This is a genomic window from Serinibacter arcticus, from assembly GCF_004786095.1.
GTDB lineage: Bacteria > Actinomycetota > Actinomycetes > Actinomycetales > Beutenbergiaceae > Litorihabitans > Litorihabitans arcticus.
The window spans coordinates 114,222-344,907 of the sequence record NZ_RHPJ01000002.1 but is presented as its reverse complement, the minus strand read 5'-3'; the positions used below and the strand labels follow the sequence as shown (position 1 = coordinate 344,907).

Here is a 230,686-nt window from a genome sequence, read left to right as displayed (position 1 = left end):
CGTCGCGCGCATCAACGGCACGCCCGACCTCACCCGAGCCACGGCCGTCCTGCGCGAGGCCGACCAGCGATCAGGAGCATCCGCATGAGCAGCTCGTCCCCGCAGGACCCGTCCCCGGTCACGGCCCCCGCCACCTCGACCACCGGATCGCCCGCGACACCGGCCGGGATCGACCCGCGCGGCCCCCGCTTCGGCGCGGCCCTCACCGCGGTGCTGCTGCTGGCGATCATCGTCCTGGGCGACGGCGCCGCGGGTCTGGTGCTCGGCGGCGTCGTCGTGGCGGGATTCGCGCTGGGGGCGTTCGGCGGGATCCAGCGGACCTGGCAGGGAGCGGTCTACCGCGCCCTCGTCGCCCCGCGGCTGGGACCGCCGGCCGAGCGGGAGGATCCCCGCCCGCCGACGTTCGCGCAGCTCGTCGGCTTCGTCATCACCGCGACGGGTCTCGTCCTGGCTCTCGTCGGCGTGCCGTACGCGCTGGTGATCGCCGCAGCCTTGGCCTTCGTCGCCGCGTTCCTCAACGCCGTGTTCGACTTCTGCCTCGGGTGCGAGATCTACGGCATCTGGGCCCGCCTGCGGGCGGGCCGTGGGGCGTCCCCGGCCTGAGCCCCGGCCGGCGTCGCCAGTCGGGCCAGCGAGTACGACGCGAGCCCGGTCCCGAGGATCGCGACCGCCCACCACGGGAACCCCGGCGAGACCGGTGGCGCCGCGGTCACCGCCGCCGCCCGCTCCACGACCTCGGGGTCGTCGACCCGCTCGCCGCGCACCAGCAGCCGGTGGGTGTTCACACCGATCGGGGTGCAGGTGATGAGCGTGACCAGGTCCTCGCCCTCGACGACCTGGAGGCTGTCGGACTCGTTCGGGAGCACCTCCAGGATCTGGTCCACGCGGTAGACGAGGGCCTCGCCGAGCACGTGGATCGTGATCTCCGAGCCGACGACCAGACGGTGCAGCTCATCGAAGAGGGTGGCGTTGACGTAGCCGGAGTGCGCCGTCAGCACGGCGTGGGTGCTCTCGCCGCCCACGGGGAGCGAGGATCCGAAGATGTGGCCGACCCCCTGGGTCAGGGCGGCCGGGTCGGTCCCGTGCAGCACCGGGAGATCGACCCCGATGTCGGGGATCGTCAGCCGCGCCATCGGCTCGACGCCCGGCACGGCGAGCTTGGCGTAGTAGTCGGCCACGTAGTCACCGACGGCTGTCTGCTCCACGACGCCGTCCGGTCGGAACGGGTCGCGCAGCGGGCCCCGCGGCAGCCAGTCGTTGTAGGCGTGCGCCTCCGCGAGGAGCTGCTCCGCCTCGCGCGACGGCAACGCCTCGACGGTCTCGGCGTAGCTGGCGACCTGACCGGTCTGGACCCTGGCGGAGAACCAGCTCGCCGCCGTCGGGTAGACGAGCACGCCCACCCCCGCCACGGCGATCACGACCACCAGCCACTGCTGCCACGTCATCCGCACGGGGCTCGCCCGCCACGCCGCGGCGAGGGTCGCCCGGCGCGTCCGAGCACGCGGCCGCACGGGCGGAGGCGGGGCGGTGGTCACGGGACGCTCTCCCTCGACGGGTCAGGTCAGGTCAGGTCAGACAGATCGGACGGGACGGCGATCGCCGCCGGCGGGACGCGCGAGCGCCCCGCCGGCGGCGATCCACCTCAGGCGCGCGAGCGGCGCTGGCGCACCAGCAGCAGCGTCGCGCCACCGATCAGCAGCACACCGGCGACCGTGAACCACACGGTCCCCATGCCACCGGTGAACGGCAGCTCGAACCCGGCGTTGCTGGGCACGTTGACGATCTCCGAGACCGTGTCGGTCGGTACCGCCGTGGTCTCGTCCTCGTCCTCGATGGTGAAGCCGACCGGCTGGGCGAGCAGCTCGTGGTCCGCCAGCGCCACGACCTCGCGGAGCCAGTAGTAGCGGAACTCGGGCGAGCCTGCGACGACCTCGATGCCGTTCGCGAAGTCGCTGTAGCGCAGCGGACCCACGGTCACGCTGCCGTCGGCCGCCGTGGGGAACGTGGTCTCGGTCCCCACGGTCACCTGCACGGCCCCACCCTCGCCGGGCACGCCGTTCCAGCTGGCGGCCGTCGTGTAGTAGACCTCGAAGGTCGCGCCGGCCAGGGCGGTGATCGACGCGTCGCTCGAGCTCTTCTCGATCGTGACGCTGCCCCACTTGGACTCGACCGCCGGCGTGACGGTCGGGAGGCCGTTGATGATGGCCGCCTGGCTCGGGTACACGGATGCGACGTTGGAGATCTCACCGACGCCGTTGACCGTCACGATCAGGGTGACGACGACCTGCGCCGTCGCGTCGGCCGTCTTCGCCGCCGCGAGGGTGGTCAGACCCGCCGCGGTGAGGTCGACCTGGATGGTCTGCCCGGTGACCGTGACCGTGTAGCCCGTCGTGAGAGCGAGCGTCGAGGCGGTCGAACCCGTCACGGCGACCGTGAGGTCGGACTGGGTCGCGTCGGGCACGTACGTCAGCGCCGCGCCGAGCGTGTCCACCACGCGGTAGGCGTCGAGGCCCTGCGCCGGGATGTCGCCGGTGATCGTGTAGAGCACCTGGTCGCCGACCGTCGTGAGGTCCTGGTCGATCACGTCGGTCACGACCTTGGAGGCCGTGAAGCCCGGGTTCTTGGGGTAGACGTGGACGTCGTACACCCACTCGTCGTCGAGCGTGAGCGGCACGGTCACCATGAACGACGGCACCGGGGTGAATCCGGCCGGTGTCGACGACTCGACCACGAGGTAGAGCGCGATGTCGAGGTCGTCGAACAGCGCCTCACCGTCGGCGTCGGTGATGACGTCGTCGATCTCCGCCAGCGTGTAGCCGCCGACGGTGGCGGGCACGGCGCCGGGCAGCACGGTCGCGGGGTTGAACGACTCCTGCAGCTCGGCGGCGTCCTCCCAACCGTCGTTGGTGGCGAGGTCGAGACCCGTGACCTCGTAGACGGTGAACTCGGCGCCGGCGAGCGGGTCGGCGTCGATCGGGTCGGTGATCTCCGAACCGTCGCTCGGGAGGCCGGTGAGCGGGGTCGCTGGGGCCTCGAACTTGTGCACGGTGAGGGATCCCGTGGCGTCGGGGTCGATGACGGGTGCGGCGGCAGCGGTGCCCACCCCGACGGCGAGCATCACCGCCCCGACGATGCCGGCGGCGGTGAGGCGCCCGGTGCGCATCCTGGTCGAGCTGGTCATGAGCGAACTCCTTGGTCAGGGTGGAGCGAGGAAGAGAGGGAGTGCTGGCGGTGCTGGTTGGTGCGGTCGTCCGGCGTCGGACGACCGGGGCGGCCCGGCGTCGATCACCCGGGCGGCGCGGCGGCCCTCCTCTCGGGGCGGAGGGTCGCTGATCCGGCACGACGCCGGAGGTCGAGGAGGCCCAGGAGCGCGAGAGCGGCTCCGACCAGGCCCAGGCCGATGGCGCGGAACGGCGAGACGCCCGTCCCTCCCGCCTCGGGAATGGCGAACCGCGGCACGTCGCGCACCGTGACGAGCGGGAACGCGGGGGACGCAGGGTTCGTCACGGTCACGGTGGGCGACTCGGCGGCGGCGACGACCACGGTGCGCCCGGCCGTCACCTCGATCAGCACCGGCTGCGCGAGGAGCGAGTAGCCGTCCGGCGCCGCCGTCTCCACCAGGTAGTGCGTCCCGATCGGGATGCGCGGCACGGTGAACCGTCCGGTCTGCCCCGGCACGGCGGTCGGGACGACGGCGGCCTCGACCGGTCCGAGGATCGGACCGCCCGGGCCGGGGAGAACGGCGTGGATCGCGAAGCTCGACCCGGCCATCGGGACGGTCGTCCCGGCGCCGTCGAGGCCCGTCTTCTGCAGCTCGATCAACCCGGACACCTGGTGGACGGTCTGGCACGCGGGGGCGACGACGCCGATCGGGGCCTGCGGCCCGGTCACGACGGGGCAGGTCGCCGGCGGGATGCCACCCGTCGCCCCTGCGACGTTCCGCAGCTGCCCGAACCACGCGTTCGGCCCCACGGCGACGGCGTACGTGAGGGTCGCCGTCGCGGTGGCCGGCAGGTCGAACGCGGGCGAGGTCAGCGTCCACTGCTGCGTCACCGCGCTGAACGTCGGCGCCAGGCCGGGCAGCGTCGTGGCCACGCCGCTCACGGTCAGCACGGCCGATCCGGGCACGAACGCGGCGTCGTCGAGCACCTCGGTGAGGTTGTCGACGATCTGGACGCCGGTCACGGGGCCGGTGCTGCGGGGGTGGCTGACGACGGCCACGCTCGCGGTCACCGTCCCACCGGGGTCCACCTGGGTGGTCGGGCCGGGCGTGGCGGTCTTCGTCAGCGCGTAGCTCGCCAGCGGCGTCGTGGTGCAGGTGGTGGACCCGGCCGCGCACGCGGCGGGCGGCGTGGCGCCCGGGCGGACGACCGCGTTGCGGAGCACCGCGTCGGAGCTCCCGGCCACGATCGCCGCCCACTCCTTGACCTGCACCGCGTACGTCACGGTCACGGTCTGGCCCGCGGGAATCGTGCCCGCGAGGGTGATGCGCTGCGTTCCGGGCACGAACACGGCGGTCACGGAGCCGCTCGGTGCGACGGTCGGCTGGAGGGGGGCGCCACCGGGGCCGGTCGGCCACACGGCGTCGTCCAGCACGCCGGTCAGGACGTCCTCGTGGTCCAGGTAGCCGCGCGAGGCACCCGCGTTCGTGAGGGTCAGGGTGTAGGCGACGACGGCGCCCGCGGGCTGGGCCGGGCGACCCTGCGTCGCGACGGTCTTGACGACGGGGAGAAGCGGGGCGAGCGCCGTCGTGACGGTGCACGTGGTGCACGCGCCGACCGAGGTGGTGACGGTGTTGACGATCGACGTCGGGGGCGTGGCGACGCCCGCCGTGCTGCCCACCGTGACCGTGAAGGTCCGGCTGACCGACGCCCCGGCGGCGACGGGGATCGACTGGGTGCACGTGGCGCCCGCGGCGGCCCCGGCAGCGCAGCTCCACCCCTGCGGTGCGGTGCCGGTGTAGGTGGTTCCGGCCGGCACCGTCTCCGTCACGACCGTCGCGCCGGCGCCGCCACCGGTGTTCGTCACCGAGACCGTGTAGGTCAGCACGTCACCGGGGACGACGTTCTGGCCCCCGACGGCGGCGGTCCCGTTGACCAGCGTCAGCGACTTCGTCGTCGCGAGCACGGGCGGCCGGGTGTTGGTGACGGTGCAGACGATCGCGGCGCCGGGGCGGACGTTGACCCCGGGGACGCTCAGGGCCCCGGCGGCCGTGATCGACCCGAAGGTGGCGGGGTTGCCGGTGCTCGCGGCGTTCGCGTCGGTGCAGACGCCCGACGCCTCGGTCGCGGTCCACCCGGTCGGCACCGTCTCGGCTGCGGTGATCGCGGTGCCGAGCCGGGTCGCGATGTGGGTGGCCGGGGAGAGCGCCGGGGAGCCCGCCGTCGCGGTGGTGATCGTGTCCGTGGCGACGGGCGTACCGACGTTGTCGGCGACGTTCGTCAGCCCCGTGAAGGCGAACGTGCCCGTGCCGTTCGTGGCGTTCTTGGCGAGGCGGAACGTGGCCGTCCCGGCGCACGCCGCGAGGTCGGACAGCCCGACGCCGGGAGCGCCGATCGCCGTCGTCCCCCCGGTCGCCGGCCACGTCCCGGTGGGTCCGGGAGCCGTCAGGTTCACCCGGAAGAGCGCGCCCGTCGCGGCTGCGCCGTTACCGAGGAGCACGGCGTCCAGGAAGGCGAGGCCGCCGAGCTCGCTCGCGTTCGGGACGGCCTGCGACGTGGGGACCAGCGCGGCCGTGGCCGCGGTCGCGGTACTCATCGTGGCGCCCGCCGGGGCACTGGGAGTGAGCCGGTAGAGGGAGGTGGCACCGCCCGCCGTCGGGGTCGCGGCCAGGTAGAAGGTGCCGTCCGGGGCGATGGCGACGTCGCCGCTCGTCAGCCCCGCCGCGACGCCCGTCACCGCGACGGACGACGGCGTCGCGGTGATCACCGCACCGGTCGGAGCGATCTCGTACCGCAGGAGCGGACCGCTCGCCGCGCCGCCGAGGTAGAGGAACCCGCCGCCGTCCATCGCGGCTCGCGCGATCGCGTTGGTGCCGGCAGTCCCCGGCACCGTGACGCCCGTCCCGGCCCAGGTGGTGGCTCCGGGGGCGAGGGTGCGCAGGGCGAGCGTGGCGTTGTCGACCGCGAAGAGTCGCCCCGACCGAGGATCGATCGCGAGGGCGGAGAGGTTGGCGGCATCGGTGCTCGTCGCGGTCACGGCGGACGTGGTGTAGCGCGTGGCCAGCCCCGTGGTGGTGTCGAGCGTGACGACCTGGTTGCCGGGCGGTGTCGACGTCGTCGCACCCGGGGCCACCCCCCACAGGGTGTGGCACTGCAACGGCCGCCCCGAGCCCGGGGCCGAGGCGACGGCGACCGTGACGGTCGCGGTGCAGCGGCCGGCCGTCGGGCACGTGACGTCGCCGCCGCCGGAGACCGACACGGTGTTGCTCCCGGTGACGGCCGCCGTGGTGGGCGTGACGTTCAGCGTCAGCGTGGTCGACGCCCCGGCGGCCAGGGTGGGCGCGTACGAGCAGGTCAGAGTGGCCGTCCCGGTGCAGGACCAGCCCGTGCCGGCCGCGCCGGTGAACGTGACCCCCGTGGGCAGGCGGTCGGACACGACGATCGGCGTCCCCGCCGTCGTGGCCGACTGGCCGGTGTTGGTCACGGTGACGGCGTAGCTCGCGGCCTGTCCGGGGGTGAAGGTCGGTGATGACGCGGACTTGGCGACCTGCAGGAGCGGGCCGGTGTCGTTGACGAAGGTGCACACGACCGTGAGCGGGCTCACAGCAGTGAACGTGTACGACCCGGAGGTACCTGTCCCGGTGGTGAGGATCGCACCGGTCCCGCCGTTGGTGCAGCGCCAGCTCGGCCGGTAGGACGCGAGGTTGGCCGTGGGGGTGCCCCCTCCCGTCTCGGAGAAGAAGTAGGTCCGACCGATCTGCCCGATCCGGGGTCCGGCGACGGCGGACTGCACGCCGGTCGCCGTCCCCGTGGTGGTGGCCGTCAGAGCACCCGTGCCCGCGGCGTCGAGGCCCAGGGAGAGCGCGAACTGATCGGTGGGGAGCACCCGTGCGGTCACGTTCTTCTCGAGCCGGATGCTGGCGGTGGGGGCGCAGCTGCCGAGGTCGATCCCGGCGAACGTCGACTGGGTCGTCCGGTTCGGGGTGGTCAGGGTGCCGGCGAGCGCACCGGTGACCGGGTCGACCCGCTGCAGCGTGGAGCTGACACCGGCGTCACCCGTGTTGTTGACGTACATGAAGCCGTCGGGGCCGAACCCGATGCCGTTGCCGGCGAGGAAGGACCCGCTCGAGACGACCGTGCCGGTCAGCGGGGCCGTCCCGGCGCTCGTCGGCAGGTTGGCGGCCCGGACGACGGTCACGACGTTGTCGCTGAGGATGTGCAGATCGCCGGCCGACGTGAAGGCGTAGTCACCGTTCCCGGTGCCCGATCCCGGGGACGTCCCCACCTGGAAGCTCTGACCCGAGGTGGGGTTGAACATGTAGATCGCGGCGCCCGCCGCGACGCCGCCGTAGTAGAAGTTGCCCGTCACCGGGCTGACGGCGCCGGCGACGCGCGATGCGGGAGCCGTGACCGGGACGTGGGTGTAGGTTCCGGAACCCACGTCGTACCGCGTGGCGACCGTGGCCCCGTCGCGCGTGGCGAGGTAGGTCAATGTCGCACCCCCGGTGCCGATCCCCAGCGCGTTGGCCAGGGTCGTGCCGGCCAGGGGAGGGAGGACCGGGGCGGAGGTCACGGTCGCCTGGTTGCCGACCGCGCTCGTCGCGACACCGCGCACCTCCCCCGTCGGCGCGAGCTGGTAGACCGTCGTGGAGCAGGCGAACGCAGCACCGGAGCCGGTCACCGAGAGGTTGACCGGGGCCGAGGCGGTGCTCTCGGCGGAGTCCCGCACCTGATAGGTCAGCGGCGGCAGGAGCCCGACGAAGCCCGGGTCGGGGGTGAACGTCAGCACTCCGTTCGTCCCCATCGCCGCAGCGCCCGCGCCAGGCAGGGTGGCCGAGGCGCCGTTCCCGGCCACGTCCCACCCCGCCGACGCCACCAGCACGGGCGCTCCGAGGGTGAGACCCGGCGCCGCGGTGACCCGAGGTGTCAGAGGTATCGACACCGGAACCCCGGGTGCCGTGGTCTGGGTGACCGACGTGGCCGTGGGTACGGGCTGGTCCTGCAGGGCGGCGTAGAGGTGGAACGTGTCGGAGGGGGCGACTCCCAGACCCAGCACCGGCGCATTCACGTTCAGGGACAGGGAGAACGTGACGCTGGTGAACGTCCCCGAGAGCCGGACGCGCCCACAACCCGAGCGGTCTACCAGGATCGAGGTCCCGCCGTTGCACTGCGGACCGGAGCGGAGCGACGTCGACTCAAGCCGTCTGCCGGCATCGGTCAGCTGAAGCGTCGCCGCTCCTGTCGCCACACCGGACGAGGTGGCTGCGTTGTTGCTCACGAGGTTCGAGAACGTGACCGTCGTCGCGGCTGTGCCCTGGGTGGCTCCGACGATGCTCAGGCGCGCGGACGACTGGACGCCGAGGAGGTTGGACTCCCCCAGACCCGCGACGAAGAGGTCCGGATCGGTGACAGGACGTCCGAAGTTGAGCGTGACGGTGCCGGCGTTCTGACACACGGTGACGCCCAGGGTCAGGGTGCACCCGGTCGGGGCGGCGACGAAGGTGCGCGCCACCGGCGCCGCAGGGAGATCACCACCGAACTGGGCCGCTGTCGCCGATCCTGTCCAGGGCCACACAGCCGTGCCCGTGGCTGCCGATGCGGGAGCGCTGGACCAGGTGGCGAGGTTCGGGGCGGCGACGGAGGTGCCGCTCGCGGTCGTCGTCGTCACAGCGGGGAACGGCTGGGTGCCCGTCGACGTCACGTCCGTGAAGCGCAGGGCCAGCGCCGGCCCCGCCGTGGCCACCAGCACGAGCGACATCACCGCGACCAGCAGCGACCGCCACCGGCGTCGCCGACGCTCGGTGCGCAGGCGTGAGCGCGGTGCGGTCGTGGTCATGCGGTGGCGCTGCCCCTCGTCGTCCCCACCTCTGTGGTGGGCCGACACGCCCCGCCAGACGACCGGCATAACCAGCCTCTATTGTTGTAGAGCGTGATGTCGGCATGACGATACAAGCGTCCGAACACAAAGACACGTGAGTCTGCAAGGCTTAACCAAACCGTTACCGAAGGTTCGGTGCCCGGAACGACGACGCCCTCCCGTTGACGCGGTGAGCGTCAGTGGGAGGGCGTGATCCGTCCTACGGCCGGGCGTCAGAGGCGCGCGGCCTCGTTCAGCCGCGTGAGCATGTCGCCGAGCTGCTGGACCTCGTCGGCGTCGAGCGCCCCCAGCCCCCCGAACAGCGTCTGCGTCATCGACTCGCGCGTGCGCTCGACGAGCTCGCACGCGGGCGCCGTCGCCACCAGCAGCCGGCCGCGGCCGTCGGTCGGATCGGGCTCGATCGTGATGAACCCGAGCTCCGTCAGGACCTTGGCCTGCCGGCTGACGACGCTCTTGTCCGTGTCGAGCCAGTCCGCGAGCGCCCCCGCGTTGATCGACCCGCGCCGCACCAGGTAGTTCAGCATCCGGTAGCCGACCGGCTGCAGGTCGGGGTGGATCGACTCGGCCGCGCGGCGCCACAGCAGCTTCGCCCGCTGGAAGAGCACGGAGACCTGCTCCTCCACGAGGGCGACGGCGGCGCCGTCGTGCCGCTCGAGCGTGTCGCCCGACAGGGGCGTGCGGGCCGGCGTCGCGTCGGTCATGGGGTCATTCTCCCGAACCGCGGCGCGGGCCGTCAGCCCCGCGCGTCGATCCGACGGCCGGCATGGCCGCGACGGCGGTGGCCGACTCGATCGTCAGGTCCTCCGCCTCCTCGAGCACGTCGGCGGCGGTCACCCTGTCGAGCCCGGCGCGCGGCGCGTCCTGCGCCCCGACGACGACGGCGACCTGGGCGTCGTCGTCCTCGTCGAGGACGGCCTCGGCCGCACGCTTCTCGACGCCGGTCTGCGTCCCCAGCGGGACGTTCGGCAGGAGGATCACCGCGACGACGGTGACGATCGCGAGCGGCAGGGCCGCGAGGAAGACGCGCCCGATGCCGATGCCGTAGGCCGACTCGACGACGACGCGCAGCACGTCGGGCAGCTCGGCCACCTTCGGGATCTCACCGCCGCCGAGGACCTCGGCCGCCGTCGCCTGGTCGGCGGGTGCGAGCGCGCCGACCGACGTCGTGATCTGCGACGCGACGACCGATCCGAGGATCGAGCCCATCGCGGAGACGCCGATCGTGCCGCCCAGGCTGCGGAAGAAGGTCACGGCGGAAGTGGCGACGCCGAGGTGCCGCGTCTCGACCGCGTTCTGCGTCACGATCACCAGGTTCTGCATCACCATCCCGACACCGGCGCCGAGCGTGGCCATCGAGACGCCGACGATCCAGAACGGCGTGTCGTAGTGCAGCGTCGACAGCAGCGCCAGACCGACGACCATGAGGATCGAGCCGGTCACCACGTAGCGCTTCCAGATGCCGGTGCGGCTGACCACGGTGCCGACGATCGTGGACGTCAGGAGCAGACCGCCCATCATCGGGATCGTCATGACACCCGACTCCATCGGCGTCGCGCCGCGAGCGAGCTGCATGTACTGCGCCAGGTAGACCGACGTGCCGAACATCGCCACACCGGTCGCGATCGAGGCGATCACCGCGAGCGTGAAGGTGCGGTTGCGGAACATCGTCAGCGGCAGCAGCGGGTCGGCGGCGCGCAGCTCCCACCACACGGCGAGCACGAGGATCGCGAGCGCCCCACCCACCATGAGGAACGAGGACGCCGAGGCCCACGCGAACTGCGAGCCGCCGAGCGAGACCCAGACCAGCAGCAGCGAGATGCCGGAGCTGATCAGGACGATGCCGAGGTAGTCGATGCGCGTGGTGGAGTGCGTCATGCGCGGCAGGTGGAGCGAGCGCTGCAGCATGATCAGCGCGGCGACGGCGAACGGGATCGCCACGTAGAAGTTCGAGCGCCAGCCGAGGGCGTCGGTGAGGAAGCCACCGAGCAGCGGGCCACCCACGGTGCCCAGCGCCATCGCCGCGCCGAACAGCCCGGCGTAGCGGCCGCGCTCGCGCGGCGAGACGACGTCGGCCATCACGATCTGCGAGAGCGCCGCCAGACCGCCGGCGCCGAGACCCTGGACCACACGCATCGTGATGAGCATGTCGGTCGTGGTGGAGAAGCCGGCGATCGCCGTCGCGACCACGAACAGCGACAGCGCGAGCTGGAGCAGCAGCTTGCGGTTGAACAGGTCGGCGAGCTTGCCCCATATCGGCGTGCTGACCGTCGTGGCCAGCAGCGTGGCCGTGACGACCCAGGTGAACGCCGACTGGTCGCCGCCGAGGTCGGCGATGATCACGGGCAGCGACGTGCTGACCACGGTCGCCGCCAGCATCGAGACGAACATCGACATCATCAGCGCGAGCATCACGGGCAGGACGCCTGCGCGGTGCTTGGAGGGGGTGGGGGCGCTGACCGCGTCCGCCGAGGGGGTGACCGACATGGAGATCCTTACCGAGCGAAATAGTTGACCGACGTCAACTGTACGCCCGATCCGTTGACGTCGGTCAACTACTTTCGCGTGACGTCCCCCACCCCGGAGGGACCGTCAGTAGGCGGTGGGCGACGCCGGAGCCTCCGAGGCGCGGCCGTCCAGCACGCGCAGCACGTCGTCGAGCAGGCTGGAGGCGCCGAACCGGAACGTGTCGGCGGAGATCCAGTCCTCCCCCAGCAGCCGGTCGGCGATCTCGACGTAGACCCGCGCGTCGGCGACCGAACGGATCCCGCCCGAGGCCTTGAACCCCACGCGGGCGCTGCCCGCCGGCAGCGCGGCGATCACGCCGAGGATGGCCTCGGCGGCCTCGGGGGTCGCGGAGACGGGCGACTTGCCCGTCGACGTCTTGACGAACTGGGCGCCGTGGTCGATCGCCAGGCGCGCGGCCGCCTCGATCACGGGGGTCGCCTGCAGCTCGCCCGACTCGACGATCACCTTGACGACGGCGTCACCGGCGGCCTCGCGCACGCCGTCGAGCACCGACTCGGCGGCGGCCACGTCGGCCGCGAGGAACGCGCGGTAGGGCAGCACGACGTCGATCTCGTCGGCTCCGTCGGCGATGGCGCGGGTCGTCGTCGCGACGACGAGGGCCACCGCCTCCTCGCCGGAGGGGAAGTTGACGACCGTCGCCACCTTCACCCCGGTGCCCGCGAGCGCCTCGGCGGACGCGGCGACGTAGCGCGGCCACACGCACACGGCGGCGGTGCCGTGCTCGGCGGCCCGGTGGGCGAGGGCGAGGGCGTTCTCGAGCGAGGTGTCGTCCCCGAGGTCGGTCAGGTCGAGGGTGGCGAGCGCGAGGGCGGCCACGTCGGCGTCGGTGCGTGTCATGCCGTCCACGGTACCGACCGCCGCCCGCGGACGCGCCGACGATCGTCGGTCACCGGTCGATCAGCGGCCTCGCTCGAGCTCCTTGCGCTGCTTGGGGTCCAGCTTGATCACCTTGGTGAACGCCTCGAGGAACGCGCTGCGGACCTGGGCGTTGTCCAGCAGACCGTTGACGCCGTCGAGCTGACCGCGGGCCGCGCGCTGACAGACCGTCAGCCACGCCTCGCCCATCGCGTAGGTGAACGTCGAGGCGACGGACGCCCCGATCACGCCACCGGCGATGGTGCCCGCCCCCGGTACGAGCTTCAGCAGGCCGGTGACGGCGGCGCGGCCGCCCTGGGTGGCGGCCGTCGTCGCGAGGGTCGACATCAGTCCTGCGCGGTCCAGCGGGATCCCGAAGAGGTGTCCGACCCTGGCCATCATCCCGAGCTGGATCGGCACGAGCAGCGTCGCGTCGGCGAACGGGATCGGGACGGCGGCCGCGGCGGCCGCGCTCGCTACCGCCGCGCGGATCGTGATCCGGGCCTGGCGAATCTTGGCAGCGGCATCGATCGCCTGCGCGGCGACGAGTGCAGCCTGAGCACCTGCCGGAGCGACGCGAAAGGTGGCATCGAGGAGGTCGTGCAGGCCGTGGGTGCCCTGACCCGTGAACGGGTCCGCCTGCGCCACGGTGTGGAACACGCGTCCGTCGACGATCGGGAGGTCCCTGTCGGAGATCTGGCGGGCGAGCTCCAGCGCATCCGGGTGCACCACGCCGTCCCGCACGGGCACCTGGGTCATCACGACGATCACGGGCAGCCCCAGCGCGTGCAGCCGCGTGATGAAGTCGGCCTCGGAGTCCTCGAACCGGCGGTCCATGCCGCGCACGCAGTACCAGGCGACGTGCAGCTGCTCCTCGAGCGGCTTGCCCCGGGTGGTCTTGACGACGTCGTTGAGCTCGGAGACGAGCTCCTTGGAGTTCTTGCCGACCTCGAGCCCCTGCGTGTCGAGAATACCGAGGTGCCCGCCGATCCGGTCCAGGTAGAGTCGCGAACCCTTCGTGACCGGTCGGCCGATACCGGTGGCGGCGACCTCCTCGCCGAAGATCGCGTTGATCAGCGTCGACTTGCCGACGCCGGTCTTGCCGAAGATCGCCAGGTTGAACCGGCCGAGGGCCAGCCCCTGCTTGTCGTACTCGTCACGGAACTTCTTGCGGAACAGCTCGTCGCTGACTCCCACGGGGCCTCCTCGTCGCGCCGGACGTACCGGTCCTTCGATCCTAGGGTCGGGGGTCCCGACCCCGGCGATCGGCCCCGGGCTACCGTGGCGGGATGAGCCGTTCCGTCACCGTCCTGCCCACGGCGCCCCTCGTGGCCGCCTCCCTCGTCGCGGGCTACGCCGTCGCACGTGGCACGGGGGTGCGCGCACTCGGCGGCCTGGTGCTCCTCGCCGGTGGCGTCGTCGCAGGCCAGCAGTGGTGGCGTCACGGAGCCGGTACGACGGCGGCGCTCGCCACCACCTACGTCGCCGCGTTCGGCCTGTCGCACCCGCTCGCGCGGAGGATCGGGGCGTGGCCCTCGGTCCTGACCGTCGCGGCCGTGGCCGGAGCCGCCTCCTGGGTGGCCGCCGACCGCCACGACGGCTGAGGGTCGAGCGCCGATCCACCCCGCACCGTCAGATCACGGCCACCAGCTCCACCGCCGGGAGCGGACGCCCGCCGGCGGCGCGTCGTCGCCACGGGTGCGCGCCCCGCGGCCACGACGCCGGAGCGCCGGTCACGAGGTCGCGCGCCACGCCCTTCCGGGTCTGGAACGAGCCGGATCGCACCCCGCCCTCGTCCGTCAGGATCGCCGACCCCACCGTGCCGATGGCGACCGAGACCGTGCCCGACCGGTGCACGACGTGCGCCGCGCGCGGCCGCACGACGGTCAGGACGCGGGTGCCGCCGTCGAGCACGACGACGAACCCGTCCCCCTCGGCGTGCACCTCGTCGGCGTGCCACAACTCTGCGAGCGGCCGTCCTCCCGCCCACCGCCCGCGCAGCACGACCGTGCTCCACGGGCGTTCGGCGGCGCAGAGCACACCGCGCACGACGACGGCGAGGTCGGCCTCGCCGACCTCGCCGTCCGCCGGGAACGCGGGCGCGTCGCGCGGCACGTCAGTTGAGCGGGCGGATGCCCTCGGGCGGGACGGCGCCGGCGTAGACCGACTCCGCCAGGTCCACCAGGGCACCGAGCGCGACGCGCTGCGTCAGCGGACCGTAGGACAGGCGGGCGACGCCGAGCTCCTGCAGGCGCGCGGGCGGCGGGACGGCGGGGAAGCCGATGAGCGAGACGCGGTTCTGGCCGATGCCCGCGACCAGCTCGGCGATAACGTCCTCGTCCAGGTTGCCCGGGACGAAGATCGTCGTGGCGCCGGCCTCGAGGTAGGCGCGACCGCGCTCGACGGCGTCGGCCAGGGACTCCGACGCCGGGCGGTCGCCGCCCCGCACGAAGGCGTCGGTGCGGGCGTTGAGGACGAAGTCGACGCCCTCCGCGGCGCCGGCGGCGACGATCTGCTCGACGCGCGCGACCGACTCGGCGAGCGGGCGCAGGCGGTCCTCGACGTTGGCGCCGACCACGCCGGCCCCGATCACGCGGCGGACGGTCTCGCCCGGCTGCTCGTAGCCGTCGTCGAGGTCGGCGGACACCGGCAGCTCGGTGGCGGCCGTGATGCGGCCCAGGAGGTCGAGCGTCAGGTCGAAGGGGATCGTGCCGTCGTCGTAGCCGAAGGTCGCGGCGATCGAGTGGCCCGCCGTCGCGATCGCCTTCGTGCCGGGCAGGCCGGCGACGGCGCGCGTGCTGACGACGTCCCAGACGTTGACGACCTGCAGCAGCTCGGGGGCGCGGTGCAGGTCCCGCAGAACGGTCGCCCTGTCGGAGGTGCTCGTGCTCGTGGTGGTGGTCATGCCCCCACGGTAGGCACGTCGTCCGCGGGACGACCAGTGAGAGGTTTCCCGGTCCACCCTGCGGGCGCTACTATCCGTCGACGGCGGGGGCGCTGTTCCTTAGGGTCCCCTGACCGAACGGGAACATTCGTGCTCCTGGGGGCGTTATGTCAATGAGCCTCCCTCCCGCACCGGGAGGACGGCGGTACAGACGGGGAAGGGCACGCGATGGTTCGGCGACGCGGTCGCATCGAGTTCGAGAACGACAGGGGCGAGATCGTCCACTACGCACGCCACGAGAACGGCGGTGGTCTGGTCTCACCGAAGGCGGACGTGCCGCACGACGTCGTGGTCGTGCCGGGCGCCTACGTCGAGGCAGGGGCCCGCATCGGCGGTGGCACCCGCCTCAAGGCCGGTGGCTGGATCGACGAGAACGCCCACCTGGGTCGTGACGTGCAGGTCTCCGAGAACGTGCACGTCGGTCCCGACGCCCGCATCGGCGACCTGGTGAAGCTCGGTCGCGGTGTCCGCATCGGCGCCGGCGCCGTGGTCGGCGCGAACGCGCGCCTCGAGGACGACGTCCACGTCGCCCCCGGCGCCACCGTGCGCCCGGGCGTGCTGGTGCGCTCCTCGGTCGTCACCGCGGCCTGAGCACACCCGCCGCCCGCGCCGGCGCCGCGTAGGCGACGGCGAGGCTGGCGGTCGTCTCGTGCGCGTTGAGCCCGCTCGGGTTCGGCACGACCCACAGCTGCGCACCCGCGAGGTCCTCGGCCTGCCTGCCGACGGCGGCGCGCGGCCGGCCGAAGCCCTGCCGGTAGGCCGTCACCCCCAGGACGGCGACGACGGCCGGCCGCCACCGCGCGACGTCGCGCGCCAGCCGCTCCGCACCCTCCCGCAGCTCCTCGGCCGAGAGCTCGTCCGCGCGCGCCGTCGCGCGCCGCACCAGGTTGCTCACGCCGATGCCCGCGTCCTCGATCAGGGCCCTGTCGGCGTCGTCGTACCCCTGCGACGCGTCCACCACGTGCGGCAGGATCCCGGCCGCCGCGAGCGCCGGGTAGAACCGGTTGCCCGGTCGGGCGAAGTGCGCGCCGACGGCCGCGGTCCACGGGCTCGGGTTGATCCCGACGAACAGCAGCCGCAGGTGCGGGGGCAGGAGATCCTCGACCTCGGCGTCGTGGAACGCCTCGAGCTCGGCGCGGGTGGGTCGCATGCCCCCAGTCTCACCCGGCTCGCCGGTGTCGGTGGGTGGTGCCACCCTGGGGACATGGCAGCCTCCCGCTCGCTCCCCCTCCCCCACGCCGAGGTCAGCGCCTCCGTCGACGACCGGCACTGGCGCATCGTGCTCGGCACGCTTCGAGCGACGTTCACGTCGAAGGACTACGCCGCGCTCGCGGCGTTCACGGCCGACGTCGCCGCCCTCGCGATCGAGCTCGACCACCATCCCGACCTCGTGCTGCGGTGGGGTGCCGTGACGGTCACGACCGTGAGCCACGACGTCGGCGGCCTGACCGAGCGCGACCTCACGCTGGCCGCCCGCGTCAGCGGTCTCGCCGACGCCGCGGGGCTCGGCTCCGCCGCCCCCGGCGGACAGGTGCTCGAGATCGCGATCGACGCGCTCGACATCCCCGCGGTGCTCCCGTTCTGGGAGGCCGTGCTCGGCTACCGCCGCAGCGGGGACGACGAGCTGACGGACCCCGACGGCCTCGGCCCCGCCTTCTGGTTCCAGCAGATGGACGCCGCCCGTCCGCAGCGCAACCGCATCCACGTGGACGTCTCGGTCCCGCACGACGCCGCGCCGGCGCGTCTCGAGGCGGCCCTCGCGGCGGGCGGGCGCCTGCTGTCAGAGGACGAGGCCCCCGCGTTCTGGGTCCTGGCGGACGCCGAGGGCAACGAGGCGTGCGTGACCACGTGGCAGGGCCGCTCCACGAGCTGATCGGCCGGTTCCGCGGCACCCGCGACCAGCCGTGCCAGGGTGGGGTCCCATGAGCACCTCGCTGATCTCCCCGGTCGCCGCCCAGGAACGGACGCTGCTGCGCGAGCTGTCGGCGGGCGCCGCCGTCTCGGGCGGCATCGGTGCGGGGGTGTGGGCGTGGGGCGCGCTGCAGCACCGACCCGCCGCGACCGCGTTCGGGCGCCAGACGCTGGCGTGGGCCGCGATCGACGGGCTGATCGCCCTGGCGGGCCGGCGGGGCGTCGCGTCACCGCCCGACGACGAGGACGCCGCGATCGCCCGCGCCCGGCGGATGCGGAACGTGACCGCGGTGAACGCGGTGCTCGACGTGGGCTACGTCGTCGGTGGTCTCGCCCTGACGCGGTGGTCGCGGGCCCCGCGCTCGACGCGGGTGGCCGACGGGACCGCCGTCGCGATCCAGGGTGCGTTCCTGCTCTGGCTCGACACACGTCACGCGCTGCACTTCCGGCGCCTCGCGCGCACCGCCGACTGACGCCCGGGCCCGGGGGTGTCAGCACTGGCGGCACTCGAGATCCCGCCGATCGGGTGGGTGGTGCTCGGCCTGTCCGCGCTCGTCGTCGGCATCGCCAAGGCGTCGATCGGCGGCGTCGCGGCCCTGTCGGTGGCCGGGTTCGCGCTGTTCATCCCGACCCGCGAGTCCACGGCCGCCGTCCTGATCCTGCTGCTGGTCGGCGACCTCGTGGCCGTCGCGCTCTACCGCCGCAGCGCGGACCTCGCGATGCTCCGGCGGCTGCTGCCGTCCGTGCTCCCCGGCATCGTGCTCGGCGCGCTGCTGATCAACGTCGTCGACGACCGCACCCTGACCATCGTCATCGCGCTGTGCATCCTCGCCGCGCTCGGTGTGCAGCTGTGGCTGCGCCGTCGACCGGCGCCGGCGGCCGGGTCGACCACGTCGGCCACGTCGTCGGGGTTGCCCGCCGCCGGGTCGCCGCACCTCGCGGCCACGCTCGGCGCGGGCGCGGCGGCCGGCTTCGCCACGATGATCGCGAACGCGGCCGGCCCCGTGATGGCGGCCTACCTGCTCGCGGCCCGCGTCGACAAGGCGCGGTTCGTGGGCACGAACGCGTGGTTCTTCCTGCTGGTCAACGCCGCGAAGGTGCCGTTCTCCGCCGGGCTCGGGCTGTTTCCGCCCTCCACGCTGCAGCTCACGCTGGTGCTGGTGCCCGTCGTGCTGGTCGGCGCGTGGTTCGGCCGCAGGCTGCTGCGCGCCATCGACCAGCGGCGGTTCGAGCTGCTGACCGCGTCCGCGTCCCTGCTGGCCGCGACGGCGCTGCTGGTGCGCGCCGCCGTCTGAGCGGCACGGCAGGGTCGCGGGACGCGGGCCCCGTCAGTCGTCGCTGACGTTCACCGTCACCTCGATGTTGCCGCGCGTGGCGTTGGAGTACGGGCAGACCTGGTGCGCGGCGTCGGCGAGCTCCTGCGCGACGTCGTGCTCGACGCCGGGCAGCACGACCTCGAGCGTCACGGCCAGGCCGAAGCCGCCCTCGCCGTTCGAGCCGATCGAGACCGAGGCGCCCACCGAGGAGTCGGCCACCGAGATCTTGCGCTGACGCGCGACGCCCTGCAGTGCCGAGAGGAAGCAGGCCGCGTAGCCGCTCGCGAACAGCTGCTCGGGGTTGGACCCCTCGCCGTTGCCACCCAGCGCCACCGGCGGTGCCATGTCCAGGTCGATGCGGCCGTCGGTGCTGCGGACGTGGCCGGCGCGGCCCGCCCCGGTCGCGAGAGCCTCGGCGGTGTACAGCGCGTCCATGGTGCGTCCTTCCGTTGCGTGCGGCCCGGTCGAGCGACCGGACGCCCGAGGTACAGCCACGACCGGGCGGGCGTTGTTCCCGGACGGCCCGGCGAGCTCGTCGAGACGGATGTCGGCGTCCTCTGAGAGGCTGGAGGCCGAAGCACCGCCCACATCGCCGAGGACGAGGAGCACCCCGTGCCCGACATCACCACGCTGACCGACGACGTCGTCGAGGAGATCCTGGAGGTGGCGCCCGGAGGCTACGCCCGACTCGGCCTCATCCCCGAGTCGGACCCGCGCGAGGTGCTGCGCGCCGTCGAGGAGGTCCTGCGGCTGCACCGACGCGGCGAGGACGAGCTCGACGGGCAGGACCTCGTCACGCTCGGCGTCGTGGTCGGCGACGTCTACGTGCGCACGCTCGACTGGGAGTGGGCCGAGCTGACCTACGGGCCCGGGGCGACGGCGTATGCCGTGCTCGACCCGACGGCCGCCGTCGGCAACCAGCCCATGAACTGGGTCTACGACATCGCACGCAACCCCGACCGCGAGATCGCGCTGGCCTCGGGCTACGACGTCGCGGCGGAGCAGCGCTGGCCCCCGGCGCAGCCGGGCGACGCGATCATGCTGCACTGACGGCGTCGCGACCGCGCCACTCCCGGCTGAGCGGCCGCCACATCGCCGCCGCGAGCAGGAGCACGACGCCGACGGCGAGCGCGAGCCCGCCCAGGGTGTCGGTCAGCCAGTGCGCGCTCACGTAGGTGCGCGAGACCAGCATGGTCAGGGTGTAGAGCGCGGCCAGCACCCAGCACCACACGCGGCCGATCAGCAGTGCCAGCACCAGGGCCATCACGGCGGCGTTGGCGACGTGGCCCGAGGGGTAGGAGCCGACGTCGCTCGTCACGAGCATGTCCTGCGGGCGGTCGCGGTCCGCGACGAACTTGAGCAGCTGCACGAGACCGGCGCCCAGGACGGTCGAACCGGCGAAGAACAGCGCACCCCACGGCCGGTGGGCGAGCAGCAGCGCGACGATCACGAGCACCGGGACGGCGATGATGCCGCGCCAGCCACCGCCGAACCAGTCCAGGGCGCGAGCCGCCGGCATGAACCAGGGCATGCCGTCGCGGGCGGAGGCCATGAGGGCGTCCCAGCTCTGGTCCAGCGGGTTGTCCCCGCCGAACCCGAGCATCACGACCAGTCCGACGACGACGCTCGCGAGCACGCCGCCCGCTCCCGCGGCCGCGGTCCGGCGGCGGCCGGGGCGCTGGGGGTCGGCGCCGGTGCCGGGAACGACGCCGGAACCGACGTCGGTGGGGGTCCCGCTGTCGTGATCGCGCGGCGTGCGGGGGCTGACGGCGTCCGAGGTCATCCGGTCACCGTAGCCCCGAGGGCCGCGACGCCGGGGAATGATCCGCCCGGTCGCAGGCGTTGGCCCTGGCATGAAGGCCATCACCTACTCCGAGTTCGGCTCCGCCGACATCCTCGCTCTCACCGACCAGCCGGAGCCGCACATCGGCCCCGACTCCATGCTCGTCAAGGTCGTCGCCTCGGGCATCAACCCGGTCGACTACAAGATCCGCGAGGGCTACCTCGCGGGGCTCATCGACGGCGACTTCCCGATCACCCCGGGCTGGGACGTGGCGGGCGTCGTCGTGAAGCCGGGTCTGGACACCCCCGAGTTCGCGGAGGGCGACGAGATCCTGGCCTACGCCCGCAAGGACACCCTGGTGGGCGGGGCGCTGGCCGAGTACGTCGCCGTCCCCGTCCGGACCGCGGCCCGCAAGCCCGCCGGGCTCAGCTTCGAGCAGGCGGCCGCGCTTCCCCTGGCCGGCCTGACCGCGCTGCAGTCCGTGCGCCGCACCGGTGTCCGGGAGGGGCAGACCGTGCTCGTGCACGCCGCGGCCGGCGGCGTCGGCTCGATCGCCGTCCAGCTCGCCGTGCACGCGGGCGCCCGGGTCGTGGGCACCGCCTCCCCGCGCAACCACGACCACCTGCGCTCGCTCGGCGCGACGCCGATCAGCTACGGCGACGACCTCGTGGCCCAGGCGAAGGACGCCGCACCCGACGGTTACGACGTCATCCTCGACTTCGTCGGCGGGCAGGCCATCGACACCGCGCCCGAGCTGCTGGCCCGCGGCGGCACCATCGCCTCGATCACCGACGACCGCGCACGGACAGAGCTGGGCGGGCACTACATCTGGGTCCGACCCGACGCCGAGCAGCTCGGCGAGCTCGCCCGCCTGGTGGTCGACGGCGTCGTCCGCCTCGAGATCGCCGAGACCTTCCCGCTGGAGCGCGCGGCCGACGCGCACCGCGCCGTCGAGACCGGACACGTGCGCGGCAAGGTCGTCGTGACGGTCGGCTCGCCGGAGTAGGTCGCCTCAGGCCCTCGGGTCGGGCAGATCGACGACGGCCCGCCAGGTCTCGGTGAGCCGGAGCCGTGTCGCGGCCCCGTCCGCCCGCTCGAGCCGGTAGCCGCGCACCTCGGCGTCGGACGCGCCGCCGCGGAAGGCCGTGACGGTCCGCACGACGCCGGAGCGCGGCTCCCCGAGCGAGGTCGGGGGGTGCTCGTACGGGCCGACCACGCGCGAGGTGACGCGGCCGGGACCGCGGCGGGCGTCGGCGTCGGCGTCGATGCGGAGGAACCAGGAGTCCTCGCCCCGTCCACTCCCCTCGTCCCCGCTCGTGGGGAAGGTTCGCGGGCTCTCGGCACGCGGATCCTCCCCACGAGCGCGTCGGCCCGGCGCCCCGGCCGCCAGGAGCTGGTGCGCGCGCCGTCGCGGGTCCTCGAACTCGCGCGCACCGGCCGCGCGGACCGCCCGCGCGCCACCACCGCCCCCGGTCCCGGTGCGCACCCGCTCCCAGAGGTCGGCCAGCCCGGCGCGCTCGCACACCGCCGCGAGCTCGGCCAGCCAGGTGACCGAGGTGCGCAACGCCTGCGCCCTGGCGGCGTCGAACGCCTCGTCCGGCTCGAGCGCGCCGTCCGGGCGCCACGTCCGGCCGCGTGCGCCGACCCGTGCCTGCCAGCGGGTGTCGAGGTTGATGCCGGCCCCGGCGCCGGTGAGTCGGCGCGGCGTCGACACGTGGCCGCGCAACGGGATCGCGACCCCCTGGCGCCCGCGCCACCGCAGCCCGAGGTCCCCGTGACGCACCGCGCCGGGACCGTCGACCCCGCCCGTCACCACGTCCGTCGTGTCACCGCCGGCGTCACGCCACTCCCACCACGTCCGCCCGCGCCGCGCAGGGTCGTCGATCCAGGTCGAGTGGGACGCGAAGTCCTGCACCGCGTGGAGGCCGAGACCGACCGCCTGCCGCGCGAGCGCGGTGCGCCGCTCCGCCGTCGGCCCCTGGCCCGGGACGCCGAGGTCGCCGTGAGCCGCCCACAGCAGCGCGCAGACCGTGCCGCCGAGGTAGCGCCGCCACGCGCGCTGCACCGCCTCCGGTCCGTCGAGGTCGTCGAAGTGCAGCGTCTCCAGGTCCGCGCGCACCGCACGGGCGGCGCGCACGCGTGCGGGCCCCCCGGAGGCGAGCCACAGCGGGTTGAGCAGGTAGTGGTCGACGTAGGTGGCGTGGAACGCCAGCACCGTCGCGGCGCCGTCGTCGAAGCCCTGCGCGGCCGCCGCCTCGCGCGTGAGGTCCTCGTGGTGCCAGACGCGACGGTCCGGCCACGGTGCCAGGAAGGCCTCGGACCCGAAGCCCGGGACGAGCGCACGGCCGGCGGCCAGTGCCCGGAGGATCCGCATGCCGCCATTGTCAGCCACGACGGCGACGACGGCGACGACGGCAGGAGGGACCCGACCCTCACGGACGCGGGCCGCGCCGCTCTCCCGAGCGACGCCGCCTGGTCGCGCGGGCCCTCAGCGGACGACGCTCGCGCTCGGCAGCATCGAGCGGTAGGCGCGCGCGACGACGTCACCGACGACGTCCCAGGTCCTGGTGACGGCGTGCTGCCGTCCCTGGGCCCCGAGACGGTCGCGGAGCTCCCGATCACGGACCACCCGCCCGATCGCGGCGGCCCAGTCACGTGGTTCGCGACCGGGGACGAGCAGCCCCGTGACGCCGTCGCGCACCGCCTCGACGAGACCGCCGGTCGCGCTCGCGACGACGGGAACACCGCTTGCCGCCGCCTCGAGGGCGACGAGGCCGTAGGTCTCCGAGTGCGACGGCACGAGCACGAGCGTCGACTCGCGCATCAGCGCCGCGAGCGCGGTGCGCGACTGCGGTCCGAGCAGCTCGACGTCGTCCGCGACCCCGAGCTCGGCCGCGAGCGCGAGGAGCGAGGGGCCGAAGGAGTCGTCCGCCGTCGCACCGCCGGCGATGCGCAGCACCGGCCGCGCCCCCGGCTCGAGGAGCGCCAGCGCGCGGACCGCGAGGTCCACGCCCTTGAGCGGTTCGAGCCGCGCGGCGACGAGGACGCTCGGCCGCCCGACCAGGGGCCGCGCGGCCGGGTGGAACAGCGTCGAGTCGACGCCCGGGTAGACGACGCTGAGTCGCTCGGGCGGGGCCCCCAGCCGCTCGAGCGCCGTGAGGGCCTCCGCGCGCGAGACGGCGATGACGCCGTCGCTCTGCTGCGCGAGGAAGGCCTCGCCCTGGAGGCGGCCCGGGGACTCGGGCCGCTCACCCTCGGACAGGTCGGTGCGGTCGGGCGCCGCGATGCTGTGGAAGGACTGCAGGTGCGGCACGCCCCACGCGCGTGCCACGGGGAGCGCGGCGATGCCGGAGAACCAGTGGTGGGAGTGGAGGAGGTCCATCGGGCCGAGCAGCGCGAGCTCGCGACCGAACTCGGCCATGAAGGCCTCGTTCTCGCCCTTGAGCACGGTCCGCGTCGGTCCGACCGCCAGGCGTCGGACGACGACGCCGTCGATCTCCTCGTGGCGCGGCGTCGCGGGGTCGCTCCACCGCGTCACGACCTCGACGCGGTGCCCGGCACGGGCGAGCGCGTCACAGGTGTGACGGACGACGACGTTCATCCCACCCACGTCACCGCGGCCCGGGGAGGCGTAGGGATCGGTGTGCAGGCACACGACTCCGACGGACAGGGGCGGTGGCACGTCCTCATTCTGCCCCGTTGTCGCACCCCCGGCGTATCGTCCGGCTCGAGGTCTCGGCACGAGATCGCGGTTCCGAGCAGAAGGAGTGACCGATGGCACTGCGCTGGTACTCGGTGGTGGTGGAGACCACCCGTCCCCGTGAGCTCGCCGCCTGGTGGGGCGAGGCTCTCGGGTGGGAGCAGGTCTACGCCGCGGACGACGAGGTCGTCATCATCCCGCCGTGGGCGACGGAGCTCTCGCAGCAGCTGCCGTTCCACCGCCAGCCGCCCGGCCTGGTGTTCGTGCTGGTCGAGCACGAGAAGGCGACCAAGAATCGGCTGCACCTCGACCTGGCGCCGCACACGAGCGACGACCGGGACGCGGAGATCGAGCGGTTGCTCCGGCTCGGGGCCACGCGCGCCGACGTCGGTCAGACCGACGACGTCTCCTGGACCGTGCTGGCCGATCCCGACGGGAACGAGTTCTGCGTCCTGTCCTCGCGGGACCGGTAGCCGCCTCAGTCCGGCAGGACGGTGATGCCGAGGCCCGCGGCCAGCGTGGGGGCGAGCGCCGCCAGCTGCACCTCGTCGATGACCGCGCCGCGCAGGTGCTGCGTGCCGGTGATCTGCTCGATCACCGCGCCGCGCAGGTCGACGGCCTGCAGGGTCGCGCGTGAGACGTCGAGGCGACCGATCCGGCTCCCGGCCAGCGCGACGCGCTGGAGCCGTGCCTGACCGAGGTCGAGCTCGTCGATCACGCAGTCGCGCAGCACGACGTCTGTCAGCACCGCGCCCCGGAGGTTGAGGTAGCTCAGTCGCACCCCGGCGAGCACGACGGCGCTCCAGTCGCACTCGTACGCCTCGACGGACCCGAACCTGCCGCCGTCGACCTCGACGTCACGCCAGGAGCCGCGCTGCGCCGTCGCCACGGGCACGTCGAGGCCCGCGAACCGGACCTCGCGCAGCCGCGCCCCGCGCAGGTCGAGCGTGCCGACGCGCAGCGGCCCCACGGCGGACTCCGCGAGGGTGATGGAGGCGAGGTCGAGATGCTCGCGGACGTGCTCGCCGTCGACGAGCCGGACGCCCTCGAGATCGTCCTGCGAGGCGAGCGAGGGATCGTCGACGGCGACGTCGCGCAGCTCCGGCAGCTCCAGCTGATCGATGCGGGGACGGATCGGACCCGCCGCTCCGGCCCGGCGCGCGGCCCGCGTCACTCCGTGCTCCCCGCCGCCGCGCGGTCGAGCCGCGCGCGGAGCCCGTCCCGCACCACGGGCCACTCCGGTGCCGTGATCGAGTACACGACGGTGTCGCGCACGTAGCCGTCGGGCATCACCGCGTGATGGCGCAGGACCCCGTCGCGCTGCGCACCGAGGCGTTCGATGGCCGCCTGCGAACGCACGTTGCGCAGGTCGGTCCGCAGCTCCACCGCGATGCACCCGAGCGCCTCGAACGCGTGACCGAGCAGCAGCAGCTTGCTCTCGGTGTTCGTACCGGAGCGCTGCGCCGACACGGCGTTCCAGGTGTAGCCGATCTCGAGCCGACGGTGGGTGGCGTCGACGTTGCAGCACGTCGTCATCCCGATCACGGCCTCGCCGTCAGGGCCTCCCCCCGGACCGCCGAGGCGCACCGTGGTGAAGGGCAGCATCTCGCCCCGCTCGGCCAGGGCGAGGCGCCGCGCGATCTCCGCCGCCATCTGCTCGGGACCGGGCACCCGGGTGTACGGCAGGCGCCAGACGTCGCCGTCGGTGGCGGCGTGCACGAGGGCGTCGTGGTCGGAGGTCGCGAGCGGGCGCAGCTCGACGAGGTCACCACGCAGGGTGACGGGAGTCAGGAAGGGCACCGTTCGAGCCTAGCCACCGCCACCGACGGCGAGCGGCGCCGGCGGCCGCTGTCCCCAGCGACGCCGCGCGTGCGGCCGGCCAGGGCCTGCCGTCGACGCCACGCCGCTGTCGCACGCCGGGGGTAGCGTCGCGACCATGACCTCCCCGACCGCGATCGACGGCACCGACGCCGCTCCCGACCTCGCCGCCCGCTGCTTCGGCGACGGCGATCCGCTCTACGAGAGCTACCACGACACCGAGTGGGGCGTGGCGTTCGAGGACAGCGCGGACGAGCGGGAGCTGTACGAGCGGCTGGCTCTCGAGGCGTTCCAGTCCGGGCTCTCGTGGATCACGATCCTGCGCAAGCGCGACGCGTTCCGCGACGCGTTCGCGGGATTCGACCCGGCCGTCGTGGCCACGTTCGACGACGCCGACGTCGTACGGCTCATGGCCGACGCCGGCATCGTGCGCAACCGGGCCAAGATCGACGCCACGATCGCGGACGCGCGCGCCCTCGTCGCGATGCACGAGCGGGGCGAGCGGCTGCGGGACGTCCTCGAGACCTACCGGCCCGCCGAACCGACCGTGCCGGCGACACCGGCCGACGTGCCGGGCAGCACTCCGGCGTCGTCCGCGCTGGCCAAGGACCTCAAGAGGCTCGGCTTCCGGTTCATCGGCCCGACCACCGCCTACGCCGCGATGCAGGCGGTCGGCATCGTGGACGACCACCTGGCCACCTGCCCCGTGCGCCGGGACGAGGGGGCGCCCGGCGGGTAGCGTCGAGGGCATGAGCGACGCCGAGCGGTTCCCCGTCCCCGCCGACCACCCCGACCGCGAGGTGCTGGAGTGGGAGGCCTTCGGACATGCGATCCGGGACCTGGCCCGCACGATCGTGGCCTCGGCGTGGCAGCCCGACGTCGTCGTGGCCATCGCGCGCGGCGGCCTGGTCCCCGCCGGCGCCCTGGCGTACGCGCTCGAGACCAAGGCCATGGGCACGCTGAACGTGGAGTTCTACCGCGGTGTCGGTGAGACGCTCCCCGACCCGGTCGTCCTGCCGCCGGCGCTCGACCCGGCCGAGCTCACCGGCAAGCGCGTGCTCGTGGTCGACGACGTCGCCGACTCCGGACGCACGCTCCTGCTCGTGCTCGACCTGGTGCGCCAGCACGGTGCCGACGTGCGCAGCGCCGTCGTCTACGCCAAGCCGACCTCGATCGTGGAACCGACCTACCGCTGGCGCGAGACCGACCGCTGGATCCTCTTCCCCTGGTCCTCTCTGCCGCCCGTGACCGGGATCGCGAGCACCGACGCGTGAGCACCGGGCACATGAGCACCGAGCAGAACAGCGGCGACGTGCACCTCGACCTGACCCTGCCGCCGGGCGAACCGCTCGCCGGCCCCTGGCGGCCGCTCTCGATCACCGACCTCGCCGCCCAGCTCCTCGCGCCCGCCCTCGAGGCCCAGGCGACGCGGTGCGTGCTCGCCGTCGACGGTCGCGGCGGTGCCGGCACGTCCACGCTCGCCGCGCGCATCGCCGCCGCCGTCCCCGCTGCGGTCCTGATCGCCACCGACGACCTCGCCTGGAACGAACCGATGTTCGGCTGGTCCGATCTCGCGCTCGAGCACGTCCTCGCGCCGTACCGGGCCGGCGAGGACGTCTCCTTCCGCCCGCCCGCGTGGGAGCGTCACGGCCGCGACGGCGTGATCGAGGTCGCCCGCACCACGCCGCTCCTGGTGCTCGAGGGCACCGGTGCGGCGCAGCGTGCGCTGGTCGAGCACCTCGATGCCGTGGTCTGGGTGCAGTCGGACGGGCCGACCGCCGAACGTCTCGGTCTGGCGCGCGACGTCGCGGCGGGGACGAACGGCGACGAGGCCGCCGCGACGGCGTTCTGGCACGAGTGGATGGCGCACGAGAACCCGTTCCTCGACGCCGACCGGCCCTGGGAACGGGCCGACCTCGTGGTCGCTGGGACTCGGGACCTCTCTCCCGAGGAGGAGGCCGAGCCCGACGAGCGCGTGCTGGTCGCTCAGCCCCCGGCGCGCGAGCGCACGTAGTCGACGATCGCCGGGGCGCACGCCTGGATCGTGGCGAGCGTCTCGACGAAGTCCGCACGGTCGCCGAACCAGGGATCGGGCGTGTCCTGCGCGATCGCCTCGTGCAGGCGTTCGGTGAGCCGCTCGTCCTCGAACGCGCGGAACATCACGACCTTCTCGGCCGGGAACCCGAGCCGGCGCAGCGCACCGGCGTGCTCACCGGTCATCGCCAGGGCGAGGTCGGTGGTGGCGACGTCGTCGCGCGTGACCTGGACGGCGCCGCGGTCGGGCACGTCGAAGCCGGCCTCGACCATGACGTCGCGGGCCCGCGTGTCGATCGGGTTGCCCACCTCGTAGGCGGTGACGGCGGTCGAGCGGACCTCGACGTCGGTGAGCCCGGCGTCGTCGAACGCGCGCCGCAGCACCACCTCCGCCATCGGGGACCGGCAGATGTTGCCGGTGCAGACGGTCATGACGGTGAAGGTCACGCCGACGCCCCGGTCTCGCCGACGGCGCCGGTGGTGGTCAGGGCCGCGGGCTCGCCGCGCAGCGGGGACCACGACGTGCGGCCGAACCGCTCCCAGCGCTCGACCACCTCGGGCGCGGTCCCCGGGGCCCCGGGGCGCAGCACCTCGCGGCCGCCGATGAACACCTGGCGGACGTGCGAGGCGAGGTCGAGCGGGTCGCCCGACCACAGCACCACGTCGCCGTCACGACCCTCGGCCAGGGCACCCACCCGCCCGTCCAGCCCGAGGATCGCGGCCGGGTTGGTGGTCAGCGCCGCGAGCGCCGTGGCCGGGTCGAGCCCCTCGCGCACGGCCAGCTGGGCCTGCAGCACGAGCTGCTCGATCGGCACGACCGGGTGGTCGGTGGTGATGGCGACCGTGACACCGGCCTCGGCGACCAGGGCCAGGTTGCGGATGGCACGGTCGCGGAGCTCGACCTTGGAGCGCGAGGTGAGCATCGGACCGAAGATCACCGGGATGTTCTTCTCCGCCAGGACGTCGGCGATCTTGTGGGCCTCCGTGCCGTGGTTGACCACGAGGCGGTAGCCGAACTCCTCGGCGAGGCGGATCGCCGTCGCGATGTCGTCGTGCCGGTGGCAGTGCTGGTCCCACGCGAGCTCGCCCGCGAGCACGGCGGCGAGCGTCTCGTGCGTGAGGTTGCGGTCGAAGGGCTTGCCCTCCTGCTCCGCGGCGTCGCGTCGGGCGACGTAGTTCTGCGCGGCGACGAACGCCTCGCGAAGCACGGCGGCGACGCCGAGGCGCGTGGCGGGGGTCTGCTTGCGGTCGCCGTAGACGCGCTTGGGGTTCTCGCCCAGCGCGGACTTCACCGACACGGCCTCGGCGAGGATCTGCTCGTCGACCGTCCGGCCGCCCCACGCCTTCAGCGCGACGGTGCGGCCGCCGATCGGGTTGCCCGACCCCGGCTTGATCACCACGGTCGTCACCCCGCCGCGCAGCGCGTCGCGGAAGCCGAGCTCCTCGACGTCGATGCCGTCCAGGGCGCGGAACCGGGCCCCGTTGGGGTCGGTCATCTCGTTGGTGTCGTTGCCCGACCAGCCCTCGCCGTCCTCGTGCACGCCGAGGTGGCCGTGGGACTCCACGAAGCCGGGCAGCACCCAGGAGCCGGTGGCGTCGACGACGCGCGCGCCGTCGGGCACCACCGTGTCGGCGCCGCCGACGGCGGTGATCACGCCGTCGGTCACGACCACGGTGCCGCCGGGGATCGGGTCGGCCGCGACGGGCACGACGTGGCCGCCGACGAAGGCGACGGTGGAGACGGGAGCGGCGGCGGTGGTCGCGGGGGTGGAGGAGGACGTCATCCCACCACCCTGCCACGCGGCCCGAAAAAGTCGTGGCGCGCCGCGGGGGCCGGGCGTAGCCTCGAGGCACACGGAGAGGAGGTGGTCCCAGACATGATCTTTCTGAGGACGTGTGAGGTGGTCGCCCGCTAGTCGGGCCCACGGACGGGCTCGTCGGTGAATACCGGCGATCACCGGAACCCGCAGGAGTCGCACCGTCGTCCAGTGCGGCAGTCGAGAGATCGACGGCCTGCGGGTTCTTCCGTGCCCGGCCCGTCCCGCAGCCGAACGGTCCACCTCAGCGGCGGAACCAGCCCCGACGCCTCGGCTCGGCCTCCGGCGGGCCGGGGACGACGTCGAGCACGTCGCCCATCCCGATGACGCTCGCGCCCGGCGTGAGCACGTGGTGCACGCCCCCGAGGGCGAGGCCGTCGCCCGCCCGCAGCTCGGCGCCGGCGTCCAGCGCCGCCGCGACCCCCTCGCGCAGGTCGCGGAACGCCTCGCCCGGCGAGAGCGCGGTGCTGCGCAGCTGGATCTCCGAACCCGTCAGACGCGCGAGCCCGATCGTGTGGGCGATCGACGTCGTCGCGTCCAGCCGCGCCGCCATCGTGTTGAACCAGGTCAGGGCCGGTGTGCTCGCCGCCTCACCCGCGTAGAGCACATCGGTCGTGAGCTGGTCGGTCGCGGGGACGAACACGGCCAGCCCGTCCTCGGCGTCGGCCACGTACGCGGTCAGCACGGTCAGGGTCGGTTGCGCGCCGCGCAGGTCGTCGCCCTCGTAGGTGAAGGAGACGTGGGCGGCGTGGCCGGCGACGGCGTCGGCCAGGAGCTGCTTCGTCGGCGACTGGGCGAGCGCGTAGGTGAGGTGGTCGCTGCGCAGCGGCGCCGGTGTCAGGGCGACGGTGATCGCGTGCCCGTTGACCGTGGTGGTCACGCGATCACCGGGGACGTCCTGGACCGTGCGCGGATCGGGTGAGAACAGCGCCAGCACAGCACCGATCCGCTCGGGCACCCGCCGCAGCAGGACGACGGTGTGCGGTGCGGAGCTGGTGGACATCGGTTCTCCCGGGACTCGTCGTGGTGGGTCGGACGACACTAGCCAGCCTCGGGGGAGACTGGGGGGATGGATCTGCGCATCTTCATCGAGCCCCAGCAGGGCGCCTCCTACTCAGACCAGCTCCGCGTGGCCCAGGCCGCCGAGCGCCTCGGGTACGACGCGTTCTTCCGCTCCGACCACTTCCTCGCGATGGGCGGCGACGGCCTCCCCGGCCCGACCGACTCCTGGATCACGCTGGGCGGCATCGCCCGCGAGACCTCCACGATCCGCCTCGGCACGCTCGTCACGTCGGCGACGTTCCGCCAGCCCGGTCTCCTCGCGATCCAGGTCGCGCAGGTCGACGCGATGTCCGGCGGACGGGTCGAGCTCGGCCTCGGCGCCGGGTGGTTCGAGCGCGAGCACGCCGCGTACGGGTTCCCGTTCCCGGCGCAGCGCTTCGGTCTGCTGACCGAGCAGCTCGAGATCCTCACCGGGCTGTGGGGCACGCCCGCGGGTGAGACCTACTCCTACGACGGCGAGCACTACACGCTGGTGGACGCGCCCGCGCTGCCGAAGCCGGTTCAGACGCCGCTGCCCGTCATCGTCGGCGGCAACGGTCCGCGCCGCACGCCGGCGCTCGCGGCGCGGTTCGCCGCCGAGTACAACACCAGCTTCCCGGAGATCGCCGACATCCCGACGCGGTTCGACGTCGTGCGCGGCGCGTGCGAGGACGTCGGCCGCGACCCCGCGTCGCTGACGCTGTCCGCGGCGCTGGTGCTCGCCGTCGGGAAGGACGAGGCCGAGTTCACGCGGCGTGCCGCGGCGATCGGGCGGGAGCCGGCCGAGCTGCGCGAGCACGGCGTCGCCGGCACGGTGCCCGAGGCGCTGGACCGCCTGGCGCAGCTGCGGGAGTGGGGCGCGGACCGGGTCTACCTGCAGGTGCTCGACCTGGCCGATCTCGACCACCTCGAGCTCGTCGCCGCGGAGATCGCGCCCCACGTGCGCTGAGAGGGAACGGCTACCGCGTCTCCGGACCCGTGTCGCTCCCCAGGCTCTCCGGCACCTCCGCCCCGACGGCGTCGATGACCAGCGGGCTGGCCGGGCGGGTCCGGCGCGGCCGGTAGACGACGCGCGCGAGGAAGACGAAGCGGGCCAGGAAGGCCGCCACCAGCGTCCCTCCCTGCGCGAGCACGCTCGGCACCGCCGCGTGCTCCACCAGGAGCCAGGGCAGGGGCAGGCGGAGCGCGGCCTCGCCGACGTTGAAGAGGAACGAGGCCGCGAACCGGCTTCCGAGCGATCGGCCCTCGGCCCGCAGGTCGGGGAAGACGAGCACCTCCTGGAGCACGAAGTTGCCCAGGATCGTCGCGACCGCGGCGACGGCCGCGCCCGCGAGGTAGGGCACCCCGATCGCGATCAGACCCGCCATGATCGCGAGATTCGCGACGGCGCCGAGGACTCCGACAAGCGCGAACATCGGCATCCGGCCGAATCGGAGCCGCGCGAGCTGACGCACGAACCGCACACCCTGGCTCAGCGTGGCCTTGGAGGTTCCGGCGAACCTCTCCGCGAAGACGAACGGCTCCTCGACCACCGTCAGGCGGTGCCGCGCGAGGATCTCCAGCAGGATCTTGAAGCCCTCGGGCTGCAGCGCGTCGAGGTCGACGCGCTGCCGGTCGAGAGCGAAGAAGCCCGTCATGGGGTCCGTGCAGTCCCGCAGCCGGCGCGGGAACATCGCACGTGTCAGCGTGATCGCCGCGCTCGAGACCACGCGACGGCGGGCGTCGGCGAGACCGTCGCTGCTGCCGCCGGCGATGCGGCGGGACGCGACCACCACGTCCACGCCGGTCCCCCGCCCCGTCTCCAGCAGCACGGGCACCATCTCGGGCGGGTGCTGGAGGTCCCCGTCCATCACCACGCACCAGCGATGGGACGCCTCGCGCAGTCCCTCGACGACCGCGCCGCCGAGACCTCCGACGGGTTCGTCGCGGTGGATCAGGCGCACCGGCACGGTGCTCGTGAGAGCCACCGCACGGACGACGTCAGGGGTGTCGTCCGTGGAGTCGTCGACCACGAGGATCTCGCAGCCGTCGGGGACCGTGGCCGACAACCGACGCACGAGCTCGACGATGTTGGGAGCCTCGTTGTAGGTGGGGACGATGATGGTGGCACTCGAGCCGGTCACGGCTGCTCCTCGGTCCTGTCGGTCGTGTCGGTCGTGTCTGTCGTGTCTCCCGTGTCGACCTCGCGGACCGACCACTCCCCGAACGCGACGACCTCCGTCGAGCCGTCCATGGCCCGCGCCATCTCGGTCAGGCCGAGGTTGACGATGTTCGGTTCCGTGGTCGGCCCCACGAGGATCCACTCGATCTCGCGCCATCCCTGCGCGTGCTCGACGTCGAACTGGCTGTCCAGGTCGACCTTCTCCAGCGCGACGACGGTCCAGGGGCCGCCCCGCCCCTGGTCCTGCACGGCGCTCCAGGCAGAGAACGGGACGACGACGACGTCGTCGTCCGGGACGTTGGCCCCGATCCAGGCGACGGCGTCGCGCCAGTCGGCGTTGGCGTCCGCCGTGGCGAGGGGGAGGCTCCGCTCCCGCCACTCCGGGGCGGCGGCAGCCCCGACCGCTGTCACGGCGAGCACCGCGATCGTCGTGGTCACGACGCGCCGGGGTCTCCCGGAGACGCCGTCCAGACCCACGGCGAGCGCCCTCCACACCCGGTGGGCCCCGGCACCGGCAGCGACGGCGAGGAACGAGAGCGCGCCGACGACGTTCATCCCGGGCAGGTACCCCAGGCCCAGCAGCATGGGGGCCGCGAAGCCGGCCAGCGCCACCGGGACCCAGCGAGTCCGGGCGTCCAGGAGGCAGAGCAGCGCCCCGATCAGGCCCACCACCACGAGCACCTGACTCTGGTCGACCCACCCGAGCACGAGGGCGTGACGGCCGGAGCTCACGTCCCAGAACGACCCCGAGGTGGTGCGGGACCCGAGCTGGAACTCCAGGCCCTGCTGCAGCGAGACCCGGTCGGGTCCCGCCAGGAGCTCGGATCGCAGCAGCGCCATCAGCGGGAACAGTGCGAGCACGAGGGCGCCCGCGGTGAGCGCGCCGGTGAGCGAGAACCCGCGGTTGCGCCACCGCCGCCCCGCCAGCAGTGCGACCAGCAGCGCCGGTCCGACCACCGCGATCGTCAGCTTCGTCAGCAGCGCGACCCCGAAGGCCGCGCCGGCGCCGACGTGCGCCCACAGAGCGCGACGGGGAGACAGCGCGAGCCAGAAGGCCAGCAGCACCCAGGGGGTGGCGACGTTGTCGAGGAAGACCTGGCGGCCGAGGGTCAGGGCGAGCGGCGAGGCGACGAGCAGTGCCGTGGCCGCGACGGAGATCACGGCAGCGACGCCGAGGCGGCGCAGCACGAGGTGCACGAGCGTCGCCGTCACCGCGAACAGGGTGCCGGCCACGACCCGTGTCACCGCGAGCTCCGAGCCGTCACCGATGCCCAGGGCGCGCGGGAGGGCTGCGAGTGCCGCGATCTGGAACCAGCCGAACGGGGGGTGGTCGTACCAGTAGGTGTACGGGCCGAGCGTCCCCTGCGCCGCCGCGGCGGCCTGCGCCGCGTAGGTGCCCTCGTCGTCCTGGAACGCGACGGCGTCGGTGACGTTCCACAGCCCCACGGTGAGGGAGCCCGCGAGCACGGCGGCCGTCAGGAGCCTGTCGGGGGTGAGGACCACGGCGACCCGGGAGCGCAGGCCGGCATCGACGGGGCCGAGGCCGGCGCGGTCGTCGCCGCCGCCCTCGGCCGGGCCGCCCTCGGCCGGGCCGACGTCGCCGTGCAGACCGGTCGTCGGCGTCGCCACGGCGGTCATGCCGCCACCTGCGTCCGCACGGGAGCGAGGTGCCGGCCGGCGTGCTCCGTCTTCTCCCAGCGCAGGTCGCCGCGCCGGAATCGTCCGTAGGCACGCAGGGTGGCGAACGCCAGCAGCAGCTGGAACGGGATGGTGGTCAGGATCAGGACGACGTAGTCGCGCACCCCCATCGCGAGACCGTGGTCCCGCCCCAGCTCCCGGAGCATGCAGGCCTCGAGCGCCACGGTGGCGAGGGTGACCACGAGCGGGAGGAAGGTGAGCATGGCGACCGGGAGCGGGAAGGATCCTCCGATCGCGAGCGCGAGGGAGAGGGGGACGGCGATGCCCGTGACGGCGACGAGGTGCTGCTGCACGAGAGTCCAGCGCGCCGCGAGCCTGGCCCGGCGCGTGGGGAGACGGCGCCAGACACCCTTGCGGAACACCTGGAAGAACCCGAGCGCCCACCGGGTGCGCTGCTTGACGAAGGAGGCCACGTCCCCGGGGGTCTCCTCCCGCGTGGCGAGCTCGGGGCTGTAGGCCACGCGGATCCGACGACCGAGCGAGGACAGGCGGACCCCGAGCTCGCAGTCCTCCGCAAGGCACTCCTCGTCCCAGCCGCCCAGCTCGACGAGGAGTGTGCGACGCACGAACACGGTCGTCCCCCCGAGGGGGATGAAACCCATCCGCTCCTGCAGGTGCAGGCGCGAGGAGAACCAGATGAAGTACTCCAGACAGTTGCGCAGCGAGAACCAGGTGTCGCGGTGGTTGACGAGCTGGACCGCGCCCTGGACGGCGTCGGCCCCCGTGGTGCGGAAGACGTCGTCGACCGCGCGCACGAGCTCGGGAGCCGCCAGCGACTCGGCGTCGAAGACGCCCACGACGTCGCCGCGGCACATCTGCAGCGCCGTGTTCAGCTGCCGGGGCTTGCTCTTCACGGCGGCGCCGTCGACGCTGACCCGCACCCGGTCGGGACGCTCGCGCGCCAGCAGCTCGGCGGTGGCGCGGGTGTCGGGGTCGTCGTGCCCGACGGAGATGATCACCTCCACGTCCCGGTGCGACTGGGCCAGGAGGGCTGCCAGGGTCGCGCGCATCACCCCCTCGCTCTCGTGACGGCACGGGACGAGGATCGAGAAGCTCAGCTCCTCCGCCCCTCCTGTCGCCGGGAACCCGGTCGTCGCTCTCGCCTCCGGGTCCCACCAGGCGTAGGTCGCCAGGACGAGGGTGCTCAGCGAGAGCACGAGGAGGAGCAGCGCGATCGCCACCAGCAGAACGGACATGACGGTCATGGGCCTGGCCCTTCGAGAGATGCGGGGTTGGGGAGGAGACCCGCCCGCGTCCGGTGGACGGGGACGAGCACGTGGTGCCGGGTGTCAGGAGGCGGCGCAGGCCATCCCGTCGCCCTCGACGTCGAGACCGAACGGGTCGACGAGGTCGGGCGGGGAGATCTGGCGGACGGCGATGCCGTCCGGAAAGTGCAGGAGGAGCTCGGTGCACGTCCACGGATGGGGCATCGAGTCCAGGGGGACGCCCGCCGCGAGCATGTCCGCCGTGTGGGCGGACATGCTCGGGGGGACGAGCGGGAGGCACTGGCCGGCATCGCCGTAGGCGGGGTGGCACCCTCCCAGCGCGGTGTCGGAGGTGACGAGATCGGCGGGATCGATCGCCGCCCGGGGCTCGCCCAGCGCCTCGGACCCCACCCGCACCGGGGCGGACGGCGATCCGGCGGCCTGGCCGAGAGCGGTGCCGGTCGGGGCGTCCAGGACGTGGCCGTCAGCGGGGGTGACGGGGTCGGCCACCGGGACGCTGCCGGGAGGGGCGACGGCGACGTCCGCCGCACCCGCTCCGGCGTCACCCGCCGCGTCCGTGCCGTCCGCCACGTCCGCCACGTCCGCGACGTCCGGGACCCCCGCCCCGCCCGGGCTGGACGCGCTCGCCGTCGCCTCGCCCGGGCTGGACGCGCTCGCCGTCGCCTCGCCCGACGGTCCGCCACTCGTGGGTTGGACGTGCACCCCGTGCGCCGACGTCGGCGCAGCGGCAGCGTCGCGGGGCCCCGCACCCCGCCCCGCGAGAACGAGGGCGAGCGCCACCAGGAGAACCAGCAGGGGAACGACGGCGATCAGTCGGGTCCGGCGTGCCGGGCGCCGCGCGACCTCCGGCGCGCTCACGCGACCCACACCCATCGCGCGACCGAGGGAATCCCCGCCGTGTCGAGCACGGTGAGCATGTAGGGGCCGGGCGGGAGCAGGTCGGGGTTGTCGGGCACCTGCGCGGTCAGCACGTCCTCGCCCGCGACGGGCAGGTCCACCAGGCGGGCGTTCGTGTCCGTCTGGTGGGTGGAGGACATCGGGGACATCAGCGACGCCGAGGCGACGTCGCCGTCGACCTCGAGCGCGAAGCCCTGGCCGTAGGTCACCGACGCGGGTGCCGCGACGATCGTCGGCCGCTCGCCCCCGAAGAGGTAGGGCGGGGAGTAGAGCGAGACCCGCATCTCGTAGGAGTTGTTGCCGGGGTTGGCGCCGAACACGGCCACCCGCCCGTCGGCGAGCACGACGGCCGTGGAGTGGTAGCTGCGGCCCACGGGGTCGGGGACGACCGGGGTCCACACGTCCGTCCCGGGATCGAAGAGGGCCGCGGTGCGCACCTCCCCCGCGCGGTTGTGGGTCGCGCCGTTGGCGGCGAGCACCGTCCGGTCGGGCAGGTTGACGAGGTTGACGTAGGTCTTGCCTGGCCCGGGCAGGTCGCCGACCGGGGTGTAGGCGGGCGCCGGATCGCTCAGGTCGATGACGTCGGACAGGCTGATGCCCGCGGCGTTCGCCTCCGTGTGGCCGCCACCGACGATGAGCACGCGCTGGTCCTGCGCGGGTGGGAGGAGCACCGACGCCGCCTGGTCGCGCAGGTCCTTGGCGCGCAGACCGGGCACGTCCCAGATCTGCGCGGTGCGCCAGTCGTACAGCGAGGCACCGGTGCCCGGCAACCCGTTGCCGAAGGTGTGGGCGCCGGCGTAGAACAGCATGCCGTCGTCCATGAGGTACATGTGCGGGTAGGTGCCCCAGTAGCTCCACGTCTGCGGGACCTCCGCGGTGGGCAGCCACCGCATGGCGGCCGTGTCGAACATCTCCGTGACGACGGTCCCCTCGGCCTTCTCGTCGATGCCGCCGGCTGCCCACACGTCGCCGTTGCCGAGCTTCGTCAGCGTCGGGTACCAGTGCGCACCCGCCATGTCGGACGTCGGGTGGAAGGTGTCGTCCGCCGGGTCGAAGTAGTAGCTGGCGTCCGTCCCGTCGAACGTCGTCGGCCCGTCGTCCTCGCCGGGGTAGCTCTGGGTGCCTCCGGAGATGAGCACCTTCCCGTCGGGGAGGGTGAGGTGGCCGGAGCAGAACATGTCGTACGGGACATCGATCTCGAGATAGGTGTCCTCGGTCGGGTCCCACACGGCGGCCGTGAAGCTGCCGGCGTCGAACCGGCTCCGATCGTTGCCGGAGCCGGCGACGAGGAGGACGCGGCCGTCGGAGAGCAGCGTGGTGTGCATCGCTCGCACCGGCATCTCCCTCGCCTGGACGTCCCAGCGGCCCAGCTGCGCCGCCTCGCCCCCGGGGACGGGCTCCTCCTCGGCCCGGGCCAGCTCGGGACCGGTCGTCAGGAGCTCACCGTCGGCCGCGATCGCGACACCGAAGGAGACCCGGTCGACCCCCGCCGGGATCTCGGGGAGCGTGACGGTGCGCCCCTCCCAGCCCGTGGTCGCGGGGAGCGGCGCCAGGTCGGTCCAGTAGGACCAGCCGGCGGCGTCGTGCTTGAAGGCGGTCATCGTGGTGGCGGCGCTCGTGGAGCGGTAGCGGATCGTCGCCTCGTAGAGGACGCCCGCCTCGACGGCCGGGGCGCAGCCGACCGTCTCGGACACGATGGCCTTGACGTCACCGGACACGTGGCCGGTCATGCTCAGCGCCAACGACCGGGCGCCCGCCGGGGCGTCGTCGGGAACGTCCGTGGAGTAGGTGCGCTCGACCGCGTTCTGGCCCCAGCCCGCGACCATCAGGCACTCGCGACCGCCGGCCAGCAGCCAGGGGTTGTCGATCGCGACGCCGATCGGGGGAACCGGGTTCTGGGGGTCGCCCGGGTCGCCCGGCACGACGGCGGTCGTGCGTGCCGCGGAGTAGTCGTCGGTGGTCAGGCTGCCGGTGGCCCCGAGGGAGAGGCCGAACGCCAGGCGCAGGGTCCCCTCGGGCACCGGCGGCGTCGTGGCACCGGCGCGGCGCCAGGCCGCGCTCGCGGGCTGGACGCCGAGGTCGCCCCAGTAGGACCATCCCTGCGCGGACTGCCGGAAGACGGTGAGCGAGGCCGGGGCGGTGGAGGTGTACCAGGCCGCGAGGTCGTACCTCTCACCGGCCACCACCGCGGGGGCGCACGCCTCCACCTCGGAGGTCAGCAGCTTGCGATCACCGCTGACGTGGTCGGCGATGGCGACGGTGACGGCACGCCCGCCGCCGCGCCCCGGCGCCAGCGACCACGCGCCCTCGCTTCCCCAGCCGGCTGCCGTGAAACAGGTGGGCCAGCCCTCGCCCGTCTCGAGGGCGCCGTTGACCACGAGCTCCTCGGCGGCCACCGCCGACCCGGGGTCGAGGACGGACGGGACGAGTGCCAGGGCTGCGGTCGCGACGACCAGTGCGGTGGTGCGCGTTCTTCTCACGGGAGCTCCTTGCGGGGCTTGCGGTGATGAGGGGGGGGGCTTGGTGGGCCGGGTGGGCCGGGCGGCGATCTCATCCGGGCGACGGCCCAGGTACCGGCGTATCTCGGCGATCACGTCTGCCGTGTCGCCGTGTCCGCCGGATCTCGTCCGGCGCAGCGCCACAATATCCAGCCTCAAATGCCCGCAACCGGCTATCCACAGTCTTTTTCAAGCCTTAATAAATTCCCGGTGTTCCAAACCGATAGATGTCGAGAACGTGAGGCGACGCGCGCACCACGCACACCCCCGTGAGGAGTGTTCGCGACGTTGTGCGGGAGCCCGCGGTTCCGTCGTGCACCCGATCCCGTGGCGTACGGTCGAGGCGACGACGCGAGGGAGCGGCATGAGGTTCGGACTGCACACGGGGTACTGGTCGGCGGGGCCGCCGCCGGGGATGGCCGACGCCGTCGCCCGCGCGGACGAGGCGGGCTTCGACTCCGTCTGGACCGCGGAGGCCTACGGCTCCGACGCGCTCACCCCGCTCGCGTGGTGGGGCGCGCGCACGAGCCGCATCAGGCTCGCGACCGGTATCGCGCAGATGTCCGCGCGCACCCCGACCGCCACGGCGATGGCCGCACTCACGCTCGACCACCTCAGCGGGGGTCGGTTCGTGCTGGGCCTGGGCGCCTCGGGGCCCCAGGTGGTCGAGGGCTGGTACGGCCAGCCGTACGCGAAGCCGCTCGCGCGGACGCGGGAGTACGTCGCGATCGTCCGCGACGTGCTGCGCCGCGAGGCGCCGGTCACGGCTCCCGGTCCGGCCTATCCGCTCCCGCTGCCCGACGGCGTTCCCGGGGCGACCGGCCAGGGCAAGGCGTTGCGCTCCACCGTCCACCCGCTGCGCGCCGACCTGCCGATCCACCTCGCGGCGCAGGGTCCGCGCAACACCGCGCTCGCCGCCGAGATCGCCGACGGCTGGCTGCCCGCCTTCCTCTCCCCCGCGCTCGACGGCGAGGCGCGCGCCCTCCTGGCGCAGGGGTTCGCGGCGCGGCCGGAGCACCGGCGTCCTGCCGGTGAGCACGACGAGACGTTCGAGGTCTGCGCGACGGTGCCGACCGCCGTCGCCGGCAGCATCGCGCAGGCCGTGGACCTGCTGCGACCCCACCTCGCCCTGTACGCGGGCGGGATGGGGTCGCAGGAGTCCAACTTCCACCGCGAGGCGATGGCGCGTCTCGGCTACGGCGACGCGCTGGCGGAGGTGGCCGCGCACTACGCGGCCGGCGACCGCGACCGCGCGGCCGCCGCCGTGCCGGAGGAGCTGGTGCGGGAGGTGTGCCTGGTGGGGACGCCGTCGGACATCGCGGAGCAGGTCGCCCGGTGGGAGACCACGTGCGTGACGACCCTGGTGCTCCAGACGGACCCGCGGGCGCTCCCGGCCCTGACCCCGCTGCTGACGCCGCCGACCCCGCCCGCCTGACACCCGCCTGACGGCCCGCCCGCTGCCAGCCACAGCCGCCGAGTTCGGGCTTTCGCACCCAGTTCGGCCCTTCCGCCACCTCCCCGCGCCCCGCACTCCCACCGAGTTCGGGGTTTGACGCCGAGTTCGGGGCCCCTGCCGCCTCCCCACCACCGAGTTCGGGGTTTGACGGGGAGTTCGGGGCTGGTGAGCCCGAACTCGGCAACAAACCCCGAACTCGGCGGAATGGGGGGCGGGTAGCGGGCCGCGGCGCCGGAGGGCGAGCGCCGACGCCGCGAGCGGTCAGCCGCGTGCGACGCGCAGCGTCACGATCTCGAACGGGCGCAGCGTGAGGGCCACCGCGCCGTCGTCGGTCGACGCCGGCGCAGCGCCCCCCGCGCCGCCACCCTCGAACGGTCGCTCGATCAGGTCCGTCACCGTGACGTCCCCGTGCGGGAAGTCGAGCGCGATCGTCGTCGCCGCGCGCGCCCCGAGCGACTCGTACAGCCGCACGACGACGTCGCCGCTCCCGTCCTCCGCGAGCTTCACCGCCTCCACGACCACCTGCGGATCGGCCACCCGCACCAGCGGCGCGATCTCACCGCCCGCCCCCGCGCCGGTCACCCGGCGCTCGGGCAGGTTGATCGCGTACCCCTGGCGCACCGCCTCGGCCACGTCGGCGCCGAACGTCACCGCCGCGCGGAACGTGTGCTCGCCCTGGTCGGCGACCGGGTCGGGGAACAGCGGGGCGCGCAGCAGCGTGATCCGCACGGTCGAGCCGACCGTGCCGCCGTCGACGTCGCCGTCCCCGTCGTGGGACCGCGTCCGCGTGATGTCGTGCCCGTAGCTGGAGTCGTTGGCGACGGCGACGCCGAAGCCCGGCTCGCCCACGTGCACCCACCGGTGCGCGACGGTCTCGAACCGCGCCGCGTCCCACGAGGTGTTGACGTGCGTGGGCCGCGTGACGTGACCGAACTGCATCTCCGACGTCGCGCTCGTGCTGTGGACGTCGAGCGGGAAGGCGAGCTTGAGCAGCTTCTGCGTCTCGTGCCAGTCGACGTGCGTGGTCAGGTGCAGCGTCGGGTCGTCGCCGTCGGCGAGCCGCAGCTCCTGCACGACGCGGCTGCCCGAGAACGAGCGCGTCACGCGCAGCCCGGCGTCGCCGTCGGGCTCCACCGCGTCAGCCTCCACCAGGTCGGTGACGTTGCGGCGGTAGTGCGCGTCGATGTCCCACGCCTCCCAAGTGTTGGGGATGTCGCGGTGCAGCTGCAGCAGGTTGCCGACGGTGCCCGCCGGCAGCACCTCCCGGCCGGTTGCGAGGTGACGCACCGAGGTGACCAGGCCGCGACCGTCGACGGCGACGCGCACGCCGCCGTTCTCCAGCACCCACCCCTCGCCGTCGGGGGTCCGGGTCGCGGGCGTCGCGGCCGTCGACGCGCCGCCGCCCAGCGCCGCAACACCGCCGCGCGCGAACGGCGACGCGTTCAGCACGACCTGGTGCCCCTCCTCAGCCTCGCCGACGAGCTCGCGCAGCGACGCCGCGATCAGCCCCTCGAGCATCTCGGCGACCTCGGCGTAGTTGCGCTCGGCCTCGCGGTGCACCCACGCGATCGAGGAGCCGGGGAGGATGTCGTGGAACTGCTGCAGCAGCACGGTCCGCCACGCCCGCTGCAGCGCGGCGGCCGGGTAGGCGGCCCCGGTGCGGACGGCCGCCGTCGTCGCCCACAGCTCGGCCTCGCGCAGCAGGTGCTCGCTGCGACGGTTGCCGCGCTTGGTGCGCGACTGCGAGGTGTACGTGCCGCGGTGGTACTCCAGGTAGAGCTCGCCCACCCAGGTCGGCGCCTGGTCGGCGTACTCGGCGCGCGCGGCGTCGAAGAACCCCTGCGGTGTCGAGAGCGCGACGCGCGAGGAGCCCTCCAGGTCCTCGGCCCGGTGCGCTGCCTGCACCATCTCGCGCGTGGGCCCGCCGCCGCCGTCGCCGTAGCCGAACGGCACGAGGGACGTGTTCGCCGCACGCTTCTCGGCGAACTGGTCGGACGCCCGCGCCAGCTCGGGGCCGCTCAGGTCGGAGTTGTAGGTGTCCACGGGCGGGAAGTGCGTGAAGACGCGCGAACCGTCGATGCCCTCCCACCAGAACGTGTGGTGCGGGATGCGGTTGGTGTCGTTCCACGAGAGCTTCTGCGTGAGGAAGTCCGGCGATCCGGCGAGCTTGGCGACCTGCGGGAACGACCCCGTGTAGCCGAAGGAGTCCGGCAGCCAGACGTTCGTGGGCTCGAAGCCGAGCTCGTCGATGAAGAACCGCTTGCCCTGCACGAACTGACGCACGAGCGCCTCGGACCCGACCATGTTCGTGTCGGACTCGACCCACATGCCGCCCACCGGCAGCACCCGACCCTCCGCCACGCGAGCCTTCACGCGCTCGAACAGCTCGGGGTAGAACTCCTGCAGCCACGCAAACTGCTGCGCCGAGGAGAACGCGAACGTCACGTCGGGGTCGGCGTCCATGAGCGCCAGGACGTTGGCGACCGTCCGGCTGACCTTGCGCACCGTCTCGCGCACGGGCCACAGCCAGGCGGAGTCGATGTGCGCGTGCCCGACGGCGTGCACGCGGTGCGCGCTCCGGGTCGCCGGGGCGGCGAGCACGTCCGCGAGCGCCGCGCGGCCGGCGGCGGCGGTGCCCGAGACGTCGTCGGGATCGACGACGTCGCACATCACCTCGAGCGCCCGGATCACCTCGGCGCGGCGCGGTGAGGTCGTGGGCAGGGTCGTGATCAGGCCGCGGAGCGTGGCGGCGTCGGCCACGAGCTCGTGGACGTCGACGTCGAGCAGCGCGACGTCGACGTGCTTGAGCACGTAGATCTCGGTGTCGCCCGAGGTGGCCTTGTCCCCCAGCCGCGTGGGCTTGGTCCACTGGTTGCCGGGCACGTCGGGGTTCGCGGCGCCCTCGATGTAGAGGTCGACGGGCGCGAACCGAGCACCGCTGTCGTCGGCGTCGGCGTCGCCGTCGGAGGACACGCGCGGCAGCGGGACGAAGCTGTTGCGCGGCGAGATGCCCTTGAGCAGGACGCCGTCGGGCGACCACGCGGCGCCCTCCGCCTGGAATCCGGGCTGCTGCGCGATGAAGCCGAGATCGACGTCGAGCTCGACGCGCGTCCCCGGCAGCGGCCACGCCGCGGGGACCTCGCCGGTCACGTGGAACCAGACGGTGCTCCACGGCGTGCCCCACGGCGTGCCCACGGGGTGCGGGGCGTACTGCGCGGCGCGCGCCTGCGCGAACGGGACGGGCTCGTCCGGGACGCGCCAGCTGGTGACCTCCAGCGGGTGGCGGTCACGGTAGGTGGCAGGGGCGATCCACTCGGTCACGAACCGGTCGATCCGGGCGAGCGTGAGGTCGGAGTTGTCGTGCATGGGTCGTCCTTCCGAACGAGGAGTGGTGCGGGGGTGAGTCGCAGGAGGTGGTGTCGCGCCGGGCGCCGGGCCGCCGGGCGCCGGTCCGCCCAGGCACACCGACCGCACCCGCCGAGAATGCGTGTGACTGCTCCATCGCCGGGATGCGGCAGCCAGGGGCATTCTCGGCAGGGGGTGGTGGGGCGGGCGTCAGCCCTTGACGGCTCCCGCCATCGCGAACGAGCTGCCCGAGAGCCGCTGCACCAGCAGGTACAGCGCGAGCACGGGCACCGAGTACAGGATCGAGAACGCGGCGAGCCGGCCGTAGGAGATGGTCCCGTAGGTGCCGAAGAAGCCGAAGATGGCGACGGCGGCGGGCTGGCTCGTCTCGCTGAACAGCAGCACGAAGGGCACGAAGAAGTTTCCCCAGGCCTGCGTGAACACGAAGATGAACACGACGGCGATACCCGGCCGCATGAGCGGCACGACGATCCGCCAGAGCGCCGTCATCGCGCTCGCGCCGTCGACCCAGGCCGCCTCCTCCAGCGCGACCGGGATGGAGTCCATGAAGTTCTTCGTCATCCAGATCGCCATCGGTAGGGCCGTGGCGGCGAGGAACAGGACGGTGCCTCCGAGGTTGTCCAGCAGCCCGAAGGCGACGAACAGCGCGTAGACCGGGACCATCATCGCGGTGATCGGCAGGCAGGTCCCGAACAGCACCGTGTACATGAACGGCTTGCGCCAGCGCATCTGGTAGCGCGAGAGCGGGTAGGCCGCCAGCACCGAGCACAGCACGGTGATGATCGCCGTCCCCATCGAGATGATCAGGCTGTTCCACAGGGGGCGGAACGTGGTCTCCCAGTTCATGATCTCGGTGAAGTTGTTCAGCGTCACCGACGTCGGAAGCTTGACCGAGACGGTCGCGGCCGAGTCGAACGCGGCGAGCACGATCCACCCCAGCGGGATGACGAACGCGACGCCGATGACCACGAGGATCAGCGATGCGGCGACCTTGCTGTTGCGCTGCCGCGGCGAGGCGAGCGCACCGTTCCTGCGCTGACGGGCCTCACGCGTCGCCGTCGGGCGGCCGTCGGTCGCGGCGAGGACGTCGGGGGCCTCGGGCGTCATCGCGGTCATCAGTCCACCTCCGGCTTCAGGGCCTTGATGTAGACGATCGCGAACAGGCCGCCCAGGACGAGCGTGACCGTGGCGATCGCGGTGCCGTAGCCGACCTGGGAGAACTTGAACGCCTCCTGGTAGGCGAGCACGGGCAGGGTGGAGCTCTCCACGCCGGGGCCGCCGCCCGTCATCACCCAGATGAGGGTGAAGACGCCGAGCGTCTGCAGCGTGGTGAGCATGAGGTTGGTGGAGATGGAGCGGCGGATCATCGGCACGGTGATGCGCGAGAACCGCTGCCAGCCGGACGCGCCGTCGATCTGCGCGGCCTCGGTGATCTCGGGCGGCACGTCGTTGAGCGCCGCGGAGTAGACCATCATCGAGAAGGCCGTGCCGCGCCAGACGTTGGCGAGAATCACCGCGAGCATCGGCAGCACGATGAGCCAGGCGCTGCCCTCGACGCCGAACCAGCCGAGCATGATGTTCAGCGTGCCGTCGGAGGCGAAGAACGCGTAGAGCGCGAACGCGGCGACGATCTCGGGCAGGACCCAGGAGACGACGACGATCGTGCTGACCACGGCCCGCATGGGACCGTGAGCCGCCTTCATCAGCAGCGCCAGGGCCATCCCGAGGAGGTTCTGGCCGATGAGCGCCGAGGCGATGACGAACACCAGCGTCAGGACGAGGGACTTCCAGAACTGCGGGTTGTCGATCAGCTGCGCGTAGTTGTCGAACCCCACGAAGTCGGGCTGCGCCGCCTTCGGTCCCGTGAGCGAGGCGTTGGTCAGCGATCCGTACAGCGAGTAGACGATGGGCCCCGCGAGGAACAGCAGGAGCAGGACGACGGCGGGAATCAGCGGCGAGGTCCTCAGCAGGGACTGCACCACCCGCCGTGACCCGGGCGATCGGCCCGGGTCACGGTGGTCCCGCCCGGGGAGGGCGAGGGTGGCCATGGCGTCAGCTCGCCTCGGAGACGTTCTCGTCGCCGACCACGCGGGTGATCGCCTGGTCGTAGGTCTCGGCGGCCTGCTCCGGGGTGGCCTGTCCGGTGATGACGGACTCGGCGGCGACCTGGATGTTGTTGGAGATCTGCGCGTAGTCGGGCGTCGCCGGTCGGAAGTTCGTGACCGGGACGAGCGAGGAGAAGAACTCGAACGACGGGTTGAAGCTGACGTAGTCCGGGTTGGCGGCGACGTCGTCGCGCGCCGCGATCTGGCTGTTCTCGGTGGCGAACTTGAAGCTGTTCTCCTCGTTGAGCGTGTTCGCGATGAAGTTGAAGGCCATCTCCGGGTCGTCGGCGTTGGCGCCGATGCTCAGCAGCCAGCCGCCGGACATCGAGGTGGCGCCGGGCTCCTGACCGTTCTGGGTCGGCATGGCGGTCATGCCCATGGTCTCCTCCCACTCCGGCCACGCGTTGTCGCCGGACATCCAGCCACCCGGCATCCACGAGCCGTCGACGGCGATCGCGAGGCGGCCCTCCGGCAGCAGCTCGGTCGAGACGCGGTTGGGGAGGTTCGTGTCGAGGGCGTCCTCGAGGCCGGGCATCAGCTCCTCGTCCTGGAGGGTCTGCAGGAACGTCAGCGTGTCCTCGAAGCCCTGCGAGCCCACGATCCACTTGCCGGCGTCGGCGTCGTAGAGGGTGTCGTCGGTGCCGTAGAGCAGCATCTCGAAGCCCTGCATCGACGTGCCCTCGCCCTGCGCCTTGGACGCGTAGACGTTCATCGGGATGACGTCGGGGACCTCGGCCTTGACCGTGCGGGCGGCCTCGAGCAAGTCGTCCCACGTCTCCGGCTGCCAGTCCTCCGGCAGTCCGGCCTGCGCGAAGATCTCCTTGTTGTAGTAGACGCCGCGCGTGTCGGTACCCATCGAGACGCCGTAGGTGCTGCCGTCGTCGCCCAGACCGGCGGCACGGATGCCCTCGGGGAACTGCGCCCAGTCCTCCCACTCGGCCAGGTAGTCGTCCATCGGGGCCAGGAAGCCGGCCGCGGCGTCGGGCCGCACCTGGAAGGTGTCCTCGTAGATGACGTCGGGCGCCGTGTCGGGCGAACCGTTCATCAGGGCGAGCTTCGTGAAGTAGTCCGTCTCCTGAGCGGCGATCGGCTCGAGCTGGACGGTCCAACCGGGGTTGGCCTCCTCGAACTCGGCCTTGGACTTCACGAGGAGCTCGTCGAGCTGGAAGAACGCGTCGGTCTTCTGGTAGGCGACCTTGATGGTCTGGTCGCCGGATCCGCCGTCGCCCCCGCCCGAGTCCTCCGAGCCGCCGGAGCAGGCCGTGAGGACGAGGGCGAGCGCCGCCGCCGAGGTGACGAGTCGAGCTGTGGTGCGCATGGTGCTCCTTTGCCGCATACGGGACGCTCCTCCTCACCGAGGAGCGATCGGGTTTACTCTAACGTCTGGATTTAATAGCGCAAGTGGCCGTACGAACCGTGACGCGATCGTGACCAGGGCCGGCACAGGACGGCGTCGGGCGGCGTCAGGATCCGGTGGGATGCGCCACGAGCAGCGACGCGTGCGGGGTGAAGGCCGCGTCCAGCACCCGGCTGGCGGCCCCCACCGCCCCGACCCAGAGTCCGACGGCGCTCCCGTCGACGCCCACGCCGTGCAGCTCGCGCATGGTCGCGTGGCCGGCGAACTCGAGCCGTGCGGCGCTCGTGAGGTACGGCGCGAGCCGCTCCCAGTTCGCGCCGCCGACCACCACGCTGTCCGCGTCGATGAGGTCGGTGACGATGACGATCCCGCGCGCCAGGCGCCGTCCGGCGCGCTCCAGGATGGCGACGGCGCCGCCCACCCCGTCCTCGGCGGCGGCGGCGAGGCGCGCCATCGCGGCGTCGAGCTCGGTGGGCGTGGTCCGCGGGGTGTCGGCCGGCACGACCCCGCCGTCGACCGCCTCCCCCACGAGGCGGTCCAGCGCGACGCTCACGCCGAGGCAGCCGCGGTGGCCGCAGAAGCACTCCGGGCCGTCGGCGTCGACGATGAGGTGGCCGATCTCGCCCGCGTTGCGGGAGCTGCCGGACAGCACCTCGCCCTCCCTGGCGAACGCGAAACCGATGCCGAACCCGAGGTAGACGAACAGGGTGGTGCCGCCGCGGTCGGTGCTGCGCTGCCACAGCTCGGCGACCATCGCGGCCGCGACGTCCTTCTCCAGGAGCGTCGGCAGCCCGGTGGCGTCGGCCATCCGGTCACGGAGCGGGACGTCGCCCCAGCTGGGCATGAGCGGCGGGTGGATCACGCGGCCCGCCTCAGGGTCGATGGGCCCTGGGGCGGCGACGCCGAGGCCGACCACCTCGCCGTCGGGCACGAGGGTGCGCATCCGGGCCACCTCGGCGGCGATGGCCTCGACGACGGCGTCGGACCCGTCCGGCGTCGGCACGACCGATCGGTCCACCACCGTCCCGGCCAGATCCAGCAGCACGGTGGTGACCGAGACGGGGTCGATGTGGGCGCCGAGCGCGTAGCCGGCCCCTGGTCGCAGGTGCAGCAGCGTGCGGGGCTTCCCGCGGCCGGCGATCTGGCGGGCGCCCTCCTCGACGAGGCCGAGCTCCAGGAGCCGGCCCACGACGTTGGAGATCGTCTGCACCGACAGGCCGGTGACGGCGGCCAGCTCGACGCGGCTGACGCTCTCGCGGGCGCGCCGGATGTGGTCGAGCACGACCAGCTGGTTGTAGTCGCCCATGCGCGGGAGGTTCGTCCCCCGCCGGCCCGGATACCTCATCGCACCTGCTCCTGGCAGCCCGCACCGTACGGGTCCGCCAGGTCAGGGTAGTGCCAGCGTGAGGTCAAGTCGTCGTCATGCCCGACCGATCCAGACGTTGTTGAGCTCGCCGAGCGGCACCTGGGCCACCTCCGCGAAGCCGACCGCGCGCAGCAGCCGGGCGCGGTCGCCGTCGAGCGCGACGGCCAGCACGTCGCCGTCGCCGCGAACCACGGGGGCGACGACGGCGCGCGCGAGCGCGACGACAGCCGCCTGGTCGGCCTGGGGGGCGACCGTGACGGCGAACAGGACCAGCCGCGGCCGGAGCAGCAGCACGTGGTCCATGACGCCGGCCATCGAGGCCATCAGCTGCGGCCGGACGTGATCGCCCGGGCCGATCGCCTGGCTCGGGTCGGGCATCCGCAGCTCGCGCTCGAGGATGCGGTGCAGGTCGGAGGACGCGCCGTCGACCGCTCCTGGCATCCAGACCGACAGGGCCTGGAGCTCGCCCGCGGCGTCGTGCGCGACCCAGAGGTCGCCCTGGTCGAGGACGACGTGCGACAGCGCCATCCGCGCCGCGGACCGTGCCGCCTCGGGGTCGACGGGGCCGTCGAGCTGCCCGTCGCCGTCGATGTCGACGTCGTGGCTGCTGGAGCGCAGCAGGCGCACGACGGCATTGACGTCCACCAGGCCCCCGCGCCGGACCGTCACCCCCGCTGGCGTGATCGTGCTGCTGACCGGGGACGACATCGTGCTCATCCCCCGACCGTAGCGGCGACACCTTGGCGATCGCTGGGGATTCGCTGGGCGCGGAAACGGGAACCGAACGCTCCTGGACCCCTCCGCCCCCGTCGAGAATGCAGATGACTGCTCCACCGCGTGGATTCAGCAGCCACCCGCATTCTCGGCGGGGGTGGGGTCGGGCTCCCGTCAGCCGACCTCGGGGTGCACGTACCGGTGCAGGAAGGCCGCCATCGCGTCGCGGTTGACCGGGTTCAGCGGCTGGAAGACGGACGTGCCGTCGTTGCCCTGCCAGCCCGTCGCGATCCCCCGCTGCGCCAGCCACGAGATCTCGGAGTAGAACTGGTCGCTCGTGGCGACGTCGGTGAACGGCGACGTGGCCGGCGCGTCCACCTCAGGCGACCCGGCGAGGCGGTGCAGGAACGCCGCCATCGCGTCGCGCGCGATCGGCTCGAACGGTCGGAACTGCGCCGTGCCGTCGGCCTGCACCCACCCGGTGGAGATCTTCTCCTGCGCCAGCCAGACGATCTCCTCGTAGAACTGGTTGCTGGGATCGACGTCGGTGAAGGGTGAGACCTCGGGCAGATCGACGTCAGGGGAACCCTGCTGGCGATAGAGGAACGCCGCCATCGCATCGCGCGCGATCGGCTGCACCGGCCGGAACTCGCGTGTGCCGTCGGCATTCACCCAACCGGTCGAGATGCCCGCCTGCGCGAGCCAGGAGATCTCCGTGAAGAACTGGTCGCCCTCGGCCACGTCCACGAACGAGATCGGCTCGGGGCCGGCCTCCGCGTAGACCTGGACCTCCACCAGTCCCGCGGCCCAGGGGGCCGCGTTGCCGTTGTGGTCGTTGATCACGGAGGAGATGTCGACGCGGACGTGGCGGTAGCTGCCGGTCAGGTCGTCCGTGGTGAACGCGACGAGCCGGTTGCTCTCGCGCTGCGCGATGCGGTCCCACGTGACGCCGTCGAGCGATCCGTGCACGGAGTACGTGCTGCGCGTCTCCGACCCGTTCCACGAGCGCCACGAGAGGTCGACGCGGGCCAGGTCCCTCGCCTCGCCGAGGTCGACCTGCCAGGTCGCCGGGGCGCCGTCGGGCTGCCAGTAGTTCGTGCTGTCTCCCGACAGGTTCGTGTTGGTGACGATCCCGTCGTTCGCGGCACTCGCCGGCGTCACCTCCGAGGAGGCCGTGGCCGGCCGTCCCTGCGAGACCAGGTCCACGCGCGGCGTCGCGATCGCGGCCGTGGTCGGGTCGAAGGACCAGCCCGGCTGGTAGGTCAGGCTGACGTCGGTGCCGTCGATCTCGAGCGGCAGCCACACGTACGTGGAGGTGCCGAGCTTCTTGGAGTTCCAGCGGTCGCCCATGTACAGGTAGGAGCGCTCGCCGCCGTCGCCCTCGACCGTGATGATGTTGGTCGGCTGGCTGTAGAAGGAGGAGTTGTTGCCCACCAGCGACAGGTCGCTCCAGCCGTCGGGGTCGGACAGGTCCGACGTCGAGGCGACGCGCGTCTGGTTGGGGTACCAGCCGCTCTGGCCCGAGGTCATGACGAAGTAGCGGCCGTCGATCTTGACGACGGCGGGGGCCTCGCGGTGACCGCCCGCGAACAGGCGGTAGGAGCTCTCGAGCACGACGTCGGTGTAGTCGTCGGTGAGGCGGTAGACCCGCATGTTCTCGTGGTCCTCGGTGCTGAACAGGTACGCGGCGTCGGAGTCCGGGTCCTTGAACACGGTGAAGTCGCGCGAGCCGTAGCCCCACAGGCCGTCGGTGCCCTCGTACGTCGGGTCCTCGTGCTCGGTCGTGACCTCACCCGCGCCCGGGCGGAAGATGCCCTGGACCTCGTAGTCGCCGTCGATCGTGTCGCTGGTCGCGACGATCACCTTCGAGGCCGCGTAGGAGTCCGCGGTCTCCCAGTGGCCCCACATGACGAACTGCTGCGTCGCGGCGTTGAAGAGCAGCTTGGGCCGCTCGATCTTGCACTCCTCGCCCGTGTAGGTGCCCGTGTCGCAGACGCCCGCGGTCTCGGTCGTGACGATGTCGTTCACGTGCTCCCAGTTCAGGAGGTCCTGGGAGCGGTAGAGCGAGACGGCGTTGAGCACGGCACGGTCGTGCGCCTTGTTCTCACCGATCCAGTAGAACCAGCCCTCGTGCTGCAGGAAACCGCCGCCGTGGGCCTGGATCGAGTCGCCGTTCGTGTCGTACCAGGTGCGGCCGATGGGCGGGGCGGTGTAGCCGTCGGCGGGGACGACGTCGATGCGGTAGTCCGCCGTCACGACGGCGCTGCTCAGGCCGTTGCGGACCGTCACCGCAGCGACGGAGGTGTCGGCGGTGACGGCGATCGGCTCGATGTAGCGCGTGCCGTTCGTGCGGCTGGGGGTGCTGCCGTCGGTGGTGAACCAGATCGCGGCGCCGGGCGTCGCGGTGGCGAGCTCGACGCTCTGCGCGCTCTCGTAGACGCCCGTGGGCAGGCTGATCGTGGGCGCGGCGACGGCGATCGGCGTCGTGTCGACGGCGACCTCCCCGCGGGCGACGGCGATCCAGGAGACGACGGGCGCCTCGGTGCCCGCCGTCCGGCGGAAGTTCAGCGTGACGTCACCGTCCTGCGTCGTGGTGACGGCGCCGCTGAGCATCGCGGTGCGCGAGCTGCCGTTGACCGTGACCTGGGCACCGACCGTGGTGCCGTCGGCGAGCCCGGCGCCGGAGACGTCGGCGCGGAGCGTGCGGGGGCCGCTCCACCACTCGTTCACGCCCGCGGTCACCGTGTAGGTGCCGGGTTCGAGATCGGTGAGCGTGTACGTCAGGGGCAGCGCGGAGCCGTTGAGCCCGTAGAGGCCGGTGGCCGACTTGTCGGTGGCGACGTAGGGCGCGGGACGGCGGGGACCGCCGAGGCCGGTCGCCGAGTAGCCCCAGGTGCCGGCGGCCGCCGCCTGGTCGGAGGCCTCGTTCAGCAGTCCGTCCTCGAGGGCGGCGACGGCGTCGAAGGACGTCGAGGCGAGGCCGGCGGTTCCGGCGTCGATGAAGTAGGCGAGGTCCCCGGGGACGACCTCGACGTACGCGGTCGTCGCGAGCGTGCCCTCGACGAGGCCCGTGACGGGCACCGTGGCGTAGTGCCGGTCGAAGACGAGGTCGGTGGTGTCCCAGGTGACGGCGGCCGCGCGGGTGGCGCCGGACGCCGTCGTGACCTGCACCTCGGCCGGGAGGGCCGGGGTCGCGCCCGCGACCGTGGCGGCTCCGACCGGGGCGACGACGGCGACGGCCGGGTCCGCGGGGGCGGCCGGGGCGGCCGGGAGCTCGGCCGAGATCGGGACGGGCGCGGTGTCGGCCGCGGCTCCGGCGGCCGTCAGACCGACGAGCGCGACCGGCAGGGCGACGATCGCGGCGACCGCCCGGCGGAACGGCCCCGCGGGACGGTGCGGCGGGCGCGGCTGGACCGGGTGGTGCGGGGGGTGGGCACCTGATGACATCCGTGTCATGAACTCTTCCTCGAGTACGGGGTGGAGCGGACAGTCGATGGTGACGTCACCACGTCCGCGAACTAGACCCTAACCCGAAGAATGCACATCCGCCTGTTGACGTCATCATCTGAGTGCCTCACCGGCTGACCGACCCCGGTCGAGAATGCAGAGGACTGCTCCATCGCGCCCGTCCAGCAGTCACGCGCATGCTCGACGGGTGTGAAGGCGCCCTCAGGCGTTCTTGCCCGCCGCGACGATGAGCGCGCGGAGCGTCGAGCTGAGCATCGCGCCGTGCCGCTCGTCGACGCGCTCCCCGGCCATCAGCAGGCCGATGATGTGCAGTCCGACCACCGCCTCCTCGCGCACGCGCTCGTCGGGCAGGTCCACCAGGGCGCGGACCGCCGCGCTCGCCGCGTTCATCACCAGTCTGGGCCGGGCGGGACCTCGGACGGGCTCGTCCAGCAGCGCGGCCCACGGGTCGGGCTCCGGCGGCGGGCCGTCGACATCCGGTGCATCCCCGCCCAGCACGGACGCACCACCACCCGCACCGGCGTTGGCCGTCGACCCCGCCAGCAGGACCGGGACCGTGTCCGGTACGAACGATCGCACGTCGAGGTCGACCCCGAGGCGATCCAGGACCGGTGCGGCGATCCGCTCGAGCGCGGCGACGAGCGGATCCCCCGCCGTCGGCCGCCCCAGATCCTCCAGGAACCGGCCGCGGTCGAACAGCCGGATCCGCGCCGTCGACCCGTGTCCGGACCGGACGCGCTCGAGGATCTCCGCGCCGTAGACGTAGGAGCCGTTGATCACGAGGACGCCCGTCGCCGCCAGGACGGGCGCGAACGTCGCGAAGTCGGCGGCGGACGTCACGTACCGCACGCGGTCGCGGGTCCGGACGGCGCCCACGAGCGTCATCGGGCCCTCGGTGGTCTCCCAGGGGTAGTGACGCACGACGAGGTCGAGCATCTCGGGGTCCACCGCGGCCATCGCCAGCAGACCCGTGGAGTGCACGCGCAGGAACCGCCCGAACGCCGCGGGGTCGCGCTCGGCCAGGCGTTCGACACCCTCACGGATCCGACGACCGACCTGCTCCCTGACGTCGGCCAGGAGCACGCCGTCCTGCAGCGCCTCGCGCGACGCGGTCAGCGGCAGGTCGCCCGCCTCCACCACGAGCCGCGCGAAGTAGGCCCAGTCGGGGGCGAGCTGCACGTTGTCGTCGGCGACGAGCATGCCGCGCGAGTACACGCGGTCGCCGCGACGGTGACCCACCCGACCCGGGCTGTCGGCGATCAGCGCGAGACCCACGACGCCGGCCACCGGCACCTCGACCCGCATCGCAGCGAGCGGCGCGAAGCCGAGCTCGCGCGCGGACCAGTCCACGGCGTCGGCCTCGGTCCCCGACCACGGCGGCGTCGAGGACGTGACGACCTCGAGGGTTTCCTCCGGCCCCGGGGCGAAGTCGACGGGCACGTCCAGGAGGCCGGCGAACCGACGCGCGAGCAGCCCCACACGGTGCGGCTCGACCCACTCCTGATCGTCGACGCGCGCCGTCACGGTGACGCGTGTCCCGGCGCCGGGCAGCGGCGTCTCGGCCTCGGTGACGGTGAAGGTCCCGTTCGCGCTGCCGATCCACAGGAGGGTCGGCGCGTGGGGCGTGCGAGCGCTGCGCGAGCGCACCTCGATCCGGTCCGCGACGAGGAAGCACGAGAGCAGGCCGATGCCGAACTGGCCGAGGAAACGGCGACGCGCGCGGGTGAGGTCCGCGGTCTTGCTCGATGCGCCGATCGTGGCGAGCACGTCGCGCATCTCCTCCTCGGTCAGGCCGATGCCGCCGTCGGAGACGGACACGGTGCCGGTCGCGGCGTCGGCGGTCACGAGGATCCGCGGCGGCTCGCGGCCGTCGAGATCGTGACCGTCGAGGTCCTGGCGCGCGACGACGGCGTCGCGCGCGTTCTGGATCAGCTCGCGCAGGTAGACGCGCGGGCTGGAGTAGAGGTGGTGGGACAGGATGTCGACGACGCCGCGCAGGTCGACGCGGAAGGCCTCGCCGCTCACGGTCGGGCCGCGCCGGGGACGAACGCCGCATCGCCGCGGTACCAGCGCTCCCCGACCCACGCGGTGGCGCGCGTACCGCCGTCGCGAGCGTCGAGGCCGCGGGCGATCGTCAGCGCCCGCTCGCGCAGCTCGGGGCCTCGCGGATCCTGCGGCGCCGTCGCCAGGAGCGCCGCGCCTGACGCGGCGAGGAGCCCGAGGTCGGAGGCCGTTCCGCCGTCGACGTCCGCCAGGAGGGCGTCGACGACGGGGCGAGGGTCCCGGCCGGTCCGGGCCACGACCTCGAGCACGACCCAGCCGGGCACGACGCCGAGGCTCGTGACGTCGTCGTCCACCGAGGCGAGCACCTGCGCGAACCGGTCGGTCGTGGCCTCGTCCTCGGGGTGCAGCCAGGCCATCCAGGTGGTCGCGGCGCGGATCTGCTCCGCGTCGCCCTCCAGCAGGACCTGCGCCGCCACCGACGTCGCGAACCCCGGGGAGTACCGCGCGACGAGTCGCACCATCTCGAGCCCGATCGCCTCACGGTCCAGCTGGTCCGCCTCGTCCAGGAGGCAGTCACCCAGCTCCCCCAGCTCGGTCCGCAGCCTCTCGACGTCGCCGCGGTGCGCTGCGATCTCGGCCTGCACCAGGGAGAGCGGTGCGAGCGGGGCGCGGGTGACGGCGCGGACCTCGGTCTCGTCGCCGATGAGGCGGTCGATCTGGTCCCACGACACGTCGGGACTGGCGACCGCCTGCTCGACCACGGTCGCGAAGAAGCGCTCACCCATCGCACGGATCTCGTCCACGACCCACGCGGCACCGCGGAGGAGCTCCTCCTGCGAGCGCCGGTAGCTCGCCACCAGCGTCGCGATGTCGCCGGCCTGGCCGGCGCGCAGGCCGTGCAGCAGCGGCACGAGGAAGAGCGACGTCGCGCACCGCAGCTCGCCTGCCCGGGTGCGGAGACGGTCGGCGAGCGCCTCGGCCTCGGACGCCGACTCCGCCGAGAGCAGCTCCATCGTCTCGCCGAGCAGCGCCTGGTAGCGGTACTTCAGCGAGATCGGCGGATCGTCCGAGCGCACCAGGCCCGTGCGCTCGAACCAGCCGGCGGCCAGGATGAGCTCGGCGCGCGCCTCGGGATCGCCCCAGACCTCGGGATCGTCCACGACGGCGGGGCGCCGCGCCTCGGGCAGCCCGGCCCACCACAGCTCCTCGAGCTCGCGCTCGTGCACCCGGGTGGTGCCGCGGCGGTCGTGCTGCTGCGCCCCCTCCTGGGCCAGGGCGCGCAGAAGCGCACCCTCCTCGCCAGCGGGATCGAGGAGGATCCGGTGGCGCGCGACGGCAGCGATCGCCTCCCAGTCCGTCCCGTCGAGGGCGCTCTCGGCCAGCACGTGGTCGACGACGACGCCCGCCGGCTCGGGGCGCTCCTCCAGGACCGGGATCACGTAGCTGGCGACGGCCTCCCGCGCCAGGACGTCCGCCCCCACCGCCGCGACGAGCGCGTCGCCGATCACCGTCGCCTCCACCCGCCGCCCCTGGCGCACCCGCAGGAAACCGAGGAGTGCCACGAGCTTCAGGTCGCTGAGCCGGTCGGGTGTCCCGGCGTCGAACGCGAACGGGTCGATGCCGAGCGCGCGCAGGCGCTGCTCCAGGGTGTCCGCCGCCCGGTCGACGTCGAAGCGCGCGATGAGGGGGATCTCCATCTGGATGACGCCGCCGTCGTCGGCCCGCCACCCCTCACCGCTCTCGGCGCGCCAGCGGTCGATCCAGGAGAGGGTCGCCTCGGCGTCGCCCGCGGCCGCGGCCACCGCCGCGCGAGCGACGTAGGCGCCCGTGACGTCCACGCCTCGCCGTCGCATCTCCTGCTCGACGAGGTCGATCAGCCGGGTGATCCGCTCCAGCGGGACGCGCGGGTCGTCCACCAGGGTCATGGCCGTCGTCCCGACGGAGTTCAGGTGCAGCGCGACGTTCGACGGTGCGATCAGGTCGCCGTACCGGCTGATCGTGCGCATGAGCGCGACGAAGACCTCGAGCGCCTCGGCGGCGAGCCCGCCCTTGACGAGGATCGTGCACTGGCTGATGCGCGCGCTGGCGACGAGGTGCGGGAACCCGACCCGCTCGCAGTCCTCGATCAGCTCGTCCCACGCCTCGACGGTGCCGAGGTCGTCAGGGAGGTCGTGCAAGCTGTCGGCCCGCTCGAAGAGCCGGGCGACCTGGGCGCGCCGTTCGTCGTCGAGCGTGTCCACATCGGCGTACGAGATCACCGGGAGCCTCCTCGCGCGGGTGCGCCCGCGTGTCGTGCCGTGTCGTGCCTTGTCGTGCCTGTCGGGCGGCGGTGCCCGCCGGCTGGCTCATGCTAGGCGGGTCGCCTGCCGCTCCGGGGGACGGACGTCGACGGCGCCGTCCGTCCCGCGCCGGCGGCCGCGGCCGAGGGATCGGCCGGGTCGCGCGCGTCGTCCAGACGCCGTTCAGCCATTGTCAAGGCTCACGCTCTACGCTCATGAGGTCGGCCCATGTGATCGGGCCGTTTCCGGCATCACGAAGGAGAACTCATGGGTATCGGGGACAAGATCAGCAACAAGGCCGAGGAGCTGGGCGGCAAGGCCAAGGAGGCCGTCGGCAACCTCACGAACAACGAGCGTCTCGAGGCCGAGGGCCAGGCCGACCAGGCCAAGGCGCACGGCAAGGCGGCGGGCGAGAACGTCAAGGACGCCGCCAAGGACGCCTTCGGCAAGTAGGCGCCTTCTCAGCACGACGGCGAGGGGCCGGGCGATGAACGCCCGGCCCTTCGTCATGCCCGAGGGCAGTCCTGATCGGCCGGGGTCGGCGCCGGTCAGGCCGGGTCGCGTGCGACCCGCACCCCGCCAGCTACCCTCGACGCCATGCGATCCATCGCCGACCACCTGCGCGCCGCCGCCGAGGATCGAGCCGACGGGAAGACCCTGATCAAGGCGGCCGACGTGCTGGAGAGCTACGCGCGCGCCCCGGGGACCAGGGCGGAGGCGTCCCGCGTGGGTCGCATCGTCACGACCGGCGTCGTCGACGTCATCGGGCAGGGCCTTCACGACGTCTACCTCGAGGCCCCGCACGACGACTCGGACTCCTCGCTGTTCGGTTCCCCCGTCGAGAATCGGTACGCCCTCTGCGTCCTCCTGGTCGCCGCGTCGAGCGACGACGCGGACCTCGCCACCCGCGCGGCGGCGTCGTCCGCCGCTCTCGTCCCCCTCGTCGCCGACCTCCCGTCCGACGAGGCCGAGTCCCTGCTGCACGTGGCCACCCTGCTGGCGGGCTCCACCCCCGCCGAGGAGCTCGCCGAGGCGGCACGCGAACGGTTGCGCCGGGAGCCCGCGACGCCGGGGCGCGCCTGGGCGGAGTCCCTCGGGCTGGACCTCCCGCTGGCCCGGTGGGAGATCGCGATCGAGGTCCCCGGGGAGCTGCGGGTCCTGCTGTCGGTGAGGGACCTCCCGGGGCGGAGCACCTCGTTCTCGGTCTCGATGACCAGGACGACGAGGTGGACGACGATGCTCGGCACCGAGATCGCCCGGCCCGGAACCACGACCGCCTACGAGCACCACAGCGATCCGTCGATCGCCGGTGAGGTCGAGGTGGCCGCCAGCATCGAGGACGTCCCGCGGCTGCTCGCATCGCTCCAGCTGGCCAGCCCGGGGATCGCGCTGGACCTGGCGGCGGCGAAGGTTCGCGCCTACCCGGCCCGGCTGATCACGGCGGCGGACAAGAAGCGCGTCGTCGCCTGGGTCGCCGGCGCGGCGTGAGCCGCAGGGCGCGGGCCGCGGGTCGCAGGCGCACCGACACCGCTCGACCTCGCGCGATGCGACGACCGTGCGCGAGCGTCCCGCGCCCTCGCTGTGCCCGAACGGCCGGTTGAGGCGTTCGCTGTGCGGGAGCGGTCGCCTCGAGCCCGCCGCAGCGATCAACGGTGCACAGCGAACCCCACCACCCGGGCGCGCTCCGTCGGCGTGGTGTCGGCGACCGGCGACCGGCGACCGGCAGATCCCCTCACTCGGGGACGACGACGACGGCGCCGCCCACCCGAGGTGAGCTGTGAGACGACAGGCAAAGTGTCCTTGACCTTTGTTGCGGTTCCGCGCCCCCAAAGATCGTCTCCGGGACCGGTGGCGCCAGTTCTTGGACAACCTGCTTGGCAACGTCTGCGCCGGACGCTGCTCGAGTGCGGCGGACCATCGTCAGCAGATCACCCGTCCCGATGCACGCGCTTCTGGGTGGCCAACTGGCAATTTTTGCCCTCACGCTGCCGCCCTCTGGACACGAGCAGCTGCCATGTCTCCGGCGGGCACCTTTCGGGGGGTGGCGTCCAGCGAGGGGTGACGCAAGGACGACGGGGGCGTCACCTTGCGGTGACACCCCCGTCGTCGCTGGTGCTGTGCTCGATCAGCTCAGCTGGTCCTCGTAGCCCTGGTACCTGAACAGGAACGCGGCCATGGCGTCGCGGTTGACGGGTCCGAGCGGCTGGTACTGCGCCGTCCCGTCGTTCCCCTGGAAGCCGGTGGAGATCCCTGCCTCACCCATCCACGCGATCTCTGTGTAGAACTGGGTGCTCGGCGTGACATCCGTGAACGGCGACGTCTCGGGGAGCGTGATAGCAGGCTCGTCCGCGTACCGGTAGAGGAAGGCGGCCATCGCATCGCGCGCGATCGGCGCGAGCGGTCGGAACTCCGCCCCCCTCGCCGTGGACCATCCTGTGGTGATCTCCTGCTCGGCCAGCCAGGTGATCTCACGGTAGAACTGGTCCCCGGGCGCCACGTCGACGAACGGCGAGGTCTCAGGCTCCTCGAAGGCCGGCGAGCCCGCGAGACGATAGATGAACGCCGCCATCGCGTCACGCGCGATGGGCGTGACCGGCCTGAACTCTTGGCCGGCCGGGGTGGTCCATCCGGTGCTGATGCCGCGGGCAGCCAGCCAGTTGATCTCCAGCGCGAACTGGTTGTCATCGGCGACGTCGACGAACCGGTCGCGCACGACGACGGTAAACGTCGCCTCGCGCGTGGTGTTCTCGGCAGTCAGCGCGAGGGTCACCACCTGCTCGCCGAGCACGTCGGGGTTGTAGCCCGAGACGGTGAGCTCGTCCCACGGCACGGTGTCGATGCTGCCGTCGGTGTAGGTCGCCTCGACGACCAGGCCGGAGAGGTCGAGCGGCGTGCCGAGCACGTAGCCCGTGGTCGTCGGGGGCGTCGCGACCTCAAGAGTCTGAAGGTCGACGTTCGCTGTGACGTCGTTGCTGACGTCCACGACGAGTGGCGCGAGCTCCAACCAGTCGATGTTCGGCGCGCTGCCGGTCGCGTTGGAGAGCGTCAGCCCGCCGTCGACCGTGGTGAGGTCGACACCGACGGTGTGCGACCAGAAGCCCTTCCAGGAGTAGTTGTGACGGAAGGCCCCGCGGGTCCCTTCGTCACCGCCGACCTCGGTGATGTCCAGGAAGCGCGTGATGACGTCGGTGTTGTAGTCGTGACCGGTGTTCTTCTCGGCGTTGGCGTAGCGCACCACGAGGTTGTACTGACCGGCGCCGAAGCCCTCGGGTCGGGCCAGCACGGCGGTGTTGGCCGGGCCGTCACCGATCCAGCCCAGCTGAGTGCCGGAGACGTTGGTGGGGGCAGGAACCTGCTCGGCGCGGACGGCGCCGGTGGTGGTGACGTTCGAGGTGTCCTCAGCCTCGGTGAAGAAGACGGCCTCGTCGGCCTCCTCCGCGCGGGTGACCGTCGCTGATGCCAGCTTGATCGTGTCGGGCGTCGAGACCGCCAGCTCGTTGATGCCCTTGGCGAGGTGGACGGTGGCCGTGGAGGTCCACGTGCCGTCGCCCTCGGCCGCGAGGCCCTCGATCGCACGGCCGTTGACGAGCAGGTCGATGGCTGCGGCCTCCTCCGACCGGTAGGTCAGCGTCACGTCGTAGTAGCCCGTGTCGCGGCCCGCGGCGTAGAAGGTCGCGCTGTCGCCGGCATCCAGGCCGACGTAGCCCGCGGTGCGGCTTCCGGCGAAGGAGACCTCGCCGCCGTCGATCCGTGCGAGGTGAGCGGGGTAGGTGGTCGAATCGGGCTCGTCAGCCAGCTCGAGGTCGAACTTGTCCAGCGAGATGTCGGATCCGGGAAGCAGGCTCGTGCCGTTCTGGCTCGTGCGGAGCGAGAGCGAGCGCGTGCCGGCCTCGAGGTCGACGAGTGCCTCTGCCCGGCTGCGGTAGCCCCAGGAGAAACCTGCCTCGTAGTCGACGTACTCGGCGAAGACGCCGTCCACGAAGAGCGCGTGGCGGCCAGGGCCGATGTTGGGGCCGTTGACGCCTCCGACCGATCCGAAGCGGTAGGTGCCGGTCGTCGGGACGTCCAGTGTCCACGTGAGCGAGGAGGTCACACGGTTGGTTCCTCCGACGTCGCGCTGGCCGGAGGCCGCGAACTCCCAGTCGTTGCTCATGGGCTTGTCGTAGGCGGTGACGTCACGAAGGACGGTGTCCTCGGCCTCGATCGAGGCGCGCCACGTGGCATCCACGGTCGGCTGCTCCGCCAGGGCAGGGGTGATCACGAGCTGGTAGGCCGAGAGCCGGTCACCTCCGGGCACCTCCACCTGGAGCTCGCCGTCGACGACGGCGACACGCTCGGCGACGGTGACCGGCGGGGCGAGGGCCTCACCCTCCTGACCGCTCCATTCCGCCTCTCTGACCTGGACGTCGACCGTCGTTCCGAACACGGCGGGGTCGATGTTCTCGACGTCGACGCGGATGTCCTTGTTCGTGCCACCGAACAGGACCGTGGCCTGGCGCTCGTCCTCATCGAGCGCGGCGATGCCCTGCAGGGAGTCGACCTTGTTCAGCTCGGGCGGCGTCAGGGCGACTGTCTCACCGGTCAGGTCGCCGTACCACTTCAGGAGCCACCAGGCGCCGTTGGCGCTGTTGTTCTTGGCCATGTTGTCGTTGAGGTTGCCCGCGTAGGTCCAGTAGGCCGTCTGGGCGTCGACCTTGGTGTCCTCGAACATCGCCAGCCACTGGACGATCTGGCCGGGCACGGACATGTCGCGACGCATCGCGTACTCGGTGATGTTGATCGGTAGCGGATCGATGCCGATCTCGATCTCCATCTGGCGATAGGTGTTGTAGTTGTTGCGGTAGGTGCTGAGGTTGTTGATGCCGAGCTCGTGCCAGGTGAACATGTCCGGCACGACGTCGTTGGCCTTGGCGTAGGTCAGGAAGTCGCGCGTGCGGGCGGGCTGCCACCGGGAGTCACCGGGACCGGCGATCTTGGCCTCGGGGTAGACGTCCTTGATGACGGCGTACGCGGCGGACCAGTCCGCCAGGAACGTGTCCTTCATCGCGCCCCAGTTGCCGTACCAGTTGCCGCCGTCGGGCTCGTTGAACGGGACGAACATGTACTTCTCGGGGTGGTCGGACTCCTCCACGATCGCGGTGGTGACCGTGCGGACCATCTCGAGGTAGGTGTTGAAGTCGGCCGGACGGCGTCCGCCGTTGTAGGGCCAGTCGGGGTAGTAGTCCTGGATGTTGGTGAGGATGTACTCCCCGCCGTTGCGGAAGAAGGAGTCCTCGACCTCGAGCGGGTCACCGTTGGGGTGCTGCTCGCCGTAGGGCGCCTTCTGGGTGACGTTGCGGGGCAGCGCGCCGGCGATGATCGCGTCGGTCGGCACGCCCTCATCGCTCAGGCCGTAGAGCATGCCCGAGGCGCCCCCCTTGACCTCACCTGTCGAGACCGCGAGGTCGACGGTCACGACGTCGGGATCTGCCGCCTGGGCGGGGATGGCCGCCACCGTGACGGCAGTGGCCGCGGCGGCCACCGCCGCGATCAGATTTCGACCCAGGCGCGCGCCTGCGCGCATCCGGGTCATGTCTCGTTCCTGCATCGAACACTCCTTCGTGTGTCAGGCGGTGGCGGGCCGGCTGGCCCGCCACCGGTGGATCGATCGGGTGGTGTCAGTCGGCCAGCAGAGCGTTGATCTGCTCGTTGACCTGGGTCAGCGAGGACGGGTCGGCGTTGCCGAGCGCGATGTTCTCCAGCGCAGTCTTGGCCAGCGCGTTCACCTCACCGGCCTGCAGCGTGATAGGCGGCAGGAAGGTCCGGTTGTCATCCTCGAGATAGCTGAAGAAGGCCGACACGTCGACCCCGGCGGCCTCGAAGGCCGCCAGCGCCTTGTCGGAGGAGGAGGGGATGGAGGGGAAGACGATGGCCTGCTCGGCGACCAGGTCCTGGCAGTCGGTGCTGCCGAGGAACTTCACCCACTCCCAGGCGGCGTCCTGCTTGTCCGAGCCGGCATTGATGGAGTCGGCCACGCCGTTGTAGATCGAGCCGCGGGCTCCGCTCTCGCCCACGGGTCCGGGGGCGATGCCGACGTCGATGCCGTCCAGCGCCTGGAAGGAGTTCGTGGCCCAGGAGCCGTTGGTGCCCATGGCGACCTGGCCGGAGCCGATCTGGGTGAGGGTCTCCTCGGAGAAGACGCCGGAGGCCGGCGCGTAGCCCTTGTCCGCGAGCCCGTAGAACCAGCCGATGGTCTCCTGGAACTCAGGGTCGTCGAGGTTGTACTGCGTGCCCCACGGGTTGCTCTCGAGGTAGTCCCAGTCCAGGGTGCCGGTGAAGTTGGCCCACTGCATCTGGCCGGTCTCCTCGTAGTGCGGGTTGAGGCCGAGCCCGTAGACCGCGATCGAGGACGGGTCGAAGCCGGGCTCGTTGCCCCGCACGCCGTTGGTGTCCACCGTCAGTCGGGCCACGATGTCCTCGAAGGTGCCGCCGTCGCTCGGGTTCCAGTCGGCGGCCCACAGCTCCTCGGCCGTGATGCCGGCCTCCTCGAGCATGGCGGTGTTGTAGAAGAAGGCGGTGGTGTCGAAGTCCTTCGGCATGCCGTAGGTCCCGCCCTCGGGGCCCACCCACGGGTCCAGGAGGCCCTCGGCGTAGACGGAGGTGTCGACGCTGTCCCGCTCGATGAGCTCGTCGAGGTCGATGACCTGGCCCTGCTGGGCGAACTCGCCGTACTTGGACAGGTGGTCGACGAACACGTCGGGACCGGATCCGCCCACGAAGCCGGCGGTGACCTTGGTCCAGTAGTCCTCCCAGCCGAACTGCTCGATCTTGACGGTGATCTCGGGGTTGGCCTCGGTGAAGGCTGTCGCGCAGGCCTGGTAGGCCGGGACCTGGTTGGAGTCCCAGAGCCAGTAGGAGATCTCGCCGGTGGCCGAGTCGCCACCGGTGCCCGATCCGCCGCTGCCGCAGGCGGCCAGCACCAGCACCACCGAGCCCGCGAGGGCGGTCTTGAGTGACTTTCGCATTCGTGTTCCCTTTCGTTGCATCCGCTTCGATGCGCGGAGTTGAGCTGGCCGACGTCGGTTGTCGGTCAGGGCAGTTCGGGTGGTGCGCTACTTGATGCCGCTGAAACCGATCGAGTTGACGATCCGCTTGGCGAAGAATGCGTAGAGCACCAGGACGGGGAGGGCGGCCAGCAAGGTGGCGGCCATCAGGCCGGGCCAGTCGGGAGCCGACTGCGGTGACTGAGCGCGGAAGATTCCGAGCGCGAGCGTCAGTACGCGAGAGCCGTCGGTCTGGCTGACCAGCAGCGGCCAGAGATAGTCGTTCCAGGAGGTGATGTAGGTGAGGATGCCGAGCGTGGCGACCGCGGAGGAGACCATCGGCACGATGATGCTGAAGAAGGTGCGGATGCGGCTGGCGCCGTCGAGCATCGCCGCCTCTTCGATCTCGGTGCTGATCCCCATGAAGAACTGCCGCATGAAGAAGATCGCGAACGGCGTCATGAGCATGGTCGGCAGGGCGATCCCCGGGAGGGTGTCGAGCAGTCCCAGGTCACGCACCAGGAGGAAGTTGGGCAGCAGGGTGAAGATGGTCGGCACCATGAGTCCGCCGAGGAAGGCGGCGAAGATGACGTCGCGTCCGGGCCAGCGCATCCGCGCGAAGGCATACGCCGCCAGGGCCGAGAAGAGGACCTGTCCGACCGTCACCATCGTGGCCACAGCGATGGAGTTGACCAGGTAGCGGCCGAAATTCATCGCGGCGCCCGAGCCGCCTGCGGCGAGTGACTCCTGCGGTGTCGCCAGGCCGAGTGCGCGCTCGAAGCCACCCCAGCTGAAGCCCACGGGCAGCGGGTCGGCGGCGCCGCCGGGCAGGGCCGAGTTGGAGGACAGCGCGGTGCGCAGCATCCAGTAGAACGGCACCAGCGTGATCACGATCATGACGATCATGACGGTCCAGCCCACGGCCTTGCCCCAGGTGAACCGGCGCGGCCGCGGACCCGATCCGGAAGGTGCGGTGGTGGCGGGCTCGGGGTGCTCGAGGTTGTCCTGGAGGTCGGGGTCGACGGTGATGGCATTCATGAGTTTTCCCCTCACGCCATGTCGTTGGTGTTGGCCCGGGTCAGCCGGAACTGGAGGATGGAGACCGCCGCGAGCACGACCAGGAGTGCGACCGACATCGCCGAGGCGTAGCCGAAGTCGTAGCTGCGCGAGAAGGCGACCTCGTAGATGTAGTACTGGATGACGTTGGAGGCGTTGGCCGGACCGCCCTGGGTGGCGACCGAAACGGTGTCGAAGACCTGGAACGAGCCGATCACCGTGACGATGAGGACCAGGCCGAGGTAGGGCCGTAGCAGCGGGAGCGTCAACCGGCGGAACATCGTCAGCTCCGAGGCGCCGTCCATCCGACCGGCTTCGTAGAGGTTGTCAGGGATCGTCTGCAGTCCGGCGAAGATCAGCAGCGCCGTGTAGCCGAGGTGTCGCCAGACGTTGACGAACGCGATCGTCGGGATCACCAGGTCCTGGCTCCCGAAGAACATCAGCCGGTCCAGACCGAGGGTGTCGATCACGGCGTTGACGAAGCCCAGCTGGTAGTCCAGCAACATCAGGAACAGCATCGCTGCCACGACGTTCGAGACGAGGTACGGCGTCAGGAGGAGGCCGCGAATCACGAGCGACTGCGTCAATCGGTGCATCAGCACGGCCACGACGAGCGCCAGGACGGTCTGCAGTCCGATGTTGAGCAGGACGTAGTACAGGGTCACCCGGAAGGAGTCCAGGAACACCCCGTCGGCGAACATCCGCTGGTAGTTCTCCAGCCCGACCAGCTCACCGGCGTTGAACGCGGTGGTGTCGGTGAAGCTGAGGTAGATCCCCCGCAGGGTGGGCCACAGCAGGAACACTGCGTAGCCGATCGACGCGGGCGCGATGAAGAGCAGCGCGGTGGGCAGGTTGCGCCACTCCATGCGCGAGTAGCGCGATCGGCGAGCCGGTCGCACCGCGTCGCGGCGTTCCGCCGTGCCGGCGCTCACGACTGCCGCTCGACGTGCACGAGGCACGCGTGGTCGACGTCGAGCGCCGGGAGGTGAATGCCGACCTCGGACAGGACAGCACCCGGCAGGCGGACCCCCTCCCACCACCAACGGGGGTAGATGCGGTCCTCCAACTCCGACCGCGGACCGCGCGGATGGACGCCGGTCACCTGGTAGCTGGCGGCAGGGTCGAGACCGGGGAGCCTGACCCGGTCCAGCGGCCATGTCACGGTGCGCGAGAGTTGAGCCACCGAGTACAGCCCCTCCGACCGCTCCGGTGCCACGGCCCCGATCAGCATCACGGCGCCGTCCTCCAGGTCGCGCCGCACGACCGACCCGGTGTGGATGAGGTGTCGGTGCCGCTTGTACGTCGTGACCCATTCGGCGAGGTCCGCGCGCTCCTGCTCGGAGGCGGAGGCAAGGTCCCACTCGATACCGAAGTGGCCGAACAGCGCGGTCGCGGCACGGAAGTCGAGGTCGAGCTGCCGCCCCGTGGTGTGGGCGCGACCTGCCCCGACGTGGGACCCGACCAGCTCGGGGGGCAGGAGCTGTGCCGTCCACCGCTGGATGGTCTGGCGCTCGTGCGCGTCGATGCAGTCAGAGGCCCAGACGCGGTCGGTCCGCTCGATGATCTCCAGGTCGACCCGCGCGCCCCCGGAGGAGCACGACTCGATCTCGAGGCCAGGGCAGAGCGCCCGGATCTCGTCGATCAAGGCGTAAGCGGCGTGCGTCTGGGCGTGGACCCCGGCAGCGCCGGTGACGGTCGAGCCTGCGTCGACGAGGTCGCGGTTGTGGTCCCACTTGATGAAGTCGACACCGATCTCGTGGACGACGCTGACGATCTGCTGCCGCACGTGGGCCGAAGCCTCGGCAATCGCCAGGTTCAGCACCTGCTGAGACCGTGCCGCAACGGGAAGACGCCCCGGCACCTGGAGCAGCCAGTCGGGGTGGGATCTGGCCAGATCGGAGTCGGGGTTGACCATCTCGGGCTCGAACCACAGCCCGAACTCCATCCCCAGACCCTTCACATGAGAAACGAGCCTCTCGATACGACCGTCGCCCCAGACCTCCGGGGAGAACCACCAGTCCCCGAGCCCGGCGGTGTCGTCCCGGCGAGCCCCGAACCACCCGTCATCGAGCACGAAACGCTCGACGCCGACGCTCGATGCCAGGTCAGCGAGTCCGAGCAGCGTGTCGAGGTCGTGGTCGAAGTACACGGCCTCCCAGACGTTCATCACGACAGGGCGAGGACTCGAGGGGTGGTGCGGGCGGGACCGGAGGTGGCGGTGGACGACGGCGGCCGCGGTGTCCAGACCATGCCCGTGCAGCGCATAGACCCACGGCCCGCGATACGTCTCGCCGTCGGCCAGCACCACCTCGCCGGGGAGCAGGAGCTCTCCCCCCGACAGGAGCCGCTCGCCGGAGAACGCCCGCTCGGCGGCGACGACGTGGTTCCCGCTGAACGCGACGTGGACACCCCACGTCTCACCGCTCTCGAAGTCGAAGCCGGCCTCTCCAGCGGTCAGGACGGTGGCGGCGTCCGCGCCGGTGCGGCCGTGACGTCCCTCGCGGACGTGCGCCCCCACCGTGAACGGGCGCCGCTGCGGTACCCGCTCCTTCGCCCAACGACCGGCGAGGTCGAGAACCTCCGTGGCACGCGAGGGCACGGGAAGCGAGACGAGCAATGCGTTGAGCACGTAGTCGCTCGGATGCTCATTGGTCAGCGACGACCGAAGCCTGACGAGGCCGGAGCTGAGCATCTCGATCTCGACGGTGACCTCAAGGCCCGCCTCGGTGTCGATCCCGGCGACGAGTACGCGTCCCCCTTGTCCATCAGCGGCGTCAACCTGCACGTCTACCGGACGCAGCCGCGGTGACCAGCCCCGACCCGCACGGTGGCCCTGAATCGCTGGAGTCCCCGTCCAACCGCTCCCACTCTCGGGCAGTACGCCCACCAGGACGCCCGCATCGACGCCGTTCGTCGCCAGCGGCGCCACGGAGGTCTGGGCCATCGCCTCGAGATCATCGAGACCGACACGACCGAGGCCGCTTCCCCAGTGCAGGACGCGCGGCATGGCGTCCTTCGGGATCAGGAGCACGAGCTCCTCACCGGCGGCCGACAGACGAACGATCTGTGGCTCAACCCCCTCGGGTCCCACAAGGTCCGCACGGACCAGCGCTGGTGAGCTCACCACAGTTCTCGACTCCCTCGTCAACGACCGCGACGCCGCGGCCCTGCAAACGTTGGTCAGACCATAACCAGTGAGGACTGGTTTCTGCAAACGTTGGTCAGATTTGGTCGACGGAGGGGCTCAGCAACCCGTCGTGGGCGCAGCTGGGCGATTCAGAGGGGCGAAGCGGTGCTCTCGCGTACGACGAGCGACGGCTGCCCTACCCAGTCGACCGGCTTCACACCTGAGTCGAGCCACGACGTGAGCAGGGCGATCGAGCGACGACCGAGCTCGGTGAAGTCCTGCGCGACGGTGGTCAGCGGAGGCAGCCACATCTCGGCGAAGGGCTGGTCGTCGAACCCGACCACGCTCACGTCCTCCGGAACGCGCCGGCCGCCCTCGCGCAGTGCCCTGGTCACCCCGATCGCGATCTCGTCATTGCCGCACAGGACCGCCGTGACGTCGTCGAGCAGCGTCAATGCGCGCCCCGCCTCGTAGCCGGAGGACGGGTCGTACCCCGCCGCGATCATGGCGGGCACGTCCACTCCTGCCGCGCGCAACGCCTTCCTCCAGCCCCAGCTACGCCCGGAGCGGGGGCGAGTCGATGGGATCGCCACGTGATGAACCGTCCGGTGCCCCAGGCCCAGGAGGTACTCCGTGGCCAGTCGGCCACCGCTCTCGTCGTCGAGGAAGACGTGGGGTCGCGGGCCGGGCGGCCGAAGCGCACCGGCCACGGCCACGACAGGGAGGGACACTGGCAGGGCTTCAAGCGTGGCGACACCTACAGCGTCGAACTCGATCACTATCGCGCCGGCGAGCGGCTGCGAAAGAACAAGTCCAACCGCGGCGGCGATGTCGGCGGGCGCGTCCGACTCGACCACCGCGATCGTCACCGTGAACCCCGCAGCTCGCGCCGCCTCCTCCACGCCCTGAAGGGTGGCGGCGTAGCCGTAGCGAAGGGTGTTCCGAGCCAGGACGGCAATCGTTGAACGTCGTCCACTCACGAGCGTCTGCGCGGCTGCGTTCGGTCGATAACCCAGCTCCGCGACGGCGGACTCCACCTTGGCCCGAAGGTCGGGGCTGACGGGTGTACGGCCGGTCAGGGTCCGCGACACTGTCGAGACGCTGACACCGGCGATCCTCGCGACGTCGGCGAGGACAGGTGGCTGATGCGATGACTGCTCCACGTTTGCAGCCTAGGCCCGCACGACTCCCCACCGCGGCGGGTCCGGATGTCGCAGCCGCACTCCGCAGTCTCGCCTCCAGGGCTCGAATCAGCCGCCGCACGTTCTTCAGCTACTTCTCGACCGAGGCCGACGCCTTAGGGGACGACAAGAGACTGCACGCTCTACTGGTCCCGCGTGAGGAGCTGGAGGCACGCTGGGAAGGCACATTGGTCGTTCACCATGGTCCGGAGCGCCTTGCTCGACGGAAGTCGGGCCGCCATCGCTCTCGTCTCACGAGCCTTCGCGACACGGGGGAGCCAGTCGCGCACACCGACCGGCTCCCCACGAGACAAGCGCCGCCCAGGTTCTAGCCAACTCGTCGTTCACCATCCCGAGACGTTCTTCTCAATGCCGCACGATGACGCGTCTGCCAGATCGGTTGACCGATCTCAGGCGCCGCCGTCGTGCATCCTGCCGGGTCAGAAGTCCCAGTCGTCGTCCTGGGTCGTGACGGCCTTGCCGATCACGTAGGACGAGCCGGAGCCCGAGAAGAAGTCGTGGTTCTCGTCGCCACCCGGCGCCAGCGCGGCCAGGATGGCCGGGTTCACGTCGGTCTGGTCCTTCGTGAAGAGCGCGTCGTACCCGAGGTTCATCAGCGCCTTGTTGGCGTTGTAGCGCAGGAAGCTCTTGACGTCCTCGGTCAGGCCGACGCCGTCGTAGAGGTCCTCGGTGTACTGCTCCTCGTTCTCGTACAGCTCCATCAGCAGCTCGTACGTGTAGGCCTGCAGCTCGTCGCGGCGCTCCTGCGACTCCTTGGCCAGGCCCTTCTGGAACTTGTAGCCGATGTAGTACCCGTGCACGGCCTCGTCACGGATGATCAGGCGGATCACGTCGGCCGTGTTCGTCAGCTTGGCGCGGCTGGACCAGTACATCGGCAGGTAGAAGCCCGAGTAGAACAGGAACGACTCCAGCAGCGTGGAGGCGATCTTGCGCTTCAGGGGGTCGTCACCCTGGTAGTAGTTCATGACGATCTCGGCCTTGCGCTGGAGGTTGGAGTTCTCCTCCGACCAGCGGAACGCCTCGTCGATCTCCTTGGTGGAGCACAGCGTCGAGAAGATCGAGGAGTAGCTCTTGGCGTGCACCGACTCCATGAACGCGATGTTCGTGTAGACGGCCTCCTCGTGCGGCGTGATCGCGTCCGGGATGAGGCTGACGGCGCCGACCGTGCCCTGGATCGTGTCGAGCAGCGTCAGGCCGGTGAAGACGCGCATCGTCAGGAGCTTCTCCTCCTGCGTCAGCGTGCCCCACGACGGGATGTCGTTGGAGACCGGCACCTTCTCGGGGAGCCAGAAGTTCCCCACGAGGCGGTCCCAGACCTCCGCGTCCTTGTCGTCCTCGACCCGGTTCCAGTTGATGGCGTGGACCCGGCTGACCAGCTTGAGCTTGTCGATCATGTCTGTCGTTCCTCTTCGGCGGTGCGTGTCAGCAGGAGGTGGGTCAGAGCGTGCAGGAGACGCAGCCCTCGACCTCGGTGCCCTCGAGCGCGGCCTGGCGCAGACGGATGTAGTACAGCGTCTTGATGCCCTTGCGCCACGCGTAGATCTGCGCCTTGTTGACGTCGCGCGTGGTGGCGGTGTCCTTGAAGAACAGCGTCAGCGACAGCCCCTGGTCCACGTGCTGCGTGGCGGCGGCGTAGGTGTCGATGATCTTCTCGTAGCCGATCTCGTACGCGTCCTGGTAGAACTCCAGGTTGTCGTCCGAGAGGTAGGGCGCCGGGTAGTAGACGCGCCCGATCTTGCCCTCCTTGCGGATCTCGATCGGAGCGACGATCGGGTGGATCGAGCTCGTCGAGTGGTTGATGTAGGAGATCGAGCCGGTCGGCGGCACGGCCTGCAGGTAGGCGTTGTAGATGCCGTGGGCCTGCACGCTGGCCTTGAGCCCGCGCCAGTCCTCCTGCGTCGGGATGGCGATCCCGGCGTCGGCGAACAGCTGACGCACGCGGTCGGTGGCCGGCTCCCAGACCCTGTCCGTGTACTTGTCGAAGTACTCGCCCGAGGCGTACTGCGAGTCCTCGAAGCCGCGGAACGTGGTCCCGCGCTCGATCGAGAGCTTGTTCGAGGCACTGATGGCGTGGAACGCGACGGTGTAGAAGTAGATGTTCGTGAAGTCCACACCCTCCTCGCTGCCGTAGTGGATGCGCTCGCGGGCGAGGAAGCCGTGCAGGTTCATCTGGCCGAGGCCGATGGAGTGCGACGCGTCGTTGCCCTCCTGGACCGAGGGGACCGAGGTGATCTGCGTCTGGTCCGAGACGGCGGTCAGCGACCGGATCGACGTCTCGATCGTCTTGGCGAAGTCGGTGGAGTCCATCGCCCTGGCGATGTTCAGCGAGCCGAGGTTGCACGAGATGTCGCGACCGATGACGTCGTAGCTGAGGTCGTCGTTGAACGTCGAGGCCGTGGAGACCTGGAGGATCTCGGAGCACAGGTTGCTCATCGTGACGCGGCCGGCGATCGGGTTGGCGGCGTTCACCGTGTCCTCGAACACGATGTAGGGGTAGCCCGACTCGAACTGGATCTCGGCGAGCAGCTGGAAGAAGTCGCGGGCCTTGATCTTCGTCTTGCGGATCCGGCCGTCGTCGACCATCTCGTGGTACTTCTCCGTCACGGAGATCTCCGAGAACGGCACGCCGTAGACGCGCTCGACGTCGTAGGGCGAGAACAGGTACATGTCCTCGTTCTTCTTCGCGAGGTCGAACGTGATGTCGGGGATGACCACGCCCAGCGACAGCGTCTTGATGCGGATCTTCTCGTCCGCGTTCTCGCGCTTGGTGTCGAGGAACCGCAGGATGTCGGGGTGGTGCGCCGAGAGGTAGACGGCGCCGGCACCCTGACGCGCACCGAGCTGGTTGGCGTAGGAGAAGGAGTCCTCGAGGAGCTTCATCACGGGGATGACGCCCGAGGACTGGTTCTCGATCTTCTTGATCGGCGCGCCGTGCTCGCGGATGTTGCTCAGCAGGAGGGCGACGCCGCCGCCGCGCTTGGAGAGCTGCAGCGCGGAGTTGATGCCGCGCGCGATGGACTCCATGTTGTCCTCGATGCGCAGCAGGAAGCACGAGACGAGCTCGCCGCGCTGCTGCTTGCCGGCGTTGAGGAACGTCGGGGTCGCGGGCTGGAACCGGCCGGTGATGACCTCCTCGACCATCTCGCGGGCGAGCGTCTCGTCGCCGTCGGCCAGCGTGAGCGCGACCATGACGACGCGGTCCTCGAAGCGCTCCAGGTAACGCTTCCCGTCGAACGTCTTCAGCGTGTACGACGTGTAGTACTTGAACGCCCCGAGGAACGTGGAGAAGCGGAACTTGTAGGCGAACGCCTCGTCCCACAGCTGGTGCAGGAAGTCGGTCGAGTACTTCGCGAGCACCTCGCCCTCGTAGTAGCCCTCCTCGACCAGGTAGGACAGCTTCTCGTCCAGGTTGTGGAAGAACACCGTGTTCTGGTTCACGTGCTGGAGGAAGTACTGCCGCGCGGCCGCGCGGTCGGCGTCGAGCTGGAGCCGACCGTCCGGGCCGTACAGGTTCAGCATCGCGTTGAGGGCGTGGTAGTCCATGCCCTCGAAGCGGTGCGAGGTGGTCAGGCCGGGATCTGCGAGCGTCGTAGCCAAAACTGTGCCAATCCTTCACGGACGCGGATGACGTCCTGATCGGTGCCGAGGAGTTCGAAGCGGTAGAGGTAGGGAACGTCGCACTTCTTCGCGACGATCTCACCCGCGAGGCAGAACGCCTCGCCGAAGTTCGTGTTGCCCGCGGCGATGACGCCGCGGATCAGCGAGCGGTTGCGGGTGTCGTTGAGGAACCGGATCACCTGCTTGGGCACGGCACCACCCTGGGTGGTCCCGCCCCCGTACGTCGGGAGGATCAGCACGTACTCGTCGGTGACGACGAGCGGTTCGTCCTTCGACCGCAGCGGGATCCGCTGGGCGGGCAGGCCCAGCTTCTCCACGAAGCGGTGCGTGTTCTCCGAGACGGAGGAGAAGTAGACGATGCCCATCGGCCGCTCCCCTCCGTCTCGTTCCCTGCTGGTCGTGCGTGGTGCTGGGTCGTGCGTGGCGCTGGTGGCGCGAGGTCAGGCGGTCGCGGCGACGCCGGACTCGACGTTCGCGGCGGCGAGCGCCTTGATGCGGTCCGGACGGAAGCCCGCCCAGTGGTCGCCGTTCGCCAGGACGACCGGGGCCTGCTGGTAGCCGAGCGCCTTGACGGACTCGAGCGCCTCGGCGTCGACGCTCAGGTCGACGATCTCGTAGCTCAGACCGTGCTTGTCGAGCGCACGGTAGGTGGCCGTGCACTGCACGCAGTTCGGCTTGCTGAAGACGGTGATGCTCACGTGTTTCCCCTCATCGACACCCGGACGGCTCCACGCGTGTAACTACACGGTTGTGGTTCGAGCTCGGGTGAACTGCTACCCGGGATCCAGACACTACACCTAGTGGTCGGCGACGCACCTCACCACCACATGTCGTGTTGAGCGGCGTGTCGGCCCACAGCGGGGGACGACGGTTTCCCCACCCTGTGGACAGCCCTGACGGCATGCGCAGCACGGTGCGGATCGCCCTCGCGGGGCCCTGTGGGCAACCTGTGGAGCAGCGCCGACGAGCCGTACCGCACGGGGTGCGACACGCCGACGAACACGTTTCCTGCGACATGCCACCAGCGTCCCATCGACCACCGACATCGAGCCGACCGCTGTCGCGCCGATTGGTCCGCCGATCGGCCCGCCGACCACGGCCGGGCCATCAGCAAGACGCTCGCCGTGCTCCGATGGCCGCTGCACAGTAGTCCGGGCGACTACGAGTGCACAGAGAGCTGCCCCGGCGACCATTCGTGCACAGCGAACACGGCCCTGCGGTGTGGACAGGTGGCCGGGCAGCCCGGCGACCAGGTGGCCCGGCCGCACGGAGTTCGGTGTGCACCGCGGGTCACCTCATCGTCGTTCCGGCGACCACCGGTGCACAGCGAAGGCGATCTTGCGACCACCCGCGCACAGCGAACGTGGCCGGCGCCCCTGGCGCCCCTGGCCCCGCCGCCCGACTCGAGCTACCAGGACCGGTGCGGCGGCGGCGCCATCCGATGACCCCGGCGCGGCGCCTCGATTCCGGTCGCGAGCACGAGCCGGACGACCCGCTCCCGGTGCCCCTCCCAGGGCAGCAGCAGCTCCGCCATCCGCTCGTCCGCCTCGGCGGGCGGCAGCAGCTCGCGCGCCAGCGCCCACACCACGGCGCGCGAGACGTGCGCGTCCCCGTAGGCGGGCGAGTCGGCGTCGCCGTGCGCCGTCTGCGTGATGAGCGCGCTCGTCCAGATCCCGATGCCGGGCAGGGACATCAGCGTGCCGCTGATCTCGGGTCCGCCGCGGCCGAGGCGCAGCGTCCGCTCGAGCCGTCCGGCGACCTCGGCGGCGTGCACGACCGTGCGCCAGCGCCGCTGCGTGATGCCCGCCTCGTGGAAGGCCCACGACGGCACCGCGCGCCACTCCCTGGCCGACGGCGGCACGACCAGCCGCGGCACGCTCGCCGTCTCCGACGGCGTCAGTCCGGTCGGCGCCGGCGCCGGCGCACCGAACCGCAGCACGAGCAGGCGCCATGCCCGCAGCGCCTCCATCCCGGTGACCTCCTGCTCGAGCACCGCCGGCACGAGAGAGTCGAAGACACGGTTCGACCGGGTCAGCCGCAGCCCCGCGTACCGGGCCGCGAGCTCGACGACGTACGGGTGCGGGCCCGGGTCGAACCCGGCGTCGTCGTCACCCTGCCCGATGAGGTCGGGGACCGAGGCGATCGCCCACTCCGCGCCGGGACCCCACGCGTGCGCCGTCACGCCGCCGCTCACGCGCGCGAGCGCGAGGGTCGCCGCGCCGCGGGGCGTCCCGAGCGCGAACCAGCCGCCGTCGGGCAGCAGCCGCGCCGCCGGATCGCTCGCGGCGTGACGCAGCGGTCCGAGCGTGCGCCGCAGGTCGAGCGGTCGGGACACGGTGACGGTCGTGGTGAGGGCGCGTGCGCCGTCGCGCCCCTCACCCGCGGTCATGACGCCACGGTAGGCCGTCGCACCGACACCGACACCGAACCGGCCGCGGTCGCCGCTGTGAGCGGCGGGTCAGCCCGCGCCGGCCCCGGCACGGCCTCACCACGCCGATCACACGTCCGAGGACCGGAGATCGGACGGGGTCAGCCGCTCACAGCGGCGGTGTCGCCGGCGGACGGGTCCCGTCAGGCGGCGGGCAGCGGCGCGGCGACCCGAGCCGCGGCGACCGCCCCGACCGGACCCGGCGCGGGGCGCGCCGACAGCGAGCCGTGACCGGCGACGTCGACCGCCACCGACAGGATCCGCGAGATCGAGACGTCGACCCCGGCCTCGCGCACCACCTCCACCGTGGAGACCGACGCGTTCGGGAGCGGCACGAGCCCCGTCGGGTCGATGGTCGCCAGGTAGGCGCCCAGCGTCAGGCCGTGGCCGACGACGAGCACGTGCTCGTCCGGGTGGGCGTCCACGATCTGCGCGAACGTCGCTCGCACGCGGCCCATGAACGACTCTCCCGACTCGCCACCGGGCAGCCCGGGGTGCTCGCCGGACAGGACGCGCGGGATGAACGCGGCCCACGGCTCGACCTCGTCGAGCTCGCGCTCGGGGCGCCGCTCGTAGCGGCCGAAGGAGAACTCGCGCAGTCCCTCCACGCTGCGCAGGGGCAGCTCGTGGTGGTGGCGCACGATCTCGACCGCGGTCATCACGGCGCGGCCCTGCGGCGAGGAGTAGGCGGCGTCGAAGGTCTGGGTGGACAGGTGCTGCGCCGTCACGAGGACACCGGCGCGCCCCGTCCGGGTCAGCGGCGAGTCGCAGGAGCCCTGCATCACGCGGCGGGCGTTGAGGTGGGTCTGGCCGTGGCGGACCAGGGTGAGGGTGGTCGTCGTCGGTGCGACCTGCGTGGTGGTCATGGCGACGACGCTAGGACTCCCCGGCGCGAGGCGGGCGACGCGCGTGTAGCGGTCCGGTGAACTCTGCGTTGCGCTTCGGCCCTCGGACGCAGCCTCGGACGCGCCCTCAGACGCCGTCGCGGTAGATCCACTCCCCCGCCACCAGGGTCCCGGCCACCCGCGCCACGGGGTGCGCCGCCAGGGGGTCGACGTCGGTGATCGTGAGGTCCGCGACGTCGCCCACGCTCGGCGTCGTCCCGTGGCCGTCGGTCGAGGCCGCGAGCGCCGCGGCGGCGTCGATCCGCTGCTCCGCGTGCCACGCGGGCCGCTCGTCCCCCGTGCGACGGACGGCGGCGGCGATCGCCAGCCACGGGTCGAGCGGCGCGACGGGGGCGTCCGATCCCAGCGCGAGTCGCGCGCCGGACGCGAGCAGGGACGCCAGCACGTAGGCACGGTCGGTCCGCCCCGGCCACAGCTCCTCGGCCACCTCTCGGTCGTCCAGGAGATGGGCGGGCTGCACGCTCGCCACCACGCCCAGCGCGGCGAACCTCGGGACGTCGGCCGCCGTCAGCAGCTGGGCGTGCTCGACGCTCCCGCGCGCCCCCGTGGCCTCGAACGCGTCGAGGGCGAGGCCGCAGGCGTCGTCGCCGATCGCGTGGATCGCGCTCGTGATGCCCGCCGCGTGGGCGCGGCGCATGAGGTCGCGCAGCTCGTCGGGGGCGTAGGTCAGCACACCGCGGTCGGCCGTGCCCGGGTAGGGGTCGTGGCAGTACGCGGTCCGCGTGTTGAGCGAGCCGTCGGTGATGACCTTGAGCGGCCCGGCCGTGAGCAGGGCCTGCCCGACGGCGTCTCGCGGAGAGTCCGGCAGCGCGTCCCCCGTGCGGCGACCCGCGGCGATGGTCTCGTCCAGGAACTGCGGCCAGACGCCCGCGCGCACCCGCAGCACCAGCGCGCCGTCATCGGCGGGGGCCGCCCGCCGGGCCCAGGACAGCGGGTGCTCGGCCTCGTAGTCGGAGACGCCGACGACGCCGCGGCGCGCGGCCCCGCGAGCCGCCTCGCGCACCCAGGTGTCGCGCAGCGCGTCGTCGGCGTCGTCGAGAACGCCCGCGATCGGCAGGAAGAGGTCCTCCCGAACGAGGCCGGACTCGTCGGCCTCCAGGCCGAACCGCGCCAGAGCCGCGCTGGAGAACCAGCCGCAGTGCAGGTCGCCGCTGACCAGGACGACGGCGCGTCCCGCCGCGGCGCGGTCCAGCAGCGCGACCTCGGGCAGGTCGGGCCAGGTGGCGTCGCGGAACCCGAACCCGACGAGCGTCGCGCTCGAGGGCTGCGCGCCGCCGTCGTCCTCGAGCGCCACCCTGGCGGCGACAAGGTCGGCCGCCTCCCGGGCCGACGAGGCCGCGCTGACGTCGAGCCGTCGCTCGGCGAGGGCCTGCTGCACGAGGTGGACGTGGGCGTCCCAGAGGCCCGGCACGAGCCAGCGACCGTCGAGCGCGACGACCTCCTCGCCGCGGTCGGGGCGGAGCGCGCCGGCGGGGGCGATCGCCGTCGTCCGCCCGCCGGACAGCCGCACGTCGAACGGCTCCGTCGAGCCGACGAGCCGTGCCTCGCGCAGGATCAGGGTGGCGGGCGCGGGCACGGGTCGGGTGGTGCGGGCGGTCACGGCAGGTCGCGGTGGACGGCGCGCATGGCGACGGCGAGCGCGGGGTCGGCGTGCACGTCGCCGTCGGTCTCCAGGCCCGCGACGATGCGGGCGACGACCTCGGCGGGCTTGTCCTGCGACATCTTGTTCTTGGCGTGCCACGAGGTGACGTGCAGGCGGACCCCGGTGACGCCGCGGGCGATGCGGCGCGCGTAGACGAGGTCGTCGGTGCCGCCGGGACCCGCCGTCGTGAGCTCGAACGGTTCCGCCCGGGCCTGCTCGAACGCCGCGACGGTCGCGACGAGCACGTCCCAGGTGTCGTCCGGGCCGAGGATCTCCACGCGCGCGGTCAGGTGGGCGACCTCGACGTTCCAGGTGGGCACGGCCGGGCCCCACGCGTACCAGCTCGGCGTGATGTAGCCCGAGGCGCCCTCGACGACGACCAGGACCTCGACGCCGTCGACCAGGCCGAGCGTGGCGTCGTCGGGGATGCCGAGGTGGGTGGAGAGGGTCAGCACGTCGCCGTCGGCCGTCCGCTCCTCGAGGAGGACCGGCATGTGCGTGGCGGCCGGGACGCCGCCGGGAGCGGCCACGATCGTGGCCCACGGACGGCGCCCGAGGAGGTCGCGGACCCAGGCGACGTCGTCGACCAGGTAGTCGGGCGTGTCGAGCATGGGGACAGTCTCGCACCGCCGTGCGGCGCTCGTGCGACGTGCCCGCGGGGGTCGTTGTCCACCGGTCCGGCGCGGTGTCGCCGCCCCCGCGCGTGACCTCGTCCACAGGGACGACCGCGGGCGGCACCGGTGTCGCACCACGCGCCTAGGGTGGTTCCCGTGCACGCCCCCATCGAGCTCGTCGGCCTCGTCGGCCGGCACGCGTTCGACGCCGGGATCTCCTACGCGCGCCAGCACCGCGCCGTGGTGCGGCGGCACGATGCGGAGGCCCGCGTCGTCGTCGGCTCCGTCGACGGCAGCGGCCGTCAGGTCTACACCGCGACCACCTACTACGGCTTCACCCGCAACGGGACCGTCGACTTCTTCGACGGCCGCTGCTCCTGCCCCGTGCAGACCGACTGCAAGCACACGGTCGCGCTGCTGGTCACGGCGCTGGAGCAGGAGCGGACCGCGGCGGCGCGCACCGTCGTCGTCAGCCAGTGGCGCTCGCAGCTCGAGGGGATCTTCCCCGACACCTCGGCGCAGCAGTGGTCGCCGCTCGCGCTGAGCCTGCAGTTCACGCCGCCGCCGACCATCACCGCGGACCGGCGCGGCGGGCTCGGCGGCTACCGCGCCGTCCACGAGGGTGCCCTCGAGGCGCGCGCGATGCGCCTGGGCAAGCGCGGTCAGTGGATCGCGACCGGCGCCGAGTGGCACGCGGTCACCCGCGCGGGCATCAGCGACGCCGATCCGGCGCAGCTCGACGCGCTCGCCGCGCTCGTGCGGCTGCACCAGGCCTCGGACGTCTACGCCTACGGCGTGCCCACGTGGCTCGGCCTGCAGACCGTGCCGAGCCGCGCGCTGTGGCCGGTGCTGCGCGACGTCGTCGAGTCCGGCGTCCGGCTCCTGGAGGTCGACGGCGAGGACGCGGTGCTCTCCGACGTCGCGGCGCAGACGGCGGTGACGGTCTCGTCGGTGGACGAGGACGAGGGCGACGACGGCGGCGGACGTGCCGACGACGGCGGCCCCGACCTCGAGGTCACCGCCACGATGGACCACCCCTCCACCCTCACCGAGACGCTGCTGCTGGGCCGTCCCGCGCACGGCTTCGTCGGCCGCGACCCGCACGGCACCCTCACGCTCGTCCCGCTGCAGGCGCCGGCGACGCGCGCGTGGGTCGACCTGCGCCGGGCCGGCACGATCCAGGTCCCGGCGAGCGAGCGCCCGCTGTTCGAGCGCACGATCCTGCCGCGCATCCAGCGCGAGACCTGGCACGCGGCCGGTGACTTCGCGCCGGAGACGCCGCCGGGGCCGACGCTCGTCGTCCGCGTCCGGCTGCTGTGGACGGCGCTCGGGTCCAGCCCGCGCGCCTCGATCGAGTGCGAGTGGCGCTACGGCGAGGCGGACAACCCGTTCGCGCTCACCTTCACGCTGCCGGCCGATCCGCGGCGCCCCGATCGCGACGGGATCGCGGAGAACGTGCTGCTGCACCGGGCCGCGGCTGCCATGGCGGCGCTGCCGACGCTGCTCTCGCGCGAGGGCCTGCCGCTGGAGGAGATGGTCGTCACGGGGCACGCCGTCGTCGCGCTCGTGGAGGAGGTCGTGCCGGCCCTGCTGCAGGTCGAGGGCATCGAGGTGGACCTGCCCGAGGAGGACCTGCCGACGTTCCGCGACCTCGGGGACCCCGAGATCGCCGTCGACGTCGTCGGCACGAACCGCGACTGGTTCGACCTCGAGGTGCGGCTGCGCGTGACCGACCGCGACGTCCCGGTCGGTCACGTCATCACGGCGCTGGCGCGGCGCGAGCAGACGCTGTTCCTGGAGGACGGCGGCTACATCTCCCTCGACCGGCCCGAGCTCGACCAGCTCCGCGCGCTGCTCGAGGAGGGGCGCGCGCTGCAGGACCAGCGCCGCACCGGGCTCCGCGTCAGCCGGCTCAACCTGTCGTGGTGGGAGGAGCTGCAGGCGCTCGGCGTCATCGACCACCAGGCGCAGGAGTGGCTCGACCGCGTGCGCGCCGCGACGTCGCTCGACGGCGAGGCCCCGCCCCTGCCCGCCGGGCTGCGCGCCGATCTGCGGCCCTACCAGCGCGCCGGCTACGAGTGGCTCGCGCGGCTGCGACGCGCCGGTCTCGGCGGGGTGCTGGCCGACGACATGGGGCTCGGCAAGACGCTGCAGACGCTCGCGATGATCCTCGACGCCAAGGACTCGGGGGCGCTGACGGCGCCGGTGCCGGGTGCCGGTTCAGGCACCGGTTCGGGTGAGGGCGCGACGGCGCGGCACCGGCCGTTCGTCGTCGTGGCCCCGACGTCGGTCGTGCCCAACTGGGCCGTGGAGGCGGAGCGGTTCGCGCCGGACCTGCGCGTCGCCGTCGTGACCGCGACGGGGAAGAAGCGGCGCGAGAGCATCGCCGAGCTGGCGGCGCAGGCCGACGTCATCGTGACGAGCTACGCGCTGTTCCGGCTCGAGCACGACGAGTACGAGGCGCTCGTGCCGGCCGGCCTGGTGCTCGACGAGGCGCAGAACATCAAGAACCGGACCTCGCGGGGGTTCGCGCTCGCCAAGACGCTGCCGGCGGACGTGAAGTTCGTCGTCACCGGTACCCCGATGGAGAACAACCTCGCGGAGCTCTGGGCGATGTTCGCCATCGCGGCGCCCGGTCTCCTCGGGACGCCGCAGCAGTTCACCGAGCTGTACTCGGCGCCGATCGAGCGCGGGAACGGGGCCGAGCTCGGTCTGTTCGAGCGGCTGCGCACGCGCATCGCGCCGTTCCTGCTGCGCCGCACGAAGGAGGAGGTGACGCCGGACCTGCCGCCCAAGCAGGAGCAGATCCTGTCCGTCACGCTCGATCCGGCGCACCGGAAGGTCTACGCGCGCCACCTCGGCCGCGAGCGTCAGCGCGTGCTCGGGCTGGTCTCGGACATGGACCGCAACCGCGTGGAGGTGCTGAGCGCGCTGACGCGGCTGCGGCAGCTCGCGATCGACGCGTCGCTGGTCGACGAGGAGTACGCGGGGGTGCCGTCGAGCAAGCTGGACGTGCTGATGCCGCTGCTGACCGAGGCGGCCGCCGAGGGGCACCGCGCGCTGGTCTTCAGCCAGTTCACGCGCTACCTCGCGAAGATCGCGGCGCGGCTGGACGCCGAGGGCATTCCCTACGCCTACCTCGACGGGTCGACGACGAAGCGCGCCGCCGTCATCCGCGGCTTCGCCGAGGGCACCCAGCCGGTGTTCCTCATCAGCCTCAAGGCCGGTGGGGTCGGGCTCAACCTCGCGATGGCGGACTACTGCATCCTGGCCGACCCCTGGTGGAACCCGGCCGCCGAGGCGCAGGCGGTCGACCGGGCGCACCGGATCGGCCAGACGCGGCCCGTGATGGTCTACCGGATGGTCGCCGCGGACACGATCGAGGAGAAGGTGATGGCGCTGCAGGACAGCAAGCGGGCGCTCGTCGCGGGCGTCCTCGGGGGTGGCGGCGCCGCGGGCGCTGCCGTTGCCGGTGCGGGCGGCGCCTCCCAGTCCCGCCTCGACGCGGACGACATCCGAGCCCTGCTCGACTGACCCCCGCGCCTCGCCCGCGCCCACGATCGCACCCCCGACCTCGCCGAGAATGCACCTGACTGCTCTATCGCGCGGATACAGCAGTCAGGTGCATTCTCGGCAAGTCGTGGGCGGGGCGGGCGGGCGGGCGGGTCAGAGGGTGGCGGCCGCCGCGACCAGGGCGTCCAGCACGGCTCGGAGCGGCGGCGAGTCCGCCTGGCTGCGCCGGTGCAGCGCGACGACGTCGCGCGTGGAGGCGGGCTCCGCCGTCGGGACGGCGACGAGGTCCGGCCCGAGCTCACCGCGACCCAGCCGCGGCACGAGCGCCACGCCGAGGCCCGCCCGCACCAGCTCCACGTGCCCCGCGAACTCCATCGACTCGTGCACCACGCGCGGCGCTCCGCCGATCCCGTCGAACACGCGCCGCAGCCACTGCCGGCAGATGGTCGCCTCGGGCGTCGCGATCCAGTCCTCACCGGCGAGGTCCGCGGGCCGCAGCACCGCGCGCCCGGCGAGCGGGTGATCGGTCCGCAGCACGACGTCGGCGACGTCCGTGAGCAGCGGCGTCGCCACCAGGTGACCCGGCATCGCGAGCGCCACCCCGCCCCACCGGTGCACCACCCCGAGGTCGCGCTGACCGGAGGCCACCAGGGCGACGCTCTCCCACGGCTCGGCCTCGAGCAGCGGCGCGCGCACCCCTGGGTGGCTGGTGCGCAGCGCCCCGAGCACCGGTGCGACGAGGCCGCGCACCGCCGTCGAGAACCCCGCCAGCCGCACCTCGCCGACGACGGCGCCGCCCGCCTGCCGCAGCTCCGTCTCGATCAGCTCGAGGTCCGCGAGCAGCCCGGTCGAGGCGTCCACCAGGCGGCGCCCCGCATCCGTCAGCACGACGCCGCGTCCCACCCGCTCCAGCAGCGCCACCCCGGCGCCACGCTCGAGCCGCTTGATCTGCTGCGAGATCGCGCTCGGGGTGAACCCGAGCGACGTGCCGGCCGCCGCGACGCTCCCGTGGCTCGCGACCGCGCGCAGCGCCACCACCGCATCCAGATCGATCATGCACCGATGCTACCGAATCAGACGTCGACATCATCGCTGGTGCTACGCAGTCACGGCGTGGTCCAGTGAGCACGTGACCCGCCGTGACATGCTCCTCGCCGCCCTCGTCGCGACCCTCTGGGGCGTGAACTTCGTCGTCATCGACTGGGGGATGGACGGCGTCCCGCCCCTGCTGTTCGTCGCGATCCGCTTCACGGTCGTCGCGCTCGCCGTGCTCGTGGTGCCGCGGCCCGCGACGTCGTGGCGCACCGTCGTCGGCGTCGGCCTGTTCATGTCCCTCGGCCAGTTCGGCCTGCTCTACACCTCCATGGCCGCCGGCCTCCACCCCGGTCTGGCCGCGCTGCTGCTGCAGGCGCAGGTCGTCTTCACCGTGCTGATCGCGGCCGGCGTTCTCCGGGAGCGCCCGACGGCGGCCCAGGCCCTCGGCGTCGTCGTCGGGTCCGCGGGACTCGCCGTCGTGGCGGTCGGCCGCGGTGGCGATGCCCCGCTGCTCGCCGTCGTGCTCTGCCTGCTCGCCGCGCTCTCGTGGGCGGTCGGCAACGTCGTCTCGCGGCGCGCGACCGGCGTCGGCGGACTGTCCCTCACCGTGTGGTCCGCGCTCGTGGTGCCGATCCCGGCGCTCGGGCTGTCGCTGCTGGTCGAGGGGCCGGACGCCGTCGTCGCCGGACTGGCCGCCTTCGGCTGGCGGCCCGCGCTGTCCACGCTCTACACGGCGGGGCTGTGCACGCTCGTCGGGTACGCGATCTGGAACGCGCTGCTCGGCCGCAACCGCCCCGCGTCGGTGGTGCCGTGGGTGCTGCTCGCGCCGGTCGTGGCGATGGTCTCCGCGGCGGTGCTGCTCGGCCAGCGGCCGACCGCCGCCGAGACGGTCGGCGGTGCGATCCTCGTCGGCGGGGTGCTGATCGCGATGGCCAGGCCGCGGCGCTCCGCCGTCGCCCCGCTCGCGCTGCCGACCATGCCGGTGACTGCTCTATCGCGCGAGTAGAGCAGTCACGCGCCTTCTCGGCAGGGGTGGGTGGGTCAGGGGTGCGAGAGGCAGGCGGGCCTAGGGGGTGGCGCTGGGCTGCTCGCCCTCGGCCTCGCAGTCGCCCGCGAGGGACGTGAGGCCGTCCACGATCGACGTCTCGATGCCGTCGACGGTCGCCTGGTCGACGACCCCGCCGTCGCGCACCTGCTCGGCCTGCGCGATGAGGTCCCCGACCCTGGTCGAGACCGTCCCCAGCGCCGAGGCGATGTCGCCCGACGTGACGTCCACGGCGCCGTCGACCCGCTCCTGCAGGGCCGTCAGCGTGGTGATCGCGCCGCTCGGGTCGAGCTCGATCTGGTCGGCGACCACCTGGACCTGGGCGCCGACGTCGGTCGCGATCGGGGTGACGACGGCGCACGCCGCCTGGCCGGTCGCGTCGGAGACCGCGTCGCCGATGGCCGAGCAGCCGGTCAGGCCGAGCGCGATCAGCGCCCCGGCTCCGACGACCCGGATCGTCCCGCGTCCGCGGCTCAACGCGCGCCCTTGCGCGCGGGCCGCACGGTCCGCGTCACCGTGAACGTGTCGTTGTCGCCCATGATCTCGGTCGGCCCGACCATGCGGCGCAGCGCGCCGGCGTGCGCGAGCCGCGAGTTGAAGACGGTCCACAGCTCGCCGCCGTCGCGCAGCACCTTGGCCGCGCCGCGGATCATCCGCAGCGCGGCGTCGGGCGCCAGCGTGGCGCCGACGTGGAACGGCGGGTTGCAGACGATGAGGTCGGCCGAGGCGGGCGGCCGCTCGCTCAGCCCGTCCTGCCGCACGACCTCGACCCGCTCGGCCAGGTGGTTCGCCTCGGCGGTCTCGACGGCGGAGCGCACCGCGGCGTCGGACGCGTCGATGGCCGTGACGGTCAGCTCCGGCCGCGCGGAGGCGAGCTCGACGGCCAGGACGCCCGTGCCGCAGCCGAGGTCGATCGCGTCGCGCGCGCTCGGGCTCATGCGGTCCAGGAAGGTGAGGAGGTAGCGCGAGCCGATGTCGACCTGCGGGCCGGCGAACGCGGCGCCGTGCGCCACGATCCACAGCCCGCGCTCGTCGTCGACGCTGCGCTTCGGGAACGTGCTCTCACCCGACGGCGACGGCGTCGGTCCCGACGCGACCAGCGCGCGCGACTTCTGCCGGCCGAGGGTGGCGGCGACGTTCGCGAACGAGCGGCCGAGCACGTCGTTCATGCCGCGCGACATGTGCTTGACGCGACCGCCCGCGATCACGCGGACGTCGGGGTGCGCGTGCGCGGCGATCAGCTGCGCGATCTCCTCGAGCGCGTCCAGGCCGCGGGGCAGCTGGACGAGGACGACGCGGGCGCCGTCGACCAGCTCCGGGACCAGCGAGAGGTGACGGTAGGTGCCGGCCAGTCCGGCGTCGGCGGCGTTGTTCTCGAGCGCGCGCTCGCCGGTCAGCATGTCCTGGTGCACGCGGACGTCGCGCGCGCCGTGCAGCGCGACGGCGCCGAGGGTCAGCGCGCCGTGGTGGTCGTTGATCACGACGACGGTGCCGGGCTCGCTCGCGGCGATCAGGTCGGCCGCCTCGTCGAGGATCAGCCGGTCGCTGGCGTCGACGGCCACGAGGTTCGGGGCCTCGATGTCCGGAAAGCGGCGCAGTCGGGAGAGGTCGAAGGTGTCTGCGCTCATCGACCCATCATCCCTGGTGTTCCTGGGTACCGGGTCGGAACGAGGGCCGGAGGAGTGCGACGTCGGCTCCAGCGGCTCTCAGCTGCCGGGCCACTCCCCCGTCCACTTCTGGAACGTGCGGGCCCCGGCGCGGTCGATCGACGCCTTCACCACGGAGTAGATGACGCCCTGGATCGCGGCCGCCACGAGGATCTGACGCAGCAGGTACTCCGACTGCAGCGGCCCGGGAACGTCCGCCTTGTCGCCCTTGACCGCGCGCTTGTAGACCTGCTTGAAGATCGCGGAGGCGGCGAGGCCACCGATCATCGAGGAGGCGATGCCGAACGGGCGGTAGAGGATCTTGGCCGACGTGCTCGCCGGTGTCTCGGGAATGGCCGTCTTCGTCATACCCGCCACGCTAGCCCCGGGGTGTGGGCGGCGTCACGCTTCGCGATGGTCGGGATCGCGCCCGGCCCGCACCGCGCGGACGGCCCCGGTCACCACGACCGCGACCATCAGTGCCAAGCCGGACCAGACGAGGGCGACGGCGTCCTCCCCCAGCACGAGCAGCGCGACACCGGCCCCGACCGGCACCAGCGTCAGGTTCACCCCCACCATCTGCCGCTCGCCCTCGCGGTAGACGCGCTGGGCGTTCTCCGGCGTCACCTCGATCGGGTAGGTGAAGACGGCGGACCGGCGCGACAGCCACGTCAGCGTCGCGATCATCAGCCAGAAGATCCCGAGCAGCACCAGGATGCTCCACCGCGGCCCGACGGCGTCCGGCTCGCCGTTCAGCCCGAGGTGCGTCGGGATCGTGGCCGGGAGGTCGGGGTAGCGGCGCAGCACGACGATCGTCACGCCGAGCCACCCCAGCAGCGCGAGCACGCGCAGGATCCGCGTCACGACACCGGTCTCGTACGTGCGGCGAGGGCGGCTCGGGGCGGTGAGGGTCACGCTCCCAGCGTAGGTCGGGCGAGGATGGGGGCATGAGCAGCGACAGCAGCAGCACGAGCAGCACGCCGGTGACCGTGTACGGCGCGGACTGGTGCGGCGACTGCCGCCGCACCAAGGCCCAGCTCGACCAGCTCGCCGTGCCGTACACCTACGTCGACCTCGTCGCGCAGCCCGAGGCCGCCACCGAGGCGCACCGCATCTCGGGCCGCACGAACATCCCGGTCGTCGTCTACCCGGACGGCTCGCACCAGGTCGAGCCGAGCAACCTCGAGGTGGCCGCGAAGCTCCACCTCTTCGGGCTCGCCTAGCCGCTCAGCACCAGCGGCTCGAGCACCGGCTCAGTGCCAGAGGCTCAGTACCAGAGGCTGAGCTGCGGCGCCGCGACCGGCGCGAACGTCGCGTCGAGCCACGCCGCCGTCGCGGCGTCGGTCGCGAGGCGGCCGGCCGCCCGCAGCGTCGTGGCGCGGACGCCGCCCAGCAGCAGGGCCGACAGCTCGGCGACGCCGAGCGTGACGACCGCGCCCTCGCCGTCGCCCGCGCCGTCCCTCGTCACGACGCCGGCCCCGCCCTCCGCCACGGTCAGCGTCCAGCGCCCGGCGGCGAACCCCAGCGGATCGACGACGTCGAACGTCACCGCCCCCGGCGCCCGGTAGGTGCGGGACTCGAGGCACCGCGCGACGTCGAGGATCCGCAGCCAGTGGTGGTCGCGCTCGGTCACCTCGGCGGCACGCGGGTCGGCGAGCAGCCACCGCAGCGGCTCGTCGGCGGAGCGCTCGGTCGCCCGCACGGTGTCGACGAGGTCGTGCTCGAGCGCGAACCGCCACAGCGCGGCATAGGCGTCGGGGCCGTCGGCCGCGAGCGCGCGCACGGTCAGCGTCGCGGCGCCGTCGTCCCGGTTCTCCAGCTGGTAGGCGAGCACGCCCCGCACCTGCCCCGACTCGTCGGTGTATCGGACCGCGCGGACCTTGCCGCCGTCGGTCTGGCCGGGCGTGAGCCCCGCCGTCGAGCGCCAGTAGCTCGGCGTGGCGGCGACCTCGCCCGGGCGGCCGCGGCGCACGACGTCGTGCAGCGCCGCCAGGTCCTGCTGCGCGAGCTCGCGCTCGATCGGGTCCAGCCGCCCGCCGGGCCGCGGCCCGATCCAGCCCGCACGGTGCGTCTTGACGGTCCAGCTCGTCGCGGTCGCGACCGGTGCGAAGCCGTAGCGGCCGTAGATCGTCGCCTCGGAGACCGTGAGACCGGCGATCGGCAGCCCGGCGTCGGCCGCGGCGCGCAGCTCGCCCTCGAGCATGGCCCGCGCGATGCCCCGACGGCGGTGCGTCGCGGACACGGTCACCGCGCTCACGGCCCACATCGGCAGCAGGCGGTCGACGTCGACCGTGAGCTCGTCCACCCACGCGTTGACGGTGGCGACGGGCAGGTGCGGCTCGGGCGAGCCGCCGTCGAACACGCCGACGGGACGGCGGTCCCCGATCGTCTCGCGCCACGCCTCGACCGCCTCGGGCTTGGAGCGCTCGCCCAGGAAGCCGCGGTTGACGGCCTGCACGTAGCTGACGAAGTCGTCGCCGTCCGTGTCGACGGCGCGGTAGGTGAGGCCGGCGTCCGCCAGCGTGCGGGTCGAGGCGGGATCGAGCGGGACGGTCCGGGCGTCGAGCGACGTCGTGGCGTGCTGGGAGTGGCGGGGCTGCTCTGGCATGCGGTCACGCTAACGCGCGAGCCGCGCCGGGGGCTCGCGAATATCAGCGTTCCCACCGCATCGGCCTGACCGAGCGTCCCAAGGGTGACTCCGGGGTGACTCCGGGCGAGGCGCGATCCGCCCCCACCTCACCCCAGGGTGAAAAGCGAGGGTGAAAACGTGCGCGGGGAGTTCCGTTCGACGCACCGTCGTCATCGGATCTTCCGCGCGATCACTAGCACCTGAGCCTGAACGAACAGACCGCGAACCTCAGCCAGAGGGCACCGGTCCCGCCTAGCGTGGCGTTCACACCACCACCGGAGGGACCCCTGTGAGACGCGCGCTCCTGATCCTCACCGTCACGACCCTCATGGGTCTGGCGGGAGTCGTCAGCGCGCAGGCGCAGCAGACGGATCCGTCCCAGGTGCTCCTCGGCTCGGGCGCGTCGGCCAGGTCCGTCGCGACGCGCGGCTACGACGTCAGCGCGTCCGGCATCACCCTTCCGGCCGACTCGACGTTCACCTCCTTCTCCTACGTGACGTACTGGGTCACGGCCCTCGACGGCACCATGCCCCGCGCCTTCGGGGTGAACCTCCTGCCCGACGACGGCTCGGTCGGTGCGCAGCACATCGGCGCCTCCACGCTGCTGTTCGACGACGCCCGGGCGGCCTACCCCGAGGGGTACTGCGTCACCTGGGTCGAGATCAGCATGTTCGACGAGAAGTTCGGCGAGAGCGCCGAGGATCCCGAGTGCACGGTCTACCCGGGCGTCGGCGTCGTCAGCGGCGTCTCCGAAGGCGTCGACGGGATCGACGGCGCCGTCGCCATCGAGGACGGCGAGGCGAGGACCGGCCTCTCCGTCAGCGGTCCCGCGCCCATCGCCGGTCTGATCTCGGTCCTCGTCATCGCCGCCGCGGCGGTGCTGATGGTCCGGTACGGCAGCCTCCAGGACTGAAGCCAGACCCGAGCACCAGGCCCGCCCCTCAGAGCAGCCCGTTCTCCCGCGCCCGCGCGAGCGCCTCGGCCCGCCCGCCGACCTCGAGCTTGCGGTAGATGCTGCGGATCTGGGACTTCACGGTGTTCACCGACACCTGCAGCGCCGACGCCACGGCCGCGGTGCCCGAGGTCCGCGCGAGCTCGCGCAGCACCACGAGCTCGCGGTCGGACAGCTTCGCGCTGCGGATGGGCTCCGGCGGCAGGATCGTGGCGATGCCGTCGGCGACCGGGGCCACCGTGGCCGCCGGAAGCAGCGCCATCAGCGCCTCGCGATCGGGCGCCGTCAGGGCGAGCCAGGCGCGCTGGGTACCCTCCACGCTGACGTCCAGGGCGGCGGTCAGCCGGTTCCTGGCGGCGATCTCGTCGCCGTCGCGCAGCGCGATGACGGCGCGCAGCACCTCGCTCCCCATGAGGTTCGCGTGCGTGTCCGTGGCGGCGTCGTCGGGTCCTCCGACCAGCAGGCGCGCCTCCTCCAGGTTCCCGGCGGCGAGCAGCACGGCGGCATGCACCAGCTGCACGAAGCGGTCGCTCCCGCCCGGCGATTCCCGCAGGTGCCGCACCACGCTCCCGCGCTCGCCGAGCGCGTAGTTGGCGTACATCACGACGGCGTCGAGCCGCGCGCGCCAGACCGGTGAGGTCAGGCGGTAGGAGGCTCCGTGACGGGACGCCTCGACGACGTCGCGCGCCTCCCCCGGCTCGCCGCGGACCAGGCACGCCATCGCGGCCGCGAGCGTTCGCAGCACCGCGAACTCGTCCACGAGCATCGGCACGGTCCGCAGCTGCTCGAGCGCGTCGGCGAGCAGGACCGGGTCGTTGCGCTCGGCCGCGATGATGGCGCGGGTCGTCAGCAGCGCGCGACCGCCGTACGTGCCCAGCACGTGGCCTGCGTGCTCGGTGCCCGGGTGCGAGCGCAGGAGCTGCTCCGCCCGGACGACGTCGCCGGACCACGCGGTCACGAGCGCCAGGAGGCAGCCCGAGAGCAGGGCGGAGTCCGACCCTGGCTCGTCCTCCGCGTGAGCCTCGCGCAGCAGGACCGCGGCGCGGTCGTTCTCGCCCGCGAGGAACAGGGCCGTGGCGATGTTGCGCAGCAGGAACCCGTGGCCCTCGATCGCGGTGCGGCCACCGTTCGCGCCCGGTGCCGTGAGGGAGCGCACGAGGTCGAGGGCCGCCGTCGCCGCCCCGACCGACTCCACCGTCCGCCCCTGGAACCGCAGTGCCATGCTGCGGATCGTGCCGAGGTAGGCGCGCTCGTGCAGCTGCCGCGGCGCGAGCACCTGCAGGCCGCGTGCGGCGATGTCGAAGTAGTGGTCGGCCCGGTGCTGCAGGGCGAGGTCCTGGTGGAGCATCAGTCCGAGCGTGAGCGCGAGGGTCGGGTAGCGCTCCACGTCCCAGGACTCCACCGTCTGCATCGCGCGGCGCAGGAGCGTGAGGTCGACGTCGCGGAGCCCGAACCACGCGGCGCGGCACACGCGGTCCAGCAGCGCCGGCGAGCCCGACTCCATCGCCGCGATGCCGGCGACGGCGTAGCCGCGCTCCGCGAGCGAGGCGTCCACCACCTGGCGCACCAGGGTGCGCTCGCGCTGCGGCTCCAGGGCCCGGAAGTCGGCCCGCAGCGTCCGCCGGAACACACCGACCAGGTCGAACACACCCGGGTCGTCCAAGAGCATCGCGGTGCTCCGCCTGGTCCACGAACCGAGCCCCTGGTAGGCGGCCTCGGTCAGGACCGTCACGGCCTCGTCGCCGCCGAGGACCCGGGCGATGTGGTTGGTCAGCCGGTGCGGGATCGCGAGGGGCCCGAGAGCGTGCTGGACGTCCCTGCTCACGGCGGTGTCCAGGATCTCCCGCACGCACCGCAGCGCCTGGCGATCGAGCGTGCCGGCCGCCGCCAGTCCGGGGTCCACGTTGGAGTCCGCCAGGGCCACGAGCAGCATGCCGAGGGTGAGGGCGTGACCGCCGGTGACCGTGTGGAGCCGCTCGGCCGTGACCGTGTCGCCGTTGCCGAGCACGTCGGCGATGTCCTCGATCATCAGGTCGAGCTCGGGTCCGAGCTGTGTCACCGTCGTTCTCGCCCTGACGATCCGTGACTCCAGCGGCGTCACGCGGCGCGCCGTCGCGACCACCGTCAGGCAGGAGTGCCGGGCGACGACGTCGAGCACCTCGGGGATCACCCGCGGGTCGGTGCTGCGATCGACGTCGTCGAGCACCAGCACGAGGTCCGCCGGTCCCGCCTCGATCGCCGTCGCCACCCGCTCGCGCAGGTCCTCGAGCCGCGTGCCCGTCACGACGTCGATCCACGCCACCGTGCGGCCGGCGGCGCGCAGCTCCTGCGCCGCCATCGCTGCCAGGACGGTCTTGCCGACACCGAGGGGTCCGCGCACGAGACAGAGGCCGGTCGCCGCCACGATCTCCGCCACCAGGGCGCGCCGAGGCGCGCGGCCGGCGGGCAGACGTGGCCCGACCGGCTCGCGACCGGGGCTACCGGCCGGGGGCGGCGTCAGTGTCATGGAGGGAGGGGGGTCGAGGGCCGCGCGGCGAAACCTGTTCGACGGCGGCCCGGTCGGCGTGGTTCTGCCAAACTACCCGCGTACTGTTCCTGAACGGTCGGAAATCTCATCACAAATGGATCACCGGCGTTACCGTCGCACGTGGCCACCTGCGCAACCCCCCGTCCCGGCGTCGCGACGGCCCTGCTGGCGGCCGCTCTCGGCGGGCTCCTGGCGGGCTGCTCGACGGCGGCGGACGGCGGCACCGACGTCGTCCTGCCACCCACCGAGGGCGCCTTCGACTACCAGCTCGGCGAGGCGTACGGGGAGCCGGTCGACCTCGACGTCGTCGCCCGCGACGTCACCGCCCAGCCGCTCGCGGACGCCTACAACGTCTGCTACCTCAACGGTTTCCAGACCCAGCCCGGCGCCCTGCCGGACTGGGAGGACGGCGACGGCGGCGCCCTGCTGCGGGACGCGAGCGGTGCCGTCGTGATGGATCCGGAGTGGCCGGACGAGGCCGTGCTCGACCCCTCGACGCCCCAGCAGCGCATCGCGATCCTCGCCGTGATGGGACCGCAGATCCGGGACTGCGCCGACGCGGGCTTCGACGCCGTCGAGCTCGACAACCTCGACACGTTCCTGAGGTTCGAGGGCGTCGACCGCGACGGCGCGCTCGCCCTTGCGACCTCCTACGTGGAGGTCGCGCACGACGCGGGCCTCGCCGTCGGGCAGAAGAACGCGGCCGACGTCGGGGCCGATGCGCGCGAGGTCGCGGGATTCGACTTCGCCGTCGTGGAGGAGTGCGCCGTGTTCGACGAGTGCGGCACCTACCGCGCGGTGTACGGCGAGCACGTGCTGCAGATCGAGTACTCCGACACCCTTCGCGACCGAGGCCTGACGGTCGAGGAGGTGTGCGCGCTGCCCGACCGCGCGCCGCTGACCGTGGTGCGCGACCGGCTGCTCGTCGGCCCCGACGACGCCGCCCACGAGCGGGAGCAGTGCCCGGCGGGCTGACGGAGGGCGGAACGGTTCGGTTTACGCCCCGTCCCCGCCGTGGTTGCCTGGAGTGGTGACCTCCGCGATCGGCGACTACGCCCTCCTGGCCGACCTCCGCACCGGACCGCTCGTGTCCGCCGACGGCAGCATCGACTGGCTCTGCCTGCCCCGCTTCGACTCCGACGCCGTGTTCACGGCGATCCTCGGCACCCCCGACGACGGCCGCTGGCGCCTCGCTCCCGTGGACGGCACGCTCGAGGAGCGCGCCTACGAGGACGACACGTTCGTGCTCCGCAGCGTCTGGCGCACGCCGACGGGGCGCGCCGTCATCACCGAGTTCATGCCGCTGGGCGGTGAGCGCGCCGACCTCGTGCGGATCGCGCGCTGCACCGAGGGCGAGGTCGTCATCGAGAACGACCTGCGGCTGCGTCCCGAGTACGGCGCCTCGAGTCCGTGGGTCCGGCGCATCGAGAAGGACGGCGACGGCTACCTGCTGGCCATCGCCGGCCCCGACTCCTACGTGCTGCGCGGCCCCGCGCTGACGCCCGACGACCACCGCCACGGCGGCCGCGTCACGCTGACCGCGGGCGAGAGCGCGTCGTGGGACCTGGCCTGGGCACGCTCCTACCAGGACGTGCCCGCCCCGCTCGACATCGACGACGCGCTGGAGACCACCCGGGAGTACTGGACGGACTGGACCTCCCAGATCGAGGTCACCGGGCCGTGGGCGGCGGCCGTGAAGCGGTCGCTGCTCGTGCTGCGCGCGCTGACGAACCGCGACACCGGCGGCATCGTCGCCGCCCCGACCGCCTCGCTCCCCGAGGACCCGGGTGGCGAGCGGAACTGGGACTACCGCTACTGCTGGCTGCGGGACTCCGCCCTCACGCTCGAGGCGCTGCTCGCGCACGGCCGGACCGAGGTCGCGCGGCACTGGCGCGACTGGCTGCTGCGCGCCGTCGCCGGGGACCCGCGCGACCTGCAGATCATGTACGGCATCGCGGGCGAGCGGCAGCTGCCCGAGCGCGAGCTCGACCACCTCTCCGGTCACCTGGACTCGCGCCCCGTGCGGATCGGGAACGGCGCCGTCGACCAGTTCCAGGCCGACGTCGTGGGCGAGGTCATGATCGCGCTCGCGCAGCTGCGCGACGCGGGCGTGCCCGAGGACGACTTCTCCTGGCCGCTGCAGCGCGGCATGGTGGACTACGCCGTCGACCGCCTGGAGGAGAAGGACCAGGGGCTGTGGGAGATGCGCGGCGAACCGCACTACTTCACGCACTCGCGCGTGATGATCTGGGCTGCGCTGGACCGCGGGGTGCGGGCGTGCGCCGAGCACGGGCTGGACGCGCCGGTCGAGCGGTGGGCGCGCGTGCGCGACGAGCTGCGCGAGGAGATCCTCGAGCGCGGCGTGAGCGCCGAGACCGGTGGCTTCACCCAGACCTACGACAACACCGAGGTCGACGCGTCGCTGCTGCAGATCCCCCAGACGGGTTTCCTGCCCTACGACGACCCCCGGATGCTGGCCACGGTCGCGCAGATGGAGCGCGAGCTCATGCAGGGCGACCTGCTGCTGCGCTACCGGACCGACGGGACCGACGGACTCGAGGGCCACGAGCACCCGTTCCTCATCTGCTGCTTCTGGCTCGTGGAGCAGTACGCGCACAGCGGCCGGATGACCGACGCGCGGGCGCTGATGGACCGGCTCGTGGGACTGAGCACCGACCTCGGCCTGCTCGCCGAGGAGTACGACACCGACGACGACCGCCAGATGGGCAACTTCCCGCAGGCTTTCTCCCACCTCGGTCTCATCCGCGCGGCCGACGCGATCGAGGCCGCCCAGGCCGCGCTCGACGCCGGGGCCGACGCCGCCGACGCCGGACCTCTCGCCGACAGGACCCCCACCGCATGAGCAGCGTGACTCCCCCCACCGCGGCCGACGAGCCGGGCTCGAACCGCGCCGCGACGCTCGTCGTCCTGGGCGCCTCCGGCGACCTGACCCGGCGGCTGCTCCTGCCCGGCATCGGATCGCTCCTGGCGCAGGAGCCCGACCGCGAGGTGCGGGTGATCGGCGCTGACCGCGACGAGCGTCCCGACGGGGACTTCGACGCCGAGGTCCGCGCGGCGCTCACCGAGGGCGGCGCGGGGGACGAGGCGGTCGAGCGGGTGGCCGCGGCGTCGTCGTACCTGAGGACGGACGCGACGGACAGCGCCTCGCTGCAGCGGCTGCTGGAGGCGGCGGCCGCGCCCGCCCCCGGGACGGACGCGGCGGAGCACGACGGCGAGCGGCGCGTCGTCCTCTACTTCGCGCTCCCGCCCGCGGTCACCGCGAAGGTCTGCAGCGCGCTCCTCGACGTCGACCTGCCGGCCGAGCTGCACCTGGCGATGGAGAAGCCGTTCGGCGAGGACGAGGCCGGGGCGCGGGCGCTGAACGCGCTCGTCGCGCGGCTCGTGCCCGAGGACCAGGTGCACCGCGTGGACCACTTCCTCGGGATGTCCACGGTGCTCGACATCATCGCGCTGCGGTTCGCCAACCGGATGTTCCAGGCGGTGTGGACGGGCGAGCACGTCGAGAGCATCGAGATCGCCTACGACGAGGCTCTCGCGCTCGAGGGGCGCGCCGGCTACTACGACCACGCGGGCGCGCTGCGCGACATGATCCAGTCGCACCTGCTGCAGGTGATGGCGCTCGTGACGATGGAGCCACCGGCGTCGATCACCGATCGGGACCTGCGGGACGCGAAGGCGGCGGCGTTGCGCGCGACGCGGCTGTGGGGCGGTGACGCGACGACGGCGAGCCGGCGCGCGCGGTACACGGCGGGAACGATCGAGACGGCCGACGCCTCGGGCGAGCGTTCCGAGCGGTCGGTGCCGTCCTACGTGGACGAGGACGGCGTCGACCCGGCCCGCGGGACCGAGACGCTCGCGCAGGTGACGCTCGAGGTGGCGAACTCGCGGTGGGCCGGAGTGCCGATCACGCTGCGCTCGGGCAAGGCGCTCGGCGTGACGCAGAAGCACGTCGTGCTGACGTTCGCGGACGTCCGTCACCTGCCCTCGGGGCTGACCGGTCCCGACCCGAAGGACCGCCTGGTGATCGGGCTGAACCCGGACACGATGGAGCTGCGGGTGACGACGAACGCGTCCCACGACCCGCTCGGCCTGGCGCAGAGCGTGATGCGGGCCGACATGCGCCAGGCGTCGCTCCGGCCGTACGGCGAGGTGCTCGGCGGGATCCTGGACGGGAACGGGATGCTGACCGTCCGCGGCGACGCCGCCGAGGAGTGCTGGCGGATCTGCGACGAGGTGCTGGCCGCGTGGGCGGCCGACGAGGTGCCGATGGAGGAGTACCCGGCGGGGTCGGACGTGCCGGAGGCGTGGGGCGCGGCGCTGCGGTGAGCCGTTCGGGCGGCGGTCCGGTGGGGTCGCGCGGGCGGCGGGCCTGGTGGCTGTCACGTTCCGTCCGGTTCGCCTCACCGGATCCGGACCGGACGTGACAGTCACCGCCCGACCCCCGACGACTGCTGCGCTGCGCACGGTTGAGCGCCGTCATCCGTGCGCAGCGCAGCACTCGATGGCCCTCGCGTGCACAGCGCAGCACTCGATGACCCCAACCGCTGCGCCCGGCCGGCGAGACCGCCGACTGTCACGTCCCGTCCGGTTCACCCCGTGACAGTCACGGTCCGTCCGGTTTGTGCCGCCGGATCCGGACCGAACGTGACAGACATCGCGGTGCTGCCGCCGACCGGGGCTGCGGCGTCGACTCGGTAGGTTCGAGCCATGGCTCCTCCCCCGCCGAGCGCGCCGAACGACGGCGCCGACCCCGGCGCCCGGTACGCCGGTCTCGACCTCGCGTGGTCGGCGCGGAACGCGAGCGGGATCGCCGTCGTCGACGCCGCGGGGCGGTTGCTCGAGTCGTCCACCGTCGGGTCGGACGACGACGTCGCTGCGTGGCTCGCACCGCACCTGGACCACCTCGCCGTCGTCGCGATCGACGCCCCGCTGATCGTCCGCAACCCCGCCGGATCGCGCCCCGTCGAGCGCGAGCTCACCCGGGCGTTCCGCCACGCCGACGCCGGGACCTACCCCTCCAACCGCGCCAACCCGCTGTTCGACCCGCCCCGCGCCGCGACGCTCGCGGACCGTTTCGCCTGGCGCGCGACGGCGGAGCGCCCCGACCCGAGCGGCCTCACCCGGGGCGCGGCCGTCGCCGTCGAGACCTACCCGCACCCCGCGATGGTCGCGCTGTTCGGCCTCGACCGCGTCATCCCGTACAAGCCCCGACCGTCCCGCAGCCTGGACGATCGTCGCACCGCGCTCGCCACCCTCATGACCCACCTCGCGGCGATCCCGGCGCTGGGGCTCGCCGCCGCCCCACCCTGGCCGCGCCTGGTCGAGGCGCACGCGCGGGCGGCCCGCGCCGTCGACCTCAAGCGGCTCGAGGACGAGCTCGACGGCATCTTCTGCGCCCACCTCGCCTGGCTCTGGGGCACGGGGTCGACGGCGCTGGTCGCCTGGGGTGACGACATCGACGGCTTCATCGTCGCGCCACCCGCACCCGCGTAGACGGCCCGCTCAGACCGGCGCGTCCCGCACGTCGTCCGACCCCGACCCCGCCGCACCCTCCTCGATCAGCGCCAGCGCCAGATCGATCCCGGCCATCAGCGTCTCGAGCACGGGGAGGTCGTCGCGCAACCCCTCGGTCGCGAGCACGAGCCAGCCGTTCCCGATCGTCAGCTCGACGGCGTCACGCCGGACCTGCCTCGTGCACCACGCCCGCAGCTCGGCCCAGTGCGGCTCGGAGCCGTCGTCGGCCGGCGCACCCTCGAGCCGCAGCCCGGCCCAGAGCTGGTGGAACGTGCTCGTGGACTCGCCGCGCCGCACGTCGGTGGTCCGCGTCCCGGTCATGAGCAGCAGCCCCCCGACCCTGGCGCTCATCACGTCGGCGTGCAGCGACTGCAGCCGGACGTCGCCCGGCCGCCACCGCACCGCGGCCGGCAGCACGTCCTGGTGCGCGAACAGCCGCAGCTGGAGGCCGTTCGCCTCGGCGAACAGGGCGGCGCGCGCGTGCCGGCGCCACCGCCGTCGTCGCGCCGCGGCCGCACCCCAGTAGCCGAGACCACCCGCCACGACGGTGACCACCGCGGTGGCGCCGAGGCCGAACAGGGCCGTCTCGCTGTCACCCTGCACCACCGCGACCACGACCGCGATCAGGAAGGGGACGGCGACGACCCCGCCGACGAACATCGCCATCGACGACGGGCGCGGCGAGCGCGACTCGACGGCGCGCCGCCAGCCCCGCCCGTACCGTCCGGCCGCGGCGTGGCGCTGAACCTCGGCGATCTGCCGACCTGTCGGCCGCTTCGACAGCGCCTCGAACACGAGCGTGCGGGCGAGCGGTGCGTCGAGGTGGTGGGCGCCGACGCCGTCGGGCGCGTCCTCGAGGTCGTCCTGCGTCGGCGGTTCGGTCTCCTGAGCGTTCACGGCTCCCTCTCGGTCGTGCGGCGTCGGTCGTGCGGCGTCGGTCATGCGGCGTCGGTCGCATCGAGCGCCTCGTCGATCCCGGCGATCAGCACCGCCAGGGCGGCGGGGTCGCCGTCGCGCGTCTCGACGCCGAGGGCGAGCCAGTCGTCGTCAACCATCACCGCGACGGCGTGGCGCGGCTCCTGCTGCCGTCGCCAGTCGAGGAGCCGGAAGGAGTCGGCTGCGGTGCGCGCGGCAGCGGCGTCGGCGAACCGGGTCGCGACCCAGACCAGCGTGAGCGACGAACGCCGGTGCCCCGCCTGCGTCCGCACGAGGCGGCGCCCCGTCGTCAGCTCGCGGCCGCGCACCCGGGCCTCGACGACGTCGAGGTGCACCGGTCGCTCGCCGCGCCCGTCGGCGGGGCGCCGGACGAGCGCGGGCAGCGCGTCGCCGTCGGCCATCAGCCGGTAGGGCAGCGCGTTCGCCTCGGCGAACCGGGCGACGACGGCGTGCGGCCGCCACCGCCGTCGTCGCGCCGCCGCGGCGATCGCCCAGGCGATGGAGCCGAGCAGGAGGCCGGTCAGGACGGCGAGGGTGAGCCCGATGCCCGCGCCGGAGAGGTCGCCCTCGACCAGCGAGGCCCCGATCGCGAACACGTAGATCAGGGCGCCGAGGCCGCCGGCCCAGGCCGCGACGCCGAGCGGCGCGGTCGCGCGGCGGTCGACCACCTGGCGCCAGCGCTCGCCGTGCCGACCGCTCGCGGCCGCGCGGCGCAGCAGGCGGATGCGGTGCCAGCCGGGGCGCCGGCGGAGGGGATCCAGGTCGAGGGTGGCAGCGAGCGGGGTGTCGAGGTGCGGGAGGCGAGCCAGTCGGGCGGCCGCGGGGTGGAGCGAGGGGTCGGGCGAGAGGTCGGGGGCGACGGCGTCGTGCACGACCGCACCCCCCTCTGCCCGCGCGTCCCGGCGACGGCGCTCCTCACCCCACGCTAACCGGCGACGGTCCTCGAGAGGGCGTCGAGAGCGGCCTCGGACGGGCAGGGTGCCGGCCCCGGTCACCCGGACACCCGGACACCACCGGACCCCGCCCCCTGGTCGGGAGCGGGGTCCGGTTCCGGCACGGACGCCGGTTAGGCCTGCGGGGGCCGCGGTTCGGTGGGAGGCGCCCGGTCGGGCCGGACGGACCAACCGCCGATTCCGCCGAGGACGACCAGCGCGCCCAGGGTCACGGGGACCCAGCCCTGCACCGTGCTCGCCGGGTCGGTGAGCGCGGGCACCAGGAGGATCAGCGCGGCGCCGGCGAGCGCCGTGACGGCCAGCATCAGGATGAAGAGTCCCGTGGATCGTGTACGCATCACGCCTCCGATCAGAAGCAGCTGGCGATGGCACCGATCGAGGCGCCACCGACGACGGCGAACCCGCCCACGCACGCGGCGCAGACAGGGCCCGTCACGGGCGTCATGGGAACCGCGCACGCGCCGACGCAGACCTTGGCGATGATGGCGCCGACCACGCCGCTCACTCCGAGGACCGTCGCGAGGCACGCGCCCGTGTTCTTGGCGGCCACGACGTCGGACCCCGGGGATCCGGCGACGTCGGCGGTCAGCTGCTCGTCGCCGACGAACGCGATGCCGGTGTCCTCGTCGTTGACGAGCGTGCCGTCCACGTACGTCGTGAGCTGGAAGGTGCCGCCGGCGTTCGAGCCGACGAGCGTCTCGGCGTACTGGACGATGCCGCCGTCGGCATCGGTGACGACGGTCAGGTTGCTCAGGAGGGCGCTGTGGTCCCCGGCGACCGGGAAGGTCACGGACGTGAACGTCTCCCCGCCGGCCTCGAGGAGGTACGCCTTCGCGCCCTCGCGATCGACGGCGTCGGCCGCTGCGTGGACCGTCAGGCCACCGCCGTCGAGCAGCGCGGTCGCTCCGGCGACCGCCTCACCGCTCGCCGTGGCGTCGAGCTGCGTCATGTCGACGCTGCCGGAGCCGTCGTCGGTCGTCGCGGCCGGCGAGGCCGGTGCGGCCGCGCACTCGGTCGCTCCGTCGGCCGGTCGCACCGTCTGCGCACTCGCGGGGGCCGCCGTCATGGCGAAGGCCAGCGTCGCTGCGGCCAGTGTTCCGGTCAGGGTCGTACCCAGCTTCTTCGTCAGCATGATGTCTCCCTCGGGTCGTGCTCGTGGGTGATCTCTTCTGTCGTCGATCCGATCGCTGCGGGCGCTGACGCGGTCGAGCGTCGAGATGCTCTCCGCCGGACCTCGTCCGGAGTGCCGTACGCGAACGGTGCTGCGTCTCTCCACCACCTCGGGGACGTCGGTGTCTGGTCGGGTGCTGCTGTCGTGCACAACTTTCCTAACACGATGCTCACGGGTGTTTCAACCCTCTCGGGACACTCGCCGCCTCGGCCGGGAGGAACCGGCGAGGACGTGATGCGTACCTCCGTACACGTGCCCTCGGACGCCCTCGTCCACGCCTACGCTCGTACGGTGCGCTCGCTGTCCCTCGCCCGCCGTCTCGCGGCCCACGCCGTCGGCAAACCCCCCACCGTCCCCACCGGCCGGCGGGCGGAACCCGCCTCCCGCGACGCCCAGGCGGTGCGCGAGACCATGGAGCTGGCCGCGCGGCTGGGCGAGGCGATGCTCTCGCTGGGAGCCTCGGCGTCGGACGTCTTCGGGACGATCCGCGACGTGTGCCGCTCGTTCGACGTGCGGTGCGAGGTCGACCTGACGTTCACCTCCATCCTCATCGCGGACGACTCCACCGGCACGAGCGTGCTGCGCGTGGTGCACGACCAGGCCACGGACTACGGACGGCTGTCGCGCGTGGTCGACCTGGCGCGCGAGATCATCGCGATGCCGTCGCTGCGCGGGGTGTCGATCGAGGAGTGGTCGCGGACGGCGCGGGTCCGGCTCGAGCACGGGCACGCCGCGCTGGACGAGATCGTCAAGGCCCCCCACTCCTACCGTCGCGCGCTCGTGACGGTCGCGCTCGCGGCGATGGCGGCGTCGATCGCCGTGCTGCTCGGCGGCGGGCTCCTGGTCGCCGCGGTCGCCGCCGTGACGACGGCCCTCATCGACACGACGCTGCGGCTCCTCGCGCGCTGGCAGCTGCCGCCGTTCTTCCTCCAGATCATCGGGGCGGCTATCGCGACCGGCGTCGCGGTGCTGCTGCTCACGGTGATCCCGGGGCTGCCGGTCGAGTTCACGACGCTGCCGCCGTCGCTCGTGGTGGCCTCGAGCATCGTGGTGCTGCTGGCCGGCATGTCCCTGGTCGGAGCCGCCGACGACGCCATCAACGGCTTCCCCATCACCGCCGGCGGGCTGCTGTTCCAGGTGGTCCTGCTGACCCTCGGCATCGTGATCGGCATCGGTGGCGTGCTCGACCTCGCGCGCCGCGCCGGGGTCTCCCTCACGCTGGTCGATCTCCCGGCGAACCCGTACCCGGTGTGGGTGCTGGTGCTCGCGTCGCTCCTGACCTCTGGGGCGTGGGCGACGGCGTCGTACGCCCGGCCGCGCGCGGCGCTGATCGCGGCGACGGCCGGCGGGGTGACGTACCTGATGTTCTGGGGCTTCTCGACGCTGGGCCTCGGGGTCCCGATGGCGAGCGCGGGGGCCGCCCTGGTCCTGGGCTTCATCGCCGACTCCCTCGCCCGGCGGCTCGGGGTGCCGGCGCTCGTGACGACCGTCTGCGGCATCGTGCCGCTGCTCCCGGGTCTGACGATCTACCGCGGCATGCTCGACCTGGTGTCCGACGACGGCGACGGCTCCGGCGTCGGGATGCTGCTGCAGGCCTCGATGATCGGGCTCGGGCTCGCGGCCGGGGTCACGCTCGGTGAGGTGCTGGCGCAGCGCCTGCGGGGGCTGCAGCCGCGCAACCCGCGCCGTCGGCACCGGAACGTGGTGCCGCAGGGCGGACCGGCGGAGCCTGCGGACTCCGGCCACCCGGTGGCCGAGGGTGCTGAGTCTGGCGAGACTGCCGAGACGACGGCGGCCCCAGTGGACGCCGCCCGGCTGGCCGGGGCGACGGCGGACCACGCCGACGTCGCGCCCGGTGAGCCGGCCGCCAAGCCCTGAGGCCGCGGCGGTCACCGATCTCCGGCGACCCACCCCGGGGGGCGACCCCCGTCGTCGAGAACGGCCGGCGCTGCCCCAACCGCCCCGTCGAGCCGCACCCGCCGTTCTCGGCCCGGCCTCGCACCGCCGAGAACGCTCCTCGCGGCTCGAGCTGGTCCTTCGAGCCGCACCCACCGTTCTCGGCAGGAATCGTCAGCGGCGGATGTCGACGACGATCCGCGCCGGGTCCGTCAGGGTGGTGACGCGGAAGTCGCGCGTGCGGTCGAGCCCGATGTACGTCGCCGAGTGGCCCTCCCACGGGCCTTCCGCGAACAGCCCGCTGATCGTGGCGTCGCCGATGTCGCCCGGTCCGGTCAGGACGCTGTCCTCGGGGTCGCCGACGTCGTACGGGTTGAGCACGATGGCCGTACCGACGTAGAGGAAGGTCTCTCCCTCGACGTCGAGCGGCAGCCCGCTGCCGTCCCCGGTCGCCTCGTCGACGTAGCGGACGTCGTGCGACGGCGGCTCGGACCCGCGGAACTGCAGCACCACCCGGTCGTAGCCCTCGTGCGCGGCCGCGCGGACCTCGGTGAGGTAGGTGTCCGGACCGTGCACGGGCCATCCGTCGGAGGTCTGGTCGGTCGTGCCGAAGTCGGAGAAGTCCTCGGGTGCGGGTGCTTCGTCGGTCGGCTCGGTGGGCTCGGTGGGCGCCACCGACTCCGACTCGGTCGGGGCGGACTCGGAGGTGTCGCTCGGCGAAGGCGACGGCGAGGCGGGTGCCGACGTCGACGGCTCCGCGCTCGTCGCGCTGGGGTCCGTGGAGGTGTCCGACGGCGCAGCCTCCTCCCCCGGGCTGCACGCCGCGAGGGCGCCGGCCACGGTCAGGGCGAGCAGGGCTGCAGGGACTCGTCGTCGCGTCGAAGGCATGATCCATCCGATCACGGAGACGTGCGAGTTGCCAGGAGCTACACCCGGTCAGCCGTGTGGGCGGCCCTGCGTGCAGATCTGCCGGCCCGAGGGTTCGTCGGATCTCCCGCCCGCCGAACGCGGCGTCCACCTGGCGCCCACCCCCGCCCCGGGCAACACTGGAACCAGCCACTCCCGCACCCCACCCCCCACCCCCAGGAGTTCCCTGTGTTCGCCATGTCGGACGGCCGCCCCGCGCCCGCGAACGAGACCGCCGTCGTCGCCGGTGAGACCTACCGCTTCACGGTCCTGACCTCCCGCCTGCTGCGGCTGGAGTACTCCGCCGCCGGGGAGTTCGTCGACGAGCGGACGCAGGTCGTCGTCGACCGCGCGTTCGACGGCGTCGTCCCCACCTTCGAGGTGCGCCGCGGCGAGGGCAGCCCCGACGCCGTCGAGATCCTCACCGAGCACCTCCACCTGGAGTACACGGGCGGCCCGTTCCACGCCTCGACGCTGTCGGTCACCCTGCGCAGCGGCGCGACCGACCCGCACTACTCGGTCTGGCGGTTCGGCCAGGAGTATCCCGACCAGCCGCCGTTCCGCGCCAACCTGCGGGGCACCGCGCGCACGCTGGACGAGGTCGACGGCGCCACCGAGCTCGAGCCCGGCCTCCTGGCGACCTACGGGTTCGCCACCCTCGACGACTCGGACTCGGTCCTGCTCTCCGACGACGGCTGGATCGCGCCGCGTCCCCACGCGGTCCGCGCCGCAGCCGGCCGGCCCGACCCCACGCCGTCGAGCGACCTCTACCTCTTCGCGCACGGCCGCGACTTCCGCGGTGCCCTGACCGACTTCCACCTCCTCACCGGGCCGGCACCGCTGGTGCCGCGCTACGTGCTCGGCAACTGGTGGAGCCGGTTCTGGCGCTACTCCGAGGAGAGCTACCTCGAGCTGATGGACACGTTCGAGGCCGAGCGGGTCCCGCTGTCGGTCGCCGTCATCGACATGGACTGGCACGTGACCGACGTCGACCCCGCGATCGGCACGGGCTGGACCGGCTACACCTGGAACGCCGACCTCTTCCCCGACCCCGCGCGATTCCTCGGCGCGCTGCACGAGCGTGGCCTCGCCGTCACCCTCAACGTCCACCCGGCCGACGGCGTCCGCCGCCACGAGAACGCCTACGCGGAGGTCGCGCGCGCCGTCGGGATCGACCCCGAGAGCGGCCTGGGCGTGGCGTTCGACGTGACCTCGCGCGCCTTCGTCGACGCCTACCTGCGCCTGCTCCACCACCCGCTGGAGGAGCAGGGCGTGGACTTCTGGTGGCTGGACTGGCAGTCCGGCGGCAGCACGCGCATCCCGGGTCTCGACCCGCTGTGGATGCTCAACCACATCCACTACCTCGACTCCGCGCGCGGCGGTCGTCGGCCGCTGACGTTCTCGCGCTACGCCGGCCTCGGCAGCCACCGCTACCCGGTCGGCTTCTCGGGCGACACGATCATCACGTGGGCCTCGCTCGACTTCCAGCCCGCGTTCACCGCGACGGCGGCCAACGTCGGCTACGGCTGGTGGAGCCACGACGTCGGCGGTCACCGCGCGGGGACGCACGACGTCGAGCGCTCCGTCCGGTGGGTGCAGCTCGGCGTGTTCTCGCCCGTCAACCGGCTGCACTCCTCCAACAGCCCGTTCACGTCCAAGGAGCCGTGGTCGTTCGGCCCGCGCGCCGAGGCCGCGATGACGCGCTTCCTGCGGCTGCGGCACCTGCTCGTTCCCACGCTCTACACGGCGGCGTGGGCGGCGCACACCGACGGTGTCGCCGTCGTCCGCCCGATGTACCACGACTACCCGCGGTGGGACGAGTCGCTGGCCGTGCCGAACCAGGCGATGGTCGCCGAGCACCTGCTGCTGGCGCCGATCACGACGCCGGAGGACGACGTCGCGCACGTCGCCTCGACCACGGCGTGGCTGCCGGCCGGGTCGTGGATCGACGTGTTCACCGGCGCGCGGTACGACGGCGGCGAGCGCGGTCGGACCGTGCGGCTGCACCGCGCGCTCGAGGGCTACCCCGTGCTGGCCCGGGCAGGGGCGGTGCTCCCGCTCGCGGCCGATCCGCTCGCCGACGTGCGCTCCAACCCCGAGACGCTCGTGCTGCGCGCCTTCCCCGGGACGGCGGAGTCCACGCTCGTGGAGGACGACGGCGCAGCGGAGCCCACGCCGGAGGTGACGGTGCTGCGGCAGCGGCTCGCGGCGGCGGGCGACGGCGGCCCGGACGGCGGCACCACGATCGAGCTCGAGATCGTCCCGACGACGGGGCGCGAGCCCGGCCGGACGCGCCAGGTCTGGGTCGACCTCGTCGGCGTCGCCTCGGTGGAGTCGGTCGAGGTGTCCGGCGGCGACGGGGCCGCGCAGCCGCACGTCGTCGGACCGGTCGCGGACGACGCCGCCGAGCTCCTGGCCCCCGCCCTCCGGATCTCGCTCGGCCGGATCGACCCGGCGCTCGGCCTCACGCTGACGGTCCGGGGCGCGAGCGCGATCCCGCGCGACGTCGTGCAGGACGCGTTTTGCCTGCTCGACGGCGCGGAGCTCGCCTACGAGACGAAGGAGCAGGCGTGGTCGGCCGTGCAGCAGCAGCACGGGCTCGACCTCGCGCAGACGCTCGCGACGGTCGACCTGCCCGAGGTGCTGCGCTCGGCGATCGTGGAGGCGGCGTCGGCGCGCCCGGTGTTCTGACCGCGGGCGTCCGAGCTACGGGCGCCCGAGGCGGCGCACCATCACCGCGCCACCCGCCAGGATCGCGACGGCGATCGCCCCGACGCCCCAGGCGACGGCCGGCTCGACCCCGGGTCGATCCGGGGTCGCTGCCTCGCCCTCCCCGTCGACGTAGCTGACCGCTTCTCCCTCGTCGGAGATCGCGGTCACCTCCCCGACCTCGACGATGCGCACCGGGATCCCGTCCGTCTCCGGGCCCGGGGCCTGCTCCTGCGAGAACGCACTCGCCTCCGCATCGGCGACGCCGATGTCGACCCCGGAGAGGTCGGGCGCCGGAGCCGCCCACTGCGCCTGCCCCGAGCTGACGAGCTCGGAGGCCAACGACGTGAGGTCCTCGAGCGAGTACTCCGCGCGGACGATGGTGACCCGGTCTGCCACGCCGTTCGCCTCCGCCGCGGCCAGCACCTCCTCCTCGGACTGCCCGGGGCCCAGCGACACCCGGAGGTGGCCGGACGGCTCGTCCCACACCAGTGACAGATCCAGGTCGGCGACGGCGGAAGCGAAGAGCAGCAGATCGTCCGGAACCGCGGAGGAGCCGCTCGTGTCACCGGCGGTCATCTCCGTCTGACGGTCGGCGCCCGCAGCATCGACAGGAACGGCCGAGGCGGCCGAAGTGGTCCCGAGAAGCAGCGCGACCGTGGCGGCGGACGTGGCGAGGGCGGGGCGGATCGTCATCGGATCTCCGTCGTGTCGAGGGCGGTGCTCCGACCCCACCACACCGGCGCGCTATCGGCACGCCGGAAGGCCCCTACCCAAGGTCAGACCGCTCCCCCGCGAGGTAGACCCGCTCGAGGCGACACCGACCCACGACGGGTCGGTGTCGCCTCGAGCGGGTCTCCTTCGCGGACGTGGCGTCAGCCGGCGCGCAGGCGGGAGGCGAGCGAGCGCCTGGAGGGCCGCGCCCGGGCGACCGCCGCCGCCACCACGGCCAGGGTCGGGACGGCCAGCCATCCGAGCGCGACGGCACCACCGCCGCCGCCCGGCGCGACGAGCGTCACCGCGAGCGTCCCCGCCGCCACCCCGACCGCAGCCGCGACGGCCACGGGCACGGCGGCGGCCAGCACCGCCACGCGCGTGGTGCGCGACGCCGTCATCCCGAGCGCGCGGGCCCGGGCGTCGTCGGCGTCGCGGCGGGTGCGGCCGGCGACGCCGACGAGCACCACCGACACCAGGGCGATCCCCACCAGCGCGGCCACCACCCCGGTGCGCGTGAGCAGCGCCGCGTCCGCGAACGGCGCGGCGACGGGGTCGGGGGCGCCGTCGGCCACCGCCTCGGAGAACGCGACGGCCACCGGCGAGGCACCGGCCAGCACCGCCATCGCCACGCTCACCACGATCGTCGCCGTCGCCACCGGCCCCGGCCCCCCGCGCACGGCCGCGAGCAGCGCCACGGCCCCGTGACCGCGCCGGGCGACGGCGATCGCCGCGCGCCGCAGCAGCGGCGCCACGCGCAGCGCCACCACCACGCACGCGCCGGCGATCAGCGGCGCGGCGCCGAGGACCACCAGGTCGGCGATCACGGAACCGGACGACGCCGCGTCCCCCCGCGCGCGCAGCGTCACGCCCCCGAGCACCGCGAGCGCCACGACGACGACCTCGACGGCGGCCCGCACGGCCTGCCGCACCCGCCGCGACCGCGCGTGGCCGGGACCGGTCGGCGGGGTCTCCCCGGCGGCCACGGTGACCAGGACGACGACCGGGGGCAGCAGCACGGCCGCGACGAGGATCGGCGCCCACGCCGAAGCGAGCGCCGCGCCCCCCGCGCCCTCACCACCCCGGGCGAACGCGACCGTCACCACCACCGCGACCACCACCCCCACGAGAGCCACGACCGCGGCCTCCGCCGTCGCCAGACCCGCGAGCGTGAGGCGCGAGGCCCCGCGCGACCGGGCGAGCGCGAGGGTCGCGCCCCGTCGCTGCGCGAGCACGCTCGCCGCGAGCGCCAGGAGCGCACCCGCCGCGGCGAGCAGCCCCAGCAGCACCGTGGCTGCTCGTGCGGTCGCGGCGGCGCCGAGGTCCACCGAGCGCTGGACCACGACGTCGGCCCGCGTCGTGACGGTGGACGTGACGCCGGGGATGTCGACGCCGTCGGGAGCGGCCGTCAGCGCCCGGACGTCGCCCGCGAGCTGCCCCGCGGACGCGCGCGTGAGCTCCTCGGGGTCGGGCCGGGAGACGTAGCGCGCGTCGATCGACTGCGATGCCAGCGCGTAGCGCGCGAAGGGCAGGGATTCGTCGTTCAGCAGCGCGGCGACGGCGAGGCGCCGGTCGCCGCCGTCGACCACGAGCGGCTCCAGCAGGGTCGGGACCAGGCTCCACGGCCACGTCTCGGCATCCGCGCCCGCGTCCACCGGCGCGAACACACCGGTGATTCGCGCGAGCACGGGCAGCACGTCCGGCCCGCCGAGCTCGAGCTCGTCGCCGACCGCCGCACCCATCGCGTCCAGCGACGCCTGCGTCAGCCCCACCTCGACGGGCGGGGCGTCCCCGTCCGCGCCGACGACCTCGAGCGCCGTCGCCGTCGCCCGGGGCGAGCGCCCCTGCGTCCAGGTGACGCGGGGAGCGGCATCCCCGCCGAGGTAGGCCAGGCGCAGCTCGGCGTTCCGGTCGTCGATCCGCCCCGCCGCGATCGGCCTGCTCTGGAGGATCGCGACCGGCGGCCCGTACGCGTCGGGCAGCGCCACGGCCACCTTGTCCGCCACGTACCGCACGGTGTCGGCCGTCGTCTCCACGAGCGGTTTCGGCACGGCGTCATCACCGGTCAGCGGCACGGCGACGCTGACGACGGCGTCGGGGTCGGCCACGGCCGCCTGCACCGAGGCGGTCGCGGCGTCGCTCTGGACGCGCGGGACGACCACGGAGAGCACGCAGACGAGGGCGACGACGATTGCGCTCAGCGCGAGCAGCGGCCAGTCCGCGCGGCTGGTGCGCGCGAGGAGCGCGAGGACGGAGCCCCTCATGCCGCGTCTCCCGAGCGGAGCAGGCTGGCAGTCGAGGGTCGCGACCGCCCGGAGGCGCCCGAGGACGGCGATCCCGCCCGGGACCCCAGCGCCGCCCCCACGACCCCCGCGCCCAGGGCCACCAGCGCGAGCGCCCCGAGCGTCGCGAGGACCGGGACGACGATCCGCACGTCCGGGACCTGCCTTGCTCCGCCGTCGCCCGCCACGATCCACGGGGCGACGGCGAGCGCGGCGACCGTGCCGGCCACCGCCCCGGCGACCACCGCGGCCAGGGTGGTGCCGACGATCCGCGCGAGCGCCATGCGCCGCACGTCAGCTCGCGTGGCCCCCAGGGCGCGAAGCCGCGCGTCGACGATCGCCTGCGCGCGGGCGGTGGCGGTTGCGTCGGCGCCGACGGCGGCCCACGCCAGCACGACGGCGCCCGCCGCGAGCAGGGCGAGCGCAGCCAGCACGGGCGCGCTGAGGGGGGACGTCGCGGCGTCGGCGGCCGACGCGCCCTGCTCCTGCTGCGGAGCCGACGGCACGAGACCGGCGGCGGCGAGCCGCTCGACGGCGTCGGAGCGCGGCTGCCCGACCCACCAGTCGTCCACGACCGGCCCGCTCTCCCCCGCCACGAGCATCGCGTCGGCGATCGCGGAACGGTCGGCCAGCAGGGTCGGTTCCCCGGGCTGCCCCGGCACGTACGGGACGACGCCCGCGACGCGTGCGGGCACCGCGGCAGCCCCGATCCGCAGGTCGAGCAGGTCGCCGTCGGCGAGGCCGAGGTCGCTCGCGAGGGCGGCCGAGGCCAGCACGGGCACGTCGGCCGGGGGCGGGAACGCGGTGAGGAGCACGCGGGCGCGCGGGTCCAGCAGGACGGACGCGTCCGCCGTCGCGACGATCGCGGCGCCCTCGACAGTGGCGCCGACGCCCTGCGTCTCGCCGCGGTGCGTCGCGACCCAGGGGGAGGTCGCCGGGGCACCGCCCATCTCGACGGCGACGGTCGCCGTCGCTCCCTCGCCGAGGAACGGGACGTCGAGGGACTCCGCCGTGAGGTCGACGGCGAGGAGCATCGCGGGCACGGTCGCGCCGTTCGGCAGCGGACCGTCGAGCGCGACGGCGGGGCTGTGCGGGGCGCCGTCGAGGGGGACGGGGTCGGTGGTCGCGAGGGTGCGTTCGCCCGACGGCGCCTGGACCACCAGCGTCAGCGTGACCTCGGCCGTGTAGCCGTCGACGCCGGCCGCCTCGCCCGTGACGGTGACGCCGAGCGGCGTGGTGACCTCGGGGGTCGTCTGCCACGCATCGCCGGCCAGCGGCTCCATCACCTGCGACCACGTCCGCCCGTCGTCGAGCCTGCCGAGCACCACCTCGTCGGCGCGGACGGCGTCGATCGCGACGAGCTGCGAGGACCCGGGGCGTGATCCCAGCTGCACGGGCCGGTCGATGACGGCGGCGGGCGAGGATCCGACCGCGTCCGCGATCTCCACGGCGGTGTCGGCTCCGGCGTCGTCGGCGATCACGAGGTCGGCGCCCGCCGCGGCCTGCGCCTGGTCCACGCGCGACTGCGACCACGTCGCGGCCACCGGGACGACGAACGCGAGCGTGGCCGCCGCCCCGACCACCGCCGCGGCGGCCCCGCCGACGGTGCCGCGCGCGATCCGCCACACCGTCACCGGCAGCACGGCACCGCGCAGGCGGTGCACGACGCCGTCGGCCGCCCGCGCGAGGAGCGGCACCACCCGCAGCGCCACCACCACGAGGGCGGCGAGGACCGCACCGGGCGCGAGGACGAGCAGGGGGTCGATGCCGACGCCGGGGGCGTGCGCGCGCAGCTGGACCACGCCGACCGCGGCGAGCACCACGAGCAGGACCTCGCCCGCGACGCGCAGCGCCGGGCGCGAGGGGGCCGCACGCGACCCGGCCACCGCGCGCGACGCCTCGAGCACGACGGCCGCCGCGGGCACCAGCGTCCCGGTCGCGACGGCCACGAGCACGACCGCGTCGACGCCGACGGCGCCCGCGCCGGTCGCCGCCGGCCACCAGGGCGCGCGGGCCAGCGCCCCGTAGGCGAGGGGACCGAGAGCGGTGGCCAGCGCCGCCGCGAGGACGGCGGCCGCGAGCGCCTCGCCGACCGTGCCGCGGCTGACCTGCCAGCGCGTGGCGCCCCGGGCGCGCGCGAGCTCCCCCTCGCTGTGGCGACGCGTCGCGAGGGCCCGGCCCACCTGGGCGAGCGCCGTCGCCGCGACGCCGACCACCACGAGCAGGAGCGCGAGCACCAGAGACCGCGTCACGCCCTGCTCCGCGAGGCCCGCGCGCACCTCCGCGCCGACGCCGGACTGCACCGTCACGGAGCGCACGTCCTCGCCCAGCGCCTCGGCCAGGACCTCGTCGGCGCGGTTCCGCAGCGAGGCCACCCGGTCGGCGGTGCCCTCCGCCCGCGCGGGGTCGCGCGCGAGGTCGGGCACGACGCGCACGCTCCCGCGGACGACGGGTGCGCCGGCGTCGAGCAGCGTCCCCGGCGCGACGAGCAGCGGGCCGAAGGCGTCGACGCGGCCCAGCACCGTGCCCGTGCCGTCGCCGCCGAGCAGGTCCCGCGACCACTGCGCGTCGAGGTCGCGCACAACGATCCCGACGACGACTGCGCGGCGCGCCCCCTCGCCGCCGTCGGCCTCGCGACCGGTGTGCGGGGCGAGCACGAGCTCGTCGCCGACGGTCACGGCGAGCGCGTCCGCCGTCGGGCGCAGGAGCGCGACCTCGAGGGGATCAGCGCCGGCGCCGGACCCCGGCGAGGGCCAGCGCCCGTCGTCGAGGTCGGCGTGGTCGGCGGCCGTGTCGGCGTCGAGGAGGTACGTGGCGCGCGGATCGCGACCGGGCAAGTAGGACAGGGGCGAGACCGCCCAGGTGGAGGCCGGCCCGGCGAGGTCGCCCGCGGCGTCGATCACGAGAGCACCGAGGGTGTCGAGGGCGGCCGGGCCGGACGCCGCGGCGTCGTCCCGCATCAGGACGGAGGCGGAGACGGCGGCCGCGTCACCGGTCGTCTGCCAGCGCGCGGCGAGACCGCCCGCCACACCCGCCGTCGCGAGGAGCGCGCACAGCGCCGCGAGCGTGCCCGAGACGACGAGGGCGAGCGTGACGGTGGCGAGCAGCGGCCACTGCGCGCGGGCGCGGGTGAGCGCGACGGGGCGTGGCGCTCGGCCGGCGGGACCCGGCTCACGCACCGGTGAGGCGGCCGTCCTCCAGGTGCAGCACCCGGTCGGCGAGCGCGATCATCACGGGGTCGTGGGTCGAGAGCAGGGCGGTCGTGCCCTCGGCCTCGACCACGCCGCGGATCAACGCCATCACCGCCAGACCGGTGTCGGTGTCGAGCTGGCCGGTCGGCTCGTCCGCGACCAGCAGCGTGGGCGAGGCGGCGAGCGCGCGGGCGACGGCGACGCGCTGCATCTGACCGCCGGAGAGCTCGTCGGGCCGGTGGGCGGCGTGACCGTCGAGCCCCACGAGGTTCAGGAGGGTCGCCACGCGCTGCTCGCGGCGCGCCGACGGCCAGCGCTGCAGCCGCAGCGGGAGGCCGACGTTCTCGGTCGCCGACAGCTCGGCAACGAGGCCGAACCCCTGCAGGATCATCGAGACGCCGTCGCCCCGGAGGCCGTCGCGGCCGTCCTCGTCGAGCGCGGTCACGTCCGTCCCTGCCACGCTCACGCGACCGGCGTCGGCCTGCTCGAGGCCGGCGACGACGTTGAGCAGCGACGTCTTGCCCGAGCCCGAGCGGCCCACGATCGCGACCAGCTCGCCGCGCTGCGCCGTGAAGGACACCCCGCGCAGGGCATGCACGGCGGTCGGGCCGGAGCCGTAGGAGCGGTGCAGGTCCTCGACGACCACCACCGGATCGGGCCGTGCGTGCCGGCTCATCGCCCGCCGTCCGGCCACATCGAGACGTGGTCCGCCTCGAGGGCGAGCCGCACGCGGCGCGTGAGGTCGAGCGCGTCGCGGTACTCGCGCGGCACCTGCACGCGCCCGGCGCGGTCCATCACCGCGTACTCCTGCGCGACGACGCTCGACCCGCCGTCGCCGTCGTCGGAGAACGTGCGCAGCACCTCGGAGCTGGTGCGGCCGTCGCGGATCGCGACCGTGCGCTCGACGGAGTCACTGACGGTCGCGTCGTGCGTGACGACGACGACGGTCACGCCGTCCTCCCGGCTCACGGTCCGCAGCGCGCCGAGGATCTCGTGCGCCGTGGTGGTGTCCAGCTCGCCGGTCGGCTCGTCGGCCAGCAGCACGCGCGGTCCGTTGGCCAGGGCGACGGCGAGCGCCACCCGCTGCTGCTGGCCGCCGGACATCTCGTGCGGCAGGCGCCGGGCGCAGTCGCCCACACCGAGCCGGTCGAGCAGCTCGACGGCGTGCGCGCGGCGCGCCTTGCGCCCGCGTCCCGCGAGGGCCGCTGGCATGGCCGCGTTCTCCTCGGCCGTCAGATGGGCCACGAGGTTGCGCGAGGTCTGCTGGCGGACGACGCCGACGACGTCGCGGCGGTAGCGCACGCGGCCCGACGCCGACAGGCCGCCGAGGTCCCAGCCGTCGACGCGGACGCGGCCGGCCGACGGCGCGTCGGAGCCGGCGAGGATGGACAGCAGCGTCGACTTCCCGGCGCCAGAGGGGCCGACGACGGCGATCATCTCGCCGCGCTCGACGCTCAGGTCGAGGCCCTGCAGCGCCTGCACCTCGATGGATCCGTGCCGGTGGATGCGGACCACCGACTCGCAGACGACCACGGGTGCGGATGGGGATGGGGCCGACCCGTCACGCACCGCCGACGGCGCCATCCGGTGCTCCTCCTGCTGGGGCACGACGCCGTACCCGGGGTGCGCCCCGGGCGATGCGGGCGCGGTCCCGACTCTAGCCCCGGAAGCGCTCCCACGGCTGTCACGTGTCCGCGGCCGGACCCCTCGACCGTCACGTCCACCTCGGATGCCCGAGGGCCGACCGAGGCAGACGTGCCGGTCGAACGACGGCGGCCCGCCGGCCCACTCGGAAGGAGTCTCCGAGATCGGGCCGACGGGCCGCCGGTGGGTGAGGCGTCAGCGATGGGTGGCCTTGCGGCGACGCATCAGGACGACGGCGACCGCGGCCAGGACCGCGACCAGCGCCACACCGCCGATGATCAGCCCGGTCGAGCCGCCGCCGGAGGTGTCCCCCGGCGTGGCCGCCGCGCTGGCGTCCTCGACCTCGGTGTCGCCGTCGGCCGTGACCGCGTCGGTCGACGTCTCGTCGGACGCCGCGTCACCCTCCGCCGCCGACTCCGACTCCGCCGGCTCCGACGCCGTGGGCGCCGGCAGCGCGACGACGTCGAGCTCCACCGAGGCCTCCGCCTCGGACGGCGACGTGAGCGTGCCGGTGACCGTCCAGTGGCCCTCGCCGAGCACGCCGGCCTCGGAGTGGTACCAGCCGACGCCCGAGGTGGAGGACTGCAGCGTGAGCGGACCGACCTCCTCGCCGGTCTCCGAGACCGCCACGACCGTGATGGCCGCGCTCTCCTCGACCGGGTGGCCGTCCTGGGTGTAGGTCAGGTAGGCGTCGATCCCCCCGCCGCCGTCGGTGCCGAGCCCGATCGAGATCGGGCCTCCGTGCGCCTGCGCGGGGACGGATCCGAGCGCCACCGTCGCCAGGAGCCCCAGCAGCAGGGCGCTCAGCGATGCCCGCAGGCGGGCCGCGGTGGTGGGTCGTGGTCGGGACATGTCTGGCCTCTCGAGAAGTTCGGGGAGTGCGGGCGGGCGGTGGTACCCGCCCGCCCGGTGGAGCGACGGGCCTCGGCGCGGGACCCGGAGTGCAGGTCCCGCGCCGAGGGTGGTGCCTACCGCCGGACGGCGGAGGCGGGTGCGACTACCCCGGGCTAGCCGAGGTTCTCGAGCCGGTACATGAACGCGGCCATCGCGTCACGGTTGACCGAGCTCAGCGGACGGTAGACGCTCGTGCCGTCGTTGCCGTCCTCCCAGCCGGTCGCGACGCCCGTCTCCTGGAGCCAGGAGATCTCCGTGAAGAACTGGTTCGTCGTGGAGACGTCGGCGAAGGCGGACACGGCCGGGGCCGTGTATCCCTCGACCTCGGCGTAGCGGTAGAGGAACGCCGCCATCGCGTCACGGGCGATCGGTGCCAGCGGGCGGAACGAGAACGTCCCGTCCCCGTTGGCCCAGCCCGTGGAGATCCCCTCGGCGTGGAGCCAGGCGATCTCCTTGTAGAACTGGTTGTCCGTCGCGACGTCCGTGAACGGCGAGACCGTCGGAGCCGTGAACTCCGGCTCCTCCGCGAGACGGTAGAGGAACGCCGCCATCGCATCGCGCGCCACCGGTGTCACGGGGCGGAACTCGAACGTGCCGTCAGGCAGCTCCCAGCCCCGCGTGACCCCGCGCTGCGCCAGCCACGTGATCTCGGTGAAGAACAGGTTGTCCTCCGCCACGTCCACGAAGTAGCGCGTGACCGGGGCGGCGGTGACGGTGACCTGCGCCGTCGCCGTGCCCGAGGTGTAGCCGTCGGCCGCGGCGGTGACCGTCACCGCGTAGGTGCCGGCCTCCGTCGTGACGAGCTCAGCACCCGTGGCGCCGGTGACGGGCTGGCCGTCCCTGGTCCACGTGTAGGACAGCTCGGCGTCGGCCGGATCGGCCGTGACGGTCGCCGTCACGGTGGCACCCGCGACGACGGTGGCCGGCAGGCTCACCGTGACGCCCACCGTGCGGACGAACGTGACGGTGTACACGGTGGTGAGACCGGTGGAACCGGTCACGGTCACCGTGGCGACGCCGTCGGTGGCGTCCGTGGCCTGCACGATCGCAACCTCGGCCCCGGGCGTGGCGGTCGCAGCCGTCACGGTCGGGAGCGCGGCGCCGGTGACGGCGACCTCGTAGTCCAGCTGGCCGGGAACGAGCGTGATCGCCGTCCCGCCCGCCGCGAGCTCGGAGAGCACCGGCGCGTCGGCCGGCGGCTCCTCGTCACCGACCACGATGAAGTGGTCGAACCGGACGGGAACGACCGGGGTCGCGGCCGCACCGAGGACGTAGACGCCGACACGGGCCGAGTCCACGGCCGTGTTGGACACGCCCTCGGACAGGTCCGTCCACGTCTCGCCGTCGACGGACCAGGAACCCGTGAAGGTGTCGCCGGCCCGCGTCAGGCGGAGGTGGAACACGTCGCCGGGGATGCCGTCGGCACCCGGCTGCGGGTTGAGGACGACGCCGCCGACCTCGCTGCGCAGCTCGATGCCCAGGTCACGCGCCGCACCGGCCGCGTTGCGGGCGACGACGTCGAGCTTGACGTAGTTGTCGTCGTCGCCGTACAGGATCAGGCCGCCCTGCTGGTACTGCTGGTCCAGCTCGGTGACGTCCACGATCGTCTCGACGGTCCACGTCTCCGACGGCTGCGCCTGGACGACGATGTTGGGAACCTCGCCGTTGTCCGCGCCGTAGATGTCGGTCGGGGTGGTGTCGATCTCGAGCCAGCCGTCGGTGACGCGGTAGCCGTCGGTGTCCTCGCGGACGACGCTCCAGCGGCACGCGTCGAGCGCGTCACCGTCGAAGAGGTCGTTCGGACCCGGGGCCGTGGCCGTGTCGTCGGGGCTGATCTGGAACCAGCCGAAGGCCGCCTCGATGACGGGGCTGACCGAACCGGAGTTCGCGAACGCCGCCAGCCCGACCTTCGGGTCGGTGATGTCGCCGAGCGGCAGGGTCTGCGGCATCTCGATCCACGTCGCACCGTCGGCCGAGTAGGCGCCGGACAGCACGCCGTCGGTCAGGGTGAGCCGCAGCTGGACGGTGTCCGGGAACGCCGTGCCGAGACCGCTGGTGTTGACCTCCGTGGCCGTGCCACCGTTCTCGACGGCCAGCTGCACGATGCGTGCACCCGCGTCCGGCGAGCTGCTGCGGCCCTGGATCATCAGCTTGGCGTAGTTGTCGTCGTCGCCGTAGATGATCAGCCCGGCCTGCTGGTACTGCTCGCGGGCCGCGATGCTCACCTCCGTCGTGATGACCGCGTCGCCGTCCGGCAGCTCCTGCAGCACGATGTTGCTGACGTTGCCGCCCGCGCCGTAGATGTCGGTCTTGCTGGCCGGGATGACCAGCGCGCTGTCCTCGACCCGGATGTTCTGGTCGCGGCGCACCACGGTGGTCCAGCGGTCGTCGTCGAGCTCGTCACCGAGGAAGTCGTCCGAACGCCCCGTGAGGCAGACCGGCGGCGGACCGCTGTCGGCCGTGACGGTGATGGTCACGTACTCCACGGCGAACGCGCCGCCCGGGTCGCTGACCCGGACCTGCAGACGGTAGGTGCCCGTCTCCTCGTAGGTGTAGCTGAACTCCGGCCCACCGGGCGCGAAGCCGTCGCCGAGACCGGCGTCCCACTCGTAGGTGAGCTCGCCGTTCTCGCCGTCGGGGTCCGAGGCGGTGGCCGTGGCGTTCACGGTCGCCGGAGCCGGCAGCGTGTCGTTGTCCACGGTCAGCTCGACGTCGGGACGGATGTTGTCCGTGACGCCGCGCCCGTTGAACTCGGCCCAGTTGACGTTCAGGCCGCCGTCCAGAGCCACGAAGTAGAGCGTCCCCGAGCCCTCGGGGATCTCGACCGGTGCGGCGGGCGTGGTGACGAAGGTCTGCCACCCACCCGTGCTCGGCACGTCGATGCTCGCCAGCTCCGGCCCCTCGGGGTCGTTCCAGCGGAGCGAGACGGTCCCACCGCCGCTCTGCGACGCGACGCGCATGGCGATCGTGTCGATCGACGCGAGGCTGATCGGGTCGAACGCCCACCAGTCACCGGCCTCGATGTAGCCGATGTTGGAACCGCCACCGGCGGTGTCGGTCGTGGCCTCGATGACGACGCCGGGGTCCCCGGTCGCGGTCGAGTCGGCCAGACGCCCGGTCGAGGTGAAGAACTCCGCCTGCAGCGTCTTGGGCTGCAGGACCTGCAGGTCGCTGGCGCGCAGCGGCACGCCGACCGAACCGCCGTCGTCGATGTAGCTCGCCTCGACGACCCAGAAGATGTTCTCGCTGATGCCGTGGCCCTCGTCGCGAGCGGTCTGGATGATGCCCTCGCAGCCCGAGAGCTCCTCGAACGGGTGGGCGTGGCTGTCGTGGCCGAGCGACGTGAACAGGGTGACGTTCTCGCAGCTCACCTCGCCGTCCGGGTCGTCCACGACGATCTCGTAGGCGACCTGGTCACCGAAGTCGAAGAAGCCACCGTTCTCGGGGAACGTGATGGTGACCGTGGGTGCCTCGTTGCCGACGACGATCGTGACGTTGGCGATACCGGTGCGGCCCTCGGCGTCCGTGGCGGTGAGCTGGGCGACGTAGCTGCCCTCCTCCTCGTACACGTGCACCGGGTTGGCCTCGGTGCTCGGCTCCGAACCGTCGCCGAACGTCCACTGCAGCGTGATCGCGTCACCGTTCGGGTGGCGCGTGCCCTCCGAGGAGAAGGAGACCTCCAGCGGCGCGAGGCCGCTGGTGACGTCCGCGGTGGCACGGGCGATCGGCGAGACCTCGCCGAGCACGTAGTTCACCTTGAAGATGCCCGAGCTGGCGTTGTTGCCGCCGAAGCCGGAGCCCCAGTCGATGACGTACAGCGCGCCGTCGGGCCCGAACTCGAAGTCCATCGGGCGGTTGAAGCCGACCGAGGGGTCGAAGATGCCCGGCAGGACGCGGTTGACGTCGACGATGTCCGTCCGGTCCTCGCGGTTGAGCTGGACGGAGTACATCGTGCCCTTGTTCCACTCACCGAGCATGGCCTTGCCGTCCCAGTAGGCCGGCCACTTCACGTCGGAGACGAGCTCGGGGTCGTAGGAGTAGGTGTCGCCCGCCATGGGCGCACCGCCACCGCCGATCTCGGGCGTCGTGGGCGAACCACCGGAGTTGTAGTAGATCTCCGCGCCGATGGCGGGGGGAAGCTGCTGCAGGCCGGTGTTGTTCGGGGAGTTGTTGACGACGCCGCCGGCGCAGTCGAACGCCGCGCCGGACTGACCGGTCGCGAAGTTGTAGTCGATGTAGGCGTTGTTCGCACCCGTGCAGTACGGCCAGCCGTAGAAGCCCGGCTCGGACACGATGTTCCACTCGACGGTCCCGACCGGGCCGCGCGTGGGCGAGGACGTGCTGGAGTCCGGCCCGTAGTCGGCGACCAGCAGGTTGCCGCTCTCGTGGTCGATCCCGATGCGGAACGGGTTCCGCAGACCCATGGCGTAGATCTCCGGCCTGGTCTGGGCGGTGCCCTCGGCGAACAGGTTGCCCTCGGGGACGGTGTAGGAGCCGTCGTCCTGCGGGGTGATCCGGATGACCTTGCCGCGCAGGTCGTTGGTGTTGGCCGCGGTGCCCTGCGCGTCGTAGTTCTTGCGACCGGCGCGCTCGTCGTGGGGCGAGAAGCCGCCCGACTCGAACGGGTTGGTGTTGTCACCCGTGGCCAGGATCAGGTTGCCGTCGTCGTCGAACACCATGTCGCCGCCGGCGTGGCAGCACGTGTCGCGCTGCGTGTTGACCTCGAGCAGCGTGACGCCGCTCGCGGCATCGACGGTCTGGCTCTCGGCGTCGTAGGTGAAGCGCGAGATCTGGTTGTGGGGTGCGGAGCCGCCGAGGTCGGCGGGTGACCAGTAGAGGTACATCCAGCCGTTGTCGGAGAAGTCCGGGTCCAGCGTGATGCCGAGAAGTCCGTCCTCGTTGCTCTGCGTCACGTTCAGCGTGAGGGCCGTGGAGGTCACCGTGGTGGCGGCGTCGATGCGCTGCACCCGGCCGTCGCGCTCGATGTAGAAGACGGTGCCGTCGTCGGCCACCCTCAGCGCCATCGGGTTGGACGTGTTGTCGTCGAGGTCGACGCGCTCGAAGCTCGAGCTCTGCGTCGCGGTGCAGTCGCTCTCGACCGCGCCCGCGGCGGTCTGGATGCCGCCGAGCAGGTGGCGCACGAAGTCGGGGTCCGAGAAGGACTCGTCCGTGTGGCCGCCGCCGGTGTACCAGGAGCGTCCGCCGTCGAAGGCCTGGCACCACGCGATGGGGTGGTCGATCCCCATGGCCGAGGCGCCCGCCTGGTAGGTCGTCTCGTCGAGCGAGGCGAGCACGTGGACGGTGTCACGCGGGTTGGAGCGGAAGTTGTACCACTCGTCGAAACGCTCCCACTCGTCGGGCAGGTGCGCGGTGGAGTCGTGGTCGTGGTCCTCGACCTTGACGGTCGCGGTCTGGTTCTGGGGGTGGCCGGCGAAGTAGGCGCCGACGAGCTCGCCGTACCAGGGCCAGTCGTACTCGGTGTCGGACGCGGCGTGGATGCCCGCGTAGCCGCCGCCGTTGCCGATGTAGGTCTCGAACGCGGCCTGCTGGTCGGCGTTCAGGACGTCGCCCGTGGTCGACAGGAAGATGACCGCGTCGTAGTTGGCGAGGTTCTCCTCCGTGAAGGCTGCGCCGTCCTCGGTCGTGTCGACGGCGAAGTTGTTCTCTTCCCCGAGCTGCTCGATGGCGGCGATGCCGGCGGGGATGGAGCTGTGGCGGAACCCGGCGGTCTTGGAGAAGACGAGGACGTCGAACGGTTCGGCGGCGGCCTCCTCCACGGGTTCGGGCGGGGGCGCGGGCGCGGCGGTGGCGGAAGCCATCGCCGCGAAGGACAGAGGTAGTGCAACGGTGGCAGCGGCCACGGCCGCGATCGTTCGGCGTAGGCCGAGCGACCTGCTGCCAAGCAGATTTCTCACCAAGAGCTCCTTCGGTCTGGTTAGGCGGGTGCGCTGTCGGCGCTCCCTCGCCGCTTCCGGTCGACCATGACCGGGAGGGCGGCGTTCGTGCTGGTGCGGGCGAACACCTCCGGGGATGGCGGGCGGACGATGACTGACCGAGCCAGGTGAACGGGCGGCACCTGCGGAGAACCCGCGGCGACGCGCGGTCAACACTGACCACCCGTTGACCGTAAGCACACTTTTGCTCGACGTCAATCAGAAGTTCCGCTACTTTCATCCTCAGAAGACCGAAGACCGGGCGATCCAGCCCGGACGGCCGCGCCGCGTCGTCGCGAGACGGCGGACGGCGCGACGAGGGAGTTCACTGTGCTCATGGACGGACTGAGGAAGTTCCCGACGCGCCCCACGGGTGCCGGGGAGACGTTCCAGCTGTTTCGCGACGGCACCCCGCGCACGCGCGCCTGGCTGATGGCGGAGACGGGCCACTCGCGCTCGACCGTCGCCGCGCGGATCGACGCGCTGGTGCGGATCGGCGTGCTCGCACCGACCGGTGAGGCGAGCAGCACGGGCGGTAGACCGCCGGCCACGTTCGCGTTCGAGCCGAGCGCCCGGGTGGTGCTCGGCGTCGACCTCGGCGCCACACGCGCCCGGGTCGGGCTGACGGACCTCGCCGGGAAGCTGCTCGCGGAGCTCGACGAGCTCGTGGCGATCACCGACGGGCCGCGGGCCGTGCTGGAGTGGGTGGCCGACACCGCCGAGAAGCTGCTCGCGCAGGTGGGCCGCACGATCCGCGACCTCGCGGGCGTGGGCATCGGCGTGCCGGGTCCGGTGGACCACACCACCGGCCGCCCGGTGAACCCGCCGATCATGCCCGGGTGGAACGACGTCGACGTGCCGCAGATGCTGTCGGCGCGCCTGGGGGTGCCGGTCGCCGTCGACAACGACGCGAACATCATCGCCCTCGGCGAGCAGCGCACCATCTACCCCGGCGAGCGCGAGCTGCTCTTCGTCAAGGTGGCCACCGGCATCGGCGCGGGCATCCTCATGGACGGCGAGCTCCGGCGCGGCGCGCAGGGCGCGGCGGGCGACATCGGTCACCTCTCGCTGGCGGGCCACCAGGACGTGCTGTGCCGCTGCGGCAACTACGGCTGCCTCGAGGCCGTCGCCTCGCTCAGCTCGATCGCGGCGCACCTGAGCGCGGAGACGGGTGAACCGGTGACGACGGACGACGTCGTCGCGCGCGTGCGGGTGGGCGACGTGCGCGCGAACTCGCACGTGCGGCAGGCGGGGCGCGACATCGGCATGGCGCTGGCCAGCGCGGTGAACCTGCTCAACCCCTCGCGGATCGTGGTCGGCGGACACCTGGCGCTCGCCGGTGACCAGCTGATCGCCGGCATCCGCGAGATCGTCTACCAGCGGTGCATGCCGCTGGCCACGGCGCGGCTGCAGATCACGACGGCGCGCGCCGGCAACAACGCGGGCATCGTCGGCGCCGCGACTCTCGTGATCGACCATTTCCTGGCACCGGAGGCCGTCGAAGGCCTCATCCTGAGCAAGGAGGCATGACGTGCGACGAAGCGCGCTGGTGGTTCGTGGTGGGTGGGAGGGGCACGACCCCGTCCCGACGACGGACCTGTTCATCCCGCGGCTGCGGGAGGCCGGGTTCGAGGTGACGATCGAGGACGGGCTGGAGGTCTACGCCGACGAGGACGTGATGGACCGGACCGACCTCGTGCTCCAGGCCTGGACGATGGGGGAGATCCTGGCCGACGAGCTGACCGGGCTGCGCCGGGCCGTGGAGGCCGGAACCGGACTGGCGGGGTGGCACGGGGGGTTGCTGGACTCCTTCCGCGGGGCGACGGACTACCACCACCTCGTGGGCGGGCAGTTCGTGGCGCACCCCGACGACCTCATCGAGCACGAGGTGCGGGTGGTGCAGGGGTCCTCGGGACACCCGGTGCTGTCAGGTGTGGCGCCGGTGCTGGAGCTGAAGTCCGAGCAGTACTGGGTGCAGACGGATGCGCACTGCGAGGTGCTGGCCACGACGACGCACGCGGTGCGCGAGGGACAGCCGTGGCAGGAGCCGGTGACGGTGCCGGCGGTGTGGACGCGGCAGTGGGGCGCGGGTCGTGTGTTCGCGTGCACGGTGGGGCACACGGTGGAGACGCTTCTCGATCCGTGGGTCTCCCGGGTGATCGAGCAGGGGCTGCTCTGGGCGGCGCGGGGGCCGCGGGACTGACCGGCCGGGGGCGTGGGGTGTCCCGCTGCGGGTGTCCGACACCACGACGGCGGGCGGCTCCGTGAGGAGCCGCCCGCCGTCGCGCTCAGCTCGGGTCGACCCGAGCCGGTCGGATCACACGTCGGTGGACATCCGCCGCCGCAGCGTCAGCAGCAGCCCCCCGAGGAGGGCGGCGCCGGCCGCGCTCCCCACGAGCTGCCCCACCGAGGCTCCGGTCCTCGCGAGCTCGCCCGACCTCGCGGGAGAGGCCGTGACCGCCGTCGACGGCGCGGGGCTCGGGTCCGCCGTCGCGCTCGGCGATGTGGTCGCCGCCGCCGTCACCGTCAACGCGGCCGAGGCCAGGACCTGATCGCCGTCGCGGACCTCGAGCGTCTGCGGTCCCGGCACCACGGTCGCCGGGATCGTCACCGTGGCCCGAGCCGCGCCGTCCACGACGTCGACCGTCGCCAGCGGCTCGGTCATCCCCGCCAGGGCGAACGCCACGCTCTGACCGGTGAGCCCGCTCGCCGCGACGTCGAGCGTGCCGCCCTGCGCCACCGTCGTCGCGCCGAGGGTGAGCACCACGGGCTCGACCACGACCGGTGCGGGTGGCACGGCGCCCACGGTGAGCCAGCCGTCGACGTCCTGGTCCTGGGACGTGTTCGCGAACCGGAGCGGCAGGCCGCCGTCCATGACGTTGGGCACCCCGAACGCGACGGTCGCGCCGGCGAGGTCCTCCCCGTCGGCGGCAAGGGTCGCCGAGACGGTCGCGACGTCGCCCGGCTGGATGCTGGGAAGGTCGGCGTCGACCGACGCCTGCGCGAGGATCGTGCCCTCGGCGTCGAGCGCGACCATCGTCGCGGGCCAGTCGTAGTAGAAGGGCGCCACGCCGCGGTTGGTGATCTCGAGCGTGACGTCGACCTGCTCACCGCTGCTGGTGACGGTCGCCGTCGTGGCGGTCAGGTCGTAGCCGAGGGACGCGCCTCCCTCGATGGCGCGGGTCCGGTCCTCGCCCGTGTACCCGGTCGCCCAGGCCTGGTGATTCATCATCCAGCTGATGTGCGCGGCGGGGACGGCGTCGGTGAAGTTGAAGTCGCGACCGCCCTCGATCTCACCCTCGGAGCCGGGGCAGATCGGGTCGGAGAAGATGCACGTCTGCAGCGGCGGGTACAGCTCGCCACCGATCGGGGCCTGCTGCCAGGCGTCGTCCATGCCCGCGGCGGCGACCCTGGCGAGGAAGTGCCAGTCGGTCGAGGGAAGGGTGGCGTAGCCGAAGGAGTCGTCGTGGAGCCCGAAACCGTTCGCGTCCACCGACGCCGACGGGTAGCGCGCCAGGAGCCAGGTGTCGTCCAGCGCCTCGTTCCACGCGCTCCAGACCAGGTCCTGCGTCTCCTGGGTGGGCATCCAGGTCTCGCCGTTCGGGTTCTCCTCGGACACCTCGCCCTCCATCGGGTAGGTGTGGTGCTCGCCCCAGAAGCCGATGAGTCCGGCGGTCACGTAGCCGACGCGCGGGTCGCCGTCGTACCGCTCGCCGAACGCGGCGATGAAGTCGACCATGAGGCTGATCACGCGCGGGTCGTCGTAGTCGGGCGAGAAGCTCACGCCGTCGTTGTCGAAGAAGTCGTAGGCGCGATCCTGGCTGATGCCGTCCTCGCCGAGCAGGTACTCGGGCACGCCGGAGTCCTGGGTGGGGTAGTCGAGGTAGAAGCGGAAGACGGACTGGTGGCCACGCTCCGCGATGGCGTCGAGCCGGCTCTCGACGGCGGACCAGTCGTAGGTGTCCTCACCCGTGACCACGGCGTCGACCGGGAGGTAGAACCACTCCATCGAGTGCGGGAACTCAGGGTCGACGAACTCGTTCGGCTCTCCGGGCTCCGGGGCGAACGGCAGGAAGCCCTTGAGCGGGTTCTCGGCGAGCGCCGGCGTCGACTCCAGCTCGTAGGTGAGGGTGCTCGCCTCGGGGGCCGGGGCGGCGATGGCCGAGGTGGCGAGCAGGCCGGCGGCGGCGGCGAGCGCCACGGCTCCCGCCCCCCGCGCGCTGCGGGCTCTCGAGATGCGGTCAACGGTCATCGACGTCGTCCTCCTGGAGATGGGTCGGCGCCACGGGAGCGCGGCTGCGGTGCCGCACGACGAACCCCGGCGGTGCCGACAGGTGGGGCGCCGGTCCGTCGCTGACGCCGCGATCATCACAGCAGGCCAGCAGGCGTTATGCAACCCATTTGACACAATTGAGCGATGCGTCATCCAGAATGATTGCTGCCGTGGTACTGCTGGGGCACGAGCCGAGGGAGCGATGTGGAGCAGCGGGGCACGATGCAGGTGCGCGAGTACAACCTCGAGCGAACACTCGCGGCGATCCGCTCGACAGGGCCCCTGACCGCGGCGCAGATCGCCCGCACCACCGGCCTGTCACGACCCAGCGTGACGTCGATCATCGGTGAGCTCACCGCTCTGGGCTGGATCGACGTCATCGAGCCGGTCCTGGACGGTCAGGGCGGGCGCCCGCCCCAGCGCTACGGGTTCCGCCACGGAGCGGGCCTGCTGCTGGGCCTCGACATCGGCGCGCACCGCATCGCCGCGCTGCTGACCGACCTCGCCGGCGACGTGCTCGTCGAGGACCACGTCACGGTCGATCCCGAGCTCGGTGCGGCGGCCCGCCTGGCCGCGCTCGACGCTCTCGTCGTCGGGGTGCTCGACACGCACGGGAGCGCACCCGACGCCGTCTGGGCGGTGGCGGCCGCCGTCACCGGACCGGTCGACGCGACCGGCCGCACCCCGCTGTTCAGCCCACTGCCGGGATGGACCGAGGTCGATCTCGTCGGGCACCTGCGCCGCACCCTTCCCTGCCCCGTGCAGGTCGAGAACGACGTCAAGCTCGGACTGCTCGCCGAGCACCGGTGGGGTGCAGCTCGGGGCGCGCGCGACGTCGTCTACGTCCTCGCGGGCCTGCGGACGGGAGCCGCCGCTCTCGTGGAGGGCAGGCTCGTCAGGGGCCACGGGGGTGCCGCCGGCGAGATCGGCCGCCTGCCCGAGGTCCGCTGGCACCGAGCCGTCGAGATCCTCACCGGCGAGGAGGGTGACGGCGACGCCGACCGCACCCGCGCCACCTTCGAGGCTGCGCGTCGGGGAGACGCCGACGCGAGGACCCGGGTGCGCAGCTACGCCCGCGCCGTCGCGACGGGGGCCTCGGCCCTGGTCCTGATGCTGGACCCCGAGGTCGTGGTGCTCGGTGGCGGAAGCGTGCCGTGGGCCGACCTGTGGGTGCCGGAGTTCTCCGCCTCCCTCGGGCGCAGCGTCATCCGGATGCCGGCGGTGACCGTCTCCACCCTCGGCGGGGACCACGTCGCCCGCGGGGCGATCCGCCTGGCTCAGCAGCGGATCGAGAGCTCCCACCTGACCGGCGGGGTCCGTCCGGCGCGACGGCCGCCGGCCGACGACGACGGCAGCGATGACGGGTCCGCAGCTCCACCGCGCAGGCCCTCAGGAGCGACCCCGGCGACCTGACGCGGCGCCGAAGCATGCGCCGTCTCCACCGCGGGTCCGGTCGGTCGCCGACCGGTCGCGCGACGGCCGGCGGCCCCGACAGGTCGCCGGCCCCGACCTGGGCCGTGGACGAGCGCCGTGGCAACAAGTTTCCCCAACTGTTACATCGCTGCCGCCCTTCGATGCTTGATTCTGATCGCTCGACGCTCTTATGATCGCTTCCACGCAACCGTGGTCCCCGTCACACGGCGCGGTGACTCAACGAAAGGTGTGCGATGTCGAGCTCAGCGACCCGAAGGAGGGATGCGTCCGTGCCGCTTGGGACACAGGACCCGACCCCCACCCGCAGGCCCATCCACCACCGGGAGAGGTGGGCGGCGCTCGCGCTGCTCGTGCCCGCCATGGTGGGTTTCGTGGTGTTCTGGATCCTCCCGAGCTTCCGCAGCGTCTGGTACTCGCTCACGGACTTCAACCTGCTGAACGAGCCGGGGTTCATCGGCCTGGACAACTACCGCGAGCTCGTCAACGACGACGTGGCCCGCAACTCGCTGCTCGTGACGTTCCAGTTCGTCTTCTTCAGCGTCGTCCTGGGAACGCTTCTCTCCCTGGTGACCGCGGCCATGATGCAGCGTCTGCGCCTCAAGACCTGGGTGCGGTCCCTGCTACTGCTTCCGTGGCTCGTGCCGAACGTCGCCATCGCACTGATCTGGGCCTGGCTGCTCGACGGCCAGCTCGGCTACCTCAACCACCTGTTGACCGCGGTCGGGCTCCCGGGGGTGTCGTTCTACAACGCCAGCCAGGCGATGCCGATCATCATCGCCATCGGCATCTGGTCGGGTCTCGGGTACACCGCGCTGCTCTTCTTCGCCGGGATGACGCAGGTGCCGACCGAGATGTACGAGGCCGGTTCGATCGACGGCGCGACCGAGACCCGCATGTTCTTCAGCATCACGCTGCCGCTGATCCGACCGGTGATCGCACTCGTCGTGGTGATGTCGGCGATCGGCTCGTTCCAGGTGTTCGACCTCGTCCTGATCGGGTACGGCGGCAATCCGATCCCGGCCGTCAGGACGATCTTCTTCTACATCTACCAGACGTCCTTCGGCTTCTTCCGCATGGGCTACGGGAGCGCGATGGCTCTGGTCCTCGCCGTGATCCTCGGCGCCCTGACGGCCATCCAGATGCGAGCCATGCGCGCCAACCGATCGGACCTCTCATGATCACTCCGCCCGACGTCGACCTCGTCCCCTCGACGAACGACTCCCTGACCGAGACTCCCGCGCGCTCCCGCGGCCTGCCCTCGATCGTCCGGGCACTCCGCAGAACGACCCCCGGGAAGGCGGTCGCCTGGGCCGCCGTCGCCCTGCTGCTGCTCGTCTCGGTCTTCCCCTTCTACTGGATGGTGCGCACGGCGTTCACCCCCGCGGCCGAGCTCATCGGGGACGCGAGCCAGCTGACGCCCTCCAACCCGACGTGGATCAACTTCGCCCGCGTGCTCGGCCTCACCACGACCGAGGAGTCCGTCGCCGCCGGGGGCACCGGCGCGACTCTCAACTTCGTCCGCTACACGGCGAACACGCTGTTCTTCGCCGGGTCGATCGCGATCGTCCAGACCCTCTCGTGCGCCATGGCCGCCTACTCGTTCGCGCGCCTGAGGTTCCGCGGGAACAGCGCCCTGTTCGGCCTCTTCCTCTCCGGACTCCTCATCCCCGGGATCTTCACGCTGCTGCCGAACTTCGCCCTGATCCGTTCGCTGGGGTGGCTCAACACCTTCCAGGGGCTCATCGCTCCGGCGATCCTCGTGAGTCCGTTCGCGATCTTCTTCCTCCGGCAGTTCTTCCTCTCCCTCCCCCGCGAGGTCGAGGAGGCCGCGGCGATCGACGGCGTGGGGGTCTTCGGACGCTTCTTCCGCATGACGCTCCCCATGAGCCGCGGCCCGGTCGCCACGATGATGCTCATCACGGTCGTCGGGATCTGGAAGGAGTTCATGTGGCCCCTCGTGGCCGCGAACTCCGACGGGACGCGGGTGCTGACCGTCGCGCTGCAGAGGTTCCAGGCGCAGTCACCGAACACCTCACCGGACTGGACCGGACTCATGGCGGCCTCGACCATCACCGTCATCCCGGTCTTCATCCTGCTCGTCCTGCTGGGACGACAGCTGGTCCAGTCGCTCAACTTCTCCGGCGGCAAGTAGCCCGTCGCTCCCGCGGGTGCCCCACGGGCACCCGCCCCATCTCACCGCTCGACACCTCGTCCGAGCCCGCGGAAGCCGGCTCGGGAATCCACCGGAAGGAACGGCAATGATGCGTTTGACACCGAAGACCGGACTCAAGATCGTGGCGATGTCCGCCGCCACCGCCCTCGTGCTGAGCGCGTGCGGCTCCGGCGACGGGGGGAGCGACGGCGGCAACGGCGGAGAGGCGGGTGGCGCCGTCACGATCGAGCACTGGCTCTGGGACGACGTCCAGCTCCCGATGTACCAGGCGTGCGCCACGGCCTTCACCGAGGCGAACCCCGACATCACCGTCAACATCACCCAGACCGCCTGGGCGCAGTACTGGCAGAACCTCACGACGAACTTCGCCTCCGCGACCGGACCGGACACGTTCACGATGACCGTCCAGTACGCCCGCGAGTACAGCAGCCTCGGCCAGCTCGCCGACCTCGACGAGCTCGGCGCGACCGAGGGCATCGACTTCGACTCCTACGTCGCCGGCACGGCCGAGAACTACCTCCTCGACGACACCCGCGTCGGCCTCCCGCTCGACTGGGACATCGTGGGTCTCGTCTACGACGAGACGGCCGCCACGGAGGCCGGTCTCACCAAGGAGGACATCAACCAGCTCGAGTTCGACGGCACGGGCGAGGACTCCTTCACCGACTTCGTCAAGGCCATGGCCCTGGACGCGAACGGGAACAGCGGGCTCAGCCCCGAGTGGGACGGGTCGAACGTGACCCGGTACGGGATGCTCCCCGAGTGGGCCGACGGCTTCACGGGCCAGAACGGCTGGGGCAACCTCGCCCACGCGCTCGGGTGGGACTTCTTCACGGAGGACGGCAGCCTGAACTTCGACGCGCCCGAGCTCGTCACGACGCTCGAGTGGTACCAGGAGATGATCGACCTCGGCGTGATGCAGACCTTCGACGAGACCTCGACCCTCGGGCAGCACCCGGCCATGGAGGCGGGCATGGCCGGCGCGACCCTGGCCGGCTCGTGGAACGCGTCGAACTACCTCGCGGACACCCAGGAGATCGACTTCGCCTGGGCCAAGGTGCCCGAGGGTCCCGAGGGACGCTTCGCCGCGACCAACTCCCTGGCTGCCGTCGTCTGGTCCGGATCCGACCAGAAGGACGCGGCAGCGCAGTGGGTGAACTACCTCGGCTCCCCCGAGTGCCAGGAGCCCAACGGTGAGTTCGGCGTCGTCTTCCCCGCCGTCCAGGCCGGGACCGACGCCGCCGTGGCGGCGAACGCGGCCGCCGGGGCCGACGTGCCCGAGTTCGCGGAGATGGCTGCCGCGGGCGAGACCTACCAGATCCCGTCGTTCACCCGCAACGCCGAGATCCGCACGATCATCCAGGACGCCATCTGGGCGATCGCGGCCGGCGCCGACGTGCAGTCCACCCTGACCGCCGCCAACGACTCCGCCCAGGCACTGGTCGACTGACAGCGGTCGCCGACCGTCGGACACGACGTCCGACGTCCGACGCAGCTCCGACGACGGGCGGGGGCGACACCGCCCCCGCCCGTCGCGCACGCCCTCACTCCCCCGAAGAGAGACGACTCACCGTGGATCGCACCCCTGCCCCGCTCCTGACCGACGCCGACACCCCCGACCGCTCCTCGCTCTCCCTCGAGCTCGAGCCCGGGGAGTTCTGGTGGGGAGGCACCGTCAAGGACGGTGTGCAGATGCCGTTCGGAGCGACGAGCACCCACCGACGGGACCTCGGCGTCCCGCAGCACGACCCCGAGTGGGACAGCGCCGAGGACTCCAGCCAGGCGGCCCCGGTCCTCGTCTCCACGCGCGGCAGGGTCGTCTCCTCACCGCACCCGTTCGCCTTCTCCGTCGCGGACGGGCGGCTCGACGTCGACGGCCGCGACCTCACGGTGCTGCGCAGCGGAACCTCGCTGCGGGAGGGCTACCGGGCCGCGTCGGCGCAGCTCTTCCCGCCGGCCGGGAGGACCCCCGCGCGGCGCCTGTTCGCCTCGCCGCAGTACAACACCTGGATCGAGACCCCGCTGACCCCCTCCGAGGAGTCGGTGCTCGCCTACGCCCGCCGGATCCTGGACGCCGGGCTCGAGCCCGGCACGCTGTTCATCGACGACAACTGGGCGCCCGACTTCGGCACGTGGCGCTTCGACCTGGCGCGCTTCCCCGACCCCGAGCGCCTGATCTCCACGCTCGCCGACTGGGGCTTCCCGGTGATGCTGTGGGTCGTTCCCTTCATCAGCCCGGACTCGGCCGCGTTCCGCGACTGCGAGCGCGACGGTCTGCTCGTCCGGAACGCGGACGGCCGCACCGCGATCCGCCGGTGGTGGAACGGCTTCAGCGCGCTCCTCGACCTGAGCAACCCGACGGCCGTCGCCTGGCTGACCGACCAGTTCGACGCCCTGGTCGACATCGGCGTCGCCGGGTTCAAGTTCGACGCCGGGGACGTGCGCGACTACTTCTCCGACGACCGCATCGCCCAGCCGTGCGAGCCGGTCGACATGAGCGAGCGCTGGGCGCGGCTCGGCCTGCGCTACGAGTACAACGAGTACCGCGCCTGCTGGCGCATGGGTGGCCAGCCGCTCGGCCAGCGCCTCCGGGACAAGCCCCCGACGTGGGACGACGCCGGCCTCGGGTCGCTCGTTCCCGAGATGCTCGCCCAGGGACTCATGGGCCACCCCTACGTCTGCCCGGACATGGTGGGCGGCGGCGAGGTGGGGGCGATGGGTGGTCGCGACGCGGCCGACCAGGAGTTCTTCGTGCGCTACGCCCAGATCGCCGCGCTCTCGCCGATGATCCAGTTCTCCGTCAACCCCGCACGTGCGCTCGACGGGCAGCACCTCGCGGCCGTCAAGGATGCCCTCGCGATCCGGACGGAGCACCTGCCGCTCATCCTCTCGCTCGTGGACGACGCCGCCCTGACGGGAGAACCCGTCCTGCGGCCGATGAGCTATCACGAGGAGGGCTACGAGACCGTCACGGACCACTTCTTCCTCGGCCCCGACCTGCTCGTGGCTCCCGTCGTCGAGCGCGGCGCTACCGCACGGACCATGCACGTGCCCCCCGGTTCCTGGAGCGCCCCCGACGGCACGACGTACGAGGGTCCCGCGACGATCGAGGTGCCCGTCGATCTCACCACCCTCCCGCGCCTCTCCCGCGCGACCTCGGGAGCCGCGCCGCGATGAGTCGGGGTCTCCGCGTCGCGATGATCGGAGCAGGCAACCGCGCCTGCCTCGGTCAGCAGATCCCCGAGGCGTGGCCGGGCGCTGCCGTCGTGGCTGCGGTCGACCCCGACCCGTTCGGGCGCGCGCGGGCCGTCACGCTCTTCGGTCCGGACACCGCCGTGCACGCGGAGGTGTCCGGACTCGTCGCCGCCGGCGGCATCGACGCGGCGATCGTCACCTCGCCGGACGACACCCACGCCGATCTGGCGATCCAGCTCCTGCGCGCCGGCATCCCGGTCTTCGTCGACAAGCCGCTCGCCACCACCACGCAGGACGCCGACGCCGTCCTGGTGGCCGCGCAGGAGACCGGCACCCCGGTGTACGTCGGGCACAACCTGCGCCACTGGAACGTGGTCAGGGTGATGCGCGGTGCCATCGAGCGCGGCGAGATCGGCGAGGTCAAGGCCGTCTGGGTGCGTCACTTCGTCGGCAACGGGGGCGACTACTTCTTCAAGGACTGGCACGCCGAACGGCGTCGCAGCGGCTCGCTCCTCACGCAGAAGGCGAGCCACGACATCGACGTCGTGCACCACCTCGCCGGCGCCCACACCTCACGCGTCGTGGGGATGGGCGACCTCATGGTGTACGGCGACGTCACGGATCGCCGGGAGCGTCCTGGGGAGATCGCACCGGACTGGTCCAGCCACGCCCACTGGCCACCGCACTCGCTGACCGGGCTCAACCCCGTGATCGACGTCGAGGACATGTCGATGCTGATGATGACGCTGAGCAACGGCGTGATGGCCAGCTACCAGCAGTGCCACTTCACCCCCGACTACTGGCGCAGCTACACCGTCATCGGCACCGAGGGACGGCTGGAGAACGTCGGCGACACGTCCGGGGTCGTCCGCGTCTGGAACCGGCGTCTGCGGTGGTCCGAGACCGGCCACGTCGAGCACCCGTTCGGCGAGCCGGAGGGCGGGCACCGGTCCGCGGACACCACCATGCTCACCGAGTTCTTCTCCCACCTCGTCCACGGGACCCCGACGATCGGGTCACCGACCGACGCACGGCAGGCCGTCGCCGTAGGCTCGCTGGGAGCCGAGTCCCTGCGCCACGGCTCCATCCCCCTGGACGTGCCGCCGCTGCCGGACGGCCGTACGCCGACGCCCCGGTCCGGCACCACGCGACCGAGAGAAGGTACAGATGACTGAGACCACCGTCCGCCCGAGCGACGCGACCGGCGGCCACGCCGCCACCGGGATCGGCCCGGGCGCGCCCGTCCTCGCGTTCGACGTCGGCGGGACCACGATCAAGGCCGCGTACCTGGACGCCGACGGGGTGCCCGCCACGATCCTCCGCACCCCGTCACCGGCGTTCGGGCCCGCGAGCGCGCAGGGTGTTCTCGACTCGGTCGTCGAGCTCTCGCGTCGGCTCACCCCGCCGGGAGCCGCCCCCGAGGCCATCGGCCTCACCCTCCCGGGCATCGTCGACGACGAGACCGGTTTCGCCACGTACTCGGAGAACCTCGGCTGGCGGGACGTCGACTTCGCGGCGCTGTGCGCGTCGCGGTCGGCGCTCCCGGTCGCGATCGGGCACGACGTGCGCTCCGCCGGCACCGCCGAGATGGAGCTGGGGGCCGGCCGGGGGCACCGGACCGCCGTCGTGGTCGTGCTCGGCACCGGCATCTCCGCCGCGGTCTTCGTCGAGGGCCGCCCCGTCGTCGCCCGCGGGTACGCGGGCGAGATCGGCCACGCCGTCGTCGTCCCTCGCGGTGAGGCCTGCGTGTGCGGCAACCAGGGCTGCCTCGAGGCGATCGCCTCGGCGGCCGCGATCGCCCGGCGCTACTCGCGGATGTCGGGTCGCGAGGTCGCGGGTGCGCGCGAGGTGCTCCACGCCATGATCCAGGGCGACAGGGTCGCCTCGGTGGTCTGGGACTCGGCGATCGACGCGCTCGCCCTGGGCCTCTCGCACGTGGTCAGCCTGATCCAGCCCGAGGTGATCATCCTCGGGGGTGGTCTCGCCGAGGCCGGCGAGCACCTGTTCGGTCCGCTGGAGGAGCGCCTGCGGTCGATGCTCACCTACGTCCCCGCCCCAGCGCTCGCTCGCGCGAGCGCCGGGGAGAACGCCGGACTGCTCGGTTCGGCGCTCCTGGCCCGCCGGGCCCTGGCCCGAGCGGGGACCGAGCGGGGGGTGACGGGGTGAGGAGACTCGCGCTGGTCCGGCACGGGCAGACCGACTGGAACATCCAGCGGCGCTACCAGGGGTGGGAGGGCCTCGACCTCAACGAGGTCGGTCGCACCCAGGCCCGCGAGGCCGCCGAGCACCTGCGGCGCCTCGGTGCGGCGCTGGGCGCGGAGTGGAGCTGGCTGACGTCCTCGACGTCGCCGCGCGCGATGCAGACGGCGCTGATCGTGGGCGAGCACCTCGGCCTGGTTCCCCACGACCTGCAGCACGCCGATCTGCGCGAGCGCGGGTTCGGCGTCGCCGAGGGGATGCTGATCGAGGAGGCGCGGACGCGGTGGCCGACGCGCGAGTACCCGGGCGGGGAGTCCGTCGAGGCGGTCCTCGACCGCGCGCTGCGCGGGCTGGACGCGGTCGCCCTGGCGCACCTCGGTCTCGACGGCGTTCTCGTCACGCACGGAACCACCCTGCGGCTCGTCGTCGGCCACCTCACCGGCGAGGATCCGGGTAGCCTGCCCAACGGTGCGATCGCCGTGATCGAGGGCGAACCGGGCGCGTGGCGCACCATCGTGCATCCTTCAGGAACAACGACCAGCGAACGGGCTCACAGGCGATGAAGATCGAGGACCGACACCTGAGCATCGCCTCGTGGGTGGCTCAGCAGGGGACGATCAGCGTCGAGCAGGTCATCGAGCAGTTCGGCGTCTCCCCCGCCACGGCGCGCCGTGACCTGGACGCCCTGGCGCACCAGATGGTCGTCATCCGCACCCGTGGTGGCGCCCGCGCCGCACCCATCTCCGGCGACCTCCCGCTCCGCTATCGCGCGGCCCTGATGTCCCACGAGAAGCTCGCCATCGCCCGCGCCGCGACGGCGATGGTCAAGCCCGGGCAGACGGTCGCCTTCAGCGGGGGGACGACGACGACGCAGATCGCCCAGGAGCTCGGCGTCCGCGCCTCCTCCGACCCCGAGTTCGCCGAGAAGGTCACCACCGTGGTCACCAACGCGATCAACATCGCCAACGACCTCATCGTGCGGCCCGAGCTCCGCGTCGTCCTCACGGGCGGTGCGGCCATCGCGCGCTCGTACGAGCTGGTCGGTCCGCTGGCGAAGGCGGCCCTCCCCCTCATCAACGTCGACGTCTTCTTCCTCGGCGTCAACGCCATCAACCCCGCCCGGGGGTTCTTCACCGAGTTCGAGGCGGAGGCCGAGATCAGCGCCGCGATCCTCGAGAAGTCGGTGCAGTCCTACGTCGTGGCGGACCACACGAAGTTCGCGAGCACCGCCTTCGCGCTGATCTGCAAGCCCACCGACGTCGCGGGCGTCATCACGGACAGCGAGGCGGACGACGAGTCCGTCGCGCAGCTGCGGGCCGCCGGCTGTCCCGTCGTCCTCGCCTGAGCCGGTCGCACCGCGAAGGAGTCCACGATGACCGCCCCGGATCTCACCGACCTCCGCCTGCGCGACTTCGCGCCGCGTCCGATGATCGCGACGACCGAGACCGAGGTGCTGCGCTGCTCGACCCCGGCGGTGGACGCGCACAACCACCTGGGCCGCTGGCACACGGGCGAGTGGCGGGTCGATGACGTCGAGGCGCTCATCGGCGTCATGGACGAGCGCAACGTCGCCACGATCGTCAACCTCGACGGGTGCTGGACCGACGAGCTCGAGACCAACCTCGACCGCTACGACCGCGCGCACCCCGGCCGGTTCGCCACCTTCTGCCGCGTCGACTGGAGCGAGACCGCGACGCCCGGCTGGCCCGACAGGATCGCCGCGTCCGTCGCCGACTCCGCCGCCCGTGGAGCCACCGGGCTCAAGCTGTGGAAGGACATCGGGCTGCGCCTCGAGGACGAACGGGGCGAACGCGTGCTCCTGGACGACCCCCGCCTCGAGGGCATGTGGCGGGCCGCGGCGGAGGGCAACCTCCCCGTCACGGTCCACACGGCCGACCCTGCCGCGTTCTTCACCCCGCTGGACCGTCACAACGAGCGCGTCGAGGAACTGCTGCAGCACCCCGACTGGCACTTCCTGGGTCCGGGGTTCCCGACCATGGCCCGCCTCCTGGAGGCGCTGGAGACCGCCGTCGCGACCAACCCCGACGTGACGTTCATCGGGGCCCACGTCGGCTGCGTCGCCGAGGACCTGGACTGGGTCGACCGGATGCTCCGCACGTACCCGAACTTCAACGGCGACATCGCCGCGCGCATCGCCGAGCTGGGTCGTCAGCCCCGCCGGGCCAAGCGGCTCATCGAGGACCACCCTGGACGTCTTCTCCTGGGCACGGACGTCGCACCCCCCAGCGCCGAGGCCTACGCGACCTACTACCGCTTCCTGGCCACCGCCGACGAGCACTTCGCCTACGGACCCGAGGATCCGCCGGGAACCGGGCGCTGGCGCATCTCCGCCCTCGACCTGTCGGCCGAGCACGTGGCTGACGTGGTCGGGGACAACGCCCGCCGGCTGATCCCGGCGCTGCGCGCAGCGGGCGGGTGAGCGCGCCGCGTCAGTGGGTCGGCGAAGCCTGACGGGAGCGCGCCAGCCGCGGCTGGAACACGCGCGCGTTCCAGAACCAGGCCACGGCACCGCAGCCGCCCACGATGACGAAGAGCGCCGTGAACCCGATCGCGTCGAGCAGCGGTGCCAGGGCGAGGACCACGACGCCGGAGACGAGCATCGAGATCGAGAACAGGATGCCGACGTAGGACGGTGCCTTGCCGCTCGGGCTGACGTCGCCGAGCATGAGCATCGTGGTCTTCATGTAGCAGGCGCTGGCGACGTTCGCGAGCACCCATGCGACGGACAGGGCCGCGAGCGAGTGACCGACCAGCCCCACCACCCCGGCGGCGGTCGCGGCGACGGCCGCGATCGGGGAGAGCGCCACCGGCCCCCGGCGGTCGATGATGAACCCGAACGTGAGGTTGACCGCGACGCCCGTGACGATCGCCAGCGACGCGAGCAGCGCCACGTAGTCCTCGCCGGCCGCGAAGGTCCGGATCGCGTGCAGCGTGTAGAAGGGCAGCAGCGAGTTCGCCACCACCAGGAAGACGCACGACGTCACCATCGCGCGGAAGGTCGCGTCGTGCCGCAGCGTGCCGGGGACGTCCCTGAGGTACTCCGAGACCTTCATCGGCACGCGAGGCTCCACGTCGTCGCGCTCGTCCATGAACCAGAACCCCGCCGCGTTGGCGAACAGGAACACCAGCCCGATCCCGAACAGCACCATGTAGCTGCCGGGGAAGGGGATGCGCGCGATCGTGATCGGGATCAGCGCCGTCGCCGCGAGCGCGATGATGCTCCCGCCCGCCATCCCCACCCCTCGCAGGCCGGCACGCTTGCGCGGCGGCAGCAGCTTGAGCACCAGCGGCACGTTGAACAGCGTGCCCGACCCGGCCAGCACGTTGAAGATCGTCCAGGACGCCAGGAAGACCCAGGTCATGAGGCCGTGGTGCGAGGCCAGGAGCGGCATGGCCAGGACGAAGGCGAGGAACAGGAACCGCTGCAGCAGCAGCACGCGCGCGAACGTCTTCCCCATCCGGCGCGACCTCGAGCACAGGGACACGAAGTACGGCTGCGAGATGAACGTGCCGACGGAGACGACGCTCGTGGCGATCGCGAACTGCGCCGTGGACGCCCCCAGGTGCTCCAGGAGCAGCGGGACCACCGCCGCCATCGAGATGAGCGCCAGCGAGGGCTGGAACGTCACACCGTCCAGGAAGAACAGGAACGCGTTGCGCCGCACGGCCCGGCGGCCGCCGTAGGCGTCCTCCGTCGTCTCCGCCGTCACGCGCGGACCGTCACGCGTCCGACGCGGTTGGCGCCCAGCTCGGCGACCCAGGTGCCGCGGTTCGCGAACCGGAGGCCGCGGCGGTGCGCGGTGGTCTCCTTCGGGTCGGCGATGCGCAGGTGGACGTCGTAGTCGCCCGGCGCGACCGCGCCGAACGCCGCCATGCCGACCGGGACCCGGTAGGCGTGCCAGGCGTCGGTGTTGCCCGGCCGGTTGTCCCCGTCGGGAGCCGGGCGCCAGTCGCGCACGTCCAGGTCCGTCGGGGCGGTGACGCACGCGGACCCGTCGACGGCCCGCAGCACGACCACCACCTGCTTGCGGTTGACGACGCCGCCGAAGCCCACGTTCTGCACGTGGCCGGAGCACTCGAGGACACCCGTGCGGGGGTCGACGACGTCGGTCAGCTCGGACGAGCGCAGCACCAGGCGGTAGCCGAGACGGTCGCGCATGAACTCCAGCCCGGTCCGTCCCGCGTACACGGGGTCGAACACGGCGCGTGCGGTGCGCCCCGAGAACGGTGGCTCGCCCCCGTCGTGGCGCCCGGGGAACGTGACGGGGGCGGTCACCGTCTCCTCGGTGTACTCGACGTCGTTCCACGTGCTGTACGCGCCGTGGCGCATGTTGAGCAGGGTCGTGCCGAGGCGCTGCGCCTCGATGATCGCGCCCGGCAGGCGCGAGAAGACGTTCGGCGCCAGGCCGCCCTCGCCCTGCACGACGCTTCCCTGCCGCCCCACCCAGGACACGACACCGTGGCGGTCGTACCCCGTCTCGGCGCCGGGTCCGACGAGCATCTCGGCGCCCTCGGACAGCGACCCGTGGTCGGTCCACCCGCCGCCGGGCTCGTGGCCCGCGGCGTAGCTGTCGTGGAAGTGGCCGAACCTGGACTCGGGGCTCCCGGGCTCGGGGACCGGCAGCTGGTCGAGGTCGTGGAAGGTGTGCCGGGTGCCGTGGGTCGCGTTGTACCAGGCCAGGTAGCCGCCCACGTGGGTGAGGAGGGGGCGGCTCGCGGGCACCGCGGCGAGGTAGGCGTCGAGGAGGCTCGCGTAGGCGGCGGGGTCCTGCGCGCACGGCGAGGAGTGCTGCTCGCCCCACGGTCCGAGCATCCCCGTCTTGACGCAGGTGATGACGTCCTCGTACTCGTGCAGGACGGGCGCGAGCTGCCACAGGTGGAGCTCGATCCAGGACTTGTCCTCGTGCCCGGGGACGTCGCACGTGGCGGAGGGGTTGTTCGGTGTGACGTGCGTCGGTTCAGGACCGCAGATGAGGTGCTCGTCCGCGCCGCCCTCGACGAAGTTGAAGCCGTTGCCGTCGTAGGAGAGCTTCACCAGCGCGGTGCCCGCGCCGTCGCGCACCCGTTGGAGCGTGCGCCGCACGACGTCGAGGGCGTAGGAGGTCAGGGGGGCCGTGGTTCCGGTCCGCCCGAGGAACATCTCGCGCGTGGGCACGCCGCCCGCGGCGGTCAGCTCGGCGTCGAACGCCCGTCCGTCCGCCCGGCTCAGGAAGGCGTTGGAGGAGAAGTGGCACAGGTCGAAGCCCAGGAAGGAGACGGACGGTGCAGCGCTGACGCCGGTGCCCCCGAGGTAGAGCGGGCTGCGGTCGTGCCCGTCGAAGAACTCGGTCGGTTCGAGGTCGTCGCCCTCGACGACCCCCACGACACCGGGCGCGACGAGCGTCGCGCCGTGGAACGTCGGCGTCCGCGGCGCGACCGGCACCCGGTGGTCCACCTCCGGCGTCGCGCCGAAGCGGGTCTCCACCCACTGCCAGCGCCCGCGGTAGGGACCGCGGTCGGGGTTGGGGACGTCCACCGGGTCCTCGGTGAAGTCCAGGTCCTGAGCCACTCTCACGATCGTTCGTCCCTCGTGCTCGAGGAGCGGAGGGAGTCTCCGGCCAGCAGCGGTCGGACCTCGGCGCCCAGCCAGGCGGCCGTTCCCGCGGCGTCGGACATGTCGGGCTCGCCGTCCGGGGTGACGGGGACGACGGCGACGGTCGTCGCGCCGGCGTCGACCCACCGCTGCAGGTGCGCGGCCGTCGCGGCGGCTCCCTCGGCGCGCAGGTCGGCGTCGACGCCGACGTAGGCGCACACGCCGAACCATCCGTCGTGACCTCGCACGGCACGCCCCTCGCCCACCGTGACGAGCGCGCTGCGGGCGTCGTCGGGAGACACCCCCAGCTGGAAGATCACGCCGTCCCCGACCTCGCCCGCCAGGCGGAGTGTCCGGGGACCGTGGGCGCCGACGTAGAGGGGCGGCGCCGAGGCGGGGGGCCAGACGAGCCGGGCATCCCCGAGGTGGACGTAGCGGCCGTCGCTCGTGACCGCCTCCCCGTGCAGGAGTGGACGCAGCGCCTGGGAGTACTCGCGCAGGAGGGTGAGCGGCGAGGCGGCCCTCGCGCCGATCTCCTCCATCCAGCTCTGCACCCCGTGCCCGATCCCCGGCGTCAGCCGCCCGGGGAACATCTCCACGAGGGTCGCGACGTCCATCGCCGCGAGCACCACGTGCCGCAGCGGTGCGGGCATCACGCCGAGGCCGATCCGCAGCCGCTCCGTCGCGCCGAGAACGGCACCGGCCTGGGCGACGGCGGACTGCCGGTAGACGTCCTCCCAGAGCCACAGCTCGCCCAGTCCGGACTCCTCGGCCGCCCTGGCGACCGCCAGGAGCTCACGGGTCGGCAGCTCGGGCGTGGCGACGACGGCCAGCACGGCGGCCCCGCCGTCCACGGGCAGCTGCTCCGTCACGCGAGGAACCGCCCACCGCGCACGACGCGGGTGACCCGGGCGTCGGCGACGACGACGAGGTCGGCCACCTCGCCCGTGGCGATCCTCGGCTCCGCCAGGCCGAGCGCCCTGGCCGGAATCGTCGACGCGGAGGCGACGGTGGCGGCCACGTCCATGCCGAGCACCTGCACGGCCGCGGTGACGGCGTCGGCCACGGCGATCGTGCTGCCGGCGAGCGAGCCGTTCGAGGATGCGCGTGCGACGGAGTCCGCCACGACGACGGCGGTGCCACCGATCGTGTACGCGCCGTCGCCCATCCCCGTGGCCGCCATGGCGTCGGAGATCAGCGCCAGCCGGTGCGGCGCCACGGTGGCGAGCAGCCGTGCCGGCTCGGGGGCGACGTGGTGGCCGTCGAGGATGAGCTCGATCGTGATGCGCTCGTCGAACAGGGCCGCGCCGAGCGGCCCGGGCTCGCGGTGGTGCAGGGACGGCATGCCGTTGAAGGCGTGGGTGAGCACCGTCGCGCCCGCGTCGAAGGCCGCCCGGGCCTGCTCCGCGGTGCAGGAGGTGTGGCCGACGGCGACCGTGACGCCCTCGCCCACGAGGTAGCGGATGGCGTCCTGGGCGCCCGGCAGCTCGGGGGCGAGGGTCACCATGCGCAGCGATCCACGCGCGGCTGCCACGAGCCGCCGCAGCTCGGGCACCGACGGGTGGCGCAGCAGCTCAGGGGCGTGACACCCCCGGTGACCGGCGTCGAGGTAGGGACCCTCGAGGTGGATCCCCGCGAGGTGGCCGGCCGCAGCCAGTCCGCCGAGGATGTCGAGCCGCTGCTCCAGCACGTCGAGCGGCAGCGTGGCGAGCGAGGCGACGAGCGTGGTCGAACCCCGGCCGTGGTGGTGCTCGACGACGGCGAGGGCGTCGTCGACCGACCCCACGCCGTAGTCGTGACCCCTGGCGCCGTGGTGGTGGATGTCGACGAACCCGGGGGCGAGCACTCCCTCGACCCGTACCGTCTCGCCGAGCGCATCCGGAGCCGGACCCTCCCCGACCGCCGCGATGCGTCCAGCGGCGACCTGGACCCAGGCGGGGCCGGTCACCGTGGCCCCCCGCACGACGCCGTCCGCGACCAGGGTGAGGGGAGGGGTCTGCGCCGTCACGGGCTCAGCCCTCCAGGGGATAGATGACGACACCCTCCACCACGCGGTTGACGCTGCCGCCGGGGAAGGGGTTGTCCGGCGTGCAGCCGAGGCCGACGGAGGAGAACAGCGCGATGACCTGCGCGACCATGACCGCCAGGAGCGCCACGGGGACGTCTCCCGCACCGGACAGCTCCGGGAAGGACCAGCCCGTGGCGCCGTCGACCTCGACCGGATCGGCCGAGAGCACCAGGAGGCGCCCGGCCGGGAGGGCCGCCGCCATCTCTCGCGCCATGTCGAGGTCGTACCGGCGCGTGTAGGAGTCGCCGGAGACGAGCAGGATCGCGAGCGACGTCGGGTCGAGCACGGCCTTCGGGCCGTGCCGGAAGCCGAGCGAGGAGTCCGACCACGGGACGACCTTGCCCGCGGTGAGCTCGAGGATCTTCAGGCCCGCCTCGTTGGAGGCACCGGCGAGGGCGCCCGACCCGAGGTAGACGATGCGCCCCGGCTCGGTGAAGGCGAGCTTCTCGAGCTCGTTCACGCGGGTCGCGAGGAGCGCGTCGCCCGCTGTCGCCACCTGCGCGCACGTCGCCTCCACGTCTGCGTCGTCCGCGTCGGAGGTGATCAGCCACCCGGCGAGCAGCATCGAGGAGAAGCTCGAGGTCATCGCGAAGGACTTGTCGTGCGTCTCGGGCGGGAGCAGCAGGACGGTCGAGCGCTCGCGGCCCGCGTGGTCGACGGCGAGTCGCCCCTCGGCGTTGCACGTGATGATCAGGTGGTGCGCCTCGGAGAGGAGCTGGTCGGCGAGCTCCGTCGCGGCGACCGACTCCGGGCTGTTGCCCGAGCGGGCGAACGAGACGAGGAGCGTGGGCCGGTCACCGGCGAACACGGCCCGCGGGTTCGCGACGATGTCCGTCGTCGCCACGGCCTCGGCCGGTCGACCGTGCTCCGCGAGCGACGGGGCGATGGTGTCCCCCACGTAGGCGGACGAGCCGGCCCCGGTGAAGACGATGCGCACGTCCGGGCGCCGCACGAGCGGGGCGATCTTCGCCTCGATCTCGGCGCGCGCGGAGCCGATGACGTCGGCGACCCTGCGCCACACGGCCGGCTGCTGGAGGATCTCGCGAGCGGTGTGCTCGGACCCCTCGACGTCGAGAGCTCGGAACAGCTCGGTGAACGTAGCGGTCATGCTCCGACCTCCTGGAGGTTGCAGGCGTAGGCGTAGGGACGAAGGGCATCGGTCACGCGGTCCATCACGAGCGCCCGGGGATCGCTGCTCAGCTCGCCGGACATCACCCGGTCGTACTGCACGGGCAGGTACTGGCTGATGAGAGGGAGCGGGATCGTGATCGCTGAGAGGTTGTCGAGCAGCCGCTCCTGAGCGGCCTCGACGGCCGCGTCCGGCAGGTAGTAGCGCAGCCGGTCGGAGTAGGAGTAGCGGCGCTGGATGCGCTGCGCGTCCTCGTCGCCCTCGTAGTAGGAGCTCCAGCGGTCGGGGTCGGCCACCATGGTGGACTCCACGACGGACCGCAGGTCGGAGCGCCTCTCGGCGGGGACCAGCTCGTCCTCGATGTGGGAGAGGGCGAAGAGCCCCTCGCGGAGGTTGAAGGTCAGGCCCGGACCGACCTTGATCACGAACCAGTGGTCGCCGACCAGCTCGCGGAGCCGCTCGGGGAGCTGGTAGTCGGTCGAGTGCGCCTCGAACAGCATGGTGGGCTCGTCGTCGAGGGCGTGGCGCAGCTCCTCGGTCCGGCTGCGGTCGTACTGGATCACGCGGAGGTGGTCGAACTCCACGGCGGGCTGGACGACCAGCGCGATGACCCTGTCCCACGCGTCGAGCACCCCGTGCGCCTCGAACGCGCGGCGGTGCGCGGCGACCGTGGCGCGGGCGGCGTCGGGCGACGTCGCCTCGAGGTCGCTGAGCTCCTCGTGCGCCCCTCCGGGGACGGGCACCTCCGTGCCGATGACGTAGACGGGACGGTGCGCCAGCCCTGCGTCGGACGCAGTCTTCTCGGCGACGGCGAGCATGCGTGCCGCCCGCTCCGCCACGACCTCGTCCGACAGCGGCGTCGTGTCGTCGGCGCAGGCCATCGAGCAGTCGAGGTGGATCTTCTCGTACCCGGCGGCGACGTAGGCCGCGACGAGGTCGAGCGCCTTCGCCATCGCCTGCTCGGCGGGCTCCTTCTGCCACCGGTTCGGGCCGAGGTGGTCGCCGCCGAGGATCAGCAGGTCCCGCGGCAGGCCCTCCTCGGCGGCGATCGTGAGGCAGAGGTCGCGGAAGTCCGCCGGCTTCATGCCGGTGTAGCCCCCGAACTGGTCGACCTGGTTGCTCGTGGCCTCGATCAGCACCGGCGTGCCGTCCTGGGCCGCCTTGGCGATGGCGGCGCGCAGCACCAGCGGATGCGCCGAGCACACGGCGGCGATGCCCACCGGGGTGCCCGACTTGTGGGCCCGGACCATCTCGAGCAGCTTCACACTCATGTCTGTCGTTCCTTCGTTCGTGAGGTCGTCGCCGGCGCGCACGGGCGGCGGCCGGCGAGGGGTGGGGATCAGCCCTGCGGGGCTGCCATGCGCAGGAAGTGCTCGACCACGTGGGCGGGGAGCTCGGGGACGTCGATCGGTCGCGAGCCGTCACGGAGCGACACCGCGGCGAGCGATCCGGCGGCGACGGCCTCGCGGGCGGCGAGGGGTGAGACGACCGTGGGCTTCCCGTCGACGACGTGGTCGACGAACTCGCGCATGGACTCCACGTCCGCGTCCTCGTGGCCGCTGTCGACCCCCACGACCCGGTACTCGACGTCGCCCTCGACCTGCCACTCGTGCCGGCGGTTCCACACCCGGACGACGGCGTCGTTGGTGTCGCCGAAGTTCTCCAGCCGTCCCTCGGTGCCGATGACGGTGTAGTTGCGCCAGTAGTCCGGGGTGAAGTGGCACTGCTGGTAGCTGGCCATCACGCCGTTGCCGAGCGTCATCATCATCATCGAGACGTCCTCGACGTCCACCACGGGGTTCAGGCCGGTGGCCGCCGCGGGGGGCCAGTTGTCGAAGGAGAACCAGTCCGACATGAGCTCACCCTCACGGTCCCGGCGATCGGTGACCCCCCCGTAGACCATGAGGTCTCCCATGCCCACGACGCGGCGGGTGTAGCCCCGGGCGAGGTAGTGGACGATGTCGATGTCGTGGCTGGCCTTCTGGAGGAGGAGCGTGCCCGACCGCGAGCGGTCGGCGTGCCAGTCCTTGAAGTAGTAGTCCCCGCCGTTGCCCACGAAGTGGCGCACCCAGATCGCCTTGACCTCGCCGATCTCGCCCCGCTCGATGACGTCGCGCATGACCTTGACGAAGGCCGAGTGCCGCATGTTGTGCCCGATGTAGAGCGGGGTCCGCGTCTCGGCGGCGGCGGTGAGCACGGCGTCGGCGTCCTCGAGGGAGATCGCCAGGGGCTTCTCGACGTAGGAGGGCATCCCGGCGCGCAGGAGCTGGATCGCGATCTCGGCGTGGGTGTCGTCGGGCGTCGTCACGATCGCGACGTCGAACCCGCCGGCCTCGATCAGCTGAGCGGTGTCGTCGTGGACGGCGATGTCCCCGAAGTTCGCACGGGCTCGGTCACGTCCGGCCTGGTGGATGTCGGCGGCAGCCACCACCGCCGAGCCGGGGCGGACGGTGGCGACGTGGCGGGCGATCCCCGATCTGGCCCCGACGCCGATGACGGCCACCCGCAGGCCACCCGCCGACTCAGAGGCCTGCGCGATGCTCGCTTCTGATCGATAACCCGGTGTTTCGCTCATGAAGTGAGTGTAGAGGGTTTCCGCATCGCTTGGGAATAGCCGCCGTCGGGTCCCGGAACCGACCCGTGGGACGACGAGGACCCCCGGCCGGGAGCGGGCTCGTCACAAGCCACGCCCCCGGTCGGAGGTCCTCGTTCGTCGCGCCGGTCCCACAGCCGTGGGCGTCCGGCGTGACGTCCTAGGGCAGGACGAGGTCGACCTCGCCACCGAGGGATCGGGGCAGGAGGGCGCGGTGCGCCTCCGTCAGCTCGTCGCACAGCGCCCAGATCTGCTCCGGCGTGAGGGTCGCCGAGGCGTTGCCGTCCACCAGGACGGCCTGCCGCACGGCACGCGGGTCGCCCGTGAGCGCGGCCTGGACCGTCAGCTCCGCGACCGACAGCATCGTCCGGTTCAGCGCCGCCCCGGCCGTCGGGATCGCCCCCACGCTCCTGGGATGCACCCCGTCGCCGTCGACCAGAGCCGGCACCTCCACGACCGCACCCTGCGGCAGGTTGTCGATGTAGCCCGCGTTCGGGACGTTGACGTGGATCTTGCGCTCCGTGCCGGTCAGCAGCGAGTGGATGATCTGCGGCGCGTACTCGGCGGCCCCCTCGTCGGGGAGGTCGAGCGGCTCGCCGGCGGCCAGTCGTCGACGGGCCTCCTCGACCTCGGCGACGTTCTGCGCGGAGATGCCCAGGTAGACCAGGGGCTCGAGGCGGTACTTCGCCACCTGCTCGTCGGACCTCAGGAACCACGGCAGGTACTCCGAGGAGTGCTCCGACGTCTCGGTGGGGTAGAAGCCGATGCGGCGGTACATCTCCACGCGCACCCGGCGCAGCAGCTCGGGGTCCTCGGCGAGCTTGGCCTCCAGCAGGGGGTAGAGGCTCTCGCCGTCGCGCGTCCACTCGGTCATCCACGCCTGGTGGTTGACGCCCGCCGCGGAGTACTCCGTCTCCTCGAAGGGGACACCGACGAGCTCGGCGAGGTCGTTCGCGGTCCAGTGCACGGAGTGGCACAGCCCGACGACCTTGACCTCCGGAGCCACGACGGACCACCACCACACGTTCAGCGTCATGGGGTTGGTGTAGTTCAGGATCCACGCGTCGGGGCAGACCTCGCGCACGTCCCGGGCGATCTCGGAGATGACGGGGAAGGTCCGCAGACCGCGGAAGACGCCGCCGATGCCGGTCGTGTCACCGATCGTCTGGCGCAGGCCGTGGCGGGCCGGGATCTCGAGGTCGACCCGCGTCGCGTCGACGCCGCCGACCTGGATCATGATGACGACGGCGGTCGCGCCCTCAAGCATCTCGCGCCGGTCGAGCGAGGCCACCACCCGGACGGGCCTGCCCATCCGCTGCGCGACGTGCTCCGCGGTGCCGCGAGCGATCTCCAGGCGATCGGCATCGATGTCCTGGAGGGCGATCTCGAGCTCGGGGAGGTCGTCGTAACGAAGGATGTCGACGAGCAGCTGGCGGGTGAAGACGGCCGAACCGGCGCCCAGAAACGTGATGCGTGTCATGGCGCCATCTTCTACGGCGGGGCGTCCTGATGCAAGGTTCTGACGGAAATTGGCTGTTTAGATCACTCTCGCGCATCCGCGCGTCGGATCGGGACGGCGGTGCCGCGTCCTCATACTGAGGTGTCCCCCACGTGTCCGACAGACGGAGCAGTCCATGACGCCGACCGCCGCAGCAGCCACTCCCGCCACACCGCCGGCGGCCGGCCCGGCCCGCTTCGCCGTCGTCGGCAGCGGCTGGCGTGCCGCGTTCTTCCTCCGCGTGGCTCGGCAGCTGCCGGAGCGGTTCGCCGTCACCGGGGTCGTCAGCCGCAGCGCCGAGCGGGGCGCCGAGGTGGAGCGAGCCTGGGGCGTGCCGACCTGGCGGACCGTGGCCGAGGCATTGGCCGCCGACCGCCCGGACTTCGCCGTCGTGTCGGTGCCGCACGAGGTGGCGCCGGGCGTCATCCGCGAGCTGGTCTCACGCGACGTGCCGGTGCTGTCGGAGACCCCGCCGGCTCCTGATGTGCCTGCCCTGCGCGAGCTGTGGGCGGCCGTCGGCGGATCCGGCCTGGTCCAGGTCGCGGAGCACAGCCCGTTCATGCCGGCCCACGCGGCCCGCGTCGAGGCGGTCCGGCGCGGCCTGATCGGCACGCCGGGATCCGTCCAGATCTCCTCGACGCACGGCTACCACGCGGTCGCGGTGATCCGAGCGCTGCTCGGGGTGGGGTTCGAGGACGTGGCGGTCTCCGCACACGTGTCCACCGCGCCGCTCGTCGACGTGATGAACCGCCAGGGCTGGACGGACGACGACGAGCCGCGCGACGCGGAGACCACCCTGGCGACGCTCGGCTTCGCCTCGGGACGCAGCGCGCTGTACGACTTCACGGACAACCAGTGGCACAACCCGCTGCGCACCAACCGCATCGTGGTGCGGGGCAGCCGGGGCGAGATGGTCGACGACCGCGTGGTCCGGCTCGCCGGACCGCGCACCGTCGTCGAGTCACGCCTCGCGCGTCGCCAGGCGGGCATCGAGCAGGACCTCGAGGGCTTCGACCTGGACCACCTGAGCCTCGACGGGGAGGTCCTGTTCCGCAACCCGTTCCAGGGCGCTCGTCTGGCCGACGACGAGATCGCCGTGGCGTCCCTGCTCGGCGCGACCGCGGCGTGGGTCGCGGGTGCCGGCCCCGCGCCCTACCCGCTCGCCGAGGCGAGCCAGGACCACCTGATCAGCCTGGCGATGACGGAGGCCGCGCGCTCGGGCTCGGTGGTCCGGACGGGCACGGAGGATTGGGCGGGGTAGTCACGCCCCGCCCTACCCGCGCGACACCCTCGTCGCTCGGCGCGGGTCGGCGCACCATGGAGAGCTACGCCCGGTCGCGCTTGCCCCGGCGCGAGTGACGCACGGTGATGTCGCCCGAGCTGGACGTCGCGCGGATGCGCACGCCGAGCGGTGGCGTGCCCCACGTGAGCGGGGCGTCGGGTGGTCCGCCCACCTGGGGATCGGGTGCGACCGGGACCTTGCACCGGGCGCTGCCGGACCCCGAGCGGAGGTCGACGGCCACGAGGTCCGACCCGCGCGCCACGCCCACCGTCACGTCGCCCATCGCCGTGCTCAGTCGGACCGACCCGGCCGCTAGTTCCTTGATCTTGACGTCGCCGGCGGTGCAGGAGACGCGGACGTCGGCGGCCTCCGGGTCACCGTCGTCGTTCGCAGTGCCGCCGCTCGCGCTCACCTCGCCGAGGGTGACGTCCCCGAGCCCCGTGCGGATCGTGGCGGTGCCTCGCAGTGTCCGCACCCGCACGTCACCGGCACCGCCGTCGACCGTGAGCGAGCCGCCGACCTCGGTGATCGTGACGTCGCCCGCGCCGCCGGTGATCTCCGCCGCGTCGCAGCAGCCGATCGTGAGGTTGCCCATCCCGATGTCGGCGCTGAGGAACTCGGTCCGCTCGAGCCTGACGTCGCCGAAGCTGGAGACCCAGCGGACCGAGCCGAACCGCCCCTTCGTCTTGAGCGAGGCGACCTTCGAGCGCAGGTCGAGCCAGCTCCCGGCCGGCACGCGCGCCTCCACCCGCAGCCCCCACGACGCCCCGGAGGCGAGTCCGCGCCAGAGCCCCTGCGCGGCGATCGCCTCCGACATGGTGGGGAGCCGGATCTCGAGGCCGTCCGGGGTGAGGGTCATGGCGTCGTCGAGCAGGGCGGCGCCGCGCTTCGACGTCGCCATGAGCTCGACGTGCGCCACGGTGAGGCCCTCGACGGCGACGATCCGCGCCTCGGCCTGGTTCAGGCTGCCCCGGATACCGAACGGCCCGGTGATCTCGACGTCGAGGGAGCGGGTGGCATCGGATGTGGTCATGCGTCAGCCCGCCCAGGGCATCAGCCGCTGCAGCTCGGCGCCCTGCTCGGCGTCGATCGCGTCGTAGGCCTCGGCCGCGCCCGAGAGGGCCACGGAGTTCGACGCCGCCGCGGTGGCCGCGTCCGCCACGGTCGTCTTCCACTGGGTCAGGAACGCGTCGGCGGCCGCCTGCACCCGGGAACCCATCGCCGCCGTCGAGTCCTGCGCGGTGCCGAGGTGGGCGTTGGCGGAACCGAGGGTCTCGCCGTAGTCCTCCCACGTCCCGGCCGCGCCCTGCAGCTCCGCGGGGGTGACCTCGAAGCTCACGAGCTCGGCCGGTTCTGCTCGGGCACGTCCTCGATCGTGCCGATGCAGCCGGCGCCGCCGGTGATCGAGGCGTAGCCGTCGTCGACGAAGATCGAGGCGGCCACGATGTAGCCGCCCTGGCCGAGGCGGACCATCCTCAGGGTGGGGTCGGTGTCGCGCCAGGTCCACCCGGCGGCCTCGAAGTGGCTGCGGAGCCGCTCGGCTACCTCCTCGAACGTCTCCTGCCCGATGAGCTCGACCCGCAGGCCGTAGACGTACTCCTCGGCGTCGCCGTCCTCGAGCGCGTCCATGCACGTCAGCCACTCCTGCCGGCGCACGCTGATCTCGGTCCCGAGCTGCTCCGCGACGGCGGTCATGGCCTGCTGGGTGGAGTCCTCGATCGAGGTTCTGACGGCGGGGTCGACGGGCACGGGTTCCTCCGAGGTGCAGGCGGTCAGGACGGTCAGGGCGGTCAGCACGAGGACGACGGCGATCGGGGTGCGCGGCCGCATCAGCCGGCCCCGACGTCGTAGGTGGTGCCGTCGTCGTTCCAACCGAGGACGGGGTCGATGCCGCCGATGCCGGCGCCCTCGTCCGTGATCGGGGTGCGGTACGTCTCCACCTCACCGCCGACGATGACGCCGAGCATGTTCGTCCACGCGTCCGAGCCCTTGTCGAACACGTCGGAGTGCGCGGGGAGACCGGTCAGCGGCTCGCCGTTCGCGTAGTCGCCGGTGTGGAGGCGCACGACGCCGTCGAACTCGTCGGGATCCGCGCCGTGACCCAGGCCGTAGTCGGTGACGCCGAGGCTCTCCTCGCTGGACTGGATCCCCTGGGCGGCCGAGATCGGGTCGTAGGGGGCGGTCATCGAGAAGCGCTGCACGTCCTGCTGCGAGGCGGGCAGGTCCGACGGCGAGAAGACGTCGTGCCCGGTGCCCGCCGACTCCACGTGCACGACGCGGTCCGCGTCCAGGCCGTGGGTCTCCGCGAGCCCGACGACGGCGCCGCCGTAGGAGTGGCCCAGGTAGGTGGTGGTGGCCCCGTCGGCCCCGACCCGGCCGGTCTCCTGGCGCACCGCCTCGGAGAAGTCCGCCAGGCGCGGCCCGAGGTCGACGCTGTGCCGCGAGTTGGCCGCGGCGACGTCGTTGGGGAAGTCCCCGCCCATCCACGAGATCATCGCGGTGCCGTCACCCGCCGCGGCCTGGAACTCGTCCGCGTGCCCGGCGGTGCCGTTGAAGTTGCCCAGGTGCGATCCGGTCCCGGGCACCAGGACGCCGACGTTCTGGGTGTCCGCGCTGATCGCCCCGTGCAGCTCGGCGATCGCGCCGTCGTACGTGCGGGTGAAGTCCGCATCGTGCGTGGCGGGCTCGAAGAACAGGATCGTGCGGTCGCCGTTCAGGATCGACTCGTACAGGCTGATGCGGTTCTCGGTGTCCGCGAGAGGGCCCTCGAGCGTGTCGTTGTTCGCCCCGAACCAGTCCCAGTCGCTCTGGTGGTGCTCGTGCTGCGCGCCCATCTCCTCCAGCAGGACGCGCTCGTCGGCCAGCGCGTCGATGATCGTGACGCGGTTGGCGAGCGCCCTGGCGTCGAACGGCACCCCGTTGGTGTTGCCCATCAGCGAGGGGTAGAGGGTCGCGAGCAGGGCCAGCTCCTCCCCGCTCATGCCGGTGAAGACCGCGCCGATATCCTCGATCGTGGCGCCCGAGGCGACGAGCTGCTCCAGCGTGGTGGCGTCGCCGACGATCGGCGCGCCACCGTCCACCAGGGCGCCTGCTGCCGCGGGGTTGGCCTCGAGCCACGCCTGCAGCTCGGCCGCCGAGGAGAACCGCATCTCCTCCGGGAGCACCCCCGACTCCACGAGGGCGTCGACGGCGTCCTGGAGCTCTGGCGGCCGGGCGGCGCGGAACTCGCGCGCCTCGGCCGCGGTGTCCCCGGCCTGGAGGGCGGCGATCACCGCGTCCTCCGCCGCCGTCAGCTCGGTCGAGAGGTCCTGGACAGAGATGCCGAACGCCTCGATCGAGACGGTGAGCGCCGTCGCCCGCAACTGCAGCCAGAGCGAGCTCCCTGGGTCGTCGTTCGCGTTCACGTCCGACACGAGGCCGTCGCGGTCCGAGACCAGCTGGGACCGCAGCGTCACGAGCTCGCCGTGCCGCGCCTCGAGGTCGGTGATCGCCTCGGCGTAGGCGTCCAGCTCGGGCACCACCGCCCACAGGGCCGAGGCGGCGTCCCCGATCCCGTTCGTCAGCGCCGTCATCGCGTGGTTAGCGGCCTCGGCGGCCATGCCCTCCCAGGTCAGGCTCTGCGCGCCGTCGCCTGCGGCGTCCGCGACGGCGCGCGCATCCTTGGCCGCGGACAGCACGCTGTCGCCCACCGCCGAGCACGACGACGTCGCCTCCATCTCCGGCACGGTCACCGGAGGGGGCGGGATCGTGATCACCATCGAGAACCTCTCCTTGCACGACGACCACACGAGGCTAACGAGAGTGGGGTGGCTGGCGGGGGACGGGTTCGAGGGTCGCCGTCGTCCTGCTTCCGCTCCCGCCGGTTCAGGCCAGGCTGAGCGCCGCCGGCTCCCGCACCGGCGTCGCGGTGTAGTCCGCGGCACGGCCGGCCTGGCCGAACACCGCCATCCGCTCGGCGATGATCGCGGACATCGCGGCGCGTCCGGCCCGTGCGGCGGGCGCTGGGTCGGCGGCCAGCGGGTCGGCCGCGAGCGCCACGCGCATCGCGGCGGCGTAGGCCATGTGGGAGTCCATGCCCTGGTTGATCTTCGTGACGCCGAGCTTGGTGGAGCGGGCCTTCTCCTCCTCGGGCACGCCCCAGGACTCGGGCAGGCCGCCACCGTGCGCGTTGATGATCTCGCGCAGGTCGGCGGGCAGCGACGAGGAGCCGTGCATGACCAGGTGGGTGTCGGGGATGAGCGCGGCGATCGTCTCGATGAGGTCCATCCGCAGCACGGTGCCGTCGGGCGGGCTCGTGAACTTGTAGGCGCCGTGCGAGGTGCCGATGGCGACGGCGAGCGCGTCGACGTCGGTCTCCGCCACGAACCGGGCGGCCTCCTCGGGGTCGGCCAGGACGATCTCGGCGTGCGTCGCGCCGTCCTTCGAGCCACCGATCGTGCCGAGCTCGGCCTCGACCGAGACACCGCGCTCGCGGGCGTAGGCCACGACCTCCTTCGTCACCGCCACGTTCGCCTCGAAGCTCGTGGGCTGGTGCGTGACGGGGTCGAGGCTGCCGTCGATCATCACGCTGGAGAAGCCGGCGTCGATGGCCCGCTTGCACGTCTCGGCGTCGGGACCGTGGTCGAGGTGCACCACGACCGGCACCTGCGGGTAGTGGTCGACCGTGCGCAGCAGCAGGTCCCAGTAGAGCTCGTCCGAGGCGAAGGCGGAGGCCCCGGCGATCGTCTGCACGATGACGGGCGAGCCCGTGGACGCCGCCGCGTCGAGCACGGCCTCCACCTGCTCGATGTCGGTGACGTTGAACGCGCCCACCCCGTATCCGCCGGCTCGGGCGTGGTCGAGCACTTCCCGCAGGGAGCACAGTGTCATCGTGGTGGCCTCTCAGTTCCGGACGGCGGTGTCGGTGGGAGCGAACGCGCTCCACGAGCCGTTACGATAACAGAACGAAACCTCTGGGTCTTCTTTTGGTTCCGATTCGCAAGGGAGCGAGCATGGCATCGCAGGTCGTGGTCGGGGTCGACTTCGGGAGCTCGCGCATCAAGGCTGCGGCCTACGACGCGGCTGGGGAGATGGTCGCGCTCGAGGCGCGCGAGACCCCCGTCGTGCGCGGCGCGGCGGGTGACGACTTCCCGGTCCTGGACCTCCTCGCGGCGGCGCACGACGCCGTCGCCGCCCTCCGCGCGGGACCGGTCGCCGCCGTCGGGCTCACCTCCATGGGCGAGACCGGAACGGTCGTCACCCCGGACGGCCTCGCCCCGCTCGACTTCCCGGCCTGGTACGACGACCGGGGGGCCGACGTCGCCACCGCGCTCGAGGACCGCTTCGGCGCCACGCACCTGCGCGACCTCACGGCGCGGCACTTCCGCACCACCTCCACCGTGACGAAGCTGGCCCACGCGCACGCGAGCAGGGGCTGCGTGCCGCCAGGTGCGTTCGTCGGGCTGTGCGGCGCGCTCGCGTTCCAGCTCACGGGCGAGGTGTGGCAGGAGGCCGGCCTCGCCACCACCAGCGGCGTCTACGACCTGCTGGAGCGCCGGTACCTCTCCGACGCCTGGGTCGCGGCCGGGCTCGGCCACGTCACGCTCGCACCCGTGCGGCCGCCGGGGTTCGGCGCGCCGGCCGACGGTGAGCTCGCGCGATCGCTCGGCCTGTCACCGGGGGCGCGCGTCGTCATCGCCGGCCACGACCATCCCGTGGCCGCGGTGGGGTCCGGCGTCCGCGTGGGCGAGGTCTTCGACTCCATGGGGACCGGCGAGGCGATCATCGCCGCGCTCCCGACCGACCCCCCGCTCACGCGCGCGCAGCTCGTCGCCCACCTCGATCGCGACACCGACCTCACCTTCGAGCTGTGGCCCTCGACGGGCGCGCCGCTGGCGGTGTGGGAGCGCATGCGCCCGGGGCTCGCGATGCGCACCTTCCTCGACGGCGCCGACCTCGACCGGCAGGCGCTCGACGACGGCGCAGGCCCGCCGAGCGCGACCCCCGACCTCACCGCGGCCGACCTGGGCGCGCTGCAGGAGGGACGCTCCGCCGTCGGGCCGAGGGATGCTCACGCGTGGGGCGACCTGATGGACGCCTACGTGCTGCTGGCCAACGAGGGCGAGGCGCTCGCGCGGGCGGTGTCGGGAGCCGCCGGGGCGACCGTGCTCACCGGCGGCGGGTTGCGCTCGCGCCGCTGGCGCGAGGCCAAGCTCGCCCTGGGGCCGAGGGCGATCGAGGTCTCCACCGTCCCGGAGGCGGCCACGCGAGGGTGCGCCGCCGTCGCCGGGGCGAGCATCGGGTGGTGGTCCGGCGCCGAGGAGATGCCCGGCCGCACGCGGGTGCCGGTGCGATCGAGCCGGGAGATGGACGCGGCGGTCGGCGCGACGTCGTAGCGAAAACTTGCGTCTGGCCTTCGTTCGCTTGCGTATCCGTGTAGCCTCCGAGGGTGCACGCTTCCCAGCGCCGTGAGGCCATCATGACCGCCGTCTTCGAGCGGGGCACGGCTCGCACCCGTGACCTCGCCGACGAGCTGCGCGTCTCCGAGGTCACGATCCGCACCGACTTCGAGGTCCTGGAGAAGCAGGGCCGCGTCGCGCGCGTGCACGGCGGGGTCACGATGTCGGAGACCCCGCTCATGGGCTTCGACGTCCGCTCGAGCCAGAACGTGGAGGCCAAGCAGCGCATCGGCGCCGCAGCGGCCTCGCTCGTGGCCGACCACACCACGGTCATCCTCGACTCCGGCACCACGATCTTCGCCCTGGCCCGCCACCTTCCGGTCTTCCAGGACCTCGTGGTCCTCACGCCCGGGGTCAACGTCGGCCTCGCGCTGATGGAGGTCGCCGGGATCCAGGTGCGGCTCCTCGGTGGCCGCCTCGTCCCGCACATCGCGGCGACCGTGGGCTCGTCGCGGCAGCAGGGCCTCGACGGCGAGATCGCGCACGTCGCGTTCGTCGGCGCCGGCGGGATGGACGCCGACCACGACGTCGTGGAGGGCTCGCTCGACATCGCCGAGTCCAAGCGCACGCTCATCGGGGCCTCGCGCCGCCGCGTGCTCCTGGCGGACTCCTCCAAGTGGTTCACGCTCGACCGGCACAAGGTCGTCAACGTCTCGCGCTTCGACACCGTGGTCAGCGACGAGGCGATGCCCGCCAGCACGCAGGACGCCATCCGGGCCTCCGGCGTCGAGCTCCTCCTGGCCTGACGCACCCCGCTCCGCCACCGCGCGGTGGCCTCGTCGGCGAACCCCGACACTGCGGTAAATCGAACCTGTAACAAAGACTGGCGCTTCCGAATACCTTCGGCTACTGTCGCTCTTGGCCACGTTCGACGGAATGATCCTTCGAACACCCCTCCCCGGGTGGCCCGCCCATCTCAAAGAGGAGAACTTCGATGCACCGCAGATCCACTGCGTTCGTCACGGCCGCCGCGGCCGTCGCTCTCGTGCTCGCCGGCTGCTCGGCCGGCGACGACTCGGGCTCCGGTTCGGGTTCCGGCTCCGGCTCGGGTTCCGGCGAGGACGTCACCCTCGACTTCAGCCAGTGGTGGGAGGTCGAGCTCGGCGAGGGCGTGATGCGCGACCTCATGGACCGCTTCGAGGAGGAGCACCCCGGGATCAAGGTCAACCTGATCTCGAACCCCTACTCCGCGACCGTCGACCTCCAGACCACGGCCGCCGCCACCGGCACCCTGGCCGACATCGTCGCCATCAACGGCGCGAGCGTCTACGACCTCCAGGACCAGGGCGCGATCACCGACCTGAGCGCGCTGATGGACGACGCCGGCTTCGACCCCGCCGAGCTCGTCAGCAACGACCAGATCGACGGCGTGACCTACATGGTCCGCGCGCTGAACTTCGCCTACCCGATGTACTACAACACCGACCTGCTCGAGGAGGCCGGGATCGACGGTCTCCCGACCACCTGGGACGAGTTCGACACGGCGGCCGCCGCCGTGACCGACCCCGACAGCAACGTCTACGCCTGGTCGCTGCCGATCAACGTGCAGTCCCCGGCCGGTTTCGACTCGCAGTCCTGGCTGTGGGCCTCCGGCGACCGGATGCTGGAGGACCGTCAGGCGAACTTCGAGACGCCGGAGATCGCCGAGTGGCTCGAGTTCCTCAAGGGTCAGTACGACGGCGGCTACGTCACCCCGGGTGCGTTCACGCAGCAGGAGCAGCAGAAGGTCGAGGAGTTCACCGCCGGTCGCAACGCGTTCATGATCGGCTCGCTGGCCCACATCGCCGGCATCCGCGAGGCCAACCCCGACCTGAACTTCTCCATCGGCTCCGTTCCCGCGCAGGAGGGCGAGTCCACGGGCATCGCCGGCGCCAGCTGGGGCCTCGGCATCGCCGAGAACAGCGAGAACAAGGAGGAGGCGTGGGAGCTCGTGCAGTGGCTCGTGAGCGAGGACGTGAACTCCGAGCTCGCGGGCGAGGCCACCGGCTTCCCCGGCAACGCCGCCTCCGTGCCCGGCTTCGTGGACGGTGACGAGCTGTACCAGAAGGCGTTCGACGTGTACTCCTCCAGCGAGTTCGTCACCGAGCTCGAGGGCCTGCCGCTCGCGCTCGACCTCAACCGCAACCTCAACGAGAACCTCGTCCGCCTCCTCCAGGGTGAGGCGGACGTCCCCGAGACGCAGGAGTCCCTGCAGACGTACTGGACCGACGTCCTCGGCGGGGAGTAGACCGTCGGCGGGTGCCGGCACCCTCCTGCCGGCACCCGTCGACCTCCCCCACCCCCAACCGTCCGAATCAGCGGAAGAGCGATGTCAGCGACGACAACACGACCTCACACCCCCCTGCCGACCCCGGAGCGATCTCGCACCGGTCCCCGCTCGCGCCGCTGGTGGCGGTCCGGCCTGACGGCCTACGGCTACCTGTCCCCCACGCTGCTCGTGATGCTCGTCATGATGGCCGTGCCGGTGGTCATGGTGTTCGCGTACTCGACGCTGTCGAACGTGATCATGGTGCGCGACCCGGAGTTCGTGGGCCTGGACAACTACGCCACGCTGCTGGGCGACCCGATCTTCCGCAAGGCGCTGGGCCAGACCGGGATCTTCACGGTCACCTCCGTCGTGCTGCACCTGGTGCTGGGCCTCACGTTCGCGATGATGCTGAACAGCGGGCTGCTGCCGCGGGTGGCGTCGGCGCTGTTCCGCGTGGTCTTCATCCTGCCGTGGGTGTTCACCGCCTCGATCGTGGTGATCCTGTGGCAGCTGCTGCTCAACCCCAACGGCGTCATCAACTACGTGCTGCAGACGCTGAACCTCATCAGCACGAGGGTCGAGTGGTTCTCCAACCCCGCCCTCGCGCTCGGCACCGTCATCTTCATCAACGTGTGGGCGGGCTACCCGTTCTTCATGATCAGCCTGCTCGCCGGCCTGCAGGGCATCCCGAGCGACCTGTACGAGGCGGCGGCGATCGACGGCGCGGGGTGGCGCCACCGGTTCTTCAGCATCACCATCCCGCAGCTGATGCCGATCATCCTGGCGATGGCGATGCTCGACTTCATCTGGAATCTGCAGCAGTTCCCGATCATCTTCCTGGCCACGGGCGGCGGACCCCTGAACGCCACCGAGACCGTCGCCACGTACACGTACAACCTGGCGTTCTCGAAGCGGCAGTTCTCGATGGCGTCGGCCAGCGGCGTCGTCCTGTTCCTGATCTCGGCGATCGTCGCCCTGTTCTACGTCCGCCACCAGAAGGCGAGGGACTGACATGTCCACCATCGCGACGCGCGGCCGGTCCCAGAGGGCCCAGAAGGTCGGGCTGTGGATCGGGCTGTCGCTCGGCGCCCTGTTCGCCGGTTTCCCGGCGCTGTGGATGCTGCTGAGCTCGATCAAGCCGAACACCGAGATCTTCCAGTACCCGCCGACGTTCCTGCCCGAGACGTTCACCATGGACGCCTACGCCGGCATCCTCAGCAGCGGCGAGAAGCTCCGGTTCTTCGCCAACAGCTACACCGTGGCCCTGGCGGTCGTGGCGCTGACCCTGTTCGCCGGGATCATGGCCGGCTACGCCCTGAGCCGGTTCCAGTTCCCGTTCAAGGGTCTGGTCAACACCGTGGTCATCTCGGTGCAGGCCGTCCCGCCGATCACGCTGCTCATCCCCTACTTCGGGCTCGTGGTCTGGCTCAAGCTCTACGACACCCTGTGGGCGCTGATCCTCACGTACATGGTCGCCACGATCCCGTACGCGATCCTCATGATGACGGGGTACTTCAACACCATCCCCAAGGAGCTGGACGAGGCGGTCAAGGTCGACGGCGGCAGCTCGCTCCGCGCGCTGTGGCAGGTGCTGGTCCCGGCCGCGCGCCCCGGCATCGTCTCCGTCGGCGCCTACACCTTCATGGTCGCGTGGAACGAGTTCCTGTTCGCGCTGTCCCTCACGCAGAGCCGGTCCAACCGCACCGTACCCGTGGGGATCCAGCTCCTCATGGGCGAGCACTCGTTCCAGTGGAGCGAGATGATGGCGATGAGTGTGCTCGGAAGCGTGCCCGTCCTCGTCCTGTTCCTGTTCTTCCAGCGACAGTTCGTCAGCGGCATGACCGCCGGCGCCGTCAAGGCCTGACCCGGCTCCCGCCGCACTCGAGAGAAGAGACCACCTCATGCTGTTCACCGGAAGCGACGTCGTGGCCCCCGCCTACGCGCACGGGTTCGCCGTCCCCGCCTACAACATCAGCGACTTCGGGATGCTGACGGCCGTGCTCGCCGCCAGCGAGGAGGTCGGCTCGCCCGTCATCCTGCTCATCCACCCCGACGACTGGGCGTTCGTGGGCGACCAGTTCCTCGCGTCGGTCTTCGCGATGGCCCGCTCGGCCTCCGTGCCCGTGGCGATCAAGCTGGACCACGGCGCGACCGTGGAGCAGGCCGCCGCCGCGCTCCGCCACGACTTCACCTCGGTGATGATCGACGGGTCGCTGCTGCCGTTCGAGGAGAACATCGCCGTCACCCGCACGGTCGTCGAGATGGCCCACCTGGTGGGGGTGTCGGTCGAGGGCGAGATCGGCACCATCGGACCGCGCGACCCGCGCTCGCTGGAGGAGATGCAGAACTTCGTCTACGCCGACCCCGGCCAGGCGAAGGAGTTCGTGGACGCCACGGGCGTGGACATGCTGGCGGTCGCCGTCGGTACCGCGCACGGCGTCTACCCGCCCGGGTTCGTGCCCGAGCTCAAGCTCGACCTCATCGAGCGGATCACCGACACCGTGGGGATCCCGCTGGTCCTGCACGGTGGGTCTGGCGCCGTGGACTCCGAGGTGTCGGAGGCCGTCAAGCGTGGCGTGGCGAAGGTCAACATCTCGGCGGACATGAAGACGGCGTACTTCACCAAGCTGCGCGAGGTGCTGGCCGACCCCGCCCAGCGCGAGCCGCTGGACATCTGCCCGCCGGCGCTGGCCGCGGTGCGGGACGTGGTGCGCCACAAGGCCGCGGTGCTCGGGGCGGAGGGAGGGGCCGACCACTACGGCTACCGGCCCGCGGGGGTAGGGGCTCGGCGGTGGGTCGAGGGGCCTGCGACCGTTCAGCAGTGAGCGAGGTCCAAGGGTCTAGTTGACGACGCGATCGGCGGCCTCAGTTGCGGTTCAGGCCGTGGCGGCGGGAGTCCAGCGAGGTCTTGAATTGGCTCCAAGCCGCGTTGACCTCCGGCTCTAGCGTCGCCGGATCGAACACGCGAAGTGGGAGAACCGGAATGATGCGGGATCTAATCGGCGCAGTTCGACGTTGCTGCCGTAGCCGTTGGTCGCGTAGATGCCCCGGCGCTGACGGATGCTCTCGGTGCCAGCGCCGTTGCTGACGGAGTGGCGGCCGGCCGGGACGGCCAGCGCGGGTGAGGTCGCGAACGTCGCGACAAACGCGAGTCCGGCGCCGGCGCCGAGCCCGCGGTGGGGAGGAGGGCATGGGTCGTCGGTTCCTTCCGAGTGGTCAGCCCCCTGACGTGCTGATGGTGACGTAGCCGCGTTACCGGGCTGTGAAGGGGTGATTTGCTCGGGCGTCTCGGGTCGGAAGGTCTATTCACGTGGCGGGGACACCGCGGTCGAAGGCTCTATAGGTGCGCTTGCCTGAAGTCCTGCTGGGTGTACCGCCGTTAGAGCTGTGCCGATGTTGGCTCGTGGGAAGCCGCGTCCTTCACAGCAAGGGCCTTCGCGTGCCACCCTCGCTCCCTATGAGGGACAGGCGGGAGTGCGCCGTCATCGGCTGCACCAACCAGCGCTTCTGGCGCCAGCAATGCGTGAAACACGCACGCCGTCTACTTGCGTTCGAACCAGTCTTGAACCCACCCGCACCGCCACCGCCACCGCCACCGCCACCCGTGTCGATCGTGTGTCCTGAGTGCGGCACGACCTGGCAGCGTCCACCGGGGCGGTCGCGTGCACGGTTCTGCTCTAGCGCGTGCAGATTTGCCCACGCCCGTCGGCGGCCCCCCTCCCCCAACACCGAGCGCGACCAGCAGATTAGGGCAGCCGTCGAAGGTGGGGAGCTCCAGGCCGTCGTGGCCGAGCGCTTCGGCATCAGCGCTCCACGGGTGTGGCAGATCGTGAACGACTGGGTACCCGTCGGCGAACGTCGACCACCTCCAGCCTTACCCCATTGATCTCCAGCTGACGGTCTACCAGCTCCACGAGCACTAGTCGACGGGCTCGGGCATCGCGCGCGAGTACCGATACTCCCACCCCGTTTGCCGACCTCACTAGCAGGACCGTCAAAGTGTTCGAGCCAGCCGCGCAGCGGCACGGCGTATGCCGAAGCGGGGACCGCCCCACCGATTGAGCAGGTGCTGGCGGCCCTGATCCCACGGCGTGGCGTCAAGATTGATACCCGGCACGAGCACGCGTCTCACATCGGGTAGGACGCACGCCGCCGCCGCTGGCCCCTGCCCTCTCGCCGGTCAAGGGGAAGGGGGCAGCGGACATGGCTCAGACCTGAGTACTTTCCCCCCACCCCAGGCAGCATCTCTGAGCTCATGGGAGGCAGGCGCCCGCCGGACGGAACGATCGCGGAGTCATTCGGACTGCTCCGGAGGACACGCGGCCAGCTGGATACCCCACCAGGGTCGGCCCTGTGACAGCGTCACGGACCTGCCGGGCCGAGGGCTCCGTCGGGCGTAGTAGGTGCTCGGGTTCACCTGCAGCACTGTGCAGATGAACCCGACCCCCAGTCGTCAGCCTTCCACGAGATCTTCGCGGTTGGAGTCGATGAGCGCGGCCACTTGTGCTGGCGGTCGAGCTCCGACCCGAAGAAAGTCGCTGCCCGCCGCGAGATCTCGTTCGCTCTGCGTAGTTCCCGGCTCTCCTGCTCCAGGGCCTTCACCCGCGCAGCCTCCTCCGTGCTCACCCCCGGCGTGACGCCCTCGTCGATGTCGGCCTGTCTGACCCAAATCCGAAACGACTCCACCCCGTAGCCCAGTTGCATCGCGACCCTGTGAACCGTGCCGTGCTCAGTACCCAGCTCGGCTCGCAGCGACCGGACCACGCGGACTGCGGCCGCCATTCTCCTGATCGGAGTACCCCCTCGTGGTCGACTTCCCTCCACTCTTCTCCTTTTGCATAAGTCCATCCTCGTTCCCAAACTCAGGCGCCTCCATCAAACCCAGAGCGATTCATCACGACCTGCGTCACGAGCTGCGTCACGACCTGCGTCAGGGTCAGAGTTGGGCTGAACGCCGGAGCGCTGGACCGCTGGAGCAAACGATCAGGCCGGCCTCGCCCAGCTCGCGGTAGCGGCTGACCCACTTCGAGGCGCACTGGCGCGAGATGCCCATCTCGGCCGCGACATGAGCAATCGGACGGTGCTCGAACCGCTGGACGAGACGAAGCCGACCGGCAGGGGTCAGTACAGCATTAGCGGGAGTCATGAAGGGGTAGGTCTCTCTCAGTCAGTACGGTTGGTCGCACTTCCATCCTGCTGCCAGGACCTACCCCTTCCTCACCCCCGCGTCACCAACCTCGTAAAACACAACATCAGGGGTTTAGGCGGTCAACTCGCAGATCTGTGGGCATCGTCGTCACTCGGACGACGTTCCCGTCAGGATCTTTGAGCCACAAGCTGTCACCGCGCTCGGACCACACGGCGTCGTTTCCGTGGTCTCTGGCTCGACGAACAAGGCCGTCGAGGTCCGGGTGGGCAATGGTCACGAGAAGGCCTCGAGTTGGTGCACCACCGGTAGCAGTCGAGCGGAACTGCACGAACCGCAAGCCGTTCTCCAGGACGAAGTGCCCCTCGCTTCGCCCTACCCGCAGCCCGAGCAGGTCTTCGTAGAAATTCGCCGATCTGTGCAGATTCGCGACCCGCGTTTCCACGTGAACTATGGCGCTGGGCTGGCGAATAGGTTGGTCCGAGAATTCCATGGCCGGCTCGTTGGACCGCCGGCCACGCTGGGCTGACCTGAAGGCCGGGGAAGCTTCGAACTCGAGGTCGGCCCGTGACGAGGAGCGTGAAACCTTATCCACGTAGAACGTCTGGCCGTCGATCGAGCGCAACTGTACGCGTGCTCCGCCCGCACCGTTCTTTGCGGCAAGAGGGGTAATCTGAACGATTTCGGCCCGTCGCCCGTCTGGCATACGGTCGATCAGAAGGTGATGCAGGTCCTTCGTCCAGCGTCGCATCGCCGAGTCTGAGATGCGGCCGTGCGCAGGTTCGGCTCGCGATAGAGGTCGAGTGAGCTGCCTGGCCAAGTTAGAGATATAGGTGGCGTCTTGCACCTGTTGCCCGAGCACACCGAGCCAGCGCGTGCCGTGAAGAGCTCCGAGAAGTGAAGCAGTCATCGAAGCGATCGTGTCGGTGTCGGCGCCGTTGAGGAAGGCTGTTCGTAGCAGGCCCGACGTCGGTTGGACGGCCGACCGGCTTGCGACGTATACGGCGGCGATCGCAGCGACCGTGCCCGCCCCGCTTCGGCTCCTGTCGAAGCAACCGATGGCCTCGAGGGTCTTCCGGTCATCAGCGGCTGGCCCTCTCTGCAGCGCGGCGTCCGCGACGGTGAGAGAGTCAAGGGACTCGCGAACGGCACGGTTCCACTCATCGCGCGGGTGCGGGGTCGGCAGCGTGTCGGCTGCGTGATGCCAACCCGCTGGAAGCCGATCCGCGCTCTCATGCATCACGTCGAAATCGGTCCAGGTCCGATCGCCAAGAAGGTCCTCAAGGAGGGTGCCGTACTCCAACGTTCCAGTCGTTGTCAGGGTCCGGGAGAGCGCGCGCGCGTGCAGCACCGCGCCCAGGATGGCGTGCGGGTGGGCGTGTGTCGTGAGGCCGTCCGAGATGACTCTCCTTGCGAGATGGCCCCAGCTGATCCCTTCACTAACGGCGACGAGGACGTGGGGCGCGATGCGCATCGCGACTCCATTGCCACCGGCTTTGAAGTAGGACTCGGCTTGCGCGTGTTCCCGCGCCGTTGTTCCGATCTGCCAGGGGGGTCTACCCGCAGCCCAGGCTCGGGAGGCGCGCAGCACGGCACCGCCACCACCGCGCTGGTAGATGGGCCACTGAGGCAGTTCGACCTCGGTGAGCCAGGCCCACCAGTCGGAGCCGCGCAAACATGCGCGCCCCACGGCCAGGGCGAGCTGCGTATCGTCGCTGTACGTTCCAGCATCAACGTGATCGATGTAGTTTGCGAAGCGCGTGCCGCCGTAGCGCTGCCAGGGCCGAAACGTGGGCGCCGGTTCGACCTCACGCGCCGCGCGACCTCCGACAATCTGGCTCCGGTCCTCCTGAGGCCATCCGAGTGCGTCGCCGACGGCAAGAGCCACGAGCACACCGTCGGCGCGCTCGGAGGACACGGCAAGAGTCTCGGTGGTCACAGACGCTCTCCCGCCTCGGGAGCCCACAGCATCTCGTCTGGCTGCCGCCCGGTCTGAATCGCCCGCGTGAGGTCGAACTTTCGGAAGAGCACCGGTGCCACCTTCCATGGGATCTGGCCAGTATTGAGGTTGAGGCGTCGAAGGATCTCATGGTGCTCGCCAGCGACAGCCTCGGACTCCACGATGATGCCAGTGACCTCCGACACCGACACCGGCCCGGGGATGAGGACTTCTGACTGCAGGTCGGTCGGGACCGACGGTAGGTGGGTCGCCCCCCTCACACGCCCGCCAGGTATCGAAGGACTTGCCCAGCACTCGCTTAGCGCTTCCGCTCCTGGCCGCAGGTGCGCCCCCCGGTTCCTGGCTGCGTTGCATCCGGCGAAGAGGGCCCCGGTCCTTAAAACCAGGCTCTTTGAGAGGGTCAGGATGAGCCAGTTCGGGTAGTTGGTCTGATTTGACTTTCTGCCGGCGATATCCCTGTAGTACGCGTTGGGGTACTCGAAAGAGCAGCAGAGATGATCGGGATGGGCGTCGAACCTCTCCTCGTCGGTCGGCAGATACTGAACGGGATCCTTCTCCGCCAGGTCTTTACTGCTGCGGAGGGCGCCGTCCCGCAGGATGGGTATGAGGTTGCGCGCGGAGGTGAAATGCACCAGGCGTGTGAACCCGAGCTCTGCAGCGGTAGTTGCGATGTCCGTCACGGGTACTCGCTCTCCAACCAGAGGCCTGAACCTGCGAAGGGCAGCAGGGGGGTAAGGGTGCCGGTGTAGGTCAGGAGCAACTGGGCCCTGGCTCGGGTCACTGCGACGTAGAGAAGACGGGCCTCCCGGGCTGCTGCCTCGGCTGGGTCGAACGCTGAAGCGACGTCGGGGTGAGGCAGGTGCTCGAAACCAAGCGACGGCATGATGACAAAGTCGAACTCCAGGCCCTTCGCGGCGTGGTAAGGCCCGACCCAGACTCCTGGCGTGGGGTCCCACGCGCGGAGGTTGTCGCCGTCCAGCCTTCGATACTGCAGCCCCCAAGCCGCTCCCTCCGCGAGGCTCCATGTCCTAGCCAGGATCGCCACCGATTGAACTCCAGCGTTCCCGAGTGCTTGGCTTTGCACCAGTTCGATCTCTCTGGCGCGATTGCCGGCTAGAACCAGGGCCGGTCGAGGGCCAGCCGCGACGGGGGCCCGCGGTACTACGAGATCCTCGGCTTCGCCTGCCATCGCGGGGGTTCGCGAGAGAGCGATAGCGAGGTCGGCGATGGCCTTGGTGTTGCGGTAGTTATCGACGAACCGTTCCACTGGTCTGCCACCGAGATTGATGCCAGCTGACCTCCAGGACATGCCCTGTCCGTAGATCGCTTGGTGGTAGTCGCCGAAAAAGGTCAGCGAGCCACCAGGCTGTACAGCCTCTGCGAGGGACCTGATGATCTCAGGTGAGAAGTCCTGTCCCTCATCGACCACAATGTGGCGGTACCGACGCGGGTTCGGATCCGCGGCCAATTGGGCTCGCACTGCTGAGGCGAGGTCGTCCCAGTCGTAGCGGGCAACGGTCAGGGAGCGTGCGCGCAAGTAGGCCTCCCGCACGAGCCAGACCCGGTCTCGAGCGGTTCCCGCGTTCAGTGGAGTTTGCCTTCCGATCCGTCGAGCAGCTTGGTACTCCTGGATAGTGGTGAAGCCCATGCCTGAGATCCATCCGAGTTCGTCCTCGAACCAACCTGCTTGCCGCGTCAATACCCCCCTGCCGGGATGCAGGGCCCGGATCTCCTGTATCGCCAGTTCGATGAGCGCTCTGAGCTGGCCCTTCTGCGCGATTCCGTCTCGCCGGGGCATTTGGCCTCGAGCGTTGAGATAGCCGCGGGCGAACGACGAGTACGTCTCAATTGTGATTTGGGCTTCACCAGCGGGGCGTAGGTGTTCCAGGTACCGCACCAACGCCTTATTGAACGTCACTAGCAGTACCGGGCCGCAGTTGACCGTCGCAGGATGAGCGAGGTGGACTGCGCGGTGGATCGCCATTGTCGTCTTGCCGGTCCCGGCAGTGCCAAGGACGACGTTGTGCTGAGCGGAGTTCAGGAAGACGACCTCGTGCTGTCGTCCGACCGGGTCAGGAAGGGTCATCGAAGGCTCTGACTGCTCAAGGGCGCACCGGACGTTCGGAGTCGCGGACCCGCGAGCCGCGCCTGACTCAGCGCCTGAGCAACAACCAAGCGGTAACCGGCCAGTAGAACTCGCCACTCACAGCTCGGCCTCATCATCGGCCTCGACCGTGGACACACCTCGTGCACATTCCCTCCCACCGGGTCGAGCATGGACGGGAACTTCGCCCCTGCTTGCCTACTACCACGGGCAAGTGTGACACCCAGAGTTCGTACGCGCATCTTGGAGGCAGAGCTAGGACGCCAGCCTGCGCCGGATATTTCGGATTCCCTGACGAACGACTGGGTGCATCGTCCTTGCGGCGAAGTCTGAGATCGACCACACAACTTCGTCCGGGCCTACCTCTTGGAGGCCTTCGAGGCCCGCCAGCGCCCGCTCGGGGTCACGCACGGACTGGAGTACATCTACGAGGACGTCGCGGACGTGCCACCTGTTGTGTTTGGTTCCGACGCGGACAAGTGCTGCCACACCCTCTCTTAAGACGTCGTTGCTACCGGTGATCTGAATGACTTCCCTGACCGCATCAGCGATGACGTCGCAGTACGCGAAGTCATGCTCCTCGAACTTCAACCACTCGGTGATGTGGCGCCATCCCTCGTAGAACGCCTGAGGATTGGTGCTCCACAGGTAGTCGATCGTGACGGACGAAGCGCCGAGGAATGCCTTGGCCGCAACATGGATCTCGGCGTCAATGTCGAGGGTGGACAGCCATCGCGCAAGTTCGTCAGCGGCGACTGCGTCGAGCTCGGTGGCCGCGAGCCGGGGGTGCAGGCGCTCCAATCTCAGGCCGGGCTCTTCCCAGACCAGCTCCTTGACGGTAGCTGCCTGCTCTACCGCCCTCAGGAGAGCCAGGACGTCGGCATAGCGGTTGTCTCGCGGCCCGGTCGCTCTCTGGATCACCGGTCGAAGTAGGGACTCGGGGATCTGATCGGCGCCAACAAGAGGGAGCTCGCCCGTCAAGGCATGCTGAAGGATCTTACCGATCGAGTAGATATCGTCCCGGACGTCCGCACGCTTAGGTCCCTGCCACTGCTCGGGCGATGCGTAGATGAACGTACCCATACCTTGAGCCAGGGTGCTCGTTAGAGCCTGAGAAACCCGTGCGTCTTCACGTGCAAGCCCGAAGTCGCTGACCTGCCACAGACCCTCCGGGCTCCGAAGGACGTTGCCCGGCTTGAGGTCACGGTGGAGTATGCCGCGCTCGTGAACGTGACCGACGCCGGCACAGAGCTGTCGGGCAAGATCGGTCACGCTTGCAAGATTTCCCCTCATACTGGCGATCCCGTCGGCAAGACTCCCCACCGCTAGAGGCATTGCGCACCACGTCTCGTCAGCCCCACTCAGGTCACCATGATCGATGACCTTGGCGACATGAGGATGATCGAGCTCGTCCTTCATGATTCGCAGCTCCCGTCGAAAGCGGGCAACCGCCTCGTCATCTACCGATGAAAGCTCCTTAAGAATCTTGACTGCTACTACCTCGCCGTTTCTACGATCGACGGCCCGGAATACGTCGGCGAACCCCCCCGCCCCTAGGGCCGGCTCCTCGAGAACAAACCGGTCTCCAACGACTCGCTCACGAGCGCTGGGCCGGCCTGCGCTACGACGCACCCCCGAGCCGAGCCAGCGGTCCACCTCGCCGAGGTCCCAGATCGGCCCGCTGCTGAGCACCGCGACCGGCTGGGGAAAGTCGTTGCGCGACCTCACCTCTCCGAACCTCTGGCGGCTGACACCCAACCTCTGAGCCACCTCGCTCACTCCACCGAGAAACGCCATCCCCTGTCCTCACTCCTTGAACCCTTGCGGTGACCGCAACCATAGACTTACTCTTGCTGCGACGTAAAGGGATACCTTGTCAGTGGCCGGGCGCAGGATGGCCCTGAAGCTGAGGTAACTACGAAGGGGCTTCCAGGCATGTCTGACGGGGTTTCTACCCAGCCCGAACTCGAGCTTGGTCTTGCCATGCTGGAGACGGAGTCCGAACTCGTCTGGCCCGACGGACCGTTGCCGCGCGCCGGTCTGCTGCCCGAGGCGGGTCTCGACGGCTTCGAAAGTGGCCTCTTCGTCCAGGCCCACGCGAGGGAGACGCTCGACGCCGCGAAACTAGTCGAGCAGTACCGTCTCGGCGTTGTCTTCACACTTGACCGCAACAGTTGCACCACGATGCTTCAGCAGGCGAGAAGCGCGATCGAACCCGTGCGGAGACGGCACCGATCCTCAAGCATCATGATCGATGCAAACCACTACTCCGGGAAAAACCGTAAGCGCGTCGCGGACGGGATCTCGCGGCAGTGGGCGGTACACCAGCTCGAGACGCTGGGACTGCCATGGGCTTTGACGGACTCTGGCTTCGTTGAGTCGCTCGGCGACGTCGACGCCCTCCTCAACATGACCAGATCACTGCCTGAGCGCACCATCATCGCGCTTCCGATGCCCTCCAGCCTTCTCCGGGATGAAGCCACCGCGATCACGGACCTGGTCAATGACTTCGAGCGCCCGGTTGCACTCCTGCTCGAGCACCCATCCGATCCCTTCGACGATGAAGGAGTTGCAGAGTCCTTGGTTCAGGTCATCAGGAACTCCAACCCCGCCGTCAGTTTGCTGCGTAGCGACACCTCGGCCATCGGTGCCCTGTGTCACGGCGCTGCTGCCGGGGCGGTGGGTGCCCATTCTGGTCTCCGGCACATCTACCCGCGCAGCACAGGTGGGGCCGGGGAGAAGCTCTCCCTTGTTGTACCGCGGCTCCTTGGCTACTACTCCCAGCATCGCTTCGAGCAGGCCTACTTCCGCGACCCCCTCGCACCGCTCTGGCGCTGCTCCTGCTGGTTCTGCAATGACCGTGACCTCACCTGGATTGGTAACGAGCCAGGCGACCAAGGGTTCCGGGCTAGCTTCCAGCACTCCACGGCCGCCCTCGCAGAGATTGGACACCTGGTCAGTGGCAGCACAACGACCTCCTCCCAGGCCAAGACCTGGTCAGCGCTATGTGAACTCGCCCGAACCCGACATCTCGACTTGGCAAATCCCAGCGGCTCACCCTGGAAGCCGAAGGCCGCCCTGCAGTACTGGGCTCGGCTCGCGCCGGTGCGCGCGGGCGTCCGCTAGAACGTTGGTTGAAACTTGATCTTGCTGGGCGGTTTAGACCGGGATGGTGCCGCGTACAGCGATGACAAGTGAAGTGGGGGTTGCCACGTGAACAGGCGGCCCTAGCCCGAGCGCTTCCACCGACGACCAGGACTACCTCTGTCAGTTATTCCTTCAAATCGTGGGCCGGAGCGCGACCACTGGCTAGGGCATGGGCGAAGAGGCCTTCTTCGAGCAATCGCGTTCCCGGCACTCTCGGGGTGCGCGACAGAGGAGCGCCCTGCCCGGATACGAGGATCTCTGGGTGACAGTCTTCAACCGTATGCGCGACCCACAGACCGGCTAGGTCAGCTTCCAGAAGCTGTAGGCGTGACGGCTCGCTCGAGCGAACGAGTAGTACAGGGGCCAGCGGCGAGACCACTCCTGCGTCACTGAGCGCCGCCCGCCACCTTCGCGTCGTGATGACGAAGCCTGCGATTCGCAACGGTGCGGGCGGGACCCCATCCACGTCGCAAGCGTCCCCGCGGTCCTCCCAGTCCTTGAGTATCAGCAGTCGTCGTTCCGGACCAACTCCCTGCCTGATGCGATCCATCGCACCTGTGAAGACCACGATCGGCCAAACCCACGCGCCGAGAAGTCGTACAGCCGGCAGCACTGCACCCGGCCAAGACGCCCTGATGACCGCCGCCGCTGCCAGACGCTCGTCGCTCTCTCCGAAGTCAGCGACCGGACGGCTCCACGTGAGTTCGTGAGCAAGGGTGATGTTAGGCACTAGACCATCCTCGCGTACCGTCCCCGCCCGCGCCGAGGAGCGCAACGCCCTCATCGCTTCCAAACCTTCGCCCGAGCTGTGTGCTCAGGAATAAGCCTCAGCGACCGACCGCCCCGCTCTTGGACGAGATAGACCATTGGACTTGCCTCGGAGACCCCTACGGCGTCAAGGAGCCGTTTCGGGATGGAGACCTGTCCGTGGATCGAGAGTGCACGAGGGCGTTCAGGGTCCCGCACGCCGAGGCTCGCACTGGAGGTCGGCGACGGCATCAGCAACAGCTCCCCAGGTCGACCGGTCGCAACAGTCACCGTCAGGCAGTCGCCAGCCCTCAAAGAAAGATCATTCAGAAGACGACGGGGAAGGCAAACCCGCCGTGTTCTGGCGTGAACTGGTCGCGGGCCGTAGAGACGCATAGTGCTAAAAATAGCACTAAAATCGGGTCCGACTCGCCTCGAAGTGACCGCCCTAGCCGTGCCCAGCACTCGGGACAGTCGAGACCGTGACCGCTCGCACGAACCGGGTCGGGCCGGCGCCGGTGCCATGTCAGGTGTCGTTAATGACGTGGGTGGTGCGGCGATGGCAGCCTCAGGAAGACTCCCAAGTTCTCCGACGAGGACCAGCGATTGGGCGTGCCGCTAGCCGTGATCGGCCAGGCGCTTGTGCCCGCTGCTAAGAGAACTGTGTGGCTCGAGCTGCTGAGCCGCGTCGCCCGCGTCGGCAGTGAACAAAGGGCAGTGGGGGTTTTGCTGCACTATTCGAGGGACTGCCACTCCTACACAGACACACCCCATTCACGCGACCGCAGGCGGACCGAAATGCAGTTCCGCGTCGGCCTAAAGTGTCACGCCAGCGGTCTGCGCGCCCTCGACGAGCGTGCAGGCCGCCAGCGTGACGGCCATTAGAGCGTGCTCAAGATCCTCGAGCTAATCCAGTCAGAGCGACACCATCGAGATCGGTCTCGTCAGTTCAGATACTGGTCGAAGCTGCTGGCTCGGATCGTGGTTCACACGGGGCTCGCGAACGTCGAGTGGGGCTAAGTGTCCCGTCGCCCGTTGCTCCCTAGTTTCGCCGGGGCGCCTGCGAGATCAGCGTTTCGTAGGACTTGAGGAGCAGGAGAGCCCGCCCCTCTTCGCCGAGGGTGGGGGTTGCGCCGAACACTTCGTCTACCGCCCTGTCGACTTCCGCGTGGGCGTCCGCGACGTCGGCGGGCATGTAGGCGCCGTACAACTGGGCGAGGGTCTGGCCGGGGTGTGCGGCCCGTGCCGCCAGCACGACGTGGCCGGCAGTCACGATCGCTTTACGCTGACCAGCACTGACGTGGGGGAGCGGGAAGGAGTCGTAGGTAAAGGTACGGGAGAACCGCAGATCGGACTTAAGCCGTCCGGTGAACGTCTGCAACCACGTCATGAACAGCGATGAGGACAGGATTGCGAAGGCGAACCCATCGGGGTCGGTCGCCAGGAAGGCCGCGTTGGACGTCACGACGTCAGGTTCGAAGTGCGCAGGAGTGAAGTACGAGCGGGCCTCGGAAACAACCCCGGGGATGCACAGGTAGGGGGCGCTGGGCTGAGCGATGTGCCAGAAGAGGTGTGGATGGTCTGCCATCGCGACGGTGTCCGGGTTCTTCGAGGCCCTGCGAGCCTTGGCGCACGCATCGAGGCGTGCGCGTAGGACGGGGCTTGTCTCGAGGTCAACCGGGTCCGCGTCGGCGAGCCACAGGCACCAGCGCTCCTTGCCATACAGCAACTCGTCCGTCCCGACGAGCGGCCGTACGTACTTCGCGGCGATCGGGTCAGCCTGAACGTCTGCCAGTTGCGCTCTCGAGACGAGCAGGTTGCCCTTACCGTCATTCGGCATAGATCCGAGGCCAACGGCAGGCATCTGTGGGTTCAGCGGCCGTCCCGGCTTGGTGATGAGCACATTGGGGCCGTCCATGAGGTACGGGTTAATGTTGCGCACTTCCGTTGGCACTGCGTCCGCGGCGGGGCCGTGCGGGTAGCGGTACAGGGTCGGCCGCGGTGTCGTGCGCCCGCGGTCGAAACCGACGATGCTCACGTGGACTGCGGCGCCGCCCTTTGCCTCCGTCGTCCACTTGAAGGAACGGTGCGCGAACCTGCAGCGCCATCCCGCCTTCAGAATGGGGCCCCATAGGCTCGCAACGGGCTCCCCCTGGGAGATTGAGTTGGTCGAGACGAACGCCCAGCGCCCTCTGTGGTCTCCGAAGTACTCGAGGGTCTTGGCGTACCAGGAGGTCACGAAGTCGAGGTTTACGTTGTATGCCTTGCCCCACACGAACTTCATGTCGGCCGCTTGCTCAGTGTTGCGGTACTTACGGCCCACGAATGGCGGGTTCCCGACAATGATGACGTCGTCGCTCGGTTCAATGATCGTGGCCCAGTCGACGCGGAGCGCGTTCTCGTGGTGAATCTCTGCGACGATCTTGACGGGGAGGCGGTCGGGAGCCAAACCGAACTCCTCTTCCATCAGCTGGTTGGCCAGGTGGTCGACGAGCAGCATCGCGGTACCGGCAATGCGCGCGGGCCACTCATCGATCTCGATGCCGTAGAAGTGGTCCAGCCGCACCTTGACCAGGTTGGAGACGTCGAGGGTCATCTGAGACCTGTTGATACCGCCGGTGTGGATGCCGCTCTGCGAGTCGAGGTCCCGTCGCCTGGCGAGCACCTGAAGCTCAAGTGCTCGCAGTTCGCGGTAGGCGACGATGAGGAAGTTGCCACAGCCGCATGCGGGATCGAGGATCCGCAGGCGCCCCAGGTCGTTATGCAGACGGGTCAGCTGCGCCTTGTCGTCGTAGGCGGCATCGAAGCGGTCGTGGAGCTCGTCGAGGAAGAGTGGGCCGATCGTCTTGATGATGTTCTGCTCGGTCGTGTAGTGCTCGCCACCCGCCCGTCGGGAGTCCTTGTCCTTTACGGTCTGGAACATGGAGCCGAACACAGCGGGCGAGATCCGGCCCCAGTCGAACTCTGCGGCCTCGAGCAGGGTCAGACGGAACTGAGCCGTGAGTGGAGGAAGCGCAAGAGATTCCGCGAACAGTCGTCCGTTGACGTGACGGAAGACCCGGTAGGGCGAGTCGAGTGCCAGGTGCCCACGGTCCTTCTCGTCTGTGTCTAGAACGTCGAACAGTGCGCCAAGGTCGACGTGCAGCGTGTCTGCAGAGGTGTGGAGCTCGAGATAGCTCGCGAAGAGGTCGGGCTTGGACTTCCACATCCCGGTGTCGTCCGCGAACAGCAGGAACAGCAGCCGCGACAGCAGGAGAGTGGCGCTGTCTTCTTCGACGCCTGCGACCTCGAGTTGGGTGTAGAGGTCACCCATCAGGCGTGCGGCGCGCACGGCGGCAGTCTCAGACTCCCGGTTGAAAGCTGACCGCATGCGCGCGAGAACCTCGATCAGCGAGGGGTCTTCATCGAACCCGATCGTTATCGCGGCGAGGCGTTCGAGCAGCTCGGGGTTTGGCGTGCCGATCGTGTGCTGGTGGTTCATCAGGGCCGAGTTCGAGCCTGCTGCTTCACCGCGCCGGGGCCATCGCCACTCTTGGCGCTTGCTGTCGCTGAAGATGATGAGGCGCTCGATGTTGTCCTTGCCCAGCTGCGCGTCCAGGTCACGTTGGATGGTGCGCGGGGGAAGCGCGCCACAGCTCCAGATGCGCATGCCCTTGTACGAGGCGACGGGCGCTAGTGAGTAGAACTGGCCGCTGGAGGTGAGGGTGACCGGTCCGCGGTCGGCGTTAGACCAGCCGAGCTCGTCGACGAAGAGCGTGCGGAGGTCGCCGTTGTCGAGCAAGGTCTGGACTGCGGCGTTTCGGCTAGACGTTGTGGTGGTCACGGGATTACTCCGAGGGAGGTGACGATACGGACAGGGTCGTTGCCGCGGCCGGCGAGGACGAGTTGCTCGTCTCGGTGGAGTAGCGCCACGAGCGTGGCGAGATTGGTGTCATCGGCCGAGTGGCGAATCGCTCGCCGGAGCCTGCGTTCGGCCTCGGACGTCAGTGGGTGCTGATACAACGCCTCGAGAGCGGCGGAGGTCTCTGCGTCGTGATCCATGAGGGTCGTGCCGAGGCGGTTCCACACAGTTCGCCGCACGCCGCGCATCTTGCCGGCCAGGGCTTGGGGTGCTGCCAGCGGTCCGCGGACCAAATTGACGATGAGTTGATCGTGGTCGTAGCGGATCGGGAGCGCGGGTGTATCCGGGGTGGCCTCGAAGAGGCGTAGGGCCTCCTGGCCAGTCAGCAGCTTCAGTTCGCCGGCTGGTGTCGCCCAGCCGAAACCATCGAGATCGGAGGCCGTTCTGACGAAGCACGCGACGCCAGGTCCTTCGTCGCTCACGCGCTCGCGTCGAGTTGCGTCGATGAGGTCCGGGAGCCGCTGGATGCGCTCGGCCAGCGCCGCGTCCTCCTTGGTCGCCTTCTGCCAGTACTCGTACGCCAGCGACGCCGCATCGACGTCACCTTCGTCTTCGGGCTCGTCCAGGGTGCCGGTGTATAGGTCGGTGAGAGTCTTCACCTCGTCAGCCGTGCCGAAGAACTGCTCGTCCGAGCCGAACGCCGCCGCGTTCGCCTTAAGCCGCTCGGCTATGCGCCGACGAAGGTCGATGACCTGATCGACCGAGTCGTGGAAGAAGGAGTAGAGGATGACCTCGTCAGCTTCCTGACCGATGCGGTCGACCCGCCCAGCACGCTGAATCAGCCGGATGATCGCCCACGGGAGGTCGAAGTTGACGATGACGTGCGAGTCCTGGAGGTTCTGTCCCTCCGACAGCACATCTGTAGCGACCAAGATCCGTAGTTCGCGCTCAGGGTCGAGAGGGTCGGCGCCCGGCAGCGCATTCGAGAGCGGTGAGAATCGGTGGGCCAGTGCCGTCGGGTTCTCGCTGGAGCCAGTCGCCACCCCGACGCTGGCGACACCGGCATCAGCGAGCGCCCGACCGATGTACTCCGCTGTGTCCCGGTACTCGGTAAAAATGAGCACCTTCTCGTCCGGGTGCGTGTCGGTCAGCAAGTGCACCAACGCTGAGAGCTTCGAATCCGTCTCGGTACGCCAGGTTCCGAACTGCTCCAGCAGACGCGAGAGCAGCGCGCCGTCGTTGGTTAGGTCCTCAGCCAGGGCGGACGTGAACAGAGCCGGACGGACCCACGTGACCTTCTTCGGCGCGGCAGCCTCGAGCGCGGCGTACCTCGCGGCAGCGTCCCCGACGAGAGAAAGGGTGCCGTCGATGTCAGCGTCGGAGGGGTCCACGTCCCCCATCAGGGCGTCCTCGATGGAGCCCGTGGGCAGAGGCAGGTTGTTCTCGATCGCGTATGTGAACAGCTCGTTGCGTGCCAAGTGCTTGCGGACCGACAGGAGGAAGGAGTACCCCGACGAGGACAGGCGCTTGTAGAGCAGCGTTCGGACGAAGCCGGCCACCTGGCCTCCGGACGAGATGACGTTGTCGACGAACGTCTTCTCCGCGTCGGAGTAGGCGATGTCGTCTGCCAGGTAGGGAGCCAGGTTGTAGCGCGGTAGGTCTAGGGCACGGATGGCATCCAGGGTGGCGTCGGAGGCCATGAGGCGTGCCGGATCGTCCTCGCCGAAGGAGTGCTCGACCGGTCGGGGGACACGTTTGGGAAAGGTAAAGCGGCGGCCGTCGTTGAATCTCAGGTACAGCTGGCCGGTCTTGGGGTCGGTCTCTGCGTACGTGCGTTGAATGAACGACCGAGTACGTCGCACCAGGTGCTCGCTCATCAGCCTGGCCCAGTCTTCGGCGAACTCCGAGAGGCGAAAGGCCTCAAGGGTCGTGATCTTTCCGTCGACTGTCGGTCGGTTCGCGAGGTCGGGGTCCTGTGCCAGGGCCGCGGTGGGAGACAGCCCGAGATCGTCGTCGGGGCCGATATACAGGCCTAGCTGATTGGCGACGTCAGCGAAGCGGATATTGAAAGGCGTCGCGGTAAGGAGCAACACCCGACTGTCATTGATTTCAAGGTGATCTTTGACCGCGGCGTAGGCGCGCGTGTCTTCGTTGCGGAGGGTGTGCGACTCGTCCACTATGACGAACCCGTACCGCCCACGCAGCGACTTGAGGTCGGCGTGGGCTCGCGAGTAGGTGACTACCTCACCGCCGTGGAGGCCGTATGCCTCGAGGTGCTCGCGCCACATTGACTCCAGGTTCTTCGGGCACAGCACCAGGGGGCGGAAACCGTGTTCGTCACGCAGCATCAATGCGACTGAGATCGCGGTCAGAGTCTTACCTAGACCCACGACGTCACCAAGCATCGTGCCTCGTCGAGACATGACACGCCGAGCGAGAGTCCGTACGGCCGTCGCTTGGAACTTCAGCAATTTTCCAGAGACCTCGGCAGGCACCGAGTAGGCAGCCAGGCCCTCGCGCACATCTCGCGACAAGTCGAAGCAGACCTTCAAGAAGACGTCGTAGGGGGACCGCGGAGCAGCGGCAGCCCACGACTCCTCGAGTAGGTCCAGGAGGTCAGCGGAGACCGGGAGCGCGTACCGGTCATCCCAGAGCGTGGTGAACCACCGATCCAGGTCGCTCGCCGCGGCGCCGTCCATCACATCGACGTTGAGCTCGAGGTTGCTGACCAAGCCAGGAGCCGTCAGATTCGAAGATCCGACGAAGCCCAGGATCGGGTTGTTCAAATCGCTGCGATGGAGGATGTAGGCCTTCCCGTGCAACGGACGGGAGGTAAAGACCTTCACCTCAACGCGCCCAGTCGCGATGAGCTCACGGAGCGAAGCCAGTGTCGTGCGGTCAGCAGCGGTTGGCACACCCCGCATGAGTTGCTCGCGAAGGTGCTCTAGTAGCTGCGCCTTGCGCTCCCGGGCCGTTGCCCGGTCAGCCTCGGGTGTAGTCGTCCCGTCTAGGCCGGCCTGGAGGTCCTCGATCGTGGACTGCTGCGCTGTGGGCAGCACCATGCCGATGAGGATCCGTACCAACGGAGTGCCCGCGGACTGAAGTTTGGTCCGTACGAGGTCATCGAACATCGCCCAGCCACGCAAGTTGAAGTATCCGACGGCAACGTCCATCCGCTCGAAGCCCGGAAGCGTGGCTCGAAGATGAGGGCCGAGCCTCGTCTCATCAGACAGGTTGTCGAAGATGCGCGTCATGCCTTCATCCTGGCGTAGGGACCGGACTCTTTCCGCGCGCCGTGCGAGTTAGCGGGCCGCGAACGCCAAGCACACCACATGGGGAGCGGATGTTGGTTCGGTTCCGGGGCCCGGCCTTGCCGCTCGAACCGACCCACGATCAGTCTGCGGAGTGATCGAGCGCTCCGCTCCCCCTTCGTTTGTAACCTGCTTAGCCGCGGGCAACCGAGCCCGTTGACCTACTGGGGTTCTTGGTGCTGCCCGTGCGCGCATGGTCACCCGTGCTGAGCACCGCGAGCTCAACTTGACGGGCCAGTGCGGGTGGTCGCGCTACCTCGCTGCAGTGATTGTTCCGTTCGACCTCGGCACAGGCGCGCCCGTCGCCCTTGCCGCCCTTGCCGCCCTTGCCGCCCTTGCCGCCCTTGCCGCCCTTGCCGCGGACGATCCCCTTGGGTGCCAAGGTTCTTTAACCATCACGATCCCGCTGCATCCAAACCCACCCCCGCCACAGAAGTACTCCACGTCAGACACCGAGCGCCCTCTGATCGGGGCGCCGTTACGAAGGAGTACCGCCATGCGTCTGCGCACCCCCCTCACCCTCGGCCTCGGCGCCGCCATCCTTGCGGCCACCGCGGCGGCCCCTGCCGTCGCCGCCCCCGGCGACGCCATGCTCTCCGTGCTCCACGCCGTGCCGGACACCCCGGTCGACGTGTACGTCAACGGCGAGCTCACGCTCGACGACTTCACCCCCGGCACCCTCGCGGGCCCCCTGGAGCTCCCCGCCGGCACCTACTCCGTGGCCATCACCGCCGCGGACGCCGCCGACGCCAGCGCCCCCGTCCTCGGCCCCATCGACCTGCCCCTGGCGGCCAGCACCAACTACACCGCCGTCGCGCACCTCGACGCGGCCGGCGCCCCCACCGCCACCCTGTTCACCAACGACACCTCGGCCACCGCCGCCGGCGAGGGTCGCCTGACCGTCCGCCACACGGCCGCGGCCCCGGCCGTCGACGTCCTCGCGGGCGGCACCGCCGTCGTCTCCGGTCTGGAGAACCCCGACGAGGCCACGCTCAACCTCCCCGCCGGGACCGTCTCGGCCGCCGTCGCCGCGGCCGGCACCACCGACCCGCTGATCGGCCCGGCCGACGTGCCCGTCGTCGACGGCCAGCTGACCATCGCCTACGCGTGGGGCAGCGCCGAGGCCGGCAACCTCGCCCTCGCCACGCAGACCATCCAGGTCGGCCACTCCGCCCCCGGCGGCGTGCCCACCGGTGAGGTCCGCGTGCCCGAGGACGGCGTCCCCGCCGGGTTCATCGCCGGGGGCGCTGCCCTCGTGCTCGCCGGCGGCGCGCTCGTCCTGGCGCGTCGCAGCCGCACCACGACCGCCTCGGACCGCTCGGCCGCATGATCCGTCGCACGTCAGCACCGTCCGCGCGGGCCCTCGTGGCCCGCGCGGTCGGCGCGTCCCTCACCGTCGCCGTCGCCGTCGCGCTCGCCGCGTGCGGCGGCGGCGCCCCGAACGAGGGCGACGGCGCGCCCCCCTCGTCGCCGTCGCCCTCCCCGGATGCGTCCGCCCCGCCCGAGACCGGCGCCCCCGCCGCCGATGCTGACTCGGGCGGGGCGGGCGCGCCCGCTCCCGCCGCGCCATCCCCCCCGGCCGACATCCCGATCGTGGACGCGACCGGCGTCGTCGCCCCCGCCGCCCTCGGCACCCCGCCCACCGGCGTCCGCCTGGACGACCTCGACCTCGACATGCCCGTGCTCCCGGTCGGCATCGCCGCGGACGGCCAGACCGAGGTGCCGGGCGACGCGAACGACGCCGGTTGGTACCGCTTCGGACCGGGCGCCGGCTCCGACCGCGGCGCGACCGTGATCCTGGCGCACGCCGGCACCGAGGAGACCCCGCGCGGACCGTTCTCCCGCCTCAAGGACGTCGACCTGGGCGCGGCGGTCTCGGTGACCGACGACGCCGGCGTCGAGCACGCCTACGTCGTCACCGACGTGGAGGTGCTGGAGAAGGCCACGCTCGACCTCACCCCCTACTTCGTGCGCGACGGCGACCCCCGCCTCGTCCTCATCACGTGCGGCGGCCAGTGGGACGAGGAGGCGAACAGCTATCGTTCGAACGTCGTCGTCACCGCCGTTCCGGCCTGAGGCGACGATGACGACGTCGGCTCGAGGGCGAGCGCGCAGCAGCACGGAGGTGAGGGCGGTGGAGGAGGAGCTCGCTCACGCCTTCCGCAGCGGCGAGACGGCCGCCGTCCGGCAGGTCTACGACCGCTGGTCGCCGCTGGTCTACACGCTCGCGCTGCGCTCGCTCCGCAACGAGGCCGACGCCGAGGACCTCACCCAGCACGTGTTCGTCGAGGCGTGGCGCACGCGGTCCCGCTTCGATCCGACGCGGGGCGCGCTGCCGGCCTGGATCGTCGGCATCACGCGGCACGCCATCGCCGACGCCCTCACGCGCCGGACCCGGCACCGCGACGGGGTCGCCGCCGTCGCCGCCCACGCCGCCGAGACCCCGGTCCCGGACGCGTCGGACGCGGTGGTGCGCAGCGTCGTCGTCGCGGATGCGATCGCCACCCTCGGGGAACCGCAGGGGACGATCGTGTCGCTCGCGTTCTACGAGGACCTCACCCACCACCAGATCGCCGAGCGCACGGGCATCCCGCTCGGCACCGTCAAGAGCCACATCCGCCGTAGCCTGCTACGGCTGCGCGAGACCTGGGAGGTGTCCGATGCCGCACTCTGATCCGGAGGATCTCGCCCTCGTCGCGCTCGGCGAGGACGCCTCCCCCGCGACCCTCGAGCACCTGGACATCTGCGTCCTGTGCCGCGACGAGGTCGCGACGCTGACCGACGTCGTCGACGGCGTGCGCGTGCCCGCGCCGCTGCAGCGACCGCCCGCGCGGGTGTGGGAGGGGATCGAGGCGCAGATCGAGCAGGCGCGTGCGGCCGAGCCGATCGCGCTCGAGTCCCGACGGCGACGCCGCCTCCCGCTGCTGCTCGTGGGTGCGGCGGCCGCGGGTGCTGCGGTCGTGCTCGGGGTGCAGGCGATCTTGCCCGACGGCGGCGCCGACCCCGCGGGCGTCGAGCTCGCCACCGCGACGCTCGACCCGCTGCCCGGCTGGGACGCGGCCGGCACCGCGGTGCTCGAGGACCGCGACGACGGCCGCGTGCTGCGCGTGGATCTGCCGGGCGACGTGCCCGTCGAGGGCTACCGCGAGGTCTGGCTCATCTCGACCGACCTGACGAGCCTCGTCAGCCTCGGCGTGCTGACCGGCGACAGCGGGTCCTTCGACCTCCCGGCCGACCTCGACGTGACGGAGTTCGCCGTCGTCGACGTCTCCGACGAACCGGTGAACGGGGACCCGACGCACTCGGGGGCGAGCATCGCCCGGGGCGAGCTGGCCTGAGCGGTCAGTGCCGGACGGGGACGGACCGGGCGTAGCCGTCGATGACGGCAGTCAGGGGTGCGCGCGAGCCGGCGAACGTCACGGAGCTCCCCGCACGCAGGGAGATCTCCCCGATGCGGATGGGTCGCCACCGATTCAGGTACCGGTGACCCGCGACGTCCTCCCACCCGCCCACGAAGCGCAGCCGGCCCGCGTCGTCGACGAACCAGAGGAGGAGTCCGGACCGATCGTCGGCGCGGTCGCCGAGGAACAACGTGCCGGCAACCCCTCGCCCCGAGCGAGACGGGCTCGCCTCGGAGTCTCCGAAGGCGGCCGGAGTGCGGAGCCGCACCGTGCCGATCCTGGGGTCCTCCATCGCGCGAGCGTAGCCGGGACGCACGCAGCGGCCCCCGGACCGCCGTCGGCGATCCGGGGGCCGCTGCGTCACCCCCGCCGGACTACCGGTGCACCGTCACAGTCGCGAGAGCAACTCCGCCTTCTTCGCGGCGAACTCGTCAGCGGTGATCACTCCTGCCTCGTGCAGTGATCCGAGACGTTGAATCTGCGAGATGACGTCTTCGGCTGCCGCGGGCGCGGGCGCCTGCTGCGGCTCTGAGACAGGTGCGGAGACACCGGCACCGCCGACGCCAGGAACAGCACCCAGAGGGGTACCCGAGTAGTTGATGGTCTGAGTCGTCGCGCGGGTCTGCATCACCAGCCGACGCTCGTGGGCAACCCTGTTCAGCTCGCTGACTCCCTCCCGGAACTCAGCGATGTCTTCGATCTTCACGACCTCGCGGCCGTTCGACCGTTGGACGAAGAGGGTGATCGTGCCGACACCCCGAGCCTTCTGGGTCACGGTCTGCTTAGCGTCGACGTCGTAGATCTCATGGACCGGGATCTGCTGCGCGTTCGTTCGCAGCGCACCCTTCTCGAAGAACAGGTAGTGCTCGGTCAATCTGTACTTGCCCGGCGCGAAGTGGGTGAGCGGACGACCAACGGCGGACCACAGCGTGCCCGGAGCATCGGCCTGAGGGTGCCGGGTCTCCACCTTGGCCTGAGGCTGCCACTGCTGGGTACGGGAGTTCTCGGTCTGAGAATGGAAGTGCTCGGTCCACTGCTGCCCGTCCCAGTAGCGCTGCCCGCCGTCGACGGGATACCAGCCAGGAGATGCGTTCGACATGTCTAGTACCCGACCGCAGCGGCGCCGAATTCCGCCTGCTCCTGGGTGTACCCCTCGAAGACGAGCTGGTCGATCAGGCCTTGCCGGGAGAAGGACATCAGGTCGAGGTAGTTCTTGGCAGACTTCGCAGCCTGCTCGTTCCAGTCGGCCGCAATCGAGTCGACGGCAAATGCGGCGTCCTCGAAGGAGAACCCCTCGAACTCGAGCTGGTCGATGAGTCCCTCGCGCGAGAAGGCCATGACGCTCAGGTAGTTGTCGGCGCTGTCGACGGCATTCTGCTGACCGATCGACAGAGCCGGCGCGGCCGGAACCTCGACGGGCACTGCCGCCTCCTCGGCAGGAGGAGCAGGCGCCTCCGCCTCGACCGGGGGCGCCTCCGTCGTCACCGCCGGGTCGCTGTGCTTCTCCACGCCCAAGACCACCGTGCCGCCCTGCAGCTCCTGCGTGAGCACGACCCAGTTGCTCTCAGCGAGAACGACCCGGCCCTCGCGCACGTCGTGCGACGAGAACTCGAAGCCGGCCTCCGACAGGGTCTCCCGAGCCACATCGAGCGAGAATCCGACGACGGCAGGGGGCTCGGTCGCGGCAACGACCTCAGCAGCCTCCGGGCTCGGAGATTCCGCGGTGGTCGCTGTCTCCGACGGCGACGCCTCGGGTGCGGGCTCCTCGGTGTCGCCTCCCGTCAGCGAGCCGATGAAGCCGCATACCAGGACGAAACCGGCAACGGCCCACACCCAGCGCCGGGCGTACCAGGGCTTCTTGCCGGCGGGCGGCGTCTGCTGGGGCGCCGGCGGCTGTCCGAAGTAGGCGGGCTGCTGCTGGTGACCGTAGTCGGGCAGGGGCGGCGGGGCGCCGTACTGCTGCTCGCCGGGCTGCTGCGGGTACCCCTGCTGAGGCGGGGGCCAGGAATTGGTGTTGTCGGTCATGAGTCATCCTTGACGGTCGAATTCAGGGGGCTCGCTACGCGCGCGATCTCACCACTGCACCTGCGCAGGGAGCAGATCGGCGCCGTCATCGTCGTTCGACGAATTCGAGCGTGTTCGAGCTGCCAGGAAAACGGGTAGCGAAAGTGAGGCTAACCGGGACTCAACGTTCGCACAATGCCGAACGAACGAGACCTGGCGCACATCCGCCACGGTGGCGCAAAGCGCTGCTCTATGAACGTTGTACCCAGCGCATCGCCTGGTCGCGAAGCCCCCTGTCCGGGATGGCACCGCGGCTCCGCGGCTGATCGCAGCCGCGACGCAACCCGGCGACCACTGTTCACCACGGCGTCGCCGTGCGGCCACGGACCGGTCGATCGCGCGGGGTCGGGTGGAGGTCGGGTCGCCCTGACGGCCCGCCACACCACCAGATCACCGGGTGCCTGCGCGCCCGACGAAAGGGATCATGCGATCACGCATCCGTAGAACCACCGGCGCCGCGCTCGGTGTCGCCCTGGTCGGAGGCCTCCTGACGGCCGTCTCGACGCCCGCCCTGGCCGACACCAGCCTGCCCACCCCGATCTCGGACGACCGCGCGGCTGACTCCGCCGCGGCCGCCGTCGACCTGGCACCGGGCCAGCACCTCAGCCCGGAAGCGACCCAGTGGCGCTACCACGACCTCGCGCAGGACCCGGCCGGTGACGGCGACCTGCTCTCCTGGACGCTGGCGGACTACGACGACTCCGCCTGGCCGCTCGAGAACGGCCCGTTCGGCGCGCTGCGCGGCGAGAAGGTGGACGTCTCGGGTCAGCCCGTGACCACGCTCCTGAACCAGTACAAGGCCGGGACGACGTCGAACGTCGAGACCTTCTTCTTCCGCGCCGAGATCGACCTCGACGCCGCCGAGCTCGCCGACATCTCGCGGCTGACCGGGACCGTCCGGCACGACGACGCCCTCGCGGTGTGGGTCAACGGCGAGAAGGTCGGCGGCTTCCTCGACGACGCCTTCGACCCGACCCTCGGCAACATGCAGTACCTCGGCGACAGCCGCAGCGCCCCGATCGTCAGCTCCGTCAACGTGCCCGGCGACGTGCTCGCCGAGGGCGAGAACCAGATCGCGATCGCCCTGTACCAGGACCGCGCGAGCAGCTCCGACATCTACTTCAACTTCGAGAGCCTGGACACGGTCGCGATCGACGAGCCGCTCACGGTGAGCGACGTCGTCCTCAACGTCGGCTCCGACGAGACCACGCGCAACGTCGCCTGGTACCTCAACGACGTCGCCGACGGCGAGGTCCAGTGGGCGCCGGCGTCCGCCTACGACGGCGTGACGTTCCCGGCGAACGCCACCTCCACGCCGTCGGCCCGCACCGGCCAGACGCACGACGGCCGGTTCTACCACCACGCCACGATGGGCCCGCTCACCGAGAACGCGTCCTACGTCTACCGCGTCGGCACCGAGGGCAGCTGGTCCGAGGTCCACGAGTTCTCGACCGGCGCGTTCGGGACCGGCGCGTTCGAGTTCTTCATGATCGGCGACGCCCAGATCGGCTCCTCGGGCAACGTGGAGCGCGACACCGCGGGCTGGACGAACACGCTCGACGTCGCCGAGGAGATGTTCCCGGACGCCGCGTTCATCCACTCCGTCGGCGACCAGGTCGAGCGCGCCGGCGCCGAGAACGAGTACGTCGGCTTCCTCGCGCCCGAGCAGCTGCGCACCATGCCGATCGCGACGATCAACGGCAACCACGACGTCGGCACGACGGCGTACGAGACCCACTTCTTCATGCCGAACCTCGACAAGGACTTCGGCAACTCCGGCGTCGACACCCGCTCGCAGGGCAACTACTGGTACATCTACGACAACGTCCTGTTCATCGGACTGAACTCCAACGTCATGGACGTCGCCACCCACGAGGCCTTCGTCGAGAAGGTCCTGGCCGAGCAGGGCGAGAACGCTGACTGGGTCGTGGCGTCGCTGCACCACTCGATGTTCAGCGTGGCCAACCACTCCATCAACCAGAACATCGTGGGCCTGCGCAACAACCTCTCCCCCGTGCTCTCCGAGCTCGGCGTCGACGTCGTCCTCATGGGCCACGACCACTCCTACTCCCGCACGCGCGTCATGGAGGGCCGCACGCCCGTCGAGACGTGGGACGACCAGCTCGAGGTCCACCCCGAGGAGGGCCAGACCGTCTACGTGACCGGCAACTCCTCCTCCGGCTCGAAGTACTACGACATCCGCACCCCGGAGGCGATCGGCGCCGCCGACCCGAACGGGTACAACTACGTGGCCAAGGCGTGGCAGGAGTACGTCCCGAGCTTCGCCCACATCGAGGTCGACGGCGACGTCATGACCATCGCCTCCTACCGGACCGACGACCGCAGCTCCTTCGACGAGGTCGTCGTCCACCGCGCCGGCGCCGAGGAGCCCGAGGTCACCTCCCCGTTCGTGGACGTCCCCACGGACAGCCTGTTCTTCTCGGAGATCCGCTGGCTGTTCGAGCGGGGCATCACCACGGGCTGGCCCACGGCCGACGGCGGCGCCGAGTACCGCCCGCTGGACTCGATCAACCGCGACGCGATGGCGGCGTTCCTGTTCCGCGAGTTCGGCGACGAGGGCTACCGCGCCCCCGAGACCTCCCCGTTCGTCGACGTCGCGACGGACAACCAGTTCTACAAGGAGATCGCCTGGCTGGCGGAGAACGAGATCTCGACCGGGTGGGCCACGCCCGCCGGCGCCGAGTTCCGACCGCTCAGCCCGATCAACCGTGACGCGATGGCGGCGTTCCTGTTCCGCATCGGCGCGCCCGAGGGCTACGTGGCTCCCGCGGTCTCGCCGTTCAAGGACGTCACGGACACGACGGCGTACCGCACCGAGATCATGTGGGCGGCCGAGCAGGGCATCACGTTCGGCTGGATCGGCAACGACGGGACGGCGCAGTTCCAGCCGCTCTCGCCGATCGCCCGCGACGCGATGGCGGCGTTCCTCAGCCGCATGATCCAGGGACCGCTCGAGTCCTGACGGTCCGATCGGGCCCGGCCGGTCGGTGGCGCACGTGCCACCGGCCGGCCGGGCCCGCATCCACCCCGACCCACTCTGATCACCTGATCCACCCCGCCCCAGGAGCCGCCATGTCGCGCACGAGCGCCGCCACCCACACCCGCCCGCGTGCGGTCGTCGCGACGGTGGCCGCCGTCGCCCTGGCGGTCGCGGTCGCCGTCGTCGCCACCCTCCTGTGGCCGCGGGCCGATGCCGACGCGACGGTCCCGGTCCAGCGCTTGGAGGTCCCGACGCACGTCGGCGAGCACACGCTCGTGCACGGGAGCGCGCTCATCTCGCTCGACGGCGTCACGTGCACCGCGGCGGACGGCCTCGTGCAGGCCGTGGGAGCCGACATGGTCGACGGCTGGGCCGGGGGCATCGTGGTCGAGGACCCGCCCCCGACGCTGTTCGCCATCGACGACTTCTCCTACGAGAGCTTCCAGAGCCTGGTCTACGCCGACGACGTCCCGGCCCTGGGCACGGGCGGCACGGACTGCGCCGCGTACCTGGAAGGGCTGGCCTGGGTCCTCCTCCTGCACTACCCCGACGCGGCGACGGCGGCGTCCTCCCTGACCGCGCCGCTCGACTCCTACGACGAGCTCGTCGAGCCCGAGGTCAGCACCGGGTGGGACTACCTCGGGTGCCGCACGACGGCGTCGGGCTCCGAGTGCGTCGCACCGCTCGGCGACGTGGTGGCCTACGTGGGCTCCGACGCCGATCCGCGCACGCTGGCCGCGTGGAGCGGGGACTTCCTCACCGCCACGGCCACGGCCACCGACGCCGCGAGCGCCGGCGCTCGGTAGGCGGCCGGTCCGGAGCGGACCGACAAGAACCTGGTGCCGCGACACCCACTTGGCCAGGATGGAACGCATGGAGATCAACGACAACGGACCGAACCCGAACGCCTTCGACATCGAGGCCGCCACCGTGCAGAACGGCGACTACCGCCGCGTCGCGTGGAGCGGCAAGCACCTCCAGGTCGTGCTCATGGCCATCCAGCCCGGCAAGGCCATCGGCCTCGAGGTGCACCACGGCACCGACCAGTTCCTGCGCATCGACGCCGGGAAGGGCCGCGTGAAGATGGGGCCGGACAAGGACGACCTGTCCTTCCAGCAGGACGTGTCGGACGGCTGGAGCATCCAGGTCCCCGCCGGCACCTGGCACGACGTCGAGAACACCGGTGACGAGCCGCTCCGCCTCTACACGGTCTACGCGCCCACGCACCACGCCCAGGGCATCGTCCAGGCGACGGCGGAGGACGCCGACGCCGACGAGGAGGCCGGCCGCGACGAGCCGCCCGCGTTCGCCGAGGAGATCGACACGAAGGGCGAGGAGTCGGCCTGACCCTCGCTTCACCATCGACTGGCACGTCTACCTCGGATACCGCCCGCCAACCGAGTCAGGCGTGCCAGTCGGTGCGTGCGAGCGCCGCGCGCAGCGCAGCAGTCGATGACCGAGGCCGGCCGGGGGAATCGCCCGGCCGGAGCTCAGGCGTCGGACACCCGCGTCGCCGCCGCGCTCGCCAGCAGCCGGGCCAGCTCGTCCAGCGGCGCCCCGATCGGGAGCTGCGGCGTCCCGACCCGCAGCACCGCCGGCCGCGGCGGGTCCACGAACGTCCGGCCCGACGGCGCGAGCGTCACCCCGTGCGCCGCCAGCTCGGCCAGCGCCTGGGCCTCGTCCCGTGCCGGCACCCACACCAGCAGCGATCCCGGCGACGCCGTCGCCCGCACCCCGAGCGCCGCCAGCCGCGCCACCAGCCCCGACGCCGCCACCTCGTGGTCCCGCGCCGCGGACTCCGCGAACTCGCGCGCGGCCGGATCGCGCAGCATGTGCGCCAGGGAGTTCTGCAGGATCCGGCTCTGCGCCTGCATCCCGTGGCTGCGCAGCTGTCGGATCGGTTCGAGCAGCTCGCGAGCGCCGCCGATCACCGTGGTCCGCAGGTCCAGCCCGAACGCACGGCAGTACGACGCGAGCCGCACCACCCGGTCCGGCAGCGCCGTCCCTAGGCTGGCGGCGGGTGCGGAGTGCTCCGGATCCCGCGTCGCGAGCACGTCCTCCTCGATCACCCATGCCTCGGGCGCCACCCTCGTGAGAACCTCGGCGAGCTCGGCCGCGCGCGACGGCGTGAGCCGGCTGTCCACGGTCAGCGTCCCCGCCGGCTGGTACAGGAAGGTGCGCGCGCCCGCCGCGAGCGCCGCCTCCAGCGACGCCGGCAGCGGCCCCGAGGAGTCCGACGCGACCGCCACCACCTCGAGCCCGAGCGAGCGCAGGTTGGCGATGTTGCCGGGCGTCGCCGGCTCCTGCACGGCCACGAGCCCGCCCCGCGGCGTCGCCGCCTCGCACGTCACGAGCGTCGCCTCACCCGAACCCGACACGGTCGTCCACTCCTGCGCGACGAACGGCCACGCCGGCGCGACGGTCTCGCGCAGCAGATCGGTGATGTGCTCGCGCGCCAGCGCGTTGGTCCGCGGCTCCTCGAGGCTCCGCTGGAACGCCCGCCGCAGGTCGGGCAGGTCCTCGGGCGCCGGGTGCGCGCTCGACATGTCCACCGAGCCCCAGCCGGTGAACACCCGCGGCGTCCCGGCCCGCGGCCAGCCGACCGCGCCGACGACCACGGTGCCGCCCCGCCGTCGCGTGCTGATCAGACCGCGCTCGCCGAGCCGCGCCCAGACCGCGGCGACCGAGGACGTGCTCGCGCCCGCCGCCCGGGCGACGTCGCGGATGGTCGGCAGCCGCGTGCCGGGCGGGAGCGTGCCGTCGCCGATCTGGCGCACGAGCAGGGCCGTCACCTCGCGCGGCGCGAGTCCGTGCACCTCCGCGAGCACGCGTGAGGCGGCGGACTCGTCGTCGTCCGTCGCCGTGCCGTCCAGTGTCGCGATCGCCATAACATTGCGAACATATCGGGCCCCGGGCGGCGCGGCAACGCCCAGCCACACCGCGAGCCGCGCCACCCGCCCGCACGCGATTCCGGCGGTCCCACGATGCGGAACGCCTGCAACGGTCATGGACCGTCTCCGGATCGGAGCGTACATTTCCCGCGTGCCCGAAAATCATCCACTACATAACTCGGTCGCCGGTCTGGCCGAGCAGGTGCGCACCCGCCGGGTGAGCGCCGTGTCCGTGGTCGAGCACACCCTGGCCACGATCGACGGCGCCGACGCCGCGATCCGCTCGATCGTCTGGCGCGACGACGAGGCCGCCCTCGCGCGCGCCGCCCAGCTCGACCGCCGGCTCGCCGAGGCCGACGGCAGCAGCACCGCCAGCAACGCGATCCCCCCGCTCGCCGGCGTCCCCACGACGGTCAAGGACCTCTTCGCCGTCGAGGGCCAGCCGTACTCGCGCTCCTCCCTCGCCTACGACGACGCCCCCGCCACCACCACCGACCTCCCCGTCGCCGCGGCCCTGGCCGGCGGCCTGGTCCAGGTCGGCCGCGCCGCCGCCCCCGAGCTGGGCATGACGACGTCGTGCGAGAGCGACCGGTGGGGCATCACGCGCAACCCGTGGAACCTCGAGCACTCCCCCGGGGGCTCCAGCGGCGGCAGCGCGGCGTCGGTCGCCGCGGGTCTCGTGCCCGTCGCGATCGCGAGCGACGGCGGCGGCTCGATCCGCGTGCCCGCCGCATTCTGCGGCGTCGTCGGCCTCAAGCCCACGCGCGGCCTGGTCCCCTCCCGCCTGCAGGGCTGGGCGGGCGGCGCCTCGGCCGGCGCGATCACGCGGACGGTCGCCGACGCGGCGCTCGTGCACGACCACCTCACGCGCCGCGATCCGCACGCCTGGGCCGCGCGCCCCGCCAGCGGCCGCCGCGCCGCCGGCGGCAACGACCTCACCGACGCGCTCGAGCGTCCCACCCCGCGGCTGCGCATCGGCGTCCTGACCGAGGCCTTCGACCCGGCGATCGACGTCGACGAGGCGTGCTCCGCCGTCGTCCTCGACCTCGCCGAGCGCCTGCGCGCGGCGGGCCACGAGATCGTCGAGATCCACGCGAGCGATGCGACCGCGGTCGTCATGGACATCTACCCCACGACGATCATCCCGACCTGGCTCGCGCTCGACCCGCCGCCCCGGCCCGAGCGCCTGCCCGCGCACGTGCAGCGCCACCTCGCGCACGCCGCCGGGATCGACGCGATCACCTACGTCCGCGAGGTCAACCGCTTCGAGACCCTCGCCCGCGAGATCACCGCGGACTACTTCGACCGCGTCGACGTGCTCCTGACCCCCACCACGGCCACGCGCGTGCCCCGCGTCGGCGAGGTCCGATCCGAGCTCATCCAGAGCGGCGGACCGCTCGGCCGCGCCTGCCCGACCTACGAGCAGACGCTGGCCTTCACCACCGTCGCCAGCGTGATCGGCTCACCCGCGCTCTCGGTCCCGGCCGGGCTGGACGACGGCGGTCTCCCGCTCGCCGTCCAGATCATCGGGCGCCAGCACGCCGACGACGTGGTGCTCCAGCTCGGCCGCGACGTCGAGGCCCACCACCCGCCCGTCGCCCCTCCGCACTCGGCCCTCCAGCCCGACTCCCCCGCCCCCGCCCGACGAAAGTGATCCCCGCATGAGCACCCTCCTGACCCGGCGCACCCCCGGGAGCGCCACCGCCCGCCCGGCGCTGCGGATCGCCGCCGTCGCCGCCGCGCTCGCACTCACGCTCGCCGCGTGCGGTGGCGGGTCCGACGACGCCGCCGCCCCCGAGGGCGGCGCCGACACCGGCTCCGGCGAGACGGACTTCACCGGCCAGACCCTCACCGTCGCCGCCTACGCCGGCTCCTGGGGCGAGTCGTTCCAGGCCGCGTTCGTCGAGCCCTTCGAGGCCGCCACGGGCGCCACGGTCGAGCTCGTCCCCGGCGGCCCCGCCGACTGGCTGACCGCCCTGCGCTCCTCGGCCGGCGGCACGCCCGCCTACGACGTCGTCGCCTTCACCCCCAACGTGATCCCGAGCGCGGTGGCTGGCGGCGTCGTGGCCGAGCTCGACACCGACCGCATCGCCGACTTCGCCGACCTCAACCCGGTCCTGGTCGAGCAGAGCGAGATCGACGGCGCGCAGTACGGCGTGCCGCTGACCGTCGGCGCGACCGGCATCGCCTACCGCACCGACCTCGTCACCGACGCCCCGACCGACTGGTCGGACCTGTGGGACCCGGCCCTGTGCGGCCACCTCGGCATCTCCCCGCTGACGTTCAACACCGGGGTGGAGTTCCTCGCCGGCGTCATCAACGAGAACGGCGGCAGCATCAGCGAGCCGGCCGACGTCGACGCCGCGTTCGACCAGCTCGAGGGCCTCGCGGACTGCGCCTCGGCGTTCCCCGCCGACGGCACCTCCGTGGAGACCACGCTCGTGGGCGGTGACGCCTGGGCCGCCGCGCACTGGGACGGCCGCGCGTTCGTGCAGCAGAACAACGGTGAGGCGATCGGCTTCGCCTACCCCGAGTCCGGCTCGGTCGGCGCGCTGACGTCGTTCTTCGTGGCCGAGGGCACCGAGAGCTCCGACCTCGCCTACGAGTTCCTCAACTACCTCGCCTCCCCGGAGTACCAGCCCACGTTCTCCGAGGGCACCTGGTACGCCGCCTCGAACGACACCAACGTCTACTCCGAGGAGTTCGCCGCGCAGATCCAGCACGGTCCCGGCGCCTACGACGACTTCGTCTGGGTCGACTACCCCGTGATCACCCCGCAGCTCGGCGACCTGCAGGCGCGCTGGCAGGAGATCTTCGGCTGATGACCTCAGGCCGCGTCGAGGTCCGTGACCTCAGGCTCGGGTACAACGGTGAGCTCGTCCTCGCACTGGACGAGCTCACCGTGGAGCCCGGGGAGTTCGTGTCGGTGCTCGGTCCGTCCGGGTGCGGCAAGTCGACCCTGCTGTCGGCCCTGGCCGGCTTCGTCGAGCCCATGGCGGGCAGCGTCCTCATCGACGGCGAGGACGTCACGCACGTCCCCGCGCACAAGCGCGAGACCGGCATGGTCTTCCAGTCCTACGCGCTGTTCCCGCACCTGACGGTGCGCCGCAACCTCGAGTACGGGCTGCGCGTGCGCAAGGTCGGCAAGGCCGAGCGCACCGAGCGCGTGGAGGAGGTGCTCGAGCTCGTCGGCCTGCAGGAGTTCGCCGAGCGCTACCCGCGCCAGCTCTCCGGCGGTCAGCAGCAGCGCGTCGCGATCGCGCGCTCCCTGGTCACGCGACCCCGCGTGCTCCTGCTCGACGAGCCGCTGTCCAACCTCGACGCCAAGCTGCGCCGCTACATGCGCCACGAGCTGCGCGAGCTGCAGCAGCGCGTCGGCATCACGATGGTCTTCGTGACGCACGACCAGGCGGAGGCGCTGGCGACGTCGGACAAGGTCGTGCTCCTGGCCGGCGGCCGCCTCGAGCAGCTCGGCACGCCGGAGGAGCTCTACCGCGCGCCGCGCACCGCGTTCGTGGCGGACTTCGTCGGCGCGGCCAACGTCCTTCCCGTCGTCGCCTCGCCCGACGGCGGAGCCACCCTCCTGGGGCGGCCCGTCACCGGGCGGGCGGCGGAGGGCACGCGCGCGGCCGTGCGCCCCGAGGCGCTGCGCGTCGCGCTCCCGACGCCGGCCGACCCCGAGGCGGCGCGCGCCGCCGTCGTCTCGGTCGGCTTCACCGGCGAGCGCTACGACTACCGGCTGCGGACGGCGGACGGCACCGCGCTGCTCGCCTCGCCCCCGGCCGCCGAGGCGGTGCACCCGGTCGGCACCGCCGTCGCCGTCCACTTCGACGACGCCGCCGTGCTGCCGCTTGCCGGGACCGGAGCCCCGTGACCACGCTCCGCCAGCGCCTCGCCGGCGGCCGGACGACCGGCCTGCTCGCCGCCGTCGTGCCCACGCTCTTCGTGGTGCTGGCGTTCGTGGTGCCGCTGGCCGGCCTGCTCGTGCTCTCGTTCCGGCCGACCGACGCGTTCAACCTGCCGCTGGACGGGTTCACCCTGACGCAGTACGCGCAGGTGTTCACCACGCCGTACCTGTACGACTCGCTGCTGGAGAGCCTGTCGCTGGCCCTCCGGGTGAGCCTGACGTGCCTCGTGCTGGGCTTCCCGATCGCCTGGTACCTCGCGCGGACGCCCACCGGCTGGCGCAAGACGATCGTCTTCACGATCACGCTGTCGCCGCTGCTGACCTCGGAGGTCGTGCGCTCGTTCGGGTGGCGCGTGGTGACGTCGGGCGAGGGTCCGGTCAACCGCGGGCTGCAGGCGCTCGGCCTCATCGAGACGTCGCTGCCGCTGCTGCGCTCGCCGTGGACGGTGTTCCTCGCCGTCGTGCACGTGCTGCTGCCGTTCGCGATCATCGCGCTGACCGCCTCGCTGAAGACGATCGACGACGCCGTGCTGCGCGCCTCGGCCGACCTCGGCGCCTCCGGGCTGCGGACGTTCCGCAGCGTCGTGCTGCCGCTGTCGACCCCCGGGCTCGTGGCCGGAGCGGTGATCGTGTTCTCGCTGACGATGGGAATCTACGTGACACCGCTGCTGGTGGGCGGCGCGAACCAGCCGCTCGCCGGGCTCCGTGTGCAGAACGAGGCGCTCGTGACGTTCAACCAGCCGCGCGCCGCGGCGCTGAGCTTCGTGCTGCTGCTGCTGACGCTGACGGTCGTCGCGATCGTCACGGCGCTGTCCCGCCTCGCCGATCGGAGCAACCGTGCCTGAGAGCACCGCCGTCGCCACCCGCGCCGCCTCGCCGAGCCCCGACCAGAGCCGCGCCCGCAGCCGGGCGCACACACGCGCGCGCCTGCGCCGCGTCGGTGCCGCGCTGCCCGTGGTGCTCGTCTGCGTCTTCCTGGTGCTGCCGCTGCTCGTGGTCGCGATCAGCTCGTTCGCCGACCGCAACAGCTTCGCGTTCCCGCCCTCGGGCCTCTCGCTGCGTTGGTACGGCGAGGTGTTCTCCAGCGACGCGTGGCTCGGCGCGCTCGCCGCGTCCGGCCGCCTGCTCCTGGTGGTGGTGCCGATCGTGGTGGTGCTCGGCGTGCTGGGCGGCTACGCCGTCGGCGCCGGGCGCTTCCCCGGCCGCCAGGCGCTCTCGCTCCTCTTCCTCGCGCCGATCATGGTGCCGGGCGTGATGCTCGGCCTCGCGCTGCTGCACCAGATGCAGGGTCTCGGGCTCGTCGGCTCGAGCGCTGGACTGATCCTGGCCCACCTCGTGGTCACGCTGCCGTTCGCGATCCGCGTCATCTCGGTCAGCGCAGCGTCGCTCGACCCGCGGCTCGTGCGCGCCGCGCAGTCGCTCGGCGCCTCGCCCCTGCGCGCGTTCCTCACCGTCACGGTGCCGCTGCTGCGCCCCGGGATCGTGGCCGCGGGCTTCCTCGCCGCGGTCATCTCGCTCGGCGAGGTCGCGGTCTCGGTGTTCGTCGCCGGCGCCCGCTCGGCCACCGCGCCGGTGCTCATCTACTCCGCCGTGCAGGTGCAGATGGAGCCGACGATCGCCGCGATCTCGACGCTGATGCTGCTCGCCTCCGTCGTGGTCATCGCGGTGCTCGACCGCACCGTCCGCATCTCCCGATTCCTCTAGGACGACCGTCATCACCAGCTCAGCCGCTCCCCCGTCGCCCGCCTCGGCAACGACGCCCGCGCCTCTCGCCCGACGGTGGCGCATCGGCGTCGACGTCGGTGGCACGTTCACCGACCTGGTCGCCGTCCCGGGCGACGGGCGCTCCCACGACCTCGCCCACCTGGTGGCGCACAAGGTCGCGAGCACGCCGCAGGACCCGGCCCGCGCCGTCGAGCAGGGGCTGCGCGACCTGCTGGGCCTCGGGGTCGCGGCGGCCGACGTCGCCTCGATCACCCACGGCACCACGATCGGGCTGAACGCGATCCTGCAGCGCCGGGTCGCGCGCGTGGCGGTGCTGACCTCGCGCGGGCACCGCGACCTCGTGCACATCGGCCGCGCCCGGCTGCCGCGCTCGTTCGACCTGCACGCGACGCCGCCGCGCCCCGTCGTCGACCGCGACCAGGTGGTCGAGATCGACCTGCGCTTCACGCCCGACGGCGCCCCCGTGGGCGCGTCGGTCACGCGCGACTCCGTGGCCTACCGCGCGGCCCGCGAGGCCCTGGTCGCGACCGCCGCCGACGCCGTCACGGTGTGCCTGGTCGGCGGCTACGCGGCGCCCGAGCGCGAGGCCGAGCTCGCCGACCTGCTCGCCGCCGACCTCGGCGTGCCCGTGACGTCGGCCGGGGCGCTGTGGCCCGAGGCCGGGGAGTACGAGCGCACGGCGCTGGCCGTGCTCGACGCCCAGATCCGCCCGCTCATGACGTCCTACCTGACCTCGCTGCGCGAGCGCGTGGCCGGGATCGGCCTGACGGCACCGCTGTTCATCTCGACGTCGAACGGCGGCTCAGTCTCGTTCGCCGACGCGATCGCGCGCCCCGTCGTCACGGTTCTCTCCGGACCCGCCTCGGGCGTCGCGGCCGCCGGGCTGCTGTGGCCCGACACCGACCTCGTCACGTTCGACATGGGCGGCACGAGCAGCGACATCGGCGTCGTGGGCGCAGGCCGGCCCGCCGTCACCACCGGCACGACCATCGGCGACCACCCCCTGACGATGCCCGTGGTCGACGTCGAGGCGATCGGGGCCGGCGGCGGCTCCGTCGCGTGGGTGGACACCTCGGGCGAGGTCGCGGCGCTGCGCGTCGGCCCCCGCAGCGTGGGCGCCCATCCCGGCCCGGTCGCCTACGGCCTCGGCGGCACCGAACCCTCGCTGACCGACGCCTACGTGCACGCGGGCGCACTGGCCGACGGCGCGTTCCTCGAGGGCCGGATGCGGCTCGACGCGCCCGCCGCGACGGCCGCCCTCACCGTCCTGGCCGAGGCGCTGGACGACGACGTGCCGGACGCGAGCGCCGCCGTCGACGCCGCGCTGCGCACCGCCACCGCCGGCATGTCCACGCGCGTGCGCACCGTGCTCGCGCGCCACGGCGAGGTGCCGGACGCGTTCACGTTCGTCGCGTTCGGCGGCGCCGGCGGCACGCACTCCGCTCTGCTCGCGCGCGACCTCGGCGTGCGCCGCGTCATCGTCCCGACGGCGGCCGCCACGTTCTGCGCGCTCGGCGCGGCCCTCGCGCCCGTGCGTCGGGACCTGGTGCGCTCGCTGCGCGCGCGGGCCGACGAGGTCGGCATCGCGGAGATCTCCGCGGTGGCGGGAGCCGTGGTCGCCGAGGCCCTGGCGTGGTGGCACGAGCAGGGCGCGGGGGCCGACGGCGACGTCGTGCTCGCCGTCGACGCGCGCTACGACGGGCAGCCGACCACGCTGACGGTCGAGGTGCTGACCGGCGGGACGGCCCGACTCGACGCCGACGGCGTCGCCCTGCCGGAGCCCGCGGCGCTGCGCGCGGCGTTCGGGCAGGCGCACGAGCGGTACCACGGCTTCGCGGACGACGGCGCGCCCGTGCTCGTCGAGGCCGTGCGCGTGGCCGTCAGCGGGCGCCAGGGCGAGGTGCGGACGCGCTCCGGCGGGCGCGTGCTCGCCGAGGTCGGGCGGCGCGAGCTGCGCCTGGACGGGCGCTGGCACGACGCGGCGGTGCTCGCCGTCGTGAGCGGTGACGAGGCGGCGGACGCGCCCGCGGCGCCCGGTGCGGGCGCCGCCGTGGCGGGACCCGCCGTCGTGGAGAAGGGCGACACGAGCGTGCTCGTGCCGCCGGGCTGGAGCGTGCGCGTGGCCGACTCCGGCGACCTGCTGCTCGCCCCCGTTGCTCCCTCGAACGAGACCGACCCCCTGGAGGTGCCCCGTGCTGTCGGTGCTTGAGCGCGAGCTGGGCCAGACGCGGCTCGTCGCCGCGACCGAGGAGATGAGCCTGGCGCTGCAGCGCGCCAGCCGCAGCCTGTACGTGCGCGAGACGGCGGACTTCGCGTGCGCCGTCGCCGACTCCTCCGGCCGGTTCATCGCCTACCCGCAGGGGATCGGGGTGTCGGGCTTCGTCGGCCTGGACGTGTCCGAGGCCGTGCGCGTGGTGCGCCAGCGCGAGGGGCTGGCGCCCGGTGACGTGATCCTGACGAACGACCCGTACACGTCCGGAGCGCTGTCGACCCACCTGCCCGACGTGCACGCGATCGCGCCGTACTTCGAGGGCGAGGAGGTCGTCGGCTACGGCTGGACGTTCATCCACGTGTCCGACGTCGGGGGGCGCGTGCCGTCCTCCGTCAGCGTCCGCAACGACACGGTGTTCGCCGAGGGGCTGCGGATCCCGCCCGTGAAGTACGTCGAGGCGGGGCGGCGCGTGCCCGCCGTCGAGGCGTTCCTGCGCGCGAACTCGCGCGCCCCCGAGCAGAACGACGGCGACCTGCAGGCCATGCTCGCAGCGCTGGACCGCGGGCGCGCCCGCGTGGCCGAGCTGGTCGCCGACCACCCGGGCGGGCTCGACGAGATCGGCGCGCACGCGCGGGCGCAGACGGCGGCGCGCGCCCGCCGCGCGCTGGGCCGGCTGGCCGACGGCACCTACCGGTTCGAGGACTACCTCGACAACGACGCCGTGAGCGACCTGCCCCTGCGGATCGCGGTGCGGGCGACGGTCGCCGACGGCCACCTGGACCTCGACTTCACGGGCACGGACCCGCAGGTCGAGGCCGCGCTGAACATGGTCACGCAGGGGCGCGCGCACTCGTGGGTGCTGACGCGGTTGTTCGCGCTGGTCGGGACGCTCGATCCCGACGTCCCGCTGAACGGCGGGCTGATGGACGTCGTGACGTTCCACGCGCCCGAGGGCAGCGTGCTCAACGCCGTCGAACCGGCGGCGGTCGGGGTGCGGCACGCGACGGTCTCGCGCGTGAACGACGTCGTCTCCGGCGCCCTGGTGCAGGCCGCGCCGGACGTGCTCCCGGCCGCCTCGAGCGGGCTCGTGGTGCCGGTCGTGTTCGCACCGCGCGCGAGCGGGCCGGGCAAGAACCTGCAGGTGGTCGAACCGATGGTCGGCGGGACCGGCGGTCGCCGCGGCGCCGACGGGCTCGACGGTCGTGACAGCGGCATCTCCAACCTCGCCAACAACCCGGTCGAGACGGTCGAGGCGGCGATCGGCGTGCGCGTGCTGCGCTACGCGGTGCGACCGGACTCCGCCGGACCGGGGCGGTGGCGCGGCGGCAGCGGTCTCGAGCTCGAGTTCGAGGCGCTGGAGCCGGGCACGCTGCTGGCGCGCGGCCTCGAGCGCACGCGGTTCCAGCCGTGGGGCGCCGCCGGTGGCGGGCCCGGCGCGGTCACGGAGCTGCTGATCAACCGCGGGCGCCCGGACGAGCAGCGGCTCGTCGTGGTCGACACGGTGCCCCTCGAGGTGGGCGACACGGTGACGCTGCGGACGGCCGGGGCCGGCGGCTACGGGGACCCGTTCCTGCGCCCGGCCCCTCTCGTGCTGGCGGACGTGCTGGCGCAGCTCGTCTCGGCCGAGGCGGGAGAGCGCGACTACGGCGTGCGCGTGACAGGCGGTGCCGTGGACGAGGCGGCGACGGCAGAGCTGCGCGGCGCCTCCCGGCCGGAGCCGTCGTGGTGGGGCCGCGGCGCGGCGCGCGAGCGCTGGGACGCGGTGTTCCCGCGCGAGCTGCTCGACGAGCTGGACGTGCACCTGCGGACGCTGGCGCCGCTGGATCGCGCGCCCCGCCGTCGGGCGCTGCTGCACGAGGTGCTGGCCACCCTCCCGGACGGCTTCCCCCGTGGGCCGGCCGACGCCTCGCTGCTGGCGGAGGCACGCGCCCAGGCCGCCCGCCTCGTCGCCGCCCTCCCCTGACCATTCGCGAGGCACTTTGGGGCGTTCGCGAGGCACTTTCGGGCGTTCCCGAGGCACTTTGGGGCGTTCGCGAGGTACTTTCCGGGCGGTGACTCACCTGCCCGACCCCGGGAGCGAACGCCATCGGCCCGTGGTCGGGTCGGTGTCACCGGGAGAGGTGTGGCGGCACGCTCAGGAGAACAGTGGCGAGATGAGGCTGCCGACCCAGGTCGCCACCCAGCCCACGACGATCCACGTCACGATCGCCATCACGACGAGGAGCAGACCGAACGCTGCGTAGTCGGCGGGACCCTTGGGGTTGGTCTTCATTCCGGTCCCATCAGTGCGCAAAACAATCGAGGGCTTGGCAGGTGCGTTCCATCTCCGGCTCGCCTCCGTGACCTTCGGTCTCGACGACGTGCAGCTCGCGCTCGACGTCCAGGCCCCGTGCAGCTTCCACGGTGTGGTGACGGGTCCGCTGATGTCGCGACGGCCGTGCATCAGTATGCCCGGGATGGTCGCGAGCTCTCCCGCTCGCCCGAGGACGCCGGCACGCGACCTCCGTCCGTCGCGGCCGGGTACGGCCTGGCGACGTACCGCGAGCTCAGCGCCCCTCGACCAGGCCGGCCAGGCGCTCGAGGTCGGCCTCGACCGCGGCGCAGTCGCGCTCGAACTCTTCGTCCGTGAGGTCGAGCTGGCGCACCGTGAAAACGATCTCGGCGCCGTCGGGGTGCGCCAGCACGCGCACCGGGTTCGTTACGGTCTCCCCCGAGGGCAGCACGACGTCGTGGTCGATCACGCCGAGGTCGTTGCGCGGCACGAACCGCACGCGCACCCGGCCCATGGGCGAGTCGACGAGGAGGTCGTCGCCGTCGCGCGTCACGTCCGCGGTCGCCAGGCCGGCGGCCCACTCCGCGAGGCGGTCGGGATCGGAGGCGACGGCGTGCACGACGGCGGGGCTCGCCGCGATCACGCGGCTCAGGTGGCGGGAGCGCATGGTCGATCATGACAGCGACATCCAGGTTCCCGCGAGGGCCGCCGGCCCCGCTGTGCTTGTAGAGCGCAAACGATTAGATAACAATTTCGGAATTGCCTCGGAATGGCCTCGGCGGCGGACTCGCGGGCCCTACTGTGAGCGCTGCCAGTGTTGGCAGGAAGCGCTCGACGTCGAGAACTTCACCCCTCTCTCGACAGGATCGGTCGCCATGCCCCAGAACAGCTCCGTCACGCCCGGTTGGTACCCCGACGGCTCGGGTTCCCAGCGCTACTGGGACGGCACCGACTGGACCGACCACACCGTCGAGCTCCAGGCGACCACCGCAGCCGGCGGAGCCGCGGCCGGGGCGGCGGCCGGTGCCGCGTCGGCCACCCGCACCCCCTCGCGCACGCGACGCCACGCGACGACGGCGGGAGTCGGCGTCCTCGGGCTGATCCTCGGCCTGATGTTTGGCAGCGTCGGTGGCGACGCGTCGAAGCCCGAGCTGCTCGAGACGCAGGAGGAGCTCACCTCCACGACCACCGCGCTCGAGGAGCAGAGCGCCCTCCTGGTCACGGCCGAGGAGGAGCGGGACACCGCCGAGGGCCGCGTCGTCGAGCTGGAGCTCGTCGCGGCCGAGAACACCGAGGCCGCGCAGGCCACGGCCGACCTCGAGGTCGCCCAGACCACCCGTACCGAGGAGCTCGACACCCGCGAGGCCGATCTGGCCGCGCGGGAGACCGCCGTCGGGACGCGGGAGACCGAGGTCGGCACGCGCGAGGTCGACGTCACCGGCCGCGAGGAGACCGTCACGACGCGCGAGGCGTCCGTGCCCGCGCAGCGCCAGGCGGCCGCCCCCGCGGCACCCGCCGCACCGGCCCCCGCCGCCGTCGCGCCTGCCGCGCCCGCGCCCTCCAACACCTACTTCAAGAACTGTGACGCCGCCCGAGCCGCCGGTGCGGCCCCGGTCCGCACCGGGGACCCCGGCTACGGCACGCACCTGGACCGCGACCGCGACGGCGTCGGCTGCGAGTAGTGGCGCGGGAGGTCAGGACCCTGGCGCCCGACGCCGGAGCCCGGGCACGCCGTCGAAGTCGGCGTCGGGCGTGACGATCTCGACGAAGCCGGCGACCAGTGCGGTCGCCGCGTGGACGGCGTCCCGGCCACCGAGCGAGCTCTCGCCGACGAGGTCGAGCATGCGCAGGACGACGGTGTCGTCGCAGGCGTGCACGTGGCACAGGTCGCGGACGTCGCGCACGAGGGCGACGGCGTCGCCACGCTCACCCCTCCTCATCCGGTGGAACAGCAGCTCCTGGAGCGCCTCGACGCTCACGTGCACCTCGAGCTCACCGCGTTCCGCGCGGTGGAGGTAGCTGCGGCACGCGGTGCGCAGCGGGTGATCGCCGCCGACGGCCAGCGCGAGCACCGCGGTGTCGAGGAAGACGCGCGTCACGCGTCAGTCTTTCGAGGGAAGGGTGACGGCACCCGCGGCGACGACGGCGGCCTTGGACTCGGCCCAGTCCGGTTCGACGCCGGCGCTCGGGACCGCCGTCGCGTCGAGAAGTCGACGGGCCGCCGCCGCTCGGGCATCGCCACCGCCGGCCGTGGAGAAGTGCAGGTCGATGGCCGCGCGGACGATCGATCCGACCGATCGCCCCGTCACCGCCGACTCCGACTCCAACCGGCGGAAGCGCTCGTCGTCGAGCAGCACCTGCAATCGCTTCTCCAGGAGTGCCATACGACCAGGCTACCTGTGCAGGTATGCACAGGTGCCTCGATCCTGGGCAGGAGGGACGGTCATCCACAGGGAGTCCGCCGCGTCCCCCACCCGCCGGGCCACGGCGCTAGCGTCAGCCGGGTGAGCTACCCACCGAATCCGAACTGGCAGGATCCGCACTGGCCGCAGGCGCAGGCGGTCCCGTACCAGCCCGGCTTCGGCCAGCCCGGCCCGCCCCCGGTGGCCTCACCGTTCCTCGTCCAGCTCGGCGACCTCCGCGTCACGCACACCGAGATCGTCACCCCGTCCGGCTCGATGTCGCTGACCGAGGCCGACGTGTGGGTGGTCGACCAGACGATCGCCACCCAGAAGACCCCGACCTGGGCCGTCGTGATGGCGGTGATCACCGCGTGGTTCGCCCTGCTCGGTCTGCTGTTCCTCCTGGCGAAGGAGCCGGTGGTCCAGGGGTACGTCATCGTCACGGTGGAGTCCGGCGGGCGGCGCCACGTCATGCACGTGCCGATCGCGAACGCCGCCCAGCGGGCCGACGTCATGCAGCGCGCCGCCTACATCCAGCAGCTCGCGACCTACGCGCGGCAGCAGCACTGACGAGACCGGGTCAGGACCCGGGCGCCCCACGGACCTGCTCCGAGTTCGTAGGCTCGGTGCATGAGCGACCTGTTCCGCACCAAGACGCCCGCCCCGGTCGCCGCGCGCCGTCGGGCTCCCCTGACGACCGCGACGCTCAAGGCCTCGGCCGTGACCGTCGGCGCCCTGGCCGGCCTCATGGTCGTGCTCCAGGTGCTCAACTCCCTCTCCGGCGCGGCCCTCACGCGGAACCTCGGCATCCACCCGCGCAGCGGCGACGGTCTGCTCGGGATCGTGTTCGCGCCCCTGCTCCACGGTTCGTGGACGCACCTGTGGGCCAACCTCGTGCTCGTGCTGATTCTCGGCTTCCTCGTGATGCTCGGCGGCGCGCGGCAGTTCGTCGGCGTCACCGCCGTCGTCTGGATCGTCAGCGGCCTCGGCGTGTGGCTCACCGCTCCGTCGAACTCCGTGACCATCGGCGCCTCGGTGCTCGTGTTCGGCTGGCTCGCCTACCTCGTGGTCCGCGGCGTGTTCACGCGCGACGGCTGGCAGATCGCCCTCGGCCTCGTGCTGCTGGTGCTGTGGGGCAGCATGTTCTGGACCGGGATCGCGGGCGCCGCGTTCGGCCCGGGCCAGGTCTCCTGGCAGGGCCACCTGTTCGGCGCGATCGGCGGCGTCCTCGCCGCGTTCCTCGTCGCACGGGCCGACGGCGGAGCCCGTCGCCCGCTCCTGCCCCGCCGGTAGCGAAGCCTGGCCCGACGGCGTCCGATCGCCCAGCGTCGAGACTCCCGTCTCGCACGGCGAGACTCGTGCGGGGCAGTCCCGGCGCCGTCGACCGCCTGCCACCCACGGTTGCCCAGTGCGTGGACCGTCGCGCGCACCGCCGTCGGCCCACCACGCTCCCCCGCAGGATCGGGACAACCCTGACCCCGTCCCCTGGAGCACCGTGACCACGCAGACCACCCCGCTCACCACGCCCGCGCCGATCGCCCCCGCGGCGTTCCGCGAGCTGTTCCGCCACCACCCCAACGGCGTCGCCGTCATCACGACGGCGGGCGCGCACGGCCCCGTGGGCTTCACCGCCACGTCGGTGGTGTCGATCTCGGCCGACCCGCCCCTGCTGGCGTTCTCGATCACCGACACCTCCTCGTCCTGGCCGGCGGTCCGGGAGGCGAGCTCCGTCGTCGTGCACCTGCTCGACACCCGCCACCGCGACCTGTCCCAAACCTTCGCCACGAGCGGCATCAACCGGTTCGCGCAGCACGCCTGGCGCGAGCTGCCGAGCGGTGAGCCGCTACTGACCGACGTCGGCACGTGGAGCCGCGGCACGGTCGTGCACCGGCTAGGCGCGGGTGGCAGCACCGTGGTGCTGGTGGAGGTGACCGAGGTCGTCACCGCGAGCGAGCGGGAGCCGCTGGTCTACCACGACCGGCACTACCACTCGATCTCACCGCTGTCGGTGGTGCGGCCGCGCTGAGGAGCCGGCCCGACCCGGACGGCTCAGCGGCCGACGAGGTCAGCGGCGGGGATCCTGCAGCTGGCGATCGGCTGACCGGAGATCTCCAGCGTGGCCAGGAGGGTCCGGCCGGGCGGATTCAGGAGCTCGTCGCGGTCGAGCGGCATCTGGAGCCAGACGTGGCCGGCCTCGCTCTGCTCCGAGGTGACGTAGCGCCCGACCTCGCCCGTGAGTTCGATGGCGAGCGACGCCCCCGGATCGATCCCCGACGGGTCCGGATCCCACTGCCACAGCATCGACAGCACGACCGGTCCCTCGCCCGTCGCGCCGTACTGCGCGTTCGCCAACCAGATCGCGCCGCCGGGCTCGTCCGTGGTCTCGCACCAGGTCAGCTCGCCCTGGTACGGCTCCATCGACACCCAGTGCGGGGCGACGCTCCTCGAGAACCAGACCCCGAAGCCGGTCGCGGCCAGCGCGACGAGCACCAGGGCGATGAGCCAGGCGCGCGAGGCGCGCCACAGCGACCGGGCGCCCTGCCTGCCAAGGTGCTCGGGCGGCACCTGGTCGGCCTGCGGGAGGGTCATGGTCCAGATCATTCCAGCCGCGCGCGGCGCTCCCGGGCCACCGGCGAACAACGGGGTGGATCGGCGGCGTCACGCGCCGCCGATCCACCCCGCAAGGCCGTCGGCCCGGCCCGGGGCCGAACCTCAGCCCCTCACAGCAGGACCAGGCTCAGCACCCAGATCGTCGCGAACGCCGCGACGCCCTCGATCGCCGTCGCCACGGTCAGCGTCCGGTACGCCGTCGCCACCGGGATGCGGCTCAGCCGCGAGACCACCCAGAAGTAGGAGTCGTTGGCGTGCGAGACGACCATCGCGCCGGCGCCGACCGCCAGCACCGCGAGCGCCGCACCCATCTCCGTGCCGAGGCCGATCGAGCCGAGCAGCGGGGCCACCAGCGCCGACGTCGTCACCATCGAGACCGTGGAGGAGCCCTGCGCGGTCTTGAGCGCGGCCGCGATGAGGAACGGCACCGCCAGGCCGATGCCGAGCCCGGAGAGGCTGCCACCGAGGACGTCCATGAGAGGCGACGCCGCGAGCACGGCGCCGAACGAGGCACCGGCCGCGGTGATGAGCAGGATGGGCGCGGAGACGCGGATCGCGTCGTCGATCTGGCTGTTGAACGAGACGAGCTTGCCGTTGCCCTGCAGCAGAGCGGCGGCGGCGAGCAGGCCGATGATCAGGGCGATGACCGGCGTCCCGACGAACGAGAGCACCTCGAACGCGACACCCTCACCGATCGGACGGCTGGGGATCTTCGCGATCGACGCGCCGCAGATGAGCACGAGAGGCAGCAGGATCGGCAGGAACGCGGGGAACGCCTTCGGGAGCACGCCGTAGGCGGCGCGCAGCTCCTCGTAGGACTTGTCGATCTCGTCGTCGTCCTCGGTCGGCACGAGGTCGACCGGCTTGTGCAGGAAGCGGTTGGCGAAGAGCATCGCCGCGAGCGCCGCGACGGCCGCGACCGGGAGGCCGAGCGCGATCAGCAGCCCGAGGTTCTCCACGCCGAGCTCGGAGGCTGCAGCGAGCGGGCCCGGCGTCGGCGGCACGAGGGTGTGCGTGGCGTACAGACCGGTCATCAGCGCGATCGAGGTGGCGAGCGTGGAGACGCCGGTGCGCACCGTGATCGCCTTGCGCAGGCTGTTGAGGATCACGTAGCCGGAGTCGCAGAACACCGGGATCGAAACGATGTAGCCGATCACCGTCATCGTGAGGTTCGGGAAGCGGGTGCCGATCAGCTTGATGAGCGCGTCGGCCATGGCGATGGCCGCACCCGACCGCTCGAGGATCACCCCGATCATCGTTCCGAAGAGGATGACCAGGCCGATGTTGCCGAGCGTGCCGCCGAACGCCGTCGTGATCGTCGACAGGATGTCGGCCATCGGGATCCGGTAGGCGAACGCTCCGAGCAGCGCCGCTCCGAGCAGCGCCAGCACGGGGCTGACCTTCCAGCGCGCCGTGACGAGCACGATGCCCGCCACGAGCGCGATCAGGATGAGGATGTCGAGCATGGGAAGGCTCCTTTGCCTGGGGTTTCGGTGGTCAGAGACCGAGGAGTCGGGTGACGGTGGCCGCCGCGTAGGCGATGTCGTCGGCGGTCGTGGCAGTGAGCTCGGCCAGCGTGCGGGGGCCGCGCGCCGTCGCGAGCGCCGCGGTGACGCCGTGCTCCCGCATCGCGTCCTGGTCGACGGCGACCTCGCCCGCGATCACGACCACGGGCGCGCCGGACGGCGCGTGGCGGGCGACGGCGTCGACCACCTTGCCGTGCAGCGACTGGTCGTCGAAGCGCCCCTCGCCCGTGAGGACGAGATCGGCGCCGGCGAGGATCGTCTCCAGCCCGAGCGTCTGGGCGACGAGGTCGCTGCCGGCCACCAGCTCGGCGCCGAGCAGCGCGGTGAGCAGGAGCGGCATCCCACCCGCGGCGCCCGTGCCGGGGCGGTCGCGCAGCGTGTCGACGGCGATCCCCACCTCGGCCGCGACGACGTCGGCCAGCCGCGCCAGCCCCGCGTCGAGGAGGGTGACGTCCTCCGGCGTCGCCCCCTTCTGCGGTCCGAAGACGGCTGCCGCACCGCGCGGCCCGCACAGCGGGTTGGTGACGTCGCACGCCACGCGCCAGGTCACCGCGCGAGCCCGGGGGTCGAGGCTCGACAGGTCGATGCGTGCGAGGTTGACGAGGTTGCCGCCGCCGGCCGGCAACACCTCGCCGCGCGCGTCGAGGAAGCGGGCGCCGAGCGCGGCCAGCAGGCCCGTGCCGCCGTCGGTCGTCGCCGATCCGCCGACGCACAGCACGATCTCGCTCGCGCCCTCGTCCAGCAGCCTCGCGGCGATCGTCCCGACGCCGCGCGTGTCCGCCACGAGCGGCTCGAGCGGGCGGTCGGAGACCTGGGGCAGGCCGTTGGCCTCGGCCGCCTCGACGATGCCCGTGCCCGACGGCGAGAGCCCGTACCGCGCCGTCGTCGCCCTGCCGAGGGCGTCCGTCGTGGCGCACGTGCGTGCCCGCTCGCCCCAGGCATCGAGCAGCGCGTCGAGGGTGCCCTCGCCGCCGTCGGCGAGCGGGCTGAGGCGGATCTCGAGGTCGCCGGTGGCGTGCGCGCGGGAGGCGGACTGCACCCCGCGGGCCATGGCGGTGGCGACCTCCAGGGCGGAGACGCTCCCCTTGAAGGAGTCGGGGACGATGGCGACGCGAACACGTCTGCGGGGCTGCTCGTCGGTGGGCATGATGGTGACGCTAGGCGTGGCGCAGGTCACGCGGCTACGGCGAAGCGCCCAGTCATAGCTGCCTCGTGCGGGCCGGATGTGTGCGATCGGCCCTCTCAGCCGCCCTGACGTTCGGGCCGGCGCGTCAGCCCGGTCCGTCGCCGAGCGCCTCGCGCGCCAGCAGCCCGAGCTGCAGCGCCGCCAGCTGGGCCGGCACCCGCGGGTCGAGCCCGGTGCGCTCGCGGATGCGCGTCACGCGCTGGACGAGCGTGTTGCGGTGCACGAACAGAGCGGCGGCGGCCGCGGCCAGGGTCGTCGCCCCGGCCATGGCGCTCACGGTCTCAGCGTCCGACGGCGCCAGTCCCACCACGGTGGCGGCGCGCTGCGCGAGCGAGGCGGGCGGGAGGTGACCGACCCCCAGGAGGAGGGCTGCGGCGTCGTCGACCTCCTGCCCGCCGACCGGGAGGAGCCGCGGGTACCGGGCGAGCGCGCGCAGGTCGACGGCGCGCGCGAGGAGCTGGCCGGGATCGGTCAGGCGCAGCACGCGCAGGCCGCGGGCGCCGTCGACGTTCGGTGCGTGCGGCGCGCGCGTGAGGATCCAGAGCAGGCCGTGCATCACGGCGGCGCGGTGGTGCTCGCGCGAGCTGAGGTCGGCGGCGAGCTGGGACGCGTGCACCGGTGGGGCGCTCGCCGCGGCGCCGTCGGAGGCCGCCTCCGCCCACACGCTCAGCGTCCACGGACCGGTGCCGAGACCCGCCACCCGGAGGAGAGCAGCGGTCTCGCCGGCGTCGAGCCGGCCCGACGTGAGGGCGGCGATGAGCTCGCGTGCCGCCGTCGCCCGCCGCGTGGCGGCGTCGTAGGAGCGCTCCTGCGTGATGAGGAGCTGCACGCCGAGCGCGACGACGGTGGCGAGCTGCCCCACCTCGCGCGGATCACCCGTCACGCCGACGACGCCGACCAGCCTGCCGTCCACGACCAGCGGCTCGTTGACCCCCGGGCGATCGCTCGACCCGACCTCCGGCACGGTCACCGTGACGGCGCGGCCGTCGGCGATCACGCGCAGGGCGGCGTGGTGGAGCGTGCCGATCCGCTCGGGATCCGACGACGCGATGATGACGCCGTGCGCGTCCATCACGTTGACGTGGCGGTCCATCCGCGTCGTGACCGTGTCGACGACGCGCTGCGCCAGCTCGCTGCTGAGCGGTTCGGGGTCGGGCGACGCCGCGGGCGACCTCATCGGGTCAGCTGCTCCCGCCGGCCACCTCGTAGCTCCACACCTCGCTGGCCGTGCCGACGGGGCGCTTCGGGGCCTCGCCCGCACCCTCCCCGGCGCCCTCGGAGGACCCCTGGCGGTGGCTGCGGCCGAACGACTCCGACGTCGTCCACGCCGTGAACGCCTCGGCGTCGCGCCAGCGCGTCAGGACGAGCCAGACCTCGCGGTCATCGGTGGGCTTGAGCAGCTCGAAGCCCTCGAACCCGTCGACGCCGTCGATGGCGCCGACGCGGGCGGCGAACCGCTGAGCGAGCTCGTCGCCGGACTCGCGGGGGACGGTGATGGCGTTGATCCTGATGACGGTCATGCGCCCATCCTGCCCCGACGGCCGCCCCGCGACGGGTCGACGGCTCGCTCAGGGAGGACGACCTGGCCCGCGCGGCGGCCGGCCCGGGCGTCGCCGCCCCCGGACAGCACAGCGCCGGGCCGGTCCCGAAGGACCGACCCGGCGCCGTCGTGCTCACCTCACCCGAGGTTCACACCAGGGTCAGACCCCCGCCTCCATCACGTCGTGGTGGAAACGGAACAGGAACGCGGCCATGGCGTCGCGCGCCACCGAGTTCAGAGGCTTGTACTCGGACGTGTTGTCGTTGCCGACCCAGCCCGTCGCCACGCCCGACTCGAGCATCCACGTGATCTCGTGCGCGAACTGGTTCGTCAGCGACACGTCGACGAACGGCGAGACCGCCGGCAGCTCGTGCTCGGGCTCACCGGCCGCGCGGTAGAGGAACGCGGCCATCGCGTCACGGGCGATCGGCGCGAGGGGGCGGAACTCGGCGCCGGCGGGCGTGGCCCACCCGGTCGAGATGCTCTTCTCCGACAGCCACGCGATCTCCCGATAGAACTGGTCGGAGGTCGCGACGTCGACGAACGGCGACACGGTCGGAGCCGTGTACTCGTCGTCCCCGAGCAGGCGGAACAGGAACGCGGCCATGGCGTCGCGCGCGATCGGGGCGAGCGGGCGGAACTCCGCCTCACCCGTGACGGGGTCGACCCACCCGGTCGAGATCCCGGCCTTCGCGAGCCACGTGATCTCCGTGCGGAAGACGTTGTCGTCGGCCACGTCCGTGAACGCGCGACGCTCGACGGCCGCGAGGGCGGCGGTGAGCTGCGCGGCCGCGCCGTCCACGCTCGCCTGCGACGGCGTCTCGGACTCCAGCACGAACGACGCGCGCACGAGGGCGGCGTCGACGACGGCGAGCGACTCCGGCGTGAGGGTCGCCCGGTCGAGCGCCTCCGCCTGCGTCACGAGGCCCTCGAGCGCCGTCGTGTCGAGCTCGACCTCGTCCTGCACCGCGACGAGCGAGAACTCGTCGAGGCTGCCCCACGCACCGGAGCTGAGCGTGCCCTCGGCGCGGACGACCACGACGCCGTCGGCGCCGACGTTGATCGGGTCGGTGGTCGGCGTCTGCCAGACCTGCCACCCCTGCAGCGTGAACGGCGCCCGGACGGTCGAGATGCCCGACTGCGCGGAGATCGACAGGGTGTCGTTCGCGCCGGCCGCCCCACCCTGCGCCTTGGCGGAGAGCTGGTAGCGACCCGGGGCGACGCCCTCGACGCGCTGCTCGATCGAGAAGGAGTAGGCGCTGCCGCGGTAGAAGTTCGCCGAGCGCGTGCCCGCGAACGGGTTCTCGGTCCCGCCGACCGTGATGCCGGCGCCGCCGACCGTCCAGCCGGTGTTGCCGCTCTCGAAGCCGGGGTTGGTCACGAGGTTGGTGCCCTGGTTCTCACCGCGGACGACGACGGTCGCCGTCGCCGCGTACCCGGCCTGCGTGGTGCCGCGGACCGTGTACGTCCCGGCGCCGTCGATCCAGGCCAGCTCGTCGGACCACTCGACGGTCTGCTGCTCGCTCGTGCCGTCGTTGTAGCTGACCTGCACGGAGGTGGGGAGCACGACGGCCTCACCGGCGAGCACGCTCACGCGCGGGGACTCGACCGACTCGACCTCGCGGGGCGCGATCGACCCGGTGCGTGCGTACTCGTAGACGCGCAGGGACTCCAGCGGCTTGCCGGAGAAGTCGAACAGCGCCTGGTTGTCCCAGCCGGAACCGCCGTAGACGTCCTTCCACTCGCTCGCGGGCATGCCCTCGTACCAGCCGGGGCCGGTTCGGTCGTAGAAGTCCTGCGCGTAGGTGGTCGCCCAGCCGGAGCCGTCGCGCTGCCAGAGCGCGAAGTTCTCGTCGAACGTCTCGGGCGGACCGACCGGGAGCCAGGCCGGCTCCCAGTAGAACGTGCCGATGCCCTTGCCGTCCGGCACGTTCGCCACGGCCTGCATGACGTCGCGGACGGCGAGCGCCTGACCCTGGACGCTGGTGGAGTACGCGCCGTTGGTGCTCTTCACGGAGTTGGGGGTGCCGTCGCCGTCCTCGAGCGTGCTGACCCAGGACGTCTCGGCGACCGCCACCTCCTTGTCGTACGTGGTCGCGATCTGCGAGAGCACGTTCGTCAGGTTCTCGGGCGTGCCGTGCCAGAACGCGTAGTACGAGCTCATGAACACGTCGTAGTCCACGCCGCGGGTGTCGAGCTCCTTCGCGACGGATGCGTACTGGCCAGCGCGCTCGGGGTTGGTGAAGTGCACGGCGACCTTGACGTCCTCGCCGAGCGTGTCGCGCACGGCGCGCGAACCGGCGTCGAACAGGTCGGCCGTCTGCGCCCAGCCCCGCGTGCCGGCGATCTCGCCGCTCGTGGTCTCGTTGCCGATCTGGACCATGCCGATGTCGACGCCGGCGGCGTCCATCTGCTCCAGCGTGTCGACCGTGTAGTCGTACAGCGCCTGGATGCGCTCCTCGTGCGTGGTGTCGGCCCACGCGCGGGGCACGTACTGCTGACCCGGGTGCGCCCAGAAGTCGGAGTAGTGGAAGTTGACCAGCACGCGCATGCCGGCCTCGGTGGCCCGCACGCCGATCTCGGTGGCGCGGTCGGCGTCGACGCTGCCCGCGCCGTAGCCCTTGGTCGGGTCGGACTCGAGGAACGGCTCGTTCCAGACGCGGATGCGCGCCCAGTTCACCTCGGCGTCGGCGAGCACCTCGAAGAGGTCGGCGTCGTTGCCCTCGAAGTCCTGGAACGTCACGCCGCTCTCCTCGAGCGACAGGATCGAGGAGAAGTCGGCGCCGTTGATCCAGTCCTCCCCCATCCCGGTGACCTGGGGGACGGTGATGCCGGCCTCGATCGGCGCGGCGGGGGCGGGCGCGGCGGCGGCGGGCACCGCCATTCCGGCGGCGGCGAGCGCCGCGGTCGCCATCGAGGCGACGGCGAGCTGGGTCCTTCTGGGCATGGGAACCTCTCGTGGATCGTCGTTGATCACCCGCGCCGCAGGGGACGGTGCGGGGTCGTTCGGGTACGGCTGGGACCGAGCTCCCGGGGACCGGCCGGCGCGGCCAGTCCCCGGGTGCCCGGGGATCGGGGGATCAGGGCGCGGAGATCAGCCCTTGACGGAGCCGGCGGACAGGCCGCCGACGATGTAGCGCTGGAGCGACAGGAAGAGCGCGAGCACGGGCAGCGCGGCGATCATCGACCCGGCCGCGAACAGGCCCCACCGCGAGGTGAGCTGGTTGGAGACCCACTGGTACATGCCGACGGCGAGCGTCCAGTTGTCCTCGGACGTCAGCACGATGCGGGCGAGGATGAAGTCGCCGAACGCCGAGATGAACGCCAGCAGCCCGACGACCGCGAGGATCGGCACGACCAGCGGGATGATGAGGCGCCAGAACACCTGGGCGTGCGAGGCGCCGTCGATCCGGGCCGCCTCGTCGATCTCGATCGGGATGGTGTTGAAGTACCCGTACATGAGGAACGTGTTCGCCCCGAGCGCGCCACCGAGGTAGACGCAGATGAGGGCGAGCTTCGAGTTCACGCCGAGCTCCGGCACGACCTCGCCGAGGGCGATGAGCAGCAGGAACACCGCCACGAAGGCGACGGTCTGCGGGAACATCTGGATGATCAGCAGCGACGTCAGCGACGCGCGGCGGCCGCGGAACCGGAAGCGCGAGAACGCATAGGCGGCCGCGCCGCCCATGGCGACCGCGCCGATCGCCGAGGCGCCGCAGACCACCAGGGTGTTGACCACCCAGGTCCAGTACATCGTGCCGCTGAGGGCCTCGAAGTTGACCGTGCTGAGGTCGGAGAAGAGCGAGCTGGAGCCGGCGAGCGAGCCGCGGCTGCTCAGGGCCGCCGAGAGCGCGTAGACCAGGGGGAAGGCCGCGTAGAACACGATGATCGCGGCGAGCGGGTACTTCCACCCGACCTCCTTCCACCAGCGACGACGGCGGCCGGCGCGGCGCTCGTCGTCGGACATCCCGCGGCGGGGGGCGGTGGGCGTGGCCGAGGCGGCGGACGCGGGGACGGTGCTGGACGGGCTGGTCATGTCAGATCTCCTCCAGCTTGCGGGTCTGCCGGAAGGCGAGCGCCGAGACGACCCCGATGACGATGAAGACGACGATCGACAGCGCGCTCGCCAGGCCGTAGTCGGCCCGACCACCCGCGACGCCCGAGATCTGGTAGATCGCGGAGATCAGGATGTCCGTGGAGCCCAGCGGCACCGAGGCGCCGGGGAACGTGGGACCACCGCCGGTGAGCATGAAGATGATCGTGAAGTTGTTGAAGTTGAACGCGAACGACGCGATCGCGAGCGGCGCCGTCGAGACCATCAGCAGGGGCAGGGTGATGGAGCGGAACTGCCGCCACCGGCCGGCGCCGTCGATGCGGGCGGCCTCGGCCACGTCGCCGGGGAGCGCCTGCAGCGCACCCGTGGTGACCAGCAGCCAGTACGGGTAGCTGAGCCAGAGGTTGACCCACAGCACGGCGATCTTGGCCAGCAGCGGATCGCTGAGCCAGCCGATGTTCGCGCCGAGGAAGAACCAGTCGTTGATGACGCCGAACTCGGAGTTGAGCATCCCTCGCCACAGCAGCGCCGACATGAAGGCCGGGAACGCGTACGGGAGGATGAACACGGTCCGGATGATCTTGCGACCGCGGAGCCGTTCGTCGTTGTAGATGAGCGCGAACAGCAGGCCGAGCCCGAACGCCGTCAGCACCGAGAGCCCCGCGAACGCGAACGTCCACAGCGCCACCTGGAGCAGTGGTCCGGCGTAGGCCGAGTCGGTGAACGCGCGCTGGAAGTTCTCGAACCCGACGCCCACGTACCAGCCGGCGGCGAGACGGTCGCCGTCGGGGCTGACGAAGCTGCCGCGGCCGTCCGGGGAGTAGGTCACCCCGGTGGCGGTGTCCGTGAGCGTCTCGGCGGCGGCGTCCCACTCCAGCGTGGAGAGGTAGACCGTGCCGGTCGAGCCCTCGCGGGTGCGGATCGAGCCGTCGTCGGCGTCGTCCGAGACCGGCACGCGCAGGCTCGTGACCTGGGCCTGCAGGTCGGCGTCGCTGAACAGGTCGGCGCGGGGCACGACCTCCCAGCCCGGCACCTCCACGGGGGTGCCGCCCTCGTTCACGACGACGCCACCCACCTCCTCCAGGGGTGTGTCGAGCGTGCCCACGCTCACCACGCCGTCGGCGTCGGTGATCGCGAAGCCCAGCTCGTCGCCGTCACGCACGACCGCGAGCGGGTAGGACGGGGAGTCCTCGACCCGCTGCTCGTTCTGGATCATGGCCGCGTCCACGGCCTGCTGCTGCGACCCGAGGTGACCCGTGCCGTAGTTCGTGAAGGCGACGTAGCCCGTGTAGAAGAGTGTGAAGACCTGGAACACCGCGAGGAAGATCAGCCCCGGGTAGAGGTACTTCATGGGAACGGCGCGCTTGGAGAAGTAGATCCAGTCCGCCACCAGGAGCAGGACGACCATGACGCCGAGGATCACCCAGGACTGCGCGCGGTAGGCCGTGAGGATGGCCGCGAGGCCGATGGCGTTCACGAGCATCATGAGCAGGAGCTTCACGAGGAAGCCTCCGCCCGGGCCCTTCCAGCTGCGCGCGTGCGACTCGCGCGGCTCGCGCGGCTCGCGCGGCTGACGCGGCTCGGCGGCGCGGGCGGGTCGGACCGCGTCGTCCTGATTGATCGTCATGCTGACTCCTGGTTCGAAGAGGCGCGTCCGGGGCGGGCTCGCGCGCTGGTGCGGGCGTGCCCGCCCCGGACGGGGTGCATCAGTTGGCGAGCGCCGTCTCGATGTTGCCGACCATCGTGGGCCAGATGGTGGCGGGGTCCTCACCGTTGATCAGAGCGATCTGGACGGGGTTCCAGAAGTCCCAGACGGCGCCCATCTCGGGGATGTTCGGCATCGGGACGCCGTTCTGCGCGGACTCGAGGAAGCCGGCGATGACCGGGTCGCTCGCGACCTCCTCGGCGACGGCCGTGAGGGCCGGGATGCGCGGGTCGGCCTCGTACAGGGCCTGCTGCGCCTCGTCCGTGGACATGTAGTTCGTCAGGAACTCGTTGGCGAGCAGCGCGTTCGAGGACTGCGCGGACAGGTAGAAGCCCTGGACGCCGACGAACGGGGCAGCGGTCTCGGGGCCGGCCGACGGGATCGGCCCGACCGCGACGTCGACACCGGCGTCCTGGAACGTCGGGATGGTCCACGGACCCTGGACGATGAACGGCGACTGGCCCGAGGCGAAGAGCTCGTTGCCGATGTCGTAGTCCACCGTGTTGGTGAAGTACCCCGTGCCGGCCGAGCCGTTGTCGTAGAGGAACTGGGCGAAGTCGAGGCCGCCCTGCCCGCCCAGGCCGACCTCGGCGAGGTAGGAGCCGGACTCGTCCTGCTGGAAGACCGGGGCGCCGAACGACGTCTGGAAGCCGTAGGACGTGTACATGTCGCCGTCGGCACCGGCGGTGTACAGGATGAACGGACGCTCGGCGAAGCCGGCGTCGGTCGCCATCTGGATCATCTCGTCCCAGGTGGCGGGGGTCTCCTCGCCCACGAGGGCGGTGTTCTGGATGAGGCCGACCGCCTCCTGCGCGTACGGCAGGGCGTAGAGCTGGCCGTCGTAGGTGAGCGCCTCGACCGTGACGGGCTCGAAGTCGTTCACACGGTCGCCGAGGTCGATCGTGTCGACGACGCCGGACTCGACGAACTCGCCCAGCCAGTCGTGCGCGCCGATCGTGATGTCCGGGCCCTCGCCCGTGGGGACCTGGGACAGGAAGTCGGCCCGGAGGTCCTCGAAGTTCTTCTGCACGACGGTGACGGTCGCGCCCGTGTCGGCCTCGAAGTCCGCGGCCGCGTCCTTGATGGCCTGCTCGCGCTCGGCGTCGGACCAGATGGTCAGCGAGGCGCCGGCGGCGTCGCCGCCGCCGGTGCTCGACTCGGTCGCGGACTCGCTGGCGGAGCCCGTGGCGGTCTCCGCCGGGGCGGCGTCGCCGCCGCCGCACGCGGACAGGGCCAGGACGGCCACCGCCAGCGGCGCGATCATGACGAGGGACTTGCGCATGGCAACTTCCTTTCCGAGGACGCGCGATCGGCGTCGTCGTGGTCAGCGGCCACATCGTTGCGGCCGCCGTACTGCGGGTTCTGCGGGTACTGCTGGGTCGTGCTGGAACGTGCTGGTCTCGTCAGCGGCCCGCGAGGGCCGCACCGGCGAGGCTGGGGAGCCCCTCCGAGGTCGGGGTGGTGGCGCTGCGGTCGAGCGCGGGGGTGGTGCGCACGACGGCGACCGCTCCCGCCGGGAGCGTCAGCTCGCCGTCGATCTCCGCGCCGGTCAGGAGGTCGGTGCCCGTCGCCGGGACCGCCGCGTCCGCGAGCGTGTGGTTCACGGCGACGACGTAGCTCGCCTCGGCGGCGTGCCGCACCATGACCTCCACGCCGTCGGGCGTCGTGGCGGGCGTGATGCCGGCGTCGGCGTAGACCGCGGCGAGCACGGGCGCGAGGCCCGCGACGTCGAGCGTCGTGCCGACGTACCAGCCCACGCCCTCGCCGTGCTCGTGCCGCGTGACGGCCGGGCCGCCGGTCTCCGGGCCGCCCTCGGGCGCTCCGGAGTAGGTGGCCCAGGCCTGCGCGCCCGCCAGCGCGAGGTCCTCGGTCCAGTCGCGCGAGACGAGAGAGGTGGTCGAGTCGCCGTCGACGACGTCGATCGTGATCTCGTCACCCTCGCGCAGCGGCCGGTACTCCTCGACCACGAGGCCGAGCGCGTCGCGCAGCGGAGCGCCGAAGCCGCCCGCGTGCACGGTGTCGTGCTCGTCCACCGCGGCCGCGAAGGCCGAGACCAGGAGCGTGCCGCCGCCAGCGACGAACGCCGTGAGGTTGTCGGCGCTGCGCTGCGTCAGCAGGTAGGAGGCGGGGGCGACGACGAGGCGGTAGCCCGAGAGGTCGTCGTCCGGGTGGGCGAAGTCCACCGGGACGCCGTCACGCCACAGGCGCTCGTAGTAGGTGCGCATCCGCTCGCGGAACGACAGCGCGTCCGACGGACGCCACTCGAGGTCCTGGGCCCACATGGACTCCCAGTCGTAGAGGACGGCGACGTCGGCCTGCACGCGCGAGTCCTGCACCTCGCCGAGGCGGCCGAGCTGCGCACCGAGCTCCGTGACCTCGCGGAAGACGCGGCTGTTCACACCGGCGTGCGGGAGCATCGCGGAGTGGAACTTCTCCGCGCCGGAGCGGGAGGCGCGCCACTGGAAGAACATGATGCCGTCGGCGCCGCGGCCGAGGTGGGTGAGCGCGTTGCGGCTCATCTCGCCGGGACGCTTGGCGATGTTGCGGCCCTGCCAGTTCACGGCGGAGGTCGAGTGCTCCAGGAGGATCCACGGGCGGCCGCGAGCGACCGAGCGCGTGAGGTCCGCCGACAGCGCGAGGGCGACGTGCGCCTCGGGGTCGGGCGACCACAGGTAGTGGTCGTCGGAGACGATGTCGACCTCGCGGGCCCACTTCCACAGGTCGGTGTTCCAGGACTGGTGCGCCATGAAGTTCGTGGTGATCGGCTGCGTGGCGCGGGCGCGGATGGTGTCGCGCTCGAGGCGGAAGCAGTCGCGCAGCGCGTCGTCGGTGAAGCGGGCCCAGTCGAGCTTCATCGAGGGGTTGATCGTCGACGGCGTCGCGGCAGGGGCCACGACGTGCTCCCAGCGGGCGAACCGCTGGCCCCAGAAGGCGGTGCCCCAGGCGGCGTTCAGCGCGTCGAGCGAGCCGTAGCGCTCCTGCAGCCAGGTCTGCCAAGCGACGACGGCGCGGGGCGAGAAGTCCTCGGCCACCGGCACGCCGTACTCGTTGTGGACGTGCCACATCACGACGGCGGGGTGGTCGGCGTAGCGGGCCGCGAGCACGCCGGCGATGCGGACGATCGCCTCGCGGTACTCGGGTGAGGCGTGCGAGGCCATGCCGCGAGAGCCGAAGCCCTTGACGACGCCGTCGGCGTCGATGACGCGGGCGTCGGGGTAGGTCGCGAAGAACCAGGCCGGCGGGGAGACGGTCGGGGTGCCGAGGTCGGCCGCGATGCCGTTCGCGTGCAGCAGGTCGAGCAGCTCGTCGAGCCAGGCGAAGTCGAAGACGCCCTCCTCGGTCTCGAGCATCGCCCAGGAGAAGATGCCGACGCTGACGAGGTTGACACCGGCCTCGCGCATGAGGGCGACGTCCTCGTCCCAGACCTCGCGGGGCCACTGCTCGGGGTTGTAGTCGCCCCCGTAGGCGATGGACCCGCTGACGGGCCACAGAAGTTCCGGCATGACACTCCATTGAGTCGAACTGGGTCGTGCACCGCTGATGCAGCTGGTGGTGCGGTACATCCGAACTGTGCACGGTCACAGCCTGTGACCGTGCACAGGTTAAGCACGTCCGGCCGCTCCGCGCTACCCGCTGTCGCCTCCGTGATGCAACTGTGACCGTGAACAGTCCTCTCGGCCGTGGTCGCGCGTCCGGTCGCGCCCTGCCGCCGTCCGGGGACGGCTAGAGTCCCCCGTGTGACCAACAGCGAGGTGGCTGCACCGATCCGTCGCCGCCCCACGATCCGCGACGTGGCGGCGGCCGCCGGCGTCTCCCGCGGCACCGTCTCCCGGGTCATCAACGGCGGCCACTGGGTCTCGCCCCCGGCGCGCGAGGCCGTCGAGAAGGCGATCGCCACCACCGGCTACCGTGCGAACCAGCACGCCCGCTCCCTCGTCACGGGTCGCAGCAACTCGCTCGCCTTCCTGCTGACCGAACCGCAGGACCGCCTCTTCGCCGACCCGACCTTCCCGCTGCTGCTGCGCGGCGCGGCGGAGGCGCTCACCACGCGGTCCATGACGCTCGTGGTGCTGGTGGCCGGCACCCCCACCGAGCGGACCAACGCGGCCGACTACATCGCCGCCGGTCACGTCGACGGCGTGCTGCTGATCTCCTCCCACGAGAGCGACCCGATGCTCTCGCTGCTGCTGGACCTGCACGTCCCGACCGTCACGTGCGGCGTCCCGCTCGGCTACGCCGGCCGCGTGCCGTCCGTCTCCGTGGCCGAGGCGAACAGCGCGCACACGATGGTCGCGCACCTGCGCGAGCGCGGACGCCGTCGGATCGCGATGATCACGGGACCGCTGGACACGCCCGGTGGTCGCTACCGGCTCGAGGGCTACCGCGAGGAGCTGGGCGCGGACTACGACGCCTCGCTCGTGGTGCACGGGGACTGGACCCAGGACTCGGGCACGGCCGGCATGGAGGAGCTGCTGCGCCGCGCGCCCGACGTCGACGCCGTCTTCGCCGCCTCCGACCTGATGGCCGCGGGCGCGATGATCGCGCTGGGACGGGCCGGGCGGCGGATCCCCGAGGACGTCGCGCTCGCCGGCTTCGACGACTCCGGCCTCGCGCAGGCGCTGGATCCCGCACTGACGACGATGCGCCAGCCGTTCGACGACATCAGCGCCGAGATGGTCGACACGCTGCTCGGCATGATCGACGACGGCCCGGTGCGCTCCGTGACGCTGCCTGCCACCCTGGTCGTCCGCGACTCCACCTGATCCGCGAGGTCCTTTCGGGCGTTCCCGAGGCGTTTTCCGGGCACGCTTGACCCTCACACCGTGTCAGGAGCTGAGGTGGTCACCGTGGAGAGCATCGGGGAGCTGGCGCAGCGCACGGGGACGTCCCGGCGGATGCTGCGCCACTGGGAGGAGCTGGGGTTGCTCGCCCCCGCCGAGGTCGACGACCGCACGGGCCGCCGTCGCTACGCCCCCGCCCAGGCGGGACGGGTCCGCGCGATCGTCGCGCTGCGCTCGAGCGGCTTCGGGCTCGACGCGATCGGTGACCTGCTCGCCGCGGGCCTGACGCACGAGCGCCTGCTCACGCTGCTGCGCGAGCGGGAGTCCGAGCTCGCCGCCCGGATCGCCGAGGCCTCCACGGCCCTGACGCAGGTGCGCTCGCGCCTGCGCGCCGTCGAGGAAGGACACGCCACCACCATGACCACGACCGAGCTCACCGACCTGCCAGAGATCCGCCGCACCGGCGTGGCCGAGACCGTCACCGACGAGACGGAGATCCCCGGCGCCGTCGCGCGTCTGCTCACGCGTCTCGGGGTCGACGGCGCAGCACTCCCGCACGACGTCCTGCTCGCCTACGACGGCACGACCGACGAGAGCGTCATCACCGTCAGCGCCGCGCTCCTCACCCCGGAGGCGGACGACGCCGGAGCACCCCTCGCGCCCGCCGCCGCCCCGGTGATGCTGCGCGCAGCGGAGGCGGCCGCCGTCGTCCACCTGCCCCGGCGGCCGGCGAGCACCGCCGACGCGTGGATCGCCGTCGACGACGCCGCGAGCGCCCGCGGCCGCCGCACCACCGGTCCGTACCGCCAGGTCCTGCACGCCGACGGCACCGCCACGCTCGCGGCGCCGACCGTCCCGGCGTGACCCGGCGGCGCACCGACGCCTAGCGGCCGTCCGCCCCCGCGCCCACGCCGATCTCCTCGAGCGCGAGCACGGCGAGGTGCGGCCGCCCGTCCTCGTGCGGCTGCGGCATCACCTTGACGACGAGGCGGAACACCCTTCCCTCGGCGACCTGTGCGAGCTCGGCGTCGAGCGCCGAGACGTGCACCTGCGACGACAGCTCGCCTGCGGTGGTCGGCGCGTTCGCCCCGACGGCGGCGCTGAAGGAGCGCGGTCCTCCGTCGTCGAGCTGCAGCACCTCGGCGTACAGGCTGAAGCGCTCGCCCGCGTGCGCGGCCGGGTCGGCGGCGACGGCGGCCCACCCCGCCTCGTCGACGGGCCCGATCGTCGTCGGGTCGACGGGCTCCGGCGTCGGGGGCAGAGCCGCCGCGTCCTGGGCCTCGACCGCGGTCGGCGCCGTGGGGGCGGCGACGGCGTCGAGCCCGGGGCCGGCGTCGGTGCCACCCAGGTCGAAGACCCCGGCACCCAGCGCCCCGCCGATCGCGATCGCCACGAGACCCGCCGCCACACCGGCGGCCACCGGACCGCGGCGGGCCCGGTTCCGCGCACGGCGGGCGTCGGCGAGCGCGGCGGCCTCGCGTGCAGCCGCCCCGGCCGCGACCAGCTCGGGGAACAGCGAGTCGCGCTCGATCGAACCCGAACGCCAGTCCTCGAAGTCCGAACGCGGCTGCACCGCGGCGCCGTAGGTCGTCCCGTAGGAGGCCACGACGTCGTCCGGACGCGGGGGCACGACGCTGACGCGGGCATACGCCCCGCTGGTCGGGCGGGTGACGCCCCACTCGGCGGGCGGCGCGGGCGGCGAGGCCGGCGAGGGGCTCGTGTCAGCACCCGGAGCGGGCGTGACGGAGGGCTGGTCGTCGGGCATGGAGGGTCCTCGTCATTCCGGGTCCGTGGAACTGAACTCGGACGATTCATGCCCGAACTGAGCACAACCTAAACGACAATCGACATTCTCGCCCGCCGAACACGGCCGTCAGGTCTCAATCGCCACCGCCCAGCCATCAACGGGGTCGATCAGCGGCGCCCAGCACCGCCGATCCACCCCGCCACCAGCATCGGGACCGTTCACGGCAGGTGTAGAGGAGCACCGCCACAAGCTCAGCCCCGCACGATCTCCAGCGCCATCGCCCGCACGTCGTCCGCGCGCACTCCCGGCCACCCGTGCAGCATTTCCAGCCAGCGCTCCGGAAGCGCGGTCGTCCCCCACCGCGCACCCAGCAGCGCTCCGGCGATCGCCGCGACGGTGTCGGTGTCGTGCCCGATCCTGATGGCCGTCGTCAGCGACGCCACGAGGTGGTCCGACGGCGCGGCCACCGGCACCGGCGTCTGCACGACCGCGGACCACGCCGCCTGCAGCGCCCCCACGGTCCAGGCGTTCGTCGTGAAGGTCGACGGCGCGGCCTCCTCGGCCTCACGCAACCGCGCCCGCCACACGTCGGCCCGCGGGACCCACGCGGCGACGTCGTCGAACACCGGCGTCTCCCCCGCCAGCACCGCGTGCCGGACCAGCAGGCACCACAGCGCGCTGGACTCCCCGCGTCGGCCTCGACGTGCGTGAGCGCCGCGACGGCCAGCGCCGCCTGCACCAGCGCCTCCGGATCGTCCAGGTGCGCGAGCGCCACGGGCGCCGTCCGCATCAGCGCCCCGTTGCCGGCGCTGCGTCCGGTGCGTGCGTGCACGGCCGCGGCGGCCTCGCGCATCCGGGCCGCGGAGGCGTCCGGGCCCGCGAGCTGCAGCACCGCGCGGGTCTGGATCCCGACGTCGGCCGGGCCCTCCGCGAACCAGCGCGCGAACCCCGCCGCCACGACGTCGAGCGCCCGCTCGGTCCGCAGGTCGCCCGCGACCGCGCCCCGCGCGACGGCCACCGCCTGCGCGGTGTCGTCCGTCCACTCCCCCGGCGCGAAGTTCCCCAGGCCGCCGCCGATCATGCCGGGCTCGAGGTCGGGCGCAACGGCGGCGAACTCGTACCCGGCACCGAGCGCGTCGCCCAGGGCGGAGCCCAGCAGCGCGGCGACGGCGCGGTCCTCCTGGTCGGCTGTCAGCGTGAGCGTCATGGGCCCACGCTAGCGACGCCGTCGGTAAGCAACATGTTTACTGTCAGGCAACACAACGGTTACAGCCGAGGTCTTCCGAGGAAACACCTCCCTCCCTACGGTGGAGCCACGGCAGTAAACGCCGTGTTCACCGAAGGAGACATCGTGACCACCACCACCGACACCGCCGCTCTCGGTCAGCGGGTGCGCGACCTGCGGGCGCAGACCGGCGTGTCGATGCGGGCCCTCGCGGCCCGCGCGGGGGTCAGCGCCGGCTACATCAGCCAGATCGAGAACGGCCAGGCCAACCCCAGCCTCGCCGTCATCCGCTCCATCGCCGAGTCCTTCGGCGTCACGTGGCTGGAGCTGTTCCAGCCCACCCCGCGACACGGACGCGTGCTGCGGCGCGAGGACCGCCCGAGACTCTTCTCGGACGGGAACGTCGCCCACTACGGCATCACCCAGCCCCCGGTCGGCAACGTCGAGGTCCTCGTGACCGAGTACGCGCCCGGCCAGGGCACGGGCGCCGACGACTACACCCACGGCGACTCCCAGGAGATCTGCCTCGTGATCCGCGGCAGCCTGGAGTTCACCGTCGACGGCGAGACCACCGTCCTCGACGCCGGCGACAGCATCGAGTACCGCACGAGCGTCCCCCACCGTCTGGTCAACATCGGCGACGACGTCGCCGAGGCCGTCTGGGTGGTCACGCCACCCTCGGTCCCGGGGCTCCGGCAGCGCCACACCGAGACCGGCGACACCGGGTCACGCGACACCGCGTCCCGCGACACCGAGGCCTGACGCCGTCGGCCCGCCCGGGGCCGACCCGCACCTGCCCAGCCCCGCAGCACCACCGCACCGACGACCCCCACCGGGGGTGCGCCGTCGATCCCGCACACCTCTGATCGCCCCCAGGAGAACCTCATGTCCCTGTCCCTGTTCCGTTCCTGTTCCCGCACCCGCACTCGTTCCCGCACGAGCGCCGCCGTCGCGGTCCTGCTCGCCACCTCCCTCCTCGCCGCCTGCTCCGGCGACTCGGGCGGCTCGGGCGGCTCCGCCGACACTTCCGGATCGGCCGGCGACTCCGCCGAGCCCACCAGGGTCCGCTTCGGCCTGCCCACCCAGATGGGCGCCAACAACTCCCCGATGGCCGTGGCCGAGCACCTCGGCTACTTCGACGAGGAGGGCATCGACCTCGAGATCGTTCACACCACCGACTCCACCTCGATCGTCCAGGGCATCAACACCGGCGCCCTCGAGATCGGCTCCACGCCGCCCGAGCCGCTGTGGCAGGCGATCGAGTCCGGCAGCGACCTGCAGCTCGTCTACAACTACATCCGCCAGCAGACCGGATCGATCGTCTCCCTCGCCGACGGGCCGATCCAGGACCTGTCCGACCTCGAGGGCGCCTCGATCGGACAGTCCAGCCTCGGCAGCAGCAACCTGCTCCTCGCGAACGGCATCCTCGACTCCGTCGGCTTCACCGAGGGTGAGGACTTCGACAACATCGCCGTGGGGACCGGTGCGGCCGCGCTGCAGGCGCTCGAGGCCGATCAGGTCCAGGCGCTCTCGCTGTGGGACACCGAGTACGCCGCGTTCGAGGCGACGGGGGTCGAGCTCAACTACTTCACGACGCCGGAGGTCGCCTCGCTCTTCTCGACCACCTACTTCACCTCGCCCGACTACCTCGAGGCGAGCCCCGACGTCGTGGAGGGCTTCGGCCGAGCGATGGCGAAGGCGACGCTCTTCACCGCCACCAACCCCGAGGCCGCGCTGCGCATCATGTACGAGGACTTCCCCGCCACCCGCCTCGCGGGCGTCTCCGAGGACGAGCAGCTCGCCACCGACCTGACCGCGCTGGAGCGGCGCATCGAGCTCCTCACCGCCGACGACCCCGAGGGCACCGCCACGTGGGGCGCCTACGCACCGGAGGCCGTCACCGCGTGGGCGACCTTCGCCGTCGACAGCGGCATCGTCCCGGCCGAGATCGACGCGCAGGCGCACGTGCAGAACCTGCTCGTCGAGGGCTACAACGACTTCGACGGCGAGGCCGTCGTGGCCGAGGCCGCGGGGTGGACCGAGTGATGACGGCCCCTCCGACCTGGACCGAGGGCGTCCCCGCCATCGACCACCACTCCCACGCCGGCTACGTCCGGCCGGGGCAGCACGTCTCCGGCGTCGACCACTACGTGCTCGAGAACGCGATGGGCCACGTGGAGGGCCACGTCCCGCACGCGGACTACCAGGCGTACATGGGCCTGGTCGAGCGGGGCGACGACGGCGGCGCGGCCGCCCTCGGCGAGCGGCTCGGCATCCCGGCGCTCGTCGCGGCCAGCCGCGAGTTCCAGACCACGACGGTGCACGCGGTCGCGCTGAAGGAGGGCTGCGAGGCGCTGTACGGCCCGGTGGCCCCGGAACTCCTCGACGAGGTGAGCCGCCAGGCTCGCCTGGACGACCCGGTCGGCCTGTACGACCGAGCGCTGCTGCTGTCGGGCACGGCGAGCGTGCTCACGGACATCCCCGAGATCGACGCCGAGACCTGGCCGCACGAGCGGTACAGGCCCATCGCCCGCATCGACCCCTACCTGTTCCCGTTCGGACACCCCGCGTGGACCGGACGCGGGACGGACGCACCGCGCTTCCGGCGGATCTTCTTCCGGGTGCTCCAGCGGCAGCTGGAGCTGAGCGGCACGGCGCTCCCGACCACGCTCGAGGCGTACACGGAGTTCGTGATCGCCTCGCTCGAGCGGCGCCGCAGCGAGGGCTTCGTCGGGCTCAAGATCGCCTCGGCCTACGTGCGCACGCTGGAGTTCGTGCGCACCGACGTCCCCACGGCGCGCGACGCGTGGCGGACGCTGAGCGCCGGCGCCGACCGGCCCTTCGACGGCCGTGAGGCCGAGGCGGACCTCGACCCCGCCGCGCACAAGGCGCTGGCCGACCACCTCGCGTTCGTCATCGCCGAGTGGGCCGTCGGGGCGAGCATGCCCGTGCAGATCCACACCGGTTTCGGCCACACCGAACCGGGCCTGCGGATCTCGACCGCGAACCCGCTGCTGCTCGAGTGCCTCATCGGCGACCCGGCGCTCAACACGCTGCAGATCATCCTCATCCACGGCGGGTTCCCCTACTCCTCCAACCTCACCGCGCTCGCGCAGATGCACGGCAACGTTCACCTTGACTTCTCGTGGATGCCGTACCTGCAGCACCACACGGTCACGCGCGTGCTGGAGGAGTGGCTCGAGCTGCTGCCGGCGAACAGGGTCATGTTCGGCACTGACACGGGTTCCCCCGAGATGCACCTCGCCTCGACCCTGCGCGCGCGGACCGCGCTCGACGGCGTGCTGGGCTCCGGCGTCGCCGACCGGCTGTGGACACCGCGGCAGGCCACCTGGCTGGCCGAGCGGGTGCTGCACCGCAACCTGTGCGACGTGTACGGGATCGACCTGTGAGCGCGCTCGTCGAGCTCGACCGGCTCAGCAAGGTCTACTCCACGCGCACGGGCGACGTCGTCGCGCTGCAGGGCATCACGCTGACGATCGACGAGGGCGAGTTCGTCGCCGTCGTCGGACCGTCCGGCTGCGGCAAGACGACCCTGCTGAAGATCCTCGCCAACCTCGAGCAGCACACGGGCGGCACGGGCATCCTCGGCAACCGCGAGCTCGGCGGGAAGGCGTCCGACGACGTCGGGATGGTCTTCCAGAAGGCCACGCTCCTGCCGTGGCTCGACATCCTCGCCAACGTGCTGCTCCCCGTCACGCTGAAGCGGCGCGCGAGCGCCGCCGACCGCGAGGCGGCCATGGACCTGCTGCGGATGGTGGGGCTGGAGGAGTTCGCGCACAAGCGCCCCGACGAGCTGTCCGGCGGGATGCAGCAGCGCGCCGCGATCTGCCGCGCGCTGGTGCACCACCCGTCGCTGCTCCTCATGGACGAGCCCTTCGGGGCGCTGGACGCCATGACCCGGGACGCGCTGAACGTCGAGGTCAACCGCATCTGGCGCGAGACTCACAAGACCGCGGTCCTCATCACCCACTCCATCCCCGAGGCGGTGTTTCTGGCGCAGCGCGTGATCGTGATGAGCGCCCGCCCCGGTCGGATCGTGGAGGAGATCGAGATCCCGTTCGGCCGCGAGCGCACGCTCGAGCTGATGGGCACCCCCGAGTTCGCGGCGCTCAGCGCCCGGATCCGACGAGACTTCGAGGTGAAGGCAGCATGACCGCGATCGATGCGAGCAACGCATCCGCCCCCTCCGACGCCGCGGTCCTCGCCCGGCCGGCGCGCACGGGCTGGACCCCGCGCCGGCGCCAGCTCGTCGGCTCGACGAGCGTCCTGGCGGTGCTGCTGCTGGCCTGGCAGCTCCTGCCGCAGGCCCTCGGGACGCCGTCCTACGTCGTGCCCGTCCTCAGCGACGTGCTGGTCGCCCTGTTCGACCCCGCGGCGTTCCCGCGGTACCTCGAGGCCGCCGGGGCGACGATGACGGAGGTCGGGCTGGGTCTCGCGATCGGCGTCGGGCTCGGTCTCGCGCTGGCCATCACGCTGGCACAGCTGCCGACGCTCTACGGGATCGTCTTCCCCTACGTCGTGGCGATCGAGTCGATCCCCAAGGTCGCGATCGCGCCGCTGTTCGTCATCTGGTTCGGTTTCGGGCTCTCCTCCAAGGTCGTCGTGGTGGTGCTGCTGGCGTTCTTCCCGGTGCTGGTGAACACCATCCACGGACTGCGCTCGGTCGACCGCGACCAGGTCGACCTGTTCCGCGTCAACGGGGCGACGCCGATGCAGGTGCGGCTGCGCCTCCTCGTGCCCGCGTCGCTGCCGCAGATCTTCTCGGGACTCGAGCTCGCCGTCGCGGCGTCGATGATCGGCGCCATCGTGGCCGAGTTCGTCGGCGCCCAGAAGGGGCTCGGCGTGCTGATCCTCCAGGCGCAGGGCCGGATGGAGACGCCGGCGGTGTTCGCGCTGCTGATCATCCTGTCGGCGCTCGGCATCGGGCTGAACGTGCTGGTGAGGCTGCTGCGGCGCCTCGTGGTGACGTGGGAGCGCCACTGATGCCACCCGCCTCCCCGGGCGTCGCGGCGGACTAGCGTGGTGCGCATGCTGATCGCCTTCTCCGTCGCCCCGTCCGGTCCCGGCGAGATCCCGCTGGAGGGCGACGGCGGGTCGGTCGCCCCCGCCGTCGCCGCGGCCCTGCGCGTGGTCGAGGCCTCCGGCCTGCCGTACCGCCTCGAGTCGATGTTCACCACGCTCGAGGGCGAGTGGGACGAGTGCCTGGCCGTCATCAAGGAGGCGACCGACGCCGTCGCCGCCTACGGCTCGCGCGTCAGCCTCGTGATGAAGGCCGACATCCGCCCGGGTCGGACGGGCCAGCTCACGGCCAAGGTCGAGCGGGTCCAGCGCCTGCTCGAGGAGGGCTGAGCGGTGCCTCGCACCCCACGCGCGCTCGGCGCCGTCGCCCTCGTCCTCGCGCTGACGGGCCTCGCGGCGTGCGACGCGGACAGCGCGCCTGACCCCGACGCCTCGGGCAGCGCCGAGACCGCCCCGACCGACAGCGATGGCGACGGCGCGAGCGCCACCACCACCCACACCGTCGAGGAGCTGGGCATCGAGCTCACGCTCCCGGCCGACTTCGCCGAGCAGCCCTCCGAGCTGCCCCTCACGCTCGAGCGCGCCGACCCCCGCGCGATCCTGTCGGTCGACGGGTTCGGCTCCCCGATCCCGCTGGACGACTACCCCGCCCGCGAGGGTGAGGAGGTGTCCACGTCGGTGATCGACGGCGTCGACGTGCTCGTCGTCGAGAACGCCCAGCTCGAGGGCCTGCCGCCCGACGTCGAGGCCAACACCCTCCTGGCCGACAACGGCGCACGGTCCTTCAGCCTGATCATGTCCGGCGCGCCGGACTCCCTCGCGCCCGCGTGGGAGCAGCTGATCGACGGACTGGTCCTCACCCCCGACGCCTGAGCCGGCCCCGATCCCACCCGGACGCGTCACCTACCGTGGGCACATGGCCCTCCGCTACAACCCGCCGCCCTCCTGGCCCGCGCCGCCGCGCGGCTGGACGCCCACGCCGGACTGGACGCCGCCCGCGGACTTCCCACCCCTGCCGGAGGGCTGGGAGCTGTGGATCGACGACGACGCCCCCGCTCTCACGACCGGCCCCGCCGACCCCGGCGACCCCGGCGACCCCGGCGCCACCGAGGCGGCGCCCGCCCCCGTCGTCGCGCAGGCGCACGCCGAGGAGGCGAAGCGCCGTCGCGACAAGCAGACCTGGACGCTCCTGATCATCGGCGGCCTCATCGCCGTGGTCGTGATCGGCGAGGGCCTCTTCCAGATCCTGCGGGGCTGACCGCCCGGGGCCGACCAGCGCACACCCGAGGACGACGAAGGCGGGACCCCGACACCGGGATCCCGCCTTCGACCGCTGTGCGCAAGGGGGGAGTTGAACCCCCACGTCCTTTCGGACACACGGACCTGAACCGTGCGCGTCTGCCTATTCCGCCACTTGCGCGTGGTGCGTCCCCTGCAGGCAACCTTTCGATTCCCACGGGATCAGCGCGAACGAGCCTATCACCCCGAACACGGGAGGCCGAACGCGCCGCCGTCTTCACACCCTGCGCACCACAGCCGCCCACGCGCGCCACCGCATCCCGTCCCGCCGAGGGCCGCCCCCGTTACGATGAACAGCGGCAGCCCCACGCGCGCGACGTCGTCGCGCCCGCAAGGCGGTTCCCCAGGGAACCATCGCGACACGCCAGACGACCACGAGACAGCAGACCTCGGCCCCACGGCCCGGGGGTGAGCAACGGGGAGGTGCACGATGGGCGTTCTCGACAGGTTCGAGAAGGGCGTCGAACGCGTCGTGAGCTCGGCCTTCGCCAAGGCCTTCCGGTCCGAGGTCAAGCCGGTCGAGATCGCGAGCGCCATCCGCAAGGACATGGACGACCGCGCCGCGTCGTTCTCGCGCGGCCGCACCGTCGTGCCGAACACGTTCGACGTCGAGCTCGGCGAGAGCGACCACGAGCGCGTCGTGGAGTGGGGCGAGGACGCCCTGGCCGACGAGATCATCGCCGCCGCCGCCGAGCACGCCCGTGAGCAGGGATTCTCGCTGGTCGGGCCGCTCGCCGTGACCTTCTCCGCGAAGCCCGACCTCGAGACGGGCCGGTTCCGGGTCCACTCCTCCACCGTCCGCGCCGGTGGCGAGCAGGGCGTCCCGCAGGGCAACCAGCACGCCGGTCAGCACGGCGACCAGCAGCAGTCGTGGACCGGCACGGTCCCCGCCCCGCCGCGCCACCCGCTGATCGACATCGACGGCAAGCGCTACCTCCTCACCAGCGAGACCACGGTCCTGGGCCGCGGCAACGAGTCGGACATCGTCGTGGACGACACGGGCGTCTCGCGGCGGCACGTCGAGATCCGCCGGACCCCGCGCGGCGTCGTCGTGACCGACCTCGGCTCCACGAACGGCACGTTCGTCGAGGGCAACCGCATCACGGCCGCCACGCTCGTGGACGGCAACACCGTCACCATGGGCCGCACGCGGCTGCTCTTCTACTCCGGCGAGGGCACCGACGCGTGAGCGAACTCGTCCTCACCGTCCTGCGGCTGTCCTTCCTCGTCCTGATCTGGCTGCTGGTGCTGTCGTGCCTGCGCACGCTGCGCAGCGACATCTACGGCACGCGCGTGGGCGCCCGCGCGGGCAGTCGCCGTCGTCTCGGTCGTCCGTCGGACGCGCCGCTGGACGACGGCGGGACCTCGCCCGCGCCGCAGCGCTCCGGCCCCGTGACGCTCGTCGTCCTCGCCGGACCCTTGGCGGGCACGACCCTGAACCTGCACTCCTCGGCCGTCCTGATCGGGCGGGCGCCCTCGTGCACCCTCGTGCTCGACGACGACTACGCCTCCGGCCGGCACGCGCGGATCTTCCCGCACGACGGCCGCTGGTTCGTCGAGGACCTCGGCTCCACCAACGGCTCCTGGCTCGGCGACCACCGCGTCGGCGAGCCCGAGCCGATGGATCCGGGGCTGCAGCTGAAGATCGGCCAGACCGTCATCGAGCTGCGGAAGTAGGCCCCCGTGACCCTCGCCTTCCGCTACGCGGCGCGCTCCGACGTCGGCCTCATCCGCTCGAGCAACCAGGACTCCGGGTACGCCGGACCGCACCTGCTGGTGCTCGCCGACGGCATGGGCGGCCCCGCCGGTGGCGACATCGCGTCCTCGATCGCGATCGCCCACCTCGCGCCGCTGGACGGTGAGTCCCACACGGGCGACATGCTCGCGCTGCTGCGCAACGCCGTCGTCGAGGCCCACAGCGAGCTGCGTTCGCGCGCGCTGGACAACCCCGAGCTGGCCGGGCTCGGGACCACGCTGATCGCCGCGCTGCGCACCGGCAAGAAGCTCGCGCTCATCCACATCGGCGACTCGCGCGCCTACCTCGTGCGCGACGGCGAGGTCACGCGTCTCACGACCGACCACACCTACGTGCAGCACCTCGTGGAGTCGGGCCAGCTCGAGCCCGAGGAGGCCGAGAACCACCCGCACCGCTCGGTCATCCTGCGCGTGCTCGGCGACCACGACCTCGGCGTCGAGCTCGACGAGTCCGTGCGCGAGCTGCACGCGGGCGAGCGGTTCCTGCTCTGCTCCGACGGCGTCTCCTCCTTCGTCAGCCACGACACCATCGTCGAGACGCTGACCGAGGTCGCCGACCCCGGCGAGTGCGCCGACCAGCTCGTCGACCTCGCGCTGCGCGCCGGTGGCCCGGACAACATCACCGCGGTGGTGGCCGACGTGGTCGAGATCGACACGCTGGCCGACGGCGCCGCCCCCGACACCTCCCCGCAGGTCGTCGGCTCGGCCGCCGCCCACTGGAAGCGCCCGACCAAGGGTGGTTCGGGGGCCGCGGCGCGCGCCGCCGCCCTGACCTCGGCCGCCGCGACCGGCGTCGGGTCGAGCGACGACGACACCGACGGTGGCACAGGGTCGGAGGACGACGGCGGAGCCAAGCCGCGC

At 72.1% G+C, this 230,686-nt stretch carries 183 protein-coding genes, 1 tRNA gene and 3 pseudogenes (2 of these 187 only partly in view); 78 read left to right on the top strand and 109 right to left on the bottom strand.

All coding sequences use genetic code 11. The features are described 5' to 3' along the window. Together SERN_RS06310 and SERN_RS06305 are read left to right on the top strand one after the other, a co-directional pair. A protein-coding gene (locus tag SERN_RS06310; RefSeq protein WP_135849280.1) for a TlpA family protein disulfide reductase crosses the window boundary here: on the top strand, positions 1–88 show its end. Its footprint begins 365 nt before the window's first position; only the last 88 of its 453 coding nucleotides appear in the window; the start codon falls outside the window, past its left edge; it ends in the stop codon at positions 86–88. Continuing rightward, the gene (locus SERN_RS06305) at positions 85–603 is read left to right on the top strand and encodes a DUF4395 domain-containing protein (protein ID WP_135849279.1); all 519 of its coding nucleotides are present in this window, start codon (positions 85–87) and stop codon (positions 601–603) included. The genes SERN_RS06310 and SERN_RS06305 overlap by 4 nt, the downstream gene beginning before the upstream one ends. On the opposite strand, the gene SERN_RS06300 is transcribed toward SERN_RS06305, so the two are convergent. The 7 genes from SERN_RS06300 to SERN_RS06270 all read right to left on the bottom strand — a co-directional run bounded on the left by SERN_RS06300 (position 552) and on the right by SERN_RS06270 (position 13,617). Next, positions 552–1,535 carry a class C sortase gene (locus SERN_RS06300; protein WP_233251509.1) on the bottom strand — a complete coding sequence of 328 codons (984 nt, stop codon included), beginning with the start codon at positions 1,533–1,535 and terminating at the stop codon, positions 552–554. The two genes, SERN_RS06305 and SERN_RS06300, sit on opposite strands and share 52 nt — an antisense overlap. 107 nt (positions 1,536–1,642) lie before the next feature. Next, the gene (locus SERN_RS06295; protein WP_135849278.1) at positions 1,643–3,181 is read right to left on the bottom strand and encodes a SpaH/EbpB family LPXTG-anchored major pilin; all 1,539 of its coding nucleotides are present in this window, start codon (positions 3,179–3,181) and stop codon (positions 1,643–1,645) included. A 104-nt stretch (positions 3,182–3,285) separates the two neighbouring features. After that, complete coding sequence (locus SERN_RS06290) at positions 3,286–8,997, bottom strand: DUF7927 domain-containing protein (protein ID WP_135849277.1); 5,712 nt, start codon at positions 8,995–8,997, stop codon at positions 3,286–3,288. A gap of 254 nt (positions 8,998–9,251) precedes the next feature. Beyond that, positions 9,252–9,740 carry a MarR family winged helix-turn-helix transcriptional regulator gene (locus SERN_RS06285; protein WP_135849276.1) on the bottom strand — a complete coding sequence of 163 codons (489 nt, stop codon included), beginning with the start codon at positions 9,738–9,740 and terminating at the stop codon, positions 9,252–9,254. Between the two features lie 4 nt (positions 9,741–9,744). Then, positions 9,745–11,523, bottom strand: coding sequence for an MFS transporter (locus SERN_RS06280; protein WP_199241530.1), 1,779 nt, complete (start codon positions 11,521–11,523; stop codon positions 9,745–9,747). A gap of 105 nt (positions 11,524–11,628) precedes the next feature. After that, complete coding sequence (gene deoC / locus SERN_RS06275; RefSeq protein WP_135849275.1) at positions 11,629–12,402, bottom strand: deoxyribose-phosphate aldolase; 774 nt, start codon at positions 12,400–12,402, stop codon at positions 11,629–11,631. Positions 12,403–12,462: 60 nt separating this feature from the next. Then, a complete protein-coding gene (locus tag SERN_RS06270; protein ID WP_199241529.1) occupies positions 12,463–13,617 on the bottom strand; it encodes a GTPase family protein in 1,155 nt (384 codons plus the stop codon). Between the two features lie 92 nt (positions 13,618–13,709). On the opposite strand from SERN_RS06270, the gene SERN_RS06265 reads away from it, so the two are divergent. Further along, a complete protein-coding gene (locus SERN_RS06265) occupies positions 13,710–14,024 on the top strand; it encodes a hypothetical protein (protein WP_135849274.1) in 315 nt (104 codons plus the stop codon). A 28-nt stretch (positions 14,025–14,052) separates the two neighbouring features. On the opposite strand, the gene SERN_RS06260 is transcribed toward SERN_RS06265, so the two are convergent. Beyond that, the gene (locus tag SERN_RS06260) at positions 14,053–14,535 is read right to left on the bottom strand and encodes a hypothetical protein (RefSeq protein ID WP_135849273.1); all 483 of its coding nucleotides are present in this window, start codon (positions 14,533–14,535) and stop codon (positions 14,053–14,055) included. A gap of 1 nt (position 14,536) precedes the next feature. Beyond that, positions 14,537–15,325, bottom strand: a complete 789-nt coding sequence (locus SERN_RS06255; protein WP_135849272.1) for an isocitrate lyase/PEP mutase family protein — start codon at positions 15,323–15,325, stop codon at positions 14,537–14,539. Positions 15,326–15,532: 207 nt separating this feature from the next. Here SERN_RS06255 and SERN_RS06250 point away from each other — a divergent pair, with 207 nt between their 5' ends. After that, entirely contained in the window at positions 15,533–15,955 is a 423-nt protein-coding gene (locus tag SERN_RS06250; RefSeq protein WP_135849271.1) for a transferase, read from the top strand. Here SERN_RS06250 and SERN_RS06245 read toward each other — a convergent pair. Then, positions 15,942–16,514 (bottom strand): mismatch-specific DNA-glycosylase, encoded by a 573-nt coding sequence (locus SERN_RS06245; RefSeq protein WP_135849270.1) that lies wholly within the window; start codon positions 16,512–16,514, stop codon positions 15,942–15,944. The two genes, SERN_RS06250 and SERN_RS06245, sit on opposite strands and share 14 nt — an antisense overlap. Before the next feature lie 54 nt (positions 16,515–16,568). Here SERN_RS06245 and SERN_RS06240 point away from each other — a divergent pair, with 54 nt between their 5' ends. From SERN_RS06240 to SERN_RS06230, 3 genes are read left to right on the top strand one after another with little or no spacing between them, the layout of a single operon-like run. Beyond that, complete coding sequence (locus tag SERN_RS06240) at positions 16,569–17,237, top strand: VOC family protein (protein WP_135849269.1); 669 nt, start codon at positions 16,569–16,571, stop codon at positions 17,235–17,237. A 49-nt stretch (positions 17,238–17,286) separates the two neighbouring features. After that, on the top strand, positions 17,287–17,748 hold the full coding sequence (locus SERN_RS06235; RefSeq protein ID WP_135849268.1) for a DUF6992 family protein: 462 nt from the start codon (positions 17,287–17,289) through the stop codon (positions 17,746–17,748). A 15-nt stretch (positions 17,749–17,763) separates the two neighbouring features. Further along, a complete protein-coding gene (locus SERN_RS06230) occupies positions 17,764–18,570 on the top strand; it encodes a sulfite exporter TauE/SafE family protein (protein ID WP_233251508.1) in 807 nt (268 codons plus the stop codon). Positions 18,571–18,603: 33 nt separating this feature from the next. On the opposite strand, the gene SERN_RS06225 is transcribed toward SERN_RS06230, so the two are convergent. Further along, complete coding sequence (locus SERN_RS06225; RefSeq protein ID WP_135849267.1) at positions 18,604–19,026, bottom strand: organic hydroperoxide resistance protein; 423 nt, start codon at positions 19,024–19,026, stop codon at positions 18,604–18,606. 177 nt (positions 19,027–19,203) lie between these two features. Between SERN_RS06225 and SERN_RS06220 the strand changes: the two genes are divergently transcribed. Further along, positions 19,204–19,641 carry a hypothetical protein gene (locus SERN_RS06220; protein ID WP_135849266.1) on the top strand — a complete coding sequence of 146 codons (438 nt, stop codon included), beginning with the start codon at positions 19,204–19,206 and terminating at the stop codon, positions 19,639–19,641. On the opposite strand, the gene SERN_RS06215 is transcribed toward SERN_RS06220, so the two are convergent. Beyond that, the gene (locus tag SERN_RS06215; RefSeq protein ID WP_158292588.1) at positions 19,628–20,374 is read right to left on the bottom strand and encodes a phosphatase PAP2 family protein; all 747 of its coding nucleotides are present in this window, start codon (positions 20,372–20,374) and stop codon (positions 19,628–19,630) included. The genes SERN_RS06220 and SERN_RS06215 overlap by 14 nt on opposite strands. Before the next feature lie 70 nt (positions 20,375–20,444). On the opposite strand from SERN_RS06215, the gene SERN_RS06210 reads away from it, so the two are divergent. Further along, complete coding sequence (locus SERN_RS06210; RefSeq protein WP_135849264.1) at positions 20,445–21,380, top strand: NADP-dependent oxidoreductase; 936 nt, start codon at positions 20,445–20,447, stop codon at positions 21,378–21,380. A gap of 6 nt (positions 21,381–21,386) precedes the next feature. Here the strand turns inward: SERN_RS06210 and SERN_RS06205 are convergent, their stop codons facing one another. Together SERN_RS06205 and SERN_RS06200 are read right to left on the bottom strand one after the other, a co-directional pair. Further along, positions 21,387–22,748: a hypothetical protein gene (locus SERN_RS06205; protein ID WP_135849263.1), complete on the bottom strand. Its 1,362-nt coding sequence runs from the start codon at positions 22,746–22,748 to the stop codon at positions 21,387–21,389. Positions 22,749–22,862: 114 nt separating this feature from the next. Further along, positions 22,863–24,056 carry a glycosyltransferase gene (locus tag SERN_RS06200; protein WP_233251507.1) on the bottom strand — a complete coding sequence of 398 codons (1,194 nt, stop codon included), beginning with the start codon at positions 24,054–24,056 and terminating at the stop codon, positions 22,863–22,865. Positions 24,057–24,148: 92 nt separating this feature from the next. On the opposite strand from SERN_RS06200, the gene SERN_RS06195 reads away from it, so the two are divergent. Continuing rightward, positions 24,149–24,547 (top strand): VOC family protein, encoded by a 399-nt coding sequence (locus SERN_RS06195; RefSeq protein ID WP_135849262.1) that lies wholly within the window; start codon positions 24,149–24,151, stop codon positions 24,545–24,547. Positions 24,548–24,552: 5 nt separating this feature from the next. On the opposite strand, the gene SERN_RS06190 is transcribed toward SERN_RS06195, so the two are convergent. Then, a complete protein-coding gene (locus tag SERN_RS06190; protein WP_135849261.1) occupies positions 24,553–25,248 on the bottom strand; it encodes a pentapeptide repeat-containing protein in 696 nt (231 codons plus the stop codon). Further along, a complete protein-coding gene (locus tag SERN_RS06185; RefSeq protein WP_135849260.1) occupies positions 25,245–25,874 on the bottom strand; it encodes a GNAT family N-acetyltransferase in 630 nt (209 codons plus the stop codon). The genes SERN_RS06190 and SERN_RS06185 overlap by 4 nt, the downstream gene beginning before the upstream one ends. Positions 25,875–26,010: 136 nt before the next feature. On the opposite strand from SERN_RS06185, the gene SERN_RS06180 reads away from it, so the two are divergent. The 3 genes from SERN_RS06180 to SERN_RS06170 are packed head-to-tail and all read left to right on the top strand — an operon-like array spanning position 26,011 to position 27,906. Continuing rightward, a complete protein-coding gene (locus tag SERN_RS06180) occupies positions 26,011–26,631 on the top strand; it encodes a DNA-3-methyladenine glycosylase I (protein WP_135849259.1) in 621 nt (206 codons plus the stop codon). A gap of 10 nt (positions 26,632–26,641) precedes the next feature. Continuing rightward, positions 26,642–27,166, top strand: coding sequence for a phosphoribosyltransferase (locus SERN_RS06175; protein WP_135849258.1), 525 nt, complete (start codon positions 26,642–26,644; stop codon positions 27,164–27,166). Continuing rightward, positions 27,163–27,906, top strand: coding sequence for a nucleoside/nucleotide kinase family protein (locus SERN_RS06170; protein WP_199241528.1), 744 nt, complete (start codon positions 27,163–27,165; stop codon positions 27,904–27,906). The genes SERN_RS06175 and SERN_RS06170 overlap by 4 nt, the downstream gene beginning before the upstream one ends. On the opposite strand, the gene SERN_RS06165 is transcribed toward SERN_RS06170, so the two are convergent. The 3 genes from SERN_RS06165 to SERN_RS06155 all read right to left on the bottom strand — a co-directional run bounded on the left by SERN_RS06165 (position 27,879) and on the right by SERN_RS06155 (position 30,746). Continuing rightward, the gene (locus SERN_RS06165) at positions 27,879–28,358 is read right to left on the bottom strand and encodes a low molecular weight protein-tyrosine-phosphatase (RefSeq protein WP_135849257.1); all 480 of its coding nucleotides are present in this window, start codon (positions 28,356–28,358) and stop codon (positions 27,879–27,881) included. The two genes, SERN_RS06170 and SERN_RS06165, sit on opposite strands and share 28 nt — an antisense overlap. Positions 28,359–28,369: 11 nt before the next feature. Beyond that, a complete protein-coding gene (locus SERN_RS06160) occupies positions 28,370–29,710 on the bottom strand; it encodes an amidohydrolase (protein WP_135849256.1) in 1,341 nt (446 codons plus the stop codon). Between the two features lie 277 nt (positions 29,711–29,987). Beyond that, complete coding sequence (locus SERN_RS06155; RefSeq protein ID WP_135849255.1) at positions 29,988–30,746, bottom strand: hypothetical protein; 759 nt, start codon at positions 30,744–30,746, stop codon at positions 29,988–29,990. Between the two features lie 66 nt (positions 30,747–30,812). Between SERN_RS06155 and SERN_RS06150 the strand changes: the two genes are divergently transcribed. Continuing rightward, the gene (locus SERN_RS06150; protein ID WP_135849254.1) at positions 30,813–31,733 is read left to right on the top strand and encodes an LLM class F420-dependent oxidoreductase; all 921 of its coding nucleotides are present in this window, start codon (positions 30,813–30,815) and stop codon (positions 31,731–31,733) included. A 10-nt stretch (positions 31,734–31,743) separates the two neighbouring features. On the opposite strand, the gene SERN_RS06145 is transcribed toward SERN_RS06150, so the two are convergent. The 5 genes from SERN_RS06145 to SERN_RS06125 all read right to left on the bottom strand — a co-directional run bounded on the left by SERN_RS06145 (position 31,744) and on the right by SERN_RS06125 (position 39,246). Next, positions 31,744–32,907: a glycosyltransferase gene (locus SERN_RS06145; RefSeq protein WP_233251506.1), complete on the bottom strand. Its 1,164-nt coding sequence runs from the start codon at positions 32,905–32,907 to the stop codon at positions 31,744–31,746. Then, complete coding sequence (locus SERN_RS15740) at positions 32,904–34,583, bottom strand: ArnT family glycosyltransferase (RefSeq protein ID WP_135849252.1); 1,680 nt, start codon at positions 34,581–34,583, stop codon at positions 32,904–32,906. The genes SERN_RS06145 and SERN_RS15740 overlap by 4 nt, the downstream gene beginning before the upstream one ends. After that, entirely contained in the window at positions 34,580–35,848 is a 1,269-nt protein-coding gene (locus tag SERN_RS06135) for a glycosyltransferase (protein WP_135849251.1), read from the bottom strand. The genes SERN_RS15740 and SERN_RS06135 overlap by 4 nt, the downstream gene beginning before the upstream one ends. Positions 35,849–35,932: 84 nt before the next feature. Continuing rightward, positions 35,933–36,727 (bottom strand): hypothetical protein, encoded by a 795-nt coding sequence (locus tag SERN_RS06130; RefSeq protein WP_135849250.1) that lies wholly within the window; start codon positions 36,725–36,727, stop codon positions 35,933–35,935. Then, positions 36,724–39,246 (bottom strand): galactose oxidase early set domain-containing protein, encoded by a 2,523-nt coding sequence (locus SERN_RS06125; protein WP_233251505.1) that lies wholly within the window; start codon positions 39,244–39,246, stop codon positions 36,724–36,726. The genes SERN_RS06130 and SERN_RS06125 overlap by 4 nt, the downstream gene beginning before the upstream one ends. Positions 39,247–39,628: 382 nt before the next feature. On the opposite strand from SERN_RS06125, the gene SERN_RS06120 reads away from it, so the two are divergent. Then, on the top strand, positions 39,629–40,699 hold the full coding sequence (locus SERN_RS06120; protein ID WP_135849249.1) for an LLM class F420-dependent oxidoreductase: 1,071 nt from the start codon (positions 39,629–39,631) through the stop codon (positions 40,697–40,699). A gap of 282 nt (positions 40,700–40,981) precedes the next feature. Here SERN_RS06120 and SERN_RS06115 read toward each other — a convergent pair whose 3' ends face one another. The 9 genes from SERN_RS06115 to SERN_RS15270 all read right to left on the bottom strand — a co-directional run bounded on the left by SERN_RS06115 (position 40,982) and on the right by SERN_RS15270 (position 57,358). Then, complete coding sequence (locus tag SERN_RS06115; protein WP_135849248.1) at positions 40,982–44,086, bottom strand: alpha-mannosidase; 3,105 nt, start codon at positions 44,084–44,086, stop codon at positions 40,982–40,984. Positions 44,087–44,275: 189 nt separating this feature from the next. Continuing rightward, positions 44,276–45,202, bottom strand: a complete 927-nt coding sequence (locus tag SERN_RS06110) for a carbohydrate ABC transporter permease (RefSeq protein ID WP_135849247.1) — start codon at positions 45,200–45,202, stop codon at positions 44,276–44,278. Further along, the gene (locus SERN_RS06105) at positions 45,202–46,134 is read right to left on the bottom strand and encodes a carbohydrate ABC transporter permease (protein ID WP_135849246.1); all 933 of its coding nucleotides are present in this window, start codon (positions 46,132–46,134) and stop codon (positions 45,202–45,204) included. Before SERN_RS06105 ends, SERN_RS06110 begins: the two co-directional genes overlap by 1 nt. 4 nt (positions 46,135–46,138) lie before the next feature. Next, the gene (locus tag SERN_RS06100) at positions 46,139–47,509 is read right to left on the bottom strand and encodes an extracellular solute-binding protein (protein WP_135849245.1); all 1,371 of its coding nucleotides are present in this window, start codon (positions 47,507–47,509) and stop codon (positions 46,139–46,141) included. Positions 47,510–47,654: 145 nt separating this feature from the next. Then, positions 47,655–48,893: an ROK family transcriptional regulator gene (locus SERN_RS06095; protein WP_135849244.1), complete on the bottom strand. Its 1,239-nt coding sequence runs from the start codon at positions 48,891–48,893 to the stop codon at positions 47,655–47,657. Between the two features lie 75 nt (positions 48,894–48,968). Then, entirely contained in the window at positions 48,969–49,631 is a 663-nt protein-coding gene (locus SERN_RS06090; RefSeq protein WP_135849243.1) for a hypothetical protein, read from the bottom strand. 171 nt (positions 49,632–49,802) lie between these two features. After that, a complete protein-coding gene (locus SERN_RS06085; protein ID WP_135849242.1) occupies positions 49,803–53,084 on the bottom strand; it encodes a chitobiase/beta-hexosaminidase C-terminal domain-containing protein in 3,282 nt (1,093 codons plus the stop codon). Positions 53,085–53,297: 213 nt separating this feature from the next. Beyond that, positions 53,298–55,121 (bottom strand): HSP90 family protein, encoded by a 1,824-nt coding sequence (locus tag SERN_RS06080; RefSeq protein WP_158292587.1) that lies wholly within the window; start codon positions 55,119–55,121, stop codon positions 53,298–53,300. Further along, complete coding sequence (locus SERN_RS15270) at positions 55,118–57,358, bottom strand: hypothetical protein (RefSeq protein WP_158292586.1); 2,241 nt, start codon at positions 57,356–57,358, stop codon at positions 55,118–55,120. Before SERN_RS15270 ends, SERN_RS06080 begins: the two co-directional genes overlap by 4 nt. Positions 57,359–57,646: 288 nt before the next feature. On the opposite strand from SERN_RS15270, the gene SERN_RS06075 reads away from it, so the two are divergent. Both SERN_RS06075 and SERN_RS06070 read left to right on the top strand, forming a co-directional pair. Beyond that, positions 57,647–57,832 carry a CsbD family protein gene (locus SERN_RS06075; protein WP_135849240.1) on the top strand — a complete coding sequence of 62 codons (186 nt, stop codon included), beginning with the start codon at positions 57,647–57,649 and terminating at the stop codon, positions 57,830–57,832. 144 nt (positions 57,833–57,976) lie between these two features. Further along, a complete protein-coding gene (locus SERN_RS06070) occupies positions 57,977–58,867 on the top strand; it encodes a hypothetical protein (protein ID WP_135849239.1) in 891 nt (296 codons plus the stop codon). A 637-nt stretch (positions 58,868–59,504) separates the two neighbouring features. Here SERN_RS06070 and SERN_RS15735 read toward each other — a convergent pair. The 14 genes from SERN_RS15735 to SERN_RS06000 all read right to left on the bottom strand — a co-directional run bounded on the left by SERN_RS15735 (position 59,505) and on the right by SERN_RS06000 (position 78,990). Beyond that, positions 59,505–62,951 (bottom strand): bacterial Ig-like domain-containing protein, encoded by a 3,447-nt coding sequence (locus SERN_RS15735; RefSeq protein WP_135849238.1) that lies wholly within the window; start codon positions 62,949–62,951, stop codon positions 59,505–59,507. 85 nt (positions 62,952–63,036) lie between these two features. Further along, on the bottom strand, positions 63,037–64,383 hold the full coding sequence (locus tag SERN_RS06060; RefSeq protein ID WP_135849237.1) for an ABC transporter substrate-binding protein: 1,347 nt from the start codon (positions 64,381–64,383) through the stop codon (positions 63,037–63,039). 87 nt (positions 64,384–64,470) lie between these two features. Then, the gene (locus SERN_RS06055) at positions 64,471–65,439 is read right to left on the bottom strand and encodes a carbohydrate ABC transporter permease (protein WP_135849236.1); all 969 of its coding nucleotides are present in this window, start codon (positions 65,437–65,439) and stop codon (positions 64,471–64,473) included. A gap of 11 nt (positions 65,440–65,450) precedes the next feature. Then, positions 65,451–66,389, bottom strand: a complete 939-nt coding sequence (locus SERN_RS06050) for a carbohydrate ABC transporter permease (RefSeq protein WP_332888462.1) — start codon at positions 66,387–66,389, stop codon at positions 65,451–65,453. Continuing rightward, on the bottom strand, positions 66,386–68,464 hold the full coding sequence (locus SERN_RS06045; protein ID WP_135849788.1) for an alpha-galactosidase: 2,079 nt from the start codon (positions 68,462–68,464) through the stop codon (positions 66,386–66,388). The genes SERN_RS06050 and SERN_RS06045 overlap by 4 nt, the downstream gene beginning before the upstream one ends. A 269-nt stretch (positions 68,465–68,733) precedes the next feature. Then, positions 68,734–69,747 carry a LacI family DNA-binding transcriptional regulator gene (locus tag SERN_RS06040; protein WP_135849235.1) on the bottom strand — a complete coding sequence of 338 codons (1,014 nt, stop codon included), beginning with the start codon at positions 69,745–69,747 and terminating at the stop codon, positions 68,734–68,736. Between the two features lie 458 nt (positions 69,748–70,205). Continuing rightward, positions 70,206–71,180, bottom strand: a complete 975-nt coding sequence (gene nrdF / locus SERN_RS06035; RefSeq protein ID WP_135849234.1) for a class 1b ribonucleoside-diphosphate reductase subunit beta — start codon at positions 71,178–71,180, stop codon at positions 70,206–70,208. A gap of 43 nt (positions 71,181–71,223) precedes the next feature. Then, a complete protein-coding gene (gene nrdE, locus SERN_RS06030; protein WP_135849787.1) occupies positions 71,224–73,329 on the bottom strand; it encodes a class 1b ribonucleoside-diphosphate reductase subunit alpha in 2,106 nt (701 codons plus the stop codon). Between the two features lie 23 nt (positions 73,330–73,352). Then, complete coding sequence (gene nrdI / locus SERN_RS06025) at positions 73,353–73,769, bottom strand: class Ib ribonucleoside-diphosphate reductase assembly flavoprotein NrdI (RefSeq protein WP_135849233.1); 417 nt, start codon at positions 73,767–73,769, stop codon at positions 73,353–73,355. Between the two features lie 75 nt (positions 73,770–73,844). Further along, a complete protein-coding gene (locus SERN_RS06020; RefSeq protein WP_135849232.1) occupies positions 73,845–74,102 on the bottom strand; it encodes a redoxin NrdH in 258 nt (85 codons plus the stop codon). 710 nt (positions 74,103–74,812) lie between these two features. Then, positions 74,813–75,793: a DNA-3-methyladenine glycosylase family protein gene (locus tag SERN_RS06015; RefSeq protein WP_135849231.1), complete on the bottom strand. Its 981-nt coding sequence runs from the start codon at positions 75,791–75,793 to the stop codon at positions 74,813–74,815. A 182-nt stretch (positions 75,794–75,975) separates the two neighbouring features. After that, complete coding sequence (locus tag SERN_RS06010; protein WP_135849230.1) at positions 75,976–76,698, bottom strand: histidine phosphatase family protein; 723 nt, start codon at positions 76,696–76,698, stop codon at positions 75,976–75,978. Positions 76,699–76,804: 106 nt separating this feature from the next. Further along, entirely contained in the window at positions 76,805–78,337 is a 1,533-nt protein-coding gene (locus SERN_RS06005) for an amidohydrolase (protein WP_233251504.1), read from the bottom strand. Beyond that, the gene (locus tag SERN_RS06000; protein ID WP_135849229.1) at positions 78,334–78,990 is read right to left on the bottom strand and encodes an FMN-binding negative transcriptional regulator; all 657 of its coding nucleotides are present in this window, start codon (positions 78,988–78,990) and stop codon (positions 78,334–78,336) included. The genes SERN_RS06005 and SERN_RS06000 overlap by 4 nt, the downstream gene beginning before the upstream one ends. A 159-nt stretch (positions 78,991–79,149) precedes the next feature. On the opposite strand from SERN_RS06000, the gene SERN_RS05995 reads away from it, so the two are divergent. Further along, complete coding sequence (locus SERN_RS05995) at positions 79,150–82,527, top strand: DEAD/DEAH box helicase (protein ID WP_135849228.1); 3,378 nt, start codon at positions 79,150–79,152, stop codon at positions 82,525–82,527. Between the two features lie 132 nt (positions 82,528–82,659). On the opposite strand, the gene SERN_RS05990 is transcribed toward SERN_RS05995, so the two are convergent. Beyond that, positions 82,660–83,562 carry a LysR family transcriptional regulator gene (locus SERN_RS05990; RefSeq protein WP_135849227.1) on the bottom strand — a complete coding sequence of 301 codons (903 nt, stop codon included), beginning with the start codon at positions 83,560–83,562 and terminating at the stop codon, positions 82,660–82,662. A gap of 73 nt (positions 83,563–83,635) precedes the next feature. Between SERN_RS05990 and SERN_RS05985 the strand changes: the two genes are divergently transcribed. After that, positions 83,636–84,547: an EamA family transporter gene (locus SERN_RS05985; protein ID WP_135849226.1), complete on the top strand. Its 912-nt coding sequence runs from the start codon at positions 83,636–83,638 to the stop codon at positions 84,545–84,547. 60 nt (positions 84,548–84,607) lie between these two features. On the opposite strand, the gene SERN_RS05980 is transcribed toward SERN_RS05985, so the two are convergent. The 4 genes from SERN_RS05980 to SERN_RS05965 all read right to left on the bottom strand — a co-directional run bounded on the left by SERN_RS05980 (position 84,608) and on the right by SERN_RS05965 (position 87,147). Next, positions 84,608–85,063, bottom strand: a complete 456-nt coding sequence (locus SERN_RS05980) for a hypothetical protein (RefSeq protein ID WP_135849225.1) — start codon at positions 85,061–85,063, stop codon at positions 84,608–84,610. Beyond that, positions 85,060–86,214: a class I SAM-dependent methyltransferase gene (locus tag SERN_RS05975; protein WP_135849224.1), complete on the bottom strand. Its 1,155-nt coding sequence runs from the start codon at positions 86,212–86,214 to the stop codon at positions 85,060–85,062. Before SERN_RS05975 ends, SERN_RS05980 begins: the two co-directional genes overlap by 4 nt. Positions 86,215–86,292: 78 nt before the next feature. Further along, complete coding sequence (locus SERN_RS05970) at positions 86,293–86,601, bottom strand: DUF4235 domain-containing protein (RefSeq protein ID WP_135849223.1); 309 nt, start codon at positions 86,599–86,601, stop codon at positions 86,293–86,295. Positions 86,602–86,634: 33 nt separating this feature from the next. Next, positions 86,635–87,147: a DUF1648 domain-containing protein gene (locus SERN_RS05965; protein WP_135849222.1), complete on the bottom strand. Its 513-nt coding sequence runs from the start codon at positions 87,145–87,147 to the stop codon at positions 86,635–86,637. Positions 87,148–87,179: 32 nt separating this feature from the next. Between SERN_RS05965 and SERN_RS05960 the strand changes: the two genes are divergently transcribed. Further along, positions 87,180–87,455: a glutaredoxin family protein gene (locus SERN_RS05960; RefSeq protein ID WP_135849221.1), complete on the top strand. Its 276-nt coding sequence runs from the start codon at positions 87,180–87,182 to the stop codon at positions 87,453–87,455. Positions 87,456–87,499: 44 nt separating this feature from the next. Here SERN_RS05960 and SERN_RS05955 read toward each other — a convergent pair whose 3' ends face one another. After that, on the bottom strand, positions 87,500–88,840 hold the full coding sequence (locus SERN_RS05955; protein ID WP_135849220.1) for a GNAT family N-acetyltransferase: 1,341 nt from the start codon (positions 88,838–88,840) through the stop codon (positions 87,500–87,502). A gap of 310 nt (positions 88,841–89,150) precedes the next feature. Between SERN_RS05955 and SERN_RS05950 the strand changes: the two genes are divergently transcribed. After that, the gene (locus SERN_RS05950) at positions 89,151–89,774 is read left to right on the top strand and encodes a hypothetical protein (protein WP_135849219.1); all 624 of its coding nucleotides are present in this window, start codon (positions 89,151–89,153) and stop codon (positions 89,772–89,774) included. Between the two features lie 28 nt (positions 89,775–89,802). On the opposite strand, the gene SERN_RS05945 is transcribed toward SERN_RS05950, so the two are convergent. Continuing rightward, a complete protein-coding gene (locus SERN_RS05945; protein WP_158292585.1) occupies positions 89,803–92,193 on the bottom strand; it encodes a helix-turn-helix transcriptional regulator in 2,391 nt (796 codons plus the stop codon). A 267-nt stretch (positions 92,194–92,460) separates the two neighbouring features. On the opposite strand from SERN_RS05945, the gene SERN_RS05940 reads away from it, so the two are divergent. The 4 genes from SERN_RS05940 (at position 92,461) to SERN_RS05925 (ending at position 97,854) form a co-directional block, all read left to right on the top strand. Beyond that, positions 92,461–93,315, top strand: coding sequence for an endo alpha-1,4 polygalactosaminidase (locus SERN_RS05940; RefSeq protein ID WP_233251503.1), 855 nt, complete (start codon positions 92,461–92,463; stop codon positions 93,313–93,315). Between the two features lie 52 nt (positions 93,316–93,367). Next, complete coding sequence (locus tag SERN_RS05935) at positions 93,368–95,203, top strand: glycoside hydrolase family 15 protein (RefSeq protein ID WP_269846124.1); 1,836 nt, start codon at positions 93,368–93,370, stop codon at positions 95,201–95,203. Then, the gene (locus SERN_RS05930) at positions 95,200–96,687 is read left to right on the top strand and encodes a glucose-6-phosphate dehydrogenase (protein WP_135849216.1); all 1,488 of its coding nucleotides are present in this window, start codon (positions 95,200–95,202) and stop codon (positions 96,685–96,687) included. Before SERN_RS05935 ends, SERN_RS05930 begins: the two co-directional genes overlap by 4 nt. A 381-nt stretch (positions 96,688–97,068) precedes the next feature. Next, complete coding sequence (locus SERN_RS05925; protein ID WP_135849215.1) at positions 97,069–97,854, top strand: DUF429 domain-containing protein; 786 nt, start codon at positions 97,069–97,071, stop codon at positions 97,852–97,854. Positions 97,855–97,863: 9 nt separating this feature from the next. On the opposite strand, the gene SERN_RS05920 is transcribed toward SERN_RS05925, so the two are convergent. The 4 genes from SERN_RS05920 to SERN_RS15500 form a co-directional block, all read right to left on the bottom strand. Further along, a complete protein-coding gene (locus SERN_RS05920) occupies positions 97,864–98,772 on the bottom strand; it encodes a hypothetical protein (protein WP_135849214.1) in 909 nt (302 codons plus the stop codon). A 41-nt stretch (positions 98,773–98,813) separates the two neighbouring features. Next, positions 98,814–99,683, bottom strand: a complete 870-nt coding sequence (locus SERN_RS05915; RefSeq protein ID WP_135849213.1) for a hypothetical protein — start codon at positions 99,681–99,683, stop codon at positions 98,814–98,816. A gap of 194 nt (positions 99,684–99,877) precedes the next feature. Next, positions 99,878–100,102, bottom strand: a complete 225-nt coding sequence (locus SERN_RS05910; RefSeq protein ID WP_135849212.1) for a hypothetical protein — start codon at positions 100,100–100,102, stop codon at positions 99,878–99,880. Between the two features lie 11 nt (positions 100,103–100,113). After that, positions 100,114–100,896, bottom strand: a complete 783-nt coding sequence (locus SERN_RS15500; RefSeq protein WP_199241527.1) for a hypothetical protein — start codon at positions 100,894–100,896, stop codon at positions 100,114–100,116. 330 nt (positions 100,897–101,226) lie between these two features. On the opposite strand from SERN_RS15500, the gene SERN_RS05900 reads away from it, so the two are divergent. Further along, on the top strand, positions 101,227–102,813 hold the full coding sequence (locus SERN_RS05900; RefSeq protein WP_158292584.1) for a threonine/serine exporter family protein: 1,587 nt from the start codon (positions 101,227–101,229) through the stop codon (positions 102,811–102,813). Between the two features lie 192 nt (positions 102,814–103,005). On the opposite strand, the gene SERN_RS05895 is transcribed toward SERN_RS05900, so the two are convergent. Beyond that, entirely contained in the window at positions 103,006–103,719 is a 714-nt protein-coding gene (locus tag SERN_RS05895; RefSeq protein ID WP_135849210.1) for an AMIN-like domain-containing (lipo)protein, read from the bottom strand. 216 nt (positions 103,720–103,935) lie between these two features. Between SERN_RS05895 and SERN_RS05890 the strand changes: the two genes are divergently transcribed. Further along, positions 103,936–106,428, top strand: a complete 2,493-nt coding sequence (locus tag SERN_RS05890; RefSeq protein WP_135849783.1) for a TIM-barrel domain-containing protein — start codon at positions 103,936–103,938, stop codon at positions 106,426–106,428. 15 nt (positions 106,429–106,443) lie between these two features. Here SERN_RS05890 and SERN_RS05885 read toward each other — a convergent pair whose 3' ends face one another. The 7 genes from SERN_RS05885 to SERN_RS05855 all read right to left on the bottom strand — a co-directional run bounded on the left by SERN_RS05885 (position 106,444) and on the right by SERN_RS05855 (position 120,990). Beyond that, the gene (locus tag SERN_RS05885; RefSeq protein WP_135849209.1) at positions 106,444–107,142 is read right to left on the bottom strand and encodes a hypothetical protein; all 699 of its coding nucleotides are present in this window, start codon (positions 107,140–107,142) and stop codon (positions 106,444–106,446) included. Between the two features lie 179 nt (positions 107,143–107,321). Further along, complete coding sequence (locus tag SERN_RS05880) at positions 107,322–109,424, bottom strand: hypothetical protein (RefSeq protein ID WP_135849208.1); 2,103 nt, start codon at positions 109,422–109,424, stop codon at positions 107,322–107,324. After that, entirely contained in the window at positions 109,421–112,621 is a 3,201-nt protein-coding gene (locus SERN_RS05875) for an FtsX-like permease family protein (protein WP_135849207.1), read from the bottom strand. Before SERN_RS05875 ends, SERN_RS05880 begins: the two co-directional genes overlap by 4 nt. Continuing rightward, positions 112,614–113,309, bottom strand: coding sequence for an ABC transporter ATP-binding protein (locus tag SERN_RS05870; RefSeq protein WP_135849206.1), 696 nt, complete (start codon positions 113,307–113,309; stop codon positions 112,614–112,616). The genes SERN_RS05875 and SERN_RS05870 overlap by 8 nt, the downstream gene beginning before the upstream one ends. Continuing rightward, on the bottom strand, positions 113,306–114,148 hold the full coding sequence (locus SERN_RS05865; protein ID WP_332888461.1) for an ABC transporter ATP-binding protein: 843 nt from the start codon (positions 114,146–114,148) through the stop codon (positions 113,306–113,308). Before SERN_RS05865 ends, SERN_RS05870 begins: the two co-directional genes overlap by 4 nt. Positions 114,149–114,472: 324 nt before the next feature. Then, positions 114,473–115,129, bottom strand: coding sequence for a hypothetical protein (locus tag SERN_RS05860; protein WP_135849205.1), 657 nt, complete (start codon positions 115,127–115,129; stop codon positions 114,473–114,475). Positions 115,130–115,284: 155 nt separating this feature from the next. Next, on the bottom strand, positions 115,285–120,990 hold the full coding sequence (locus SERN_RS05855) for a ThuA domain-containing protein (RefSeq protein WP_135849204.1): 5,706 nt from the start codon (positions 120,988–120,990) through the stop codon (positions 115,285–115,287). A 450-nt stretch (positions 120,991–121,440) separates the two neighbouring features. Between SERN_RS05855 and SERN_RS05850 the strand changes: the two genes are divergently transcribed. After that, positions 121,441–122,634, top strand: a complete 1,194-nt coding sequence (locus SERN_RS05850) for an ROK family protein (protein WP_135849203.1) — start codon at positions 121,441–121,443, stop codon at positions 122,632–122,634. 1 nt (position 122,635) lies between these two features. Beyond that, a complete protein-coding gene (locus SERN_RS05845) occupies positions 122,636–123,307 on the top strand; it encodes a ThuA domain-containing protein (RefSeq protein ID WP_135849202.1) in 672 nt (223 codons plus the stop codon). A gap of 114 nt (positions 123,308–123,421) precedes the next feature. Here the strand turns inward: SERN_RS05845 and SERN_RS05840 are convergent, their stop codons facing one another. Further along, positions 123,422–125,356: a DUF4832 domain-containing protein gene (locus SERN_RS05840; RefSeq protein WP_158292583.1), complete on the bottom strand. Its 1,935-nt coding sequence runs from the start codon at positions 125,354–125,356 to the stop codon at positions 123,422–123,424. Positions 125,357–125,581: 225 nt separating this feature from the next. Between SERN_RS05840 and SERN_RS05835 the strand changes: the two genes are divergently transcribed. The 10 genes from SERN_RS05835 to SERN_RS05790 all read left to right on the top strand — a co-directional run bounded on the left by SERN_RS05835 (position 125,582) and on the right by SERN_RS05790 (position 136,818). Then, on the top strand, positions 125,582–126,790 hold the full coding sequence (locus SERN_RS05835) for an ROK family transcriptional regulator (protein WP_135849200.1): 1,209 nt from the start codon (positions 125,582–125,584) through the stop codon (positions 126,788–126,790). Between the two features lie 290 nt (positions 126,791–127,080). Beyond that, on the top strand, positions 127,081–127,989 hold the full coding sequence (locus tag SERN_RS05830; RefSeq protein WP_233251501.1) for a carbohydrate ABC transporter permease: 909 nt from the start codon (positions 127,081–127,083) through the stop codon (positions 127,987–127,989). Next, positions 127,986–128,963 carry a carbohydrate ABC transporter permease gene (locus SERN_RS05825; RefSeq protein WP_135849198.1) on the top strand — a complete coding sequence of 326 codons (978 nt, stop codon included), beginning with the start codon at positions 127,986–127,988 and terminating at the stop codon, positions 128,961–128,963. The genes SERN_RS05830 and SERN_RS05825 overlap by 4 nt, the downstream gene beginning before the upstream one ends. Before the next feature lie 109 nt (positions 128,964–129,072). Beyond that, a complete protein-coding gene (locus SERN_RS05820; protein ID WP_158292582.1) occupies positions 129,073–130,434 on the top strand; it encodes an ABC transporter substrate-binding protein in 1,362 nt (453 codons plus the stop codon). Between the two features lie 122 nt (positions 130,435–130,556). Then, positions 130,557–132,161, top strand: a complete 1,605-nt coding sequence (locus SERN_RS05815) for a glycoside hydrolase family 31 protein (RefSeq protein ID WP_199241526.1) — start codon at positions 130,557–130,559, stop codon at positions 132,159–132,161. Continuing rightward, on the top strand, positions 132,158–133,354 hold the full coding sequence (locus SERN_RS05810; protein WP_135849196.1) for a Gfo/Idh/MocA family protein: 1,197 nt from the start codon (positions 132,158–132,160) through the stop codon (positions 133,352–133,354). Before SERN_RS05815 ends, SERN_RS05810 begins: the two co-directional genes overlap by 4 nt. Beyond that, positions 133,347–134,345 carry an ROK family protein gene (locus SERN_RS05805; RefSeq protein WP_135849195.1) on the top strand — a complete coding sequence of 333 codons (999 nt, stop codon included), beginning with the start codon at positions 133,347–133,349 and terminating at the stop codon, positions 134,343–134,345. Before SERN_RS05810 ends, SERN_RS05805 begins: the two co-directional genes overlap by 8 nt. Next, positions 134,342–134,941: a histidine phosphatase family protein gene (locus tag SERN_RS05800; protein ID WP_135849194.1), complete on the top strand. Its 600-nt coding sequence runs from the start codon at positions 134,342–134,344 to the stop codon at positions 134,939–134,941. The genes SERN_RS05805 and SERN_RS05800 overlap by 4 nt, the downstream gene beginning before the upstream one ends. Further along, positions 134,938–135,723 carry a DeoR/GlpR family DNA-binding transcription regulator gene (locus SERN_RS05795; RefSeq protein WP_135849193.1) on the top strand — a complete coding sequence of 262 codons (786 nt, stop codon included), beginning with the start codon at positions 134,938–134,940 and terminating at the stop codon, positions 135,721–135,723. The genes SERN_RS05800 and SERN_RS05795 overlap by 4 nt, the downstream gene beginning before the upstream one ends. A 27-nt stretch (positions 135,724–135,750) precedes the next feature. Then, entirely contained in the window at positions 135,751–136,818 is a 1,068-nt protein-coding gene (locus tag SERN_RS05790) for an amidohydrolase family protein (protein ID WP_135849192.1), read from the top strand. 10 nt (positions 136,819–136,828) lie between these two features. Here SERN_RS05790 and SERN_RS05785 read toward each other — a convergent pair whose 3' ends face one another. From SERN_RS05785 to melA, 8 genes are all read right to left on the bottom strand, one after another. Then, positions 136,829–138,109, bottom strand: a complete 1,281-nt coding sequence (locus tag SERN_RS05785; protein WP_135849191.1) for an MFS transporter — start codon at positions 138,107–138,109, stop codon at positions 136,829–136,831. Continuing rightward, complete coding sequence (locus SERN_RS05780) at positions 138,106–139,947, bottom strand: DUF4832 domain-containing protein (RefSeq protein ID WP_135849190.1); 1,842 nt, start codon at positions 139,945–139,947, stop codon at positions 138,106–138,108. The genes SERN_RS05785 and SERN_RS05780 overlap by 4 nt, the downstream gene beginning before the upstream one ends. A gap of 2 nt (positions 139,948–139,949) precedes the next feature. Beyond that, a complete protein-coding gene (locus tag SERN_RS05775; RefSeq protein ID WP_233251500.1) occupies positions 139,950–140,843 on the bottom strand; it encodes an LLM class flavin-dependent oxidoreductase in 894 nt (297 codons plus the stop codon). Further along, positions 140,840–141,979, bottom strand: coding sequence for an N-acetylglucosamine-6-phosphate deacetylase (locus tag SERN_RS05770; RefSeq protein WP_158292581.1), 1,140 nt, complete (start codon positions 141,977–141,979; stop codon positions 140,840–140,842). Before SERN_RS05770 ends, SERN_RS05775 begins: the two co-directional genes overlap by 4 nt. A gap of 4 nt (positions 141,980–141,983) precedes the next feature. Then, positions 141,984–143,147 carry an SIS domain-containing protein gene (locus tag SERN_RS05765; RefSeq protein ID WP_135849188.1) on the bottom strand — a complete coding sequence of 388 codons (1,164 nt, stop codon included), beginning with the start codon at positions 143,145–143,147 and terminating at the stop codon, positions 141,984–141,986. Next, positions 143,144–144,439 carry a D-tagatose-bisphosphate aldolase, class II, non-catalytic subunit gene (locus SERN_RS05760; RefSeq protein WP_135849187.1) on the bottom strand — a complete coding sequence of 432 codons (1,296 nt, stop codon included), beginning with the start codon at positions 144,437–144,439 and terminating at the stop codon, positions 143,144–143,146. The genes SERN_RS05765 and SERN_RS05760 overlap by 4 nt, the downstream gene beginning before the upstream one ends. A gap of 68 nt (positions 144,440–144,507) precedes the next feature. Further along, the gene (locus SERN_RS05755) at positions 144,508–145,743 is read right to left on the bottom strand and encodes a Gfo/Idh/MocA family protein (RefSeq protein ID WP_135849186.1); all 1,236 of its coding nucleotides are present in this window, start codon (positions 145,741–145,743) and stop codon (positions 144,508–144,510) included. Between the two features lie 178 nt (positions 145,744–145,921). Then, positions 145,922–147,241 (bottom strand): alpha-galactosidase, encoded by a 1,320-nt coding sequence (gene melA / locus SERN_RS05750; RefSeq protein ID WP_135849185.1) that lies wholly within the window; start codon positions 147,239–147,241, stop codon positions 145,922–145,924. Positions 147,242–147,395: 154 nt separating this feature from the next. Here melA and SERN_RS05745 point away from each other — a divergent pair, with 154 nt between their 5' ends. Then, the gene (locus tag SERN_RS05745) at positions 147,396–148,520 is read left to right on the top strand and encodes a Gfo/Idh/MocA family protein (RefSeq protein WP_135849184.1); all 1,125 of its coding nucleotides are present in this window, start codon (positions 147,396–147,398) and stop codon (positions 148,518–148,520) included. 64 nt (positions 148,521–148,584) lie between these two features. Here the strand turns inward: SERN_RS05745 and SERN_RS05740 are convergent, their stop codons facing one another. The 5 genes from SERN_RS05740 to SERN_RS05720 all read right to left on the bottom strand — a co-directional run bounded on the left by SERN_RS05740 (position 148,585) and on the right by SERN_RS05720 (position 153,410). Next, entirely contained in the window at positions 148,585–149,574 is a 990-nt protein-coding gene (locus SERN_RS05740; protein WP_135849183.1) for a DUF4097 family beta strand repeat-containing protein, read from the bottom strand. A gap of 3 nt (positions 149,575–149,577) precedes the next feature. After that, positions 149,578–149,880 carry a hypothetical protein gene (locus SERN_RS05735; RefSeq protein WP_135849182.1) on the bottom strand — a complete coding sequence of 101 codons (303 nt, stop codon included), beginning with the start codon at positions 149,878–149,880 and terminating at the stop codon, positions 149,578–149,580. After that, the gene (locus tag SERN_RS15265) at positions 149,877–150,371 is read right to left on the bottom strand and encodes a hypothetical protein (RefSeq protein WP_158292580.1); all 495 of its coding nucleotides are present in this window, start codon (positions 150,369–150,371) and stop codon (positions 149,877–149,879) included. Before SERN_RS15265 ends, SERN_RS05735 begins: the two co-directional genes overlap by 4 nt. After that, positions 150,371–152,299, bottom strand: coding sequence for an alpha/beta hydrolase (locus SERN_RS05725; RefSeq protein WP_135849181.1), 1,929 nt, complete (start codon positions 152,297–152,299; stop codon positions 150,371–150,373). The genes SERN_RS15265 and SERN_RS05725 overlap by 1 nt, the downstream gene beginning before the upstream one ends. 106 nt (positions 152,300–152,405) lie before the next feature. Next, entirely contained in the window at positions 152,406–153,410 is a 1,005-nt protein-coding gene (locus SERN_RS05720) for a ketose-bisphosphate aldolase (protein WP_135849180.1), read from the bottom strand. A 122-nt stretch (positions 153,411–153,532) separates the two neighbouring features. Here SERN_RS05720 and SERN_RS05715 point away from each other — a divergent pair, with 122 nt between their 5' ends. The 6 genes from SERN_RS05715 to SERN_RS05690 all read left to right on the top strand — a co-directional run bounded on the left by SERN_RS05715 (position 153,533) and on the right by SERN_RS05690 (position 160,051). Further along, positions 153,533–154,915: an FGGY family carbohydrate kinase gene (locus tag SERN_RS05715; protein WP_135849179.1), complete on the top strand. Its 1,383-nt coding sequence runs from the start codon at positions 153,533–153,535 to the stop codon at positions 154,913–154,915. A 53-nt stretch (positions 154,916–154,968) separates the two neighbouring features. Continuing rightward, entirely contained in the window at positions 154,969–155,724 is a 756-nt protein-coding gene (locus tag SERN_RS05710; protein ID WP_135849178.1) for a DeoR/GlpR family DNA-binding transcription regulator, read from the top strand. Positions 155,725–155,912: 188 nt separating this feature from the next. Then, a complete protein-coding gene (locus tag SERN_RS05705) occupies positions 155,913–157,205 on the top strand; it encodes an ABC transporter substrate-binding protein (RefSeq protein ID WP_135849177.1) in 1,293 nt (430 codons plus the stop codon). Between the two features lie 81 nt (positions 157,206–157,286). Then, positions 157,287–158,237, top strand: coding sequence for a carbohydrate ABC transporter permease (locus tag SERN_RS05700; RefSeq protein WP_135849176.1), 951 nt, complete (start codon positions 157,287–157,289; stop codon positions 158,235–158,237). Between the two features lies 1 nt (position 158,238). Then, entirely contained in the window at positions 158,239–159,090 is an 852-nt protein-coding gene (locus SERN_RS05695) for a carbohydrate ABC transporter permease (protein ID WP_135849175.1), read from the top strand. 37 nt (positions 159,091–159,127) lie between these two features. Beyond that, positions 159,128–160,051: a ketose-bisphosphate aldolase gene (locus SERN_RS05690; RefSeq protein WP_135849174.1), complete on the top strand. Its 924-nt coding sequence runs from the start codon at positions 159,128–159,130 to the stop codon at positions 160,049–160,051. A 1,515-nt stretch (positions 160,052–161,566) separates the two neighbouring features. Here the strand turns inward: SERN_RS05690 and SERN_RS05680 are convergent. The 6 genes and pseudogenes from SERN_RS05680 to SERN_RS05655 form a co-directional block, all read right to left on the bottom strand. Beyond that, positions 161,567–162,066: pseudogene (locus tag SERN_RS05680) on the bottom strand (transposase); the annotation flags it as partial. A gap of 123 nt (positions 162,067–162,189) precedes the next feature. Next, positions 162,190–162,372, bottom strand: a pseudogene (locus SERN_RS05675) (helix-turn-helix domain-containing protein); the annotation flags it as partial. 106 nt (positions 162,373–162,478) lie between these two features. After that, positions 162,479–164,290 (bottom strand): ADP-ribosylglycohydrolase family protein, encoded by a 1,812-nt coding sequence (locus SERN_RS05670; protein WP_158292579.1) that lies wholly within the window; start codon positions 164,288–164,290, stop codon positions 162,479–162,481. Positions 164,291–164,307: 17 nt separating this feature from the next. Further along, positions 164,308–165,012: a DarT ssDNA thymidine ADP-ribosyltransferase family protein gene (locus SERN_RS05665; protein ID WP_158292578.1), complete on the bottom strand. Its 705-nt coding sequence runs from the start codon at positions 165,010–165,012 to the stop codon at positions 164,308–164,310. Beyond that, on the bottom strand, positions 165,009–166,418 hold the full coding sequence (locus SERN_RS05660) for a UvrD-helicase domain-containing protein (RefSeq protein WP_135849171.1): 1,410 nt from the start codon (positions 166,416–166,418) through the stop codon (positions 165,009–165,011). The genes SERN_RS05665 and SERN_RS05660 overlap by 4 nt, the downstream gene beginning before the upstream one ends. A gap of 273 nt (positions 166,419–166,691) precedes the next feature. Next, complete coding sequence (locus SERN_RS05655) at positions 166,692–168,233, bottom strand: serine/threonine-protein kinase (protein ID WP_135849170.1); 1,542 nt, start codon at positions 168,231–168,233, stop codon at positions 166,692–166,694. 138 nt (positions 168,234–168,371) lie between these two features. Between SERN_RS05655 and SERN_RS05650 the strand changes: the two genes are divergently transcribed. Continuing rightward, positions 168,372–169,562, top strand: coding sequence for a hypothetical protein (locus tag SERN_RS05650; RefSeq protein WP_135849169.1), 1,191 nt, complete (start codon positions 168,372–168,374; stop codon positions 169,560–169,562). 1,810 nt (positions 169,563–171,372) lie between these two features. On the opposite strand, the gene SERN_RS05645 is transcribed toward SERN_RS05650, so the two are convergent. After that, positions 171,373–174,153, bottom strand: a complete 2,781-nt coding sequence (locus tag SERN_RS05645) for a class I SAM-dependent DNA methyltransferase (RefSeq protein ID WP_135849168.1) — start codon at positions 174,151–174,153, stop codon at positions 171,373–171,375. Further along, entirely contained in the window at positions 174,150–177,425 is a 3,276-nt protein-coding gene (locus SERN_RS05640) for a helicase-related protein (RefSeq protein ID WP_135849167.1), read from the bottom strand. Before SERN_RS05640 ends, SERN_RS05645 begins: the two co-directional genes overlap by 4 nt. A gap of 553 nt (positions 177,426–177,978) precedes the next feature. Between SERN_RS05640 and SERN_RS05630 the strand changes: the two genes are divergently transcribed. The 4 genes from SERN_RS05630 to SERN_RS05615 are packed head-to-tail and all read left to right on the top strand — an operon-like array spanning position 177,979 to position 180,820. After that, positions 177,979–178,812, top strand: a complete 834-nt coding sequence (locus SERN_RS05630) for a DUF4397 domain-containing protein (RefSeq protein ID WP_135849165.1) — start codon at positions 177,979–177,981, stop codon at positions 178,810–178,812. Next, positions 178,809–179,558, top strand: a complete 750-nt coding sequence (locus tag SERN_RS05625) for a class F sortase (protein WP_135849164.1) — start codon at positions 178,809–178,811, stop codon at positions 179,556–179,558. Before SERN_RS05630 ends, SERN_RS05625 begins: the two co-directional genes overlap by 4 nt. 58 nt (positions 179,559–179,616) lie before the next feature. Beyond that, positions 179,617–180,156: a sigma-70 family RNA polymerase sigma factor gene (locus SERN_RS05620; RefSeq protein WP_332888460.1), complete on the top strand. Its 540-nt coding sequence runs from the start codon at positions 179,617–179,619 to the stop codon at positions 180,154–180,156. Further along, positions 180,143–180,820 carry an anti-sigma factor gene (locus tag SERN_RS05615; protein ID WP_135849162.1) on the top strand — a complete coding sequence of 226 codons (678 nt, stop codon included), beginning with the start codon at positions 180,143–180,145 and terminating at the stop codon, positions 180,818–180,820. The genes SERN_RS05620 and SERN_RS05615 overlap by 14 nt, the downstream gene beginning before the upstream one ends. A 4-nt stretch (positions 180,821–180,824) precedes the next feature. Here SERN_RS05615 and SERN_RS05610 read toward each other — a convergent pair whose 3' ends face one another. The 3 genes from SERN_RS05610 to SERN_RS15730 form a co-directional block, all read right to left on the bottom strand. Beyond that, the gene (locus SERN_RS05610) at positions 180,825–181,175 is read right to left on the bottom strand and encodes a hypothetical protein (protein ID WP_135849161.1); all 351 of its coding nucleotides are present in this window, start codon (positions 181,173–181,175) and stop codon (positions 180,825–180,827) included. A 96-nt stretch (positions 181,176–181,271) separates the two neighbouring features. Beyond that, a complete protein-coding gene (locus tag SERN_RS05605; RefSeq protein WP_135849160.1) occupies positions 181,272–181,982 on the bottom strand; it encodes a PH domain-containing protein in 711 nt (236 codons plus the stop codon). A 2-nt stretch (positions 181,983–181,984) separates the two neighbouring features. Next, positions 181,985–182,908 carry an Ltp family lipoprotein gene (locus SERN_RS15730; RefSeq protein WP_233251498.1) on the bottom strand — a complete coding sequence of 308 codons (924 nt, stop codon included), beginning with the start codon at positions 182,906–182,908 and terminating at the stop codon, positions 181,985–181,987. 463 nt (positions 182,909–183,371) lie between these two features. Between SERN_RS15730 and SERN_RS05595 the strand changes: the two genes are divergently transcribed. From SERN_RS05595 to SERN_RS05585, 3 genes are all read left to right on the top strand, one after another. Further along, the gene (locus SERN_RS05595) at positions 183,372–185,930 is read left to right on the top strand and encodes a purple acid phosphatase family protein (protein ID WP_158292577.1); all 2,559 of its coding nucleotides are present in this window, start codon (positions 183,372–183,374) and stop codon (positions 185,928–185,930) included. A 110-nt stretch (positions 185,931–186,040) separates the two neighbouring features. Then, positions 186,041–186,754 (top strand): hypothetical protein, encoded by a 714-nt coding sequence (locus SERN_RS05590; protein WP_135849158.1) that lies wholly within the window; start codon positions 186,041–186,043, stop codon positions 186,752–186,754. A 67-nt stretch (positions 186,755–186,821) separates the two neighbouring features. After that, the gene (locus tag SERN_RS05585; RefSeq protein WP_135849157.1) at positions 186,822–187,295 is read left to right on the top strand and encodes a cupin domain-containing protein; all 474 of its coding nucleotides are present in this window, start codon (positions 186,822–186,824) and stop codon (positions 187,293–187,295) included. Between the two features lie 143 nt (positions 187,296–187,438). Here SERN_RS05585 and SERN_RS05580 read toward each other — a convergent pair whose 3' ends face one another. Continuing rightward, a complete protein-coding gene (locus tag SERN_RS05580; RefSeq protein ID WP_158292576.1) occupies positions 187,439–188,836 on the bottom strand; it encodes a GntR family transcriptional regulator in 1,398 nt (465 codons plus the stop codon). A gap of 154 nt (positions 188,837–188,990) precedes the next feature. On the opposite strand from SERN_RS05580, the gene SERN_RS05575 reads away from it, so the two are divergent. From SERN_RS05575 to SERN_RS05545, 7 genes are read left to right on the top strand one after another with little or no spacing between them, the layout of a single operon-like run. Continuing rightward, positions 188,991–190,493: an amidase gene (locus SERN_RS05575; protein WP_158292575.1), complete on the top strand. Its 1,503-nt coding sequence runs from the start codon at positions 188,991–188,993 to the stop codon at positions 190,491–190,493. Between the two features lie 7 nt (positions 190,494–190,500). Further along, entirely contained in the window at positions 190,501–191,661 is a 1,161-nt protein-coding gene (locus SERN_RS05570; protein WP_135849154.1) for an ABC transporter substrate-binding protein, read from the top strand. Continuing rightward, positions 191,661–192,713, top strand: coding sequence for an ABC transporter ATP-binding protein (locus tag SERN_RS05565; RefSeq protein ID WP_135849153.1), 1,053 nt, complete (start codon positions 191,661–191,663; stop codon positions 192,711–192,713). The genes SERN_RS05570 and SERN_RS05565 overlap by 1 nt, the downstream gene beginning before the upstream one ends. Next, positions 192,710–193,591 (top strand): ABC transporter permease, encoded by an 882-nt coding sequence (locus SERN_RS05560; protein ID WP_199241525.1) that lies wholly within the window; start codon positions 192,710–192,712, stop codon positions 193,589–193,591. Before SERN_RS05565 ends, SERN_RS05560 begins: the two co-directional genes overlap by 4 nt. After that, positions 193,584–194,450, top strand: a complete 867-nt coding sequence (locus tag SERN_RS05555; protein WP_135849152.1) for an ABC transporter permease — start codon at positions 193,584–193,586, stop codon at positions 194,448–194,450. Before SERN_RS05560 ends, SERN_RS05555 begins: the two co-directional genes overlap by 8 nt. 10 nt (positions 194,451–194,460) lie before the next feature. Next, on the top strand, positions 194,461–196,680 hold the full coding sequence (locus SERN_RS05550; RefSeq protein ID WP_332888466.1) for a hydantoinase/oxoprolinase family protein: 2,220 nt from the start codon (positions 194,461–194,463) through the stop codon (positions 196,678–196,680). Beyond that, entirely contained in the window at positions 196,664–198,646 is a 1,983-nt protein-coding gene (locus SERN_RS05545) for a hydantoinase B/oxoprolinase family protein (protein WP_135849150.1), read from the top strand. Before SERN_RS05550 ends, SERN_RS05545 begins: the two co-directional genes overlap by 17 nt. A gap of 171 nt (positions 198,647–198,817) precedes the next feature. On the opposite strand, the gene SERN_RS15260 is transcribed toward SERN_RS05545, so the two are convergent. Next, positions 198,818–198,955: a hypothetical protein gene (locus SERN_RS15260; protein ID WP_158292574.1), complete on the bottom strand. Its 138-nt coding sequence runs from the start codon at positions 198,953–198,955 to the stop codon at positions 198,818–198,820. A gap of 274 nt (positions 198,956–199,229) precedes the next feature. Beyond that, the gene (locus SERN_RS05535; RefSeq protein WP_199241524.1) at positions 199,230–199,622 is read right to left on the bottom strand and encodes an SRPBCC family protein; all 393 of its coding nucleotides are present in this window, start codon (positions 199,620–199,622) and stop codon (positions 199,230–199,232) included. Positions 199,623–199,830: 208 nt separating this feature from the next. On the opposite strand from SERN_RS05535, the gene SERN_RS05530 reads away from it, so the two are divergent. Beyond that, positions 199,831–200,637: an excalibur calcium-binding domain-containing protein gene (locus SERN_RS05530; protein ID WP_158292573.1), complete on the top strand. Its 807-nt coding sequence runs from the start codon at positions 199,831–199,833 to the stop codon at positions 200,635–200,637. A 12-nt stretch (positions 200,638–200,649) separates the two neighbouring features. Here the strand turns inward: SERN_RS05530 and SERN_RS05525 are convergent, their stop codons facing one another. Together SERN_RS05525 and SERN_RS05520 are read right to left on the bottom strand one after the other, a co-directional pair. Beyond that, complete coding sequence (locus SERN_RS05525) at positions 200,650–201,054, bottom strand: type II toxin-antitoxin system VapC family toxin (RefSeq protein ID WP_135849148.1); 405 nt, start codon at positions 201,052–201,054, stop codon at positions 200,650–200,652. A 3-nt stretch (positions 201,055–201,057) separates the two neighbouring features. Then, positions 201,058–201,339 carry a hypothetical protein gene (locus SERN_RS05520; protein ID WP_199241523.1) on the bottom strand — a complete coding sequence of 94 codons (282 nt, stop codon included), beginning with the start codon at positions 201,337–201,339 and terminating at the stop codon, positions 201,058–201,060. Positions 201,340–201,459: 120 nt separating this feature from the next. Here SERN_RS05520 and SERN_RS05515 point away from each other — a divergent pair, with 120 nt between their 5' ends. From SERN_RS05515 to SERN_RS05505, 3 genes are all read left to right on the top strand, one after another. Continuing rightward, on the top strand, positions 201,460–201,927 hold the full coding sequence (locus SERN_RS05515) for a hypothetical protein (protein ID WP_135849147.1): 468 nt from the start codon (positions 201,460–201,462) through the stop codon (positions 201,925–201,927). A gap of 60 nt (positions 201,928–201,987) precedes the next feature. Further along, a complete protein-coding gene (locus tag SERN_RS05510; RefSeq protein WP_199241522.1) occupies positions 201,988–202,650 on the top strand; it encodes a rhomboid family intramembrane serine protease in 663 nt (220 codons plus the stop codon). 202 nt (positions 202,651–202,852) lie between these two features. Further along, the gene (locus tag SERN_RS05505; protein ID WP_135849146.1) at positions 202,853–203,383 is read left to right on the top strand and encodes a flavin reductase family protein; all 531 of its coding nucleotides are present in this window, start codon (positions 202,853–202,855) and stop codon (positions 203,381–203,383) included. A gap of 23 nt (positions 203,384–203,406) precedes the next feature. On the opposite strand, the gene SERN_RS05500 is transcribed toward SERN_RS05505, so the two are convergent. The 10 genes from SERN_RS05500 to SERN_RS05455 form a co-directional block, all read right to left on the bottom strand. Then, positions 203,407–203,946, bottom strand: a complete 540-nt coding sequence (locus tag SERN_RS05500; RefSeq protein WP_135849145.1) for a hypothetical protein — start codon at positions 203,944–203,946, stop codon at positions 203,407–203,409. Between the two features lie 131 nt (positions 203,947–204,077). Then, complete coding sequence (locus SERN_RS05495; RefSeq protein WP_135849144.1) at positions 204,078–205,433, bottom strand: GntP family permease; 1,356 nt, start codon at positions 205,431–205,433, stop codon at positions 204,078–204,080. 31 nt (positions 205,434–205,464) lie between these two features. Beyond that, complete coding sequence (locus SERN_RS05490; RefSeq protein WP_135849143.1) at positions 205,465–206,640, bottom strand: glycerate kinase; 1,176 nt, start codon at positions 206,638–206,640, stop codon at positions 205,465–205,467. A gap of 124 nt (positions 206,641–206,764) precedes the next feature. Then, a complete protein-coding gene (locus SERN_RS05485) occupies positions 206,765–207,856 on the bottom strand; it encodes a sugar diacid recognition domain-containing protein (RefSeq protein ID WP_135849142.1) in 1,092 nt (363 codons plus the stop codon). A 4-nt stretch (positions 207,857–207,860) separates the two neighbouring features. Next, complete coding sequence (locus tag SERN_RS05480; protein ID WP_135849141.1) at positions 207,861–208,199, bottom strand: antibiotic biosynthesis monooxygenase family protein; 339 nt, start codon at positions 208,197–208,199, stop codon at positions 207,861–207,863. A 180-nt stretch (positions 208,200–208,379) separates the two neighbouring features. After that, entirely contained in the window at positions 208,380–211,166 is a 2,787-nt protein-coding gene (locus tag SERN_RS05475; protein WP_135849140.1) for a glycosyl hydrolase 53 family protein, read from the bottom strand. Between the two features lie 147 nt (positions 211,167–211,313). Continuing rightward, entirely contained in the window at positions 211,314–212,255 is a 942-nt protein-coding gene (locus SERN_RS05470; protein WP_135849139.1) for a sugar ABC transporter permease, read from the bottom strand. 1 nt (position 212,256) lies between these two features. Then, a complete protein-coding gene (locus SERN_RS05465; RefSeq protein WP_135849138.1) occupies positions 212,257–213,900 on the bottom strand; it encodes an ABC transporter permease subunit in 1,644 nt (547 codons plus the stop codon). Positions 213,901–213,979: 79 nt separating this feature from the next. After that, positions 213,980–215,260, bottom strand: a complete 1,281-nt coding sequence (locus SERN_RS05460; protein ID WP_135849137.1) for a sugar ABC transporter substrate-binding protein — start codon at positions 215,258–215,260, stop codon at positions 213,980–213,982. A gap of 121 nt (positions 215,261–215,381) precedes the next feature. Next, positions 215,382–217,481 carry a beta-galactosidase gene (locus SERN_RS05455; protein WP_135849136.1) on the bottom strand — a complete coding sequence of 700 codons (2,100 nt, stop codon included), beginning with the start codon at positions 217,479–217,481 and terminating at the stop codon, positions 215,382–215,384. Positions 217,482–217,715: 234 nt separating this feature from the next. Between SERN_RS05455 and SERN_RS05450 the strand changes: the two genes are divergently transcribed. Next, a complete protein-coding gene (locus SERN_RS05450; RefSeq protein ID WP_233251497.1) occupies positions 217,716–218,741 on the top strand; it encodes a LacI family DNA-binding transcriptional regulator in 1,026 nt (341 codons plus the stop codon). Between the two features lie 60 nt (positions 218,742–218,801). Then, positions 218,802–219,623 (top strand): MerR family transcriptional regulator, encoded by an 822-nt coding sequence (locus SERN_RS05445; protein ID WP_135849135.1) that lies wholly within the window; start codon positions 218,802–218,804, stop codon positions 219,621–219,623. A 19-nt stretch (positions 219,624–219,642) separates the two neighbouring features. On the opposite strand, the gene SERN_RS15255 is transcribed toward SERN_RS05445, so the two are convergent. Together SERN_RS15255 and SERN_RS05430 are read right to left on the bottom strand one after the other, a co-directional pair. Next, positions 219,643–220,524 carry a hypothetical protein gene (locus SERN_RS15255; protein ID WP_158292572.1) on the bottom strand — a complete coding sequence of 294 codons (882 nt, stop codon included), beginning with the start codon at positions 220,522–220,524 and terminating at the stop codon, positions 219,643–219,645. Positions 220,525–220,757: 233 nt separating this feature from the next. After that, positions 220,758–221,713, bottom strand: a pseudogene (locus tag SERN_RS05430) (ADP-ribosylglycohydrolase family protein). A gap of 144 nt (positions 221,714–221,857) precedes the next feature. On the opposite strand from SERN_RS05430, the gene SERN_RS05425 reads away from it, so the two are divergent. The 8 genes from SERN_RS05425 to SERN_RS05390 all read left to right on the top strand — a co-directional run bounded on the left by SERN_RS05425 (position 221,858) and on the right by SERN_RS05390 (position 228,029). Further along, a complete protein-coding gene (locus SERN_RS05425) occupies positions 221,858–222,493 on the top strand; it encodes a helix-turn-helix domain-containing protein (protein WP_158292571.1) in 636 nt (211 codons plus the stop codon). Between the two features lie 123 nt (positions 222,494–222,616). Beyond that, a complete protein-coding gene (locus tag SERN_RS05420) occupies positions 222,617–223,777 on the top strand; it encodes an ABC transporter substrate-binding protein (protein ID WP_135849131.1) in 1,161 nt (386 codons plus the stop codon). Beyond that, positions 223,777–225,141, top strand: coding sequence for an amidohydrolase family protein (locus tag SERN_RS05415; protein ID WP_135849130.1), 1,365 nt, complete (start codon positions 223,777–223,779; stop codon positions 225,139–225,141). The genes SERN_RS05420 and SERN_RS05415 overlap by 1 nt, the downstream gene beginning before the upstream one ends. After that, a complete protein-coding gene (locus SERN_RS05410) occupies positions 225,138–225,905 on the top strand; it encodes an ABC transporter ATP-binding protein (RefSeq protein WP_199241519.1) in 768 nt (255 codons plus the stop codon). Before SERN_RS05415 ends, SERN_RS05410 begins: the two co-directional genes overlap by 4 nt. Next, positions 225,902–226,735 carry an ABC transporter permease gene (locus SERN_RS05405; RefSeq protein ID WP_135849129.1) on the top strand — a complete coding sequence of 278 codons (834 nt, stop codon included), beginning with the start codon at positions 225,902–225,904 and terminating at the stop codon, positions 226,733–226,735. The genes SERN_RS05410 and SERN_RS05405 overlap by 4 nt, the downstream gene beginning before the upstream one ends. A gap of 45 nt (positions 226,736–226,780) precedes the next feature. Then, a complete protein-coding gene (locus tag SERN_RS05400) occupies positions 226,781–227,101 on the top strand; it encodes a thiamine-binding protein (RefSeq protein ID WP_135849128.1) in 321 nt (106 codons plus the stop codon). 3 nt (positions 227,102–227,104) lie between these two features. Further along, the gene (locus SERN_RS05395) at positions 227,105–227,644 is read left to right on the top strand and encodes a hypothetical protein (RefSeq protein WP_135849127.1); all 540 of its coding nucleotides are present in this window, start codon (positions 227,105–227,107) and stop codon (positions 227,642–227,644) included. Positions 227,645–227,687: 43 nt separating this feature from the next. Continuing rightward, a complete protein-coding gene (locus SERN_RS05390) occupies positions 227,688–228,029 on the top strand; it encodes a hypothetical protein (protein WP_135849126.1) in 342 nt (113 codons plus the stop codon). A 78-nt stretch (positions 228,030–228,107) separates the two neighbouring features. Here SERN_RS05390 and SERN_RS05385 read toward each other — a convergent pair. Then, a tRNA-Leu gene (locus SERN_RS05385) sits at positions 228,108–228,191 on the bottom strand. A 309-nt stretch (positions 228,192–228,500) separates the two neighbouring features. Here SERN_RS05385 and SERN_RS05380 point away from each other — a divergent pair. The 3 genes in view from SERN_RS05380 to SERN_RS05370 are tightly spaced (at most 6 nt apart) and all read left to right on the top strand, a layout consistent with a single transcriptional unit that may run on beyond the window. After that, on the top strand, positions 228,501–229,259 hold the full coding sequence (locus SERN_RS05380; RefSeq protein WP_135849125.1) for an FhaA domain-containing protein: 759 nt from the start codon (positions 228,501–228,503) through the stop codon (positions 229,257–229,259). Then, entirely contained in the window at positions 229,256–229,747 is a 492-nt protein-coding gene (locus tag SERN_RS05375) for an FHA domain-containing protein FhaB/FipA (protein ID WP_135849124.1), read from the top strand. The genes SERN_RS05380 and SERN_RS05375 overlap by 4 nt, the downstream gene beginning before the upstream one ends. Before the next feature lie 6 nt (positions 229,748–229,753). After that, a protein-coding gene (locus tag SERN_RS05370; RefSeq protein ID WP_135849123.1) for a PP2C family protein-serine/threonine phosphatase crosses the window boundary here: on the top strand, positions 229,754–230,686 show its 5' portion. 441 nt of this gene lie beyond the right edge of the window; only the first 933 of its 1,374 coding nucleotides appear in the window; the start codon lies at positions 229,754–229,756; its stop codon lies beyond the right edge, outside the window.

Bases quoted from the DNA above. Each gene is read 5' to 3' on its own strand.
- nrdE (WP_135849787.1), bottom strand. From the start codon at position 73,329: ATGGACTACCACGCCCTCAACGCGATGCTGAACCTGTACGGCCCGGAC.
- SERN_RS05390 (WP_135849126.1), top strand. From the start codon at position 227,688: ATGGCCCTCCGCTACAACCCGCCGCCCTCCTGGCCCGCGCCGCCGCGC.
- SERN_RS05380 (WP_135849125.1), top strand. From the start codon at position 228,501: ATGGGCGTTCTCGACAGGTTCGAGAAGGGCGTCGAACGCGTCGTGAGC.
- SERN_RS05975 (WP_135849224.1), bottom strand. From the start codon at position 86,214: ATGAGCGCAGACACCTTCGACCTCTCCCGACTGCGCCGCTTTCCGGAC.
- SERN_RS06160 (WP_135849256.1), bottom strand. From the start codon at position 29,710: ATGACGTCCTCCTCCACCCCCGCGACCACCGCCGCCGCTCCCGTCTCC.
- SERN_RS06285 (WP_135849276.1), bottom strand. From the start codon at position 9,740: ATGACCGACGCGACGCCGGCCCGCACGCCCCTGTCGGGCGACACGCTC.
- SERN_RS05530 (WP_158292573.1), top strand. From the start codon at position 199,831: ATGCCCCAGAACAGCTCCGTCACGCCCGGTTGGTACCCCGACGGCTCG.
- SERN_RS06070 (WP_135849239.1), top strand. From the start codon at position 57,977: ATGCGATCCATCGCCGACCACCTGCGCGCCGCCGCCGAGGATCGAGCC.
- SERN_RS05840 (WP_158292583.1), bottom strand. From the start codon at position 125,356: ATGACCGTTGACCGCATCTCGAGAGCCCGCAGCGCGCGGGGGGCGGGA.
- SERN_RS05790 (WP_135849192.1), top strand. From the start codon at position 135,751: ATGACCGCCCCGGATCTCACCGACCTCCGCCTGCGCGACTTCGCGCCG.
- SERN_RS06280 (WP_199241530.1), bottom strand. From the start codon at position 11,523: ATGTCGGTCACCCCCTCGGCGGACGCGGTCAGCGCCCCCACCCCCTCC.
- SERN_RS05990 (WP_135849227.1), bottom strand. From the start codon at position 83,562: ATGATCGATCTGGATGCGGTGGTGGCGCTGCGCGCGGTCGCGAGCCAC.
- SERN_RS05400 (WP_135849128.1), top strand. From the start codon at position 226,781: ATGCTGATCGCCTTCTCCGTCGCCCCGTCCGGTCCCGGCGAGATCCCG.
- SERN_RS06000 (WP_135849229.1), bottom strand. From the start codon at position 78,990: ATGCTCGACACGCCCGACTACCTGGTCGACGACGTCGCCTGGGTCCGC.
- SERN_RS05885 (WP_135849209.1), bottom strand. From the start codon at position 107,142: ATGACGATCCGCCCCGCCCTCGCCACGTCCGCCGCCACGGTCGCGCTG.
- SERN_RS06010 (WP_135849230.1), bottom strand. From the start codon at position 76,698: ATGACCACCACGCAGGTCGCACCGACGACGACCACCCTCACCCTGGTC.
- SERN_RS05760 (WP_135849187.1), bottom strand. From the start codon at position 144,439: ATGAGTGTGAAGCTGCTCGAGATGGTCCGGGCCCACAAGTCGGGCACC.
- SERN_RS05910 (WP_135849212.1), bottom strand. From the start codon at position 100,102: ATGCGTACACGATCCACGGGACTCTTCATCCTGATGCTGGCCGTCACG.
- SERN_RS06290 (WP_135849277.1), bottom strand. From the start codon at position 8,997: ATGACCACGACCGCACCGCGCTCACGCCTGCGCACCGAGCGTCGGCGA.
- SERN_RS05825 (WP_135849198.1), top strand. From the start codon at position 127,986: ATGATCACTCCGCCCGACGTCGACCTCGTCCCCTCGACGAACGACTCC.
- SERN_RS06225 (WP_135849267.1), bottom strand. From the start codon at position 19,026: ATGGACGCGCTGTACACCGCCGAGGCTCTCGCGACCGGGGCGGGCCGC.
- SERN_RS05510 (WP_199241522.1), top strand. From the start codon at position 201,988: ATGAGCGACCTGTTCCGCACCAAGACGCCCGCCCCGGTCGCCGCGCGC.
- SERN_RS05715 (WP_135849179.1), top strand. From the start codon at position 153,533: ATGGCATCGCAGGTCGTGGTCGGGGTCGACTTCGGGAGCTCGCGCATC.
- SERN_RS05420 (WP_135849131.1), top strand. From the start codon at position 222,617: ATGTCCCTGTCCCTGTTCCGTTCCTGTTCCCGCACCCGCACTCGTTCC.
- SERN_RS06100 (WP_135849245.1), bottom strand. From the start codon at position 47,509: ATGCGCACCACAGCTCGACTCGTCACCTCGGCGGCGGCGCTCGCCCTC.
- SERN_RS05585 (WP_135849157.1), top strand. From the start codon at position 186,822: ATGGAGATCAACGACAACGGACCGAACCCGAACGCCTTCGACATCGAG.
- SERN_RS05795 (WP_135849193.1), top strand. From the start codon at position 134,938: ATGAAGATCGAGGACCGACACCTGAGCATCGCCTCGTGGGTGGCTCAG.
- SERN_RS05535 (WP_199241524.1), bottom strand. From the start codon at position 199,622: ATGCGCTCCCGCCACCTGAGCCGCGTGATCGCGGCGAGCCCCGCCGTC.
- SERN_RS05625 (WP_135849164.1), top strand. From the start codon at position 178,809: ATGATCCGTCGCACGTCAGCACCGTCCGCGCGGGCCCTCGTGGCCCGC.
- SERN_RS05855 (WP_135849204.1), bottom strand. From the start codon at position 120,990: ATGGCTTCCGCCACCGCCGCGCCCGCGCCCCCGCCCGAACCCGTGGAG.
- SERN_RS06250 (WP_135849271.1), top strand. From the start codon at position 15,533: ATGGTTCGGCGACGCGGTCGCATCGAGTTCGAGAACGACAGGGGCGAG.
- SERN_RS15265 (WP_158292580.1), bottom strand. From the start codon at position 150,371: ATGCGGCCGCGCACCCCGATCGCCGTCGTCCTCGTGCTGACCGCCCTG.
- SERN_RS06155 (WP_135849255.1), bottom strand. From the start codon at position 30,746: ATGTCCACCAGCTCCGCACCGCACACCGTCGTCCTGCTGCGGCGGGTG.
- SERN_RS05415 (WP_135849130.1), top strand. From the start codon at position 223,777: ATGACGGCCCCTCCGACCTGGACCGAGGGCGTCCCCGCCATCGACCAC.
- SERN_RS05805 (WP_135849195.1), top strand. From the start codon at position 133,347: ATGACTGAGACCACCGTCCGCCCGAGCGACGCGACCGGCGGCCACGCC.
- SERN_RS05820 (WP_158292582.1), top strand. From the start codon at position 129,073: ATGCGTTTGACACCGAAGACCGGACTCAAGATCGTGGCGATGTCCGCC.
- SERN_RS15255 (WP_158292572.1), bottom strand. From the start codon at position 220,524: ATGCCCGACGACCAGCCCTCCGTCACGCCCGCTCCGGGTGCTGACACG.
- deoC (WP_135849275.1), bottom strand. From the start codon at position 12,402: ATGACACGCACCGACGCCGACGTGGCCGCCCTCGCGCTCGCCACCCTC.
- SERN_RS05640 (WP_135849167.1), bottom strand. From the start codon at position 177,425: ATGACGCGCATCTTCGACAACCTGTCTGATGAGACGAGGCTCGGCCCT.
- SERN_RS05595 (WP_158292577.1), top strand. From the start codon at position 183,372: ATGCGATCACGCATCCGTAGAACCACCGGCGCCGCGCTCGGTGTCGCC.
- SERN_RS05765 (WP_135849188.1), bottom strand. From the start codon at position 143,147: ATGACCGCTACGTTCACCGAGCTGTTCCGAGCTCTCGACGTCGAGGGG.
- SERN_RS05860 (WP_135849205.1), bottom strand. From the start codon at position 115,129: ATGTCCCGACCACGACCCACCACCGCGGCCCGCCTGCGGGCATCGCTG.
- SERN_RS05475 (WP_135849140.1), bottom strand. From the start codon at position 211,166: ATGCCCAGAAGGACCCAGCTCGCCGTCGCCTCGATGGCGACCGCGGCG.
- SERN_RS06235 (WP_135849268.1), top strand. From the start codon at position 17,287: ATGAGCACCTCGCTGATCTCCCCGGTCGCCGCCCAGGAACGGACGCTG.
- SERN_RS05695 (WP_135849175.1), top strand. From the start codon at position 158,239: ATGTCCACCATCGCGACGCGCGGCCGGTCCCAGAGGGCCCAGAAGGTC.
- SERN_RS05590 (WP_135849158.1), top strand. From the start codon at position 186,041: ATGTCGCGCACGAGCGCCGCCACCCACACCCGCCCGCGTGCGGTCGTC.
- SERN_RS05495 (WP_135849144.1), bottom strand. From the start codon at position 205,433: ATGCTCGACATCCTCATCCTGATCGCGCTCGTGGCGGGCATCGTGCTC.
- SERN_RS05660 (WP_135849171.1), bottom strand. From the start codon at position 166,418: ATGACCCTTCCTGACCCGGTCGGACGACAGCACGAGGTCGTCTTCCTG.
- SERN_RS06015 (WP_135849231.1), bottom strand. From the start codon at position 75,793: ATGACCGCGGGTGAGGGGCGCGACGGCGCACGCGCCCTCACCACGACC.
- SERN_RS06245 (WP_135849270.1), bottom strand. From the start codon at position 16,514: ATGCGACCCACCCGCGCCGAGCTCGAGGCGTTCCACGACGCCGAGGTC.
- SERN_RS05610 (WP_135849161.1), bottom strand. From the start codon at position 181,175: ATGGAGGACCCCAGGATCGGCACGGTGCGGCTCCGCACTCCGGCCGCC.
- SERN_RS15500 (WP_199241527.1), bottom strand. From the start codon at position 100,896: ATGCTGACGAAGAAGCTGGGTACGACCCTGACCGGAACACTGGCCGCA.
- SERN_RS05455 (WP_135849136.1), bottom strand. From the start codon at position 217,481: ATGCCGGAACTTCTGTGGCCCGTCAGCGGGTCCATCGCCTACGGGGGC.
- SERN_RS06135 (WP_135849251.1), bottom strand. From the start codon at position 35,848: ATGACCGTCATGTCCGTTCTGCTGGTGGCGATCGCGCTGCTCCTCCTC.
- SERN_RS05720 (WP_135849180.1), bottom strand. From the start codon at position 153,410: ATGACACTGTGCTCCCTGCGGGAAGTGCTCGACCACGCCCGAGCCGGC.
- SERN_RS05740 (WP_135849183.1), bottom strand. From the start codon at position 149,574: ATGACCACATCCGATGCCACCCGCTCCCTCGACGTCGAGATCACCGGG.
- SERN_RS05925 (WP_135849215.1), top strand. From the start codon at position 97,069: ATGGCTCCTCCCCCGCCGAGCGCGCCGAACGACGGCGCCGACCCCGGC.
- SERN_RS05755 (WP_135849186.1), bottom strand. From the start codon at position 145,743: ATGAGCGAAACACCGGGTTATCGATCAGAAGCGAGCATCGCGCAGGCC.
- SERN_RS06150 (WP_135849254.1), top strand. From the start codon at position 30,813: ATGGATCTGCGCATCTTCATCGAGCCCCAGCAGGGCGCCTCCTACTCA.
- SERN_RS05745 (WP_135849184.1), top strand. From the start codon at position 147,396: ATGACGCCGACCGCCGCAGCAGCCACTCCCGCCACACCGCCGGCGGCC.
- SERN_RS05970 (WP_135849223.1), bottom strand. From the start codon at position 86,601: ATGACGAAGACGGCCATTCCCGAGACACCGGCGAGCACGTCGGCCAAG.
- SERN_RS06045 (WP_135849788.1), bottom strand. From the start codon at position 68,464: ATGCCGCGCGTCCTGCACTGGGGAAGCGGCCTCGGTCGTGTCGGTCTC.
- SERN_RS06265 (WP_135849274.1), top strand. From the start codon at position 13,710: ATGAGCCGTTCCGTCACCGTCCTGCCCACGGCGCCCCTCGTGGCCGCC.
- SERN_RS15730 (WP_233251498.1), bottom strand. From the start codon at position 182,908: ATGACCGACAACACCAATTCCTGGCCCCCGCCTCAGCAGGGGTACCCG.
- SERN_RS05460 (WP_135849137.1), bottom strand. From the start codon at position 215,260: ATGCGCAAGTCCCTCGTCATGATCGCGCCGCTGGCGGTGGCCGTCCTG.
- SERN_RS06055 (WP_135849236.1), bottom strand. From the start codon at position 65,439: ATGAATGCCATCACCGTCGACCCCGACCTCCAGGACAACCTCGAGCAC.
- SERN_RS05465 (WP_135849138.1), bottom strand. From the start codon at position 213,900: ATGACGATCAATCAGGACGACGCGGTCCGACCCGCCCGCGCCGCCGAG.
- SERN_RS15740 (WP_135849252.1), bottom strand. From the start codon at position 34,583: ATGACCGCCGTGGCGACGCCGACGACCGGTCTGCACGGCGACGTCGGC.
- SERN_RS06115 (WP_135849248.1), bottom strand. From the start codon at position 44,086: ATGCACGACAACTCCGACCTCACGCTCGCCCGGATCGACCGGTTCGTG.
- SERN_RS06295 (WP_135849278.1), bottom strand. From the start codon at position 3,181: ATGACCAGCTCGACCAGGATGCGCACCGGGCGCCTCACCGCCGCCGGC.
- SERN_RS06060 (WP_135849237.1), bottom strand. From the start codon at position 64,383: ATGCGAAAGTCACTCAAGACCGCCCTCGCGGGCTCGGTGGTGCTGGTG.
- SERN_RS05810 (WP_135849196.1), top strand. From the start codon at position 132,158: ATGAGTCGGGGTCTCCGCGTCGCGATGATCGGAGCAGGCAACCGCGCC.
- SERN_RS06085 (WP_135849242.1), bottom strand. From the start codon at position 53,084: ATGACACGGATGTCATCAGGTGCCCACCCCCCGCACCACCCGGTCCAG.
- SERN_RS06165 (WP_135849257.1), bottom strand. From the start codon at position 28,358: ATGACCGTCTGCACCGGCAACATCTGCCGGTCCCCGATGGCGGAGGTG.
- SERN_RS06075 (WP_135849240.1), top strand. From the start codon at position 57,647: ATGGGTATCGGGGACAAGATCAGCAACAAGGCCGAGGAGCTGGGCGGC.
- SERN_RS05570 (WP_135849154.1), top strand. From the start codon at position 190,501: ATGAGCACCCTCCTGACCCGGCGCACCCCCGGGAGCGCCACCGCCCGC.
- SERN_RS05485 (WP_135849142.1), bottom strand. From the start codon at position 207,856: ATGAGGTCGCCCGCGGCGTCGCCCGACCCCGAACCGCTCAGCAGCGAG.
- SERN_RS05500 (WP_135849145.1), bottom strand. From the start codon at position 203,946: ATGACCCTCCCGCAGGCCGACCAGGTGCCGCCCGAGCACCTTGGCAGG.
- SERN_RS15260 (WP_158292574.1), bottom strand. From the start codon at position 198,955: ATGAAGACCAACCCCAAGGGTCCCGCCGACTACGCAGCGTTCGGTCTG.
- SERN_RS06240 (WP_135849269.1), top strand. From the start codon at position 16,569: ATGGCAGCCTCCCGCTCGCTCCCCCTCCCCCACGCCGAGGTCAGCGCC.
- nrdF (WP_135849234.1), bottom strand. From the start codon at position 71,180: ATGATCGACAAGCTCAAGCTGGTCAGCCGGGTCCACGCCATCAACTGG.
- SERN_RS06195 (WP_135849262.1), top strand. From the start codon at position 24,149: ATGGCACTGCGCTGGTACTCGGTGGTGGTGGAGACCACCCGTCCCCGT.
- SERN_RS06110 (WP_135849247.1), bottom strand. From the start codon at position 45,202: ATGACCGCGATGACGCCCGAGGCCCCCGACGTCCTCGCCGCGACCGAC.
- SERN_RS05880 (WP_135849208.1), bottom strand. From the start codon at position 109,424: ATGAGGGGCTCCGTCCTCGCGCTCCTCGCGCGCACCAGCCGCGCGGAC.
- SERN_RS06255 (WP_135849272.1), bottom strand. From the start codon at position 15,325: ATGACCACCACCACGAGCACGAGCACCTCCGACAGGGCGACCGTTCTG.
- nrdI (WP_135849233.1), bottom strand. From the start codon at position 73,769: ATGGGCATCGTCTACTTCTCCTCCGTCTCGGAGAACACGCACCGCTTC.
- SERN_RS05850 (WP_135849203.1), top strand. From the start codon at position 121,441: ATGGACGGACTGAGGAAGTTCCCGACGCGCCCCACGGGTGCCGGGGAG.
- SERN_RS06180 (WP_135849259.1), top strand. From the start codon at position 26,011: ATGACCTCCCCGACCGCGATCGACGGCACCGACGCCGCTCCCGACCTC.
- SERN_RS06305 (WP_135849279.1), top strand. From the start codon at position 85: ATGAGCAGCTCGTCCCCGCAGGACCCGTCCCCGGTCACGGCCCCCGCC.
- SERN_RS06120 (WP_135849249.1), top strand. From the start codon at position 39,629: ATGAGGTTCGGACTGCACACGGGGTACTGGTCGGCGGGGCCGCCGCCG.
- SERN_RS05955 (WP_135849220.1), bottom strand. From the start codon at position 88,840: ATGCCAGAGCAGCCCCGCCACTCCCAGCACGCCACGACGTCGCTCGAC.
- SERN_RS05480 (WP_135849141.1), bottom strand. From the start codon at position 208,199: ATGACCGTCATCAGGATCAACGCCATCACCGTCCCCCGCGAGTCCGGC.
- SERN_RS05930 (WP_135849216.1), top strand. From the start codon at position 95,200: ATGAGCAGCGTGACTCCCCCCACCGCGGCCGACGAGCCGGGCTCGAAC.
- SERN_RS06090 (WP_135849243.1), bottom strand. From the start codon at position 49,631: ATGAGCACGATGTCGTCCCCGGTCAGCAGCACGATCACGCCAGCGGGG.
- SERN_RS15735 (WP_135849238.1), bottom strand. From the start codon at position 62,951: ATGACCCGGATGCGCGCAGGCGCGCGCCTGGGTCGAAATCTGATCGCG.
- SERN_RS05705 (WP_135849177.1), top strand. From the start codon at position 155,913: ATGCACCGCAGATCCACTGCGTTCGTCACGGCCGCCGCGGCCGTCGCT.
- SERN_RS05520 (WP_199241523.1), bottom strand. From the start codon at position 201,339: ATGGCACTCCTGGAGAAGCGATTGCAGGTGCTGCTCGACGACGAGCGC.
- SERN_RS05605 (WP_135849160.1), bottom strand. From the start codon at position 181,982: ATGTCGAACGCATCTCCTGGCTGGTATCCCGTCGACGGCGGGCAGCGC.
- SERN_RS05580 (WP_158292576.1), bottom strand. From the start codon at position 188,836: ATGGCGATCGCGACACTGGACGGCACGGCGACGGACGACGACGAGTCC.
- SERN_RS06205 (WP_135849263.1), bottom strand. From the start codon at position 22,748: ATGCGGATCCTCCGGGCACTGGCCGCCGGCCGTGCGCTCGTCCCGGGC.
- SERN_RS05650 (WP_135849169.1), top strand. From the start codon at position 168,372: ATGTCTGACGGGGTTTCTACCCAGCCCGAACTCGAGCTTGGTCTTGCC.
- SERN_RS05615 (WP_135849162.1), top strand. From the start codon at position 180,143: ATGCCGCACTCTGATCCGGAGGATCTCGCCCTCGTCGCGCTCGGCGAG.
- SERN_RS05895 (WP_135849210.1), bottom strand. From the start codon at position 103,719: ATGCCTTCGACGCGACGACGAGTCCCTGCAGCCCTGCTCGCCCTGACC.
- SERN_RS05870 (WP_135849206.1), bottom strand. From the start codon at position 113,309: ATGAGCCGGCACGCACGGCCCGATCCGGTGGTGGTCGTCGAGGACCTG.
- SERN_RS06175 (WP_135849258.1), top strand. From the start codon at position 26,642: ATGAGCGACGCCGAGCGGTTCCCCGTCCCCGCCGACCACCCCGACCGC.
- SERN_RS05630 (WP_135849165.1), top strand. From the start codon at position 177,979: ATGCGTCTGCGCACCCCCCTCACCCTCGGCCTCGGCGCCGCCATCCTT.
- SERN_RS05405 (WP_135849129.1), top strand. From the start codon at position 225,902: ATGACCGCGATCGATGCGAGCAACGCATCCGCCCCCTCCGACGCCGCG.
- SERN_RS05725 (WP_135849181.1), bottom strand. From the start codon at position 152,299: ATGGTGATCACGATCCCGCCCCCTCCGGTGACCGTGCCGGAGATGGAG.
- SERN_RS06210 (WP_135849264.1), top strand. From the start codon at position 20,445: ATGAAGGCCATCACCTACTCCGAGTTCGGCTCCGCCGACATCCTCGCT.
- SERN_RS05470 (WP_135849139.1), bottom strand. From the start codon at position 212,255: ATGACCAGCCCGTCCAGCACCGTCCCCGCGTCCGCCGCCTCGGCCACG.
- SERN_RS05690 (WP_135849174.1), top strand. From the start codon at position 159,128: ATGCTGTTCACCGGAAGCGACGTCGTGGCCCCCGCCTACGCGCACGGG.
- melA (WP_135849185.1), bottom strand. From the start codon at position 147,241: ATGACACGCATCACGTTTCTGGGCGCCGGTTCGGCCGTCTTCACCCGC.
- SERN_RS06095 (WP_135849244.1), bottom strand. From the start codon at position 48,893: ATGAGGTATCCGGGCCGGCGGGGGACGAACCTCCCGCGCATGGGCGAC.
- SERN_RS05655 (WP_135849170.1), bottom strand. From the start codon at position 168,233: ATGGCGTTTCTCGGTGGAGTGAGCGAGGTGGCTCAGAGGTTGGGTGTC.
- SERN_RS05890 (WP_135849783.1), top strand. From the start codon at position 103,936: ATGTCGGACGGCCGCCCCGCGCCCGCGAACGAGACCGCCGTCGTCGCC.
- SERN_RS05565 (WP_135849153.1), top strand. From the start codon at position 191,661: ATGACCTCAGGCCGCGTCGAGGTCCGTGACCTCAGGCTCGGGTACAAC.
- SERN_RS05490 (WP_135849143.1), bottom strand. From the start codon at position 206,640: ATGCCCACCGACGAGCAGCCCCGCAGACGTGTTCGCGTCGCCATCGTC.
- SERN_RS05960 (WP_135849221.1), top strand. From the start codon at position 87,180: ATGAGCAGCGACAGCAGCAGCACGAGCAGCACGCCGGTGACCGTGTAC.
- SERN_RS06215 (WP_158292588.1), bottom strand. From the start codon at position 20,374: ATGACCTCGGACGCCGTCAGCCCCCGCACGCCGCGCGATCACGACAGC.
- SERN_RS06105 (WP_135849246.1), bottom strand. From the start codon at position 46,134: ATGGCCACCCTCGCCCTCCCCGGGCGGGACCACCGTGACCCGGGCCGA.
- SERN_RS05700 (WP_135849176.1), top strand. From the start codon at position 157,287: ATGTCAGCGACGACAACACGACCTCACACCCCCCTGCCGACCCCGGAG.